Origin of the sequence: Lysobacter concretionis Ko07 = DSM 16239 (genome assembly GCF_000768345.1) — a bacterium.
Taxonomy (GTDB): domain Bacteria; phylum Pseudomonadota; class Gammaproteobacteria; order Xanthomonadales; family Xanthomonadaceae; genus Novilysobacter; species Novilysobacter concretionis.
Window position 1 is genome coordinate 1 of the sequence record NZ_AVPS01000009.1, and the last position, 174072, is coordinate 174072.

The 174072-nt window shown below is 66.7% G+C and carries 155 protein-coding genes, 4 tRNA genes and 3 pseudogenes; 77 read left to right on the forward strand and 85 right to left on the reverse strand.

All coding sequences use genetic code 11. From position 1 onward, the window contains the following. Positions 1-223 precede the first annotated feature (223 nt). Both N792_RS11165 and N792_RS11170 read left to right on the forward strand, forming a co-directional pair. Positions 224-2329 carry a M13 family metallopeptidase gene (locus N792_RS11165; RefSeq protein ID WP_036195229.1) on the forward strand — a complete coding sequence of 702 codons (2106 nt, stop codon included), beginning with the start codon at positions 224-226 and terminating at the stop codon, positions 2327-2329. A 215-nt stretch (positions 2330-2544) separates the two neighbouring features. After that, positions 2545-4581, forward strand: coding sequence for a M13 family metallopeptidase (locus tag N792_RS11170; protein WP_425478886.1), 2037 nt, complete (start codon positions 2545-2547; stop codon positions 4579-4581). Between the two features lie 215 nt (positions 4582-4796). Here N792_RS11170 and N792_RS11175 read toward each other — a convergent pair whose 3' ends face one another. Both N792_RS11175 and N792_RS11180 read right to left on the reverse strand, forming a co-directional pair. Next, positions 4797-5453 (reverse strand): rhomboid family intramembrane serine protease, encoded by a 657-nt coding sequence (locus N792_RS11175; protein WP_036195231.1) that lies wholly within the window; start codon positions 5451-5453, stop codon positions 4797-4799. A gap of 245 nt (positions 5454-5698) precedes the next feature. Beyond that, positions 5699-6028, reverse strand: a complete 330-nt coding sequence (locus N792_RS11180; RefSeq protein WP_052104020.1) for an MGMT family protein — start codon at positions 6026-6028, stop codon at positions 5699-5701. Between the two features lie 36 nt (positions 6029-6064). Between N792_RS11180 and N792_RS11185 the strand changes: the two genes are divergently transcribed. Further along, positions 6065-6475, forward strand: a complete 411-nt coding sequence (locus tag N792_RS11185; RefSeq protein WP_036195233.1) for a type III secretion system chaperone family protein — start codon at positions 6065-6067, stop codon at positions 6473-6475. Between the two features lie 24 nt (positions 6476-6499). On the opposite strand, the gene N792_RS11190 is transcribed toward N792_RS11185, so the two are convergent. Next, entirely contained in the window at positions 6500-7627 is a 1128-nt protein-coding gene (locus tag N792_RS11190; protein WP_036195235.1) for an inorganic phosphate transporter, read from the reverse strand. Positions 7628-7637: 10 nt separating this feature from the next. Then, complete coding sequence (locus N792_RS11195) at positions 7638-8264, reverse strand: DUF47 domain-containing protein (RefSeq protein WP_036195236.1); 627 nt, start codon at positions 8262-8264, stop codon at positions 7638-7640. 304 nt (positions 8265-8568) lie between these two features. On the opposite strand from N792_RS11195, the gene N792_RS11200 reads away from it, so the two are divergent. Then, positions 8569-9909: a hemolysin family protein gene (locus N792_RS11200; RefSeq protein WP_036195238.1), complete on the forward strand. Its 1341-nt coding sequence runs from the start codon at positions 8569-8571 to the stop codon at positions 9907-9909. After that, positions 9893-10561, forward strand: a complete 669-nt coding sequence (locus N792_RS11205; protein WP_036195239.1) for an exopolysaccharide biosynthesis protein — start codon at positions 9893-9895, stop codon at positions 10559-10561. The genes N792_RS11200 and N792_RS11205 overlap by 17 nt, the downstream gene beginning before the upstream one ends. 30 nt (positions 10562-10591) lie before the next feature. On the opposite strand, the gene N792_RS11210 is transcribed toward N792_RS11205, so the two are convergent. The 3 genes from N792_RS11210 to N792_RS11220 form a co-directional block, all read right to left on the reverse strand. Further along, positions 10592-12754: a putative bifunctional diguanylate cyclase/phosphodiesterase gene (locus N792_RS11210; RefSeq protein ID WP_036195511.1), complete on the reverse strand. Its 2163-nt coding sequence runs from the start codon at positions 12752-12754 to the stop codon at positions 10592-10594. An 11-nt stretch (positions 12755-12765) separates the two neighbouring features. After that, complete coding sequence (locus N792_RS11215; RefSeq protein ID WP_036195240.1) at positions 12766-13707, reverse strand: phosphate/phosphite/phosphonate ABC transporter substrate-binding protein; 942 nt, start codon at positions 13705-13707, stop codon at positions 12766-12768. A 109-nt stretch (positions 13708-13816) separates the two neighbouring features. Continuing rightward, positions 13817-14611: an RNA methyltransferase gene (locus N792_RS11220; RefSeq protein WP_036195242.1), complete on the reverse strand. Its 795-nt coding sequence runs from the start codon at positions 14609-14611 to the stop codon at positions 13817-13819. Between the two features lie 109 nt (positions 14612-14720). Here N792_RS11220 and N792_RS11225 point away from each other — a divergent pair, with 109 nt between their 5' ends. After that, positions 14721-15551 (forward strand): inositol monophosphatase family protein, encoded by an 831-nt coding sequence (locus N792_RS11225; protein ID WP_036195243.1) that lies wholly within the window; start codon positions 14721-14723, stop codon positions 15549-15551. 432 nt (positions 15552-15983) lie between these two features. Here N792_RS11225 and secF read toward each other — a convergent pair whose 3' ends face one another. The 5 genes from secF to queA all read right to left on the reverse strand — a co-directional run bounded on the left by secF (position 15984) and on the right by queA (position 21525). Beyond that, complete coding sequence (gene secF, locus N792_RS11230; protein ID WP_036195245.1) at positions 15984-16949, reverse strand: protein translocase subunit SecF; 966 nt, start codon at positions 16947-16949, stop codon at positions 15984-15986. Between the two features lie 15 nt (positions 16950-16964). Further along, positions 16965-18830: a protein translocase subunit SecD gene (secD, locus tag N792_RS11235; RefSeq protein ID WP_036195246.1), complete on the reverse strand. Its 1866-nt coding sequence runs from the start codon at positions 18828-18830 to the stop codon at positions 16965-16967. Between the two features lie 64 nt (positions 18831-18894). Next, positions 18895-19233: a preprotein translocase subunit YajC gene (yajC, locus tag N792_RS11240; RefSeq protein ID WP_036195248.1), complete on the reverse strand. Its 339-nt coding sequence runs from the start codon at positions 19231-19233 to the stop codon at positions 18895-18897. Between the two features lie 118 nt (positions 19234-19351). Beyond that, positions 19352-20476 carry a tRNA guanosine(34) transglycosylase Tgt gene (gene tgt, locus N792_RS11245; protein ID WP_036195250.1) on the reverse strand — a complete coding sequence of 375 codons (1125 nt, stop codon included), beginning with the start codon at positions 20474-20476 and terminating at the stop codon, positions 19352-19354. Beyond that, complete coding sequence (gene queA / locus N792_RS11250) at positions 20473-21525, reverse strand: tRNA preQ1(34) S-adenosylmethionine ribosyltransferase-isomerase QueA (RefSeq protein WP_036195252.1); 1053 nt, start codon at positions 21523-21525, stop codon at positions 20473-20475. Before queA ends, tgt begins: the two co-directional genes overlap by 4 nt. 481 nt (positions 21526-22006) lie before the next feature. Here queA and N792_RS11255 point away from each other — a divergent pair. Both N792_RS11255 and N792_RS11260 read left to right on the forward strand, forming a co-directional pair. Further along, positions 22007-23344, forward strand: a pseudogene (locus tag N792_RS11255) (aminotransferase class III-fold pyridoxal phosphate-dependent enzyme); the annotation flags it as partial. Positions 23345-23602: 258 nt separating this feature from the next. After that, positions 23603-25114, forward strand: coding sequence for a catalase (locus tag N792_RS11260; protein WP_036195256.1), 1512 nt, complete (start codon positions 23603-23605; stop codon positions 25112-25114). Between the two features lie 83 nt (positions 25115-25197). On the opposite strand, the gene N792_RS11265 is transcribed toward N792_RS11260, so the two are convergent. The 3 genes from N792_RS11265 to N792_RS11275 form a co-directional block, all read right to left on the reverse strand. Beyond that, positions 25198-25794 carry a phosphatase PAP2 family protein gene (locus tag N792_RS11265; protein ID WP_156969397.1) on the reverse strand — a complete coding sequence of 199 codons (597 nt, stop codon included), beginning with the start codon at positions 25792-25794 and terminating at the stop codon, positions 25198-25200. After that, on the reverse strand, positions 25791-26231 hold the full coding sequence (locus N792_RS11270) for a hypothetical protein (protein WP_036195260.1): 441 nt from the start codon (positions 26229-26231) through the stop codon (positions 25791-25793). The genes N792_RS11265 and N792_RS11270 overlap by 4 nt, the downstream gene beginning before the upstream one ends. Before the next feature lie 299 nt (positions 26232-26530). Then, complete coding sequence (locus N792_RS11275; protein ID WP_036195262.1) at positions 26531-26917, reverse strand: YchJ family protein; 387 nt, start codon at positions 26915-26917, stop codon at positions 26531-26533. Positions 26918-27171: 254 nt separating this feature from the next. Between N792_RS11275 and N792_RS11280 the strand changes: the two genes are divergently transcribed. Continuing rightward, a complete protein-coding gene (locus tag N792_RS11280; RefSeq protein ID WP_036195264.1) occupies positions 27172-27600 on the forward strand; it encodes a DUF2231 domain-containing protein in 429 nt (142 codons plus the stop codon). Further along, positions 27597-28883 (forward strand): PQQ-dependent sugar dehydrogenase, encoded by a 1287-nt coding sequence (locus N792_RS11285; RefSeq protein ID WP_036195266.1) that lies wholly within the window; start codon positions 27597-27599, stop codon positions 28881-28883. The genes N792_RS11280 and N792_RS11285 overlap by 4 nt, the downstream gene beginning before the upstream one ends. 8 nt (positions 28884-28891) lie before the next feature. On the opposite strand, the gene N792_RS13855 is transcribed toward N792_RS11285, so the two are convergent. After that, positions 28892-29035, reverse strand: coding sequence for a DUF4357 domain-containing protein (locus N792_RS13855; RefSeq protein WP_084105750.1), 144 nt, complete (start codon positions 29033-29035; stop codon positions 28892-28894). A gap of 320 nt (positions 29036-29355) precedes the next feature. On the opposite strand from N792_RS13855, the gene N792_RS11290 reads away from it, so the two are divergent. Further along, the gene (locus N792_RS11290) at positions 29356-30045 is read left to right on the forward strand and encodes a VIT1/CCC1 transporter family protein (RefSeq protein ID WP_036195268.1); all 690 of its coding nucleotides are present in this window, start codon (positions 29356-29358) and stop codon (positions 30043-30045) included. A 199-nt stretch (positions 30046-30244) separates the two neighbouring features. Here the strand turns inward: N792_RS11290 and N792_RS13530 are convergent, their stop codons facing one another. The 7 genes from N792_RS13530 to rsmD form a co-directional block, all read right to left on the reverse strand. Further along, entirely contained in the window at positions 30245-30991 is a 747-nt protein-coding gene (locus N792_RS13530; protein ID WP_156969398.1) for a TMEM43 family protein, read from the reverse strand. Continuing rightward, entirely contained in the window at positions 30988-31878 is an 891-nt protein-coding gene (locus tag N792_RS11300) for an MBL fold metallo-hydrolase (protein ID WP_036195271.1), read from the reverse strand. The genes N792_RS13530 and N792_RS11300 overlap by 4 nt, the downstream gene beginning before the upstream one ends. Before the next feature lie 132 nt (positions 31879-32010). Continuing rightward, positions 32011-33759, reverse strand: coding sequence for a gamma-glutamyltransferase (gene ggt, locus N792_RS11305; protein ID WP_036195274.1), 1749 nt, complete (start codon positions 33757-33759; stop codon positions 32011-32013). A 3-nt stretch (positions 33760-33762) separates the two neighbouring features. Beyond that, positions 33763-34017 (reverse strand): YfhL family 4Fe-4S dicluster ferredoxin, encoded by a 255-nt coding sequence (locus N792_RS11310; RefSeq protein WP_036195277.1) that lies wholly within the window; start codon positions 34015-34017, stop codon positions 33763-33765. Between the two features lie 82 nt (positions 34018-34099). Continuing rightward, positions 34100-34603 (reverse strand): hypothetical protein, encoded by a 504-nt coding sequence (locus N792_RS11315; protein WP_036195280.1) that lies wholly within the window; start codon positions 34601-34603, stop codon positions 34100-34102. 52 nt (positions 34604-34655) lie between these two features. Further along, complete coding sequence (gene coaD / locus N792_RS11320; protein WP_036195283.1) at positions 34656-35159, reverse strand: pantetheine-phosphate adenylyltransferase; 504 nt, start codon at positions 35157-35159, stop codon at positions 34656-34658. Further along, positions 35156-35869 carry a 16S rRNA (guanine(966)-N(2))-methyltransferase RsmD gene (rsmD, locus tag N792_RS11325; protein WP_084105752.1) on the reverse strand — a complete coding sequence of 238 codons (714 nt, stop codon included), beginning with the start codon at positions 35867-35869 and terminating at the stop codon, positions 35156-35158. The genes coaD and rsmD overlap by 4 nt, the downstream gene beginning before the upstream one ends. A gap of 66 nt (positions 35870-35935) precedes the next feature. Between rsmD and ftsY the strand changes: the two genes are divergently transcribed. From ftsY to N792_RS11345, 4 genes are read left to right on the forward strand one after another with little or no spacing between them, the layout of a single operon-like run. After that, the gene (gene ftsY / locus N792_RS11330) at positions 35936-37318 is read left to right on the forward strand and encodes a signal recognition particle-docking protein FtsY (RefSeq protein WP_036195286.1); all 1383 of its coding nucleotides are present in this window, start codon (positions 35936-35938) and stop codon (positions 37316-37318) included. A gap of 16 nt (positions 37319-37334) precedes the next feature. Next, entirely contained in the window at positions 37335-38651 is a 1317-nt protein-coding gene (locus tag N792_RS11335; protein WP_036195289.1) for an AsmA family protein, read from the forward strand. Continuing rightward, on the forward strand, positions 38648-39697 hold the full coding sequence (gene mutY, locus N792_RS11340; protein WP_036195291.1) for an A/G-specific adenine glycosylase: 1050 nt from the start codon (positions 38648-38650) through the stop codon (positions 39695-39697). Before N792_RS11335 ends, mutY begins: the two co-directional genes overlap by 4 nt. Before the next feature lie 43 nt (positions 39698-39740). Next, positions 39741-40016 carry an oxidative damage protection protein gene (locus N792_RS11345; RefSeq protein WP_036195294.1) on the forward strand — a complete coding sequence of 92 codons (276 nt, stop codon included), beginning with the start codon at positions 39741-39743 and terminating at the stop codon, positions 40014-40016. Here N792_RS11345 and N792_RS11350 read toward each other — a convergent pair. Further along, positions 39992-40447, reverse strand: coding sequence for a DUF6491 family protein (locus N792_RS11350; RefSeq protein ID WP_224743855.1), 456 nt, complete (start codon positions 40445-40447; stop codon positions 39992-39994). The genes N792_RS11345 and N792_RS11350 overlap by 25 nt on opposite strands. A gap of 189 nt (positions 40448-40636) precedes the next feature. Between N792_RS11350 and N792_RS11355 the strand changes: the two genes are divergently transcribed. The 6 genes from N792_RS11355 to dxs all read left to right on the forward strand — a co-directional run bounded on the left by N792_RS11355 (position 40637) and on the right by dxs (position 47229). Then, positions 40637-40712, forward strand: a tRNA-Phe gene (locus N792_RS11355). A 161-nt stretch (positions 40713-40873) separates the two neighbouring features. Then, entirely contained in the window at positions 40874-41356 is a 483-nt protein-coding gene (locus N792_RS11360) for an LEA/WHy family protein (RefSeq protein WP_224743856.1), read from the forward strand. A gap of 76 nt (positions 41357-41432) precedes the next feature. Then, entirely contained in the window at positions 41433-43223 is a 1791-nt protein-coding gene (locus N792_RS11365; RefSeq protein WP_036195297.1) for an acyl-CoA dehydrogenase C-terminal domain-containing protein, read from the forward strand. Positions 43224-43298: 75 nt separating this feature from the next. Continuing rightward, positions 43299-43994: an HNH endonuclease gene (locus tag N792_RS11370; RefSeq protein WP_036195301.1), complete on the forward strand. Its 696-nt coding sequence runs from the start codon at positions 43299-43301 to the stop codon at positions 43992-43994. Between the two features lie 135 nt (positions 43995-44129). Then, positions 44130-45230 (forward strand): hypothetical protein, encoded by a 1101-nt coding sequence (locus N792_RS11375; protein ID WP_036195303.1) that lies wholly within the window; start codon positions 44130-44132, stop codon positions 45228-45230. Between the two features lie 79 nt (positions 45231-45309). Continuing rightward, complete coding sequence (gene dxs, locus N792_RS11380) at positions 45310-47229, forward strand: 1-deoxy-D-xylulose-5-phosphate synthase (protein ID WP_036195521.1); 1920 nt, start codon at positions 45310-45312, stop codon at positions 47227-47229. A gap of 111 nt (positions 47230-47340) precedes the next feature. Here dxs and N792_RS11385 read toward each other — a convergent pair whose 3' ends face one another. From N792_RS11385 to uvrB, 14 genes are all read right to left on the reverse strand, one after another. After that, positions 47341-48483 (reverse strand): TraB/GumN family protein, encoded by a 1143-nt coding sequence (locus tag N792_RS11385; protein WP_156969400.1) that lies wholly within the window; start codon positions 48481-48483, stop codon positions 47341-47343. Positions 48484-48682: 199 nt separating this feature from the next. Then, positions 48683-48759, reverse strand: a tRNA-Pro gene (locus N792_RS11390). Between the two features lie 99 nt (positions 48760-48858). Next, on the reverse strand, positions 48859-49215 hold the full coding sequence (locus N792_RS11395) for a MerR family transcriptional regulator (RefSeq protein WP_036195306.1): 357 nt from the start codon (positions 49213-49215) through the stop codon (positions 48859-48861). After that, a complete protein-coding gene (locus N792_RS11400) occupies positions 49208-49510 on the reverse strand; it encodes an integration host factor subunit alpha (RefSeq protein WP_036195311.1) in 303 nt (100 codons plus the stop codon). The genes N792_RS11395 and N792_RS11400 overlap by 8 nt, the downstream gene beginning before the upstream one ends. 97 nt (positions 49511-49607) lie before the next feature. Then, positions 49608-52010, reverse strand: coding sequence for a phenylalanine--tRNA ligase subunit beta (gene pheT / locus N792_RS11405; protein ID WP_036195314.1), 2403 nt, complete (start codon positions 52008-52010; stop codon positions 49608-49610). Positions 52011-52145: 135 nt separating this feature from the next. Continuing rightward, entirely contained in the window at positions 52146-53156 is a 1011-nt protein-coding gene (pheS, locus tag N792_RS11410; RefSeq protein ID WP_036195317.1) for a phenylalanine--tRNA ligase subunit alpha, read from the reverse strand. A 248-nt stretch (positions 53157-53404) separates the two neighbouring features. After that, positions 53405-53764, reverse strand: a complete 360-nt coding sequence (gene rplT / locus N792_RS11415; protein ID WP_036195319.1) for a 50S ribosomal protein L20 — start codon at positions 53762-53764, stop codon at positions 53405-53407. A 13-nt stretch (positions 53765-53777) separates the two neighbouring features. After that, the gene (gene rpmI / locus N792_RS11420; protein ID WP_036195321.1) at positions 53778-53975 is read right to left on the reverse strand and encodes a 50S ribosomal protein L35; all 198 of its coding nucleotides are present in this window, start codon (positions 53973-53975) and stop codon (positions 53778-53780) included. Between the two features lie 292 nt (positions 53976-54267). Continuing rightward, positions 54268-54813, reverse strand: a complete 546-nt coding sequence (infC, locus tag N792_RS11425; RefSeq protein ID WP_084105754.1) for a translation initiation factor IF-3 — start codon at positions 54811-54813, stop codon at positions 54268-54270. Positions 54814-54855: 42 nt separating this feature from the next. After that, positions 54856-56757 (reverse strand): threonine--tRNA ligase, encoded by a 1902-nt coding sequence (thrS, locus tag N792_RS11430; RefSeq protein WP_036195324.1) that lies wholly within the window; start codon positions 56755-56757, stop codon positions 54856-54858. A 393-nt stretch (positions 56758-57150) separates the two neighbouring features. Beyond that, the gene (locus N792_RS11435) at positions 57151-58029 is read right to left on the reverse strand and encodes a hypothetical protein (RefSeq protein ID WP_036195328.1); all 879 of its coding nucleotides are present in this window, start codon (positions 58027-58029) and stop codon (positions 57151-57153) included. Positions 58030-58031: 2 nt separating this feature from the next. Next, positions 58032-58973: a hypothetical protein gene (locus tag N792_RS11440; protein WP_156969401.1), complete on the reverse strand. Its 942-nt coding sequence runs from the start codon at positions 58971-58973 to the stop codon at positions 58032-58034. Positions 58974-59207: 234 nt separating this feature from the next. Then, positions 59208-59282: transfer RNA gene (locus N792_RS11445), tRNA-Val, on the reverse strand. Positions 59283-59359: 77 nt separating this feature from the next. Continuing rightward, positions 59360-61450, reverse strand: a complete 2091-nt coding sequence (gene uvrB / locus N792_RS11450) for an excinuclease ABC subunit UvrB (protein ID WP_084105756.1) — start codon at positions 61448-61450, stop codon at positions 59360-59362. A gap of 177 nt (positions 61451-61627) precedes the next feature. Between uvrB and N792_RS11455 the strand changes: the two genes are divergently transcribed. Together N792_RS11455 and N792_RS11460 are read left to right on the forward strand one after the other, a co-directional pair. Then, entirely contained in the window at positions 61628-62161 is a 534-nt protein-coding gene (locus tag N792_RS11455) for a GspH/FimT family pseudopilin (RefSeq protein ID WP_036195333.1), read from the forward strand. A gap of 52 nt (positions 62162-62213) precedes the next feature. Further along, positions 62214-62287 (forward strand) — tRNA-Asn (locus tag N792_RS11460). Positions 62288-62336: 49 nt separating this feature from the next. Here the strand turns inward: N792_RS11460 and N792_RS11465 are convergent. Next, positions 62337-63539 carry an ISL3 family transposase gene (locus N792_RS11465; RefSeq protein ID WP_084105760.1) on the reverse strand — a complete coding sequence of 401 codons (1203 nt, stop codon included), beginning with the start codon at positions 63537-63539 and terminating at the stop codon, positions 62337-62339. Between the two features lie 322 nt (positions 63540-63861). Between N792_RS11465 and N792_RS11470 the strand changes: the two genes are divergently transcribed. Together N792_RS11470 and N792_RS11475 are read left to right on the forward strand one after the other, a co-directional pair. Beyond that, positions 63862-64995: a hypothetical protein gene (locus tag N792_RS11470; RefSeq protein ID WP_052104027.1), complete on the forward strand. Its 1134-nt coding sequence runs from the start codon at positions 63862-63864 to the stop codon at positions 64993-64995. Beyond that, positions 64992-65807, forward strand: a complete 816-nt coding sequence (locus N792_RS11475) for a GSU2403 family nucleotidyltransferase fold protein (RefSeq protein ID WP_052104028.1) — start codon at positions 64992-64994, stop codon at positions 65805-65807. Before N792_RS11470 ends, N792_RS11475 begins: the two co-directional genes overlap by 4 nt. Positions 65808-65965: 158 nt before the next feature. On the opposite strand, the gene N792_RS11480 is transcribed toward N792_RS11475, so the two are convergent. From N792_RS11480 to pilV, 5 genes are read right to left on the reverse strand one after another with little or no spacing between them, the layout of a single operon-like run. Next, on the reverse strand, positions 65966-66439 hold the full coding sequence (locus tag N792_RS11480; RefSeq protein ID WP_084105762.1) for a type IV pilin protein: 474 nt from the start codon (positions 66437-66439) through the stop codon (positions 65966-65968). Position 66440: 1 nt separating this feature from the next. Next, complete coding sequence (locus N792_RS13860) at positions 66441-69914, reverse strand: PilC/PilY family type IV pilus protein (protein ID WP_224743858.1); 3474 nt, start codon at positions 69912-69914, stop codon at positions 66441-66443. Between the two features lie 16 nt (positions 69915-69930). Beyond that, positions 69931-70494: a pilus assembly PilX family protein gene (locus N792_RS11490; RefSeq protein WP_036195336.1), complete on the reverse strand. Its 564-nt coding sequence runs from the start codon at positions 70492-70494 to the stop codon at positions 69931-69933. After that, positions 70491-71528: a PilW family protein gene (locus N792_RS11495; protein WP_036195339.1), complete on the reverse strand. Its 1038-nt coding sequence runs from the start codon at positions 71526-71528 to the stop codon at positions 70491-70493. The genes N792_RS11490 and N792_RS11495 overlap by 4 nt, the downstream gene beginning before the upstream one ends. A 50-nt stretch (positions 71529-71578) precedes the next feature. Beyond that, complete coding sequence (gene pilV, locus N792_RS14220; protein ID WP_232220008.1) at positions 71579-72721, reverse strand: type IV pilus modification protein PilV; 1143 nt, start codon at positions 72719-72721, stop codon at positions 71579-71581. 42 nt (positions 72722-72763) lie between these two features. On the opposite strand from pilV, the gene N792_RS11510 reads away from it, so the two are divergent. After that, positions 72764-73786, forward strand: coding sequence for a sensor histidine kinase (locus tag N792_RS11510; RefSeq protein WP_036195342.1), 1023 nt, complete (start codon positions 72764-72766; stop codon positions 73784-73786). 206 nt (positions 73787-73992) lie between these two features. Here the strand turns inward: N792_RS11510 and ppnN are convergent, their stop codons facing one another. The 5 genes from ppnN to grxD form a co-directional block, all read right to left on the reverse strand. Continuing rightward, positions 73993-75375: a nucleotide 5'-monophosphate nucleosidase PpnN gene (gene ppnN, locus N792_RS11515; protein ID WP_036195345.1), complete on the reverse strand. Its 1383-nt coding sequence runs from the start codon at positions 75373-75375 to the stop codon at positions 73993-73995. A gap of 111 nt (positions 75376-75486) precedes the next feature. Continuing rightward, complete coding sequence (locus tag N792_RS11520; protein WP_084105766.1) at positions 75487-78702, reverse strand: TonB-dependent receptor; 3216 nt, start codon at positions 78700-78702, stop codon at positions 75487-75489. Between the two features lie 305 nt (positions 78703-79007). Beyond that, the gene (locus N792_RS11525; protein ID WP_036195348.1) at positions 79008-79601 is read right to left on the reverse strand and encodes a MarC family protein; all 594 of its coding nucleotides are present in this window, start codon (positions 79599-79601) and stop codon (positions 79008-79010) included. Then, entirely contained in the window at positions 79601-80362 is a 762-nt protein-coding gene (locus N792_RS11530; RefSeq protein WP_036195350.1) for an SDR family NAD(P)-dependent oxidoreductase, read from the reverse strand. Before N792_RS11530 ends, N792_RS11525 begins: the two co-directional genes overlap by 1 nt. Further along, entirely contained in the window at positions 80359-80679 is a 321-nt protein-coding gene (gene grxD / locus N792_RS11535; protein ID WP_036195352.1) for a Grx4 family monothiol glutaredoxin, read from the reverse strand. Before grxD ends, N792_RS11530 begins: the two co-directional genes overlap by 4 nt. Positions 80680-80837: 158 nt before the next feature. Here grxD and N792_RS11540 point away from each other — a divergent pair, with 158 nt between their 5' ends. After that, positions 80838-81416: a superoxide dismutase gene (locus N792_RS11540; RefSeq protein ID WP_036195355.1), complete on the forward strand. Its 579-nt coding sequence runs from the start codon at positions 80838-80840 to the stop codon at positions 81414-81416. Positions 81417-81534: 118 nt separating this feature from the next. Here N792_RS11540 and N792_RS11545 read toward each other — a convergent pair whose 3' ends face one another. After that, complete coding sequence (locus N792_RS11545; protein ID WP_036195536.1) at positions 81535-82677, reverse strand: 5-(carboxyamino)imidazole ribonucleotide synthase; 1143 nt, start codon at positions 82675-82677, stop codon at positions 81535-81537. A gap of 8 nt (positions 82678-82685) precedes the next feature. After that, positions 82686-83189 (reverse strand): 5-(carboxyamino)imidazole ribonucleotide mutase, encoded by a 504-nt coding sequence (purE, locus tag N792_RS11550; RefSeq protein ID WP_036195358.1) that lies wholly within the window; start codon positions 83187-83189, stop codon positions 82686-82688. Between the two features lie 135 nt (positions 83190-83324). On the opposite strand from purE, the gene N792_RS11555 reads away from it, so the two are divergent. Genes N792_RS11555 through N792_RS11565 form a run of 3 tightly spaced genes read left to right on the forward strand, consistent with a single transcriptional unit; the run spans position 83325 to position 84802 of the window. Then, positions 83325-83594, forward strand: a complete 270-nt coding sequence (locus tag N792_RS11555) for a Trm112 family protein (RefSeq protein WP_036195359.1) — start codon at positions 83325-83327, stop codon at positions 83592-83594. Then, positions 83591-84472 (forward strand): carboxylating nicotinate-nucleotide diphosphorylase, encoded by an 882-nt coding sequence (nadC, locus tag N792_RS11560; RefSeq protein ID WP_036195361.1) that lies wholly within the window; start codon positions 83591-83593, stop codon positions 84470-84472. Before N792_RS11555 ends, nadC begins: the two co-directional genes overlap by 4 nt. A 3-nt stretch (positions 84473-84475) precedes the next feature. Continuing rightward, positions 84476-84802, forward strand: a complete 327-nt coding sequence (locus N792_RS11565; protein ID WP_036195364.1) for a DUF3301 domain-containing protein — start codon at positions 84476-84478, stop codon at positions 84800-84802. Here the strand turns inward: N792_RS11565 and N792_RS11570 are convergent. The 6 genes from N792_RS11570 to N792_RS11595 all read right to left on the reverse strand — a co-directional run bounded on the left by N792_RS11570 (position 84795) and on the right by N792_RS11595 (position 90075). After that, positions 84795-85301, reverse strand: coding sequence for a ClpXP protease specificity-enhancing factor (locus tag N792_RS11570; protein WP_036195365.1), 507 nt, complete (start codon positions 85299-85301; stop codon positions 84795-84797). The two genes, N792_RS11565 and N792_RS11570, sit on opposite strands and share 8 nt — an antisense overlap. Positions 85302-85438: 137 nt before the next feature. After that, a complete protein-coding gene (locus N792_RS11575; protein WP_036195367.1) occupies positions 85439-86074 on the reverse strand; it encodes a glutathione S-transferase N-terminal domain-containing protein in 636 nt (211 codons plus the stop codon). A 181-nt stretch (positions 86075-86255) separates the two neighbouring features. Next, entirely contained in the window at positions 86256-86990 is a 735-nt protein-coding gene (locus N792_RS11580) for a cytochrome c1 (RefSeq protein WP_036195368.1), read from the reverse strand. A gap of 46 nt (positions 86991-87036) precedes the next feature. Further along, positions 87037-88296, reverse strand: coding sequence for a cytochrome b (locus N792_RS11585; protein ID WP_036195370.1), 1260 nt, complete (start codon positions 88294-88296; stop codon positions 87037-87039). Between the two features lie 3 nt (positions 88297-88299). Then, a complete protein-coding gene (petA, locus tag N792_RS11590; RefSeq protein ID WP_052104034.1) occupies positions 88300-88965 on the reverse strand; it encodes a ubiquinol-cytochrome c reductase iron-sulfur subunit in 666 nt (221 codons plus the stop codon). 192 nt (positions 88966-89157) lie between these two features. Next, the gene (locus tag N792_RS11595; protein WP_036195372.1) at positions 89158-90075 is read right to left on the reverse strand and encodes a lytic transglycosylase domain-containing protein; all 918 of its coding nucleotides are present in this window, start codon (positions 90073-90075) and stop codon (positions 89158-89160) included. Positions 90076-90229: 154 nt separating this feature from the next. On the opposite strand from N792_RS11595, the gene miaB reads away from it, so the two are divergent. After that, the gene (gene miaB, locus N792_RS11600; RefSeq protein ID WP_036195373.1) at positions 90230-91669 is read left to right on the forward strand and encodes a tRNA (N6-isopentenyl adenosine(37)-C2)-methylthiotransferase MiaB; all 1440 of its coding nucleotides are present in this window, start codon (positions 90230-90232) and stop codon (positions 91667-91669) included. Positions 91670-91779: 110 nt separating this feature from the next. Then, the gene (gene azu, locus N792_RS11605) at positions 91780-92226 is read left to right on the forward strand and encodes an azurin (protein ID WP_036195374.1); all 447 of its coding nucleotides are present in this window, start codon (positions 91780-91782) and stop codon (positions 92224-92226) included. 78 nt (positions 92227-92304) lie between these two features. Here azu and N792_RS11610 read toward each other — a convergent pair whose 3' ends face one another. Continuing rightward, positions 92305-94071 (reverse strand): amidohydrolase, encoded by a 1767-nt coding sequence (locus N792_RS11610; RefSeq protein WP_224743859.1) that lies wholly within the window; start codon positions 94069-94071, stop codon positions 92305-92307. Between the two features lie 87 nt (positions 94072-94158). Between N792_RS11610 and N792_RS11615 the strand changes: the two genes are divergently transcribed. The 5 genes from N792_RS11615 (at position 94159) to corA (ending at position 98968) form a co-directional block, all read left to right on the forward strand. Next, positions 94159-95160, forward strand: a complete 1002-nt coding sequence (locus tag N792_RS11615) for a PhoH family protein (protein ID WP_036195375.1) — start codon at positions 94159-94161, stop codon at positions 95158-95160. 26 nt (positions 95161-95186) lie between these two features. Then, a complete protein-coding gene (gene ybeY, locus N792_RS11620; protein ID WP_036195377.1) occupies positions 95187-95660 on the forward strand; it encodes an rRNA maturation RNase YbeY in 474 nt (157 codons plus the stop codon). 93 nt (positions 95661-95753) lie between these two features. Further along, positions 95754-96641 (forward strand): CorC family transporter, encoded by an 888-nt coding sequence (locus tag N792_RS11625; RefSeq protein ID WP_036195379.1) that lies wholly within the window; start codon positions 95754-95756, stop codon positions 96639-96641. 106 nt (positions 96642-96747) lie between these two features. Continuing rightward, positions 96748-97890 carry a lipoprotein N-acyltransferase Lnb domain-containing protein gene (locus N792_RS11630; RefSeq protein ID WP_052104036.1) on the forward strand — a complete coding sequence of 381 codons (1143 nt, stop codon included), beginning with the start codon at positions 96748-96750 and terminating at the stop codon, positions 97888-97890. Positions 97891-97948: 58 nt separating this feature from the next. Further along, a complete protein-coding gene (gene corA / locus N792_RS11635) occupies positions 97949-98968 on the forward strand; it encodes a magnesium/cobalt transporter CorA (RefSeq protein WP_052104047.1) in 1020 nt (339 codons plus the stop codon). 12 nt (positions 98969-98980) lie between these two features. Here the strand turns inward: corA and N792_RS11640 are convergent, their stop codons facing one another. The 3 genes from N792_RS11640 to N792_RS11650 all read right to left on the reverse strand — a co-directional run bounded on the left by N792_RS11640 (position 98981) and on the right by N792_RS11650 (position 104532). Then, positions 98981-100228 (reverse strand): DUF819 family protein, encoded by a 1248-nt coding sequence (locus N792_RS11640; RefSeq protein ID WP_036195380.1) that lies wholly within the window; start codon positions 100226-100228, stop codon positions 98981-98983. Positions 100229-100388: 160 nt separating this feature from the next. Further along, positions 100389-102479, reverse strand: a complete 2091-nt coding sequence (locus N792_RS11645) for a S9 family peptidase (protein WP_036195383.1) — start codon at positions 102477-102479, stop codon at positions 100389-100391. A gap of 82 nt (positions 102480-102561) precedes the next feature. Next, positions 102562-104532, reverse strand: coding sequence for an OPT family oligopeptide transporter (locus N792_RS11650; RefSeq protein WP_036195384.1), 1971 nt, complete (start codon positions 104530-104532; stop codon positions 102562-102564). A gap of 161 nt (positions 104533-104693) precedes the next feature. Between N792_RS11650 and N792_RS11655 the strand changes: the two genes are divergently transcribed. Then, positions 104694-106433 (forward strand): peptide MFS transporter, encoded by a 1740-nt coding sequence (locus tag N792_RS11655; protein ID WP_036195387.1) that lies wholly within the window; start codon positions 104694-104696, stop codon positions 106431-106433. A gap of 85 nt (positions 106434-106518) precedes the next feature. Here N792_RS11655 and N792_RS11660 read toward each other — a convergent pair whose 3' ends face one another. From N792_RS11660 to ssb, 6 genes are all read right to left on the reverse strand, one after another. Next, a complete protein-coding gene (locus tag N792_RS11660) occupies positions 106519-108486 on the reverse strand; it encodes an alpha/beta hydrolase family protein (protein ID WP_036195544.1) in 1968 nt (655 codons plus the stop codon). Positions 108487-108818: 332 nt separating this feature from the next. Then, a complete protein-coding gene (gene rfbD / locus N792_RS11665; RefSeq protein ID WP_036195390.1) occupies positions 108819-109712 on the reverse strand; it encodes a dTDP-4-dehydrorhamnose reductase in 894 nt (297 codons plus the stop codon). 9 nt (positions 109713-109721) lie between these two features. Further along, positions 109722-110279, reverse strand: a complete 558-nt coding sequence (rfbC, locus tag N792_RS11670; RefSeq protein WP_036195393.1) for a dTDP-4-dehydrorhamnose 3,5-epimerase — start codon at positions 110277-110279, stop codon at positions 109722-109724. Next, positions 110276-111172, reverse strand: coding sequence for a glucose-1-phosphate thymidylyltransferase RfbA (gene rfbA, locus N792_RS11675; RefSeq protein ID WP_036195395.1), 897 nt, complete (start codon positions 111170-111172; stop codon positions 110276-110278). The genes rfbC and rfbA overlap by 4 nt, the downstream gene beginning before the upstream one ends. Beyond that, positions 111169-112224: a dTDP-glucose 4,6-dehydratase gene (rfbB, locus tag N792_RS11680; RefSeq protein ID WP_036195396.1), complete on the reverse strand. Its 1056-nt coding sequence runs from the start codon at positions 112222-112224 to the stop codon at positions 111169-111171. The genes rfbA and rfbB overlap by 4 nt, the downstream gene beginning before the upstream one ends. Positions 112225-112281: 57 nt before the next feature. Continuing rightward, positions 112282-112767, reverse strand: coding sequence for a single-stranded DNA-binding protein (gene ssb / locus N792_RS11685; protein ID WP_036195400.1), 486 nt, complete (start codon positions 112765-112767; stop codon positions 112282-112284). A 185-nt stretch (positions 112768-112952) separates the two neighbouring features. On the opposite strand from ssb, the gene N792_RS11690 reads away from it, so the two are divergent. Further along, complete coding sequence (locus N792_RS11690) at positions 112953-113951, forward strand: polyprenyl synthetase family protein (protein WP_036195403.1); 999 nt, start codon at positions 112953-112955, stop codon at positions 113949-113951. A gap of 89 nt (positions 113952-114040) precedes the next feature. On the opposite strand, the gene N792_RS11695 is transcribed toward N792_RS11690, so the two are convergent. The 5 genes and pseudogenes from N792_RS11695 to N792_RS11710 all read right to left on the reverse strand — a co-directional run bounded on the left by N792_RS11695 (position 114041) and on the right by N792_RS11710 (position 120482). Further along, positions 114041-114832, reverse strand: a complete 792-nt coding sequence (locus N792_RS11695) for a dienelactone hydrolase family protein (RefSeq protein ID WP_036195405.1) — start codon at positions 114830-114832, stop codon at positions 114041-114043. Between the two features lie 100 nt (positions 114833-114932). Then, positions 114933-116348, reverse strand: coding sequence for a UDP-N-acetylmuramoyl-L-alanine--D-glutamate ligase (gene murD / locus N792_RS11700; protein WP_036195546.1), 1416 nt, complete (start codon positions 116346-116348; stop codon positions 114933-114935). Positions 116349-116355: 7 nt separating this feature from the next. Beyond that, a pseudogene (locus N792_RS14325) lies at positions 116356-117336 on the reverse strand (MurL-like N-terminal domain-containing); the annotation flags it as partial. Positions 117337-117453: 117 nt separating this feature from the next. Further along, positions 117454-117897: pseudogene (locus N792_RS14330) on the reverse strand (MurL-like N-terminal domain-containing); the annotation flags it as partial. Further along, positions 117894-120482: a bifunctional aspartate kinase/diaminopimelate decarboxylase gene (locus tag N792_RS11710; protein ID WP_036195409.1), complete on the reverse strand. Its 2589-nt coding sequence runs from the start codon at positions 120480-120482 to the stop codon at positions 117894-117896. The pseudogene N792_RS14330 and the gene N792_RS11710, both read right to left, overlap by 4 nt. A 392-nt stretch (positions 120483-120874) precedes the next feature. Here N792_RS11710 and N792_RS11715 point away from each other — a divergent pair, with 392 nt between their 5' ends. Continuing rightward, complete coding sequence (locus N792_RS11715; RefSeq protein WP_036195411.1) at positions 120875-121753, forward strand: PhzF family phenazine biosynthesis protein; 879 nt, start codon at positions 120875-120877, stop codon at positions 121751-121753. A 709-nt stretch (positions 121754-122462) separates the two neighbouring features. On the opposite strand, the gene N792_RS11720 is transcribed toward N792_RS11715, so the two are convergent. After that, a complete protein-coding gene (locus N792_RS11720) occupies positions 122463-122897 on the reverse strand; it encodes an OsmC family protein (protein ID WP_036195412.1) in 435 nt (144 codons plus the stop codon). A 298-nt stretch (positions 122898-123195) separates the two neighbouring features. On the opposite strand from N792_RS11720, the gene fusA reads away from it, so the two are divergent. The 6 genes from fusA (at position 123196) to N792_RS11750 (ending at position 129018) form a co-directional block, all read left to right on the forward strand. Further along, complete coding sequence (gene fusA, locus N792_RS11725; RefSeq protein ID WP_036195415.1) at positions 123196-125259, forward strand: elongation factor G; 2064 nt, start codon at positions 123196-123198, stop codon at positions 125257-125259. Positions 125260-125423: 164 nt separating this feature from the next. After that, positions 125424-126623 carry a DUF2272 domain-containing protein gene (locus N792_RS13540; RefSeq protein ID WP_156969403.1) on the forward strand — a complete coding sequence of 400 codons (1200 nt, stop codon included), beginning with the start codon at positions 125424-125426 and terminating at the stop codon, positions 126621-126623. 6 nt (positions 126624-126629) lie between these two features. Continuing rightward, complete coding sequence (locus N792_RS11735) at positions 126630-126950, forward strand: helix-hairpin-helix domain-containing protein (RefSeq protein ID WP_052104039.1); 321 nt, start codon at positions 126630-126632, stop codon at positions 126948-126950. Between the two features lie 145 nt (positions 126951-127095). Continuing rightward, positions 127096-127659 carry a YceB family lipoprotein gene (locus N792_RS11740; RefSeq protein ID WP_084105770.1) on the forward strand — a complete coding sequence of 188 codons (564 nt, stop codon included), beginning with the start codon at positions 127096-127098 and terminating at the stop codon, positions 127657-127659. Positions 127660-127726: 67 nt separating this feature from the next. Next, entirely contained in the window at positions 127727-128461 is a 735-nt protein-coding gene (locus N792_RS13545; protein WP_052104041.1) for a hypothetical protein, read from the forward strand. 119 nt (positions 128462-128580) lie between these two features. Then, on the forward strand, positions 128581-129018 hold the full coding sequence (locus tag N792_RS11750) for a PIN domain-containing protein (RefSeq protein WP_036195554.1): 438 nt from the start codon (positions 128581-128583) through the stop codon (positions 129016-129018). A gap of 24 nt (positions 129019-129042) precedes the next feature. On the opposite strand, the gene N792_RS11755 is transcribed toward N792_RS11750, so the two are convergent. The 3 genes from N792_RS11755 to N792_RS11765 form a co-directional block, all read right to left on the reverse strand. Then, positions 129043-131304: a DUF5916 domain-containing protein gene (locus tag N792_RS11755; protein ID WP_036195419.1), complete on the reverse strand. Its 2262-nt coding sequence runs from the start codon at positions 131302-131304 to the stop codon at positions 129043-129045. A gap of 174 nt (positions 131305-131478) precedes the next feature. Then, complete coding sequence (locus N792_RS11760) at positions 131479-132279, reverse strand: 3-hydroxybutyrate dehydrogenase (protein WP_036195422.1); 801 nt, start codon at positions 132277-132279, stop codon at positions 131479-131481. A gap of 674 nt (positions 132280-132953) precedes the next feature. Continuing rightward, positions 132954-133439 (reverse strand): SET domain-containing protein, encoded by a 486-nt coding sequence (locus N792_RS11765; RefSeq protein WP_036195424.1) that lies wholly within the window; start codon positions 133437-133439, stop codon positions 132954-132956. Between the two features lie 326 nt (positions 133440-133765). Here N792_RS11765 and N792_RS11770 point away from each other — a divergent pair, with 326 nt between their 5' ends. From N792_RS11770 to N792_RS11805, 8 genes are all read left to right on the forward strand, one after another. Further along, entirely contained in the window at positions 133766-134230 is a 465-nt protein-coding gene (locus tag N792_RS11770) for an SUF system Fe-S cluster assembly regulator (protein WP_036195426.1), read from the forward strand. A 17-nt stretch (positions 134231-134247) separates the two neighbouring features. Beyond that, positions 134248-135759, forward strand: coding sequence for a Fe-S cluster assembly protein SufB (gene sufB, locus N792_RS11775; RefSeq protein ID WP_084105784.1), 1512 nt, complete (start codon positions 134248-134250; stop codon positions 135757-135759). A gap of 146 nt (positions 135760-135905) precedes the next feature. Further along, positions 135906-136670 carry a Fe-S cluster assembly ATPase SufC gene (gene sufC / locus N792_RS11780; protein WP_036195429.1) on the forward strand — a complete coding sequence of 255 codons (765 nt, stop codon included), beginning with the start codon at positions 135906-135908 and terminating at the stop codon, positions 136668-136670. Further along, complete coding sequence (sufD, locus tag N792_RS11785) at positions 136670-137971, forward strand: Fe-S cluster assembly protein SufD (protein ID WP_036195431.1); 1302 nt, start codon at positions 136670-136672, stop codon at positions 137969-137971. The genes sufC and sufD overlap by 1 nt, the downstream gene beginning before the upstream one ends. Before the next feature lie 56 nt (positions 137972-138027). Continuing rightward, positions 138028-139260 carry a cysteine desulfurase gene (locus tag N792_RS11790; RefSeq protein WP_036195558.1) on the forward strand — a complete coding sequence of 411 codons (1233 nt, stop codon included), beginning with the start codon at positions 138028-138030 and terminating at the stop codon, positions 139258-139260. Between the two features lie 91 nt (positions 139261-139351). Then, positions 139352-139894 (forward strand): GNAT family N-acetyltransferase, encoded by a 543-nt coding sequence (locus N792_RS11795; protein WP_036195433.1) that lies wholly within the window; start codon positions 139352-139354, stop codon positions 139892-139894. Positions 139895-140143: 249 nt separating this feature from the next. Beyond that, positions 140144-140464: a non-heme iron oxygenase ferredoxin subunit gene (locus tag N792_RS11800; protein WP_036195434.1), complete on the forward strand. Its 321-nt coding sequence runs from the start codon at positions 140144-140146 to the stop codon at positions 140462-140464. A gap of 301 nt (positions 140465-140765) precedes the next feature. After that, on the forward strand, positions 140766-142952 hold the full coding sequence (locus N792_RS11805; RefSeq protein ID WP_052104051.1) for a TonB-dependent receptor: 2187 nt from the start codon (positions 140766-140768) through the stop codon (positions 142950-142952). Between the two features lie 263 nt (positions 142953-143215). Here the strand turns inward: N792_RS11805 and N792_RS11810 are convergent, their stop codons facing one another. Together N792_RS11810 and N792_RS11815 are read right to left on the reverse strand one after the other, a co-directional pair. Continuing rightward, positions 143216-143815, reverse strand: coding sequence for a HutD/Ves family protein (locus N792_RS11810; protein ID WP_036195438.1), 600 nt, complete (start codon positions 143813-143815; stop codon positions 143216-143218). A 274-nt stretch (positions 143816-144089) separates the two neighbouring features. After that, positions 144090-144455 (reverse strand): ComEA family DNA-binding protein, encoded by a 366-nt coding sequence (locus N792_RS11815; protein WP_052104053.1) that lies wholly within the window; start codon positions 144453-144455, stop codon positions 144090-144092. A gap of 208 nt (positions 144456-144663) precedes the next feature. Between N792_RS11815 and N792_RS11820 the strand changes: the two genes are divergently transcribed. From N792_RS11820 to murU, 5 genes are all read left to right on the forward strand, one after another. Continuing rightward, the gene (locus tag N792_RS11820; protein ID WP_036195440.1) at positions 144664-146196 is read left to right on the forward strand and encodes a M20 family metallopeptidase; all 1533 of its coding nucleotides are present in this window, start codon (positions 144664-144666) and stop codon (positions 146194-146196) included. 130 nt (positions 146197-146326) lie between these two features. Continuing rightward, positions 146327-148549 (forward strand): prolyl oligopeptidase family serine peptidase, encoded by a 2223-nt coding sequence (locus N792_RS11825; protein ID WP_036195443.1) that lies wholly within the window; start codon positions 146327-146329, stop codon positions 148547-148549. Between the two features lie 76 nt (positions 148550-148625). Next, on the forward strand, positions 148626-148889 hold the full coding sequence (locus N792_RS11830; protein ID WP_036195446.1) for a GlsB/YeaQ/YmgE family stress response membrane protein: 264 nt from the start codon (positions 148626-148628) through the stop codon (positions 148887-148889). Positions 148890-149377: 488 nt separating this feature from the next. Then, complete coding sequence (locus N792_RS11835) at positions 149378-150430, forward strand: aminoglycoside phosphotransferase family protein (RefSeq protein ID WP_036195449.1); 1053 nt, start codon at positions 149378-149380, stop codon at positions 150428-150430. Beyond that, entirely contained in the window at positions 150427-151155 is a 729-nt protein-coding gene (gene murU / locus N792_RS11840) for an N-acetylmuramate alpha-1-phosphate uridylyltransferase MurU (protein WP_036195452.1), read from the forward strand. The genes N792_RS11835 and murU overlap by 4 nt, the downstream gene beginning before the upstream one ends. 544 nt (positions 151156-151699) lie before the next feature. On the opposite strand, the gene hda is transcribed toward murU, so the two are convergent. Genes hda through N792_RS11855 form a run of 3 tightly spaced genes read right to left on the reverse strand, consistent with a single transcriptional unit; the run spans position 151700 to position 154799 of the window. Next, on the reverse strand, positions 151700-152404 hold the full coding sequence (gene hda / locus N792_RS11845; protein ID WP_036195454.1) for a DnaA regulatory inactivator Hda: 705 nt from the start codon (positions 152402-152404) through the stop codon (positions 151700-151702). A 56-nt stretch (positions 152405-152460) separates the two neighbouring features. Beyond that, the gene (locus tag N792_RS11850) at positions 152461-153615 is read right to left on the reverse strand and encodes an AI-2E family transporter (RefSeq protein ID WP_036195456.1); all 1155 of its coding nucleotides are present in this window, start codon (positions 153613-153615) and stop codon (positions 152461-152463) included. After that, on the reverse strand, positions 153615-154799 hold the full coding sequence (locus tag N792_RS11855) for a DUF2066 domain-containing protein (RefSeq protein WP_084105786.1): 1185 nt from the start codon (positions 154797-154799) through the stop codon (positions 153615-153617). The genes N792_RS11850 and N792_RS11855 overlap by 1 nt, the downstream gene beginning before the upstream one ends. Before the next feature lie 145 nt (positions 154800-154944). On the opposite strand from N792_RS11855, the gene purM reads away from it, so the two are divergent. The 4 genes from purM (at position 154945) to N792_RS11875 (ending at position 158230) form a co-directional block, all read left to right on the forward strand. Further along, positions 154945-155967, forward strand: coding sequence for a phosphoribosylformylglycinamidine cyclo-ligase (gene purM / locus N792_RS11860; protein ID WP_036195458.1), 1023 nt, complete (start codon positions 154945-154947; stop codon positions 155965-155967). 21 nt (positions 155968-155988) lie between these two features. Further along, entirely contained in the window at positions 155989-156672 is a 684-nt protein-coding gene (purN, locus tag N792_RS11865) for a phosphoribosylglycinamide formyltransferase (protein WP_036195460.1), read from the forward strand. A gap of 22 nt (positions 156673-156694) precedes the next feature. Then, on the forward strand, positions 156695-157483 hold the full coding sequence (locus N792_RS11870) for a DUF3108 domain-containing protein (protein WP_191150470.1): 789 nt from the start codon (positions 156695-156697) through the stop codon (positions 157481-157483). A gap of 117 nt (positions 157484-157600) precedes the next feature. Beyond that, a complete protein-coding gene (locus N792_RS11875; protein ID WP_052104060.1) occupies positions 157601-158230 on the forward strand; it encodes a DUF3108 domain-containing protein in 630 nt (209 codons plus the stop codon). A gap of 298 nt (positions 158231-158528) precedes the next feature. Here the strand turns inward: N792_RS11875 and murA are convergent, their stop codons facing one another. Beyond that, positions 158529-159785, reverse strand: coding sequence for a UDP-N-acetylglucosamine 1-carboxyvinyltransferase (murA, locus tag N792_RS11880; RefSeq protein ID WP_036195464.1), 1257 nt, complete (start codon positions 159783-159785; stop codon positions 158529-158531). 2 nt (positions 159786-159787) lie between these two features. Further along, positions 159788-160039 (reverse strand): BolA family protein, encoded by a 252-nt coding sequence (locus tag N792_RS11885; protein ID WP_036195467.1) that lies wholly within the window; start codon positions 160037-160039, stop codon positions 159788-159790. A 182-nt stretch (positions 160040-160221) separates the two neighbouring features. Between N792_RS11885 and N792_RS11890 the strand changes: the two genes are divergently transcribed. From N792_RS11890 to ptsP, 13 genes are all read left to right on the forward strand, one after another. Next, on the forward strand, positions 160222-161226 hold the full coding sequence (locus N792_RS11890) for a KpsF/GutQ family sugar-phosphate isomerase (RefSeq protein ID WP_036195470.1): 1005 nt from the start codon (positions 160222-160224) through the stop codon (positions 161224-161226). Positions 161227-161322: 96 nt separating this feature from the next. Then, positions 161323-161919 carry a KdsC family phosphatase gene (locus tag N792_RS11895; RefSeq protein ID WP_052104062.1) on the forward strand — a complete coding sequence of 199 codons (597 nt, stop codon included), beginning with the start codon at positions 161323-161325 and terminating at the stop codon, positions 161917-161919. Continuing rightward, on the forward strand, positions 161916-162479 hold the full coding sequence (gene lptC, locus N792_RS11900; RefSeq protein ID WP_036195473.1) for an LPS export ABC transporter periplasmic protein LptC: 564 nt from the start codon (positions 161916-161918) through the stop codon (positions 162477-162479). Before N792_RS11895 ends, lptC begins: the two co-directional genes overlap by 4 nt. After that, positions 162469-163056: a lipopolysaccharide transport periplasmic protein LptA gene (gene lptA / locus N792_RS11905; RefSeq protein WP_084105776.1), complete on the forward strand. Its 588-nt coding sequence runs from the start codon at positions 162469-162471 to the stop codon at positions 163054-163056. The genes lptC and lptA overlap by 11 nt, the downstream gene beginning before the upstream one ends. Next, positions 163056-163775, forward strand: coding sequence for an LPS export ABC transporter ATP-binding protein (lptB, locus tag N792_RS11910; RefSeq protein WP_036195477.1), 720 nt, complete (start codon positions 163056-163058; stop codon positions 163773-163775). The genes lptA and lptB overlap by 1 nt, the downstream gene beginning before the upstream one ends. Positions 163776-163874: 99 nt before the next feature. Then, on the forward strand, positions 163875-165299 hold the full coding sequence (locus tag N792_RS11915) for an RNA polymerase factor sigma-54 (RefSeq protein WP_036195480.1): 1425 nt from the start codon (positions 163875-163877) through the stop codon (positions 165297-165299). A 69-nt stretch (positions 165300-165368) separates the two neighbouring features. After that, positions 165369-165698 carry a ribosome hibernation-promoting factor, HPF/YfiA family gene (gene hpf, locus N792_RS11920; protein WP_036195483.1) on the forward strand — a complete coding sequence of 110 codons (330 nt, stop codon included), beginning with the start codon at positions 165369-165371 and terminating at the stop codon, positions 165696-165698. Between the two features lie 5 nt (positions 165699-165703). Further along, the gene (locus N792_RS11925) at positions 165704-166213 is read left to right on the forward strand and encodes a PTS sugar transporter subunit IIA (protein WP_036195487.1); all 510 of its coding nucleotides are present in this window, start codon (positions 165704-165706) and stop codon (positions 166211-166213) included. Between the two features lie 4 nt (positions 166214-166217). After that, entirely contained in the window at positions 166218-167180 is a 963-nt protein-coding gene (gene hprK / locus N792_RS11930) for an HPr(Ser) kinase/phosphatase (RefSeq protein WP_036195490.1), read from the forward strand. After that, the gene (gene rapZ / locus N792_RS11935; protein WP_084105778.1) at positions 167177-168130 is read left to right on the forward strand and encodes an RNase adapter RapZ; all 954 of its coding nucleotides are present in this window, start codon (positions 167177-167179) and stop codon (positions 168128-168130) included. Before hprK ends, rapZ begins: the two co-directional genes overlap by 4 nt. A gap of 139 nt (positions 168131-168269) precedes the next feature. Beyond that, positions 168270-168662 (forward strand): PTS sugar transporter subunit IIA, encoded by a 393-nt coding sequence (locus N792_RS11940; RefSeq protein WP_036195493.1) that lies wholly within the window; start codon positions 168270-168272, stop codon positions 168660-168662. 111 nt (positions 168663-168773) lie between these two features. Next, positions 168774-169043, forward strand: coding sequence for an HPr family phosphocarrier protein (locus tag N792_RS11945; RefSeq protein WP_036195496.1), 270 nt, complete (start codon positions 168774-168776; stop codon positions 169041-169043). A 12-nt stretch (positions 169044-169055) separates the two neighbouring features. Next, on the forward strand, positions 169056-170777 hold the full coding sequence (gene ptsP, locus N792_RS11950; RefSeq protein ID WP_036195499.1) for a phosphoenolpyruvate--protein phosphotransferase: 1722 nt from the start codon (positions 169056-169058) through the stop codon (positions 170775-170777). Between the two features lie 20 nt (positions 170778-170797). Here the strand turns inward: ptsP and N792_RS11955 are convergent, their stop codons facing one another. After that, a complete protein-coding gene (locus N792_RS11955) occupies positions 170798-171148 on the reverse strand; it encodes a hypothetical protein (RefSeq protein WP_156969405.1) in 351 nt (116 codons plus the stop codon). Between the two features lie 322 nt (positions 171149-171470). On the opposite strand from N792_RS11955, the gene mgtE reads away from it, so the two are divergent. Further along, on the forward strand, positions 171471-172832 hold the full coding sequence (gene mgtE, locus N792_RS11960) for a magnesium transporter (RefSeq protein ID WP_036195576.1): 1362 nt from the start codon (positions 171471-171473) through the stop codon (positions 172830-172832). A gap of 51 nt (positions 172833-172883) precedes the next feature. Here mgtE and N792_RS11965 read toward each other — a convergent pair whose 3' ends face one another. Beyond that, the gene (locus N792_RS11965; RefSeq protein WP_052104044.1) at positions 172884-173882 is read right to left on the reverse strand and encodes an integron integrase; all 999 of its coding nucleotides are present in this window, start codon (positions 173880-173882) and stop codon (positions 172884-172886) included. Between the last annotated feature and the right edge of the window lie 190 nt (positions 173883-174072).

Below are 174072 nucleotides of genomic sequence, written 5' to 3' on the forward strand. Positions count from 1 at the left end.
CCGGCCCGTCTTCCCGACTTCCCCGGAGTCGTGCGAAGAACCTTTTTTTGTGGGCCCGGCTCCAGAAAATATGTCTCCGGAAAAACCAGTATCTCCGCACCACCATTACCTCCGACACACCCGGCGCCCGGGCATGGGGTCTAATGTCAGCCGGTCCCGGCGTCGAAAGGCGCACCTCCGGGGCTCCCCTTCCCAATGCCACCGGCCGGAGCCATTCGTGAGCATGAATCAAGCACGCACTTTCAAACCGCAAGCCCTTCTGCTGGCCCTCGCGGTCACCACCGCGCTGGCCGCCTGCTCCAGGCAGGACGCCACGCCTGCCGCGAGCGAGGCTGCCGACACCGCCACGGCACTGACCCTGGACGAGAGCAAGCTGCCGCCGGTCAACCGCTTCCAGATCGGCGACCTGGACAAGACCAGGGATGCCTGCACCGACTTCGGCAGCTACGTCAACGGCACCTGGCTGGCCGCCAACAACATCCCCGGCGACCGCACCAGCTGGGGCGCATTCGAGATGCTCGACGAGCGCTCCACCGCCGTGCAGCGCCAGTTGGCCGAGCAGGCCGCCGCCAACAAGAACGCCACCGGCGTGGAGGCCATCGTCGGCAACTTCTGGGCCACCGGCATGGACGCCGAGAAGATCAATGCGCAGGGCATCGCGCCGATCCAGGACCGCCTCGACGCGATCGCCGCGCTCGACAGCCAGCAGGCGATTGCCGACTACCTGCGCACCACCGCCGCGCAGGGTGAGAACTTCCTGTTCGGCTTCGGCGCGGAAGCGGACTTCAAGAACTCCGACATGAACATCGCCTACGCCGCCCAGGGCGGCCTGGGCCTGCCGGACAAGTCCTATTACTTCGACGCCGACAAGGCCGGAAAGCTGGCCGCCTACCAGGCTCATGTCGCCAAGGTGCTGGAACTGTCCGGCGTCGACGCCGCGCAGGCGGCCGAGCAGGCCAAACAGGTGGTCGCGTTCGAGACCCGCCTGGCCAAGGTGTCCAAGTCCAGCGAAGAGATGTCGCGCGACGTCTCTCTGTTCTACAACCCGATGTCCCCGGCCGAGGCCGACAAGCTGACCCCGAACTTCCCGTGGACGAAGTTCTTCGAGTCCCAGGGCGTGGCGACGCCGACCATGTTCTCGCTGGCGATCCCGGCGTTCCACGAGGAAGTCAGCAAGATGCTGGCCGACGTGCCGGCCGACCAGTGGCAGGCCTACCTGCGCTTCCACACCGTCGACGGCGCCTCGCCGTACCTGTCGGATGCGTTCGTGCAGGAGAACTTCAACTTCTACAACCAGGCCATGCGCGGCCAGAAGGAGATGAAGGAGCGCGGCAAGCGCGTGCTGAACACGATCGATGGCGAAGTCGGCGAAGCGCTGGGCCAGATGTACGTCAAGGTCGCCTTCCCCGCCGAGTCCAAGGCGCGGATGGAAGCGCTGGTCAAGAACCTCAGCGACGCCCTCAAGACCCACATCGAGGCGCTGGACTGGATGGGTGACGAGACCAAGAAGCAGGCGATGGAAAAATGGGCCGCCTTCACGCCCAAGATCGGCTACCCGGACAAGTGGCGCGACTGGAGCGGGCTGGTCACCAGCCGTGACAGCTACATCGGCAACGTGCTGGCCGCCAACGAGTTCAACTACAAGTGGAACGTCGGCAAGATCGGCAAGCCGGTCGACCGGACCGAATGGGGCATGCCGCCGCAGATGGTCAACGCGTACTACAACCCGCTGGCGAACGAGATCGTGTTCCCGGCCGCGATCCTGCAGCCGCCGTTCTTCGACCCCGATGCCGACGATGCCATCAACTACGGTGGCATCGGTGCGGTGATCGGCCACGAGATGATCCACGGCTACGACGATCAGGGCAGCCGCTTCGGCCCGACCGGCAACTTCGAGAACTGGTGGACCGAAGACGACGCCAAGGGCTTCACCGGCCGTACCGACAAGCTGATCGCGCAGTTCAACGCGTACGAGGCCATGCCTGGCCAGCACGTCAACGGCAAGCTGACCCTGGGCGAGAACATCGCCGACCTCGGCGGCCTGGCGGTGGCCTACGACGCCATGAAGAAGGCGACCGAGGGCACCCCCGATCCGATGACCGACGGCCTGACCCGCGACCAGCGCTTCTTCGCCAACTGGGCCACCGTCTGGCGCCGCAACTTCACCGACGACGAGCTGAAGGTGCGCCTCGCCACCGATCCGCATGCGCCGGCGAACTTCCGCGCCATCGGCGCCCCGTCCAACCTGCCGGCGTTTGCGGCGGCGTTCGACTGCAAGCCGGGCCAGCCGATGGTGCGCGCCGTCGACCAGCAGGTCGTCATCTGGTGATCGCCGCCGGGCCTCGCCCGGCTCGATGACCGGCCCACGTCAAGGGCACCCACGGAGGTCCGGGCTCGTCCCGGGCCTCCTTTTTTCTGCCGCTGCTTTTCACGACCGGTCCCGTCGCCGGAATCCCGCCGGGAAAGTCCGGCCGGCAAGTGTTTATTGCCAACCGCGTTCAGTAGCCCTCACAGGCAGCTTGATAGACTGCCGCGATCATTTGGATGGAATCCGCGATGACCCTTCGACCGCTTTGTTATGCCCTGGCCCTCGGCCTGATCGCCGGCCTCGCCGTGTCACCCGCGAGCGCGCAGGAAGCTGCCACCGCCTGCACCGACTTCAACGCGTTCGCCAACGCCGGCTGGCTTGCCGCCAATCCGCTGCCGGCCGGCAAGACGTCGAACTCGGCGCTGGAACAACTGGACGCGCACGCGCGCCAGCAGCAGATCGACCTGCTGAACCAGGCGATGCAGTCACCGCAGGGCGACGTGCAGAAGCTGCTGGGCGACTTCTGGGCCAGCGGACTCAGCGAGCCCGCGGTCGAGCGCGACGGTGCCCAGCCTCTGGCACCGCTGCTGGACCGGATCATCGCGATCAAGCGCGCCGACAACATCGCCCCGACCATCGCAGCGCTGCACCAGGTCGGCATTCCGGTCGCGTTCCACTTCGGTGCCGACATCGACCTGCGCGACTTCTCGCGCCACATCGGCTACTTCAGCCAGGGCGGCCTGGGCCTGCCGGACCCGGCCTACTACACCCGCACCGACGCCCCCACCGCTGCCCTGCTCGGGCAATACCGCGCCTACGTGCAGAAAATCCTCGCGCTGACCGGCGTCAAGGACAAGGATCTCGCCAAGCAGTCGCAGCTGGTGATCGACCTGGAAACGCGCATCGCCAAAGCCTCCCGCCCGCTGGCCGAACTGCGCGACCCACGCGTCAACTACGCGCCGGTCGCCATCAGCGGGCTGGCCGCGCAGTATCCGAACCTGCAGCTCGACCAGTTCCTCCAGGCCCAGGGCGTGAGCACCCCCACCGTGTCCATCGGCAACCCCGCCCGGCTGGCGGAAATCGACAAGCTCATCCGCGAACTCAAGCCCGAACAGTGGCGCGCCTACCTGCGCTGGCGCGTCGGCGACGCGATGGCGCCCTATCTGGCCAAGTCCTGGCGCGATGCGGAATTCGATTTCCACGGCCGCGTGCTGGCCGGACTCACCGCACCACCATCGCGCGAGCAGCAGGTGCTGGATGCGATCAACCTGGCCGCGGGACCGATGCTCGGGCACGAATACGCCGCCAGATACCTGACCGCCGATACCAAGTCGCAGGCACGCCAGGTCGCCACCCAGGTGCGTGACGCCCTGGGCGCCGCGCTGCAGCGCGACCCGCGCCTGGGCGAGTCGGCCAAGGCCGAAGCGGCCGCCAAGCTGGCCGCAATGAAGATCGAGATCGGCACCCCGACCCGCGATCTCGACTACACCATCCAGCCGATGGGCCGGGGCAGCTTCGGCGGCAACATGCTGATCGCCTCCACCTGGCGCCACCGCGAGGAGATGCGACGGATCGGCGAGGCCAATGCCGACCGCCGCTGGGACGTGCTCCCGCAGCAGCCCGCGCTGGCCTACGACCTCGCCCAGAACCGCCTGATCGTGACCGCCGCGGCGCTGCAGGCCCCGCTGTGGAACCCGCTGGCGCAGACCGCGACCCGGTACGGCAGCTACGGTGCGCTGGTCGGCCACGAGATCAGCCACGGTTTCGATGCGCGCGGCCGTTTCATCGACGCGCAGACCGAAATCCGCAACTGGTGGAATCCGCAGGAAGTCGCCGCCTGGGATGCGCTGGTCCAGCGTGTCGTCGCCCAGTACGGCGCGTTCGACTATCCGATGCTGACCGGCACCAAGGTCGACGGCGCCAAGACCCACGACGAGAACATCGCCGACCTGGCCGGCGTGGAACTCGCCTGGGCCGCATACAACGCCAACACCACCGGCGCCGACAAGGCCACCCACAAGGCGTTTTTCGAAGGCTGGGCAAGCCTGTGGCCGCAGCACATGACTGCCGAGAACGCCGCCCAGCGCGCGGCCCACAACGTGCACGCGCCCGGCCAGTGGCGCACCAACGGCCCGCTGATGAACCTTGCGGCGTTCGGCGACACTTACGGCTGCAAGGCCGGCACCCCGATGCAGCTCAAGGCCGATGCCCGGATCGTCCTGTGGCCGATGCCGGCGGCAACCAAGGGCAAGGCGAAAGCCGGCAGGAAGTAGCCGCCGGTTCGATTGGTCCCACGAGGCAACTCAACGAAAAACGGCGCGGGCAATCGCGCCGTTTTTCATGGCCGGTCGATTGCGTACGGCACCCGACCAGCGCCACATCTTCCGGCAGGAGCGGCTTCCGCGGCGACCTGCACATCCCGGCAACGTCCAGGACATCGCTCCCGGCGTCGCCCCACATCAACGCCGCCGCTTCTCCGCATGCCCCCTCAGCGCACGATCCGCGGTCGCTTTGGTCCGCGCCGGCCGAACGGCGGCTGCCCGCGCCAGTAACGGATCAGCATCCAGCCGAACAGCATCCCGCCCAGGTGCGCGAAATGCGCCACGCCGGGCTGGTAACCGCTGAATCCGAGCAACAGCTCGATTGCCCCGTACACGATCACCAGCGTGCGCGCCTTCATCGGGATCGGCGGAATCAGCAGCATCACCCGCTGGTGCGGGAACAGCATGCCGTACGCCAGCAGCAGGCCGAACACGCCGCCCGAGGCACCCATCGTCGGATACGCCGCGCCGCCCTGCGCCATCGTCCACGACCCCACGACCAGCTGGCACACCGCCGCGCCGGCCACGCAGGTCAGGAAAAAAGTCAGGAAGCGCCGCTCACCCCAGGTGTGTTCCAGCGGCGCGCCGAACATCAGCAACGCCACCATGTTGAACAACAGATGGGTAAAGCTGCCATGCATGAAACCGTAGGTCAGCAACTGCCAGGGCAGGAACTCGTTGACCGCATAGGCACTGTCGCCACTGCCGATCGGCCACAGCATGAACGACGCCAGCGCGGCTTCACCCAGCACGTTCTGCAACAGGAACACCAGCGCATTGACGATCAGCAGCGCCCTGGTGACGGGCGGTAGGTTGAAAAACATCGCAGTCCCTCGAAAGTCCGCCAATGGTAACGGCTGGCGATGCGCCCGCGCGTGCGGATCGGCCAGTACCGCGACCAAGGCCACCCCTGTGGCGGCTCGCTCAACCGGACTCCTGTAGGGCCGACGTCAGTCGCGAACGCGCAGATCCCTGGCACCCACGCCCATTGCCCACCCGGCGTTTCCCGGATCGGACATGCGATATGGGTGGAGCAGCCTCAGCCACCGCGGATGAAGTGCGCCATCGCTCAATCCGGCACGCCCCAGATCTGCTCATCCAGCGTGGCCGCGCGAACGCCACGCACCCTGCCCGCCTCCACCCGCACCCCCTCCGCACGCAGGCGCTGGCTCTGCTCGGCAAACTCCGGCGCATCGGGCGGGAACGCAATGCGTCCGTCCGATCGCAGCACCCGGTGCCACGGCAGGGTCGGATCCTCGTTGTGGCTCAACAGGCGAGCGACCATGCGCGCACGTCCCGGCAGCCCCGCACGCCGCGCCACCTCGCCGTAACCGGCCACCTCGCCACGCGGGATCGCGCGGATGGTGGCCAGGATGCGGGCGGAAGCGTCGTTCTGCATCGCGGTAGCATAGGGCGTCCCACGCAGGAGCCGAGCATGCAATCCTTCAAACTGATCCGCCAACACCTGACCAGCGCCGGGTTCAACGTCATCCTGCAGGACGAGGGGGTGGCAAGCATCGAGTTGTCGCTGGAACAGGGCTCGCGCCATCAGGCGATCTTCCTGTCGGAGCTGCAGGACGAGGACGGCCGTCCCTACCTGCGGGTGAGCAGTGCGGTGGCGCCCATCGCCGGGCTGGATGCCTCCCGCGCGCTGGCATTCAACTGGCAAAGCCGGGTCGGCTATCTGGCAGTCGGCGACATGGGCGGCACGCCCTACCTGCAGCTGTGCGAAAACCGGCCGTTCGATGGCCTGGACGGCGCGGAGGTGCATCGGCTGGTACTGGACATCGGCGGTACCGCAGACCGCATGGAACGCGCACTGTCGGGCGACAAGGACCTGCTCTAGCGGCGTTGCCGCACCGCTCTGGCGCTATACCCAGCCGATCATCGCCAGCAGGCGGAACGCGCCGTACGCAATGCCGCCGGCGGCCGGGATCGTGAGGATCCAGGCCCAGATCATCCGCTCCACCATCGTCCACTTGATCGCGTTCAGGCGCTTGGCCGTGCCCACGCCCATGATCGCGGCGGAAATGTTGTGGGTGGTGGACACCGGAATACCCAGCGACGACGCAGCCAGGATCACCGAGGCGGCGCTGGTTTCCGCCGCAAAACCGTGGATCGGATGCAGCTTCACCAGCTTGTGGCCGAGCGTCTTGATGATCCGCCAGCCACCGGCGGCAGTACCTGCCGCCATCACCAGCGCACAGCAGACCTTGATCCACATGTCGATGTCGCCTTCCAACAGCGCGCCCTCGGAGGGATGCAGGAACGCCAGCCACCCGGGCAGGTTGTCCAGCACGCCGGTGGACTGGGCGCTGACCAGGGTCAGCGCGATGATGCCCATGGTTTTCTGGGCGTCGTTCATGCCATGCGCAAAGCCCATGCCGGCCGCGCTGACGATCTGCGCTTTGCCGAAGAAACTGTTGACCCAACGCGGCCGCGCAAGCCGCGCCAGCCATCCGCCGCTGGACGCCATGCCCGAGATGACCGCGAACAGCACGCCCATCATCAGGAAACCCGCGGCGAATCCGAGCACCGGCGAGCTGACCATCGGCACGATCACCTTCCACACCACGCCGGCACTCTTGTAGAACGGCTCGGCCGGCTGCGACCAGATGATCGCGTCCCAGTTATTGGAGGCGGCCGCCAGCGCCGCGCCGATCAGTCCACCGATCAACGCATGCGACGAGGAGGACGGCAGACCCATCCACCAGGTGATCAGGTTCCACACGATGCCGCCCAGCAAGGCGCACAGGATCAGTTGAGCGCCGACCTCGACCACGCCGATATCGATCAGCCCCGACGCGATGGTCTTCGCCACGGCGGTGCCCACCAGCGCACCGATCAGGTTCATGGTCGCCGCCATCGCGACCGCCTGGGCGGGTGACAGCACCTTGGTTGCGACCACGGTGGCAATCGAGTTGGCGGTATCGTGGAAACCGTTGATGTACTCGAACACGAGCGCAACGATCACCACCGTCAGGACCAGGGTCAGCATTGCGCGGGCCTCAGGAGTTCTTCAGGACGATGTCGTAGGCCACCACGCCGGCTTCCCGGCAACGGTCGATGGCTTTTTCGAGGATCTCGAAGAACTCCTTGAGCAGGAACATCTGCAGCGGGCCGAGCTTGCCCGAGTAGATGTCGCGGTACAGCTCCAGCATCAACCGGTCGGCCTCGTTCTCGATCGAGCGCAACTCGTCGTTGAGTGCCTTCATCGGCTCCAGCTTCATCTTCCGGAGCAGTTTGATCATCTCGACCACGACCGCCGCCGCCTGCTCGAGCATCGCCGCGCGCGGCGCAAAATCGATGTGCCCCAGGTGCTGCAGCGCCAGCGAGTAGCGATCGGCAAACTTCTCGATCTGCTTGGGAATCTTGTACAGCGCCGACGTCAGCGCCTCGATGTCCTCGCGCTCGATCGGGGTGATGAAACTGTCGACCAGCTCCTGGCTGATCTTCTCGGACACGTCGCGTTGCCGCAGGCGCGCCAGCTTGAAGGCATCCAGCGCCGGCTCGCGCTCGGTCACCTTCAGCATCTCGTGCAGGGCTTTGGCGCTGTCGTGGGCCGCCACCGCGGATTCTTCCAGCAGGTCGTAGAACTGATTGCCTTGGCCGAACATCGTTTGCAGGGAAAACATCGGTGGATGACCTCTTTCGTGCCGGCGGCATGCGTCGCGGGAGTGGCTGGAAAAATAACGCCGCTGCCCGACAGTAGGCAGCGAAGGGGCGGATTATGACGGTTTCGCCGCCTTCACGCCCAGCAGCGGAAGGTTTCAGGGCCCCGCAGCCCCACCTGCTAAAATCCGCCAGCGCCATCCGGGCGTGTTGATCAGGCCCACCGCGCTCCATGGACGACGATCCAAAACCTCCATCTACGCCCGTTGCCCCGCGCTGTCGATGCGTTGCGCCCGCGCCTTCCCCGACTGACCTGGAGCGCGCGGCATGCTGGAATTCCTGATCGTCCTGGTACTCATCGCGCTCAACGCCTTCTTCGCGCTGTCGGAGATGTCGGTGGTGACGGCGCGCAAACCCAAGCTGCGCCAGATGGGAAGCTCCAGCCGCCACTCCCGCAAGGCGCTGGATCTGGCCGAACACCCCGACCGCTTCCTGTCCACCGTGCAGGTCGGCATCACCCTGATCGCGATCCTGACCGGCATGTTCGGCGGCGAGGCGATCGGCAATGCGATCGGCACCTGGCTGGGCGAGAAGATCCCGCTGCTGGGCGATTACGCGCGTCCGGTCGGCGTGGTGCTCGCCGTCGGCCTGATCACCTACCTCAGCATCGTGCTGGGCGAACTGCTGCCCAAGCGCCTGGCACTGCTGGCCCCGGAAAAACTGGCCAGCATCGTCGCCACGCCCATGCACGGGATATCGCGCATCGCGACCCCGGCGGTGTGGCTGCTGATGGTCAGCACCCGCGGCATGCTCAAGCTGCTGCGGCTGGACCAGACCCAGGCCTCGAGCATCACCGAAGAGGAAATCCGCATGCTGGTGAGCGAGAGCCACGAGCAGGGTGTGATCGACGCCGACGAACGCAAGATGATGCACCGCGTGCTCGGCCTGGGCGACCGCACCGCCGACAGCCTGATGACACCGCGCACCCGGATCACCTGGCTGGATGCGGGCGCTTCGCTGGAGGAAAACCTGGAGACAATGCGCACCTCGCCGGTGTCGCGCTTCCCCGTGCTGCGCGGCACCGACCAGGACGTGATCGGCGTGGTCGAGGCCAAGTCACTGCTGCGCGCGCTCGCGCCGGGGGTGGAGATCGACCTGTTCGGCAGCATGCGCGAGGCGCTTTTCGTGTCCGAGTCGACCCACGCGATGAAACTGCTGGAGATCTTCCGCGAGGAACAGCAATCGCTGGCGCTGGTGGTCGATGAATACGGCGACGTGACGGGGCTGGTGACGGTCAACGACGTCATGGGCGCGGTGATCGGCCGGGTCCAGGCCGGCATGGGCACCGGCACGGCGGAGCACTCCGAGGAAAGCGCCGGGCCGGTGGTCGAGCGCGCGGACGGCTCCTACCTGATCGACGGCAGCCTGCATGTCGAGGACCTGCACGAACTGGTGGCCGGCGACGTGCCCGGCGAGGACGATTACGACTTCCATACCGCGGCCGGCATGGTGATCGCCCATTTCGGCCGCATCCCCCATGTCGGCGAGCATTTCGCCTGGCCCGGCTGGCGGATCGAGGTGGTGGATCTGGACGGTCCACGCATCGACAAGCTGCTGCTGTACCGCGAGCCGATGCAGGACCCGGACAACGATGAGACGAGCGGGTAGACCCAAGGGGGAAAGCCCCGCGGAAGCGGGCCAGGAGGCGGGAACGCGCGCCTTGCTGGATGCCTTCGCGTCCGGCAACCCCGATGAGGTATTGAAGCTGGGCGAGCTGTTCGGCGGGCTGGGCAAGCGCTCATTCGGGATGCTGCTGTTCGTTGCGATCCTGCCCGCGTTCCTGCCGGTTCCCGGCATCGGCGGCATGGTCAGCGGCCCGCTGGTGATGCTGATCGGCGCACAACTCGTGGCCGGCCTGAGCACGCCCTGGCTGCCGGGTTTCGCCGCCCGTCGTGGACCGCGCCGGCAGACGATGGGCCGTTTCCGCGACCGGATTTCACCGTGGCTGTCGCGACTGGAACGGCTGGTGCGCCCGCGCTCGCCGGCCCTGCTCGACCGGCGCCTGGCCAACCTCGTCTCCGGCCTGCTGCTGATCGCGCTGGGCGTGCTGCTGTCGTTGCCGATCCCCTTCACCAACTACCTGTTCGGTGCCCTGCTGTTGCTGTTCGCCCTGGCATTGCTGGAACGCGACGGCCGCCTGATGGTCGTGGCCTGGATCAGCGGCATGGCGGCGATCACGGTGTTCGGCCTGCTGTCCGGGCGACTGGCCACGCTGCTGGCACTCTGGATGGAGCGCCTGCCGGGGGGCCAGCTCTCCTGAGTCGGCGTCCCTGCGCCGGCTCTTCCCCTGCTAGGCCAACGACACCGGCACGGGGGACTTCAACAAGTCCAGGAAGTCGTCCATCGCCATCGGGTGGCCCAGCCAGAATCCCTGCGCCAGGTCGCAGCCCCGGTCGCGCAGCAGCGTGTACTGGGCCTCGTTCTCGACGCCCTCCGCGACGACGGTGATCCCCAGCGAATGCGCCATCGCGATGATCGCGGTGGTCAGGGCCAGGTCGTCGGCATCGTGAAGGATGTCGGCGACGAAGCTGTGGTCGATCTTGACCCCGTCCACCGGCACCCGCCGCAGATGGCTCAGGCCGGAGAAGCCGGTACCGAAATCGTCCAGCCAGACCCGCACACCGCTGGCACGAAGCTGCTGCAGCATCCGGCTGGCGTGGGCCTCGTCGCCGATCATCGCCGTTTCGGTCAGCTCGACATGCAGCCGATGGGGCGCCAGTCCGCTGTGGCTCAGGCTTTCGGCCACGTTGCGCGGCAAGTCGCCGCTGCGCAGTTGCCGTGGCGAGACGTTGACCGAGACGAACAGCGGTTCGGCCTCGGGCGATGATTGCCGCCACAGCGCTGCATCGCGGCAGGCGGCGGTCAGTACCAGTGGACCGATGACTTCGATAAGCCCGCTCTGCTCGGCGACGTCGATGAAGATGGCCGGTGCCACCAGGCCAAGATCGGGATGGGTCCAGCGCAGCAGCGCCTCGGCACCCAGCAGCACGTTGTCGGCGACCCGGTAGATCGGCTGGTACGCCAGGCTCAACTCACCGCGATCCCAAGCGCCGCGCAGTTCGCCTTCCAGGTACACGTGCCGCTCGACCGCCTGGTTCATGACCCGGTTGTAGTAACGCGCACAGTTCTTGCCGGCGACCTTGGCCTGGTACATCGCGATATCGCCGTTCTTCATCAGGGTCGCCGCGGTAACGGCATCCTCCGGGAACATGCTGATGCCGATCGAGATGCCCAGGAAAACATCGCGCTCCTGCAATGGCAGCGGCGCGGAAAGCTCCTCCACCAGTACCTCGGCCAGGTCGGCGGCCCGCGTGCGCACGTCGACATCGTCGTCATCGTCGTCCACGGACTCGATCAGGATCACGAACTCGTCGCCGCCAAAGCGGGCCAGCAGTGCGCCCTTGCCCCCAATTCGCTCCACGACGTCGCGGATCCGCCCGGACACCGCGAGCAGGACCTCGTCGCCGACGTCATGTCCCAGGGTGTCATTGACGCGCTTGAAGTCGTCGATATCGGCAAACAGCAGCGCCAGTTGCCGGTCGGTGCCACGCAGGCGCAGCAGACGCTGGTCCAGCGCCTCGCGGAACGCCAGCCGGTTGGCCTGGCCGGTGAGCGCATCGGTGTAGGCCATCGTGCGGATGTCGTGGTCGTGCCGGGCGACGCTTTCACTCATCCGCCGGAACGCGCGCATCAGGTCGCCCAACTCGTCGTTGCGGTCACTGACAGGTGAACGGATATCGAACTGGCCGGCCTCGATCGCGCGTGCCGAATCTGCCAGTTCCTCGATCGGCCGGACCAGCCAGCGCTGGATCGCCCATAGAGCCGCGCCACCCATGACCAGGAAGCCGCAACCCAGCACGGATATCCAGAACAGCTGGCGTCGGCCCAGTTCGACCAGGTGACCGCGCAACTCGGCGGCGGCACGGTCCTGGACCGCCCGCAGGGATGCCAGGTCATAGCCGATGCGGATGCCGCCGAGCCGCTCCCGGCCGATCAGGATCGGCGCGGACACATCCATGGTGGAATCGTTGAACTGCGTGTGCAGCCCGCCGGCACGGATCGCTCCCTGCGCCAGCGCGTCGGTCATTTCCCGGCCATAACCCGGAATCTCCTCGCTGCCGTCGTGCAGCACGTTGCCGTGGCGGTCGAACACCCGCACATACGAAACACCCGGCTGGGCCAGCGCGCCACGTGCCAGCACGCCTATCTCGTCAAGGTCGTGGTAGTAGAGCGGATTGGCCAGCGACTCGGCCAGCGGGATCACCGTGCCTTCGCCGCGCCGCCGCAGGCTCTCGCTGGCCGTGGCCTGCATCGCGGCATGGCTGGCACCCACGACCTCGTCCTGCATCCGGCTCTGTCGATGCAACAACAGTCCGAACAGGACCAGCAGGATTGCCAGTGCCGCCAGCATCATCAGCAGGACCCTGGCCTGCAGCCCATGCGTGTATTTCATCGGTGCGAGCGTCATTCGACTTCCGAGCGGACACGGCGGACCCCGGTCTGGATACGCTCCAGCGCCCGGCGGGAATCGGCATCCATCGGCAGGAAACGGGTCGTGCCGAAGAACTGGTGCAGCGCCTTGCTCGCAGCCGGATCGGTGGCCGCAGCCGTCAGCACCTCGCGCAACCTCTCCTGCACCTTTGCCGGCAGGTCGGCACGGACCAGCTCCAGTGCGCGCGGGTATTCACCGGTACGGCCGATGACCACCAGGTCGCGCTTGAACGCGTCGGGCATCCGTGCGGGATTGCCCCAGTCCAGGTTGCTCATCACGCCGACGTCGGCGACTCCCTTGTGCACCCAGGTGGCGATGTTCAACTCGGAACGGGCGAACAGGTAGCCCAATGCGTCCGAAGCGACCGGATCCTCCGGCGACAGCAGGATTTCCAGCTTGAGATCCCGTTCCAGCAACTCGCCCGCGGGGACGAAGTAGGCGCTGGTGGACGAGGGCCGCTGGAACGCGATGCAGTGCCCGCGCAGGTCGTCCATCCCGGCGATGCCGCTGTCGCGACGGGCGAAGAACACGGTGTGGTAATGGCTCTTGCCATTGCGCTCGGTCAGCAGCAGCGGCACCGCGCCGGCGCGCTCGCTGAGCAGCATCCCCGAACCCGCGGTTTCCGTGACCCAGTCGACCCGTCCGCGGCGGATGTAGCTGGCCATCTGCTGGGGATCGCGGGCCATCAGGACCCTGCCCTCGCGGATGCCCACCCCGGCCATGCGCGGAACCACGTAGTCCAGCAAGGGCTTGAGCTGGTCGTAGTGGGCGTTGGGATCGTCACTGATGCGTCCCAGCACCAGCACGTCGCTCTCCGTTGCCAGTACCGTGGACGGCGGGCCGCACAGCGCGACCAGCAGCATTACCGGCAGGCTTGCTCGTAGAGCGCGGAAGGTACGGCGAAGGAGTTCCATCAAGACGGGACCCGACAAAGGCGTGGCCGGCAGCCGGCGGGGTAGTGTGGCATGTGGGCGCCTTCGACCGGCGAATCCGACGAACGCGAAAGCATCGTAAAGGTCCGGATCAATGTGGCCCGTCCAGGCGTTGTCCGGCCAGCGCTGCCATGCGGCTGGCGTCCGACAGGATGCCCCGCAGCAGGCGCACTTCGCGCTCGTCCAGGTCGGCCCGCAGGAACAGCCGGCGCAGCTTGCGCATCGCCGACTCGGGCGCGCGCCCCTTGTGGAAGTCGATCGCATCGAGGGTTTCACCCAGTTGCGCGAACAGGCCTTCCAGCTGGAAGTGCGAGGCCGGTGGATCGCGTGGCTCGGCGGGCGTGACCGGCCCGGCCGCCGCCAGCAACGCCAGTCGCAGTTCATACGCCAGCACCTGCACCGCTGCTGCCAGGTTCAGCGAGCTGTAATCCGGATTGGCCGGGATGTGGATCGCCGCGTGGCACAACTGCAGCTCGTCGTTCTCCAGCCCGGTACGCTCGCGACCAAACACCAGCGCCACTTCATCGCCACCGGCCGCCATCGCCACCGCGCGCTCGGCCCCCGTGCGCGGCAACAGCTCCTCGAGGGTGATCCGGCGGCTTCGGGCGGTGCAGCCCAGCACCAGCCGGCAGTCGCCGACCGCTTCGGCCAACGTGCCGAAGACCACGGCATCATCGAGTACGTCATTGGCCCCGGCGGCCAAGGCGAACGAATCCACATCGGGCGATTTCTGCGGCGCGACCAGCACCAGCCGCGCCAGTCCCATGGTCTTCAGCGCACGCGCGGCCGAGCCGATGTTGCCCGGATGCTGGGTGCCAACCAGCACGATGCGGATGCGGTGGGCAACGGGAAGCGGATTCCAGGCGGGGAGCGGCGTGGCAGTCATGGCGGCAATGGTAAACTCCGCGGCCGGCCACGAACCAATCGTGTCATCGCCGCCCGCTCTTTTCCCTCGCCAGTTGCGTCCCCCACCTCTCCGTCCGAGGCTATTTGCCATGCAGAAACCCGCCATCACCCTCATGGTCAAGGCCGCCCGCGCCGCCGGCAACGTGCTGTTGCGCCACATGTACAAGCTGGACGCGCTGAACGTGGTGGAAAAGGACCGCATGGACTTCGCCAGCGAAGTCGATGAACTGGCCGAGAAGGAGATCATCAAGGAATTCCGCCGCGCCACGCCGGACTACGCGATCCTTGGCGAGGAAGGCGGGCTCATCCAGCCCAGGGGCGGCACCGCCCGCTTCACCTGGGTGATCGACCCGCTCGACGGCACCAGCAACTATCTGCGCGGGATCCCGCATTTCTGCGTCTCCATCGCCCTGGTCGAGGCCGGCGAGCCGGTCCACGGGGTGATCTTCGACCCGCTGCGCAACGAGCTGTTCACCGCCAGCCGCGGCAGCGGCACCACCCTCAACGACAAGCGCGTGCGCGTGGCCGACCGCAAGGACCTGGCCGGCGCGATGGTGCTGACCGGCTTCGCACCGCGCGAGCGCAGCCGCGCCAGCGCCCAGCTCAAATGCATCGACACCCTGCTGACCGAGATCGAGGACATCCGCCGCAGCGGTTCCGCCGCGCTCGACCTGGCCTACGTGGCCTGCGGTCGCGTGGACGCCTATTTCGAGGCCGGCGTGAAGCCGTGGGACATCGCCGCCGGCGCGCTGATGGTGCGCGAGGCCGGTGGCAAGATCAGCGACTTCCGCGACCGCACCACCGGCCCGATGGACGCGCGCGGAGTGAACCCGCGGCCGCTGCTGGCCGGCAACATCAAGGTCGCCGGTCTGCTGCAGCAGCGGATCGTCAACACCGGTTACGCCAGCGCATTCGACTGATCGCACCGGCAGGGTCGCGGCGCAACGCGGCCCCTGCCCAGGAGGCTATGTTCGATACGAGGGGCGCGACCTGCAGACCTTCCGGGCGAATGTCCCCCGGCCCCCGCCTGCGGCGGAGGCCTCCTCCTTTATTTCGCCCCGAAGGCCTGCAGGTCCCGTCGGTGCTGCCGGATCGCATAGATACGCGGAAAGGGCAGCAGGGATTGCGCTTCTGGAGCCACCGGCCGACGGGGGTGGATGTCCTTGGGTGCGAAATAAAGGAGGAGGCACCGGCTTCATCGGTGCCGGGGGACATTCGCACCGAAGGACACTCGCTCCCGGCCACTCCGGCCACCCCGCAGATGCCGCGCTTTCCACTCGGATGGAAGAATATCCAAAAAAAGGCCGCGCAATTGCTGCGCGGCCTTTCTGTTTGCGGCGATGGCCGGCGGTTTACGGCCGACGGGCCAACGCCTCTTCGTTTCTGGCCTTCGGCATCAGGTCCTGCTTGGTGACCTTGAGGAAGCCCAGGGTCAACAAGGGGGCCGCCACGAAGATCGACGACAGGGTACCGATCACCACACCGATCATCTGCGACTCGGCCATGCCGCGCAGCGAGCCGCCGCCGTACAGATACAGCGCCAGCACGGTCAGGAACGCCACCACCGAGGTGATGACCGTGCGCGACAGGGTCTGGTTGATCGAGGTGTTGATGATCGTTTCCGGATCGGCGCGCATCGTGCGGAAATTGTCGCGGATACGGTCGAACACCACGATGGTGTCGTTGATCGAAAAGCCCAGCACCGACAGGATGCCGGCCAGAACGGTCAGGTCGAACTCGTGCCCGCTCAACGCGAACCAGCCGGTGACGATGGTCACGTCCTGCAGGGAGGCGATCACCGCGGCGATCGCGAACTTCTTCTCGAACCGCATCGAGATGTACAGCAGGAAGCCGACCACCACGAAGATCACCGCCCAGATGCCGTTGAGCGCGAGCTCCTTGCCGACCTGCGGCCCGACGAAGTCGCTGCGCATCACCTGGCCCGGGTTGTCGGGCGTCGATACCGCTGCCGTGATCGCCTGCGCGGTACGCGAGTTGGCATCCGCTGCCGCGTCGCCGCCCTCCTCTTCCGACTGCAACCGCACCAGCAGATCGTTGCCGGAACCGAACGAGAGCACTTCGGCGCCGCCATAACCGGCCTCGGCGAGCCGCGCGCGGGCATCGTCGATGTCCACCGGCTTGTCGAAGCGCAGCTCGGTGACCGTGCCGCCGGTGAAGTCCAGGGCAAAGTTGAAGCCGTTGAATGCCACCGCGCCAATCGACGTCAGGATCAGCAGCACCGACATGGTGAAAGCCACGCCGCGCAGGCGCAGGAAATTGAAGTTGACGTCGTGCGGGAAAATATTGAGCTGTTTCATGGTCGTTTCCCGTTCTCAGATCGCAAGGGACTTGAGGTTCTTGCGCTTGCCGTAGATCAGCGTCGCAATCGCCCGTGAGCCCGACACCGCGGTGTACATCGAGGTCGCGATACCGACGATCAGCGCCACCGCGAAGCCCTTCACCGGGCCGGTGCCGAAGGCGAACAGCGCCACGCCGGCCAGGATCGCGGTCAGGTTGGCGTCGGTGATGGTACCGGTGGCCTTCTCGTAGCCGGTCACGATTGCCGACTTGGGCGGAATGCCCGCTCGCAATTCTTCGCGTATTCGTTCGTTGATCAGCACGTTCGCGTCCACCGACAGGCCGACCGTCAGCGCGATACCGGCCAGACCCGGCAGGGTCAGCGTCGCGCCGAAGAGCGACATCACCGCGACCAGCATCAGGATGTTGAGCAGCAACGCCAGGCAGGTGATCAGGCCGAACATGCGGTAGTACACGAGGAAGAACAGCAGCGCGAAGGTGAACGAGTACGTCACTGCCGTCAGGCCGCGCTCGATGTTCTCCCGGCCCAGGCTCGGCCCGACGATGCGTTCCTCGACGAAGTCCATCGGTGCGGCCAGCGAACCCGAGCGCAGCAGCAGCGCCAGATCCGCCGCTTCCTTGCTGCTGTCCAGGCCGGTGGTCTGGAACTCCTTGCCGAACACCCCGTTGATGTTGGCCACCGAGATCACTTCCTCGCTGACCCGGGTGCTGCGGATCTCCTTGCCATCGACCACACGGACCTGCGGCACGCGCTCGATGTAGACCACCGCCATCGGCTTGCCGACGTTGCCGCTGGTGAAGTCGAACATGCGCTGGCCACCGGCGCTGTCAAGGCGCACCGAGACCGACGGGGTGCCCGACTGCGGGTCCAGGCCGGAGGTCGCGCCGATCAGCTGGTCGCCGGAGGCAATGACGCGCTTGTTGAGCAGGATCGGCACCGGCTTGCCGTCCGGCCCCAGCTCCTTGCGGTAATAGATCTTGGCTTGCGGCGGGACGCTGCCCGAGGCCACCGCGTCGTACGCGTTGCCTTCGACCACGGCACGGTATTCCAGGGTGGCGGTGGCGCCGATGATGCGCTTGGCCTGGGCGGTGTCCTGCACGCCGGGCAACTCGACCACGATGCGGTCGGTGCCCTGCCGCTGGATCAGCGGTTCCGCCACGCCCAGGGCGTTGATGCGGTTGCGCAGGGTGCCGAGGTTCTGGTTCAGCGCGTCGGTCATCATGCGCTGCAGCTCGACGTCGGGCACGTGCATGGTCAGCGCCTGGCCATCGACGTCCATGCGCAGCGCCGGTTGACTGGCAGCGATCAACTTGCGCGCATTGGCGGCATCGGCCGCATCGACCAGGCGCACCACAATGGAATTGTCGGGACGGCGGGTGACCGATTCGTAACGCACGCGGCCGTCGCGCAACACCACGCGTGCATCCTCGACGATGGCGTCCAGGTGTTTGTCGAGCGCGGCTTTCTGGTCGACCTGCATCAGGAAGTGCACGCCACCCTGCAGGTCGAGGCCGAGCAGCATGCCGTGTGCACCGAGCTTGTCCAGCCAGGCAGGCACGGTCGAAGCGAGGTTGAGGGCGGTCACGTAGTCGTTGCCCAGCACCGGCGCCAGCGCATCGGCGGCCTTGGACTGGAAGTCCGTGCCCGTCAGCCGCACCAGCAGGTTGTCGCCGGCGATCTCGACCTGCTTGGTCGGGATGTTGGCCTGTTTGAGGGTGTCCGCGACCCGGTCGGCCAGTGCCTGGTCGATGGGTGCGCCGCGGCTGGCGGTGACCTGCACCGAGGGATCCTTCTGGTAAAGGTTCGGCAACGCGTACAGCGTACTGAACAGGATGGCCAGTATCAGGACGACGTATTTCCAGCGCGCGTAAGTCAGCATCGATTGCCCCTGTGGCGGCCAACCCGGCCGCCGTGCATCAAATAGAAGAGGTGGAGAAGGCCGCTCAGGCCGACTTCAGGGTGCCCTTGGGCAGGACGTTGGCGATCGAGCCGCGCTGCACGCGGATGCGCACGTTGTCGGCGATCTCCACGGTGATGAAGTTCTCGCCCAGGTCGATCACGACCCCGGCGATGCCGCCGTTGGTGAGCACCTCGTCGCCCTTGGCCAGTTGGCCCAGCATCGCCTTGTGTTCCTTAGCGCGCTTCATCTGCGGGCGGATCATCAGGAAATACATCACGCCGATCAGCAGGATCGGGAACAGCAGCGACATTCCGAAGCCGCCCGGGGCCGGGGCAGCAGCTTGCGCGTAGGCGGGGGCGATCAGGAGATCAAGCAGGTTCATGTCGAAATTCCGTATTGGGCTGAAAATAGCCGGGGATTATGTCACGGCGGGCTGCGGACCACTTGCGGCGTCGCAGGATGGATGGCAGGGATGGGCGGGGAGAACCGGGCGCGCGTCCTCAGGGCTCGCGCGCAGCGTAGAAGGACTCCCGGAAGGCGGCAAAGGTTCCCTGCCCGATCGCCTCGCGCATCTGCGCCATCAGCCGCTGGTAGTAGCGCAGGTTGTGCGCGGTGCCCAGCATCGGCCCGAGCATCTCGTTGCAGCGGTCCAGGTGGCGCAGGTAACTGCGGGTGAAGCCGCCGGCGCAGGCGAGGCAGTCGCAGCCCTCCTCGATCGGGCGCAGGTCGTGCTCGTACTTCGCATTGCGGATGCGAACGGTACCGGTCGAGGTGAAGAAGTGGCCGTTGCGCGCGTTGCGGGTCGGCATTACGCAATCGAACATGTCGATGCCGCGCGCCACGCCTTCGACCAGATCTTCCGGCCGGCCCACGCCCATCAGGTAGCGCGGCCGGTCGGCGGGCAGCTGCGGGCAGGTGTGTTCGAGCATCGCGTTGCGCTCGTGCTCCGGCTCACCGACGGCCAGACCACCGATTGCGTAACCGTCGAAGCCGATCTGCTTGAGCCCGTCCGCCGAACGCGTGCGCAGGTCGTGGTGGACACCGCCCTGGACGATGCCGAACAACGCCGCGTCGTTGCCCCCGTGGGCGATGCGCGAGCGCTCGGCCCAGCGCAGGCTCAGTTCCATCGACTTTCGCGCCACCTCTTCCGTTGCCGGATACGGCGTGCATTCGTCGAAGATCATCACCACATCCGCGCCCAGCACCTTCTGGATGTGCATGCTCTCCTCGGGACCCAGGAAGACCTTGCGGCCGTCGATCGGCGCGGCGAACGTCACGCCGGCCTCGGTGATCTTGCGTTTGTGCGCCAGCGAGAACACCTGGAAGCCGCCGGAGTCGGTCAGGATCGGGCCGTCCCAGCGCATGAAACCGTGCAGCCCGCCGTGCGCCTCGATCACCTCCAGCCCTGGTCGCAGATACAGGTGGAACGTGTTGCCCAGGATGATCTGCGCGCCCAGCTCGCGGACGTCGTCAGGGTAGATGCCCTTCACCGTGCCGTAGGTCCCGACCGGCATGAACGCGGGAGTCTCCACCGTGCCGCGCGGAAAACTCAGCCGACCGCGGCGCGCATCGCCGTCGGTGCCGAGCAACGTGAAGGACATGCGACTGTCGGGCAGCCCGCTCATTGCATCGACTCCGGGAACAGCAACATCGCATCTCCATAGGAAAAGAACCGGTACTCCCGGGCGATCGCATGCGCGTAGGCAGCGAACACCCGGTCCCTGCCGGCGAACGCGGACACCATCATCAGCAAGGTGCTCTCGGGCAGGTGGAAGTTGGTGACCATCGCATCGACCGAACGGATTCTGTAACCGGGCAGGATGAACAGCCGGCTCTCGCCCGCGTAGGGCAACAGCTCGCCGGCCGGATTTTCGGGGGTCGGCCGCATCGCCGTTTCCAGCGCGCGCACCACCGTGGTACCGACCGCGATCACCCGGCCACCGGCCGCCCGCGTGCGGCGCACCTGCTCGACCAGCGCGGCACCGACATTCAGCCACTCGCTGTGCATCACGTGCTGGTCCAGGTCGTCGACCCGCACCGGCTGGAACGTGCCCGCGCCGACATGCAGGGTGACGTGGCCGAAGCCCACGCCCCGCGCGGCCAATCGCTCCAATAGCGGCTCGTCGAAATGCAGCCCCGCGGTCGGTGCGGCGACCGCGCCGGTCTCGCGCGCGAACACGGTCTGGTAGCGCTCGGCGTCGTCCGCACCCGGAGCGCGCTGGATGTAGGGTGGCAACGGCAACTGGCCCGCGTGCAACAGCCAGGCCTCCAGCGATTCGGCGACATGGAACCGCAGGCGGTAGAACTCGCCATCGCGACCCAGCACCTCGACCTCGCCACCGGCATCCAGCGCAATGCGCGATCCGGACCTGGGCGACTTGCTGACCCCCAGTTGCGCACGCGCCTCGTCCCCGCCGAGCAGCCGCTCGATCAGGATCTCGACCCGGCCACCGGTCGCCTTCTGGCCGAACAGCCGCGCCGGGATCACCCGGGTGTCGTTGAACACCAGCAGGTCGCCCGGGGCAAGCAGATCGGGCAGCTCGCTGAAGACGTGGTCCTCGAAGGCACCGGGGATTGGTGGAACCAGCAACAGCCGGCTCGACGAGCGCGCCGCCAACGGTGCCTGGGCGATCAGCCGGGGCGGCAGCAGGTAATGGAAATCGGATTTCTTCAAGACGGGTCTTCGAGTGCGTACTTCGGGGTGCAGGCTTCATCAGCGCGTGGGATCGGCCCGCACTGCAGCAGCGTGCCTGCGGCAACCGCGCATTGTAGCGACGGCGGGGGTTATCGCCGCGGGAGCGGCGTGGTAGAATCGGCTAACTGATTGAATCGAAAAGAGAAACGGGCAAAACAAGAAACAGGACCGCGCGGATGTGCCGCGCTTTTTTGTTTGCGCCGTTCGTTGCGACGTTTGCTGTTGCGACGCTTGTTTGAAAATTCCCCGGCACAGCGCCCGACCCCGCGAAGGAGCCACACCGATGTCCAGCACCACCCACGGCAACGCCATCACCAGCCAACTTGCCCCGCTGCGCGCCCACGCCGGGTCGCGCCGCACCATCGGTCTGGACGATGACGTCCTGGCGACCTTCGCCGGCGACGCCGAGCTGATCGAGGCCGTCGCAGGCGCCGTCACCGAGTACCAGCGCATCAAGGGCGAGTTCGCCGACCTGCTCGACCTCGACGAGGACGCCCAGGCCCACGCCGTGCAGGCCGGCTACGTCAACTTCTACCAGGACGACGCGGTCAACCCCTACATCGCCCTCACCGCCCGCGGGCCGTGGATCGTCACCCTGAAGGGCGCGGTGCTGCACGACTCCGGCGGCTACGGCATGCTCGGCTTCGGCCACGCGCCGGCCCGGGTGATCGAGGCGATGGCCAAGCCGCAGGCGATGGCCAACATCATGACCCCGAGCCTGTCGCAACTGCGCCTGACCAAACTGCTGCGCGAGGCGATCGGCCTGGGCCGCGACTGCCCGTACAGCCACTTCATGTGCCTCAACTCCGGCTCCGAGTCGGTCACCCTCGCCGCCCGCATCGCCGATGCCAACGCCAAGGCGATGACCGACGAAGGCGGCAGGCACGCCGGCCACACCACCATCAAGCGGGTGGTGGTCAGGGGCGGCTTCCACGGCCGCACGGACCGCCCGGCGCTGTATTCCAACTCCTCGCGCAAGGCCTACGAGCAGTACCTGGCCAGCTACCGCGGCGAGAACAGCGTGATCGTGATCGAGCCCTACGACATCGACGCCCTGAACAAGGCCTTCGCCGATGCCGATGCCAACGGCTGGTTCATCGAGGCGATGTTCCTGGAGCCGGTGATGGGCGAAGGCGACCCCGGCCGCAGCGTGCCGGTGGACTTCTACAACGCCGCCCGCGCGTTGACCAAGGCGCACGGCGCGCTGCTGCTGGTCGACTCGATCCAGGCCGGCCTGCGCGCCAACGGCGTGCTGTCGATCATCGACTACCCCGGCTTCGAAGGCGTGGAAGCGCCGGACATGGAGACCTACTCCAAGGCGCTCAATGCCGGCCAGTACCCGCTGTCGGTGCTCGCCGTCAACGCGCACGCCGCCAGCGCCTACAAGAAAGGCCTGTACGGCAACACCATGACCACCAACCCGCGCGCGCTCGACACCGCCTGCGCGGTGCTGGAGATGGTCACCCCCGAGTTGCGCGAGAACATCCGAGCCCGCGGCGCCGAGGCGATCCAGAAGCTGGAGGCGCTCAAGGCCGAACTGGGCGGCATGATCACCAAGGTCCAGGGCACCGGCCTGCTGTTCTCGTGCGAGCTGTCGAACGACTTCAAGTGCTTCGGCACCGGTTCGACCGAAGAGTGGCTGCGCGAGCACGGCATCGGCGTGATCCACGGCGGCGCCAACTCGCTGCGCTTCACCCCGACCTTCACCGTCACCAGCGCCGAGATCGACCTGCTGGTCGGCATGGTCGGCCGTGCGCTGCGCGAAGGTCCACGCCTCAAGCAGGCCGCCGTCGCGTAAGCCAACTGCAGCAGGCGTATTTGAAGAAGCCGGGTCAGCCCGGCTTTTTCATGCTCACGCCAAAGCGATCGAAGTGGTCGATTGATTCCCATGAAAACCCTGCAGGTACCTATCGATCCGATCGGGACAATCGAATGGCATATCGACGGTGAGCGGGGCAGACTCTTTGGCAGCACCAAGCTGAACGTCAGATCAGCCTTGGCTCAGACCGGTCACGTGCCAGCACGGACCTGACCCATCGACATGAGGAAGACGACCATGACCAGTTCCGACAACACGTCCAACCGTACGCCCAAGAGCGGATCGACCACCGGTGCCGGCGCGCCTGCCCCGAGCGACCGCAACTCGCTGAGCGTCGGCGCCAACGGCCCGATCCTGCTGCACGACGTCCACTTCCTGGAGCAGATGGCGCACTTCAACCGCGAGAAGGTGCCCGAGCGCCAGCCGCACGCCAAGGGTGCCGGCGCGTTCGGCGTGCTGGAGATTTCCGAAGACGTTTCGGCCTATACGAAGGCGGCGCTGTTCCGGAAGGGCGCGAAGACCGACATGCTGGCGCGCTTCTCCACCGTGGCCGGCGAGTCGGGCAGCCCCGATACCTGGCGCGACGTGCGCGGCTTCTCGCTGAAGTTCTACACCGACGAAGGCAACTACGACCTGGTCGGCAACAACACGCCGGTGTTCTTCCTGCGCGACCCGATGAAGTTCCCGCACTTCATCCGCAGCCAGAAGCGCCTGCCGGATTCGGGCCTGCGTGACAACCACATGCAATGGGACTTCTGGACGTCCAATCCCGAAACCGCACACCAGGTCACCTACGTGATGGGCGAGCGTGGCCTGCCGCGCACCTGGCGCCACATGAACGGCTACGGCTCGCACACCTACATGTGGATCAACGCTGCCGGCGAGAAATTCTGGGTCAAGTACCACTTCCACACCGGGCAGGGCATGGCGTTCTTCAACAACGCCGAAGCCGCCGAGATGGCCGGCCAGGACGCCGATTTCCACCGCCGCGACCTGTTCGACGCGATCGCCCGCGGCGAACATCCCAGCTGGACCCTGTCGGTGCAGGTGATGCCGTACGCGGACGCGAAGAGCTACCGCTTCAACCCGTTCGACCTGACCAAGACCTGGTCGCACAAGGACTATCCGCTGATCAAGGTCGGCACCATGACCCTGAACCGCAACCCGGAGAACTTCTTCGCCCAGATCGAACAGGCCGCGTTCTCGCCGGGCAACACGGTGCCGGGCATCGGCCTGTCACCGGACAAGATGTTGCTCGGCCGCGCGTTCGCCTACGCCGACGCCCAGCGCAACCGCATCGGCACCAACTTCCACCAGTTGCCCGTCAACCAGCCCAAGGTGCCGGTCAGCACCTACCTGTTCGACGGCCAGATGGCCTACCACCACAGCGGCAACGCACCCGTGTACGCACCCAACAGCGGCGGCCGCGGCTGGGCGGATGACACCGGCCCGGTGGCGGATGGCTGGGAGACCGACGGCGAGATGGTCCGCAGCGCCTACACCCTGCACGCGGAGGACGACGACTTCGGCCAGCCCGGCACCCTGGTGCGCGAGGTCTGGAACGACGCCCAGCGCGCGCAGTTCGTCGACCAGGTCGCCGGCAGCCTGCTCGGCGGCGTCCGCAGCCCGGTGCTGGAACGCGCGTTCGAGTACTGGAAGAACGTCGACCCCGCGACCGGCCAGCAGATCGAGGACAAGGTCCGCGCCGGCAGCGCACCGGAACCGGCCGAGGGCATGGGCGAGGGCTGATCGCCGGCCCGCATAGACGCCGGTTCGTGAGACACCCGGCCCCGCTTGCCAGCCATGCGGGGCCGTTTTTTTACCCGGCGCGGCTACGCGCTCACCGCGCACTGGAACACCATCTGGAACACCACCCCGCACGCCAGCCCGGTCGCCGCACCGGCGAGCACGTCCGACGCCTCGTGCCGGCGCAGTACCAGCCGCGACCACGCCACCACCACCGTGGCCGCAAGCAACCCGGCGAACGCCACCGCCTGCGGCCAGGCGATGCACGCCGCGAACATCGCGAACGCGACATGCAAGGAAAGCTTGAGCTGGCCGCGCAGCACGTGACCGACCAGCACGATCACCCCCGACAAGGCGATCACCACGACAACCCCACGATCCGCACCGGCAACCGCACATATCGCCGCAAGTCCCAGCAGCACCCATGAGGCGAACCGGTTGAATTGCGAGCGCTCGTGCGGCTGCGAGGCATCGATATGCGTCCAGCGGCCCGAGCGGATCTGCCGCACACCGTAGATCATCACCACCGCGGCCGCCGCCAGCGTGAGCCCCAACGCCTGCCACACCCGTCCCGGCGGCGGGTCACCCACACCGGTGGCAACGGCAGCGGCGACCAGCATCACCATTACCGGATGGATCAGGATCGACGCCCAGCGCGCGACCCATTCCCTGGCCGGCTTCACGGGGTTGCCGGCGCCGCCTTCCCCGCCTGCAGGCGCGCGCCGATCCGGGTGGCCCACCAGGCCATCGGCAGGTAAGCGACCAGCAGGTCGACCGCGATGAACCAGACCGGTGCCGGAATCATCAAACTGGCGGCCACGCCACCACACAGGAAGATCACGCCGATCGCATGGCCCAGCTTCGCCCTGTGGCTGGCCGCCACCAGGCAGGCGACGAGCGCACCGGCAAACGTGCCGACGGCATGCGCCAGGAACGGCATCACGAAGTGCCGCGGCTCGAAAAGATGGATGCCGCTGGCGAGGCCCTCGGCACTGGTCACGTCCACGCCCGCAGGCGGCGGAATCAACGCCGGACCGAGGGTGACGAGTGCCAGGTTGACGGTACTGCCGACAGCGAACCCGAGGACGACCGCAATCACGTTGCGCAGCAGATGAGGCATGGCGGGTTACCGGCGAGGGAAAGACCAGCGAGCTTACCGCTGCGGATCGCCCTTCGCCCGGTCATCGGCGCGCGCCAGTTGCCAACGCGGTTTCTCCGCCCAGGCCGCCCTGACCGCTTGCCTGACGTATCAACGCGCCTGCTGAGCCGATCGTCCGTCTTCATGCCGAGCTTCGGGCGATCCAGTACGCGTTGGACGTTGTCAGGGATCATCCGGACAACTGCCGTCATCACCGCGAAGGCGCGCGAAGGCGAGGATCCATGGACGTCAAGCCATTGATGGACAACGTCCCTGGACGATCAGACAGGAAACTCCCCGTCCAGGTAATACCAGCGGCCATCCACGCGCGCGAACCGGCTCACCTCGTGCAGCCGCACCGCAGGCGTGCTGCCGACCTTGTAGCGGGCCACGAACTCCACCACCGCGCTGCCGTCACCGGCATCGGCGTGCCGCTTCACGTCCAGCCCCAGCCAGCGCAGATCCGGACTGTCATCCAGGTCGAGCGCAGCCGGACGGGTGTCGGGGTGCCAGGTGGCCAGCAGGTAGTCGCGCAGGCCCAGCACATAGGCGCTGTAGCGCGATCGCATCAACGCCTCGGCGCTGGCGGCCGCGAACCGGCCTTCATGCAGCGGCTGGCAGCAGGCCGCGTAGGCGATGGACGGGTTGCAGGGGCAGGCCTGGGGCATGGAGAAACCAACGGCAACTGGAGCAGACGAGCTTAGCGCCCGGCGCGTCGCCGCATGCAACGGCGAGGTTGCACCTGCTTTCATTGAAGGCCCAGCAAATCGCCGGAGGCACCGGTACCGCCGCCGCAGACAACCAGGCGGCCAGTGACATCGACATGACAGAGACATCGGCCCGGGTAGCCTGTTGCGGCGAAGCCTCGCCCGGACGGCACTGCGTCGGCGCCGCGTCCCAATCCATCAACGGAGTAACCGCCATGGCTGTCACTGTCGACCGGATGCCCCGAAGGGCGCTTCACCCGTTTCATGCATTCCTGCTGGCAGGCGCCGTACCGCTGTTCCTGGGCGCGCTGCTGGGTGACATCACGTATTTCCGCAGTTACCAGATCCAATGGAGCAACTTCGCGTCCTGGCTGATCGCCGGCGCGCTCGTTTTCGCCGGTTTCGCGCTGCTTTGGGCCGTCATCGATCTGTTCCGCGCCGATCATCATCGCGGGCGCCCGCTGATCTACGTCCTGCTCCTGCTGGCGACCTGGGTGCTGGGCTTCCTCAATGCCCTGATCCACGCCAGGGACGCGTGGGGAATCATGCCCACCGCCCTGGTCCTGTCGGTGATCGTTGCCGTGCTGGCGTGTGCGGCGACCTGGGTGGGGTTTTCCAACTTTCGTGTCGGGGGTGCAGCATGAAACGCCTGTTGGTGACCATTGCCATTTCCGCCCTGCTGGGCGCATGCGGCGAGAGCGATCCGGACGCGTCCCAATATGGGGTTGATCCGACCCTTCCGGCCCCGCAGCGCGGGTTGCTGCCCAACATGACCATTGCGAAGCCGGCGCCATGGGGCGACCAGCGGCCGACCGTGCCGCAGGGCTACACGATCACGGCCATCGCCACCGACCTCAATATCCCCCGCCAGACCCTGGTGCTTCCCAACGGCGACATCCTGGTGGCCGAGGGCCGGGGCGGCAACGCGGCAAAACTGAAGCCGAAGGACGTGATCGCCGGTCGTATCAAGGCCCAGGGCAACACCTCGGTCACCAGCGGCAACCGGCTGACCTTGCTGCGCGACCCGGACGGGAATGGCAGTTACAGGGACCGGCGGGTGTTTGCCGAGAACCTCAACGCGCCCTATGGGCTCGCACTGGTCGATGGCAGTCTGTATGTCGCCAACCAGGACGCGCTGGTGCGGTTCGATTACCACGATGGCCAGACCCGGGCCAGCGGTGCGCCGGTCAAGGTCACTGACCTGCCTTCGGCGATCAACCATCACTGGACCAAGGCCCTGACCGCGAGCCCGGATGGACGCTTCCTTTACGTCGGCATCGGCTCCAACAGCAACATCACCGAGCGCGGGATGGACGCCGAGGTCGACCGCGCGATGGTCTGGCAGGTGGACGCCCGGACCGGCGCGCACAAGCCCTACGCCACCGGCCTGCGCAATCCCACCGCGCTCGCCATCCAGCCCGGGACGGACGTGTTGTGGGCAGTGGTGAACGAACGTGATGAGCTCGGACCGAACCTCGTCCCCGACTACCTCACCTCGGTCCGGGAAGGCGGGTTCTACGGCTGGCCGTACAGCTACTGGGGCCAGAACGTCGACTCACGCGTGCGGCCGCAGAATCCGGAAAAGGTGGCTTCCGCCATCGTCCCGGACTACAGCCTGAGTTCGCACGTGGCGGCGCTGGGTCTTGATTTCTCCACGCCCACAATGGGCGCCGGATTCGCCGACGGCGTGTTCATCGGCGAACACGGCAGCTGGAACCGCAAGGAGCCGGTCGGCTACAAAGTGATCTTTGTACCGTTCCGCAACGGCCGCCCTGCCGGCCCGCCGGTCGATTTCGTCTCCGGTTTCCGCGGCGAGGACGGCATGACCCGCGGCCGTCCGGTCGGGGTGACCGTGGACCCGCGCGGCGCACTGATCGTCGCCGACGACCTGGCCAACACCATCTGGCGCGTGGCCCCGGTCCGCTGACAGGTCTTCTAGTCCGCCACCTCCGCCGCCAACGCCTTGCGGTCGCTCAGGCTCTGCCCCTGCGCGTCCTTCCATTCGATCCAGCCGCTGGCGGTGCGGTCGGTCAGGCAGGCGGCGGCGCCGCTGGGGGATTGGAGCAGGTATGTGCTCAACCGCGTTGATTACGCCAACCGGTCTGTCAATCTCGGCTACCGGGCAATGAGTCGCATCGTGGCAACGGCATCGCCTCACGCGCGGTAGCGCTCACTGCGTCGGCCGGGTTTGAGCTCGGGCTGGGGTCCGGCCTGAGATCGTGGCATTGAAGCAGAGGCGCGCAACAAGCTGATGTTCCAGGGGCGGACGGTTGCAGGGGTGGTGTACTCCCTCATACGCGGCGACCTGACGACTGGCCACGCATACACGCCAGCGCCATCATGCGGTTCCAAATTCAAGCGTTGCCCCTCGCACGCAACACCCACGGAGTGGTCACCACATGAGGCACAGCGAACGTCACAGGACACACCGGACCGGCTGGCTTCGTGCCGCCGTGCTCGGGGCGAACGACGGCATCGTTTCCACCGCCAGCCTGGTCCTGGGCGTCGCGGCAGCGGGCGCCGGAACGCGGGACATTCTTGTTGCGGGGGTGGCCGGTCTGATGGCCGGGGCCATGTCCATGGCGGCCGGGGAATATGTCTCGGTCAGCTCGCAGGCGGACACCGAAAGCGCGGACCTGGCCCGGGAGCGCAAGGAGCTGGCGGCGAACCCGGTGCAGGAGCACGAGGAACTGGTCTCCATCTACGTGAAACGGGGGCTGGACCGGGCCCTGGCATCGGACGTGGCGACCCAGCTCATGGCCCACGATGCGCTCGCTGCGCACAGCCGGGACGAACTTGGCATCTCCGACACCCTGGCGGCGAAGCCGGTCCAGGCCGCGATGGCGTCTGCCGGCACTTTTGCGGTGGGCGCTGCACTCCCCCTGCTGATGGTCGGGTTGCTGCCGGCCATCTGGCGGATTTGGGGAGTGGCGGGCAGCTCGCTGATCTTCCTCGCGCTGCTGGGCCTGTTGGCCGCACGGGCGGGCGGCGCGCCGGCGTTTGCGTCCGTAATGCGCGTCACCTTCTGGGGCGCCTTGGCGATGGGATTGACCGCTGGCGTGGGCGCGCTGTTTGGCGTGGCTTCCTGAGGGCCCGTGAGACACGTGCGCGGCGCATGGCGGCCGGGACGGTCGACGCTTGGGCGACGTGAATCGCGAACCTGCGGATGTGGGAGGTGGGGTGACGTACAGGTCGCCACTCACGTCGAATACAAAATCCAAGCCGCGCCATTCACCGTTTTTGTGGGAGCGGCCTCAGCCGCGACTTGGCGCGGAACGTGGAATCGAACTAGCGCCTGCGGCGACGACGGCCAAACAGCGACACCCCGACCACGGCTACCAGCACCAATGCGGCACCCAGCGTCCACGGCCCCAGGTTGCGCTCGGAAACCTGCACATCCTGGGCGACCGACGGCAAGGGGCGCGCGTTGAGGACGGCTTTCTCGGTGCGCGCGGACAGCTGCCACCGGCCATCGCGCAGTTCCACGTGGCCGGCCAGCGGCGGCAGGTGCAGCTCCCGCCAGTAAATGCGCAGATCTCCGATTTTCGGGTCCAGCGGATTGATCGAGCTGCCCAGCCCGTCGCCCTCGGGCTGGAACGTCGCCGCCAGGTTCGCCGGCAGGCGGGTGAAGCCCGGACGGAAATCCTGCCACTGGCCGAGCGCCTTCAGCACCGCCAGATCCAGTGGCTTGCCATCCAGGGTGACGTCGGTGGCCCACCAACGCCGGCTTTCCAGCGGAAACGACAGCGGATTGTCGTGGCCTGGCGCGAAGCCGGAAGCATCCACCAGCGCCGGCTTCCAGACCTGCTCGTAACGGTCGTCGCCATCGCGCTGCCACTGGAACATCTCGACCCGCCGATCCAGCCCGAACTGGCTGGTGCGCACGCCGAAATCACGATCCTCCACGAACCCGCTGAAACTCGGCTCGCCTTGCGGCTGCGGCGGGGCGCCGGTCGGGCTGACGTCGTCACGCGCCAACGCGGACGTTGCCATGCCTGCCAGTACCAGCGCTGCAAGGCCGAGCCGGGCCCTCATGCGGCCAGCGCCCTCGCGTGCAGTTCGGCCACCTCGTGGGTGGTGCCGTACCGGCCCTTCTCGTTGCGGGTGACCTGGGCGAGCGCGCAGCCAGGATCGTGGGTGAAGAACAGGCGCACATTGCGCGCCAGCTTGTCGGCGAGGAAGGCCTTTTTCTCGTCGATCAGCAACTCGGCATTGCGGTCGTAGCCCATCGTGATCGGCACATGCACCCACGGCCGGCCGGGGATCAGGTCGGCGCAGAACACCACGCCACCGTGCGCCTGGCCGTCGACGGTCTCCGGCCCGACGATCTCCGCCAGCATCAGTCCCGGTGTGTGGCCGTTGCTGTAGTGGAAGCGCACCGCGCCGCCGAGGGTCTGTGAGAACTCGCCATCGACCAGTTCGAGGCGTCCGGTCGCCTCCAGCAGCGCCGGCAATTCCGGAATGAAGCTGGCACGGTCGCGGGCGTGCGGCGCGATCGCGCGCTGCCAGTGTTCGCGGCCCACGACGTAATGCGCATTGGGAAACACCAGCCGTGGCGGCCGACCTTCCTCCCACGCCGCGAGCAGGCCGCCGGCATGGTCGAAATGCAGGTGCGAGAGCACCACCACGTCGATGTCCTCGGGTGCGAAGCCGGTGGCGGCAAGCGAGTCGAGCAGCACGTGGCGGTCCTCCACCACGCCGTAGCGCTCGCGCAGTTTCGGCTCGAAGAACGCGCCGATGCCCGACTCGAACAACACCGTCTTGCCGGCCAGCGGACTGGCCAGCAGCGCACGACAGGCCAGATCGACGCGGTTCTGCCCGTCCGGCGGCATCCACTGGCTCCACATCGCCCGCGGCGCATTGCCGAACATCGCCCCGCCGTCGAGCTTCTGGCTGTTGCCCAGCAGCGACCAGAGTTTCATCGTCTACTCCCACGTCCCGCAGCCGTGGCTGCACCGCTGATCATGATGGGCGATCGGGCAAGCGAGGGAAACCGCCAAGCGCGCCAGTCGCCTTGGTTTGGGACGGCGGTTCAGTTGCGGATACGCGTCAGCTCAGGGCGTGTCCAGCACCACATCGGCTTCGCCGACGGGATTGCGTGGGTCGGTGCCGCCCGACAACTCGTCGGTGCGCTTGTCCCAGGCGACGGTCTGCAGGTTGCCCCAGGTGCCTTCGCCGGCGTTGACGGTATGGCCCATCTGGTTGAGCGCCTTGACGGTCGCCGCGTCCAGCGCGCCGGGCTCGGCGGAGATCACGTCGGGCAGCCACTGGTGGTGGATGCGCGGCTCGGCGGCGACCTGTTGGGCGGTCATGCCGGCGTCGTAACCCAGGATGCCGATCAGCACCTCGGTGATGATGCGGCTGCCGCCGGGCGCGCCGAGCACGGCGAGCTGGTCGGGCGATGCGATGTAGGTCGGCGTCATGGAGCTGAGCATGCGCTTGCCGGGTTCCACCGCGTTGGCGGCGAATCCCATCACGCCGAACGCGTTGGGCGTGCCGGGCTTGAGCGCGAAGTCATCCATCTCGTTGTTGAGCAGCACGCCGGTGCCCGGGGCGATCATCCCCGAGCCGTACAGCAGGTTGACGGTCTGGGTCGCCGACACGATGTTGCCGTCGGTGTCGATGATCGAAAAATGGGTGGTCTCGTCGTCTTCCATCGGCACCGGCTGGCCGGACAGCAGGTCGCTCGGGGTCGCCTTGTCGGGGTGGATGGTCGCGCGCAGGCCGGCGGCGTAGTCCGGATCGGTCAGCAGCGCGATCGGCATCTCGACGAAGTCCGGGTCGCCCAGGTAGATGGTGCGGTCGCGGTAGGCGCGGCGCATCGCCTCGACGATCAGGTGGGTGCGCTCGGCATCGTCGAGCTTGGCCAGGTTCCAGGGCTGCAGGATCTGCAGCATTTCCGCCAGCGCGACGCCGCCCGACGACGGTGGCGGCGCGGTGACCACGCGCCAGCCGCGGTAGTCGAATTCGATCGGGGCGCGCTCGCGCACTTCGTACCCGGCCAGGTCCTCGGCGGTCCAGCGGCCGCCCTCCTCCTTCACCGCCGCCAGCAGCTTCCCGGCGACTTCGCCGCGGTAGAAGCCGTCGTGGCCGTGCTCGGCCAGCAGCTCCAGGGTGCGGGCCAGGTCGGGCTGCCTGAGGATCTCGCCGACCTTGGGCGGGTCGCCGTCGGCAAGAAACACCTCGCGCGTGCCGCGGTAGCGTTCCATCACCTTGCCGCGGGTGGCGTAGCCCTTCTCCAGCCGCCCGTAGATCGGGAAACCGTCGCGGGCGATGCGGATCGCCGGTGCCAGCGAGGTCGCCAGCGGCAAGGTGCCGTAGTCGTCCGCCAGATGGACCAGCGCGGCGGGCAAACCGGGAATGCCGGCCGACCACGGACCGTTGGTCGCGCGGTCGCGGTCGAGGTCGCCGTTCTTGTCGAGGTATTCGGCGGGCGTGGCGGACTCCGGCGCGGTCTCGCGCGCATCGATGAACACGTCGCGACCGCTCCTGGCGTCATGCAGCAGGAAGAAGCCGCCGCCGCCGATGCCCGAGCTGATCGGCTCCACCACCGACAGCACCGCCGACACCGCAATGGCCGCGTCGAAGGCGTTGCCGCCCTGGCTGATGATGTCGAAGCCGGCCTGGGTGGCCAGCGAATGCGCGCTGGCGATCGCCGTGCCCGGCGGCGTGAGGGTGGGTGATGCGTTTGCGGCCGCGACATCTGCTGCCTGTCCGGATGTCGCGCAACCGGTAATTGCCAAGGAAAGCGTCGTGGAGACCAGGAAGCCGGCCAGCATCACCTTGCGCATCGCAATTCGCATCACTTACTCCTGCTCTTTCTGCAGCCTCGCCAACTTGGCCAGCAACTGCCCGTGGGTTTCGGGAAAATCGGGATCCGGGTCTATGCATTCCACCGGACAGACGACCACGCATTGCGGCTCGTCGAAGTGGCCCACGCACTGAGTGCAGCGGGCCGGGTCGATCACGTAGATGACTTCGCCCTGCGAGATGGCGTCGTTCGGGCACGCCGGCTCGCAGACGTCGCAGTTGACGCAAAGCTCGTTGATCTTGAGGGACATGGGGTTGGTCGTGCGGGCGGGAACCCGGTTGCGGGTTCCCGCCGCATGCACTCGTCAAATCGGCTGTGTGGTCAGCCGCGGATCACTTGGCTTCGACGAACTGGTAGTTGACGCCGGAGGCTTCCACCGCCGCCTTGACCCGCTCGTTGTCGGCCGCATCGCCGATGAACAGCAAGCGCACGCCCTTCATCGAGCCCGGATCGACCTTGGCGAAGGCACCGACCACGATGTCGGCCATCATCGACGACTCCGGCGAGCCGAACGCCACCAGGTTGCCTTCGACGATGCCGCGCTGCATCGCGATCTCGATCTCCTCCCGCAGCCGCTCGTGTGCGCCTTCGAAGCCTTCGCTGTCGCTGGCGGGCAGGTAGTACAGGTACGGGCTGTTGGTGACGTCGCCCATGTTGCGGGTCACCACCTGGGACAGGTAGCTGCCCCAGGCATTGTCGTCGGTGGTGGTCGGCGCGTTCAGCGGCGCAAGCGCCACGGCGGCGTCTTCGGTGGCGTCTTCCTTGGTCTTGTCACAGGCCGCAAGCAGCGGCAACGAAAGCAGGGCGATCAGGATCAGGCGGGTGGTGGTTTTCATGGAGGTACGTTCCCCTTTCAGTCGGAAATAACGCCGGCATGGGTGCCGACGGTCAAGCGTGGGTGCGTTGCCACTGTGCCTGCAGCGCGTCGGCGACCGCTGGCGGTACGAAGCCGGAGACGTCGCCGCCGAGACGGGCTATCTCGCGGACCAGCGACGAGGAGATGAAGCTGTATTGCTCGGCCGGCGTGAGGAACAGGGTCTCCACGTCCGGGATCAAGTGGCGATTCATGCTCGCCATCTGGAACTCGTATTCGAAATCCGACACCGCGCGCAGGCCGCGCAACAGCACGCCCGCGCCGAGTTTCGCGACGAAGTGGGCCAGCAGCGAGTCGAACCCGCGAACCTCCACATTGGGATGGTGGCCAAGCGCATCGCGGGCCAGTTCGACGCGCAGCGCCAGCGGCAGTGCGGGGCTCTTGGTCGGACTTTCCGCCACACCGACCACGAGCCGCTCGAACAACGGCGCGGCACGATCGACCAGGTCGATATGACCGTTGGTGACGGGGTCGAAGGTGCCGGGATAGACAGCGATGCGGTGGCGGGCCGGGGTCATGGGGCAATGGGCTCGTGAGGGCGGAGGCCCGGGATTTCCGGGTCAGCGCGGAGTGTATCAACCGCAGCCGGGGTGTCGCTGCCCGGGGTCTGCCGCGCGCCTGTAGCGGTCAGTGGCGATGCGCGGTGGCGATACAGGGCGTAGCGCACTTCGCGGGTGTGGCCTTCGCGATGCAGGGACCAGTCCGGCGGCAGAACTACGGATTCGGCCAGTGGCGCCTCCACATACAGCCATGCGCCTTCGGCGAGCAGGGGCAGCAGCGCCGCCAGCACCGGTTCCCACAAGCCGGAAGCGAATGGCGGATCGACAAAGGCGATGTCGAAACCGGCGCGCGGCTGCGTCGGCAACCAGGACAGCGCATCGGCCTGGACCACCGTCGCCGCCTCACCACCGGGCAGCCGCCGGGTAGTTGCCAGCAAGCTCACGGCGAGCCGGGGATCGCGCTCGACCAGTACCGCCGACGCCGCGCCGCGGGAAAGCGCTTCCAGCCCGAGCGCGCCGCTACCGGCGAACACGTCCAGCACGCGCGCGTCGTGCAGGACCGGCATCAGCCAGTTGAACAGGGTTTCACGGACGCGGTCGGAGGTCGGGCGCAAGCCGGGAGCATCGCCCACCGCCAGCTTGCTGCCGCGCCAGCGACCGGCGATCACGCGGACCTGGCCGGGGCCGCGGAGCTTGGCTGGCAGGGGATTTCGGGCGGGTTTCTTCATCGGTCGGAGAAGCAGGCCAGTGCTAGCATGTGCGCCATTCTCGCGCATTCGTGAAACCTCCTGTCGATGGTCAGTTTTTTCCGCCGCAAAAAGCCCGCGACCTCCCCGTCCGAGCGTCGTTACAGCACCGAGGAACTGGCCGCGGCGTTTCCGGATGCGCTGCCGGCGGCAGAATCCGCAACCGTTGAGGCCGAACCTGCCGCTGATGAATTGACCGCGGCGGCACCGGTCGCATCGGCCGTTGCGCAACAAACCATTGCCGCACCGGCCCGCGTTGAGGCTGCCGTTGTCGAACCGGAAGCCAATGCCGGAACGCCGACTCCATCGTTGGAAGCCCGAGCCGCCGCGCCCGTGGCCAGGCACGTGGCGGTGGTGGCTCCGGCCCCGATACCAACACCGGGACCGAAGCCGGAACCGGTCATCGCATCCGCCCCGGCCCCTGCCGATGACCTCTCCGTATCCACGCCCGCATCGACGCCCGCATCGACGCCTTCTGTCGCCACCTCCATCGACAAGCCCGCCGCACTGCCCGGCAAGATGGGCTGGCGCGAGCGCCTGCGCGGCACCGCGCTCGCACGCAGCTTCGGCGGCCTGTTCCACGGCAATCCCAAGCTCGACGACGCGCTGCTGGACGAAATCGAAACCGCGCTGATCATCGCCGACGTCGGCGTGACCGCGACCACCGATCTGGTCGAAGACCTCCGCAAGCGCATGAAGGCGCGCGAGTTCGCCGATGCCAATGCCCTGCTGAAGGCCCTGCGCGCCGACCTGATCGCGCTGCTCGCACCGGTCGCCGTGCCCCTGCGGGTCGACCCCGATGCCAAGCCCTTCGTGATACTTACAGTCGGCGTCAACGGAGTCGGCAAGACCACCACCATCGGCAAGCTGGCCCGCCGCCTCAAGGGCGAAGGACGCTCGCTGATGCTGGCTGCCGGTGACACCTTCCGCGCCGCCGCGGTCGCCCAGTTGCAGTCCTGGGGCGAGCGCAACGGTGTGCCGGTGATCGCCCAGGGGCAGAACGCCGACGCCGCTTCGGTGGCGTTCGATGCCCTGCAGGCGGCCAAGGCGCGCGGCATCCAGGTGCTGATCGCCGACACCGCCGGCCGGCTGCACACCCAGCAGGGCCTGATGGCCGAGCTGGGCAAGATCAAGCGGGTGATCCGCAAGCTCGATGACAACGCACCGCACGAGGTGCTGATGGTGATCGACGGCACCACCGGGCAGAACGCGCTGTCGCAGTTGCGTCAGTTCCATGCCGCGGTCGAGGTGACCGGGCTGGTGGTGACCAAACTGGACGGCACCGCCAAGGGCGGCGTGGTGTTCGCATTGGCACGCGAGTTCGGCATCCCGATCCGTTTTGCCGGCATCGGCGAACGCCCGGAAGACCTGCGTGTCTTCGATGCCGAAGCTTTCGTCGACGCGTTGCTGCCGGAGTCGCTCGGCGCCTAGCGCCGACGGCACGCGCGTGGGCGCCCCACCAGCGCCAAGCGGAGCACCGGACGCGGGCACGCCGGACGCGAGCGTCCGCGTCTGGCGGAAAACCATCGCCAAGGGCGCCGGCGCGTTCCTGCTGCTGATGCTGGCACTGAGCCTGGGCTGGATCAGCCGCCCCAGCCAGGTCGCCGACCTGATCCTCGACCGGGTCGGCAACGCACTCGGCCTGGAAATCACCTCCAGCGGCGCGAGCGAATACCACCTGCGCGGGACGCCGCGGCTGGTCGTGCGCGATCTGGTCGCCCGCCAGCCCGGCGCGGACACCCCGCTGCTGACCGCCGAGCGCGTCTACCTGTCGTTGCCGTGGAAAACCCTGCGCGCGGCCGGCGATGACCTCACCGTGAAGCGGGTGGAACTGGACGCGCCCCGCCTGCATATCGCCGCCCTGCAGCGATGGCTCGACAGCCGTCCGGCCGGCGGGGAGATCCGCATCCCGACGCTCACCGACGGTTTGCAGATCCTGCGCGGCGAGATCATCGGCCCAGCCTGGTCGATCGACCGTCTGGATATCGACCTGGCATCGCTGCACCCCGACCAGCCGCTCGCGGCCCGGCTCGGCGGGCGCTTCCGCATCGATGCCGTCTCGGCCCCGTTCGACCTGCAGTTGGCGCTGACCCGGCCCGCCGCCGACGCCGGCCTGGGTATCGCCGGCATCGCCACGGCGATCGCCTCCGGCTGGCGTCTGCCGATGCAGCTGCAGCTGTCGGGCCGGCTGCACGATGGCGACGACGGCATCGGTCTCGACAAAGCCCAGTTCGGCGCGGAAGGGAGCTGGGTCGGCAGCGCTCCGGGCGACAAGCGTCTGGCATTTGTGCTCGGACTGGGCGGCACCGCCCGCTATCGCGACGGCCGCCTGTCGGTCGCACCGCTGGGTGTGGTCGTGCGCGGAAAAGACGTGATCCCCGGGATTGATGCACGCGGTCGGCTCGATCTGCACGACGCGCTGTCGGCGCACCTTGATGGCGTCATTGCCGCATGGCCCGACGCCTGGCCGGCCTTGCCGTCGCCGCTGGACCAGTCGGATGCGCCGCTGCCATTCGTACTGGACTATGCCGGCCCGGCCAATCTGGACGGCGATATCGCCCTGCAGTTGCAGCGCGATGCGCTCCGCTTCGATGGCCGCTTCCGGTTGCCAGGCATCCTCGATTGGCTCGATCAGCTCGCGTCCGGCACCCCGCTGCCGCCACTGGACGGGAAGTTGACCGCGCCGGTCATCACGATTGCCGGCGCCACCCTGACCGGCGTAGAGATCGAATTCGACGACAGCGACGACGAACCGCCGCAATGACCACTCCGCCGGACCCCTTCGCCGCGCGCCTGCTGGCCTGGTTCGACCACAGCGGCCGCCACGACCTGCCCTGGCAACACCCGCGCACGCCGTACCGCGTGTGGCTGTCGGAAATCATGCTGCAGCAGACCCAGGTCAAGACCGCCGCACCCTATTTCGAGCGCTTCGTGGCCGCGTTGCCGACGCTGGAGGCGCTGGCTGCCGCGCCGCTCGACGACGTCCTCGCGCTGTGGTCGGGGCTGGGCTACTACACCCGCGCCCGCAACCTGCACAGCGCAGCCCAACAGTGCGTCAAGCACCACAACAGCGAGCTGCCACGCGACCTCGATGCACTGGTCGCCCTGCCCGGCATCGGCCGCAGCACCGCCGCGGCGATCCTGTCGCAGGCCTGGGGCGACCGCCACGCGATCCTCGATGGCAACGTCAAGCGGGTGCTCGCGCGCTATCACGGTATCGCTGGCTGGCCGGGCGTCCCGGCAGTGGAAAAGCAGTTGTGGGCCTGCGCCGAAAGCCACCTGCCGCACATCCGGCTGGCCGATTACACCCAGGCGCAGATGGACCTCGGCGCGACCCTGTGCACCCGCAGCAACCCGTCCTGCGTGCTGTGCCCGCTGCAGGCCGACTGCATCGCCCGGATCGAAGGCCGCACCGCCGAACTCCCGACCCGCAAACCCGGCAAGACGCCGCCGCAACGCCACGCCCAGGTGCTGTTGCTGGAAAACACCGACGGCCACGTGCTGTTGCAACAACGCCCACCCGTCGGGATCTGGGCATCGCTGTGGACCCTACCGCAGGCCGACGACGAAACCGCCGCACGCGACTGGTTCGATCGCCACCTGCAGGGCGACTTCGATGCCGGCGAACCGCTGCCGTCGATCGCCCACGCGTTCAGCCACTACAAACTGGACCTGCACCCGCGACGCTGGCGCGACATCGCCCTGCACGATGCGGTGGGCGACAATGGCGACCTGCGCTGGGTCGCTTTGGAGCAATTGGCGACCCTCGGCATTCCCGCACCGATCCGCCGTTTGCTGGAAGCCGGCTGAGCGACCATCCCCCACCACAGACCCGTCCACAAGGAGGGCATCCATGGCCCGCACCGTCTACTGCGAATTCGAGAAACACGAGGCCGAAGGCCTGGATTTCGCCCCCTGGCCCGGCGAGGCCGGCAAACGCGTCTACGCCCATATCGGCAAGCCGGCCTGGGCCAAGTGGCTGGCGCACCAGACCATGCTGATCAACGAAAACCGGCTGTCCCCGATGGACCCAAAGCACCGCGCGTTCCTGCAGGAGCAGATGCTGAAGTTCCTGTTCGAAGGCAAGACCGAGCAGGTCGCCGGCTACGTCCCGCCGGCCGGGGATTGAGGCTCGCTGCGGCGTCCTGCATCGCGCGCCGCACGCTCGTCGCTCTCGACCGCCCTGGTATCCAGCGGCTGGATCTGCTTGATCCGACACGGAATATCGAATCGCTCCCGGTCCAGCACGACCACGCTGTCCATGCCGGCGAACACCGTCCCGCCCTGCCCGCTGAAGCTGATGGCGCGCGCGTAGTCCAGGTTCGGGCAATGCCCGTCAAGCTCCAGCAGGTACGCCTGGTTGCGCCGCGTCCAGACCGTCAGGGCGCTGTCGCCCAGCGGTGTCCAGTTATAGAGAGTGCCGAAGTTGTGGAAACTCCTGACCGGCTCGCCCGCATGGGCCCGGTGGATCTCCAGACGCTGATCGTCCGGAAGCGAAGCACCCGTCGCACAACCCGCCAGCACCAGGGCGGCGGCAAGCATCAAACCGGAGGTTTTCATGAGGGGCTCCAAAAATTCATGGGTGGAAAACATGGCGGATCGGCGCCCGTCATCGAGCACCACGGTTCATGATGCTCCCAGCATCCGGCGACGGCGTACATGCCGCTTTGACGTTCAGCCCACATCCGGCTTGCCAGCCACGCCATCACCCCGCTATCATGCCGCTCCTTCACGGCCAGCCCGTGACATGGCCGGGTAGCTCAGTTGGTAGAGCAGGGGATTGAAAATCCCCGTGTCGGGGGTTCGATTCCCTCCCCGGCCACCATTTTGGTGGCATTCAAGTGATGCATGTCGAACCCTGCAACGGCCTGGCCGATGCGGGGTTTTTCGTTTCTGGCGGCCGGCTTGTTGTGCCGTCGCCTCCGCGCTCCAACCCACACCATGCGCCGTAGTATCCTCGGCTGTCCCCAATACGGAGCAGGCGGCATGACCGGCAAGCGTTGGATGCGGTGGGCAAGTTGGGCGCTGTGCGCGTTGTTGCTGGCCGCCTGTGCCAGTGGTCCGGCACGGCGGGTATCCGAGCCGACGGCGCGGATCCAGCAGTTGACGGTGCTGGCCGATGGCAACTGGTCGACGGAATTGCGGATCGAGAACTTCAGCAGCATTCCGATGCGGTTCGACTCGGTGCAGTTCGCGCTTTCGGTCGACGGCCAGGACGCCGGCACGCTCGCGGCACAGCCGGCTTTGACGATCGGCCCCGAGTCCGCCGACGTGATCACGATGACCTTGTCGCCCTCGGTGGCGGCAAAGCTGGCAGTCGCCGATGCGCTCGCCCGCAAGCGCGGGCTGGACTACACGCTCGAGGGCACCGTCGCGGCGACACCCGATGAACAGCGCCAGCGCGAATACAAGCTCAAGCGCAGCAGCGCGCTGAGTCCGACCCCCGGCCTGCCCGGAGTGCTTCGCTGAGCCATTCGCTGGAATCGCCTGGCGACTCCCGCCCGCCCCATCCGCCTGCCAACTTCCGTCTGATCCGAGGTCTTCGATGAGCCAGTACAAAGTCCCCCTTCGCGACATGCAGTTCGTCCTGTTCGATGTGCTTGATGGCGAGGCCGAGTTCCAGCGGCTCGGTTTCACCGACGCCACCCGCGATCTGCTGGATGCCGTGCTGGAGGAAAGCGCGCGGTTCGCGGAGAACGTGCTCGCACCGCTCAACGAAGTCGGTGATCGCGAGGGCTGCACTTTCGACAAGGCGACCGGCAAGGTCACCACGCCGGCCGGCTTCAAGCAGGCCTACGAGCAGTACGTGGACGGCGGCTGGACCGGGCTGGTGTCGTCGGTCGAGTTCGGTGGCCAGGGCCTGCCGCAGGCGGCCGGGTTCCCGCAGAAGGAAATGATCGATGCCGCCAACCTGGCCTGGGGCAACTTTCCGCTGCTCTCGCACGGTGCCACCGAGGCGCTGCTGCACCACGGCGAGGACTGGCAGCGCGAGGTGTTCCTGAAGCCGTTGGTCGAAGGTCGCTGGACCGGCACGATGTGCCTGACCGAACCGCACTGCGGCACCGATCTGGGTCTGCTGAAGACCCGCGCGGAACCGAACGAAGATGGCAGTTACGCGATCACCGGCACCAAGATCTTCATCACCGCCGGCGACCACGATCTGACCGACAACATCATCCATCTGGTGCTGGCGCGGTTGCCGGAAGCACCGGCCGGCAGCAAGGGCATCTCGTTGTTCGTGGTGCCCAAGGTCCGCGTTGCCCGCGACGGTTCCATCGGCGAGGCCAACGCGGTGCGCTGCGGAAGCATCGAGCACAAGATGGGCATCCACGGCTCCGCCACCTGCGTGATGAACTTCGACGGCGCGCAGGGCTATCTGGTCGGCCAGCCGCACAAGGGGATGGTCGGCATGTTCACCATGATGAATGCCGCCCGGCTCGCCGTCGGTCTGCAGGGCCTGGGCCTGTCGGACCGTGCGTTCCAGAATGCGCTGGCCTATTCGCGCGACCGCCTGCAGATGCGCGCGCTGTCGGGCCCGAAGTTCCCCGACAAGCCGGCCGATCCGATCATCGTCCACCCCGACGTGCGCCGCATGCTGCTGACCTGCAAGGCACTGATCGAGGGCGGCCGGGCGATGAGTTATCACGCCGGGTTACAGATCGACGTCTCCCACAACGCGCCCGATGAAAACGAACGCGAGCAGGCCGATGCGCTGGTCGGCTTCATGACCCCGATCGTCAAGGCCTGCCTGACCGAATGGGGCGTGGAGTGCACCTACCACGCGGTGCAGTGCTACGGCGGCCACGGCTACATCGCCGAGAACGGCGTGGAGCAACTGGCCCGCGATGCGCGCATCACCACCTTGTACGAAGGCACTACCGGCATCCAGGCGCTGGACCTGCTGGGACGCAAGATCCTCCAGCTGCAGGGCGCGGGCTTCAAGGTGATGCTGGGCATGATCGAGCAGTTCTGCGCCGACAATGCCGGCAACACCGCCGTCGCCGGGTTCATCGCGCCGCTGCGGGCGACGGCGGCGCAGTGGCAGCAACTCACGATGCAGATCGGCAAGCGCGCAGCGGCCAATCCCGAGGAGATCGGCGCGGCCGCCTACGACTACCTGATGTATTCGGGCTACGTCGCCCTCGCCTACTGGTGGGCGCGCAGCGTCGCCGCCAGCGAAGCGTCCGCGCAGCCGGACTCGTTCAAGGCCGGCAAACGCGAGACCGCGAAGTTCTACTTCGCCCGTATCCTGCCGCGCACCCTGGGCCACGCGGCGGCGATCGAAAGTGGCAGCGACCCGCTGATGACGCTGGAAGCGGAGCAGTTCGACACCTGACGCCCACATCCCCAATGCATCTGCCTGGACCTGGGCAGACAAATCGGTGCAAATCGGGTATATGCTCGATTTCTTATGGAGACCGACACAGCGACACTCCGCCTGGTCCATCCTGGAACCCGCGCCGGGTCCATCACCCGGCCGGAACCGGACCACCCTCCGGCTTGCTCGAAGATCGACCCGCGCCATGCAATGGAGCGCCTCAACGCCGTCCGTCTGCTGTCGCTCGACGCGCACGGCCGGGTCCTCGACTGGATGAACTGGCAACAGGCCGCCTGCCTGTATGCCCGCGGCGCGGTCGCCTGGACGCTGGGCGATCCCTGCCTGGCCGTCCACGGCGGCATCAACCGGCGCAGCGGCCAACTCAGCCTGCTCGAACTGCACCCGATCGTCGCCGCGCGGGGCCATGCCCGCGCCCGCGCGATCAATCCCACTCCCGTGCTGACCAACGCCGCGCTGTTCGCCCGCGACGCCCACCTGTGCCTGTATTGCGGCGGGGAGTTCCATCGCCCGCAACTGACCCGCGACCATGTGCTGCCGGTTTCCCGCGGCGGTCGTGACATCTGGGAAAACGTGGTCGCCGCCTGTTTTCATTGCAACTCGCGCAAGGGCAACCGCACTCCGCAGCAGGCCAACATGCCATTGCTCGCCGTGCCCTATCGGCCCAGCTGGATCGAGCACCTGATCCTGTCCAACCGAAACATCCTCGCCGACCAGATGGCCTTTCTGAAAAGCCAGTTGCCGAAGAAGCACGCCCGGACGCCAATCTGAATATTGCCCTGGGTCACAGCAGCCACGGGCATCGAAAGAAAATTGCCAAATAACGCGGAATTGCGACGATCTGCGCGCATTGACGACCGCGACAGGCTCCGCAACACTGCCTGATTGGAAAACCTTGGACTCGACATGGCTCTCACGCTTGGCCTGACCGGCATGGATCCGGCAACGGAAGCCTCTTTGAAAGCCGCATTCGCCGACGCCAACCAGCGCACCGGCGGCGCGTGGCAATTGCTGCCCGACACCCAGGCCGAACACGTCGTGGTCGACATGGACAGCATGTACGGCCCGATGAGCTGGCTGCGCCTGCATGCCGCCGGCAAGACCGTGATCGGCCTGACCTCGGCGCCGCGCACGCAGGCCGACTTCCGCCTTGCGCAGCCTTTCGACGCCCATTCCCTGCACCAGATGCTGGAGCAGCTCGCACCCTCCACCGCCGCAACTCCGGCACCGGTCGATACCGCTCCGCAGGCCGCCACCCCGGCTGGCCTGTCGCCCGCCCCGCAGCCACAGGACCAGTTGCCCGAAGAGCAGCCGCAACGCGTGGATGAGGAAGTTGCTGCCCTGGCGCCCACTGAAGAAGTGTCCGCGCGCCGCGAACCGCCCAGCGCCGCGGCCGCCCAGATCGTGCCGACCGCGCCGAGCATGCAGCCACACACGCCACCGCCCGCCATCGCCGAAGCGCGCACGCTGGGCGACTGGCTTGCCGCCGGCAAGGTCTCCGGGCAGGTGAAGTTCGAGCGCGATGGCACCGCGCTGTTGATCGATACCGAACAACGCCAGTACTTCGGCCCCGCCGGCCTGAAACCGCTGGCGACCCACGTCTGCAGCGAGGTCAGTGCCGCCGACTTCGTGCCGGTGGCCGACTGGAGCGCGCAGATCGCCAAACACGAGGCGCAGCCGTTGTCGCGACTGGTATGGCTGGGCGGCCTGCTTTCCAGCCCCGGCCAGCTGTTGCCCGGGTTCGATCCGGAAGCGCGCTACCAACTGGTGAAATGGCCGCAGACCGAACGGGAATACCCCAAGCATTTCCGCATCGCCACGGTGATGATGAAAGGCCCGGCAACACTGGCCGAGATCGCCCAGGCCAGCGGCGTGCCGCTCACCGACGTCACCGACTTCGTCAACGCCAACCTCGCCACCGGCTTTGCCGATATCGAGCATCTGCCGGAACCCGAAGCCGAGCCGCGCAAGTCCGGCGGGCTGTTCGGCCGCCTGCGCGGTCGCTGAACCGCAACCGGGCCGGTCCGCCTTGCCCCGCCCCGGTCCGGGCGGGACAATGTCGTATTCGCCGTCCGACACCGTATTGATGATCGATCCGCAACGCTACCCCCGCCTTTCCCGCATCGATGTGCCCGCCGACCTGCGCCAGTTTCCCGCCGAGGAGCTGCCGGCCATCGCCGCGGAGTTGCGTGCGTACCTGATCGAACAGGTCGCGCAATCGGGCGGTCATTTCGGCGCGGGCCTGGGCGTGATCGAGCTGACGGTGGCGCTGCACTGGCTGTACGACACCCCGACCGATCGCCTGGTCTGGGATGTCGGCCACCAGACCTACCCGCACAAGATCCTCACCGGGCGTCGCGACCGGATCCACACGGTCAAACAGAAGGACGGCGTCGCCCCATTCCCCAAGCGCGACGAATCCGAGTACGACACCTTCGGCGTCGGCCACAGCTCGACCAGCATTTCGGCCGCGCTCGGAATGGCCATCGCACTGCAACGCACCGGTGACGAACGCAAGGTCATCGCGGTGATCGGCGATGGCGCCATCACGGCCGGCATGGCCTTCGAAGCGCTGGCGCACGGCGGCGGCATGGGCGAGCAGCCCGGCGGCATCGAGCCCAACCTGCTGGTGATCCTCAACGACAACCAGATGTCGATCTCCGAGAACGTCGGCGGCGTGACCCGCATGCTCGGCCGGCTGACCGGCAGCCGCACCCTCAACGCCCTGCGCGAAGGCGGCAAGAAGCTGCTGGGCGACAAGCACCGGCCGGCGGCGAAGTTCGTCAAGCGCTGGGAAGAACAATGGAAGGGGATGTTCGTGCCCTCGACAATGTTCGAGGAGCTCGGCTTCCACTACACCGGCCCGATCGACGGCCACGACATGGATGCGCTGGTCGGCACGCTGAAGACCCTGCAGGGCATGAAGGGCCCGCAGCTGCTGCACATCATCACCACCAAGGGCAAGGGCTACGAGCGCGCGGAAGGCGACCAGATCGGCTACCACGCGGTCGGCCCGTTCAACCCCGACCTGGGCATGGTCAGCAAGACCGGCGCAAAGAAGCCGACCTACACCGACGTGTTCGGCGACTGGATCTGCGACATGGCCGCCGCCGACGAACAGCTGATGGGGATCACCCCGGCGATGCGCGAAGGCTCCGGCCTGGTGCGCTTCAGCAAGCAATACCCGCAGCGCTACTTCGACGTCGCCATCGCCGAGCAGCACGCGGTGACCCTCGCCGCCGGCATGGCCTGCGAAGGCGCCAAGCCGGTGGTCGCGATCTATTCAACCTTCCTGCAGCGCGGCTACGACCAGCTGGTGCACGACGTCGCGGTGCAGGAGCTGGACGTGCTGTTCGCGATCGACCGCGGCGGCGTGGTCGGTCCCGATGGTGCGACCCACGCGGGCAACCTCGACCTGAGCTACCTGCGCTGCGTACCGAACATGGTCGTGATGGCTCCGGCGGACGAGAATGAATGCCGGCAGATGCTGTCCACCGGCTTCCGCTTCCAGGGCCCGGCGGCGGTGCGTTATCCGCGCGGCACCGGTCCCGGGGTCGAGGTGCAGGGCAGCCTGGACCTGCTGCCGATCGGCAAGGCGCAGTTGCGCCGCCACGGAGCGAACGTCGCACTGCTCGCCTTTGGCGCGCTGGTCCCGGCGGCCGAACAGGTCGGCGAGGCACTGGACCTGACTGTGGTCAACATGCGTTTCGTCAAACCGCTGGACCGCACGCTGCTGCTGGAACTGACAAAAACCCACGAGGGCTTCGTGACGCTGGAAGACAACGTTGTCGCCGGTGGCGCGGGCAGCGGCGTGGCGGAGCTGCTGGCGGCCGAAGGCCTCACGATGCCGATGCTGCATCTCGGCCTGCCCGATGCCTTCCAGCACCACGCCAGCCGCGAGGAGCTGCTGGCCGAAGCCGGCCTGGACGCCGACGGCATCCGCGCCGCGGTGCTGCGACGCTGGCCGCAACTGGGCGCATCGCCGACGCGCAGCGCGGCGGTCTGAGCGCACGCGTCAGACCAGGCCGGCGTGGGCGTCTCCGCGGACATCGGCGACCATGCCCAACGGCAGGATGCGGCCTGGCCAGGCGCGGCATTCAATCGCGGGCGCGCCCAGTCACGGTTGGCCGCGATCGTGGTCGATACCGGAACCAGCTGCCGCGTCGACCTCGACCTCACCGCCCGCATCGAGCCGGCCGGGCTCCTCCACCGCGTAGCCTTTTTCCCGCAATACCGCCGGCAGATCCCCGCCCAGCAGGTCGGCGACCGGCATCGTCGCGAAGCTCACCGCGTTGGTCTTGAGCGCCGCATCCACCGCATCGAACCATTGCTTCCGGCTGACCGCCTCGCCGTCATCGAGCCCCAGCGACTTCGCCATCTCGGTGCCGGTGAATGCACGAAGGCAAACCAGCGGTTCGCGCGCCTTCAACAGACGTGAAAGCGCCGGCAGGTCACCCACGGCCCAGGCATTGGCCCGCTCCGCGGCATGCAGGACGTCCGCATCGAGATGATCGAGCATGCTGCGGAAACAGGCGATATCGTCCATCTCCGCCTTGACGAAGGCCTTCGCGGCCGAGCGGGGATTCTTGATCTCGGCGCGCACGGACGTCGGGGTGCGCTTGATCCGGTGCTGCTTGGCCAGCTGCGACAAGCGCGTGCCGACTCCGCTGCCGTATTGCAGCCCGGCCTGCTTCAGCGCCGCGTCGTAAAGCTCGCCAGCGGCAAAAAACGGCCGCATCTTTTCCACGCCCTTGTCGCGCCCCAGGTACAGCGGCTTCAGGCGCTCCCAACGGCTGTAGAGATCCGCCGGCAGCACGTCCCGCAGAGTCGCGCCATCGGGGTTGTTGCGCGCCTTGAGCAGGGTCGGCAGCGAGAAAACGGCCTTGAACATGCTCCCCGCCCCCATCGAGACGACGATGCCGGGTGGCCCGATGATCTCGCTCGCCTGCGCCAGCACCTGCTCGGCCTGCGGGGAGTACCAATCCAGCTTGCGCGGCACCGGCGACACCGTGCCCAGGATCCACAACACGTTGTCGCCATGACTGACCTTCCACAGGCCCGGCCCCGAGTGCCGGCCGGACACCAGTACCGGCGCGGCGTCGATGATGTCGCCACCTTCAATGACCAGTTGCGACTCGTCCGGCGGCACGAGCTGACCGTCCGGCGCGCCCACCGGATTACCGGAAACGGACGACGGACCGCTCGCCCAAACCGGTGCAACTGCCAGAAACAACCCCAGGAAAAAGATCATTGCGCGCATACGGAACTCCTTTTCGATGACCGCCAAGTAGAACACCAAACCAGCCCACAAACGTCTGCCTGCATGAGCAGCGACATGGGAGAGTCGCGATATCGTCCCACCGCCTGGGAAGGGTTCGCACCGACCGGCCGGGTGGAAGGGCGGCACAAAAAAGAGGCTCGCGGAATTATCCGCAAGCCTCTGATGATGTTGCTCGAATTGGTCGGGACGGCCGGATTTGAACCGACGACCACTTGTCCCCCAGACAAGTGCGCTACCAGGCTGCGCTACGCCCCGAAAGTCTTGCAGTCCGCCGTGTGGCGGGCGCTGAGTATAGCCGATTACCGGCGATTCGCGTGAGTGGAACCATTGGAAAACGGGGAAATGTTGTCCGCTTCAGCGACGCAGCAACTGCAGCACTTCCTCCAGCTCCATGCGCACCTGGCGGATGATCTGCGAACTCAGCGCCGACTCGTCCTTGGCATCGTCACCTTCCAGCCGCAAGCGCGCGCCGCCGATGGTGTAGCCCTGCTCGTACAGCAGGCCGCGGATCTGGCGGATCATCAGCACTTCATGGCGCTGGTAATAGCGCCGGTTGCCGCGGCGCTTGACCGGCTTCAGCGACGGGAATTCGGTCTCCCAGTAGCGCAGCACGTGCGGCTTGACGTCGCACAGCTCGCTGACCTCGCCAATGGTGAAGTAGCGCTTGGCCGGGATCGGCGGAAGCTCGCGGTTGCTGCCCGGATCAAGCATTCGCGCCTCCGGCGTAAGCCTCGACACGCTCCTTCAGTTTCTGGCCCGGCCGGAAGGTCACGACAGTGCGTGCCGAGATCGGAATTTCCTCGCCGGTCTTCGGGTTGCGGCCCGGGCGCTGGTTCTTGCGCCGCAGGTCGAAATTGCCGAAGCCCGACAGCTTGACCTGGCGACCGCCCTGCAGCGCCTGGCGCAGCGAGTCGAAAAACGCGTCGACGAACTCCTTGGCCTCACGCTTGTTCAGGCCCACTTCGTCAAACAATCGTTCGGTCATTTCCGCTTTGGTCAATGCCATCGCCCGCTTCCATCCACTGCTGATTACGCCAGAATTCGCCCCGAGGCCGTGGCGCCGATACGGCTGGACGATCTGCCCTATCGAGTCGTTGCATCCCTCAGCCGCGTATCACAGCCGTGTGATCGTGTTGCAATTTCGCGGTGACGGCGGCCACGACTGTGTCCACGTCGGAGTCTGTCAGCGTGCGCGATTCTTCCTGCAAAATCAAGCCCATAGCAAGACTCTTGCATCCTGATTCAACGCCTTTTCCCTGGTAACGGTCGAACAGCACCAGGTCGCGCAACACCGGCCCGGCAGCGGCACGGACGCTCGCGGCGACATCCCGCCAGGCGACGGTTTCAGGCAGAACGAAGGCGAGATCACGACGCACCGACGGGTACTTCGACTGGGATGCCGCGTTCGGCAACGGCCGCACCAGCAGCGGCGCCAGATCCAGCTCGAACGCAACCACATCGGTATCGATCTCCAGCGCCTGCAGCAGGCGCGGATGCAATTGACCGATCCAGCCCAGATGCACCGCGACACCCTCGGTATCGATACGCAACACCTCGGCGCAGCGACCCGGATGCGCCCATGCCGCCACGCCTCCCGATTGCGAAGGGCGGTACTCCAAGGCGGCTCCAGACAACGCGGCCAGACTTTCCAGATCGCCCTTGATGTCATGGAATCCGACTTCGCGCTCTGCCACGCCCCATTGCTCGGCCACGGCATCGCCACACGCGACCGCCGCGACCCGCAGGGTGTGCAGCGGCGCGGCCTCGGCCACCGCAGTGAACACATTGCCCAGCTCGAACAATCGCACCCGCGACTGCTGGCGCGCAGCGTTGCGCCCCAGCGCGACCACCAGCCCCGGCAGCAGCCGGGTGCGCATGATGCCGAGTTCGGCGCTCAGCGGGTTGGCCAGTTTCACCGCACCCTCGGTCGCGCCCCAGGCCTCAAGCAGGCCGGCATCGACGAACGCGTAGTTGATCGCTTCCAGATAATCGCGCGCCGCCAGCTGGCGACGGACGCTGCCTTCGTCCACGCGCTCCTCGCTGGGCGCAACCAGCCGCGATGCGCCGGTCGGCAAGGTGGTGGGGATCGTGTCGTAACCGTGGATCCGGGCGATCTCCTCGATCAGGTCTTCCTCGATCGCGATGTCGAACCGGCGGCCCGGTGCAGTGACCTGCCAGCCGTCGACGTGGGCCTCGACCGCCAGCCCCAGCGCACGCAGGATCCGCTCGACCTTCGCATCGGCGACGTCCAGCCCCAGTACGCGGGCCAGCCGGGCGCGGCGCAGCACGATCGGTTGCGGCTGCGGCAGATGTTCGGGAAGCGCGGCTTCCACAACCGGGCCGGGCACGCCGCCACAGGCATCGAGGATCAGCCGGGTAGCGTACTCGATCGCGACACGCGGCAACTCGGGATCCACGCCGCGTTCGAAGCGGTGGGCCGCGTCGGTATGCAATCCGATTTTGCGGCTGCGGCCGATGATCGCGTCGGGCGCGAAATGGGCGGACTCCAGGAACACGTTGCGGCTGGCGTCGGTGACCCGGCTGTCGAAGCCGCCCATGACGCCAGCCAACGCGACCGGCCGGTCGGCGTCGGTGACGGCGAGGAACTGCCCGTCGAGCTTGACCTCGCGGCCGTCGAGCAGTTTCAGCGTCTCGCCGGCACGTGCGCGGCGCACGCCGACCGGCCCGGCCAGCAGGTCGCGGTCGAAGGCATGCATCGGCTGGCCCAGTTCGAGCATCACGTACTGGGTGATATCGACCAGCAGCGACACCGGCCGCACGCCGCTGCGACGCAGGCGCTCGGCCATCCACAGCGGCGTCGCCACGGTGGTATCGATGCCTTCGATCACCCGCCCGCAGTAGCGCGGCGCATCGGCCCCGGCATTGAGCTCGATCGCAAGCCTTGCTTCGCTGGCAGCGGGCACCGGAGCGATATCGAATGCGGCGACCTCGCCACCGGACGCGGCGGCCACGTCGAACGCGATCCCGCGCACGCCGAAGCAGTCCGCGCGGTTCGGCGTCAGCTTGATCTCGATGCTCGCGTCCGGCAGGCCCAACAGCTCGGCCATCGGCAAACCCACGACGGCATCGGCAGGCAACTCCAGCAATCCGGACGCATCGCTGTCGGTCGCCAGCTCCTTGGCCGAGCACAACATGCCGAACGACTCGACCCCGCGCAGCTTGGCCGGCTTGATCTGCATCCCGCCCGGCAACACCGCCCCGACCTTCGCCAGCGGCGCCTTGAGGCCGGCACGCGCATTGGGCGCGCCGCAGACGATCTGCACGATCTCGCCATTGCCGGCATCGACCTGGCAGACCTGCAGGCGGTCGGCTTCCGGGTGCTTCGCGGCGCTCAGTATCTGCGCTACCACCACCCCATCCAGCGAATCACCCAGTCTGGTGACTTCCTCGACCTCCAGACCGATCGCGGTCAGCGTCGCGACGAGCTCGTCGTGACTTGCGGTGGTCGGGACATGCTGGCGCAGCCAGTTTTCGGAGAATTTCATGCGTGGTATTCCAATACTTCCGCCGCAGCGGCTTTCATAGGAGCGGCTTCAACCGCGAACGCGCAGGCAAACAGGCGACGGCGCTAAATCGTGAGCTGGTTCGCCCGATTCACGCGATCCGCGCACAAGCAAAACTCAGGCAAACTGCCGCAGGAACCGTACGTCGTTCTCGAAGAAACTGCGCAGATCCTCGACCCCGTAACGCAGCATCGCAAAGCGCTCGACCCCCAGGCCGAACGCATAACCGGTGTACTTTTCCGGGTCGATGCCGATGTTGCGCAACACGTTGGGATGCACCATCCCGCAGCCCAGAACCTCCAGCCAGCGCATGCTGCCATCGGGCTGCTGCCAGGCGATGTCGACCTCGGCCGACGGCTCGGTGAACGGGAAATAGCTGGGACGGAAGCGCATCTCGAAATCGCGTTCGAAAAATGCGCGCACGAACTCGGTCAGCGTGCCCTTCAGGTCGGCAAAACTGGCGTTCTCGTCCACCAGCAAGCCTTCGACCTGGTGGAACATCGGGGTGTGGGTCTGGTCGCTGTCGCTGCGGTAGACCTTGCCCGCGGCGATCATGCGCAGCGGCGGCTGGCCTCCGCGCGCGATGAGGTCTTCCATGTAGCGCACCTGCACGCCGGAGGTATGCGTGCGCAGCAGGCGACCGTCACCGAAATAGAAGGTGTCGTGCATCGCCCGCGCCGGGTGGTGCGGCGGGAAATTCAGCGCCTCGAAGTTGTGCCAGTCGTCCTCGATCTCCGGACCGTCGGCGAGTTCGAAACCCAGCCGGCCGAAGATGTCGGTGATGCGCTCCAGGGTGCGGCTGACCGGATGCAGGCCGCCACGGGAGGCATTGATGCCCGGCAGGGTCACATCGATGGTTTCCGCCGCCAGACGGGCGTCCAGGGCCGCCTCGTCGAGGGAGGCCTTGCGCTCGGCCAACGCGGCGGAAAGCGTGTCGCGCGCCTTGTTGATCGCCTCGCCGGCGGCCTTGCGCTGGTCGCCCGGCAGGGCTCCCAATTGCTTCAGCTGGGCGGTGACGCTGCCGGACTTGCCCAGCAGGGCCACCCGCAACGCCTCGATCGCGTCGGGCGAATCGGCGGCGGCGATGTCGGCCATTGCCTGTTTGCTCAGTGTTTCGATGTCACTCATGCGCAAGTTCCTGCCACAGCTGCGATGACCGGGCCTTCTGGATGATCCTGCCGTTGTAGGAGCGGCTTCAGCCGCGCTCGTGGAATCGGATCGTCGATTGAGACGTCCGGTCGCGGCTGAACCCGCTCCTACAGAAATCCCGGCCCAAAACGAAACATGGGGAAGGACTTGCGCCCTTCCCCATGCGTGTACTTCGTTGCCTGACCGTCGCCCGCCGGGATCGACCCTGCGCGCAGACGATGGACACCTTACGCTGCGAGTGCGCTCTTGGCTTTCTCGGTCAGCGCGGCAAAACCCTTGGCGTCGTGCACGGCGATATCCGCCAGCACCTTGCGATCCAGGGTGATGCCGGCCTTCATCAGGCCGTTCATGAAGCGGCTGTAGCTCATGCCGTTGATGCGGGCCGCCGCGTTGATGCGGGTGATCCACAGCGAACGGAAATTGCGCTTCTTCTGCTTGCGGCCGATGTAGGCGTACTGCATGGCCTTCGTGACCGCCTGGTAGGCGACGCGATAGACCTTGCGGCGGGCGTGGTAGTAGCCCTTGGCCTGCTTCAGGATGTTCTTGTGGCGCCGACGCGCCTGTACACCACGTTTGACTCGTGCCATTTCTCAGTTCTCCTCAGGCGTACGGCAGCATGCGATTGATACGTCCAGCGTCTTCTGCGCGGACGTGGTTCGTCTGCCGCAGGTTGCGCTTCCGCTTGGTCGCCTTCTTGGTGAGGATATGGCTACGGTTTGCGTGGCCGCACTTGAACTTGCCGGAAGCGGTCTTGCGAAAACGCTTGGCCGCTCCACGGTGGGTCTTGATCTTGGGCATTGCGAAGGTCCTTTCGGGGTTTTTGTCACTGACATGGGCGGTGGCATGGCCACACTTTCCGTCCTGCCCGTGCCGGTTGATAAGTCATTGATCCGGAAAGGATCAGCAACAGGTCCTGGCTCTCAAACAACACACCCGGCGAACCGGGCCCGCCATTATGCCGACGCCCTGCCGGGGTTGCAATGCTTTTCATCGCAGCTTGGCCCGCCGCCCGCCTGCGCGGATCACCCATCGGGCGCCCGCGGCAAAACCAGGGCGTTGCCGCCCTGCAGCGCAGATCCGCGTACGACGGTTACTTCTTCTTGGGCGCGATCATCATCACCATCTGCCGGCCTTCAAGGCGCGGACGCGATTCGATGACGATGTCCTCGCCAAGATCCAGCTCGATCCGGTCGGCCATCTGGCGACCCAGCTCCTGGTGACGCATTTCGCGCCCGCGGAAGCGGATGTTGACCTTGATCTTGTCGCCCTCTTCCAGGAAGCGGCGCATGTTGCGCAGCTTGATCTGGTAGTCGCCTTCATCGGTGACCGGGCGGAACTTGATTTCCTTGATCTCGACCTGCTTCTGCTTCTTCTTGGCCGCATTGGCCTTTTTCTGCAGGTCGAAGATGTACTTGCCGAAATCCATGATGCGGCAGACCGGCGGATCGCCGTGGGGCTGGATTTCGACCAGGTCGAGTCCTTCTTCCTGCGCAAGCTCAAGGGCCTCGTCGCGCGAGAGCACGCCGACCATTTCGCCATCGCTGCCGATCACGCGCACCTTGGGTACGCGGATTTCCTGATTCTTGCGGTTCCGCTTGTCGGGGGTACTGATGTTGCAATCTCCGGTATGGGTCAAAGCCAGCCGCAGGCGCGGCTGGACAGTATGAACTACGCGACGTCAGTGAACGTCTTCACTACGTAAACGCTCGGCGAACCCGGCGACGGTCATCGACCCGAGATCCTCCCCTCCGCGCGTACGCACCGCGACCAGGCCGTCCTCCTTCTCGCGGTCTCCGACCACCAGCAGGTACGGCACGCGCTGGAGCGTGTGCTCGCGGATCTTACGGCCGATTTTCTCGTTGCGCAAATCATTTTCGACCCGGAAGCCTTGATTTGAAAGGGATTTACCGACCTCCACGACGTAATCTGCCTGCGCATCGGTGATGTTCACCACCACCGCCTGTACCGGCGCCAGCCAGGTGGGGAACTGGCCCGCATGATGCTCGATCAGGATCCCGATGAAGCGCTCCATCGAGCCGACGATGGCACGGTGCAGCATGACGGGATGACGGCGCTGGCTGGCCTCGTCGACGTACTCCGCTCCAAGCCGGCCGGGCATCATGAAATCGACCTGCATCGTTCCAAGCTGCCAGGTGCGACCGATCGCATCGCGCAGGTGGTACTCGATCTTGGGACCGTAGAACGCGCCCTCGCCGGGCAGCTCTTCCCACTCCACGCCCGCGGCGCGCAACGCCGACCGCAGCGCCTCCTCGGCCTTGTCCCAGGTCGCGTCGTCGCCCAGTCGCGGTTCCGGACGCAAGGCCAGCTTGACCTGCACGTCGGTGAAGCCGAAGTCCGCATACACCTGCATCGCCTGCTGGTGGAACGCGGTGACCTCCGATTCGATCTGCGCCTCGGTGCAGAACACGTGGCCGTCGTCCTGGGTGAAGCCGCGCACGCGCAGGATGCCGTGCAGCGCGCCGGACGGCTCGTTGCGGTGGCAGGCGCCGAACTCGCCATAGCGAATCGGCAGGTCGCGGTAGCTGTGCAGGCCGTGGTTGAACACCTGCACGTGGCCCGGGCAGTTCATCGGCTTGAGCGCGTAGGTGCGCTTTTCCGACTCGGTGAAGAACATGTTTTCCTGGTAGTTGTCCCAGTGGCCGGACTTCTGCCACAGCGACACGTCGAGGATCTGCGGGCAGCGCACCTCGTCGTAGCCGCTGTTGCGGTAGACCTTGCGCATGTACTGCTCGACCGCCTGCCAGATCGCCCAGCCCTTCGGATGCCAGAACACCAGCCCCGGCGCCTCTTCCTGCATGTGGAACAGGTCCTGCTGCCGCGCGATCTTGCGGTGGTCGCGCTTCTCGGCCTCCTCCAGCTGCAACAGATACGCCTTCAGGTCCTTGTCGTTGAGCCAGGCGGTGCCGTAGATGCGGCTGAGCATCTGGTTGTTGTGGTCGCCGCGCCAATATGCGCCGGCGACCTTCATCAGCTTGAAGCTGCGCAGCTTGTCGGTGGCCGGTACGTGGGGGCCGCGGCACAGGTCGGTGAACTCGCCCTGGGTGTACAGCGACAGGTCCTCTCCGTCCGGGATCGAGGCGATGATCTCGGCCTTGTAGTGCTCGCCCATGCCATTGAAGAACGCGATCGCCTCGTGACGCGGCTTCACGCTGCGGCTGACCGGCAGCGCTTCCCTGGCGATCTTCTGCATTTCCGCTTCGATCGCCGGCAGGTCCTCGGGCGTAAACGGCCGCTCGTAGGCGAAGTCGTAATAGAAGCCGTTGTCGATCACCGGGCCGATGGTGACCTGCGCGCCCGGGAACAGACGCTGCACGGCCTGCGCCAGCAGGTGCGCGGTGGAGTGGCGCACCACCTCCAGCGCATCGGGGTGTTTGTCGGTGACGATCTCCAGCGCGGCGTCGCGGTCGATGCGAAAGCCGGTGTCGACCAGCTCGCCATCGACCTTGCCGGCCAGCGCGGCCTTGGCCAGGCCGGGACCGATCGAGAGCGCGATCTCGGCAACGCTGACGGGGTGGTCGAACTCGCGGCGGCTGCCGTCGGGAAGGGTAATTGTGATCATGGGGTCTGGTGTTCGGGCTTTTGTAGGAGCGGCTTCAGCCGCGATCTGGAACCGGACGAGCAACCGGATATCCGATCGCGGCTGAAGCCGCTCCTACAACCGCAGGGAGTCCAATCGGACAAGGCTGGAAGAGGCGCGGGCAAACAAAAAAGCGCCACGAGGGCGCCTGCGCAGAGCGGAAGCCTCGGGCGGTTCAACGGCGGAAGGTGGTAGTGCTCATGTCACACACTCGGCCGGCGCGTTGGCGCGGGTCACCTGGATGGTCGTGGTAAAGCGGCACGCAAGGCGCCGCGGGACTGCCTAATATTGGGGACGGGCCATGCCAAGTCAATGTCCGGTCACGGAACGCCAGGCGAAACGTTCGACAGGCACCTGCCGGCTGGAGGAACAAATTCACGACGCATCGGCCAATGCCATCAGGCTGCGATGCGCGCGTTCGAAAGCTTGCAACGTGGTGCCGTGCGGCGCCAGCACGCTGTTGACCGCGATGGCATGGGCTTCGCGCAGGTAGCCGGTCAACGCGGACAGGCCGGCCCTGGCCTGCGCCTTCTGTTGCGCGACCGCCCGGGGAAACAGGGCCTGGAGGGCGTCGTTCCATTGCGCTGACCAGTCCCGCGAAGCCATCGGCGACTGCTGGCCGGCCAGCCACCACAGTGCCACCGCGCGTCCGACATCCTTGACGAAACGCGGTGGGTTGCCCGGCAGGCTGGCAATCGGGGTGCGGTCCGGCTCGGCGTGTTCAAGCAGGTGGGCCAGCGCCATGTTGGCCGGCAGCGCGATCCGCAGGCCCTGTGGCGACTCCGGCGCCGCATGGATCGCCACCGGCATGTAGCGGAAGCTAGGCAGCCCGAAATCGCCTTGCGGGGTCGTGAAGCGATGCCACTGCTTGCGCGCGATCTGGTCCTGCGACGGCTCGCAGAGCAACTCGACGAACCAGCCGCCCTCGCCGCCCGGCGGTGCCACCCGCAGCGCAGGCAGGTCATCGGTCGGCGTCGAGGGCGTGCCCGGCGCCATGCCATCCGGAAACCGGGGCTGCCAACCTTCCGCCAGCAACTGCTTTCCCAGGGCTTCGGCGGTGGTCACCGCACTGACCGAAGGCCGCAGCAGGAGGTCGATATCCTTGGTCGCCACCATCGCCGTGTGGGCCACGTCGCGGAACGCCCATGCGGTGGCGATGCTGCCGATGACCACGATGTTGGGTCGCAACTCGGCCGGTATGCGCTCCGCCACGCGCCGCAGCAGGCCATCGGCATCCAGCTCGAGCATCGGCATGCTCACTGCCGCAGCGCCCGGGCGTAATGGATGGCCTGCCCGCGCAGCCCCAGGTCGAGCAAGGCCAGCAACACGTCCATCGGGTAGGCGCATCGCGTGCCGTCCGGCGTCGTCTGCCGCGTGAACGATGCATCGGCGCGGACCACCGTGACCACCACCGGTGCCGGAGCAAGGACGTTGGGTTCCAGTTCGAGACCGTCGTCGAGCAGTCGCACCAGGTCCGCATCGAAGGCATCGCATTGCCGGCCGACCTGGGCGACCAGATCCAGACGTGGCGTTCCGATCAGGTCCAGTCCCGGCACGTCGCGCTGCGCGACGGGCGTGCCCGACAACGACAGCACGCCCCAGTCGGGCGGCGCGTCGGCCTGCAACAGCGCCTGCGCACGCGCCAGCAACGCGGCTGGCGACCTGATCTGCGCGCCACGCTCGAACCGGAACCGGAGCGTCTGCGGCAACGCGCCGACCCGGCCGAGGGTCTCCAGCGAAAGTTCCTCTGGAGACAGGTCGAGTCGACGCAGGCTCTCGATGATGCCCGCATCCCGCAACGCCGCCAGCGCCTTGCGTATCGGCGTCTGGGATGCGCCAATCGCCTTGATCAGTCCGGGCTGGCTGCCGCTGACCGGGGCGATTTCCCCCGCCGCTTGCGGCAGTGCGGTGCCGTCGAGGCTGGCGCCGATCAACAGCCGCAACACTTCATGGCGATAGTTCGGGCGACCCAGCGGCACCAGCAATCCGGCGCCCCGCTCCCGCTCCGTTTCGATAACGAGTTTCAGGCGACCGCGCACGGCAGGCGCCAAGACCGGCAACACCCGATTCCACTCCGCCCGCACCGTTTCCGGACTGATCACCGGAGCCACCACGTCCAATTGCGCCGGCCCGGGATGGGTCAAGGCGGAGACTGCCAGCTCCAGCACTTCGGCGCGCAGATCGCGAGTGCTGCGCAAGCCTTTCAATACACGGGTGTTTGTGGTTTTCGGCTTTGCCTGTCTGGACATGATGCACCTCACATCGGAGCCTGGGATATATTCTGCATGTAGAAAACTATCATGCAAGTAAAAATAGATCCTGCAGGTAATATCCGATCCAGCAGGCGAGGCAATCGATCCGTTATCCGACACCGAATGCCACAACGAAAAAACGGCGAGCCTTGTGAAAGGCCCGCCGTTTTCGTTTGCATGTGGTGGGCGGTGAGGGTTTCGAACCCCCGACCCCTACCATGTCAAGGTAGTGCTCTACCACTGAGCTAACCGCCCATTCGCCGACTCGTGTGAAGCCGGCGAGGCCGCGCAGTTTAGCCCGGCTCGCGGTGGTGGGCAACAGGTTTCGTCGGCTACGCGCCAAACCCCTGTTCTTTCAGCCGATGCAGCTGATCGCGCGCAGCCGCGGCCTGCTCGAACTCCAGGTCGCGGGCGTGCTGGTACATCTTCTGCTCCAGCTTCTTGATCCGTGCCGACAGCTGCGAGGGACTGAGCGCGGCGTATTCGGCCATCTCCTCGGCCACCTGGCGGGCGCGGTTGCGGCCCTTGAGCGCGTCCGGGTCGACCCGCGCGCCTTCCATGATGTCGACCACGTCGCGCACTACGGACACCGGGGTGATGCCGTGCTCGGCGTTGTACTCGACCTGCTTGGCACGGCGGCGGTCGGTTTCCTCGATCGCGCGCTGCATCGAGTTGGTGACCTTGTCGGCATACAGGATCGCCTTGCCGCGCACGTTGCGGGCCGCCCGCCCAATGGTCTGGATCAGCGAGCCGGTAGAACGCAGGAAGCCTTCCTTGTCCGCATCGAGGATCGCCACCAGCGACACCTCCGGCATGTCCAGTCCCTCGCGCAGCAGGTTGATGCCGACCAGCACGTCGAACTTGCCCAGCCGCAGGTCGCGGATGATCTCCACCCGCTCGACCGTGTCGATGTCCGAGTGCAGGTAGCGCACCCGCACGCCGTGTTCGGCGAGGTATTCGGTCAGGTTCTCGGACATGCGCTTGGTCAGGGTGGTGATCAGCACCCGGTCGCCCATCGCCACGCGCTTGGTGATCTCGCCCATCACGTCATCGACCTGGGTCGCGACCGGGCGGATCTCGACCTCCGGGTCGATCAGGCCGGTCGGGCGCACCACCAGTTCGACCACCTGGCCTTCGGACTTTTCCAGCTCGTAATCGCGCGGCGTGGCCGAGACAAAGATCGACCGCGGCGAGCGCCCTTCCCACTCCTCGAACCGCAACGGTCGGTTGTCCAGCGCCGATGGCAGGCGGAAGCCGAACTCGACCAGGGTCTCCTTGCGCGAGCGGTCGCCCTTGTACATCGCGCCGATCTGCGGAACCGTCACGTGCGATTCGTCCAGCACCAGCAGCGCGTCCGGCGGCAGGTAGTCGAACAGGCACGGCGGCGGCTCGCCGGGCATGTGGCCGGTCAGGTGGCGGGAGTAGTTCTCCACGCCGTTGCAGTAGCCGACTTCGGCCAGCATCTCCAGGTCGAACTGGGTGCGCTGGGCGAGCCGCTGCGCCTCCACCAGCTTGTTCTGCGCGTACAGCTGCTCCAGCCGGATCTTGAGCTCGTCCTTGATCGCATCCACCGCGTCCAGCACCGTGCGCCGCGTGGTGACGTAGTGCGACTTGGGGTAGATCGTGTAGCGCTGCAGCTTGCGCAGGGTCTCGCCGGTGAGCGGGTCGAACGCGGTGACGTTCTCGATCTCGCCATCGAACAGCTCGATCCGCACCGCCTCCATTTCCGACTCCGCCGGGTGCACGTCGATCACCTCGCCGCGCACGCGGTAGGTGCCGCGCCGCAGCTCGGTGTCGTTGCGCACGTACTGCATTTCAGTCAGGCGGCGGATCAGCTCGCGCTGGTTGATGCGCTCGCCGCGCACCATGTGCAGCACCATCCGGAAGTACTCGTTCGGATCGCCCAGCCCGTAGATCGCCGACACCGTGCACACGATGATCGTGTCGCGCCGCTCCAGCAGCGCCTTGGTCGCCGACAGCCGCATCTGCTCGATGTGCTCGTTCACCGAGCTGTCCTTCTCGATGAAGGTGTCCGACGACGCCACGTAGGCCTCGGGCTGGTAGTAGTCGTAGTAGCTGACGAAATACTCGACCGCGTTGTGCGGGAAGAACGCCTTGAACTCGCCGTACAACTGCGCCGCCAGGGTCTTGTTGGGCGCCATCACCAGGGTCGGCTTCTGCACCTGCTGGATCACGTTGGCGATCGTGTAGGTCTTGCCCGATCCGGTCACGCCCAGCAGCGTCTGGTGCGCCAGGCCGGCCTCGAAACCGGCCACCAGCTTCTCGATCGCCTGCGGCTGATCGCCCGCCGGCGAGTACGGCGAGACCAGTTCGAACACGCCCTCTCGCTGGCGCGCACCGGGGAACCGGTCGCCGGGGAGCGCATCCGTCGTTGATGCAGGAATCTGGCTTTCGTCATTCATCGTGTAGAGGTGCCGCGTCGAGGCATCGGTACTGAACCCGCAAGTGTAGGCCTCCCTGTGATGAGGGCCGACGCGGCAAAACCCTACCCCGCGACTGGCCGAAACGCGGATGACCGTTCAGCGGAGCCGGCGCGATGCTGCGCCGTGATCCCGCAGTCCACGAACGGAGTCGATGTCATGAGGCAGGAAGCCCGTGGTTTTACCCTGATCGAGTTGATGGTGACGCTGGCAGTGATGGCGGTGTTGCTGGGCATCGGCGTGCCGTCGTTCCAGCGCCTCCAGCAAAGCACCCGCACCACCACCGCCTTCCACCTGCTCACCACCTCGCTCGCCCTTGCTCGCCTGTCCGCGGTCAAGAGCAACGCGCCGGTCAGCGTCTGTCCCAGCCGCGACGGCCGGCATTGCCGCGGCGACTCGGTATGGGATGACGGCTGGATCGTGTTCGCCGATCCCGCTCGCGCGAAGCAACCCGCCTCGGTCGACGCCGTACTGCACCGGTTCGACCGCGTCGGCCCCCGCCTGGCATTGCGCAGCACCGCGGGCCGTACGCTCGTGCGCTTCCATCCCAGCGGCATGGCCTACGGCAGCAACCTCAGCGTCCGGCTGTGCTCGACACGCGACCGCACCCACCTGGGCAGCGTGATCGTCAACAACGCCGGCCGGCCTCGCAGCGAACGCCACGACGGCATACCGTGCCCCTTCGCACCTTGAACGCAGCGAAAGGCTTGACCCCACGGCGCTGTCGCTTACAATGCCCGTCCCCGCCCGAATAGCTCAGCTGGTTAGAGCACTTGACTGTTAATCAGGGGGTCGCTGGTTCGAGTCCAGCTTCGGGCGCAAAAACATTTCAAGGGCCGCGAGCAATCGCGGCCTTTTTTATGGTTCTTCACGGATTACCGGGAAAGGCAGCTTTGATCTTCAAGAAAAAGTAGGCGCTGTCGCGGTAGCCGTAGGCCATGCGCTTGATGACCTTGATCTTGTTGTTGATGCCCTCGAGCTGGCCGGTGTGCATCGGCCAACGCACGCGGCTGACGATGCCGCGCCAGTAGGGGCGCAGGCACTTGGCAAAGTGCATCAGCGCGGGGATCCCGCTTTCCTGGGCATGGGCGAGCCACTGTTTCCACGCGGCACGCCACGCGCGCGCCGTGGGCGCACTCCACAGCGCCTTCAGCTGCTCCTTCATCACGTACACCGCCAGCAGTGACTGGTTGGCTTGCAGGACGTCGTCCAGCCGCACCCGCTCGTGATCCTTCAGGCTCGCCGGGTTGCGCAGCAGCAACCAGTGGGATCGCTTGACCACCCGGCGGGCGGGTTTGTCATGGTGCAGCCGGTTGGCCGCGTCCACGCGCACCCGGCTGATGACCTCACGCCCGTACTTGGCGATGACGTGGAACAGGTCGTAGATCACCCGCGCATTCGGACAGTGCTGACGGACCTCGAGATCGAAGGCGGTGTTCATGTCCATCGCCACCGCCTCGATCCGGGCACAGCCCGCCTCGCCCAAGGCCTGGAAGAACGGCCGGATCGCGGCTCGACTGCGGCCTTCGCCGATCCACAGCACCCGCCGGGTGTCGGCATCGAGCACCACGCTGGCGTAGCGATGCCCCTTGTAGAGCGCGAACTCGTCCATCGCCAACCGTCGGGGCATCGCTTCCGGCAAGGCCTCGATCGTCCTCGTCAGGCGGCGCTGGTCGAGGGTGCGCACAGTGCTCCAGTGCAGACCGAACAGTGCCGCCACGTGGGCCGTGGCCATCCGCGCGCACAGGGTTGATGCCGCGTCGGCCAAGCGTCGTGTCAGGCGTGCATGGCGCTCCAGCCAGGGCACCGCTTCCATCCGCGCGCCGCAGTCCGGGCAGGCGACGCGACGCAACGTCACCTGCAGCAACACCGCCTTGCCCAGCATCGGCAGGTCACGGATGCGGCGCCGACAGAACTCGTGAACAGGCAGGTCGCCCCGTTCGCAGCTGCCACAGCTCAGGCGGCTGGCCGGGTCTGGCTCCAGCGTGATGTGAACCGTATCGGCACCGACCTGCAGGTCGACCATGTGAAATCCCTCCCAGAACGGGAGGCAGGCTTTACCATCTGACATGGGAACGGTGGCTCTCGGTTCGGACGTTTGCTCGCACAAACATCTTCACCGATCCACCGTTCCTTTTTGTCTGGGCTCCCCGGACTTCCGCGAAGAACCTTTTTTATTTGTCCAGAATTCCGCCGCCTGTCCAACATCTCGCCGCTCAGGCGAATACAGGAGCCGCCTCCCATAACTCCCTTCACGCCGGGAAATCCCGGGCCTTATCTCGGATATATGCGCAGATCCGGGGGCTGGCTTGCACCTTCGGTCGCGACGACATATCTTGGCCATGTGATTTATCACGGCCACGTTACTTATCGCGGCCAAGTTGGAGCCTCCAATGAAGTCCGATTCCGCCGAAGCCATCGCCCCGGATGTGATCGCCGCTCTGTTCAGCTCGGATAGCTGGGATGTCGTCCATCAGCCGGACGGGGTCACCATGCCACCTGACCTGGTGGTCTCCAAGGGATCTCTTAAGTACGCCGTGGAGATCAAGACGATCTCCGAAGGGCGTGCGGACCGGGTCATCCCACTCCTTGCCCAAGCCATCCTGCAGGCACAGGCCCATGCCCGGGACAGCCGCGGCGTCCGGCCCTTGGCCATCGTCCACGTCGGCAACGCAGAACGGCCCCTGCTGGACAAGGTGCAGGCGTTCTCAAGCCGCTTTGCGCCTGGCGTGGCCATCGGCGTGATCGCCAACGACGGCACCCGGCACTTCATCGGCCCGGGCCTCGCATCCCTCAATGTGGCGCCCGCACGCACGCGCAAGCAGGCGATCGCGGTGCCGCACAAAGCCTCCGACCTGTTCTCCGACCTCAACCAGTGGATGTTGAAGGTGTTGCTGGCACCGGGGATTCCAGAACACCTGCTGGCCGCACCGCGTGCGCGCTACGAACACGCCTCCCAATTGGCAGAAGCGGCCGGAGTGTCCGTGATGACCGCATCCCGCTTCGTCAATCGCATGCGCGAGGAAGGCTTTCTCGACGATGTCGCTGCGCCCCTGCAACTGGTGCGACGCACGGAGCTGTTCCGCCGCTGGCAATCCGCCGCGCTGCGCTCCTCACCGGAAATGCGCATGTGCTTTTTGAACCCTGGCGCAAGCCAGGCTCAACTATACAAGGCTGTCTCGCGTCACCAGGCATGCCTGGGACTGTTCGCCGCCGCCGATGCACTCGGCGTGGGCCATGTCTCCGGCGTCCCGCCCTATGTCTATGTGCGCAAGCTACCGCGCTCGGAACAGGATCTCTGGCGGGAACTCATACCCGCCCGGCCGGGCGAGTCCGCCGACCTCATCCTCCGCCAAGCTGCCATGCCGCAGTCGATCCTGCGCGGTGCAGTGAATGTGGACGGAATGATGGTGACTGACGTCCTGCAGGTCTGGCTGGATGTTGTCGCACATCCATCACGTGGGCCGGAGCAAGCGGACTTCCTGGGCCGTACCGTCCTGCGTGACGTGATCGGGGAGGCCTCATGAGCGACCTCGACGCCTTTGCGAAACTGGTCGGTGCCTTGTCCCCTTGGCAAGAGGATCTGGTGTTCATCGGCGGATGGGCGCACCGGCTCTACCGCCACCATCATTTGGCCGAGCAACCAAATCACCGGCCGCTGTTGACCCGCGACGCCGATGTGGCGTTTGCCGATGGTGCCCGGCTGGAAGGAAATATCCGCACGGCATTACTGGACGCCGGATTCCGCGAACAACTGTCCGGTCGACACCGGCCACCCGTATCGCAGTACACACTGGGCGACGAAAACGCCGGCTTTTACGCCGAGTTCCTGACGCCATTGCACGGTAGCGGCCTCCGGCGCAATGGTGCGATGGATGCGACCACAAAGGCCGCCGGCATCACCGCGCAGAAGCTCCGGCACCTGGAACTGCTGCTGATCCAGCCATGGCAGGTCACGGTTGGCCCTGATCAGGACTTCGCCCGCCCGGCCCACCTGAAGGTGGCCAATCCCGTTGCCTTCATCGTCCAGAAGCTGTTGATCCACGAGGACCGGCCACCCCACAAACGTGCGCAGGACGTGCTCTACATCCACGACACATTCGCGCTGTTCGGCGCCCGCTTCCCCGCCTTGAACGCGTTGTGGCTTCAGCACCTGCAACCAACCTTGACTCCACGCCAGGCCAGATCGGTCACGCAATGCACCCAGACACACTTCCATACCGTTACCGATACATTCCGGTCAGCCGCGCGCATCCCGCAGGATCGCACCCTTGACCCGGGACGCATGCAGGCATTCTGCGCACTGGCCCTTGAGGAAATCCTCGCTGGGAGGAGCTGATCGGAACATGGATGGCTACCCAGCGGCTGAAACAGTCAACTGTCGATCAAGGGTCACTGGCTCAAGTCCAGCTTCAGGCGCCAAGATAGCCCAACAAAAAACCGCCATTTATGGCGGTTTTTTGTTGTCTGCATCTCAGTCACGATTGAAATTCACTCTCACCAACAATCCTTTACCACTGTCGATGTACCACTAACAGACTTCTTGCCTGTCTGATCGATCGAAAGGATAGCGCATTTGGTGTCGCGATCTTTCTGCCCGCCTTCTGGCTCGGCATCGATCTTGTAGGAACCTGCGGCAACCGCGGACAGCTTGACGGTGTAATGGTCGGCCAGATCCGTTGCGCATTGGGTCTGCGGCAGGGATACGGCAGTACCCCCTTTGTCCGTGGCGTAACTCATGTTGGTGGTATAGAACCGTTCCATGTACTGCGCGGCCTCCATCGTGCAGGCCGCCGCCGCGGCGCGGCGGGTCTTGGTGACGTGGTTCTGGTAGCTGGGGTAGGCAATTGCCGCAAGGATCGCGACGATCGCCACGGTAATCATCAACTCAATGAGGGTGAAGCCCGCGGCCGATCCGTGATGCCGCAGGCCGGTGCCAAAAGCACGTGCTTGATTGGGACAGATATCCATATCAGTCCCCCATCACTTCGCGCCAGGAGAGTCGGCGTGCTGCTCCTCCCTGCGGATTCACGGGCACCGTGCCCACATTGCCCTTGGAACCACCGACTACCAGCAACTTGTCAATGATGGTAGGCATGGTCGGCATGCCAACCCCCAGATCGATCGAGCCGACAGGCAGATCATTGCCGTTCTCATCCTTCACCGTGTCATCGTCGTTGTACTGGCCATCGCCGTTGCTGTCGAAATACGGGTCCTTCACGCTGGTACCCGTGAATACATCGACGGCGTTGATGTAGCCGGTACCGCCGGCATCGCAGGTGTTGGTCGTGGGCGGAATCAGGCTTGCCGTGAGAAGGACGGTGCCAGTGACTCGCGGATTGCTGACGATGCGCTCGCCAGCCGTGGGCTTGTCAAGGTCGATGACCCAGCCCTTCTTGCCGCCCTCCAGCGCGGGACGGTTCGGATCGAAGGCACGGACGTTGCGGCCGTCCTTGGTCGTTTCCACGGTGATATTGCGCTTGGCCAGATCGCCTCGACTCACGATGCCTTCGTCGATCACGCCATACATCGACTGGATGTCCGTATTGGTCATGTCCGCAGTGGTCATGAAGCTGCCGGTGCCGAAGAGCACCCAGATCTTTCCATCGGCGGGATTACGCGCCAGTGCAACCCCAGCAGTGATTGGCTGAGCTTTTCCACCGGAGTCCTTCGCCGCGAACATCGCAGCCCCACCGTTGGCGATTTTCCACTCACTTTCCGCACCATTCAAATCAAACTTCCACAGATTGCCCTTGAGATCCCCTGCGTACACAAAATCCACGGTGCCATTGCCGTCAATGTCAGCTCCGCGCGGGGCTGACAGCCCATTATCGCCGGTAACTCCCGTATTGAGTTCCTTGATAACCGTCCCATCGGCTATATCCAGAATGAATAGGCTGGCGGTACCTGTGCTGCTGTTTATCCCGTTACTGACTATTACGCCCTTCTTGCCACCGTTCAGAGTAACCACCAACGGATCACCGAGCACCTGGCCCATGTTGGTCGGGGCGTAATCCCCTGTGTTGTCCCAGAGAATCTGTTGTTTAGCAAAGCTGCCGGGAGCGGTTACATCAAGCCCAAACACACCTTTACCGCCTCGACCAAGCGCACCTACCAGATAGTTCTTATTCGGAGTCTGAACTCTCGTCGACACCACAACCGGGCCGTCGACGAAGTAGTGATGCCCGTATTGCGGGTCGCTCAGGTTGGCCAGTTGCGTCCAATTGATACCGCGTGGCACATACGCAAACCGCTCCGCTCCCGTGAGGGCGTCGAACGCGTGCAGCATGCCATCGTTGGCACCCACAAACAGAGTTTCAGTGTCCCTGACATACATGGGCGACGAGTTCGCGATATCTCCCAGCAAGGTGTCACGATCCCGCAGTTTCCCACCGTTGCGGGTCTCGAGTGCGCTTGATCCGGCAAGATAGTCACGATTATCGGGGCCAGTGACGACCGCCAGGCCGTTTTCTCGCGCCAGAATCGCCGTTGGCGCGACGGCCGCGAAGGTTCCCTTGCCAGCAACTTCGCTTCCGTACCAACTGAAGATTTTTCGAATGCCGGGAATCTTATTCGATGCCAACCACTGGGGTGTAGCCGAAACACCGGCCGAACTTACGTCATACGCCGCCACCTCACCGGTCCACTTGCCAGACACGTAACTCGCCTGATACACACGCGTATCCGATTGGAACGAAGTGCTGTTGGCTGTGACGTTTGATGCGGAGCCCAGACGTGCCGCTACCGTAGCCAACGCATCGACAAGGCTCCGTGCGAACTCATCGGAGTTCGACGCTACGACAAACTTCCCCCGTCCGTTAACAGCTGCATGCCAGAGATCGTCGATTCGGCGAGGGGTTTCCGAGTTCGGCGACACCGGATCCCCCCAATTTTTTGTTCCATTAACTATGGAAGGCAGATCAACCGCTGGATCAAGGTTTCCCTTGAGTCCAATGGAAACCCCGAAAGTCACCATGTGCTGCCAGAAGGCTGGATTCGCAGCCGACGTCGGGACATTGTTTGCCAGACTGCTCAGATCATTCTTCCAGTAATACATTGCGACATCAGCCAGCGTGTTGCCCACTGAGTCGGTGTAAGGCGCGATCGCCTTGTAGGTGAATTTGGCCTTGCCATCTGCAGACACTAATTCCTGACCATCAACTCCATCGACGTTACCGATAGAAAAATTACTATCATCATCATTAGTATTCCAGTATCCATCTGTGGTCAAAATGGCGAAATTCTGCCGACAGCTTATTGCTTGTCCGCCAGCACCGACCGGCCCCCAGGCCGCATCACTTTTTATATATTCGCCCGTCCGCCGGAGAGCACTTCTCAATGGTGTCCAACCACTGGCGTTCTGATCGTGCAGCAATTGGAACCACTTGGTGCGATTAGCCCCTTGAAACAGCCCTCCAGCCGTCCCCACCGGTATAGGGTAAGAAACGCTGCTTTTCTTTGATATTGAGTCGTACCCGACGCGCATGTTGGAGCCGAGTTGGGAGAACGCCTCACTGGCGCCGGCTTTACCGGTTTTGAGGCGGCTCCGGTGATAGGAATACCAGGTGGCAATGTTCTTGAGTTCGTCGGCTTGCGAGCGCCCTGTGGGGGTCTGCTCCACCTCCGGCACCGTTGCGATCTCCACTGCAAGCTTCACACCAGAGTATTTCGCTCCGCCATTTACGCGAATCTCCCACGCCCCTTGTTGTGGATTGGACATTGTGCACGTGTGATCATTTCCACTACTAGTCTGATTACACCTCTGGACCGAACTCGGGTCATACAGAGACAAATCCGCGTCGCCACTCCCACCACTGGTCGTGACGATGATTGACGTAGCGTAAACGGGGACTGTGAAACTGTGGCTGACATAATTATTCTTGTTCGCGGACAAACCGGACTTCGGAAAACCCGACGGCGTCGCGCTGGACGCAGGCCCCAGAGTCACGACCTTTCCGCTGGAATTGATCCAGTACCGATCAAAATCTGATGAATTAGTGGAGGCGGTCACCCCGGCCTTGGGCACATAAAATATCGATTCGCTATTTCCGCGTAAATCGATCGAGCCTGTCGTCATAGCCGTTGAGCTGTAAACCTTATCGACTGCCGTACCACCTACCAACCTCTCTCCGGCGACAGCAGTCGCCCAGGGCTTATACGTGACGCGTGGATCATAATAAATCGTATTATTAAGATAGGAACGATGGCTGGGGTTGTCGCTCAAAGAGCTTCTATCCGCCGGCATAGCGACGTACTCCATCGACCCCGAGTTGTCGAGGATGAACATAATATTAGGCGCGGGATAAGCCGCGCCGGTTTGCAGCGGCAGATCGGGAATGGCAATGGCGGCGTGACTTGGCAACGCCATCAGCGTGGTTGTAAATGCCACGGCAAAAGACAGCAAACCCTGCCGGGGGGATGGGCCTTTCGTGGTATTTCTGCTCATGTCAGTCAACTCCGACTCAGGGCACGGCATAAATGGATTGCAGGGTCACTTCCGCGCGGCCAGCCGCTTGGCTATGCGCGGTTATGCGGTAGCGGCTTTCAGTGCCGGTACATGCGGCATCGGGGGAGACATCGATACTGGTGGTGCAGCTGCCGTCTGTCGGCAGTGTGGTGTCCATCAGTTCGACGATAAAGCGCGGCTTGGCGGTGATGTTGCCGACGACCACCGTTGCATCGCGCCACTTACCCGAGCCGTCATTCCAGAAGCCGCTGGCGAGCCAGCGCTGGCTATCGACCGGCTTAGTCGGGTCGGGGCGGGAACATAATCCGCTGACACAACCGGATGGCGGCATCGCTGGTTTTGTGGCTGCCAGTGCCTCGCCCTCGCGCAAAGCAGCTTCCACCGCCTGGAAAGCGAGGCTGCGGTCAAGCAGGTTGGCGCTCATGCGCTCTTCCATCAGGGTGCCACGCATGGCAGCCAAGCCGAGCAAGGTCATCACCAGCAAAAGAATCAGCACCACTACCAGTGCGATACCCCGCTGTGCCAAGGAAGTGGGATGGGAAAGATGGTGCCCGCTCATAGCGATCGGTTCCTGATGGTGACCACATGCTCAAGGTGGCGCTCCAGTGCCTTTCCATCAGTACCAAGCCTGCCCTCACCTATCATGGTCAAGTCGATACGGACGGCAGTCACCCTGCCCCAGTCGGCAATGCCAGCCGCCGCTTGATAGTCGGCTGCGCCTTGAACTAGGTATTGAAGGGCCATGTTTTCCACGCCTTCGGTAATTTCATTGGTTTCCGCGTTCAATACGCCAGCCTGGTTCCGCAAGGTGCTCTGGTACAGGGATTTTCCGCCACGGCCGTTGTTTCCGATAAACCAGCGTGTGGCCTTGAGCTTTGCAATCGACGCCGTCCATTTATTTTGCGGCAAGCTGCAGTCAATTCCTGGAGCGAGCCCACCAAAGGCGCATCCGAATTCATAAGGACTGCCATTGGTTGAAGGGCTGCTGTCACAGCCCGTACCGAGCCCCTTGGTGCAGTTCCCGGGCTTGACTGACCCCCCAGTGTTATGCACAACAGTGACGTTAGTTCCGGGCGAGGCGCTGGTGATCTGCAGGATGGCCGCATGATTGGAGTCGCACACCATCGCGATGTCTCCCTCATGCAGGTCATGGGCACTGGTATTGACCTTGAAGTTCGCGGACGTCGGCTGATGCTCTTCAATGGTAATGCCACTGGAAAGCGACGACTTCAGGTCAATGGCATCGGTCCCGCTGACCCGCTGTGCGGCACCGGTGCCAAAAGCCGAATCAGCAAACGCTTCGGTACTGCCATATCCCCGTATACCCCCCGCGAAGTCGGTATACCAGTTGAAACCGGCGCCTGCCGGATCAACCACGCTGACAGTATTTGCCTGTGGCGTACCGCAAGCATTACCCGCGGCTTCACGCAGGTCTCGCGCCATCAACTCGAAGGCGACACGGGCGTTTTCCTGGATGCGACCGATGCTTTCGGTTGCCGAGTAGGTTTGCCGGTTGGTGATGAACAGCGCACTGGCTGCCCCTGCTACCAGCAGACCGAGCACCAGTGCAATCATTAGCTCGATCAGGGTCATGCCCGGCGCGGGCAGTTTGGGCAGATGCCGACGTCGTGAACTCAAATGCCTCATATCCGCGTCTCCGTCACCAGCGCTTCCTTCTCAACGCCGCCCGTGCCGCGCGTATCGTCCCATTGCACAGTGATCTTGCAACTCAGGCTGCCGCAGGTAATTTGCCCGCAGGCACCGTCACCCATGGTGCTTTGCAGGTCAGTGATCCACTTATGCAGGTCGTTGGCGGCGAGATTGCCCTGATTGGGCGGAGTACAGGTCATCTGCAAGTCATACCCCCCGATACGGGCGACATCGCGGTTAGCACGCATCGCATCCAGGATGGAATAGGTGTTGATTACCGCCTGGCTGCGTTCAAGCGAACTCTGGCTATTGCGTAGCGCGGTGGCCTGCAAGGCGGCAATGCCCAACAACCCTACCGCCATGACCAGCACGGCGATCATGACCTCGATAAGGCCGACGCCATTATTTCTCGAACGCCGGGAATACTGCCGGAGGGAAAATTCAGACATGGGACTCCCTTGATTGTTCATTTGCACGCTCCGCCGTCCTTCGGCGTTGATGTCGATACCCGGCTGCCTGAGCCAATACTCACAAGACGGATGTTTTGTTTCGGCGTGGTGGTGTCGATGCAAAATCGCAGGTCGTTGTTGAGCAATCCGCTGGCTGCCGTTTCCCGCGCCAATCCATCCGCACGGAAAATGAAACTTCCAACGGTCGCACTGGAAACAACCTTCGGATTCACCTGGTTGACGCGCAGAACGGCACCGGCGGCATCGAGTACCAGCCACGCCCCCCCCCCCCCCACTGGTGCCATTGCCACTGCTGCAGACCCTGACAGTGCGGTTCTGCCGCACCGCCTCCATCCGCGCGAACTGCAAGGTCGCCACCATCTCGTTGGCGGCGCTGGTCAGCCGATTGCTGTTGATGATCGAGGTAAAGCTCGGGGTTGCAATAGCCATCAGGATCGCGGCCACGGCCACGGTGACCATCAACTCCACCAAGGTGAAGCCGCGCGCCCTGGAGGCAATCTGCAGGTGCTTGACTGGTGCCGCTGGACTGCGAGCAAGTTGCATCGTCCCCTCCCCGGGATAGTTCCACGCCGTACCGTAGCGAAGGCACTCGACCACCGCCAGCGCCAGCCGATGGACGGGCCCCAGCCAAGAATGAACGGCAGCCAACGCCGTGACCTCCAGCAATTGCGGGCATGATGCGGCTCTCACCGCTCTTTTTGCCGACCTATGCGCGAGACCTACGACGCTCCACGCCCACTGGATTCCCTCTGGCAGGCACCCGCTATCATCTGGGTGCTGCTGGCGGGCGAGTGCCTGGCTGTCGTGCTGGCATTGGCACCGGGAGTCGATGGTGAGCGCTGGGTCCATTTCGGACTGACATCGCTGGTGATCCAGTGGGTCGCTCTGCTCACGCTCGGGACGTTGTATCTGCTCCGGGGCGTCCTGGCCGGCTTGCGGCCGCAGCGGCTGGCGTATGTGACGGTCGCCTTGCTGCTGGCCAATACGTGGCTGGTCGCCGGTGCCGTCTGGCTGATGGTTCGCGAAGTCTGGCCGATGGCCGATGGCGGCTGGTTTGCCCTGGTGCTGCGCCTGACTGGCATCACGCTGGCGGTTGGCCTCCTCGGCCTGGCCGCGTTCCAGAACCACTGGCGCGGCCGGTTGCATGCGGTGCGCGCGAAGCAGTCGGAGCTGCAGGCATTGCAGGCGCGCATCCGGCCGCACTTCCTGTTCAACACGCTCAATACCGGCGCGGCGCTGGTGCATGAGCGGCCGGAGGAAGCGGAGCGGTTGCTGCTGGATCTGGCCGACCTGTTCCGGGCGGCGCTGGCGGGGCCGCGGCAGATTTCGCTGGAGGACGAGCTGTCGCTCGCGCGGCGGTATCTGGAGATCGAGGCACTGCGCTTTGGTGATCGGCTGACGATCGGCTGGCACCTGCCGCGCGAGTTGCCGGCAGTGACGGTGCCGGCGCTGTCGATCCAGCCGCTGGTGGAGAACGCGATCCGCCACGGGGTTGAGCGGATGGCCAACGGGGATATCGACATCAGCGTGACCGCCACGCCCGACACGGTGGTGGTGCGGATCAGCAACCCGTTGCCGCCTGCGGGCGGGCGGTCGTTTGCCGGCCATCAGGTCGGATTGAATGCGACGCAGGTGCGGATCGAGGCGTTGACCGATGGGCGCGGCAGCGTGCAGACGCAGGTCGAGGGCGGGCGGTTCATCGCGACGGTGCGGTTGCCGGTCGGAGTGTAGTCACGCGGTCGTCCGGGTGAAATCCGGCGCAATACCGCTGCGTTGACCAATGGCTGCCAGGGCGCCGTCGCAATAGCGGGTGGTGTATTACGCCTGCGGCTAATACACCCTACGGTCAACGCACCCTGCGGCATCGTTCGTTCTCGGGGTATGCGCGGGGCGCAATAAACCAAGTGCGTTGCAACAATACTGTTGGTGGTTGCCCCTCACGCCACCACGCGATAGCACGGCTTGTAGTCGCCGGCGATCTTCATCCGGCGCTGCTCGACGAACGCGCGCAGCAGGGCATCCAGGGACGCCATTATCTCGGGATCGCCGTGGATCTCGAACACGCCGTGCTCCTCGATGCGGCGCATGCTGTCTTCCTTGACGTTGCCGGCGACGATGCCTGAGAACGCGCGGCGCAGGTCGGCGGCGAGTTCATGCGGCTTGCGGCCGTGGTGCAGGTCGAGGGCGGCCATCGCTTCGTGGGTCGGCACGAACGGACGCTGGAACTCCAGCGGCACGTTGATCGACCAGTTGAAGAAGAACGAGTCGCGCTGGTCCAGGCGGTGCTCGCGCACCTTGCGCACGCCGTTGGCCATGCGCCGGGCGACCGCGGTCGGGTTGCCGGTGATGATCTCGTAGCGCCTGGTCGCCGCATCGCCCAGGGTCAGGCGGATGAACTTGTCGATCTGCTCGAAATACGGCGCGGAACTGGTCGGGCCGCTGAACACCAGCGGGAACGGGACGCTGGCGTTTTCCTCGCGCAGCAGGATCCCAAGCAGGTACAGGATCTCCTCGGCGGTGCCGACGCCGCCGGGGAACACCACGATGCCGTGACCGAGACGGATGAACGCCTCCAGCCGCTTCTCGATGTCCGGCATGATCACCAGGTGGTTGACGATCGGATTCGGCGACTCGGCGGCGATGATGCCCGGCTCGGTCACGCCGATGTAGCGCATCCGGCGCTTGCGCTGCTTGGCATGGGCGATGGTGGCGCCTTTCATCGGCCCCTTCATCGCGCCTGGGCCACAGCCGGTGCAGATGTCCAGCCCGCGCAGGCCCAGCTCGTATCCGACCTCTTTTGTGTACAGGTATTCCTCGCGGCTGATGGAGTGGCCGCCCCAGCACACGACCAGGTTCGGCTCACCCGGATACAGCGCGTGGGCATTGCGCAGCAGGCCGAATACCGCGTCGGTGATGCCGCTGCTGCTGTCCAGATCGCGACCGCCTTCCACACCCAGTTCGATCGCGCGGTATGCGAGGTCGCGCACCACGGCGGCCAGCAGTTCGGCGACACCGCGGATGATCTCGCCGTCGACGAACGCCATGGCCGGCGCGTGCTGCAGGTCGATGCGGACGCCGCGATCCTGCTGGTGCACCTGGATATCGAAATCGGGGTAGAGCTCCTGCGCGGCACGCGGATCGTCGGACGTGCTGCCGCTGGTCAGCACGGCCAGTGCACAGCGGCGCAGCAGGTCGTGCATGCCGCCGGAAGACGCATCGGCCAGGCGGGCGACTTCCGCGCGCGACAGGATGTCCAGCCCGCCGCGCGGATGGATGCGCGCATTGACAGTGGGCAGGCTTGCGTTGATGGGGGCAGTCATTGGATTGCTCGTCCTTGTTGTTGTTATTTGGTGGCGGAAGACTGTAACGCAGACACATGAAAACGGCCGGGTTTCCCCAGCCGTTTCCGTGTCACGCAGCTCTGACCGGGATCAGAACTTGTACTTGAAGCTCAGCATCATCGACCAGCGGGAAACGCCGGTATTGATACCGTCACCGTTGTTTTCCTGGATGGCCGCGTTGTCGGTGGAGCCGGTGAAGTTGTAGATGTACTTGCCGGTCGCCGGGTCGATACCCGCATAGTTGGCCACGCGGCGGGTCGAATAGAACCCGTAGTCCTCGATCAGGCCCCAGTCCTTGTTGAGCAGGTTGCCGATGTTCATGACGTCCAGCGCGATCTCGGCCTTGTGGCCCTTGAAGAACGCCGGGATCTCCTGGCTGACCCGCACGTCGAAGGTGTTGGTCCAGCCTGCACGGAACCGGTTGGCCGGGGCGACCTTGCCGCGGTAGGCCTGCAGCTCCGGCGCACTGCTCTCCATCCAATCGAAGAACGCCTGCTCCATCGCGACACCCCCGGTCCACATCACGTCGCCGGGGCCGGCGGGCACGTAGAACAGGTCGTTGGTGCCGGCGCTGTCGCCGTTGAAGTCGTTGTAGTAGATGTAGCTGAACGGACGGCCCGAGCGGCCCTCATAGAACATGCCGAACCGGATCATGTTGTCGCCGAACAGCGCCTTCTGCCACTGCAGGGTGCCGGTGAAACGGTCCCGGATGGCGTAACGCGAGTCGTAACCGACCGGCTGGTTGGTGTTGAACACCATGGAGTTGTTCCAGTTCGACGAGTTCTGCGAGCTGGTGGCCGGGCTGAACTCGGTCGCCTCGGTGAAGGTGTAGCCCAGGCTCCAGCCCCAGTTCTCGACCAGCGGCTTGGACAGGGCGACCGTCAACTGCTGCGCCGAGCCCTTGCTGGTGTTGCGCAGGACGATGGTCTGGTCGACATCGGCGGGACGGTTGGCACGGTTGCTGACGCCATTCTTGCCATTCACCACACCGCGGTCGGTCGCCGAGAAGTTGCCCTGATCGTAACCAGCCGCGTTCCAGAACAAGGTCCGGCCGTCCTGGCCGTACCTGGTCGGATTGCCCACGTCGAGGCGGTCAAACCAGATCGCGTCCTTGTTCTTGGTCACCAGCAGCTCGGCGGACGCCACCACGCCGTACCACGGCAGCTCATGATCGAACGCGAGGTTGGCCTTCCAGATCGACGGCAGGGCCAGGCCCGGCTCCATGATGTCGGCGGTGATACGCGGCGCGGCAGCACCGCCACCGCTCGGAATGGTCGGCGGCAGGTTCGGGCTGAACGCCGGGACGTTGGCGCCGGTGAGGGCATACGTGTCGAAGTTCAGACCGGTGTTCTGGAACGGGCCGGCCAGCCATACGTTCGGGTTGCCGCCCTGGAACAGGCCGAGACCACCACGCAGCTGGGTGGGACGGTCGGTGTCGAAGGTGTAGTTGAAGCCGAAGCGCGGCTGCCACAGCTTCGCATCGACGGTGTTGGTGTTGTCCAGGCCGTACAACTCCTGGATGCGCGCGTTGTAGATCGGCTTGTCACCGAACTCCGGCATGTCCAGGCGGACACCGAGCATCAGGCTCAGGTTGTAGTTGACGGACCAGGTGTCCTGCACGAACAGGCCGGTGTTCTTGAAGTTGTAGGCCGCCGGGATATCGGCGTAGCTGCCGCCGGCACGCGGAGCGCGCAGGTCGTAGCGGTTCACGATCCCCGCCTCGAAGTCGGCCAGGCTGGAGAAGGTGTAGACGCCGTTGATGTCGCGACCGTAGTAGTTGAGGACGTCGTTGTCCTCGTGGTCGAAACCGAACTTGATGGCGTGGTCGCCTACGTAATACGTGCCCGCACCGAACAGGTTCAACTGCTTGGTGTCGATCACGTTGGCGTGGCGGTTGCGCTCGGTACCCAGATTCAGGGTCTGCCGGTTGCCGAAGTTCTGGATCACGATGCCCGGCAGGTTGGCGTAGGGCGCGGCGATCGAGGAATAGTCGCGCTTGGACACCTTGAACTCGGTGGAGAAGTTGTCGGTCCAGTCGCTGAACAACTCGCCGACATAGCTCTCGAAGGTCTTGTTCTGGTCATACCAGTAACTGCTCAGGGAGATGCTGCTGTTGCCGAAGCCCGGAAGCTTGGGAACCACTTCCTCGGTCTTGCTGTAACGGAACGCGGCGCGATGGTCGTCGTTGATGTTCCAGTCGAGCTTGACCGCGTATTCCTCGATATCCGTTTCACTGACGCTCGGTGGTGCCAGGCTGCCCGGATCAAAACCGAAGCCCTTCGCCGCCGCCGCCACGCGCGCCAGATCGGTGTCGGTGATTTCGCCGCGGCCATACGGGGTGCCGGACAAGCTGGTGCCCGGGCGGGCGCGCTTGAACTGCTCGTAGTTGGCGAAGAAGAACAGCCTGTCCTTGACCAGCGGGCCACCGAACGTGAAGCCGTAGGTTTCTTCCTTGTCGAAGCCCTTGAAATCCACGCCATCGAGGCGCTTGCGCACCCAGTCGCCGTCACGCAGCGAGTAGTAGCCGGTGCCGTGGAATTCGTTGGTGCCGGACTTGGTGACCGCGTTGATCACCGCACCGGTACCACCGGAAATGGTGGTGTCGTAGTTGGCCAGATCGATCTGGATTTCCTCGATCGCATCCATGGAGACCGGCTGGCGCTCGGTCGGCATGTTGTTGGCTTCCAGGCCGAACGGATCGCTGCTGCTGACGCCATCGATGCGGATGACGTTGAAGCGCGAGTTCTGGCCACCGGCGGAGATCGCACCATCGGCCTTGCTGATCTGCGAGATGCGCGGGTCCAGACGGATGTAGTCCTGGATATTGCGATTGGCCGACGGCAGCGACTCGATGGTCTGCTGGTTGACGTTGGTGCCGGCGCCCATCTTGGTGGCGCTGAAAATCTCCGAACCGCCCATCGCCGCGACGGCCTGGACCGATGCCAGCGTCGTCACGTCGTTGTTCAACTGGGCGTTGACGGTGGCCACCTGGTTGAGCGGCAGGTAGATATCGTCCTCGGACTTGGTGCCCGCGCCCGCCTTGTTGATGGTGACCGTGTACGGCCCGCCCACCCGCAGGCCGCGGGCGTTGTAGCGACCACTGGCATCCGTCGTCACACGGCTGACCGTGCCCGACTCGGTGTGCACGATGGTGACTTCAGCGCCGACAACGGGCTGGCCATCGGCGCCAACGACCTGGCCACCAAGGCCGGCAGAGGTGCTCTGGGCGAAGGCCGGAGCAGAGGCTAGGACGACAAGCAGTCCCAGGGTGAGCTTGGACAACCGGACGCGGCTGGGTTGGGTCATGGAAAAAAGGCCTCGGGCATTGGATAACGTGGTCGGCAGTCAGACGGCTGACCGCCGGATTTCCGTGGTCGCTGCAGAAAAAAACCGGCGCGGGCGTCGGTTAACGGCAGTTTAACATGAGTGCATACTGCGGCGGATGCTTTACCGGAATGTGACAAATCCGGACTGTTCCGGCTTTCTTGCCCGGCATGCGAACGCCGCGGCATGCGGGAAGACACTGGTTGCCGGGAGGATAAGACGCAGCTGTTACACCCCTGTTGCATCGCGCCAACCCCGTTATGTCAGTCACTCGGACGCTGGCCCCATCACGCGCCGGCGCCGAGGTAACCGACCAGTCCGTCCAGGAACATCTGCACCGAGATCGCCACCAGCAACATCCCCATCAGGCGCTCGACCGCGGTCAGCACGCGCATGCCGAGCCACTTGTACAGGTAGGTCGCGGAGAACAGGATCGCCGCGGTCGCGCCCCAGGCGATCAGCAGCGCCAGGCTCCATTCGCCCAGACGGTCCGGCTCGTTGCTGCCCATCAGCAGCACCGCCGCCATGCCGGACGGGCCGGCCACCAGCGGGATGGCCAATGGCACGATGAACGGTTCGCCGCCCGGCAACTCGCCCATCAGCCCTTCCGGTGGCGGGAAGATCATCCGGATGCCGATCAGGAACAGCACGATGCCGCCCGCAATGGCGACCGAATCCTGCCGCAGGTGCATGACCTCCAGCGCGTATTTGCCGCCCCACAGGAACGCCATCAACACGGCGAGCGCGATCAGCAGTTCGCGCGCCAGCACGATGCGCTGCCGCTGCGGCGACAACGAGCGCAGCAGGCTCAGGAAGATCGGGATATTGCCCAGCGGATCCAGGATCAGGAACAACAGCAGCGCCGCGGACGTAACCGTCATCACGGTGCGGGCTCCCAGACCTGGCCACGGTGGATCGCGCCCGCGCTCGACAACAGGGTCACGCAGGCGGGTGCGTAGCGATCGGGATCATCGGCCAGGCGAGCGCTCTCCTCGACATAGGCCCGCGAGCGCAGCGCGGTCCGCATCGGTCCGGGTTGCAGGCCGGCGACGCGCACCGAGGTGGTCACCAGCTCGGCGTGCAGCATGCCGACCAGTCCGGCCCGTCCGTGCTGGGCGATGCCGTAGCCGCCCCAGAACGCCTTGCCGACCCGCGCCAGATCGTCCACCGCGAACACCAGCGCGGCATCGTCGGCCTTCGACAGCAGCGGAATGCATGCCTGGCTCAGCCACCATGGCGCGGTCAGATTGATGTGGATCGCACGCGCGAATGCGGCCGGATCGGTATGCAGCAACGGCGTCAAACCGGCGAAGTCGGCGGCGCAATGCAGCACGCCATCCAGCCGGCCCAGTTCGGTCTCGATACGCTCGGCCATCTGCGCATAGTCGTCCGGCGACGCGCCCTCCAGGTCGAGCGGATACAGCAGCGGTTCGCGCTGTCCCTCGGCAACGATGGCATCGTAGATCCGGTTCAGCCGTGCCACCTTGCGGCCCAGCAGGATCACGGTCGCACCGGCATGCGCGCAGGCCTTGGCGGCAGCGCTGCCCAGGCCGCCATGCGCACCGGTTACCAGGACGACGCGGCCGTCCAGTGGCTGCGGATCCGACGCCTGCGAGGCGGGGAAGGTCTGCGCCGCGCTCACTGCGGTTGGGCTTCGCTGATCATGCGTGCCAGCTCGCCGGACTCGAACAGCTCCGAGGTGATGTCGCTGCCGCCGATCAACTCGCCGTGGATGAACAACTGCGGGAAGGTCGGCCAGTTCGAGTAGCGCGGCAGGTTGGCGCGGATTTCCGGATGCTCCAGCACGTTGACGGTGTGCAGCTCCGTCGCGCCCGCGGCCTGCAGGATCTGCACCGCGCGACTGGAAAAGCCACACATCGGGAACTGGGCGGTGCCCTTCATGAACAGCACGACCGGGTGGCTTTCGACCTCGGTCTGGATCTGCTCGATCACGGACATGGATGCGACTCCTGCAATGGCGTGTCCCGGCCATTGACGGCGCGGCAACAGGGGGTGGGGATAGAATGGCGATTGTAGTCTTTCGCAAGGTCGCCGACCCGCATCCGCGGCGCATGGCGACCACTCCCCTGAGCCAGCTTTATCCAAGGAGCCCGCCAATGGCCATCGAACTGCCTCCCCTGCCCTACGACCGCACCGCACTGGAGCCGCACATCTCCGGCGAAACGCTGGACTACCACCACGGCAAGCACCACAAGGCCTACGTCGACAACCTCAACAAGATGATCGAGGGCACCGAGTTCGCCGACATGTCACTGGAAGACATCATCCGCAAGTCGCAGGGCGGCATGTTCAACAACGCCGCGCAGGTCTGGAACCACACCTTCTACTGGAACTGCCTGTCGCCCAACGGCGGCGGCGAGCCGACCGGCAAGGTGCTGGAAGCGATCAACCAGTCCTTTGGCGACTTCGCCAAGTTCAAGGAACAGTTCAGCGATACCGCGATCAAGACCTTCGGCTCGGGCTGGGGCTGGCTGGTGCAGCGCGCCGACGGCTCCCTGGCCCTGGTCAGCACCGCCAACGCCAACACCCCGCTGACCGGCTCCGACACCGCCCTGCTGACCTGCGACGTGTGGGAGCACGCGTACTACATCGACTACCGCAACGCGCGGCCGAAGTACGTCGAATCGTTCTGGAACCTGGTCAACTGGGACTTCGTCGCTTCCAACCTGAAGTGATCGGGCTGAAGTGACCGAGTTGAAGTGACCGGGCTGGCATGAGCCAGCCGCGGCGACCCAGTGCTGAGGCGACACCCGAACGGCCGGAGCAATCCGGCCGTTTTTTCAAGCAGAAACGCTACTCCGCAAGACGCTCGATCACCGGCGCAACCTGGGCTTCGCGCTGCAGCCGGCTGCCAACCCGCGCCAACGCTTCGGCCAGCTCGACGGCCGAATCGGCGCGCAAGGTGGCATGTCCGACCTTGCGTCCGTCCCGCGCGGTCTTGCCGTAGTCGTGCCAGTGCCCCGACGCTTCGGTCAAGACCGGGGTCGGATCCGGCATCTGGCCGATCCAGTTGAGCATGCAGGCGTGGCCGAGCATCCGCGTGTCTCCCAGCGGCAAGCCGAGCACGGCGCGCAGGTGGTTCTCGAACTGGCTGGTCTCCGCGCCTTCGATCGTCCAGTGGCCGGAATTGTGCACGCGCGGTGCGAGTTCGTTGGCCAGCAGTTCGCCGTCGCGGCAGAACAGTTCCAGCGCGAACACGCCGACATAATCGAGTGCATCGGCCAGTTTTCGGGCGTATGCGAACGCGCGCTCGGCCAGTTCCTTATCGGCGCTCGCCGGGGCCAGACTGGCCGACAGCACGCCATCGACGTGCCAGTTCTCGGTCAATGGCCAGGTGCGGAATTCGCCATCGCGACCGCGCACGGCGACGACGCTGAGTTCGCGCTGGAAACCGACAAAACCTTCCAGGATCAAACCGACTTTCGCCGCCTGTCCGCCCAGCGCATCCCACGCCGCATCCGCATCGGCCGGCGTGCGCAGCCGGAACTGGCCCTTGCCGTCATACCCCAGGCGTCGGGTTTTCAGGATGCACGGCATGCCGACACGCGCGATCGCCTCGTCCAGTTGCTCGCGGGTGTCCGCCACGGCGAAGTCGGGCACCGGGATGCCCAGCTCGCGAAACAGGGTTTTCTCGGCCAACCGGTCCTGCGCGGTGCCCAGTGCGCGCGGGTTGGGGAACACCGGGATCCGGTCGACCAGCCACTGCGCCGACTGCGCCGGGACGTTCTCGAAATCAAACGTGGCGACGTCGATCCGGGAGGCGAATTCCGCCAGCGCTGCCGGATCGACGTAATCGCCAACCACCATCGGCGCGAACTGTCCCGCACACGCGTCCCTGGCTGTGTCCATGACCAGGAACCGCAAGCCCAGCGATGCACCGGCCAGGGCCATCATGCGCGCCAGCTGGCCGCCTCCGAGGATGCCGACCGTGTTCATCGACGCGTTCATTGGCGCGGGTCGTCGTTGCTGGCGACATCGTTGGTCTGCCGGGTACGGAACGCATCCAGTGCCTCACCGATCGCCGGGTACTCCACCGCCAACATGGCCGCAGCGAACAACGCCGCATTGGCCGCCCCGGCATTGCCGATCGCAAACGTCGCGACCGGGACTCCGGCCGGCATCTGCACGATCGACAGCAGCGAGTCCATGCCGTTGAGCGCCTTGCTCTGCACCGGCACGCCCAGCACCGGCACGGCGGTCTTGGAGGCCAGCATGCCCGGCAGGTGGGCGGCACCGCCGGCACCGGCAATGATTGCGCGCAGACCACGGGCCGCGGCATTGGCGGCGTAATCGAACAGCACATCAGGGGTGCGGTGCGCGGACACCACGCGTACCTCGTGCGGGATGCCCAGCGCTTCCAGGCGCACGGCAGCGTGCTGCATCGTCTCCCAGTCGGAGCGCGAACCCATCACGATGCCGACCAGCGGCGCCTGCACGATGTCTGTCATGGTTGGTACCTGCGGCAAAACGGTATTCTACCGGGCACACACGCAAGCGCCACGCGCGCAGGCATCCCTTCAATACCCGGCCCGCAATCGGCTCGACCATCCGTTTGCGGACGGTTCACAGGAGAACCCGGCCCCATGGACCGCAAACTGCTCGATCTTCTCGTCTGCCCGACCACGCGCCAGCCGCTGGCGATGCTCGACAGCCGCGGGCTGCAGGCATTGAACGAGGCGATCAGCCGGGGCGGGATCGTCCGCGACGACGGCAGCGCACAAGCCGAGCCGTTGCGCGAGGGCTTGCTGACCCGCGACCGCAAGCGCATCTACCGGATCGACGACGGCATCCCGGTGCTGCTGGCCGAAGAGGCGATCGCCACGGCGCAGATCGACGGATTCCCCGCGGCATGAGCACCGGCTCCAGCCGCCTCGACTTCAATCCTCCACTGGCGGCCGTGGCGGACGATGTGGCCCGCGCACTGGCCGAGGACATCGGCAGCGGCGATGTCACCGCCGCCCTGCTGCCCGACCTCCCCGACAACGCATATCTGTTGTGCAAGCAGGACGCCGTCGTGTGTGGCCGACCGTGGTTCGATGCCTGCCACCGCGCACTCGATCCGCAGGTCCGCATCGACTGGCAGGTGGCCGAAGGCGATCGCGTCACATCCGGTACGGTGCTGGCGCTGCTGCAGGGCCGCGCGCGTTCGCTGGTCAGCGCCGAGCGTGCGTCGCTCAACTTCATGCAGACGCTGTCGGCGACCGCCACCAGCACCGCGCAGCACGTCGAGGCGGTCAGTGGCACCGGGGCGAAGATCCTCGATACCCGCAAGACCATTCCCGGCCTGCGGCAGGCGCAGAAGTACGCGGTCCGTGTCGGCGGCGGCGTCAATCACCGCATGGGGCTGTATGACGTGGTGATGCTGAAGGAAAACCACGTCCGCGCCGCGGGTTCGCTGACCGCCGCCATCCATGCTGCCCGCACCGCGCAGCCGTCGCTGCCGCTGGTCGTCGAGGTGGAGACCCTGGCCGAACTGCGCGAGGCGCTGGACGTCGGTTGCGACCGCATCCTGATCGACAATTTCGACGCCGGCACCCGCCGCGAAGCGGTCCGGATCAACGCCGCCCATGCACGGCCGGTGCCGCTGGAAGCGTCCGGCGGTGTCGACCTGGCCGGACTGCGCGCGATCGCCGAGGACGGGGTGGATTGCATCTCCATCGGCGGGCTGACCAAGCATGTGCAGGCGATCGATCTCTCGCTGAAGCTCGGCTCACCGCCGACGGCGGAGTGACGAATGCCCACGCTGGTGATCTTGATGATCCTCGCCGGTGCCGCGTTCGGATTCTGGAGCGCCGGCCGGGCCGCCGCGGAGCGCGCCGAAGTGGTCGGTCGGAATGCCTGCGAGGCCGCCGGCGTGCAGTGGCTGGACCAGACCGTGCACGTGACCGCTATCCGGCTGTGCCGTGGTGGCGACGGCTGGCTGGGTTGGGAGCGCACGTTCCGTTTCGACTATTCCCGCGATGGCGAAGACCGCCATGTCGGTCGGCTGGTGCTGCGCGGCGACCGACTGGTCAATTTCATCGGGCCGGTGAGCCGGCTGGAAACCCCGCCGCCTACTTGACGACCTTGAGGTGCCCCCCGCGGCGCGGGCCCGGGGCATCGGGACCCTTGTCGGGCCCACCGTCCTCATCCTGCGTGGCCGGATCGCTGGGCACGGCGCTCAGGGATGGCCTCGCAGGCGCATCCTGGGGCAATCCGGCAATACCGGACTCGTGCCCGCTGTCATCGCCGATCTCCTCCGGCAGCGCCATCCCTTGCCCGGTTTCACGGGCATAGATCGCGATCACCGCGCCAACCGGCACCGACACCGACTGGCTGACGCCGCCAAAGCGGGCGCTGAAGCGGATCAGTTCGTTGCTCATCTCCAGCCCGGCCACCGCGCGGTCGGCGACATTGAGCACGATGCGCCCTTCCTTCACTGCATGCAGGGGCACCTGCACGCCAGCGCGGGTGGCATCCACCAGCAGGTGCGGCGTCATGCCGTTGTCGGCGATCCACTCATACAGAGCCCGCAGCAGATAGGGGCGATGGCTGGTCATTGCTGCACTTTCTTCGGTCATGGGTGCAGTTTAGAGCAGCGCAACGAATCGCGGGGAGCCGGACAAGCCGCTCCCCGCATCCCATCGGTCCAATGCCAAAGGCGGATCCGACCCCGGACCAGATGCCCGGTGACTGCGTCGCACAGCCGGGGCCAACGTCAGCCCGGCAACTCGTTCAGACGACGCTCCTGCTCGGTCAGGCTGCGGGCAAAACCGGGGTTGCGGAAAATCCGGCTGCCGTAATCCTCCAGCGCCTTGCCGTCCTTCGGCAGCGCCACGCCCAGCGACGGCAGGCGCCAGATGATCGGCGCCATCGCGCAATCGGCCAGGCTCATTTCGGTGTTGAGGAAAAACTTGAACGCCTTGAACAGCGGCACCGAGGCGGTCAACAGCTCCCTCAAACGTTTGCGTCCCGCATCGGCCTGGCTTTTGGTGCCCATCTGGATCGCCTGCACCTGGGGAACCCAATCGTGCTCCAGGCGCAATGTCGCCAGACGCAGGCGCGCGCGCGACAAGGGGTCGACCGGCATCAAAGGCGGGTGCGGGTAACGCTCGTCAAGGTATTCGCTGACCACGCTGGCCGCGTACAGCACCAGGTCGCGCTCCACCAGAGTGGGCACCGAGTGGTACGGGTTGAGGTCGATCAGATCCTCGGGAGGGTTCTGCGGGTCGACCTCGATCAGGTCGTAGGTGACACCCTTGGCCGCAAGTACCAGCCTCACCCGGTGGCACAGCACGCAGTCGTTCGCGGAAAACAGGGTAAGAGCATTACGCATACGTGGGCTTGCCGCCATTGTCGACCTCTCCAACGTCCGGAATCCGCCGGACGCAAGACGCTATCCACCCAGCGTGGACAGTCGTCACGGCCTCAAGTAGCGCTACCCGCCATCCATCGGAAAGTGGCATCCATGCCCACTTTCACGCTGAAACCCGGAGCCATTGTCGACTCCGGGCTGCGGATGGGTCCGTGGGTAGCTAGTGCACGTCGCGCCAGTACTCTCTCTTCAGCAGCAAGGCGAGGAACGTGAACACCGCCAGGAACAGGATCACCCAAACGCCGATGCTCTGGCGCTTGAGGACCGCCGGTTCACCGGCGTACTCGAGGAATGCTGTGATGTCGCGAACCGACTGATCGAATGCCTGCGGCGTCACGTCACCGGCCTGGGTGATCTTCAACCCGGTGACCATGCGCTCGCCGGTGGCCGCATCCGGCGCGCCGTATTCGGCGTGCTGGAGGCCCTGCATCTGCCACAACGGATTGGGCATGGAGACGTTCGGAAACAGCTGGTTGTTCCAGCCCAGCGCAGACGTCTCGTCGAGATAGAACGACTTCAGATAGGTGTACAGCCAGTCGCTGCCGCGCGAGCGCGAGACCAGGCTGAGGTCCGGCGGCATCTTGCCGAACCAGTTGGTTGCGCCTGCCTCGGGCATCGCGGTCTCGATGTGGTCGCCGAATTTCGCCCCCGTGAACACCAGGTTCTCCATGACCTCGTCTTCGGTCAAACCCAGGTCCGTGGCAAGACGCGAGTACCGCAGGTACTTCAACGAGTGGCAACCGGCGCAGTAGTTCAGGTACAGCTTGGCGCCGCGCTGCAGCGACCCGCGGTCATTCAAGTCGATACCTGACTGCTGCAGGCCACCGCCGCCGGCGGCGTATGCCGCTGCCGACACCAGCAGGCCGGCAACGAAGAGAGCGAATTTGGCGAACATATGCGATTTGACCGTGACTGACCGGCGAATGAGGAGGCTCGTGGACTTATTCATGCATCGTCACCCGATCCGGCACCGGCTTGGTTTTGTCGATCCTGGTCCACAGCGGCATGGTGATGAAGAAGGCGAAGTACAGGAACGTCAGCACGCGGCCGATCTGGGTTTCCATCGGGTCGGTACCCGGACCGGAACCGATCTTGCCCAGCCAGACGAAGCACACCGCCAGCAGTGCCAGCATGGCCTTGGAGACCCAGCCCTTGTAGCGGATCGACTTGACCGGACTGCGGTCCAGCCACGGCACCGCAAACAGGATCGCGATCGCGCCGAACATCACCATCACGCCGCCCAGCTTGTCGGGGATCACCCGCAACATCGCGTAGAACGGGGTGTAGTACCAGACCGGCTTGATGTGCTCCGGGGTGACCAGGCGATTGGCTTCGACGAAGTTGTCGTGCTCGAGGAACCAGCCACCGAACGCCGGCGCGAAGAAGATGATGAACGCGGCGATCATCAGGAAGAAACCGACCGCCACCAGATCGTGCACCGAGTAGTACGGATGGAACGGGATCCCGTCGGCCGGCTTGTTCGCGTCCCAGCGGTTGCCCTTCGGTCCCTTCTTGATCTCGATGCCGTCGGGGTTGTTGGAACCCACTTCATGCAGCGCGCCGATGTGCAGCACGACCAGCAGCAGCAGCACCAGCGGCAGCGCGATCACATGCAGGGCGAAGAAACGGCCCAGCGTGGCATCGGAAGGCAGGTAGTCGCCCATGATCCACTCGGTCAGGCCGGTACCGATCACCGGGATCGCACCGAACAGCGAGATGATCACCTTCGCGCCCCAGAACGACATCTGGCCCCACGGCAGCACGTAGCCCATGAAGGCCTCGGCCATCAGCACCAGGTAGATCAGCATGCCCAGGATCCACACGAGCTCGCGCGGCTTGCGATAGCTGCCGTACATCAGGCCGCGGAACATGTGCAGGTAGACGACGATGAAGAACAGCGATGCGCCGGTGGAGTGCATGTAGCGGATCAGCCAGCCCCATTCCACGTCGCGCATGATGTATTCGACCGAGGAGAACGCTTCCGCCGCGCTCGGCTTGTAATGCATGGTCAGGAAGATGCCGGTGAGGATCTGGTTGACCAGCACCACGATCGCCAGCACGCCGAAGTAGTACCAGAAGTTGAAGTTCTTCGGTGCGTAGTACTCGGTCATGTGCTTGCGGTAGACCGGCATCATCGCCGGCGCGCGCTCGTTGACCCAGTCCATCACGCCATTGGCGCTACGGATGAAGATGTTCGCCATGGCTCAGACAGCTCCCTGGTTGGAAGAGGGATCGAGGCCGATCACGATGGTGTTGTCGTCGGCATAGAAATGCGGCGGCACCAGCAGGTTGGTCGGTGCCGGCACGCCATCGAACACGCGCCCGGCCATGTCGAACTTGGACTTGTGGCAAGGGCAGAAATAACCGCCCTTCCAGTTCGGATCGAACGGCTCGGGGCGGATTTCCGCCTTCATTTCCGGCGAGCAACCCAGATGGGTGCACAGGCCGACCAGCACCGAGACGTCGCGCTTGATCGAACGCAGTTCCGGGAAGTCCGTGAGGACGTATTCGGGCTGCTGATCGGGGTTTTTCGACAGCGGATCGCGCAGGTGATCGTCCAGGGTCGGCAGCAGCTCCAGCACCGCTTCGGTACGACGGACGATCCAGATCGGCTGGCCACGCCATTCGCGGACCAGGCGCTGGCCATCCTCGAGCGGGGTGATGTCGACCGTGATCGGTGCGCCGGCCTGCTTGGCCCGGTCGCTCGGATTCCACGACTTGATGAACGGCACGGCGGCGAAACCGACGCCGACGGCACCTACAACGCTGGTGGTCGCGGTCAGGAACCTGCGGCGCCCCGGATTGACGGGTTCGTTCGCGGGATCGCTGACAGGCACATGTTGAGGATCATTGACCCCTGGGTTGGTCATCCGGCACTCCGCAAAGCTGGTAATCGACGTTCCACCACGCGACCGGCACCACTGGCGACGGCTGGCGGCTCATAAAGACGGGGAAGTGTAACGGAATGATGAACGGCCCGACAATCCAGCGCGACATCAACCCGGCATCGCGGCACCCCATGCCACATCCGACAATGCACCCTTTTCCCGGGTCGGCGCTACTCAGTGCACGGCCCGGTAGCGCTCGGCCAGCACGCCCACGCGCTGGACGTACCGCTGCGTCTCACCGTACGGCGGTACACCCTTGTATTTGTCCACGGCCCCCTCGCCGGCGTTGTAGCCCGCTGCCGCCAGGGTGAGGTTGCCGTCGAAGCGCTTCAGCAGCCAGGCCAGGTACTCCACGCCCCCTTGGATATTCTGGCTGGCATCGAACGCGTTGCTGACATTGAACCGTCGCGCGGTGGCCGGCATCAGCTGCATCAGGCCCTGCGCGCCCACCCGGGACAGCGCGTTGGGGTTGAACGCGGACTCGGCGTGGATGATTGCGCGCACGATCGCCTCGTCGATGCCGTGCTTGCGTGCAGCGGCGGCAATCTCATCGCGGTAGGCATCGGTATTGAGCCGGACATTGCCGAAATTGACCCCGGGCGCGGCGCCGCAGGCGTAACAGGTTTCCAGGAAGCTGTACTGGATCGTGCGTACCGCACTGGCATTGGCGACGCCCCTGGGCTTGGCGCTCGTGTAATGGCGGACGCCGTCCTTGATGTAGGAATACACCTGCCCCTGGACGCGCCGGGCGCCTTGCGTTCCGGGCTTCACCGGGCTGACCGGCGCGGTATTGGCCAGGAAGGTCGCCGGGGCGCCGCTGTTGATCGACGCCGGCGAGCCCCCGGTCACGTTCGCTGACGTGACACTGCCGACAGCGGCGTCCGCAGGCGGTGCGGATATCGGCAGGCGCGGCGTTGGAGGCCGCTGGGTCGGGGCATGACTGCTGACCGGACTGCATTTCGCGCCGGCGATCCGCTTGCTGACGTAACTGCGGGCACCATCGGGACTGTCGCAACGGTAAACCGTACCGGCCACCACGGGTGTGGCAACCAGCAGGCAGGCCAGTCCGAACAACAGCAGAGTCCCCCTCATGGCGGCCAGTGTCTCCTTTCGCCTCGGCGGTGCCAAGTGCTTGACCCGTAAAACGCGATGACCACCCCATCCGCGGCCACCGGGTCGCTAGACTAGCGGTCTTTCCCAGCCAGATCCGGCGCGGAGTCACCGCCGCCCTACCCGGACTCACCCGATGACCGACACTTCAGCTCCCTCCGTGCCCGCGACCGACGCGGCACACACCCCGCCCTCGCCCGCCCGTGGCAAGCCCGCTCGTGGCAAACTTTTCATCCAGACCCACGGCTGCCAGATGAACGAGTACGACTCGGCCAAGATGGCCGATGTCCTGGCCGCGTCCGACGGCCTCGAGCTGACCACCAACGTCGAGGAAGCCGACGTCATCCTGGTCAACACCTGCTCGATCCGCGAGCGCGCGCAGGACAAGGTATTCAGCCAGCTGGGGCGCTGGAAAGCCCTCAAGCAGGGCGACAAACCCGTCCTGATCGGCGTGGGCGGCTGCGTGGCCAGCCAGGAAGGCGCGGCGATCGTCAAGCGCGCGCCCTACGTGGACCTCGTGTTCGGCCCACAGACCCTGCACCGGCTGCCGGAGCTGATCCGCGAGCGTCGCGAGTCGGGCGTGCCGCAGGTCGACATCAGTTTTCCGGAGATCGAGAAGTTCGACCGCCTGCCGGCACCGCGCGCCGACGGCCCCAGCGCTTTCGTGTCGATCATGGAGGGCTGCAGCAAGTACTGCAGTTTCTGCGTGGTGCCCTACACCCGTGGCGAGGAAGTCAGCCGGCCCTTCGAGGACGTGCTGGTCGAGGTCGCCCAGCTGGCCGCGCAAGGCGTGCGCGAGGTCAACCTGCTCGGGCAGAACGTGAACGCCTATCAAGGTCCCTACCCGTCCGACGACGATGCCGACCGTGGAGAGGCCCGCATCGCCGATCTCGGCCTGCTGATCCGCACCATCGCGCAGATCGACGGCATCGACCGGATCCGGTTCACCACCTCGCACCCGCTGGAGTTCTCCGATTCGCTGGTGGAGGCCTACCGCGACGTGCCGGAGCTGGCCAACTACCTGCACCTGCCGGTACAGGCCGGCAGCGACCGGGTGCTGGCGGCGATGAAACGCGGCTACACCACGCTGGAGTTCAAGCAGAAGATCCGCAAATTGCGGGCGGTGCGTCCAGGCATTTCGATCTCCTCGGACTTCATCGTCGGGTTTCCCGGCGAGACCGAGGCAGATTTCGAGAAGACCCTGAAGCTGATCGAGGATGTCGGCTTCGACCAGTCCTACTCGTTCGTCTATTCGCGCCGCCCGGGCACCCCGGCGGCGGATCTGGAAGACCTCACCAGCGATGCCGAAAAACAGGCGCGGCTGGCGCGCCTGCAGGCGCTGCTCAATACCAACGCGAAGAAGATCAGCGAGGCGATGGTCGGCAGCACCCAGCGGGTGCTGGTCGAAGGCCCGTCACGGCGGGATGCCAACGAGCTGACCGGCAGGACCGAGAACATGCGCTCGGTGAACTTCGCGGGGCACCCACGCCTGGTCGGCCAGTTTGTGGATGTCGTGATCACCGATGCGATGAGCAACTCGCTGCGCGGCCGGGTGGCGACTTCCGGAAGCCCGTGATGCGGGTTGCGGGGCCCTTGCGGCACCTTCACTTTGTACCCATGCAACTCCGATTACGCTCCAGTGCTGCGGTGATTCCGCGCCCCTTTCTTTCACGTGAGGCCATTTCCATGCTCCGCACACTTGCCGTCGCCCTTGCCCTGTCCCTGGCCGCTCCGGCGGCTTTTGCCGCCACCTGCTCGGTGGATCTGGAAGGCAACGACGCCATGCAGTTCAACAAGAAGGAGATCGTCGTCAGCAAGAGCTGCAAGACGTTCACGATCAACCTGAAACACCCCGGCAAACTGGCGAGGAACGTGATGGGCCACAACGTGGTGATCGCCAGGACCGCCGACATCAAGGGCATCGACGCCGACGGCATGAAGGCCGGGCTGGCGGCCGATTACATCAAGCCCGGCGACACCCGCGTAGTTGCCCATTCCAAGGTGATCGGCGCTGGCGAGAGTACGTCCGTCAGCTTCAATCCGGCCAAGCTGAGCGCGGATCCGAACTCGTTCTTCTGCAGCTTCCCCGGCCACTCGGCCATGATGAAGGGCACGCTCAAGCTGGTGCCTTGATTGCCATGGCGCGACCCGGCTTCCGGGCCGCGCATGGCGGTTCCGCAGGGCCCACCACCCGGCACCGCCGCCGCCCTGCTACTCCGTCGGCGCGGTGTACACGGCACGACCGTCGACGTAGGTCGCCAGCACCTGCAATGCGCGCAACTGCACGGGGTCGATCACCAGCGGATCCTGCGCCAGCACGACGAAATCGGCGCGCTTGCCGACCTCCAGGCTGCCCACTTCATCCTCGTCGAAACCGGCGTATGCGGCGTCCAGGGTGAAGCCACGTAGCGCCTCGAAGGCGGTGAGCTTTTCCTCCGGCTGCCAGCCGCCCAGCGGCAGGCCGTCCGCGTCGGTGCGGGTGGTGGCGCTGTACAGGCCCAGCCGCGGGTCGACCGATTCGACCGGGAAATCCGAACCCAAAGCGAGTCGCGCACCACTGTCGCGCAACTCGCGCCACGCGTAGGCCGTCTCGATCCGCTGCGGCCCCAGGCGATCGCCCGCCCAGGGCATGTCGCTGGTGGCGTGGGTCGGCTGCATCGAGGCGATCACGCCCATCTGCGCCAGTCGCGGCAGGTCGGCCGGGGACAGGACCTGGGCGTGCTCGATACGCCAGCGGTGATCGCCACCGACCTCGTTCCCCAGCGCCTGCGCGTAGGCGTCCAGCACGACCCGGTTGCCCCGGTCGCCAATCGCGTGGGTCGCCACCTGCACCCCGCAGCGGCGGGCTTTCGCGGTGGCCTCGGCAAGCTGCTCCGGCTTGGCCATCAACAATCCGCGGTTGCCGTGGTCGTCGCTGTAGTCGGTCAGCAACGCCGCGCCACGGCTGCCCAACGCGCCGTCGGCGAACAGCTTCACCGAGCGCATCTGCAGGTGCCCGGCGCGGTGCTGGTAAAGGCCATCGCGGCACAGCATCGCCAGCGCATCGCCGTCCCCGGCCGCCATCGCATTGATCCGCAACGGCATCTCGCCGCGATCGGCCAGCTGCTGGTAATGCCGCAGTGTGGCCAGCGACACGCCGGCATCGTGGACGCCGGTCAGGCCATGCTCGACAGCGGCCTGCATGCCCAATGCCAGGGCGCGTTCGGCGATGGCATCGTCAAGCTCGGGCACCTGCGCATCGACCAGATCCATCGCCGCGTCGACGAACACACCGCTCGGTCGACCTTGTCCGTCACGCTCGATCTTGCCGCCGTCGGGCTGCCAGTCACCGGCCAGGTCGCGCTCCACCAGCGCCATCGCCGCGCTGTTGGCCCAGCCCGCGTGGCCGTCGACCCGACGCAGCCAGACCGGGCGATCGGGAAACGCGGCATCCAGGTCGGCGGCCGTCGGGAACTGTTTTCCCGGCCACAGGTTCTGGTCCCAGCCGCGCCCCAGCAGCCACACGCCCTCCGGCAGGTCGTCGGCAAACTCGCGCAGCCGTTGCAGGGCTTCGTCCTTGCTGGTGGCGCCAGCCAGATCGGCCTGCATCGCGTTCAATCCCAGGCCTGCGACATGGCCGTGTGCGTCGATCAGCCCGGGGATCACCGTGACGTTGCCGACATCGAGGCGTCTGGCATCGGGATATTGCCGCAGCAGCGCCTCGCCGGAACCCACGGACAGGATCCTGCCGCCCTCGTCGAAGGCCATCGCCTGCGCACGCGGTTGCAGGGCGTCCATGGTGTGGATCCGGGTCGCGGTCAGCACGGTCACCTCGGCCGCGCCCGCTGCAGCGGCAAGCGGCAGCAGCATCGCCAGCAGGGTCGCCTTCCACAAACCTCTTTGGGGCACGTCGACTTGAAGCACGCCGACTTGAAGCATGTCGCTCTGAAGCATGCCGCCCTGACGCTGCCAGCTCCGGATCGCGCGCGTTGCCTGCATGGCCTTGTCCCCCTTGAATGATCCGGCCACTTTGCGAAAAGTCCGCGCCGGGTGCAAGCTGGCGTGCCCACGGAAGACAGTCCACCGATGGCTTCACGCACGATTTCCGAGTTCGCCCTGGATCCGCCCGATGCCGAGCGGCTGGCGAACCTCAATGGTCCCTTCGATGGCCACCTGCGCATGATCGAGTTGCGTACCGGGGTGGAAATCGCCAATCGCGGCAACGTGTTCCGCGTGACCGGCCCGAAGGCGACGGTCGGCGCCGCCGAGAAGGTACTGCGCGAGCTGTGGCGCGAGGCCGACGGGCACACGCTCGACGAGCACGCGATCCACCTTGCCCTGACCGGCGTCGATGCCCAGCGCATCGTGGACGAGGACATCGAGCCGCAGGAGGTCGTGATCCGGGTCAAGCGCGGCACCGTCCGTGGCCGCGGGGCCAACCAGGCCAGGTACCTGCATGCGATCGCGACCCACGACATCAATTTCGGCATCGGCCCGGCCGGCACCGGCAAGACCTTCCTCGCCGTCGCCAGCGCGGTGGAGGCCCTGAACGAATCCCGCGTGCAGCGACTGGTGCTGGTGCGCCCGGCGGTGGAAGCCGGCGAGAAGCTCGGCTTCCTGCCCGGCGATCTGTCGCAGAAGGTCGACCCCTACCTGCGGCCGCTGTACGACGCGCTGTACGAGATGCTCGGCGTGGAGAAGGTGCTCAAGCTGCTGGAGCGCAACGTCATCGAGATCGCACCGCTGGCCTACATGCGCGGACGCACGCTTAACGATGCGTATGTGATCCTCGACGAGGCGCAGAACACCACGATCGAGCAAATGAAGATGTTCCTGACCCGGATCGGCTACGGCAGTACCGCCGTCGTCACCGGCGACCTGACCCAGAACGATCTGCCCAAGCACCAGAAATCCGGTTTGAAGGATGCGCTGGAGGTGCTGCATGGTGTCGACGGCATCAGCTTCACCTTCTTCGAATCGCATGATGTGGTGCGCCATCCGCTGGTGGCCCGCATCGTCAATGCCTACGAGGCGCGCGACGCCCGGGACGCCCCCACCGGGCCCACCCCACCCGGAACCGGCGCCTGAACCGGCCCGTCCAGGATCCATCGCCCATGACTCTCGGCCCCACTGTGCTCGACGTCTCCATCAGTTACGGCCTGCCGCGCAGCGGTATTCCGGCCGCCAACAGCTTCCGGCGCTGGGTGGCCGCCGCACTGGATGGGCGGATCCGCGAAGCCGACCTGGCGATCCGCCTGGTCGATGCCAGGGAAGGAAAATCGTTCAATCGCCATTACCGCGGCAAGGACTACGCCACCAACGTGCTCAGCTTCCCGGCTGAACTCCCGGAAGGGGTGAAGTTGCCGCTGCTGGGCGACCTGGTGATCTGCGCGCCGGTGGTGGCCCGCGAAGCCGCCGAACAAGGCAAGCCGCTGAACGCGCACTATGCCCACCTCACCGTGCATGGCGTCCTGCACCTGCTGGGCTGGGATCACGAGGACGAGCGCGAGGCGGAGTGCATGGAGCAGCTGGAACGCGAGATCCTGGCCACCCTGGGTATTGCCGACCCCTATCTGGAAGAGTCGTGACCCGGACGCGCACCTGACGCGCTACCGCGCTCATTGCATGCGCTAGACTCGCCTTGGCGTCCATCCCCCGGACGTATCCAATGAATGCGATCCATGTCCGAGGACGACAGTAGTACCCCCACCCAGCCTTCTGCGCACGACGCGCCGGAGCGGCACGACAAGCGCCGCTCCTGGTTCGACCGCATCAGCTCCGCGCTGTCGGGCGAGCCGTCATCCCGCGAGGATCTGGTCGAACTGTTGCGCGATTGCCAGTCCGATGGACTGATCGAGGCCGACACGCTGACCATGATGGAGGGGGCGATCGCGATCTCCGACCTCAGCGTCGGCGACGTGATGATCCCGCGCTCGCAGATGGTCATGCTGGCGGCCGACATGCCGTTGATGGAACTGATGAAGCAGGTGGTCGAGTCCGGCCATTCGCGTTTCCCGGTGCACGGCGAGGACAAGGACCAGATCATCGGCATCCTGCTGGCCAAGGACCTGTTGCAGGGCGTGGTGGCCGACAACGGCCCGGCCAGCATCCACGAACTGGTACGCCCGGCGGTGCTGATACCCGAGTCCAAGCGGCTGAACATCCTGTTGCGCGAATTCCGCCAGTCGCGCAACCACATGGCGATCGTGATCGACGAGCACGGTGGCGTGGCCGGCCTGCTCACCATCGAGGACGTGCTGGAGCAGATCGTCGGCGACATCGACGACGAACACGACGAGGCCGAGGACCCGGACGCGCTGATCTCGGCCCAGGCCGACGGCCAGTTCGTGGTCGATGCGCTGGCGCCAATCGAGGACTTCAACGACCACTTCGGTGCGGACTTCGACGACGACGAATACGACACGATCGGCGGCCTGGTGACCGCCGCGATCGGCCACCTGCCCGAAGCCGGCGAGGAGCTGATCCTGGGCCGGTTCGTGTTCCGCGTGGCCAGCGCCGATGCGCGCCGGGTCCATGCCTTCCACGTGAGCGTGCTGGGTGACGCCTGACGGCCTGGGCCCCAGCGGGACCGACCACTGGGCACCCGAGCCCAACCCCGTACATGGCACGACCCGTCCCCACGCAGCCCTGAGGCAATTCGCGGTACTGGCGCTGATGTGGCTGTGCGCGTTCGCCGCCGTCGCCGCCCCGCGCATCGGCGTGGTGACGATGCAGCCCGGCGAGATCTTCTTCGAGCGCTTCGGCCACAACGCGATCCTGGTCGCCGACCCGGTCGCAGGCACCGCGACCTCCTACAACTTCGGCTACTTCGATCCGACCGAAGCGGATTTCATCAGCCGTTTCGTGCGCGGCGACATGCGCTACCAACTGGCCGCCCTGCCCTTGCAGCAGGATCTGGCGTACTACCGCGAAGTCGGCCGCGGCGTCAGCCTGCAATGGCTGGATCTGGACGACGCGCAGGCGCAGGCACTCGCCGACGCGCTGGCGGAGAACGCGCGGCCGGAAAACGCGCACTACCGTTACGACTATTTCCTCGACAACTGCTCCACCCGGGTGCGCGATGCGCTGGACCGGGTGCTCGACGGCGGCCTGCGCCGGCAGATGGGCGGATCGCAGGGCAGCACCTTCCGCAGCGAATCGACCCGGCTGGCATCGCCCGACTTCTGGATGCGGCTGGGCTTCGACATCGGCCTGGGGCGCGCGGCGGATCAGCCGCTGTCGATCTGGAGCGAGGCGTTCGTGCCGATGCGACTGGCGGCGGCGCTGCGCCACACCCGCAATACCGGGGGACGGCCGCTGGTCGCCGAGGAAATCGAGCTGTTGCCGCACCGGCTTCGTCCGGAACCCCCGGAAATGCCGCAACGCTGGTGGCCCTGGTTGCTGGCCGGCATTGCCCTGGGCGCAGGGCTGCGCTGGCTGGGCATCCACAGGCCCCGCATCGCCGCCGCGATCGCGCTGCCGGCCTGGACGCTGGCCGGTCTGGTCGGCGCGCTGATGCTGTTCATCTGGTTCGGTACCGAGCACCGGTTCGGGTGGGCCAACTACAACCTGCTGCTGCTCAACCCGCTGGCCTGGGCGTTGCTGCCGGGTGGCTGGCAGGTGTTGCGCGGACGTTCTCCGGGGCGCTGGTTCGGCATCGTCCTGACGATCCTGGTGGTGCTGGCCACGCTGGGACTTTTCACCCACGGGATGCAATTGCGGCCGCAGCAGAACCTGCACTGGATCGTGCTGCTGCTGCCGATCCACCTGGGCCTGATGCTGGGCCTGCGTCGCCGCCAGCAACCGGCTCGGCGATAAGCGCCGAGGCTGCTCCCGGTCCTTGCCGCCTGTCCGTCGCGCGGGCAGGATGCCGATGATGGATATCACCGACACGCCTCACCCTGCCCTGCCCAGGCTGCTGCCTGCGAGCGTGGTCAACTGCGCCGCCTACGGTCGCGATGGCAGCCGGCGGGATATCGACCTGGAGGCGATCAGCGACGTGCTGGCGGTGGACGATGGCAGCTTCGTCTGGGTCGGCTTGTACGAACCCGACGACGCAATCCTGGAGAAGCTGCAGGAGGAGTTCGACCTGCACGACCTGGCCATCGAGGACGCAAGCAACGCGCACCAGCGGCCGAAGATCGAGACCTACGGCCGCTCGCTGTTCATCGCCGTGCACACCGCCCAGGCGATCGATGGCGAGATCCATTTCGGTGAAACCCACCTGTTCGTCGGCTCCCGCTACCTGGTCAGCGTGCGCCACGGTGCATCCAGCAGCTACGCGACCGCACGCGCACGGATGGAGCGCGAGCCGGAATTGCTGCAACACGGTTCGGCAGGGGCGCTGTATGTGGTGCTCGACATGGTCGTGGACCGTCTGCTGCCGATCGTCGACGAGTTCAGCAATGCGCTCAACGCCTTGGAGCAGGACATATTTGCCGACGACTTCCGCAAGCACACCGTGCAGAAGCTCTACGACCTCAAGCGCGAGCTGACCCGGCTGCGCATGGCGGTCGCACCGTTGCAGGATGTCCTGTCCCAGTTGGCACGCCCGCGGGCGGAACTCATCGACGAGGAAATGCAGCTGTATTTCCGCGACATCCACGACCATGCCATGCGTATCAACGAGAACACCGACACCCTGCGCGAGATGCTGACCGCGGCGGTCAGCGTCAACCTGTCCCTGGTCACCGTGCGCCAGGGCGAGATCGTCAAGCGCCTGGGCGCGTGGGCCGCGCTGCTGGCCGCGCCCACGCTGATCGCCAGCTGGTACGGGATGAACTTCATCCACATGCCCGAGCTGGCCGGGCGCTGGAGTTATCCGATCCTGATCGGCGCGGTCGCGGTGAGCGTGGTGGTGCTGTACCGGATGTTCAAGCGCTCGGGCTGGCTGTAGGAAGCAGTCGCGTCAGCCGGCCAGCCACTGCAGGCCCAGTCCCGTGATGTAGGCGCAGTAGGTGCCCAGCGCGTAACCGAACACGGCCAGCAACACGCCGACCGGAGCCAGTGACGGATGGAACGCGCTGGCCACCACCGGTGCCGATGCCGCCCCGCCGATATTGGCCTGGGAGCCGACGGCGAGAAAAAACAGCGGCGCACGGATCAGCCGCGCCACGCCCACCAGCAACACGGCATGCACGCTGATCCAGATCGCCCCGAGCAACAGCAGCATCGGCTTGTCCGCCAACGCCTTCAGGTCCATCTGCATGCCGATCGTGGCGATCAGCACGTACAGCATCACCGAGCCGATGGTGGAAGCCCCCGCGCCCTCCAGCCGGCGGGCGCGGGTGAAACTGAGGATCACCCCGAAGGTGGTCGCAAACACCACGATCCAGAAGAACCGCGAGTCCAGGCTGTAGTCCTGCAGGCGCCACTCCAGCGGCAAGGACTGGATCCAGCCCACCAGCGGGGTGGCGAGGAAATGCGACAGGCCGGTGAGTCCGAGCCCGATCGCGAAGATCAGCATGAAGTCGGTCATGGTCGGCACGCGCGCATGCTCGGCCTGGTAGGTCGCGATATGCCGCTTGAGGTCCTCGATCGCGGACGTGTCCGCGCCGACCCAGCGATCGAAGGCGGCCGCGCGCGGCGCCATGAACAGCAGGATCGCCATCCAGAAGTACGCCACGATCACGTCGACTGCGACGAACTGGCCGAACAGCGTCGCATCCACCTCGAACACCTCCTTCATCGCCGCCTGGTTGGCGCCGCCGCCGATCCAACTGCCGGCCACGGTGGTCATGCCGCGCCAGGTCTCGTTGGCCACCGTCTCCGGGTGGATGAAGCCCATTGCCCAGAACGACACCAGCGCACCGAGCATGACGCCGGCGGTGCCGGTGAGGAACATGATCAGCGCCTTCGGCCCCAACCGCAGGATCGCGCCGATGTCCATCGCCACGCAGAACAGCACCAGAGCGCTGGGCAACAGGTAGTCGCGCGCCATCGGGTACAGCCCCGAGCCGGCTCCATCGATCAGGCCGATGCTGTTGAAGATCGCCGGCACCAGGTAGCACACCAGCAATGCGGGCACGACGTTGTAGAACTTCTGCCAGAACCCGTCCGGACGCGATGCCGTCCAGAACACGGCTCCCAGCGTGACGGCGAGCAGGCCGAGGACGACGGCATCGTCGGTGATCAGGGCGGTGGAAATGTCGGGCATGGATCAGACTCCGAAGCCATCGGCGGACGCATGGCGGTCAGGGGGACAGGTCGACAGAGGCAGGCCGGCGCAGCCGGCACGCAAGAAAGGAAAACGGGGAATGACTCGTGCGGAAAACCGGCCGCGGCTATCGCCGCCGCGACCGGCCCGGATGACGTGCCTACTGGCCCAGATGCTGCTGCAACCAGCCGTTGACGGTGTCATGCCACTGCACCGAGTTGTGCGGCTTGAGAACCCAGTGGTTCTCGTCCGGGAAGTACAGGAACTTCGACTCGATGCCGCGGCGCTGCAGCGCGGTGAACGCACCCAGGCCCTGGCTGACCGGAATCCGGAAGTCCATCTCGCCATGGACCACCAGCATCGGCACGCGCCAGTCGGCGACGTGGCGGCTGGGGTTGAACGTCTCGTAGTCGGCGCCCTTGTCCCACGGGCTGCCGCCGTTCTCCCACTCGGTGAACCACAGCTCCTCGGTGACGAAACCCATCATCCGGGTGTCGAACACGCCGTCATGGTTGACCAGGCACTTCCACGCGCCCGAGGCCGGTGTGTGCCAGTTGCCTGCGATCCAGTTGACCATGTAGCCGCCGTAGCTGGCGCCCAATGCGCAGGCGTTGCCGCCATCCAGGAACGCGTATTTTTCCTGCGCCGCCTTCCAGCCTTTCTGCAGGTCCTCCAGCGGGCGGTCGCCCCAGTGCTGGCTGATCGCATCGGTGAAGGCCTGGCCGTAGCCGGTGGAGCCGTGGAAGTCGATCATCACCACCGCATAGCCCTGGCCGGCATAGGTCTGCGGGTTCCAGCGGGTGCTCCAGCCGTTGCCGAAGCTGCCCTGCGGGCCGCCATGGATCAGGAACGCGACCGGGTACTGCCTGCCTTCCTCGTAGTTCCACGGCTTGAGCACGTAGCCGTGCACGGTGTCGTTGTTCCAGCCCTTGAAGTTGAACTGCTCGAACTCGCCGAACGCCACCTCCGGCAGCATCTCGCCGGCGCTCGGCGTAATCGCCCGCTCGAACCCGCCATCGGTGCTGCCGGTGAACACCTGGTTACCGCTGGTCAGGCTGTTGCGGGTGAACGCGAGCGTGTCGCCGGCGACCTGCACCGAACCGATGCTGCCGTCACCGACCAGTTCGGTCACCGCGCCGCTGTCGACGTCGATCGCGAACAGCGGATGCTGGCCCACCTGCTGGGCGGTGACATACAGCGTCGCCCCGTCCGCCGACAGCGCGATGCTGTCTGCCGAGCGGTCCCAGCCCGGAGCGATTTCGCGGCTCTCGCCGGTCGCCAGGTCCAGCACCATCACGCCAAAGCGGTCGGCCTCGAAGCCGGGACGCTTCATCGCGCGGTAATACAGGCGGTCGCCGCCCTGGCTGAACACCGGACCGGTGTCCCAGGCGAGGTTGGCGGCGGTCAGGTTCTTCGCCGCGCCGCTGCCGTCGGCGCTGACCTGGTACAGGTCGAAATTGGTCGACCACGGCTCCGTGCGGTCGGACTTGCGCACGCTCATCACCAGCGACCGGCCGTCCGGGGCCCAGGTGTATTCGCTGCTGTCGCCGAACGGCCGGGACGGCACGTCGCCGATCACATCGGTCGCGATCGCGGTGGCCGTGCTCGCCACTGCCTTGCCGGTCGGCAACGCGGTGACGAACACGCGGTTGAGGCGGCCGTCGTTCCAGGCATCCCAATGGCGCACGAACATGCGGTCGTAGACGACGCCGGTTTCCGGGCTCGCCGCACGCGCATCGAGCTTCGCCTTGGTGCAGGCCAGGTCGCTGCCGCAGTCGACGAACGCCTCGACGTTGAACGCCACTTTCGAGCCATCGGGTGAGAGCTGGTAGCCACCGACATCCAGCGGAAAGTCAGTCAGCTGGACCGGCTTTCCGCCCTGTGACGGGATCGCATACAGCTGCGAGGTGCCGGACTTGCCGCTGAGGAAGTACACCGTCCTGCCGTCGGGCGAGAACGCCGGTGAATTGACGTTCCAGCCTACCGGGGTCAAGCGCACCGGCGGTGCGGCGTCGCGGGTGAGCAGGTTCTCGACCCACAGCGAGGACGAAGCCTTGTTCGCGTCGAAGTCGGTCACGCTCTTCGCAAACACCACCAGCCGCCCATCGGGCGACAGGACCGGCGAGGAGAAGCGATCCAGCGTCGCCAGATCCTGTGGCTGCAGGCCGCGGGTGGCTGCCTGGGCGGAAAGACTGGTCGCGGGCAACGCAAGCGCGATCAGCAGCGGCATGACGGCGTGACAAAAACGCATGGGAACTCCCCTTTCTTGTCGGAACATCAGTGAACTCCGGTGGCAGGGCTCGCGCGGCAATCGCGGCAAACCCGGTCCACCGCTATGCATTGGCCGGCTGCGCCTTCGCGCCGGTGCGGTACAGCAGCCAGCCGACCACGGCCAGCACCGCAAGGCCGATCCATTGGCTGAAGTGCCAGGCAGCCGGCAACGCCAGCACGTCGGCACGCCCGGACACCACGATCGGGATGGCGATGGCGATGCCCATGAGCGCCTCGCCGGTGATCAGGCCGGCGGAGAACAGCACACCGGGACGATGGATGCGGTCCTTGTCGTCCTCGTTGTCGGCCGCCAGCTTCTGCTTGCGCTCGACCAGGTGCGCCAGCAGGCCGCCGAGGAAGATCGGCACCATCAGCTCCAGCGGCAGGTAGATGCCGATCGCGGCGGCGAGCACCGGCACCCGGAACTTCGAGCCGCGCTTCTTCAGCCATTCGTCAAGACCGATCACCAGCCCGCCGACCACGCCGCCCAGGGCGATCATCACCCACGGCAACTCGCCGCCGAACATGCCCTTGGCGACCGAGGCCATCAGCATCGCCTGCGGGGCGGCCAATGGATTGGGGTGCTCGGCGGTCGGTGCGCCGATGCCGTAGGCCGCCGACAGCAGGTTCAGGACCGGCGCCATCACCAGCGCACAGGAGAACGCGCCGATGGCCAGCATCAACTGCTGCTTCCACGGCGTCGCGCCGACGATGTAACCGGCCTTCAGGTCCTGCAGGTTGTCGCCACCCACCGCCGCCGCGCAGCACACCACCGCGCCGATCATGATCGCGGCCACCGCGCCGATCGGCGACTCGCGGCCGAGCAGCAGCACCAGCACCAGGGATGCGAACAGGATCGTGGCGATGGTGATGCCCGACACCGGGTTGTTGGACGAGCCGACCAGGCCGGCGAGGTACGCCGACACCGACACGAACAGGAAGCCGGCAATGATCATGATGATCGTCATCAGGATGCCGATCGCCCACGGGCTGCCGACGGAGGGATCGGCGGCGACGATCGCGTGGTACAGCACCGCGAGCGGGAGCACGAACACCACCAGCGCGATCAGCATCCACTTCATTGGCAGGTCGCGCTCGGTTTCGGCCACCACGTGGCCAGCGCCCTTGCGCGCCGCGGCGATGCCGCTCTTGATGCCCGAGGCCAGCGACTTGCGCAGCGAGAACAGCGTCCACACGCCGCCCACCAGCATCGCGCCGACACCGAGGTAACGGACCTTCGCGCTCCAGATGGTGAACGCCGCACCGGTGGCGTCCTGTCCGGCCAACTGGGCCGCCAGGGCCGGATCGGTGCCGGTGAAGAACGCGTAATACAGCGGGATCGCGATATGCCAGGACAGGATCGCGCCCGACAGCACCACGATGCCGACGTTCAGCCCGACGATGTAGCCCACCCCAAGCAGCGCGGGCGACAGCCCCGTACCGAGGTAGGCGAGCGCCTTGCCATTGCCGAGGAAGCCGGCTTGCGCCCAGCTGTCGGGAATCATCCGCAGGCCGCTCTGGGCGGCCAGCTTCACCGCAGCGCCGATGACCGCGGACAACGCCAGGATCTTCAGCCCCGGCCCCGGATTGTCACCGGCCTTGAGCACCTCCGCCGCCGCCTTGCCCTCGGGGAACGGCAGCGGATCCTCGACGATCATCGAGCGCCGCAGCGGCACCGAGAACAGCACGCCGAGCAGGCCACCCAGTCCGGCGATGGCCAGCACCCACGAATACCGGAAGTCGTCCCAGTAACCCAGGATGATCAGCGCCGGGATGGTGAAGATCACGCCGGCGGCAATCGACGAACCCGCCGATGCACCGGTCTGGACGATGTTGTTCTCCAGGATCGTGCCGCCACCGAGCAGGCGCAGCACACCCATCGACACCACCGCCGCCGGGATCGCCGTGGCGATGGTCAGGCCGGCAAACAAACCCAGGTAGGCGTTCGCCGCGGCCAGGATCACCGCCAGGATGATCGCCAGGACGACGGCGCGGAAAGTCAGTTGCGGAGGTGCGGGTACGGGTGTGCTCATCGAAGGCTCCGGATGGACGCAGGCTTGGCGTGGTTTGCCTCGGCCCAGCTTTTCCGGGCCATGAGGCAGAACGACGCAAGTCGCCGAGGATAGCCCACAACCCGCAGGCCTCGCGCGGGCCGATCGCTATACTCGGGCGCTTCGTTCCCGCCGGATACCCAATGAGCACAGCCGCCAACGCGACCGCCACCACGGCCAACCCGCGCGACGAATTCCTCGGCCACCCCAAGGGCCTGTTCGTCTGCTTCTTCACCGAGATGTGGGAGCGGTTCTCGTTCTACGGGATGAAGGCGCTGCTGCTGCTGTACATCCTCAAGTACCACCTGTTCGGCGACGACGCCGGCTACGATCTGCTGGGGGCCTACGGCGGGCTGGTGTACGCGGTACCGGTGATCGGCGGCCTGCTCGCGGATCGCTACCTGGGCATGCGCAAGGCGGTGGTGCTGGGCGCGGTGCTGCTGGTGCTGGGCCATACCGGCATGGCCTACGAGGGCGAAGCCGCCCGCCTGGTCGATGGCGTGGTGGTACGCGACGAGGGCGCGCTGCAGGTGTTCTACCTGTCGCTGGCGCTGATCATCATGGGCGTGGGATTCCTGAAGCCGAACATCTCCACCATCGTCGGCCGGCTGTACCCGGAGAACGACCCGCGCCGCGATTCCGGCTTCACCCTGTTCTATGCCGGCATCAACGTCGGCGCATTGTTCGCTTCGCTGATCTGCGCCTTCCTGGGCGAGACCTACGGCTGGAAATACGGCTTCGGTGCGGCCGGCCTGGGCATGGTCGCCGGGCTGGTGATGTTCCTGTGGGGGCAGAAATACCTGCACGGGCATGCCGAGCCCAACGACCCGGGCAAGCTGGCCGAGCGCGTCGCCGGCCTGTCGCGCGAGTGGTGGATCTACCTGGGCAGCTTCGCCGGGGTGGCCGTGGTGTGGCAGCTGATCCAGCGCACCTGGACCGTGCACGGCGCGATGCATGTCATCGCCATCGCACTGGCGGCATGGTTCGTCTGGTTCCTGTGGAAGCACTGCAGCAAGATCGAGCGCCAGCAGATGCTGACCCTGGTGTTCCTGATCTTCGGCGTGCTGATCTTCTTCGCCCTGTACGAGCAGACCTACGGCTCGTGGCTGACCTTCACCGACCGCCTGCTGAGCAAGGACCTGTTCTCCCTCTCGCTGGGCGACTACACCGCGGCGTTGCCGTGGGCGGTGTACTCGCTGGCGGTGAGCCCGCCGCTGATGATCGCCGCGCTGATGGTCAGCGACCGCGGCCATGGCGGACTGGCGAAATCGCTGGTCGGGCTGATGGCGGTCGGACTGGCGGTCGCGATTGCCCACGACGTCGTGCTGGTGCCGCAGACGGCCGGCTCGCTGACCTTCCTGGGCGCGTTCTTCATCGTCGTGCTCGCCCCGGTGTTCTCGTGGCTGTGGCCGTGGCTGGACAAGCGCGGGCTCAACCCCAGCAAGCCGGCCAAGATGGGCATCGGCCTGGTGTTCGCCGGACTGTCGTTCATCCCGCTGCTGATGGCCGCGCAGCAGATCGGCGCCACCGGCGTGATGGCCAGCGTGTGGTGGCTGGTGCTGGCCTACTTCGTGCTGGAGATCGGCGAGATGTGCCTGTCGCCGATCGGCCTGTCGGCGGTGACCCAGCTCTCGGTCGCGCGCGTGGTCGGCCTGATGATGGGCGCTTTCTGGCTGGGCACCGCGTACTCGGAGGTCATCGCCGCGCAGTTCGGCAAGCTGGCCTCGCTGGACATCGTGGAAGGCGAGGCGATCGACATGGTGGTGGCGGCCGGCAAGTACGCCCACCTGTTCGAGATGATGCTGTGGATCGGCATCGGCTCGGGCGTCGTGTTCCTGCTGCTGACCCCGATCGCCCGCCGCTGGATGCATGGGGTGAAGTGATGCGCTGACCGTGGCGCATGCGACAACGGCACCATGACGGTGCCGTTGTCGTGTTGCTGCGACCGGTGCGCGCCGGCCGGACCGGCTACTTCGACGTGGTCGCCGCTTCGGCCCCGCCCAGGTGCCGCGACAGGAAGGCCAGCAGCCGGGTGTAGTACTCACGGTTGCTGCTGTCGAGATAGAAGCCGTGGCCCTCGTTGTCGTAGTACAGCGTTTCCACCGGCACACCGGCGGCCGTCAGCGCTCGTTCCATCAACCGGCTGTGCTGGATCGGCGCGCGCTCGTCCCGGCCGCCCGCGGCGAGGAACACGGGCACCTTGATCTTGTCGGCCAGCTTGTTCGGCGATACGCCATCCAGATCGCGGCGCTCACCGATCCACTCGCGCAGGTAGGTGGCGCCGGAGCCCCGGCGCTGGACATCGCCCTGGGTGTGCATGGTCGGCAGGTCGTAGACACCGACGTAGCCGACGGCGCAACGGTAGAGGTCCGGCTCCTTCGCCACGCCCATCAGCGCGGCATACGCGCCATAGCTGGCGCCATAGATGCAGATGCGGTTGGCATCGGCAACGCCCTGCTGGATCGCCCAGCGGGTCGCATCGGTCAGGTCGTCCTGCATCGCCAGGCCCCACTGCCGCTTGCCGGCCTCGGTGAACGCCTTGCCGTACCCGCCGGACCCGCGGAAGTTGAGTTGCAGCACCGCATAGCCCGCCTCGGCGAGCATCTGCGAACTGGTGTCGAAACCCCAGAAGTCCTGGATGCCAAACGGGCCACCGTGCGGCATCACCACCATCGGCATGTTCTTCCCGCTGGCGCCGTTGGGAACCGTGAGGATGCCGTGCAAGGCCAAGCCATCGCGTGCCTGCAACCGGACCGGGCGCCGCTCCGCCATCTGCGCGGGATCAAACCAGTCGCGCCGGCTCAGCAGGTGGCCGGCCTTCTTGGCCTGCTTGTCGAACAGGAAGAAGTCGCCCGGGCTGCGGTCGCTCCAGGTCTGGACCAGCGCGACCTTGCCATCGGCGGTCTGCGAGGTGATCAGCAGGGGTTCTCCGCCAAAGGCCGCCTCCAGGCTGCGATACAGGCGCGCCTCCTCGGACTGCTCGTCGAAGAACGCGGTGCGCGGCTTGCCGTCGAGCAACAATGCCCCGACCGGACTTGCATTGCCGCTGGTCCGCAGGATCCGCGCCGGATCGGCGATGTCATCGACCAGCACCGTGGTGCGCGCCTGGGTGGCGATGTCGAAGGCGATGATTGCGTTGGGACCGCTGGCCTGCTCGACCTCCAGATAGGCCGTGCGGTCGTCGGCGGAAAAGCCGATCGGCGTCTGCGCCAGGTCGTCGACCGCCTGGTCGTGCAGCAGCTGCCACGGCTTGCCCTCACCTTCCCGGTAATGCAGTTGTTGCTTGTTGTCGAGGCCGGCACCCACCGCGAACCGCACCACGCCCTGGCTGTCGGTGATGAAACTGGCATTGCGCACGGGGGCGCGGGCAACCGGGGCCCGCCTGCCGGTGTAGACGTCCATGATCTCGGCGCGGGTGAACGGATCATCATTGAAAGGAATCACCGAGATGATCACCCGCTTGTCATCATTCAGCAGCGGATCGATCAGGAACGCGGCGATCCGCTCGACCTTGCGCGGCTGGATCCGGGTGCCAAGACCCTCACCCATCATCCGCTGGCCGACCAGGAACGTGCCCTTGCTGCCGTCGGCATTGATGGCGTACAGCTCACCGGTGAGCTGTGGCGTTTCGAGCGCACCAAACTTCTCGGCGATGCTGATCAGCAGGCGCTCGGGATTGACCCAGTGGAAATCGGCCACGTGGGTGTTCTTGTCCAGCGCGAAGGTGGTGCTGATCGAGTTGTCGGCCCGGCGCATGATCGCCAGCCCCGTACGCTCGCCATTTTCCAGCGGCACGGTGGCCGCGAAGTAGTCGCCCTTCGGCGAGATCTTGATCGACTCGAAACGGTCGGACCGGATGTAGGCGTCGATGTTGACGGTTTTGCGGGCCGTGGTCGCCGATGCGCTGGTCGACGGCGATTCAGTGCCGTTCGCCATCGGCGACAGCAGCAAGGTGGCGAGCAGTGCGGTGCAGGCAATGGATTTCAAAATGGACTCCTGTCGGTGGATCTTCGGTATCGCGCAACGGCTGTGATTGCGGGGCGCACGGACGAGCCCGGGACCGGGCCGCGAGGACTCGAAGCAGCTGGACACCCGGGCGCCGTCGACCCACGGCAGATGCCGCCGGCGCATGGCCGGTGGCATACATCGAAGGTGGATAAAACGGCGAATCCCCTGATTGCCCGATCCCCGGCGGAAGGGTACTGCATCAAGCGCAGTTCCGAACCCCTGCAGCCGGGAAAAATGCGCAGGCCCGATCCCGGCGGGAATCAGCGGGCGGGTGACAACGTCGTCGCCAGCGCCTGCCGCCAGTCCGGAATATCCAGTCCGTAATCGGCCGCCAGGCGCGTGGTATCCAGCACCGACCAGGCCGGACGCCGCGCGCGGGTCGGGAATTCGGCGGTGGTGATCGGCAGCACACGCGGCTCCTTGTCGATCAGACCCGCGGCCCGGGCCTCGGCGAAGATCGCCTGTGCAAAACCATGCCAGCTGGTCTGGCCGGCGCTCACCAGGTGGCGCACGCCGGGCTCGACGATTCCACCCTTCAACACGGCTGCGGTGACATCGGCGATCAGCCACGCCGGCGTGGGCGAGCCGATCTGGTCGGCCACCACGCGCAACTCCTCGCGCTCCGCGCCCAGGCGCAGCATCGTGCGCAGGAAGTTGGCTCCATACAGGCCATACACCCAGGCGGTCCGCAGGATCAGGTGGCGCACGCCACTGGCCGCGATGGCCTGTTCGCCGGCCAGCTTGCTGGCGCCGTAAACCCCCAGCGGCGCGGTGCCATCGTCCTCGCGATACGGTCGCTCGCCACTGCCGTCGAACACATAATCGGTGGAGTAATGGATCAGCTCCGCACCGCAGCCCCGGCAGGCCTGGGCAATCAGGCCGGGCGCTTCGGCGTTGATCCGGTACGCCAGCGCGGACTCGTCCTCGGCGCGATCCACCGCCGTGTAGGCCGCCGCGTTGACGACGACATCCGGTGCGACGCGTTGCACCAGCGGATCGATCTGCCCAAGGTCGGCCAGATCCAGGGCCTCGCAGGCACCGCCATCAGGCAATGCGCCGTTGCGCGTAGTCACGACAAGCCCGCCCAGCGGCGCCAAGCTGCGACGCAGTTCGTGGCCCACCTGGCCATTGCCACCGATCAACAGGATCTTCATCAGCGGCGCTCAGCCCTGGAAAACCGGCAACCGTCCATCGGCGATCTCGTCCAGCAACGGCGCCTTGGCATCCTTGGCCGACAGCACCGGCGCACTGACGGGCCAGTCGATCGCCAGCCGGGGATCGTCCCAGCGCAGGCTCGCATCCGCCTGGGCGTCGTAGGTCGCGGTGCACAGGTAGGTGAACACCGCCCGTTCGCTCAGGGTCACGAAGCCGTGCGCGAAGCCTTCCGGGATCCAGAAGTGGCGTTTGTTTTCCGCGCTCAACAACACGGCGGTCCAGCGGCCGAAATGCGGCGAGCCACGGCGGAGGTCGACCGCTACGTCCCAGACCTCGCCCTCCACCACCGAGACGTACTTGCCCTGCGGTTTCGGCCACTGGTAATGCAGCCCCCGCAGGACGCCACGACTCGACGATGACGTGTTGCCCTGCACGAACCCGGGCTGCAGGCCGTGTTCGCGCAGCTTGTCGTGGTTGAAGGTCTCGAAGAAGAAACCGCGGTCATCGCTGAACACACGCGGCTCGAACACCAGGCAACCAGGCAGGTCGGTCGGGATCACTTTCATCCGACGTATCCGCGGTCGATCAGCGAAAGCAGGTACTCGCCGTAGCCGTTTTTCACCAACGGCTGCGCCAGAGCGCGCAACTGGTCGTTGTCGATCCAGCCGTTGTTGTGGGCGATCTCCTCCGGGCAGCAGACCCGCAGGCCTTGCCGGGCCTCGATCGTTTCCACGTAGTTCGATGCTTCCAGCAACGACTGGTGGGTGCCGGTGTCGAGCCAGGCGTAGCCGCGGCCGAGCCGCTCCAGATGCAGGCTGCCGTCGTCCAGGTAGCACTGGTTGAGGTCGGTGATCTCCAGTTCGCCGCGCGGGGATGGCTGGATCTGCGCGGCGAAATCGCTCGCGCGTCCGTCGTAGAAATACAGGCCGGTGACCGCGTAGTTGGAACGCGGTTTGAGCGGCTTCTCTTCCAGCCCGATCACCTTGCCGTCATCGTCGAACTCGGCCACGCCGTAGCGCTCCGGGTCGCGGACCCAATAGCCGAACACGGTCGCGCCGTGATCGCGCTCATCGGCGCGCTTGAGCATCGCCGTCAGCCCCGGACCGTGGAAGATGTTGTCGCCCAGCACCAGGCAGCTGGGCTGCCCGGCAAGGAAGTCGCGCCCGATCAGGAACGCCTGCGCCAATCCGTCCGGACTGGGCTGGACGGCGTATTCGATCTTCATGCCCCACTGCGAACCGTCACCCAGCAGGTTGCGGAACAACGCCTGCTCGTGCGGCGTGTTGATGATCAACACCTCACGGATGCCCGCCAGCATCAGCACGCTGAGCGGGTAATAGATCATCGGCTTGTCGAAGATCGGCAGCAGCTGCTTGCTGATCGCCTGGGTGACCGGGTACAGCCGGGTGCCGGAACCGCCGGCGAGGATGATGCCCTTGCGGGTCGATGCCGCCGTCATGCGACGCCGCCGATGCGCTCGAGACGGTAGCTGCCGTCCAGCACGCGCTGCACCCATGCCGCGTTGTCCAGGTACCAGTCGACGGTCTTCGCCATGCCTTCGTCGAAGGTCACCGCCGGCTCCCAGCCCAGTTCGCCATGCAGCTTGCTGGCGTCGATCGCGTAACGGCGGTCGTGGCCCGGGCGATCCGTCACGTAGGTGATCAGCGACTCGCGCTTGCCGCCATCGGCCAGCGGACGGCGTTCGTCCAGCATCCGGCAGATGGTTTCCACCACCACGATATTGGTGCGTTCGGCCTCGCCGCCGACGTTGTAGACCTCACCCACTCCACCGGCTTCCAGCACGCGCCGGATTGCCGAGCAGTGGTCTGACACGAACAACCAGTCGCGGACATTCAGCCCGTCGCCATAGATCGGCAGCGGCTCACCGGCCAGCGCCTTGGCGATGATCAGCGGGATGAGTTTCTCGGGGAACTGGTACGGCCCGTAGTTGTTGGAGCAGTTGGTCGTGAGTACCGGCAGGCCATAGGTGTGGTGGAACGCACGCACCAGGTGGTCGGACGCGGCCTTGGAAGCCGAGTACGGCGAGTTCGGCGCGTAGGGTGTGGTCTCGGTGAACTTGCCGGTCTCGCCAAGCGTACCGTAGACCTCGTCGGTGGACACGTGCAGGAAGCGGAAGGCTTCGCCCTGCGGCCCATCCAGCGACTTCCAGTAATCGCGGACCTGCTCCAGCAGGCTCAGCGTGCCGACGACGTTGGTCTGGACGAATTCGGCCGGCCCGTCGATCGAGCGGTCGACGTGGCTCTCGGCGGCGAAGTTGATCACCGCGTCCGGGCGGTGCTCGCGCAGCAGCCGCGCGACCAGTGCCGCATCGCCGATGTCGCCGTGGACGAACAGGTGGTCCGGATGGCCCTCCAGCCCAGACAAGGTGTCCAGGTTGCCGGCGTAGGTCAGGGCATCAAGATTGACCACCTTGATGCCCTGCTTCACCGCGTCGAGGACGAAATTCCCACCAATAAAACCGGCTCCGCCGGTCACCAGCCACGTCGGCATGCATCAACTCCTGTTTCAAGGGCAAATTCAAAGGCAAAAGATCGGAAACGGCACTGCTCAGAACGGGATGTCGTCATCGGCGAAGTCGTCGCCAAAATCGTTCGATTTGGCCGGGGCAGCCTCGCGGCGAGGCGCATCCTGGCGTGGTGCGGCCGGGCGTGAGGGGCGCTCGCTGCGGAAATTCCCGCCACCACCGCCACCACCTTCGGCACCACCACCGCCAAGCATCTGCATCTCGTCGGCGATGATGTCGGTGGTGTAGTGCTTGATGCCGTCCTTCTCGTAGGAGCCGTATTCGATGCGGCCCTCGATATAGACCTGCCGGCCCTTCTTCAGGTACTCGCCGGAGATCTCGCCGAGCTTGCCGAACAGCTTGACGCGGTGCCATTCGGTCTTCTCGATCTGCTGACCGTCCTTGTCCTTGCGGACGCTCGTGGTCGCCACGGACAGGGTGCAGATCGCCATGCCGCCCTGGGTGTACTTCATGTCGGGGTCGTTGCCGAGGTTGCCGACCAGGATCACCTTGTTGATGCCACGTGCCATGACTGCGGTCCTATGAGAGGGGTCGCCGGCGGCGACGGGCGGACAAGTATAGCGGCCTGCCCGAGCCCGGCGGTCGGTGAAAACCCTGCGCCGGGGTCGGGCTTTGGGACGGAAGCCGCGTCCTGCCTCGGGCCCGCATCGCCGGAGCACCTATAATCACGCGTCCCCCGTCTCCACCTCACCGCATGCACGCTTCCACCCGCCCCCTTTCGACTCCCGGCCTTGATGCCATCCAGGCCCTCGCCCGCGACGACATGGCCGCGGTCGATACGTTGATCCGCCATCGGCTGGCCTCGGACGTGGTGCTGATCAACCAGGTCGCGGAGTACATCATCGGTGCGGGAGGCAAGCGCCTGCGCCCGATGCTGCTGTTGCTGGCGGGCGCGGCACTGGGCCATCGCGGCCCGGACGCGCACCAGCTGGCGGCGGTGATCGAGTTCATCCACACCTCCACCCTGCTGCACGACGACGTGGTCGACGAGTCCGACCTGCGCCGCGGCCGCAAGACCGCCAACGCGGTCTGGGGCAATGCGGCCAGCGTGCTGGTCGGCGACTTTTTGTATTCGCGCAGCTTCCAGTTGATGGTCGAACTGGAGTCGATGGAGGTGCAGAAGATCCTCGCCGACACCACCAACCGCATCGCGGAGGGCGAGGTGCTGCAACTGCTGCACGTGCGCAATCCCGACACCGACGAGGCGGCTTACCTGCGCGTGATCGAGCGCAAGACCGCGGTGCTGTTCGCCGCCGCAACCCGGCTGGGCGCATTGCTGGCTGGGGCCGATGCAGTCACCCAGCAGCGCCTGCACGATTACGGCCTGAACCTGGGTTATGCGTTCCAGATCGCCGACGACGTGCTCGATTACGCGTCCGATGCGCAGACGCTGGGCAAGAACCTGGGCGACGACCTGGCCGAAGGCAAGGCGACGCTGCCATTGATCCACGCCATCGCGCACAGCGATACCGAAACGGCGGCGGTCCTGCGCGCTGCGATCGAACACGGCGATACCGGCGCGCTGCCTTCCGTCCTTGCTGCGATCAATGCCACCGGCGGGCTCGATTACAGTCGCCAACGCGCACGCGATTACGCGCGGCTGGCGGAACTGGCGCTGGCGGAACTGGACGACAACGAGCACGTCGCCGCCCTGCGCGGGCTGGCGGATTACGCGGTCAACCGGGACCACTGACGGCGCGATGATTCCTTCATGGTCACGACCGCGGGGACGGTCGACGGCTCATCCGGCAGCGCATCTCGCAAGTGCGACCCACCCGCACGTCACTTCACCGCAAACCGCTCGCGGAAGAAGTCGCGCAGCATTACATAGGCGCGTTTGGCGGCGCGTTCGTTGTAGACGCAGCCCGGCGGGCTGTTGGCGTCGTCCTCGGCGAAGCAGTGCACGGCGCCGCTGAAGTTCACAAATTGCCAGTCGGCCCCGACGGCATCCATCTCATGTCCGAAGGCGGCGATGTCGGCGGCGGTCACGTTCGGGTCGCTCGCTCCGTTGAGCACCAGGATTGACGTCTTCACCGCGCCGCTCTTTGCCGGCACCGGCGTCGACAGGCCGCCATGCAGGCTGACGACGCCCGCAACTTGGCTGCCCGCACGGGCGAGCTCCAGCACGGTGGTGCCGCCGAAGCAGAAACCCAGCGCGCCGACCCGGCTGGCGTCCAATGGGGCATCCGCGGCCTGCTGGCGCAACACCTCGACCGCCTGCTCGATGCGGCTGCGCAGCCGGGCGCGGTCGTCACGCAACGGCTTGGACATCGCGGCGGCCTGGGCGCTGTCCTTCGGCCGCTCGCCCTTGCCATAGACATCGGCCACCAGCACCACGTACTCGCTGCCGGCGATCTGCCCGGCCCTGGCAACCGCGGCCGGGGTCACGCCCATCCAGTTGGGCACCATGACCAGCCCCGGACGCTTGATCGCGTTGGCATCATCAAAAACCAGCACGCCGCTGAAGGTCCTGTCGCCGATCTTCCAGTCGACCGGCCGGGCCTGCATGCCGGCAACCACGGGCGCGGCGAACAACAGCAGTAACAGCGCGGCAGCGAATCGATGCAGGCGCATGACGGCAATCCTCCAGCAAGTTCGCGGAGGGTACCCCCTGTCCCGGTAGCGCGACGTCAACGAGCCGGGGCCGCCGTTTGCTCCTCCGGATGCGAAAAGCTCAGGCGACGCCCAGACCCGGAATCGCGCTGATGCTGTCCGGGTCGAAACCGCCCAGCTGCGCGAAATGGCGGCCGCGGGCCACATAGTCGCGATACGGCCCGAAACTGGGGGCTCCGGGAGACAGCAGGATGACGCCATCGCCGCCGAGCGCCGTGCGCGCCTGGACGACCGCATCGGCGAGATCGGCCGCCGCCATCAAGGTGAAACCGCCAGCGCCGGCGAGAGGTTCCAACAGTTGATGGATGCGCGGGCCGTTGGCCCCCATGGTGACGATCGCGGCCGGCGCGCGGTGTTGCATCGCCGCGGCGAAATCCGCCCAGTCGATGCCGCGGTCGTGACCGCCGACCAGGATCGCGACGCGGCGATCGCGGAAGCAGTCCAGCGCCGCCAGGCTGGCGTGGGGCGTGGTGCTGATCGAGTCGTTGACCCAGGTGAGGCCGTCGCGGGCGCCGAGGGTCTGCAGCCGGTGCGGCAAGGGCCGGAACGTCGCCGCGTGCGGCGCCAGCGCGGCCGCATCGAACCCCAGTGCCTCGATCACGGTCAGAACGGCGCACAGGTTGCCGCGATTGTGCCGGCCCGGCAGCGGCAAGGCAGCGGTGTCCATCACCCGCGTCTCGCCGCGGTACAGCACGTCGCCGCGCAGGTGCCAGCCGGCGTCGTTGCCGAACCAGCGCACCTGGCTGTCGGGCAAGCTCAGGGCCGCCAGGCGCGGGTCGGCGGCGTTCAGCACGGCAACAACGGGTCGCGCCTCGGTGATCAGGCGCAGCTTGTCTTCGACATAGCGCGCTTCGCTGCCATGCCAGTCCAGATGTTCGGGAAACACGTTCAGCACGACTGCGACTTCCGGGCGGACACCGCTGGCGGCAACATCGCCGGTCTGGTAGCTGGACAGTTCGATGGCCCAGACCTCGGGTGCCACCGACTGGTCGGCAGGGGGCGCATCGAGCTCCAGCAGCGGCAGACCGATATTGCCGGCCAGCGCGGTGCGGTGCCCGCCAGCGCGCAGCAGGTGGGCCAGCAGCGCCGTGGTGGTGCTCTTGCCCTTGGTGCCGGTCACGCAGACGGTCCGCGCGGCGATGCCATCCTGGCCGGCGTGCCCGCCGAACCACAGCGCGGTGCCGCCGATGAAACGGGTGCCCTGTGCGGCCGCGGAGACGGCCTCGGCACGATACGGACTGATGCCGGGCGACTTCACCACGATGTCGAAGGCCGACAGATGCGCCGCGCTCGCGTCGACCTCGATGACGAGTCGCGGATCGCCCAGCGCGCGTGCATCGGCGACCTCGTCGGCGAGGCAGAACAGCGTCAGCGGAAGACCCGGCAGGCTCGTACGGATCGCGCGGTAGGCGGCGTGGCCTTCGCGGCCCCAGCCCCACAGCGCGACCTTGCGGCCGTCCAGTTGCGCAATGAGCACGCGAGCGTCAAGCGGCGAGATGCGCACGCAGCCGCTCCCACAACGCGGGTGGGATGCGCTGCTCGTCATCGAGCACCAGCAACGGCGCGACCGCCAATTCCTCCGCCACCAGCTGCGGCTGGATCTCGCAGGCGAAGCGCTTCACCAGCGCGTCCTCGCGCCACTCCGGTCGCTCGACCAGCGCGGCCATCGCCGCGCGCGATTCGCGACCTTCGCCGACACACTCGAACGGCTTGTGGTCCTGGTATTCCAGCAGCGCGTCATAGCCGGCGGTCTGCGCCGGATCGTCCAGCAGGTTGCGGCCGAAGATGCCGACCAGCCGCGGCTTGGGCATGAACGGCGCGAGCGCGAGGAACACGAAGTGGCACTTCGGGCAGACCCCGCACCAGCGGTTGACCGGGCGCTCGCCGAGGATGTGGAAGTTGCGGTTGCAGCTGGAAAAGTGCGCGTCGTAATGGTCGCTGCGGGCGAACTGGCGCGCGACCGCCAGCTCGCTCAACGGCCGCAGCAGCGAGTAGTAGTGCAGGTCGCCAGCGACCCGCCTGGCGATGTAGTCACCGAACGCGGACTCGAACGCCCAGCCCTTCGACCACTGGTGGTTGACCTCGGTCGTGGTCTGACCGTCCTCGCTGCGGATCAGGCTGCCGTAGCTGGCCGAACGCTCGTTGGAGAACACCACCTGGTCGACCCCGTGCAGCAGCGCGGCCAACACAAGAATGGCCGAGTTTACCGCCGTCACCGGGATGTGCCCGTTCCACGCGCCTTCGCGGTTGTAGTCGAACAGCTGCGGCGCGAGCGCCCGGCCGATGTTGAGCGTCGGCAGCCGGGTGCGTTCGGCGCAGGCCTTGATCAGCTGCGAGCCACCGATCCAGCTGACGGTCTGCCCGACATCCAGCGCGCGCAGCGCCTCGATGCTGACCAGCGAGTCCTTGCCGCCGCCGATCGCGACGATGGCGTGCTCACGCAGGCCGACGACGGGAGCAAGAGCGCCCTCACCCCCGCCCTCTCCCGCAAGCGGGAGAGGGAGTCCAGCGTCGGCCACCTTCCCTTCTCCCGCCTGCGGGAGAGGGAGACCAGCCTCAGGCGCCTTCCCTTCTCCCGCTGCGGCGCCCGAAGGGTGTGCAGAGCTGAGAAGGTGGCCCGCAGGGCCGGATGAGGGCCGCTTTTCGCTCGGAAAGCGGATCCGCCCATGCAGGTCCAGCCCGTTGCGGTAGGCGAATTCGCCCAGGCCGTTGAGGTAGACCAGCTCCAGCAGGGCCGCGGTATCGGCATCGATCGCATATGACTCGATCCGGATCCCGGGCGGTACCGCGGCCTTGTAGTAGCTCACGCCGGCGATCAGGTGCAGCAGTTGCAGCGCCTTTTCCACCGCTGCCGCGCGCGCACCGTCCAGCGCGAAGGGCGCACCCGGCACGGTGATCGTCTCCACCAGCTCCGGGCCGTCGTCGAACCCGTACACCAGCTGCGCCACGCCGGTCCCGGGGTCGAACCCGCAGCGGATGAAACGGAATGCGGCAATCGCATCACGCTGGAACGTCCAGTTACTCATTCAATGATGTCCTCTGCCGGCAACGCCCGCAGGTTGTAGGTGTTGGCCATCGTCATGCCGTACGCGCCGGTGTCGGCGACCAGCATCACGTCGTCCTCGGCGGTGGCCGACGGCAGCAGGCGGCTGTGCCCGAGCACGTCGCCGGTCTCGCAGATCGGGCCGACCACCTCGAAGGCCCGGGCGTCGCTGTCGTCCCAGCGGCTCAGATTGTGGATGCCGTGCCAGGCGTCGTACATCGCCGGGCGCAGCAGCGCGTTCATGCCGGCATCGCAACCGACCCGGTGCACGCCGTCCTTCTCGACCACCTGGGTCACCGACAGCAGCAGCACGCCGGCCTCGGCGACGAGGTAACGGCCGGGCTCGATCACCAGCGCGTAGCGCGGGTAGGCGGCCTTGATCTCGTCCAGGCCATCGCGCCATGCGGCGAGGTCGAAATCCTGTGCGTCCGGGGTGTACGGCACCGGCAGGCCACCGCCGATATCGATCGACTCCACGTTGCCCGCCTCGTCGGCGAGTCCGGCCAGGTTGGCGTACACCTCGCGCCAATGGCGCGGGTCCTCGATGCCGCTGCCCAGGTGCGCGTGCAGGCCGCTGATGCGGATGTCGAGCTGGTGGGCGCGGTCGAGGAACTCGTCGAATTTCGCCAGCGGCAGGCCGAACTTGGCCGCGATGCCGCCGGTGCGGACCTTCTCGTGGTGGCCGTCGCCCCGGCCCAGGTCGAGCCGCAACCAGATCGTGCGACCGCGGAACAGCTCCGGCCAGCGGTGCAGCGCCTCGACGTTGTCGAGGGTGACGGTGACGCCCAGCGCGAACGCCGCCTCGTACTCGCGGCGCGGGGCGAAGCTGGGGGTGAACAGCACCCGCTGCGGCGACAGCTCCGGCAGCGTCGCGAACACGTGCTCCAGCTCGCCCAGCGACACGCACTCCAGCCCGAAGCCCTCGATCGTGAGCGTGCGCAGGATCGCCGGATGCGGGTTGGCCTTGATCGCATAGAAACAGCGATCCACGGCAGCGGTTTCCGCCAGCGCGCGCGCACGGTCGCGCACCGTGTCCAGGTCGTACACGTAACGCGGCGTACCGGCGCACGCACGCTCCAGCAGCGCCGGTCGTGCCGCCGACCACCACGGCACCCGGCGCTGCGGCTTGCCGTGCTCGATCTCGCGCCAGCTGGGGCCGAACACCGCCGTGTCCAGCACCGGCATCGCGCCGCTGCGGATCAACTCGGCGTGCAGCAACGGCAGCAGGCCGTCGGCATCCACCTCGTCGATCACGAAGGTCAGGTTGAGGTCGTTGGACGACTGCGAGATCAAATGCACCCGCTCGCGCCCGAACGTCGCCCACACATCCGACAACCGGTGCAGCAGCGAACGCATGCCGCGCCCGACCAGGGTGATCGCCGCGCACGGCGCGATCACCTTGACCCGGCACACCTCGGCCAGGTCGGTCGCCAGCGCTTCCAGCACGTTGCTGGTGACCAGGTTCTCGCTGGGATCCAGCGAGATGGTGACGTTGGTTTCCGACGAGCCGATCAGGTCGACCGACAGGCCATGACGCTTGAACAGCTCGAAGATGTCGGCCAGGAAGCCCACCTGCTGCCACATGCCGATGCTTTCCATCGACACCAGCACCACGCCGTTGCGACGGCTGATCGCCTTCACCCCCGGCACCGCGGCGACGGTCGCATCGATGCGGGTGCCCGGCAGGTCGGGGCGGCCGGTGTCGAGGATCGTCATCGGCACCCCGGCGCGCCGGCACGGGCCGATCGAGCGCGGATGCAGCACCTTGGCGCCGGTGGTGGCGATTTCCTGCGCCTCGGCGTAATCCAGCCGCGCCAGCAGGCGGGCATCGGGCACCTCGCGCGGATTGGCGCTGAACATGCCCGGCACGTCGGTCCAGATCTCCACCCGCTGCGCGCCCAGCAGCGCGCCGAAACACGCCGCCGAGGTATCCGAGCCACCGCGGCCGAACACCGCCGTGCCGCCATCGGCGTGGCGCGCGATGAACCCCTGGCTGAGCAGCATCCGCGCCGGCTGCACCGCAAAGCCCGCGGCGAAATCGGGATCGATCTCGCGTTTGCAGTTCACCGACAACCGGCCGGCCCAGGCGCTCTGGTTGGGCAGCTCGACGGCCTCCAGCCACTGGCGTGCATCGCACCAGCCGAAATCCAGTCCCTGGCTGCACAGGTAGGCCGCGCCGAGGGTCGAGGACAACAGCTCGCCCTGGGCCAGTATCTCGGCCTGCCAGGACAAGGGGCGCCCACGCGAACGCGGCTCGCGCGCCAACTCCTGCAACGCCGCCAGCCGCTCGCCCAGCACCGTGTCGGGATCCAGTTCGAGTTCGGCACAGAACGCGCGGTGCCGCTCGACCAGGGCAGCGACGCGGCCGTCGATGTCGTTGCCGTCACAGATCGCCTGCAACTCGTTGGTGACCCCGGACATGGCCGACACCACCACCAGCACCCGCGCGTCCTCTTCGGACATCCGTTTCAGGGCGAGGCGTCCGATGGTGTCCCAACGATTGCGGCGCGATACCGACGTGCCGCCGAACTTGAGCACCACCCATCGTTGCGCTTGCGCCACCAACATGACCTCGGATCGGGCCGGCAACCTGATGCCGGCCAAGGGTGAAAAAAGGAGTCCATCGTAGCGGTTGCACGCTGCCCGATCGATGCGGAAAACCTGCGGCGCGAACCCTCGAAGGAAGCTCTGGTCAATTCGCTTCTGATCGTCACTCCCGCGTCCGGCTGGACTTCCTGCGGTCGCAGGCGGGAGCCCAAGGACGTTGCCCATCAACGGCTTGAAGTCCATGGATCCCCGCCTTCGCGGGGATGACGACAGTTGTCCAGACATTCCCTAGACTTGCCCGCTCCCATTGACGGCCTGAATCGCCGCATTCCAACCCGGCGATTCTATTCGAAGTGCCCTGCCCGGACTGCATTGGGCACATCGTGCCAAACCAAGAAGGATGCCCCACCGCAATGACGCTGCGCCGCTACCTGCAACTGGATGTCTTCGCCGACCGCCCCGGCGCCGGCAACCCGCTGGCCGTGGTCCTGGACACCGACGGCCTGGACGACGCGGCGATGCAGGCCATCGCACGCTGGTCGAAACGACCGGAAACCACCTTCGTGTTCGCCCCGACCGTGACCGGCGCGGGGTACCGGGTGCGGATGTTCAGCCCGACCCGGGAAGTGCCGTTCGCGGGCCACCCCAGCATCGGCACCGCGTTCGCCGTACTGGAGGCGGGCATGGCGGGCACGCAGGACGGGCTGGTGGTGCAGGAAGGCATGACCGGCCTGCTGCCGTTGCGGGTCGAGGACGATGGCGGTTCGCGCACCATCGCCGTGCGCACCCCCAGGGCCCGGGTGGTGGATATCGCCGAGCGCACCGATCCGCGACTGGCAGCGGCCTTGGCCGGGCTGGTACCGGGCGCATTGCCTCCGGCCCTGATGGACGGCGGACGCCGCTGGTGGGCGGTCCAGGTCGCCGACGAGACCAGCCTGCGCGGGGCACGTCCGGACTGGGCCGCCATCGCCACGCTGGCCGCCGCCACGCAGACCATGGGGGTGTGCGCCTTCGCGCGCGCGGATGCGGGCCGCGACTACGATCTGGCGGTGCGCGCGTTCGTCGGTGCGGACCACCCGTTCGAGGACGCCGCGTCGGGCGCGGCCAATGCCACCTTGGCGGCCTGGCTGAAACACAACGACGCCCTGCCCGGCCACAACGGCCGCTACACCGCCAGCCAGGGCCGCGAGGTCGGTTTCGACGCGCGCCTGCAGTTGCGTATCGACGAGGACGGCGAAGTCTGGTCCGGCGGCCGGGTCTGCCCGATCGTGCGCGGCACCATCGACTGGTAGCTCGATACCGGGGCAGAACCGGGCCAACGGCGCGCTTGCCGCAACCGATGACACGGGCAGCGCCCGCCGGACAGCGTCACGGCGGAGAACAACCAACTGCACGGGAAGCGGCTGCCGGGTATCCCGATCAGTCGCTCCACGATATTCGCTTGGTGATCGGGACACCCGGCAGCCGCCACCGGAATTTCCCGGTGGCCGAAGGAAGATCACAAGCGGGGTTGACGACTGGTGCTGGCGTGGCAAGACCTGCGGTAGCTCCAAAGCGAAGTACTTGTAGCTGCATGGATAGTGCCTGTCGGGTATCCCGCCCAGTCGCTCCACGAAATTCGCTTGGTGGTCGGGACACCCGACAGGCACCACCGGGATTTTTCGGTTTCCGTACGCGACACCAATGAATCGCCGATGCGGCGTCCTGGCGGGGTGTTGCGGACAGCGGACCATGGATGGTCCGCGGCGGTGAGTGCGGGCAGGAAGCCCGCCCGAACCGGGCAGCAAGCATCCCGACAGGGCGGCGCTGTCTCCGAAGCAATCGATACCGCTGTTGCTGTTGCTGCTGCTGTTGCTGCTGCTGCTGCTGCTGCTGCTGCTGCTGCTGCTGCTGTTGCTGCTGCTGTTGCTGCTGTTGCTGCTGCTGTTGCTGTTGCTGCTGCTGTTGCTGCTGTTGTTGCTGGTGTTGTTGTTGCTGTTGTTTCGCGCCAGCAAGCCCACCTCAACTCCGCAGCGTGGCCTCCATCGAGATGGGCACCGCACTGAGGGCCTTGGACACCGGACAGTTCTTCTCCGCGTCCTTGGCGATCGACTGGAACTTCGCGTCATCGATGCCGGGTACCTGCGCCTCCACCTGCAGCCGGATCTGCGACAGCGAGGGGCCGCCTTCCATCGACAGATCGACCTCGGCACGGGTGTCGATCCGGGTCGGCGGGTGGCCGGCTTCGGTCAGCTTGGCCGACAGCGCCATGGTGAAGCAGCCGGCATGCGCGGCGGCGATCAGTTCCTCCGGGTTGGTGCCCTTCTCGTCGCCGAAACGGCTGTTGAACCCGTAGCCGACCTTGTCCATCAGGCCGCTTTGCGGGGTGCTGAGCTGGCCCTTGCCGCTCTTGAAGTCGCCCTCCCAGTGGGCGGTGGCGTGGCGGGAAATAGACATGGCGTGGATCTCCTTGCGGTCTTGTGGGGGATTGGGGAGATGCACAGGCTAACCAGACAGGTGTTACGCCCGTGTACGCCCCGATGCGTCTTTGGCATGCATCCTGCGTCGCACCGCGTCGGGTCCCGACCACGCCCGGACCGGCGCACACCATGGCTTGACGCGCCATTTTCATCGGACGACGCTTGGATTCCCGGCGCGTTGCCGGCCCGCCATGACCGCCCGCCGAGTGCACTCCGGCGCGCCGTGCGGACAGCCATGACGGCCTTCCCCACCCTTTGCAGGGAGAAGCCCGCTCATGTCCCACACCACGGCAGACATCCGCAACGTGGCCCTCGCAGGCCACCCCGCCGCCGGCAAGACCACCTTGTTCGAAGCCCTGCTGCTCGCCGGCGGCACCCTCCAGGCGGCAGGCAGCGTCGAGCGCGGCAACACGGTGTCGGATTTCGACCCGATGGAAAAACAGCGCGGCCACTCGCTCGACATCGCGATCGCCAGCATCGACCGCCCCGGCATGCACCTGAATCTCATCGACACCCCGGGCTATCCCGACTTCCGCGGCCCGGCGCTGTCGGCGTTGGCGGCGGTGGAGACCGTCGCGGTCGTGCTCGACGCGACCACCGGCGTGGACTACGGCGCGCGGCGGATGCTCGCGCGGGCCAAGGCGCGCCAGCTGTGCCGGGTCATCGTGGTCAACAAGATCGACCATGCCGGGGTGGACCTTGCCGCCGTGCTGGCGGCCTTGCAGGACGCGTTCGGCCCGGAATGCCTGCCGCTGAACCTGCCCGCCGATGGCGGCACGCGGGTGGTGGATTGTTTCGGCAGCAGCGCGGGCGAGAGCGACCTGGGCCCGGTCGCCACCTGGCACCAGCGCATCCTCGACCAGGTGGTGGAAATCAACGAGTCGGTGATGGAACGCTATCTCGACGTCGGCGAAACCGGCCTGTCGGGCGAGCAGCTGCACGCGGCGTTCGAACAATGCCTGCGCGAGGGCCACCTGGTGCCGGTGCTGTTCTGCTCGGCACGCAGCGGAACCGGCGTGGCGGAATGGCTGGATGTGGCGCAACGCCTGTTCCCGCATCCCGGCGAGGCCAATCCGCCACCGTTCGAGATGGGCAGCGGCCTGACGGCACGCGCGGTGGAAACCTCGCCCGACCCGGACGCGCCCGTGGTCGCGGATGTGTTCAAGATCATCAACGACCCGTTCGTCGGCAAGATCGGCGTGTTCCGCGTCTACCAGGGCACCGTACGGCGTGACAGCCCGTTGTTCATCGACGATGGCCGCAAGCCGTTCAAGGTCGGCCACCTGCTCCGGTTGCAGGGCAAGGAGTTCATCGAGATCGATCGCGCGGTGCCGGGCGACATCGCGGCGGTCGCGAAGATCGAGGAACTGCACGTCGACGCCGTGCTGCACGACATGGCAACCGACGACGGCGCGGCAAACGGCGGCATCCATCTGGCACCGCTGGATTTCCCCCGGCCGATGTTCGGCCTCGCGATCGACGCCGCCAGCAAGGGCCAGGAGGCCAAGCTCGCGAGCGCGCTGCACAAGCTCGCCCAGGAGGATCCGTGCTTCCACGTCGAGCACGAAACCGAGACCAACGAGACCGTCATCCGCGGCCTGTCGGAGCTGCACCTGCGGATCAACCTGGACCGGCTGAAGCAGCGGTACGGGGTCGAGGTCGTCTCGCGCCCGCCGCGGATCGCGTACCGCGAAACCATCGCCGGCACGGCCGAGGGGCACCACCGGCACAAGAAGCAGACCGGCGGCGCGGGCCAGTTCGGCGAGGTGCTCCTGCGCGTGGAACCGTTGCCGCGCGGGGGCGGGTTCGCGTTCGTGGACGCCGTGAAGGGCGGCGCCATTCCGGGCCAGTTCCTGCCGGCGATCGAGAAAGGCGTGCGGCAGGTGCTCGGCAGCGGCGCGATCGCGGGGTATCCGCTGCAGGACCTGCAGGTGACCGTCCTCGACGGCAAGCATCACAGCGTCGACAGCAAGGAGGTGGCGTTCGTCGCCGCCGGCAAGAAGGCGTTCCTGGACGCGGTCACCAAAGCACGTCCGCAGGTGCTGGAGCCGATTGTCGACCTGGAAGTCAGCGCGCCGGAGGAGACCATGGGTGACATCAGCGGTGGGCTGGCCGGCAAGCGCGCGCGGATCACCGGTACCGACAGCCTGCGCAGTGGCGAGATCGCGATCACCGCGCAGGTACCGTTGTCGGAGCTGGACGGTTATGCCGCCGAGCTGAAATCGGCGACCGCCGGACGCGGACGGTATTCGCTCGACTTCAGCCACTACGAGCCGGTGCCGCCAGCCGTACAGCAGAAGCTGGTGACCGCCTGGCACCCCCGCATCGAGGAGGAGTGACACCCTGTCCGCGACGCCCCCTTTAGGATGGTGGAACGCCGGCGCGGGTCCGGCGGGGCATCCGGGAGACGTTCGCAATGAGTCATGCAGGGACAGGCCGGTGGGCGCGCATTGCGGGTGTCCTCGCCTTGCCGACGGCGCTGCTTGGCGCAGCGGTGATCGGCATGGCCGCGCCCGCCCTGCCGGCACGCGCGCAGGCGGCCGCCTACGAGCGCGCGATTCCGAACTTCCCCCGTCCGGACGGCTCGCCCGATCCGGCCCTACGCGTGCGGCTGCTGCAGGGTGCGGAGGCACCGCCACTGCTGACCCGCATCGGCGCGCAGGCCGAGCCGCTGTTCCGCCGCCTGCCCGACGGCAGCTATGCCGTGGTCCAGGCCCCGCGCTGGCAGGCCGTGGATACGGGCTGTCCGGCCCGTTACGGCGGCGGGGACCCGCGCTCGCGCATGATCGACCTGGCTGCCGCGGAATGGGCCTACTTCGGGCTGCCGGTGCTCGATCTGTCCGCCGCGCCATCCACGGCGGTGCCGCGTGGCCGCGGCGGCGGCGATCCATCCACCGCCACTCCGCCCGCGATCACTGCGCCCTCGTCTGACATCGGCACGTTCGACATCATCGATCCGTCGCGCAACTTCTCCACCGGCCGGCGCGCAACCCGCAGCGCATTGCGGCTGGGGCTGATGGAGGACGACGCCCAGGTCGACGCCACCATCGCCGGCTACTGGGCCGCCGTACCCGGTGGCGACGACGCGTTGCGCGTGCAGTCGCTGGTGAGGTTCGGTTCGCGCGATGCCGGCTGGGCGATGCCGTGGTCGGCCGCGTTCGTGTCCTGGCTGGCCTGCGAGGCCGGATTTTCCTCCGCGCAGTTCCGCCGCAGCGCCTCCCACTTCGACTACGTCAGCGCGGCCGTGCAGGCGCGTGACGGACTGGATCCGGACCACGCGTTCGTCGCCTACGACCTGGACGAGACCCTGCCCCGGGCCGGCGACCTGATCTGCGCGGCGCGTGCCGGCTCCACGTTCCGCTCGATTGCCGATGTCCGTGACCGGAACAGCGACTCGCAGGCCCTGCATTGCGACCTGGTGGTCAAGACCGATCCGGCCGCGCATCGTCTGTACGCAGTCGGCGGCAACGTGGCGCAGGCGGTAACGCTGTCGGTGATCGCGACCGACGCCGGCGGCCGTCCGCTCAACGATGCGCTGCTGCCCGGCAGCAACCGCTGGTTCGCGATCCTCCAGCCGCGCATCGCCGGCGCACCGGTTCCAGGCCTGGACCGCACACCCACCGTGCTGTCGCTGTTCCAGGCCTGGCGTCGTTACGCCGAAGCCACCGGCACACCCGCGCCCACACCACTCAAGACACCCTGACAGGCCATGACCAAAGCCCGCCACGCCGCCGATGCGCATCGGCTCGAAGACATCCCCAACATCGGCCCGTCGCTGGCCGGCGACCTGCGCGCGCTCGGCATCCAGCAGCCCGCGCAACTGCACGGCAAGGATCCGGTCGAGCTGTACCTGCGCCTGTGCACGCTCACCGAGGCGCGCCAGGACCCCTGCGTGCTGGATACCTTCATCGCCGCGGTCGGCTTCATCGAACACGACGACGCCCGGCCGTGGTGGGCACGGACCGCCCAGCGCAAGCGGGACTGGCCCGGCGTGGAAGCGCGGCTTCCCGCCCGCCTGCGCCGCAGCTGAATGCAACGACCCGCGACAGCACACCCAACCGACACGCGCTCGCGCTAGGATCGCCCGGTCGACATCCCTTCGGTTTTCGTCGACAACCAGTCCGTTTTCCCGCACCCCGGAACCGCGGCGCGGTCATCCCTGCTAAGGAGTGGTCATGCGTAAAACCGCTGTTGTCGTCTCCCTCGCACTGGCTGCGCTGGCAATGGCCGGCTGCTCCACCCTCAATGCGGTCGGCGCGATGCTCGGCAGCCAGGTGACCTTCACCCAGCCACAGCTGCAACGCGCACTCGACCGCAGCTTCCCGAAGGACTACGACAAGCTCGGCGGCCTGGCATCGCTGCGCCTGGACAACCCCAGCCTGTCGATTCCGTACGACAGCCACCGCCTGCGGTTGAGCTTCAATATCGCTGCCATGGCACTGGGCAGCGACGTTCCGATCGCCCGCGGTCGCATCGCGATCAGCAGCGGCCTGCGTTTCGATGTCCAGACACTGGGGCTGCACCTGCAGGATCCGGTCATCGAGTCGATCGAGATGCCGGGGCTGGGCAACGCACTGAAAGACAGTCCGATCGAGCTGGTCAACATCTGGCTGGCGCAGTACGCACGCGACGAACCGGTGTACCGGCTTGACGATTCGCTGGTGCAACGTCTGGTGTCGCGCCGGATCGGCTCGACCGAGATCGAGCACGGCGTGGTGGTGATGAACGTGTCGCAGTGAGGCCGGTCGTCCCCCACGCGCATCCGACATGCCCCGACTGCACATGCCCCCACCTGACCGCCTTGCCATGAACCAGCGTCCTGCCTTCGTTGCCCTCCTTGCCGTCCTGCTCGCGCTCGCCGCCTGCGCCGATCACAACGGCGAAGGCGCGACACCCGCCACCTCGGCCGACGGCAATGCCCTGCCGGTCCCGGGCGATGTGCACGGCAGCGTGACCGGCATGCCCGACACGCCCGGCCCGGGGCACATCGGGCCGCCCCAAACCGCCGAGGCGGATGCATTGACCGACGCCCCCGTCGAAGATGGCGTCGACCCATTGCTGGCCGGCGACGCCGGCATCGATCCTTCCAGCGCAGATCCTTCCAGCACAGATCCCTCCAGCGGCATCCCAGCCGGTGACACCCCGGATGCCACGCCGGCGCCCGACGAGCCCGGACCGGCCGAAGCCGTCGCGGTGCTGCGCGCCTATTACGAGGCGATCAACGCCGGCGACTTCAGCCGCGCCTACGGCCTGTGGTCGGACGGCGGCAAGGCCAGCGGCCAGTCGCCGCAGCAGTTCGCCGACGGATTCGCCGACACCCGGGCGGTGTCGGTGGAGATCCTGCCACCGGGCCGGATCGATCCCGCCGCCGGCTCACGCTATATCGAAGTGCCCCTGGCCCTCAGCGCCACCCGGGCCGATGGCAGCTTGCGCAAGTATGTCGGTGCCTACACCCTGCGCCGCGCGGTGGTGGACGGCGCCACCGCGGAGCAGCGCGCCTGGCGCATCGCGTCGGCGGATATCCGCGAAGTGCGGCCGTAAGCGCATCGAGGCCGCCCTCACCCGCCCCACCTCCATCGACACCGCCCATCGACACCTCCCTTCCATCAGCCCCGGCGATGCGGACTCCCGGCCCTGCGGGCCCGGCAGCGTCCCGGATCGTGCTCGACACCAATGTCTGCCTCGACCTGCTGCTGTTCGAAGATCCGCGGGTAAACCTGCTGGCGGAGGCTCTGCGAAGCGGCAACGTGGTGGCCGTGGTCGATGCGGACTGCCGGGCCGAATGGTTGCGGGTGCTCGGGTATCCGGCACTTCGGCTGCAAGACCCGCGTCGCAGCGCGCTGATCGACGCGTTCGACGCCCTGATGCAGCCGGTGTCGACCGATGCAAACCGCCGGGATGGCAAACCGCCACCGCGGTGCGTGGATCCGGACGACCAGAAATTCCTGCGCCTGGCGCACGCCACCGGCGCACGCTGGCTGCTCAGCCGCGATCAACATCTGCTGGTGCTGGCCGCGCGATGCCGGCGCGATGGCCTGTTCGAGATCCTGACACCGCAGGACTGGGCGGCCCGCTTCGCGCAGGCGGCATCGGTCTGAAGCTGCTGCGCGACGGTCGGCCGGCTACAGCTCGAACCGGTAGGACAGTTTCACCAGCAGCTGCTCGCTGTCGCGCAGCGAAAAACTGTCGCGCAACTGGTCGCGCGGCTCGACCGCGAATTCGTCCAGCCAATAGCCGCCACGGCCGTAGACCACATACAGGTCCGACAGCGGCGCGAGCATGTAGCGGTAGCGCACCTGGAAGCCCAGGTTGCGCAGGCTGAAATCGGTGACCGCACTGCCGGGCGAACCATCGCCGCTGGCATCCACCGCGACCGCGCGCCCATCCGCACCGACCTGCACCGCCTGCTGCAGGCGCGCATCCAGGCCGATCGCCTGCAGCTTCACCCGCAATTCCTGGCGTTGGCCGATGCTCCAGTCGAGCCCGGCATCCAGTCCCAGCGAACGCTGGTCGAAGCGTCCCACCAGGTTGTCGTGTTGCCACACCAGCCAGTCCGGGGTGTGTTCGACCGACACTTCGGCGAAGGCACGCAACGCATCGCTGAAGAAATAGGTCGGCTGGAACTGCACGCTGTAGCCAACCTCCCGGTTGCCGGCCAGGCCGCCGCTGCCGACCCAGCCGTCGAACTCCCAGGCCCAGGCGCCCTTGCGCGGCCGGTTGCGTTCCCACGACAGGCCGAAATTGCCCGGTCGGTACAGCGCATTGCGGCCACGGGTCAGCTGGTCGTCCCAGGACGGCGCATTGAGATTGAACTGCAGGTATTCGCTGCCGCCATCGCGGCGCTCGCTCTGGCGGATCAGGCGCAACTGGCGCTGGATGCGCAGCCCGTGGTCGGTGTCGATGCCGATCACCCGGCCGCGGTAGTCGTGCGAGGCGTACACCGACTCGGCCGGCTGGTCGGTCAGACGCCGGCTGAGCTGCCAGTGTCCGTAGTTGAGGTTGTTGCGGCCCAGATAACCGAAGTCGTTGACCTCCAGGCTGTCGCCGAAATGCATCCCCAGCCATTGCTGGCGCCAGCCGCCGCCCATCTCGTAGTCCACCACCAGCGTCGCGCCACTGCCGCGCGTGGTGCTGCCGGCCTGTTCGATGTCACTGCCGACCACGTTGCCGAGCACGGTCAGCGCGTCGGTCGGCTGCCAGCGATGGTCGATCCCGACCACATGCGCACGCCGGTCCAGCCAGGGCCGCTGGACCTCGGTGGCGATCAGGCCCAGCGTCTGGCCCTGGAAATCGTGGTGCAGCCGCAACGCGCGGAACGACCGCCCGGCCGGCCCGCTTTCCTCGGCCGCCAGCACGCCGTAGTTGGTCGCACCCAGGCTGCCGTTGAGCTTGACCGCCGCATCGACATCGCCCGCACCGCTGCCATCGTCGGCACGGCCGCCGACGCGGCGGGTATAGACCAGTTGGCTGTTGTCGATCAGCAGGCCGAAATCGAAGATGCCCTGGTTCTCGGTGAAGAACGGCCGCTTGTCGCTGAAGAAGGTCTCCTCGGCGCCGAAGTTGACCACCAGGTCGTCGCTCTCGACCTGGCCGAAATCCGGATTGACGGTCGCGGTCAGCTGGGTCTGGCCGTTGGGCTTCCAGACGATGTCGGCGCCGGCATCGAAATCGCTGCCGCCATGAATCCGGTCATGCACGCCGACCACGTACGGGGTGACGGCCAGCAGCGACTGGCTGTAGGCGGGCAACTCGACCTTGGCGAAATCCGACAGGAAGCGCGCGCGCTGGAAGCTCGCCGTGGGCCAGGCCACGCGCTCGCCGGTGGAGCCGATCACCCGGTCCAGGTACAGCCCGATGGTGCGGGTGCCGCCAGTGGCCTTGCGCATCGGCGCGGTGTACCAGGGGATCAGGAACTCCGCGCTCCAGCCCTGCTCGTCCTCGCTGGTGGCGTGCAGCCAGCTGCCGTCCCAGTCGCCGTTGAAGCGGCCTTCGTTGGTGACCACCTCGTCGGCGATGCCGCCGGCCAGGGAGATCACGAAGTCGTAGCCGGTGCGGCCATCGCCATCGAAATCGACGATCACGTTGACCCGGTCCAGCTGGCCCATCTCGTCACGGCGGGTGCGCTCGCGGGTCCGCGTCACTCCGGCCGGCTGGGTGTTGCGGAACGCGACCGCCAACCCTTCCGGAGTCGACATCACCCAGGCCTGGGTCGGGTACGGCGACGGCACCAGCGACAACGGCTGGGTCAGGCGGAAGTCGGTGATGTGCTGCGCGCCCGCCCATTCGTCCGGATCGATCCGTCCGTCGATCTCGACCGCCCGGACAGGCAGGGCCAAGGTGGCGAGCGACACGGCGGACAGGACGACAACAGGGGCAAGACGCATGGAAAGCTCGGTCGGCGGGGAACCCTATGCAGGCTATCCAGAACCACGGCGCGCACCGAATGGCATAGGTCATGGCAACCAAAGGCGGCCGGAGCGCATCGGGCCAAAGGGACAGCCCCGGCCCGGCCCCGGCTCCAGACCGGCATCGCGCCGCCAAGCCGTGTCCGGCCTGCGTTACTGCATGTACCAGCCGTGGCTGACGACGACGCTCTGCCCGGTCAGGGCGGCGCTGGGGAACTCGGCGAGGAACCGCACGGTTTTGGCGACATCCTCCACCGTGGTGAAGATGCCATCGACGGTCTGGCCGAGCATCACGTTCTTCACCACCTCTTCCTCGCTGATGCCCAGCTCAAGGGATTGCTCCGGGATCTGCTGGTCGACCAGCGGAGTGCGCACGAAACCCGGGCAGACCACATGGCTGCGCACGCCGCGACTGCCGCCTTCCTTCGCCAGCACCCGCGCCAGGCCGAGCAGGCCGTGCTTGGCGGTCACATAGGCCGACTTGAGTTTCGACGCTTCGTGCGAATGCACCGACCCCATATAGATGACTACGCCGCCGCGACTGTTGCCGTGGCCATCGTCGCGGTACATGTGCGGCAACGCCGCCCTGGTGGTCAGGAATGCGCCGTCCAGGTGGATCGCGAGCATCTTCTTCCAGTCCGCGAAGGCGTAGTTCTCGATCGGATTGACGATCTGGATGCCCGCGTTGGAAACGAGGATATCGACTGCCCCCAACTCGGCGACGACGCTGGCGATCCCGGCATCGACCGCCGCCTCGTCGGTGACGTCCATCGCCACCCCCATCGCCCGGCCACCCGCCTGCACGATCCCGTCGGCGACCGCCTGCGCCCCGTCCAGATTGATGTCGGCCACCGCGATCAACGCGCCCGCGCGGGAAAGCTCGAACGCGATTTCCTTGCCGATGCCGCTGGCCGCGCCGGTGATGACGGCGACCTTGCCCTGGATCGAACTCATGCGGGACTCCTGATGGTGTGTGCGGTCAGGCGATGGTAGCGAAAGCGCAATGACGACAACCTGCCCCCGGCGATGCCGTTGGTCCACTGGCGCGGACGGACCCGGATGCGGTAAATGCCGAATCCGGGTGCGCGCCGGGGATACCAGCGTCCAGCGCAGGAGTGGCGGAGGCATGCCTCCGCCGGCGAGTCGAGAACGCGCAGAGGCGTGACACCCACGCCCTTTGTCCATCTGGCGTCGCCCCGAATCGAAAATCCGGTGCGGGTCGGCGCGTCCCGGACGATGGATGGGATGTACAGGTCGCAACTCACGTCGCTCCTACCGGAGGGCGTGGCGACGTGTCTTGGTGTGGCCATGTGTGTGATGCACACAGATGGTGCCGTTGCCAGTAGAGGCTTCCTCCGGTCATCCGACCCAGGCTTCGATCGCAGGAGCGACGTCAGTCGCGAACGCGCAGAGACTGCACCTGCCAGCACCTGTGCATGACCCGACGAAAGCGGCGCCGATATTGCCACCGTCCCATGCGAAGCGGCGCAATCGCGGGAGCGGATGTACAGGTCGCGGCTGAAGCCGCTGATACGACCGAAGGAAGTCCAGCCGGACGACCGAAGGAAGCCCATGGGACGGCAATCCGGTCATCTCGGCATCGCGTCATGCCGCGACGCCGACCTTGCTCAGGCCTTCGGCTTCGCTTTCCGCTTGGGCTGCAGCATCGTTCCGGTGCAGGTGTCGGCGCCGCAGTAGCAGGCCCAGATCCGTTTCATCCGCGGGGTGTGGGCTTCGGCCAGGGTGATGCCGTAGTTGTAGACCAGCTCGTCGCCGGGCTCGATGTCCTGGCTCGCTTCGATGAACACGCGATCCTTGCTGCGGTCGTCGCCCTCGTCCTCCTCCAGCACCGCCTCGCAGTTGGGCTCGCAGCTGTGGTTGATCCAGCGCGCGACGCCGCCCTGGTAGTTGGCGTCGATCACGTACTCGTCGTTGAGGGTAAACAGGAAGGTGTGCCCGGACGAGGCATCGCCGGTATCGCCGGCGTCCACCTCGTCATGGGTGCGGCGGCGGCCGGTGTACTCGACGATGCGCTCGCCCTTGGCGATCGGAGCCACGGCGAACACACCGTTGCCGTGGATGGCGGAATGACGGGCGATGATCTTGCGCGGCATGCGTGGGTCCGGAAGAAAAAAGGAGCGCACATTGTGGCCGCAGGCGGGCGGTGCGGCCAACGACCGCGACGACGGGTCCTCCTGCGTCATTCACCATCGCACAGGCGCCCGGATCGCCGAACAGCAGCGCCTGCGGTGTGGTGGGCCCGTCCCGTCCGATGTGCGCCGATACCGGGAATGCCACCGGGCCCGACGGCTTCTGCCAGCGCCGCCCTCCCGCCACCCTGGGCGTCGGCGCCACGCCAAGACCTGAACCCGCTGACCGGTGTTTGCTTGGACTCGGCCGCGATAATCCGTACAATTCCGGTACTGATTGAGGAGCCCGCATGTTGCGCGTCACCAGACTCACCGATTACGCCACCCTGGTACTGACCGTACTGGCCGCCGATCCGTCGGTCGTGCTCAGTGCGCCGGAGCTGGCGGAGCGCGCCGGACTGGAGACGCCGACCGTGAGCAAGCTGCTCAAACCGCTGGCGCAGGCCGGCCTGGTGGAGGGCTTCCGCGGCGCCAACGGCGGCTACCGGCTCGCCCGTCCGGCCGGTGAGATCACCCTGATCGAGATCGTCGAGGCCATGGAAGGTCCGCTGGCGATGACCGAATGCAGCATCCACGAAGGCGGCAACTGCGGGATCGAGGACTCGTGCAGCGTGCGCGCCAACTGGCGCCACATCAATGATGTCGTCGCCGATGCACTGCGCGCGGTGACCCTGACGCAGATGCTGACTCCGCCCTCTCCGTCGTCCCACCCTTCCAATGCAAGGCGCATCGACCTGCACCTTGCCAACGCATGACCGATCACAGGCAGCCCATGGCCACCCAGACCATCGAAAATACGACGTCGAACACCCCGTCGACGAACGCCCCGGCTCCGCAAGGCGCCGACGGTGCGAACCGTGAGATCCACGAGCAGCTCGGCCGTACCTACGAGGCCGGCTTCATCACCGACATCGAGACCTTCAGCCTGCCACCGGGGTTGAACGAGGACATCATCCGCCAGCTCTCCGCGATCAAGGAGGAGCCCGAGTGGATGACGCAGTGGCGCCTGGAGGCCTACCGCCACTTCCTGACCATGCCGATGCCCGACTGGGCCAAGCTGGACATCGCCCCGATCGACCTGCAGGCGCTCAGCTACTACTCCGCGCCCAAGGGGCCGAAGTACAAGTCGCTCGATGACGTGCCGCAGGAGCTCATCGACACCTACGACAAACTCGGCATTCCGCTGCACGAGCGCGCCAAGCTGGCCGGCGTGGCGGTCGATGTGGTGTTCGACTCGGTCTCGGTGGGCACCACCGTGCACAAGGAGCTGACCGACAAGGGCATCATCTTCTGCTCGATGTCGGAGGCCATCAAGAACCACCCGGAACTGGTACGGAAATACCTGGGCACGGTGGTGCCGATCGGTGACAACTACTTCGCTGCGCTGAACTCGGCGGTGTTCTCCGACGGCAGTTTCGTGTACATCCCCGAAGGCGTGAAGTGCCCGATGGAGCTGAGCACCTACTTCCGCATCAACGCCGGCCACACCGGCCAGTTCGAGCGCACCCTGATCATCTGCGAGGACCGCGCCAAGGTCTCCTACCTGGAAGGCTGCACCGCTCCGATGCGCGACGAGAACCAGCTGCACGCGGCGGTGGTCGAGCTGGTCGCGCTGGAGGAGTCGGACATCAAGTACTCCACCGTGCAGAACTGGTACCCCGGCGACGAGAACGGCGTCGGCGGCATCTACAACTTCGTCACCAAGCGCGGCGAGTGCCGTGGCGCGCGCAGCCGGATCCACTGGACCCAGGTCGAGACCGGTTCGGCGATCACCTGGAAGTACCCGTCCTGCGTGCTGATCGGCGACGACTCCACCGGCGAGTTCCACTCCGTCGCGCTGACCCACCACCGCCAGCAGGCCGACACCGGCACCAAGATGATCCACATCGGCAAGCGCACCAAGAGCACGATCATCAGCAAGGGCATCAGCGCCGGCCGCGGCCAGAACACCTACCGCGGACTGGTCAAGATGACCTCGACCGCCGAAGGCGCGCGCAACTACACCCAGTGCGACTCGCTGCTGATCGGCAAGCAGTGCGGCGCCCACGCGATCCCGTACATCGAGGTGCGCAACCCCACCGCGACCGTCGAGCACGAGGCCAGCGCCTCCAAGATCAGCGACGAGCAGATGTTCTACTGCCGCAGCCGCGGCATCGGCGAGGAAGACGCGGTGTCGATGATCGTCGACGGCTTCTGCAAGCAGGTGTTCCGCGAGCTGCCGATGGAATTCGCGATCGAGGCCAAGGCCTTGCTGGAAGTGAGCCTGGAAGGCGCGGTCGGCTAGGCGGGGGCCCCAGCCTGTGTCGTAGGAGCGACGTGAGTCGCGATCGGAAATATCCGCGCGCGAAGCCGGCTTTGATCGCGACTCACGTCGCTCCTACAAAAAACAAAAACATCATTCACCCGCTAGCGGGCAACGAGAAAACCACCATGCTGAAGATCGACAACCTCCACGTCCGCATCGGCGACAAGGAAATCCTCAAGGGACTGAGCCTGGAACTGCAGCCGGGCCAGGTGCACGCGATCATGGGTCCCAACGGGGCCGGCAAGTCCACCCTGGGCAATATCATCGCCGGCCGCGAAGGCTACGAGATCACCGAAGGTTCGGTGACGTTCATGGGCCACGACCTGCTGGCGCTGGAGCCCGAGGAGCGCGCTGCACTCGGGGTGTTCCTGGCGTTCCAGTACCCGGTCGAGATCCCCGGCGTGAACAACACCTATTTCCTGCGCACCGCGCTCAACGCCCAGCGCAAGGCGCGCGGCGAAGAGGAGCTGGACTCGATGCAGTTCCTGAAACGCGTGCGCGAGAAGCTCGCCGTGCTGCACCTCAAGGACGAACTGCTGCACCGGGCCGTCAACGAGGGCTTTTCCGGCGGCGAGAAGAAGCGCAACGAGATTTTCCAGCTCGCGTTGCTGGAGCCCAAGCTGGCGATCCTCGACGAGACCGACTCGGGCCTGGACATCGACGCCCTAAGGACCGTCGCCGAGGGCGTCAACGCGCTGCGTTCGCCGGACCGCCTGTTCCTGGTGATCACCCACTACCAGCGCCTGCTCGACTACATCAAGCCCGACGTGGTGCACGTGCTCGCCGATGGCCGGATCGTCGAATCCGGCGGGCCGGAACTGGCGCTGGAACTGGAAGCGCACGGCTACGAGTGGATCAAGGATCGCATCTCGCCGGAGGAAGTCGCCTGATGAGCGCCCTGCTCGACTCGCTGGCGTCCTCCTTCGACACCCTGCCCGCGCGCGAGGCCGGCGGTCTGGGCGGCATGCGCCGCGCCGCGCTGGACGCCGCCCTGCACGACGGCTTGCCGCACGCGCGGGTCGAGGCGTGGAAGTACACGTCGCTGCGCGCGCTGGAGCGCCGCACGTTCGCGCCGGCCGATGCGGTGCCGGTACTCGACACCGGATTGCTGGCGGACATTCCCTCGCCGCGCATCGTGTTCGTCAACGGCCGCTTCCACGCCGACGCGTCCGACCTCACCGGCCTGCCGGCGGGCGTGAGCCTGAGGCCGCTGTCGCAGGTGCTGGACGAAGGCGATGCCGGCCAGACCAGCTTCCTGGCCCGCAAGTTCGAGCGCAGCGACGAGGTGTTCGCCAAGGTCAACGCCGCGCTCGCCACCGAGGGCGTGGTATTGCGCGCCGACGCCAACGCGCGTGCAACGACCCCGGTCCATCTGGTGTTCGCCGGCACCGCCAGCCAGGGCGATCAAGCCGATCAGGCCTGGCACCTGCGCCATCTGATCGAGCTGTCCGACGGCGCCGAACTGGGTGTGGTCGAGCACCAGTTGGGCGGCCCCGCGCACCGGCATTTCGCCAATGCCGTGATGCACGTCCATCTGGGCAAGCACGCAAGGCTGTCGCACGCCCGCGTGCAGGACGAGTCCACCGGCGCGACGCTGATCAACCGCACCGACGCGGTGCTCGCCGGCCAGGCTGAATACCGGCGGCTCGATCTGGAACTGGGCGCGGCACTGTCGCGGCACGAACTCAATGTCGCGCTGCAGGGCGATGCCGCGAAGGTGCATGCCAACGGCGTGCTGCTCGGCGACGGCCGCCGCCATCTGGACACCCGCCTGGGCGTCGACCATACCGGCCGCGATACCGCGTGCGAACTGACCTGGCGCGGCATCGGCACCGACCGCGCGCGGGTGGTGTTCCACGGCGGCATCCTGATCCGCGAAGGCGCGGACGGCACCGACGCGACGCTGTCCAACAAGAACCTGCTGCTCAGCGAAGGCGCGGAAATCGACACCCAGCCGGTGCTGATCATCCACGCCGATGAGGTGCAGGCCGCACATGGCGCGACGGTCGGCCAGCTCGACCCGACCGCGCTGTTCTACCTGCGCAGCCGCGGCCTGCCCGCCGAGCAGGCGCGCACCCTGCTGACCGGCGCGTTCTGCCGCGAGACGCTGTCGGTGTTCGATGACGCCGGCCTGCGCGACGCCGTCGCGGCACGGCTGGACACCGCACTGGCGCGGTCGGTATCGGCATGAACACGCCGCTGGAATCCCTGGAATCGGCCAGCACCGAGGACGGCGCGCCGCCGTCGATGGCGCAGGCAGCGGCTGCCATCGACTGGGCGAAAGTCCGCGCCGACTTCCCGCTGCTGACCCGCCAGGTCCACGGCAAGCCACTGATCTACCTGGACTCGGCCAACACCGGGCAGAAACCGGCGGTGGTGATCGACGCGGTGGACGACTTCTACCGGCGCCACAACGCCAACGTCAGCCGCGCGGTGCACGCGCTCGGCACCGAGGCCACCGAAGCCTACGAGGGCGCGCGCGGCAAACTGGCGTCGTTCCTCAACGTGCGCGCCGACGAGCTGGTGCTGTGCAGCGGCACCACGTTCGCGATCAACCTGGTCGCCTACAGCTGGGCGCTGCCGCGGCTGCAGCCCGGCGATGCGATCGTGCTGACCCGGATGGAGCACCACGCCAACATCGTGCCGTGGCAACTGGTCGCCGAGCGCACCGGCGCGGTGCTGAAGGTCGCCGAACTGGACGAGCGTGGCGACCTCGACCTCGACCAGCTCTATTCGCTGCTGACCCCGGAAGTGAAGCTGCTCGCCCTGACCCACGTCTCCAACGTGCTGGGCACGGTCAACCCGGTGCGCGAGATCTGCAGGCGCGCTCGCAAACAGGGCATCGTGACCCTGATCGACGGCTCGCAGGCCGCGCCGCACCGCGCGCTGGACATCGCCGCGATCGGCTGCGACTTCTACGCGATCACCGGCCACAAGATGGCCGGCCCGACCGGCACCGGCGTGCTGTGGGCACGGCGCGAACACCTGCAGGCGATGCCGCCGTTCCTGGGCGGCGGCGAGATGATCCGCGAAGTCCGCTTCGAAGGCACCGTGTTCAACGACGCACCGCACAAGTTCGAGGCCGGCACGCCGAACATCTCCGGCTTCATCGGCCTGGGCGCGGCGGTCGATTACCTGTCCTCCATCGGCATGGCGAACATCGAGGCGCGCGAGCAGGAACTGCTGGCCTACGCGACCGGAAAGCTGTCGCAGATCCCGGGCCTGCGGATCTTCGGCGAGGCCCGCGAGAAGGCCGCGGTGATCAGTTTCCTGGTCGAAGGCGCGCACGCGCACGATCTGGCCACCCTGCTCGACCTGGAAGGCGTCGCGGTGCGCTCCGGCCACCACTGCGCACATCCGCTGATGCACCATTTCGGCGTGCCGGCAACCTGCCGCGCCTCGTTCGCGTTCTACAACACGTTCGACGAGATCGACGCGTTCGTGACCGCACTGCAGAAAGTCCGCACGCTGCTTTTGTAGGAGCGACGCAAGTCGCGAATGCACGGCAATCACGGGTATCAGTGAAATCGCGACTTACGTCGCTCCTACAACGGCACCATTTTACGCACCCATGCCCGATCTTCATTTCCGCAACGCCACCCTCGCCGACATCGAGTCGCTGGTGGCGTTTGTCACCGCCGCCTATCGCGGCGACAGCAGCCGCCAGGGCTGGACCACCGAGGCCGACGTGCTCGACGGCAACCGGATCGACCCGCAGGTGCTGCGCGAGGACATCATGCGTGATCGCAGCCGGATCCTGCTGCTGGAGCGCGGCGGCGAGCTGCTTGCCTGCGCGCATGTCTGCGAGGACGACGGCGCCGGCTATTTCGGCATGTTCGCGGTCAAGCCGACCTTGCAGGGCGGCGGCATCGGCACGCGGGTCCTGGACGAGGCCGAGCGCGTGGTGCGCGACGAATGGCAGCTGCCGGTGATGCGGATGACCGTGATCGACCTGCGCGACGAACTGATTGCGTTCTACCAGCGCCGTGGCTACCGCCGCACCGGCATGTTCAAGCCGTTCCCTTACGGCGACGAGCGCTTCGGCATCCCGCGCCGCGACGACCTGCGCTTCGAGGTACTGGAAAAACCGCTGACAACCCCACTTCAACTGTAGGAGCGGCTTCAGCCGCGACCTGTAGACCGTCGCCACCGCCACCCGCCATCACCGTTCGCAGCTTTGCGACTCCTGCAAAAGCACCGAGCACTACCCACCTCTACCGTAGGAGCGACGTCAGTCGCGACCTGTACTCCGCAGCTCCGCGGTTCAAGTCGCAACCTCCAACCGGCGCGGGCAACCCGTCATCCGATCGCGGCTGAAGCCGCTCCTACAACCGCTCCTACCCACAAACAAGCAGGCAGATTCATGACCGACTGGACCCGCGTGTGCACCACCTCCGAACTGCTGCCGGGCGAGTCCACCGTTGCCTGGGACGGCGACACGCCAATCCTGGTGGTCAATTTCGACGGCACCTATTACGCCCTGGAAGACCGCTGCTCGCACGAGGACTTCGAACTGTCCGCGGGCAGTTTCGATGCGGAGGACGCGACGATCGAATGCGTGCTGCACGGCGCCAAGTTCGACGTCCGCGATGGCCGTGCGCTGTGTCCGCCTGCCTACGAGCCGGCGGTGAACTTCCCGGTGAAGGTCGAAGACGGCGTCGTCTGGACCCGCGACGACCGCTAGCTGCGTAAACCAGCACGCCGTCCGTCATGGCATCCGGTGACGCAAGGGCGGAGCCGTCAAGCCATCGCCGTCGGCGATCCGGTCGCGCGCGTCACCTTGCCGCCACAAATCTTATTGCGAATCATTCGCAATTGCGTCTACACTTGCCGCGATGTCTGCTGCGGGCGAGTGAATGCATGTCCGCTTGATCGTTGTTGAGGCGGCGCTGCGTCGCCTTTCATCCAGACAGAAAAAACCTCTCCTCCAACGTTTCGTCCGGACCTCGCGCCGGTCGCAGGCGGATTTTTTCAAGGCAATGGACATGGCCCCCATCAAGAGCCGCAAGCACCCCCTTTCCCGCACGCTGTCGTCGCAATCCCTGACCGCTGCCTCGCTCCTCACCAGCCTGGCGCTGGGTGCGCCCATGGCGGCCAACGCCGGCGGAACCCCCGCCGTCGCCGGCCAGGCCACGCCCACCGAGCTGGACCGGGTCAAGGTCCACGGCCAGCGTCCAGCCGGCTACACGCTCGACTCCATCACCAGCGCAACCCGCACCCGGACCCCACTGCGCGACACGCCGCAGGCGATCAGCATCGTCACCCGCGAGCTGATGCGCGACCAGGGCATGAATGCGCTGGCCGATGTGGTCCGCTATCTGCCCGGCGTGAGCATGGCCCAGGGCGAGGGCAACCGCGACACCACCGTGATCCGCGGCAGCAGCTCGACCGCGGACTTCTTCGTCGACGGCCTGCGCGACGACGTGCAGTACATCCGCGATGTCTACAACATCGAGCGGGTCGAGGCGCTCAAGGGCCCCAACGCGATGGTGTTCGGCCGCGGCGGTTCCGGCGGCGTGCTCAATCGCGTCACCCGCAAGGCGGACTGGCAGGAACACCACGAGATCACCGCCCAGGCGGGCTCATGGAACCGCAGCCGCTTCACCATCGACCAGGGCCAGCCGCTGAACGAGCGGGCCGCGTTCCGCGTCACCGGGATGGCCGAGGACTCGGCCAGCTACCGCGATGGCGTCACCATCGAACGCTACGGCATCAATCCGACCCTGGCGCTGCAATTGGGCGAAACGACCACCGCCATCTTCGGCTACGAGCATTTCCGCGACGACCGCGTCGCCGATCGCGGCGTGCCCTCGCGCGACGGCCGGCCGCTGGCCACGGATCCGGAGACCTTCTTCGGCAACCCGGAACTCAGCCCGGTGTGGGCGCGGGTCAACGCGTTCGATGCGGTGATCCATCACGACTTCGCCAGTGGCGCCTGGTTGCGCAATGCCACCCGCTACGCGGTCTACGACAAGTTCTACCAGAACGTGTTCCCCGGCTCGCTGCAAGGCGATCTGGTATCGCTGGGTGCGTACAACAACCGCACCGACCGCGAGAACCTGTTCAACCAGACCGATCTGGGCTTTACCGTGCGCACCGGTGGCGTCACCCACGCGCTGCTGGCCGGCATGGAACTGGGCCGGCAGGAAACCGACAACTTCCGTCAGAGCGGGGCTTTCCCGGCCAACAGCAGTTGCCGGCCCGGCACGCCCGCGGTGACCAACTCGTTGTGCGTACCGCTGGCCGAACCGCGCTACCGCGGCCCGGTCGACTTCGCCCAGAGCGCGACCGACGCCGACAACCACGGCGTGGCCAAGGTCGCCGCGCTGTACCTGCAGGACCAGATCGAGTTCTCCCCGCACTGGCAGGCGGTGCTCGGCGTGCGCCTGGACCGCTTCGAGATGGACCTGCGCAACAACCGCAATGGCGAACGCTTCCGCAGCGAGGACGACCTGCTGTCGCCACGCGTGGGACTGGTCTACAAGCCCGCCGAGACGGTGTCGGTCTATACCAGCTACTCCGTCACCCACCTGCCTCGCTCCGGCGACCAGCTGTCCTCGCTCAATGCCGGCAACCAGGCGCTGGACCCCGAGCAGTTCCGCAACAAGGAGCTGGGCGCGAAGTGGGACGTCCGGCCGGGGTTGTCGCTGACCGCGGCCGCCTACCGCCTGGACCGCACCAACGTGGCCGTCGCCAATCCGGACTACGACCCGGTCACCAACCCCGGTGTGCCGACCTCGATCCTGGTGGATGGCCAGCGCAGCGAAGGCCTGGAGCTGGGCATCGCCGGCAATGTCAGCGACCGCTGGCAGGTCATGGGCGGCTACGCCTGGCAGGACGGCGAGAACCGCACCAATGGCCGTGACCTGGCCAACCTGCCCCGCCACACCGTGTCGCTGTGGAACCGCTACGACTTCACTCCGGCCTTCGGTGCCGGCCTCGGCGCGGTCTACCGCGACGCGATGTACGCGGCGGCCGACAACGCCGTGGTCCTGCCCGGTTACACGCGTATCGACGCGGCCCTGTTCTATCGGGTGAACGCGAGCCTGCAGCTGCAGCTCAACGTCGAGAACCTGCTGGACCGCGAGCACTACGCCTCGGCCCACAACAACAACAACATCACCCCCGGCACGCCGCGGGCCTGGTACCTGGGCCTGAACATGGCGTTCTGAGCCCGCGCGCGCCGGTGCTCGACAGCAGGCTGCGCAGCACCGGCGCACAGGCATTGTCCGATCCGGTCGAAGTCGACGATGGGGAGCCCCGCACCTTGCGTCACGGGCAACACCTGCTTGCCCGGCGCCGCGACGGCGGCCAGTCCGACGGGCACGTCCGGGCTATCCCAGCTGGACCACGGGCGAACGATATGCCCATGCCCGACGACACTGACACGGCAGGACGATCAGCGCTTATCGGCAACCGCGTTTCGGCGCAGGATTCAAACCGGCCTGGTGCGTACCAGCAACACCTCGCCACCGCCTTCGATCACATGGCGCCGGCGTTGTTCCGAAGCACCCAGGATCGCGGTATCGCCCATCTGCAAGGCTGCCAATCCGGAGTCGTCGGCAAACCGCGCGTGGCCTGCGATCACATGTACCGCCCACGTCTCCCCGGGCTCGACAAAGATCACCATCGGGCCGACCAGCGGCCGGTGCCACAACTCGGCGGCGATGCGGTCACGACGCCACATCAAATTGAAATCGTGGGTCGCACCATCCACCAGTTCGCCGCTGACGGCCCGCTCGCCGGCGAAGCGATGCTTGTCGTGCGGCGGTTGCAGCTCCACCGTTTCGCCATCGTCAAAGCGCAGTCGCAGTCCATTGCCCGACAGCAGCACCAGCACGCGATCGATGCCCGGGAATGGCGAAAACGCCGCATCACATTCGATTTCGGCGATCGACAGCCGCCAATCCCAGTCCTGCCCCGCGTCCTCATCCGGACCACCCGGGCCTGACCTGTAGATCTCGCGGGTCCAGCCCAACTGGTTGCGCCAGCGTTCGCGGCGGTAGTGGCTGGCGGGAATGACGCACGAGACCATGGCAGGGGATCGACAGGGCGGGCGCACAGTCTAGTCACGATGCGCGGAAGCGGTCACTCCTCGCCGGCCCGGCCGTCACATACCGTGCCCGATCCCTTCAATTGACCCGGCCACCAAGCCTCCCGGCCAAAAAGTCGCCACCCGCTGCAGGTCCGTCTGCGGCGGGCGGCACACATCCTTGTCCAGAGGCCCTCCCCTGACAGCGGACGATCCGTGTCCGCAATGGCGGCCGGCATCGACTCCGCGATGCCGGCTTGTCACGATTACTCTGCGGTCAGCGTTTCGCGGTGGCCTTCGGCGTACCGGTATTCGCGGGTTTGGCCGCGGTCTTGGCCGGCGGCTTGGCCGCGGCAGCACTCTTGGCACCCGCATTGCTGACCACGATGCGGTCGCGGTTCTTCTCGATCGTCTTCAGACCGATGCCCTTGACCATCGCCAACTGCTCGACGCTGCGGAACGCGCCATTGGTTTCGCGGTATTCGACGATCGCCTGGGCTTTCGCCGGGCCGATGTTGACCAGCACCCGATCGATCGCATCGGCATCGGCGGTATTGATGTTGACGGTTTCGGTCGCGTAGGCCGCGCCGGCCAGCAGCAGCGAGAGAACCAGCGTTTTCGCGATGAGGACAAATGACTTCATGACCAGACTCCTGTGGGTGAACGATGTCGGTTTCCATTCCCGCCGGCGGTAGCTGCCGGTGGATGAAGTCTCGATCCCGGCCGGCGCCGCCGGCATCGCCGGACGCTTCGCAGCGTTGTCGGCGCACGCCAAGCTCCGGGGTAGGAAAAGTCCGTCGCCCAGCCCCGGCGTTACAATTGCCGCCTCTTTACCGTTCAGGGCCCCCACCATGAATCCCAATCCGCTCAATCCGGCACTTGTCGAGCGCTTCGTCGACGCCAAGTGGGACGAGGAAATCGTTCCGCAGCTCGTCGAGTACATCCGCATCCCCAACAAGTCGCCGATGTTCGACGCGGACTGGGTCAAGCACGGCTACATGGACCAGGCGGTGGCGCTGATGGAAGGCTGGGCGCGTGCACAGCCGATCCCGGGCATGCAGATCGAAGTGGTCCGGCTGGAAGGCCGCACGCCGCTGATCTTCATCGAGATTCCGGCGTCCAATGGCGCCACCGATGCCTCGGCATCGGTGCAGACACGCGACGAGGACTGCGTGCTGCTGTACGGCCACCTCGACAAGCAGCCGGAAATGACCGGCTGGGACGACGACCTCGGCCCGTGGAAGCCGGTGATCAAGGGCGACCGGCTGTACGGCCGCGGCGGCGCGGACGACGGTTACGCGATCTACGGCTCGCTGACCGCGGTGATGGCGCTGCATGAGCAGAACCTGCCGCACTCGCGCTGCGTGATCCTGATCGAGGCCTGCGAGGAATCCGGCAGCTACGACCTGCCGGCCTATGTCGACCACCTCGCCGCGCGCATCGGCAAGCCGTCGCTGGTCGTGTGCCTGGACTCGGGCTGCGGCAATTACGACCAGTTGTGGTGCACCACCTCGCTGCGCGGTCTGGCGGGCGGCAATTTCACCATCAAGGTGCTCAGCGAAGGCGTGCATTCCGGCGATGCCTCCGGCGTGGTGCCGTCCAGCTTCCGCCTGCTGCGCCAGCTGCTGTCACGGCTGGAGGACGAGACCACCGGCCGCATCATCGTCGAAGGCCTGCATGCCGAGGTTCCCGCCGAGCGTCTGGAGCAGGCCCGCCAGGCCGCCGAAGTGCTCGGCACGGCGGTCTACGACAAGTTCCCGCTGCTCGACGGCATGACGCCGATGGACCCGGACCTGGGTGAGCTGGTGCTCAACCGCACCTGGCGACCGGCGCTGTCGGTGACCGGCGTGGATGGCATGCCGGCGCTGGACTCGGCCGGCAACGTGCTGCGCCCGCACACCTCGGTCAAGCTCTCGTTGCGCCTGCCGCCGACCCTGGACGGCAAGCACGCCGGCGAGCTGCTCAAGCAGGTGTTGCTGGACAACCCGCCCAACGGCGCGCACGTGTCGCTGGATCTGGAAAAGTCCTCGACCGGCTGGAACGCCCCGGCGCAGTCGCCGTGGCTGACCCAGGCGATCGAGGATGCCAGCCAGGCCTGCTTCGGCAAGCCGGCGATGTACATGGGCGAAGGCGGCTCGATCCCGTTCATGGGCATGCTGGGCGAGAAGTTCCCCGGCGCGCAGTTCATGATCACCGGCGTGCTCGGCCCGCACTCCAACGCGCACGGCCCCAACGAGTTCCTGCACATCCCGATGGGCAAGCGGGTCACCGCCAGCGTCGCCCACGTGATCGCCGCCCACCACCAGGCCAGCCAGCGTGGCGAAACCACCGGCGTGGGCGCGGCGGCCACCACCCAGGAACGCGGCGAGCACGGCTGCTGCTGAGCCCTGACGGGCCGGGTGCGCACCGGCCCGATGCCGTTTGGCTGTGGCTGGCTGCTTCTTGCGTTTGCATCCATGACCGGACGCGATCCCGGATCGCGGCGGTCCTGTTCACGCAAACGAGGATTCCGCCATGCGCCCTGCCGACCTGTTGCCTTTGGCTCTGTTTGCCTGCGTGACCGCCGCGCAGGCAACCGGCCCACAACTACCCGCGTTTCCCGCCCCGCCGGCGGGCGATCCGGTGACCGAAACGAAGTTCGGCATCACCACCGTCGACCCCTACCGCCGGCTGGAAGACCTGAAGGACCCCGACGTGCAGGCCTGGATGAAGGCGCAGGCCGCGCGTACCCGCACGGTCCTGGATGCGATCCCGGGCCGCGAGGCGCTGCTGGCCGACATTGAACGGCTGAGCAAGGTCACGACCTCGCGGATCGAAAACGGCACGGTGCTCAGGGACGGCCGCATCCTGCTGCAGCGCAAGGAGGCCGATGCGGACCTTGCGCGTCTGGTGCTGGTCGACGGCATCGACGGCGGCGGGCAACGGGTCATCGTCGATCCTGAAGACTGGCGCAAGCGCACCGGCAAACCGCATGCGATCAACTACTTCCTGGTTTCGCCGGACACCAGGTGGGTCGCGGTCGGTATTTCCGAGTCCGGCTCGGAGATGGCGTCGCTGCACCTGTTCGATCTTGCAACGGCCAAACAGGTCGAAGCGCCCATCACCAGGATCTGGTTCGACGTCGACTGGCTCCCGGACAGCAGCGGCTTCGTCTACAACCGCCTGAACGAACTCAAGGACGGGCAGCCGCCCATCGAACGCGACCTCAACAGCCAGGCTTATCTGCACCGCCTGGGAACCGACGCGGACCAGGATCCGCTGGTATTCGGCAACCGCCACGATCCCGCGCTCGGCATCAAGCCGGAGGAGATTCCGATCGTGATGTTGTGGGAGCAGAGCGATTACATGCTCGGGTTCCCGATGACCGTCGACAACCAGGTGCAGCTCTTTGCGGCGCCGCGTTCGCAGCTCGGCCAGGCGAAGGTCGACTGGCGCAAGATCGTCGATCGGCAGGACAACGTGCGCTGGTTCGACGTGAATGACAACGACCTGATCGTGATGACCTCGACCTCGCCGGACCGGGCGATCGAGCGCATTTCGCTCAAGGACGGGACGCGTTCGGTGGTGGTGCCACCCACCCCCGGCCGCGCAGTCGACTACCTGAGCGCACGTGAGGATGCGCTCTACTACACGTTGCGCGAACGCTCGGGCGTGGGCGTCGGCCTGTTTCGTCAGCCGTGGGACGGCGGATCCCCGGCGGGCGTGGCGCTGCCCGGGCTGCAGACGCTGTATCCGCTGGGTGCGCAGGAAGGCGTCGGCGGCATGCTCGTCGGCGGCGCGGGATGGACGCGCTTCCCCACGGTGATGCTGGTCGATGCACAGGGCGCCGTCAGCGAAACCGGGCTGCAACCACAACCCGGTGGCGTCGATGCATCCCGGCTGGAAGTCACCGTGGTCGAGGTTGCGGGCCATGACGGCGCGCCCGTGCCGCTGTCCATCGTCCGGCGCAAGGGTACGCCGCTCGACGGCAACAACCCCACGCTGCTGCAGGGTTATGGCGCCTACGGTTACAGCATCAGTCCTTACGTCCTCCCGGAACTGTTCACGTCTTTCGACCGTGGCTTCATACGCGCCTTCTGCCATGTCCGCGGCGGTGGTGAAAAGGGCGAGGCCTGGTACCGCGCCGGTTTCCAGTCGACCAAAGCCAACACCTGGAAGGATTTCAACGCCTGCGCGCAGTACCTTGTCGACAAGGGGTATACCTCGCCGGAAAAGCTCGGCGCGATGGGCACGAGCGCCGGCGGCATCCTCATCGGCAACGCGATGGTCGAGCGACCGGACCTGTACCGGGTCATCTTCGCGGATGTGGGCGTGATGGACAGCATCGGCGCAGCGCAGCGCGATCCGAACGGTCCGGCCAACTGGCCGGAGTTCGGCAATCCCGACGAGGAAGCCGGCTACAGGGCGCTGCATGCGATGAGCAGCTACCAGAAGATCAAGGATGGCACCGCGTATCCGGCAGTGATGGCGCTGCATGGCGTGCAGGATCCGCGCGTCGTGGTGTGGAATTCCACCAAGTTCACGTCGCGCGTAAACGAGGCCAGCAGCAGCGACCTTCCCGTGCTGTTGCGGCTCGATTACGAGGCGGGCCATGGCTTCGGGTCGACCCAAAGCCAGAGCAACGCCGAGCGCGCCGACCTCATCAGCTTCATGCTGTGGCAGTTCGGCGCGGACGGCTTCCAACCGGTGCTGGCGGGCCCGCAGGAGTCCCCGGCTGATGCCACTGCAGCCCAATGAGTCGCCAGCCCCCGGCAGCGCGCCGCCCCCGCTGCTAGGATCGGACCGCAGTACCAACCGAGACTGAGGAGCGGTCATGTTCGAGGGCATTCTGGGGTACATCGCCGGCGGCGCCGTGATCGGCGCCCTGGCGCGTTTCATCAAGCCCGGCGCGGATCCGATGGGCTGGATCATGACCATCGTGCTGGGCATCGTGGGAGCGTTCATCGGCAGCTGGTTTGCGACCCAGCTCGGGGTCCAGGGCCGGTTGCTGGTCTGGGCGCTGGCCATCATCGCCGCGATCGTCGTGCTGTCCGCGTATGAACTGGTACGGGTCCGGGACGGCTTGCGGCGTCGCTAGGGAACATCTGGACAACCACGCTCGGGTCCGGACGACTGCCGTCGTCCCCGCGAAAGCGGGGGTGAGGCCGGATGTCTGCGAGCCACTGGCTCGCGTCCGGACGAACGCCCGAGCGCTATGCGCGCGGGCCGGGGGTCGCAAGACCGGCGACTCAAGCCGCGGAAAACGAAAGTCGCCGGGTAACTCGCTGTGCTCGCCCTGCGGTTCGTCCTTTCAGGACGATCCGCGCGCTTTGCGCTTGTCCCGCTTTCGCGGGAATGACGCGGAATGACGAAGAAGTGGAGGGCCGGACCTTCCCGGGGCCACCCCGTCGGACACGCACTGCTTCCTGCGGTCATCCATATCCCCGGCCCCCCGCCGGGTTGTTGTTTTTACAGCCCGTCATTTGCCGCCGCCGCGCGCGGACGGCATTCCAAGGCCTGCGTGAGCCCGGTAACCTGAGCGCTTGCGGCCCAATGACCCGGCCCCCGTGTCCTCCCGGAGATTGCATGTCCCTACCTGTTGTTGACTGCCCCGACCGCGCCCGTGCGCGCCTGGCCTGGGTCCGCGCCGTGACCGGCGAGCCCACTCTGGAGCTGGAGCGCGCTTCCACCGACGCGGGTTTCCGCAGCTACTGGCGCACCGTCGCCGGCACCGGGCGGGCGGATGCCGCCAGCCGCATCGTGATGGACTCGCCTCCCGACAAGGAGGACGTACGTCCCTGGCTGCACGTGCGCGATCTGTTCGAACAAGGTGGCCTGCGGGTGCCCCGCGTGCTCGCGCGCGATGTCGATGCCGGTTTTCTGGTGCTGGAAGACCTCGGCGTCGACACCTACCTGCAGGTGATCGGGCCCGGCAACGCCGATGCGCTGTTCGACGCCGCCATCGACCAGCTGCTGCTGCTGCAGGCGATGCCCTGCCCGGCCGACCTGCCGTCCTACGACGAGCCGATGCTGGCGCGCGAACTGCGCCTGTTCGACGAGTGGTACCTCGGCCGGCATCTGGGCATCGCGCTGGACTGTGGCGAACTCGAGGAACTGGAGCTGGTTTACCGGCGCCTGATCGATGCCGCCCTGGCCCAGCCGCAGGTGTTCGTCCACCGCGACTTCATGCCGCGCAATCTGATGCCGGTCTTCGGCGACGGTGAAGCCAATGGCCCGGCCGTGCTCGACTTCCAGGACGCGGTACGCGGGCCGATCGCCTACGACGTCATCAGCCTGTTCAAGGACGCCTTCCTGAGCTGGCCGGACCCGAAAGTGGACGAGTGGATCGCCCATTACCATGCCCGTGCGCGGGACGCCGGCCTGCCGGTTCCCGCGCTCGAACGGTTCCGCCGCGATGCCGACCTGATCGGCGTGCAGCGGCACCTGAAGATCATCGGCATCTTCGCCCGGCTGTGGCATCGCGACGGCAAGCCCAAATACCTCGCCGACGTGGCGCGTTTCGTCGGCTACCTCGACGCCGTGCTGCCGCGCTATCCCGAGCTGGCGCCGCTGGTCGCCATCCTCGACCGCCACGTCAAGCCGGCGCTGGCGGCCCGTCCCTTCAAGATCCCCGCATGAAGGCGCTGATCCTCGCCGCCGGGCTGGGCGAGCGCATGCGCCCGCTGACCGGGCACACGCCCAAGCCGCTGCTGGAAGTCGGCGGCAAGCCCCTGATCGTGTGGCATCTGGAGAAGCTGGCCGCGCTCGGCGTGCGCGACGTGGTGATCAACACCAGCTGGCTGGCCGACCGGTTCCCGCCCGCGCTCGGCAACGGCGAACAATGGAACCTGCGGCTGCATTACGCCTGCGAGGGGCCGGTGCCGCTGGAGACCGGCGGCGGCATGTGGAACGCGCTCGACCTGCTCGGCCGTGACGCGCCGTTTGTCGCGATCAACAGCGACATCTGGACCGACCATGATTTCGCCACCCTGCCGCAGGAACCTGCCGGTGATGCGCACCTGGTGCTGGTCGACAACCCGCCGCACCATCCGGCCGGTGATTTCGCCCTGGATGCACAAGGGCGGCTGCATGGCGAAGGCAAAGCCCGGCTGACGTTTTCCGGCATCGGCGTGTACCGGCCGTCGCTGTTCGATGACTGGCGCGAAGTCATCGGCGACGCCGATGGCGCCAGCGATACACCGCCACGATTCAAGCTCGCCCCGCTGCTGCGCGCCGCGATGGCACGCGGTCTGGTCAGCGGCGCGCATCACCGCGGCCGCTGGACCGATGTCGGCACCCCGCAACGGCTGGTGGAGCTGGATGCTGCGTTGCACCGCCAGAGCACTTCGGGCGCGGTGGGCTGAGCGGCGCCAGCGCGGTTTCCGCTGCCTGGCTGCCGAACCGATGTCGAGGTCGAGGTCGAGGTCGAGGTCGAGGTCCCGGGACCGGGACCGGGACCGGCACACAAGCGCGTCAACACCGCAGCGCTGCCGATAACAGCGCCACGGCCGCCGCTTCGGCCCGCATGCGTGCCACACGGAGCGGCAATGCCGCCGCTGCGAACCGCTCCATTGCCGCTGCGAACCTGTCCGCTGCCGCCGCAAGCCCGTCCGCTGCCACTGAAGGGGCCGACGTTGCCACTCCGGCCGGCACCGCTGCCGAAAAAAGCGGCACTGCTGCCACCGCAGGTCGCAATGCCGCCGCCCAAGCCGCCACGCGCGCCGCTTGCAGCCCCACCGATGGCGGAATTTCCGGCATCGTCGCCACTCCAACCGGCAGCGTTGCCGCTTCCACTGAGGTCGTTGCCGCTGCAACTGGCATGGATGCCGCTTCAACTGAGGTCGTTGCCGCTTCAACCGACACTGTTGCCGCTCCCACCCGCATCGATACCGCTTTCCGCCGCTGTCTTCAGCCGCTGCCCAGCACCTGCCGCAGGAACGGCACCGTGATCCGCCGCTGCGCCGCCAGCGACGCGCGATCCAGCCGGTCCAGCAAGGCGGTCAATCCAGCCAGGTCGCGGTCGACGCGCTTGAGCAGCCAGTCCAGCGCGGCCTCTTCCAGCACCCAGCCACGGCGACGGGCGCGCTGCCGCAGCACTTCGCGGCGGCCGTCGTCATCCAGCGGCTGCAGGGCGACGCGGCTGCATTGCGACAGCCGCGAACGCAGGTCGGGCAGCTCCAGCCCCAGGGCATCGGGCTTGCTGCGGGCGGCGTAGACGATCCGGCCACCGGCGGCGCGCGCGCGGTTGTGTGCATCGAACAGCGCCACCTCGTCGTCGCGCCGCCCGGCGATCGCGTCGATGCCGTCCAGGGCGATCACGTCATTGCCCTCCAGTGCTTCCAGGGCATCGCGCACGCGGCCGACCGCGGCGACCAGCGGCAGGTAGGCGGCACGACGGCCAGCGGCCTCGGTCGCCGCGCACGTGGCCAGCAGCAGGTGGGTCTTGCCGACCCCGGCCGGACCGGCGAGATACAGCCAGTCGTCGCCCACCTGGCCCTGATCGGCACCTTCGGCCAATGCAGCCAATTGCGCCAACACGCCGGCCGGCGCGCCCACGTAGGTGTCCAGCCGCTGGTCGGCCGGGTAGCGCAGCGCCAGCGGCAGCTGCGGCACGCCCGAGGCAGGCAGGGACGGCCCACCAGCCCCCGGCGGATCTGGACGCACGGGTTTCACTCGTCTTCCGGTTCCAGCGGATACGGCCGCACCACCGCGCCCTCGCCCAACACGATCGCCGGCGGCTGGCCCGCATACAGGCGGCTGTGGGTATAGCGCTCTTCGGCATAGCGCAGCAGCACATTGGCCACCGCCGCGCACGGCAGCGCGATCAGCATGCCCAGGAAGCCGAACAGCTGGCCTCCGGCAAGCACCGCGAAGATCACCGCCACCGGGTGCAGGCCGATGCGGTCACCGACCAGCTTCGGCGTCAACCAGTAGCTTTCCACCAGCTGGCCCACGCCGAACACCACCAGCACGGCCGTGACGTGTTGCCAGTCGCCGTACTGGACCAGCGCCGCAATGACGCCCAGCACCAGCACCGTGGCCGGGCCGACGTACGGCACGAAGGTCAACAGGCCGCCGATGATGCCGATCAGGATGCCCAGATCCAGGCCCACGCCCCACAGGCCGACGGCATACACCACCCCCAGGATCAGCATGACCAGGAACTGCCCGCGCATGAAGCCACCCAGCACGTCGCTGGACTGCGTCGCCAGCCGGCTCACCGTGCCCAGATGGTCCCGCGGCACCAGCGACGCCACCCGCGCCACCAGCAGGTCCCAGTCGCGCAGGGCGAAGAACGTGACCACCGGCAACAACGCGATGTTGGCGGCCAGCCCGATCAGGGCGAACCCGGAGCGCGACATGTAGCCCAGCAACGTGCTGGCAAACCCGCCCGCGCTTTCCCAGTTGCTGCGTACCAGTCCGATCAGGTGGTTGAGGTCCAGCCGGCTGGTGATTTCCAGCCCGGTCCTGGCTTCCACCCACGGCAATATGGTGGCAATGAACCAGTGCTGGTATTTGGGCAGCGCCGCAATGAGCGTGCGGATCTGCCCCTGGATCATCGGTACCAGCAGCAACAGCCCCAGCACCACCAGCAGGCTCATAGCGGTGAATACCAGCACCACCGCGACATTGCGCGACCGGCCCGCACGCTCCAGCCGATCGACCAGCGGGTCGCCCAGCCAGCCCAGCAAGGCGCCCAGCACGAACGGGCTCAGCACCGGCGCGAGCAGCCACAGCAACCAGCAAAGGAACAACCCCAGTGCCGCCCACTGCAACCGGCGCAGGAAACGGGCGATGTCCTGCAGGGGATGGGGATGGCCCATCACTGCAGCCGGTACACGGGGGTGCCGCGCGGCCCATCGGGCAGGTCGCCCGCCACCGGTATCGACGGATCGGCCGCCAGGTCGCCGCCGACCAGCACATTGCCCGCATTGACCATCAGCTTGAAGCCCGACAGACCCGACAGCAGCTCCAGGTCGAACTCCAGCCGTTGCGGCGTCGCCCGCACCGGCGTCATCCCGCGGACCACCGCCAGTCCCTGCAGGTAGCCCGACAGGCGCACGTAGTCGTCGGCGCTGTGCAAGCCGGTGAAGGCAACCCGGTAAGTGCCGGCCGGGCCGGTCTCGGGCCGCTTGGCGTAACGCTTCATCAGCGCATCGGCGGTGCCGTCCGCGCCCGTCGCCAGCAGCTGGCGTGCGTTGGCGCCGCTCTCCGACCAGCGCGACAGCACCTTGCCGTTGTCGACGAAGATCCAGTCCGCCTTCCAGCCGCTGCCATCGCGATACAGCTTGCCGACCAGCTGCATCGGCGGACTGTAGCGCTGCGAGGCGCGCGCCACCGCGGCGGTATCGCCGCGCCAGATCGCGCCGACCACGGCCTGCTCGGACGCGGTGCCGTTGGGCAAGCCGAGGCGGTAGCCGCGCTGCAAGGCGCGATCCAGCGTGGAACGCGCGGCTTCCCCGTTCGGCAGGCCGACCAGGCGCGGGCCGCTGCCGTCATCGATCGCCAGCCACAACACCGGCTTCGGGCGCGGCTGCGGCCACACCGGCAAAGCCAGCGCCAGGGTCAGCGAATCGACCATCTCCTCGTTGTAGCGGATCACCAGGGTGGTCTTGAAACTGGGCGCGCCGCTGGCCGACACCCCTTCGTCCTGGCGGTAGTCGTAGCCCTCGACGTACTTCTCCGCCTGCCGCAACTCCTGGCCCACGCCCGGTCGCGAGGCCGCGCCGCGGTCGCCCGACAGCTTGCCCAGCACCTGCGCCAGACCGCGCGCGAAACCCGCCTTGCGCTCATCGGCACCCTGGCCGTTGACGACCACCTCGGCCGAATACGCGCCCTGCGCCGACACCCGGTCGCCTTCCACCCGCTGCGCCGCCGCGCTGAAACTCGCCAGCAGCAGGCAGGCCGACCACAGCAGCGCCAACATTCCCGGCACCGCCCCGCGGCCGGGGCTGCGCGGTTGCGCCCCCCGATATCCGTCGATTGCCACATCCGTTGCGTACGCCATGCTGGTTTCCGTGTGCCGATATCTGCCGAAATGGTGCCGCACCACCGCCGGCACGTCCATCGAAGCCGGCCAGTTGCGGCGATGGCTGCTAAAATCGCCGGCTTCCCGCGCCATCGAGCCTGCCGTGACTGCTCCCATCACTCCCATGACCTATCGCGACGCCGGTGTCGACATCGACGCGGGCAATGAACTGGTCGAACGCATCAAGCCGCTGGTCAAACGCAGCTTCCGGCCCGAGGTGATGGGCGGACTGGGCGGCTTCGGCGCGCTGTTCGACCTGTCGGGCAAATACAGGGAGCCGGTGCTGGTCTCCGGCACCGACGGCGTCGGCACCAAATTGAAGCTGGCGCAGCAGTTCGGCCGCCACGACACCATCGGCATCGACCTGGTCGGCATGTGCGTCAACGACGTGCTGGTGCAGGGCGCGGAGCCGCTGTTTTTCCTCGACTACTTCGCCACCGGCAAGCTCGATATCGACACCACCGTGGCCGTGGTCGGCGGCATCGCAAAGGGCTGCGAGATGGCCGGCTGCGCGCTGATCGGCGGCGAAACCGCCGAGATGCCCGACATGTACGCGCCCGGCGAGTACGACCTGGCCGGCTTCACCGTCGGTGCGGTGGAAAAGTCGCAGCTGCGCGACGGCGCCCGCGTCGCGGCCGGCGACGTGCTGATCGGCATTGCCTCGTCGGGCCCGCATTCCAACGGCTATTCGCTGATCCGCCGCATCTTCGACCGTGCCGGCCGGCCGGACGACGTCGCCTTCGACGGCGTCGCCCTGATCGATGCGCTGATGGCGCCGACCGCGCTGTACGTCAAACCGGTGCTGGAACTTCTGCGCGGCGAGCATGGCGATGCGATCCACGCGATGGCGCACATCACCGGTGGCGGCCTGAGCGAGAACATCATCCGCGTCGTGCCGGAGGGGCTGGGCGTGCAGATCGAAGCCTCGGCGATCGTGCTGCCGCCGGTGTTCGACTGGCTGCAGCGCGAAGGCGCGGTCGTCGATGCGGAGATGTGGCGCACGTTCAACTGCGGCATCGGCTTCGTGTTGGTGGTGCCGCAGGACTCGGTGGCGGCGATCGAATCGGCACTGGACAGCTTCACCCTGTCCCACCGCCGGATCGGCGAAGTGGTGCCGGCCACGGCCGGGCGCGTGCGGATCGGCTGAGCTTCCCCGGCGGCAATCCCCATGTCTTCCGCCCTCCGGATCGCCGTGCTCGCCTCCGGGCGCGGCAGCAACCTGCAGGCCATCCTGGACGCGATCGCCAAGGGCGACCTGGCGGCCGAAGTCGTCGGCGTGTTTTCCGACCGCCCGAGGGCGCTCGCGCTGGAGCGGGCCCGCGCAGCCGGCGTGCCCGCGCTGGCCCTCGAACCGCGCAACTTTGCCGACCGTGCAGCCTTCGACGAACACCTGTTCCACCGCATCGACGAGACCCGGCCGGACCTGATCGTCTGCGCGGGCTACATGCGCCTGCTCGGCGCGGCGGTGGTCAACCAGCGCCGCGGCCGGATCATCAACATCCACCCGTCGCTGCTGCCGGCCTTCAAGGGCCTGCGCACCCACCAGCAGGCGCTGGACAACGGCGCGAGCGAGCATGGCGCGAGCGTGCATTTCGTGACCGCCGAGCTCGACGGCGGCCCGGTCATCACCCATGCCGCGGTGCCGGTGATGGCCGATGACGATGCGGACCGGCTCGCCGAACGGGTCCTGGCGCTCGAACACCCCCTGTTGCTGGCGACGTTGCGCCTGTTTGCCGCCGGACGCGTGACGCTGGACGACTCGCACATCCGCCTCGACGGCATCGCGCTGGCCGCCCCGCTGCGCCTGGATTCAGACAACCGCCTGCATCCTTGCCTCCTCTTGCCTCACTGACCCGGTCGATATGCGCGCAACCATGCCGCCTGTTTTTCTTGCCACCCTCATTACCCTGCTGCTGCCGTTGTCTGCATCGGCGCAGTCGACGACGCCCGCGCAGACCTCGACACCGGTACCGCAAGCCATCCCGGCAACCGGCAACACGGTCGAGGCCGCGCCGCAGCTGGAGCCTTTCGTTGCCAGCTACCTGGTCTACAGGGACGGCAAGCCGCTGGGCGAGGCGACGATGCAACTGGTACGCCAGCAACCGCCGCGCTGGCGGGTCGATCTGGTGATGCAGGGCACGCGCGGACTGATGGGGCTTGCCGGCCTCAACGCCGAGCAGAGCAGCGTGTTCGACCAGATCGGCGAAACCTATCGTCCGTTGACCCAGGCGACGGTCAACAAATTGCTGTTCAAGCGCAAGCAGACCATCGGCATCTACGATTGGGCGTCCGGTTCGGCCAACTGGCAGGGCGACGTCAAGGAAAGCCATCGCCGTCCGATCGCCCTGCAGGCCGGCGACATGACCGGCCTGCTGATCAACCTGGCGGTGATCCGCGATGCCGCGCCCGGACAGACGCTGCACTATCGCTTCGTCGACGACGGCCGCATGCGCCAGCACACCTACGTCGTTGCCGACGAGCTGGAAAGCATCACCGTGGCAGGCATGACCTACAAAGCCATGAAGGCCACCCGCAGCAAGGACAACGAAGACACCCTCATCTGGGTGGTGAAGAACGTCCCCAGCCCGATCCGCATGCTCAAGCGCGAGAACGGCAAGGATGTCTACGACCTGCGCCTTGTCGAATACAAAGGAGTTGAGTAGATGGCCGTTATTTGTCCGACCCCGACCCTTCCGACCCCCAGCCTTCCAACCGCGCGCCTCCCGCAGCCGCGTACCGGCAGGCTGCGCGTCCTGCTGGCCACCGCCGCGCTGCTCGTCATGAGCGCTCCGGCGCTGGCGATCGAGGCATTCACCGCCGACTACCAGGCCAGCTACATGGGCATGCAGGCCAACGGCAAGATGACCCTGGCCCACGAAGGCGGCGACCGCTGGCGTTACACGCTGGCGATCAACAATGCCCTGGCCAACCTGCGCCAGAGCACCGTGTTCGAGGATCACAAGGGCCAATGGCGGCCGCTCAGCAGCGAAGACTCCTCCCAGGTGCTGGTCAAGCGATCGGCCAAGAACGCGACCTACGACTGGAACAAGGGCGTGGCCACCTGGGGCGGCGACGTCAAGGCGGACCGTTCCGGACCGATCAAGCTGAAAGCCGGCGACATGGACGCACTGCTGATCAACCTGGCGCTGGTGCGCGACCTGGAGGCCGGCAAGCCGCTGAACTACCGTCTGGTCGATGACGGCCGGGTCAAGCAGCTCAACTACAAGGTCGCCGGCAAGGAGCAGATCAGCGTCGGTGGCGAGCAGCGCGAGGCCACCAAGGTGGTCAACACCGATGGCGACAAGCAGACGATCGCCTGGCTGGTGGACGGCATGCCGATCCCCGCCCGCATCCTGCAGCGCAAGGGCGGCAAGGACGCGATCGACCTGCAGGTGAAATCGGTGCGGTAAGCCTGCGGCACGTGCCAGGAAAGGTCTTACTAATTCACTTTTGATCGTCACTCCCGCGCAGGCGGGAGTCCAAGGACGTTGCGAATCAATGGCTTGATGCCCTTGGATCTCCGCCTTCGCGGGGATGACAGTAATTGTTCAGATGATCCCCAGTCCCGGCACATTGCGGGCAGCGCCCTGCGCGCAATGAAAAACCCCGCTTGATCCGCGGGGTTTTTCATTGCCGCTCGGGCCTGCCGCGATCAGGACGCAGGGCGCGTCAGCCGCAGGCGTAATGCGCCATGCTGTCGCCGCCCGCTCAACCGATGCGGCGGATCTTCGCGCCCAGCCCCGACAGTTTTTCCTCGATGTTCTCGTAGCCGCGGTCGAGGTGGTAGATGCGGTCGATGGTCGTCTCGCCGCTGGCCACCAGGCCGGCCAGGATCAGCGATGCGGACGCGCGCAGGTCGGTCGCCATCACCGGCGCACCGCTCAACCGCTCGACCCCGCGCACGACCGCCATGTGGCCGTCCACGCGGATGTCCGCGCCCAGCCGCAACAGCTCGTTGACGTGCATGAAGCGGTTTTCGAAGATCGTCTCGGTGACCACGCCGACGCCGTCGGCGATGCAGTTCATCGCCATGAACTGCGCCTGCATGTCGGTCGGGAATGCCGGGTGCGGCGCGGTGGTGAAATCCACCGCCTTCGGCCGCCGGCCCTGCATGTCCAGGGTGATGCGGTCGCCGGCGCAGTCGATCACCGCGCCCGCCTCCACCAGCTTGTCGAGTACCGCCTCCATCGTGTCCGGCCGCGCGCGGCACGCGGTGACGCGGCCGCCGGTCATCGCCGCAGCCACCAGGAAGGTGCCGGTCTCGATCCGGTCGGGCACCACCGAGTGGCTGCCGCCGTGCAGGCGCTCCACGCCGTGGATGACGATGCGGCCGGTCGCCTCGCCCTCGATCTGTGCGCCCATCGCCCGCAGGCATTCGGCCAGGTCGACGATCTCCGGCTCCATCGCCGCGTTCTCCAGCACCGTGGTGCCTTCGGCCAGCGTCGCGGCCATCAGCACGTTCTCGGTCGCGCCGACGCTGATCATCTCGAACACATGGCGCGCGCCCTTCAACCGCGACGCGCGCGCCTTGATGAAGCCGTTCTCGACCGTGATCTGCGCGCCCAGCGCCTGCAGGCCCTTGATGTGCAGGTCGACCGGCCGCGAACCGATCGCGCAACCGCCCGGCAGCGACACTTCGGCGTGGCCGTACTTGGCCAGCAGCGGACCCAGCACCAGCACCGAGGCGCGCATGGTCCGCACCAGTTCGTACGGCGCGACCTGACTGTGGACCGTGGTCGGGTCGACCGTGATTCCATAGCGTTCATCGATGCTGATGCCCGCGCCGATCTCGGCCAGCAACTTGGCACTGGTCACCACGTCGTGCAGGTGCGGCACATTGCTGATGGCGACCGGCTCATCGGCCAGCAACGTGGCGAACAGGATCGGCAACACCGCGTTCTTGGCACCGGAGATGCGCACCTCGCCGTTCAGGGCGACGCCGCCCTCGACCACGATCTTCTGCACGGTCAGCCCTGCCCGGACGTTGCGAGGGCATGTTCTGCCGGCGTCACCGTCTTCAGCGCCAGCGCGTGGATCTCGCCGCCCATGCGGTCGCCGAGGGTCGCGTACACCAGCCGGTGACGGGCGAGCGGCAGCTTGCCGGCGAATGCCTCACTGACCACGGTGGCCTCGAAATGCACGCCGTCTTCGCCTTGCACATCGGCGGTGGCGCCGGGCAGGCCTTGTTCGATCAGGGTTTTGATGGTCTGGGGATTCACGGTAGGGGTCTCGCAAACAGAAGGGCGAAGCGGCTCGCCGGGAAGATGTCCGGGCATCGCAGGCGCTCCGGTCGATCGTCCGGAAAGCCGCGGTAGGGACGGGTTCAGCGGATGGGGCACGCGGACGGACAAACCGCGTAAAATCAGCCGATCTAGCCTAGCGGAAAGCCCCCTGCTCCGAAATGGCAACATCTCCCAGCTCTTCCCATGATCCGTCCGAAGCCGACTTCGCCGCCAGCGGTCGTCGCGTGTTCGCTATCGAAGCCCAGGCCCTCGCCGCGGTCGCCGCCCGGCTGGATGGCGAGTTCAGCGCCGCCTGCCGATTGATGCTTGGCGCCCGCGGCCGGGTGGTCTGCACCGGCATGGGCAAGTCCGGGCACGTGGCGCGCAAGATCGCCGCGACCCTGGCCTCGACCGGTACGCCCGCGTTCTATGTGCATCCGGGCGAAGCCGGCCACGGCGACCTGGGCATGATCACCGACGCCGACGTCGTACTGGCCCTGTCGTATTCGGGCGAGAGCGACGAGGTCGCGATGCTGCTGCCGGGCCTGAAGCGCCAGGGCAACAAGCTGATCTCGATGACCGGCCGCGCCGGCTCGACCCTGGCACGCGCCGCCGACGTGCATCTGGACGTCAGCGTGCCAACCGAAGCCTGCCCGCTGCATCTGGCCCCGACCTCCAGCACCACCGCCTCGCTGGCGATGGGCGACGCGCTCGCGGTCGCGCTGCTGGAAGCGCGCGGATTCACCGCCGACGACTTCGCCCGCTCGCACCCCGCCGGCGCACTGGGCCGGCGCCTGCTGCTGCATATCGCCGACATCATGCATCGCGGCGACGAGATCCCGCGCGTCGGCGCCGACGCCAGCGTCAGCGAAGCGCTGGTGGAAATGAGCCGCAAACGCCTGGGCATGACCGCGATTGTCGATACCGATGACACGCTGCTGGGCCTGTACACCGACGGCGACCTGCGCCGCAGCCTGGACGACGACCAGGTCGACCTGCGCACCACCCGGATCGCCCAGGTGATGACCCGGTCGCCGCGGACGATCGGCTCCGGCGCGCTGGCGGTGGAAGCCGCGCAGCTCATGGAGACGCACAAGATCGGCGGCCTGCTGGTGGTCGACGCGGACAACCGCGTCGTCGGCGCGCTCAACATCCACGACCTGCTGCGCGCGCGCGTGGTGTAGATCCACATGCCCTGTGACAGCACGCCCCATAACGACATGCCCGATAACGACATGCCCGACGACCGCCGCCCCCGTGACCGGATGACCCACGACCTGATCCCCCACCGCCAGGCGGGCGATTGGCCCGTCGCCATCCGCGAGCGCGCCGCGCGCGTGCGGCTGGCGTGCTTCGACATCGACGGCACGCTGACCGACGGCCGTCTGCTGTTCGACAGCGACGGCCGCGAGCTGAAGGCCTTCCATGTCCATGACGGACTCGGGCTGGTGATGCTGCGCAAGGCCGGGATCGAGGTCGCGTTCATCACCGCACGCGCCAGCACGATCGTCGAGCGTCGGGGCGCCGAGCTCGGCCTCACCGAAGTCCACACCGCGGTCAGGGACAAGCTCGCGCAGGTGAACGAAATTGCAGCCCGACTGGGCCTGGGCCTGGACGAGGTGTCCTTCATGGGCGACGACCTGCCCGACCTGCGCGCGATGCTGCAGGTCGGTTTCGCGGTCGCCCCCGCCAGCGCGCATCCGTGGGTGCGCGAGCGGGCGCACTGGCGCACCGCCGCCAGCGCCGGGGACGGTGCGGCGCGCGAGTTGTGCGACTTGCTGCTGGCCGCGCAAGGCCGGCTTGAAGCCCTCATCGACCAGGCCAGCACGCCGACGACGGACATCATCGACCCCGCATTGACCGGGAGCAACGCGTGAGCTGGCGTACCGCGTTGACCCTGGTGCTGCTCGTCGGCGCGGTGTTCAGTGCATGGTCGTTGCTGTCCAACCGCATCTCGGCGCCCGCAACCGACGGCGCACTCGGCGGTCGCCCCGACTACGTGCTCAATGACTTCGAGCTGGTCGCGCTGGACGCCCAGGGCAAGGAGTCGTTCACCCTGCGCGCGCCCCGGCTGACCCGCGACCCGGACGCGGAAACGATGGACATCGCCGAGCCGCTGTTCCTGATCCCGCCACCGGACGCCGGTACTGGCGACGCCTGGCAGGTGCGCGCGGACACCGGCTGGGTCAGCGCCCGGGGTGACGAGCTGCGCCTGCGCGGCGCGGTCAAGGCCGTCAGCGACGGCCGCAACGAGGCGCCGGTGACGATCACCACCGAGCAGCTGAACGTGTTCCCCGACGCCGACCGGGTGGATTCCGCCGTGGCGGTCACCATCAACAGGCCCGGCTCTATACTCCGCGGCAACGGGCTGGAAGTGAACCTGGCCAACAAGCAATACACGCTCCAATCCGAGGTCCGATCCCGCTATGTCCCGTAACCCCTCCAACGCAGCCCGCTGGCTGCTGGTCGTCGCCATTGCCGTCGCCTCCAGTACGCCGGCCATGGCGCGCAAGTCCGACCGCAACCAGCCGATGGACATCAACTCCGGCAAGCAGGAAGGCAGCCTGGACGACAAGACGCCGACGATCCTGTCGGGCGGCGTCGTCATCGACCAGGGCAGCCTGCACGCGGAAGCCTCCCGGGCCGAAATCCGCTCCAGGGGCGGCGACATTTCGCAGGTGGTGCTGACCGGTTCGCCCGCCAGCCTCCAGCAGCAGATGGACGATGGCAGTCCCATGTCCGCGGTCGCCAGCAGGATCGACTACAACATCGCCACCGACACCGTGGTGTTCACCGGCAAGGTCAGCATCAAGCAGCCCCGCGGCACCCTCAGCGGCGAGCGCGTGGTCTACAACATGACCACCGGCCAGGTCACCAGTGGCGGCGAAGGCAACGGCCGCGTGCAGATGCGGATCATGCCGAAGAACGCCGCGCAGGCTCCTGCAAAGCCCGCGCCGGCCAAGCCCGACCCCGCGCCCGCGCCTGCCAGGACCGACGGCGCGGAGGGCAACTGATGCTGGTCGCCAAGGGCCTGCGCAAGTCCTACCGCTCGCGCGAGGTCGTGCGCGATTTCGGCCTGACCCTGGACGCCGGCGAAGTCGTTGGCCTGCTCGGCCCCAACGGCGCCGGCAAGACCACCTGCTTCTACATGATCGTCGGGCTGGTGCCGGCCGATGCGGGACAGATCCTGCTTGATGGCAAGGACATCACCGGTGACCCGATGTACGTGCGGGCCAAATACGGCGTCGGCTACCTGCCGCAGGAGCCGTCGGTGTTCCGCAAGCTGACCGTCGCCGACAACCTGCGCGTGGTGCTGGAGCTGCGCGACGACCTCGACAAGGCCGGACGCGAGCGCGAACTGGCCTCGCTGATGGAGGAACTGCAGGTCACCCATGTTGCCGGGCAACTCGGCGCGAGCCTGTCGGGCGGCGAGCGCCGGCGAGTGGAAATCGCCCGTGCGCTGGCCGGCAAGCCGCGGCTGATGCTGCTCGACGAGCCCTTCGCGGGCGTCGATCCGATCTCGGTCGGCGAGATCCAGCGCATCGTGCGGCACCTCAAGAACCGCGGCATCGGCGTGCTGATCACCGACCACAACGTCCGCGAAACCTTGGGGATCTGCGACCGGGCGTATATCCTCAACGAAGGCGGCGTGCTCGCGCAGGGGGCTCCGGACACGCTGCTCGCCAATCCAGACGTCCGCCGCGTCTATCTGGGCGACACCTTCCGCCTGTAGCCCCGCCTGCAAACCCAGGGCTTATCCGGTACGTCGCGTACCGGGCATGATGCATGTGTCGCGGCCGTCGCTCCCACAAGGTCGCGTTTGCTTTCGATCATGAAGCCCCGTCTACAAATCTCGCTCGGCCAACATCTGGTGATGACGCCCCAGTTGCAACAGGCGATCCGCCTGCTGCAGCTGTCCGCCGTCGAACTGGAAGCCGAGCTGGTCGCCGCGGTGGAAAGCAACCCGTTGCTCGACTGGATCGAGAACGCGACGCAACCACCGGAAGAACCCGTCGCATCGGGCGGCGAACCCGTCCACCACGACGGCCACGACACGCCGGGCCCAGCGGAGGTCGACTGGGCGCCCGGCGACGGCGACACCTGGTACCAGCGTGTCGGCCCGGGCGATCCCGACGATGACCGCGATCAGGCCGAGCAGGTCGCCGAATCGGACAGCCTGCACGACCACCTGCTCTGGCAACTGCACCTCAGTCCGTTGTCGCCACGTGACCGCCACATCGCGGTGGCGCTGATCGAGGCGATCGACGACGACGGCTATTTCCGCGAATCGCTCGACTCCATTGCCGCCGCGCTCGCGCCCGAACTGCGGGTCGCCGATGGTGAGATCTGCGCCGCGCTGCGCCAGATCCAGCGCTTCGACCCGATCGGCGTGGGCGCCCGCGACCTGGGCGAATGCCTGCGCCTGCAACTGGAACCGATGGACGACGAAACGCCCGGCAAGGCGCTCGCGTTCCAGCTCGCCAGCGGCCCGCTGGATCGCCTGCCCCGGATCGGGGTTGCCGGGCTGGCGACGGAACTCAAACTCGACATCGCGGCCGTGGACACCGCCGTGCAACTGCTGCGCTCGCTCGACCCGCGGCCCGGCGCGCAGATCGGCGCCATCGCCAGCGATACCTATGTCGCTCCGGACGTGGTGATCTGGCGGCAACACGGCCTGTGGCGCGTTGCGCTGTCGGACAGCATGCGGCCGCGGATCAGCATCCATCGCGGCTACGAGGGCATGATCCGCCACGCCAGCAGTACCGACGCCAGCTACCTCAAGAGCCACCTGCAGGAGGCGCGCTGGCTGCTCAAGAGCCTGGAGGCGCGCGGCGAAACCATGCTCAAGGTGGCCCGCTGCCTGATCCGCCAGCAGGCCGGGTTCCTCGAATTCGGCGACAGCGCCTTGCGACCGCTGACCCTGCGCGAGGTCGCCGCCGAGATCGGCATGCACGAATCCACCGTCTCGCGCGCGATCGCCCGCAAATACGCCCGCACCCCGCGCGGCACCATTCCGCTGCGCAGCTTCTTCGCCTCCGGCATCGACACCGGAGGCGGCGGCGAGGCCTCCAGCACCGCGATCCAGTCGATGATCCGCGAGCTGATCGAGGCCGAAAACCCGCGCAAACCGCTGTCGGATGCGCGTCTGGCCGAAACGCTCAAGGCCGCCGGTGTCCCCGTGGCCCGTCGCACCGTGGCCAAATACCGCGAGGCGATGGGGATTTCCTCCTCCCCGCAACGGGTGCGGATGGCCTGAGAAGGTGATTCCGATCCGCCCCGGCTGGGCTATGCTGGACACCCGTCGCGACGTTAGAGGAGTTCTCCGATGCGTATCGAAATCTACGGCCAGCAAATCGAGATCACCGCTGCCCTCCGGGACTACGTGGAAGCCAAATTCACACGACTGCAACGCCATTTCGAACAGCCGTTCGAGGTCCGTGCCCAGCTCGGGCTGGACAAGCCCGACCACCGCGCGGAAGCCACCATCACCTGTGCTGGCCGTACCTTCCATGCCGACGCCGCCGCTGTCGACATGTACGCCGCGATCGACCTGCTTCTGGACAAACTCGATCGCCTGCTGCTCAAACACAAGAGCAAGCAGGTCGACCAGCAACGCCGTGGCGAGAGCCTGGCCCGCATTGTCGAGCCCGGCTAGTCACGATGCCCTTGAATGACCTGTTGAGCGTCGGACGCATCGCGATCGTGTCCGACGTCGGCGATCGCGCGGCGGTGATCGATCTCGCCGCGCGCCTGCTGGCAACCCCATCTTTTGCCGACCACGGCGAGGCCGCACTGGACCAGGTGGACGGCCTGCACGGCCACGACGTCATCCGCGACAGCCTGCAATCGCGCGAGCGCCTCGCCAGCACCGCGATCGGCCACGGCGTCGCCATTCCGCACGGCCGGGTCGACTTCATCGACGACAGCCGCGGCGCGTTCCTGCGGCTGTCCGAGCCGGTCGATTTCGGTGCCGCCGACGGCCTGCCGGTCGATCTGGTGCTGGCGATGGTGGTGCCCGAACATTCCACCCAGAAACACCTGCAGCAGCTGGCCGAACTGGCCGAGTACTTCTCCGACGACGGTTTCCGCACGCGCCTGCGCGAAGCCGGCGACATGGCCGAACTCAACCACTGCCTGCTGGGGATTCCCGCCGGCACCGACGTGGCCTGACCCGATGCCCTCGCTTGCCCGCATCAGCGCCGGCCAGCTGTTCGAGCAGCAGCGCGAGCGCCTGGAGTTGCGCTGGGTGGCCGGACAGGCCGGTCACGACCGCATGCTGGAAGCGGTGGAGACCGTCGCCCGCCGCCCGTCGCTGGCCGGCTACCTCAACGCGATCTACCCCAACAAGGTGCAGATCCTGGGCACCGAGGAACTGGCGTGGCTGGACTCGCTGGACTCGCGCCACCGCTGGGAGACGATCGAGAAGATCATGCAGTTCCGCCCGCTGGCACTGGTCATCAGCAAGGGGCAGGACTGCCCGGCCGACCTGATCGAGGCCGCCGAGGAGTCCCTGACTCCGCTGTGGGGTTCCCCGCTGCGTGGCCATGAACTGCTCAATCACCTGCAGTACCACCTCGCCCGCACCCTCGCGCCGCGGCTCACGCTGCACGGCGTGTTCATGGAGATCTACTCGATCGGGGTGCTGATCACCGGCGACGCCGGCGCGGGCAAGAGCGAACTGGCGCTGGAGCTGATCAGCCGCGGCCACCGACTGGTCGCCGACGACGCGCCCGAGTTCACCCAGATCGCCCCCGACGTGCTCGACGGCACCTGCCCGGAGCTGCTGAAGGACCTGCTCGAAGTGCGCGGCCTGGGCGTGCTGAACATCCGCCAGATGTTTGGCGACACCGCGGTCAAGGGCAACAAGTACCTGCGCCTGATCATCCACCTGACCCGGCCCAGCGATACGCGCACGCCGAGCGGACTGGAGCGGCTGATCGGCGACAACAGTGCGCGCCGCGTACTCGACCTGGACGTGCCGATGACCTCGCTGCCGGTCATGCCCGGCCGCAACCTCGCCGTGCTGGCCGAAGCCGCCACCCGGCTGCACAGCCTGCGCATGAAGGGCATGGATCCGGCGGCGGCCTTCATCGCCCGGCACAGCAACTTCCTCGAACGCGGTATCCCCGAGCCATGAACACACCGACCAGCACGCCCCCGGCCGGCGCAGCCCCCGCTCCCGACTCTGCGCCCGACCCCGCAGCCGTCAACCCCACCCCCGTCAACGCCACCCTGGTCATCGTCAGCGGCATGTCCGGCTCGGGCAAGTCGGTGGCGCTGAAGACCTTCGAGGATTTGGGCTACTACTGCGTGGACAACCTCCCCGCCGAGCTGCTGCCCGCGTTCGTGCGCAGCGCGACCGGCAACGGCGCGGCGACCGCCAAGCTCGCGGTCGGCATCGACGTGCGCACCAGCCACCGCGACCTGGCCAGCATCCCGGAATGGCTGGCGGAAGTCGGCAAGCTGGGCCTGGACCCGCAGCTGATGTTCTTCGAGACGCGCGACGACATCCTGATCAAGCGTTACGCCGACACCCGGCGGCGGCACCCGCTGAGCCACCTCGGGCTGGCGCTGGCGGATGCGATCGCGCTCGAGCGCCAGGTGCTCAAGCCGTTGCGGCAACTGGCCGACATCCAGATCGATACCAGCGACCTCAATGTCCACCAGTTGCGCCGGCGCATCATCACCCGCTTCGCGCTGGGCGATACCAGCACGGTGTCGCTGCTGTTCGAGTCGTTCGCCTACCGCCATGGCGTGCCGGCCGATGCGGATTTCGTGTTCGATGCGCGCTGCCTGCCCAACCCGCACTGGGATCCGACCCTGCGGCCGTTGTCGGGCCGCGACGCGCCGGTGGCCGATTTCTTCGGCGCCCAGCCGCTGGTCAACGAATTCGCCGAACAGGTCGGCGCGCTGCTGCAGACCTGGCTGCCGCGCCTGCACGAGGACACCAGCCGCAGCTACATCACCGTCGCCTTCGGCTGTACCGGCGGGCGGCACCGTTCGGTCTACCTGGCCGAGCGCATGGCCCGGCGCGCCCGCGACCAGGGCTGGGACGAGGTGGCCGTGCACCACCGCGAGCTGGACTAGCAACTGGACCAGGCGCTGGACCACATCCCGGCACCGGAGCGCTGGCTGGTGTTCCGCATCGGCCATTGAAACCAGCCACCACGCACCGTTCCATCGCCACGCCTACCGGCGCCTCACGTTCGTCTGTTAACTTTCCCGCATGGCCGTCGGCATCCTCCTCATCACCCACGAAGGCATCGGCAGCGCCGTGCTGGCGGTCGCCGGCCGGCTGCTGCATCCGTTGCCGCTGCGCGTGGAAGCGCTGGAGATACCGTTCGACGGCGATCCGGATCAACTGCTGCCGCAGGCCAGCGCGGCGTTGCGGCGCGTCGATGGCGGCGATGGCGTGCTGGTGCTGACCGACCTGTACGGCGCGACCCCGAGCAACCTGGCGGCCAAGGTCGCGCGGCTGGGGACACCGGTGCATCGCGTGTCCGGGCTGAGCCTGCCGATGCTTCTGCGGGTGCTGAACTACGCCGAGCTCGGCCTGGACGAGCTGCCCGCGGTTGCCGGCGCCGGTGCCCGCAACGGCGTGCGGCTGGACGAGGCGTGAGGCGCCGCCATCTCCGCGACAGGCATGACTTTTACGACAAGGATTTCCACGCCGGCAACGGCACCACACCGACGACGGCCCCATACCGGCGACGGCCTCTGGAACACTGACATGATCGAACGCGAACTGACCGTCTCCAACCGCCTCGGCCTGCATGCCCGGGCGACCGCCAAGCTGGTGCAACTGCTGTCGGGCTACAACTGCAGCGCGACCCTGATCGCCAAGGGCCGCGAGGTCAACGCCAAGAGCATCATGGGCGTGATGCTGCTCGCCGCCGGCCAGGGAACGCAGGTCCGGCTGCGGCTGGATGGCGAGGACGAATCCGCGGTGGCCGATGCGGTCTGCGCGCTGTTCGAGCGCCGCTTCGACGAAGAGCAGTAAGGCATCAAGCGCATGCGCCAGGAACTCTCCGGGCTGACGGCTTCACGCGGCAGCGCGCTGGGCCGCGCCCGGGTGCGGTTGCCGCATGTGCTGGCGGTGGTCGAGGAGCGCATCGCGATGGAAGCGGTGGACGCGGAGCTGGAGCGCCTGCACGACGCCATCGACCGCATCCGCCGCGAAATGCGCGCCATGCGCGAGCGGCTGCAAGGCGCGCTTGCCCACGAGATCGGCGAGTTCCTCGACCTGCATGCGCTGCTGCTCGACGACCCCGATCTGCTGAGCGGGCTGGACGAGCTGATCCGCAGCAGCCACTACAGCGCCGGCTATGCACTGCGGCTGCAGCGCGACCGCATCGCCGCGGTGTTCGAAACCATGGACGACGACTATTTCCGCAGTCGCATGGACGACATCGACCAGGTCATCGGCCGCGTGCATGCCGCCCTGCACCGCCGGGATACCGATGCCCAGGGGCTCGCCGGCGAGATCCTGGTCACCGACAACATCGCGCCGGCCGAGCTGGCGCAACTGCAGGAACAAGGCGTAGTCGCGGTGGTCACGTCCGCCGGCAGCGCGCTGTCGCACAGCGCGATCCTTGCCCGCAGCCTGCACCTGCCGCTGGTGGTCGGCGTCACCAATCTGCTGCAGACGGTCGCCGACGGCGATGTGCTGATCGTCGACGGCGGCACCGGCAAGGTGGTGGTGGAACCCAACCCCGCCGACCTGCGCACCCACCGTTCGCAACTTCGCGGCTACGCCCGTGAACTGCGCGAGCTCAACCGCCTGCGGCGCGAACCCAACCTCAGCCGCGATGGCACCGCCATCCAGCTGTACGCCAATGCGGAGTCGCGCGAGGACGTGGCCGAGGCGCATGCGCTGGGGGCCACCGGCATCGGCCTGTACCGCACCGAGTTCCTGTTCCTGCAACGCAACGAACTGCCCGACGAGGAGGAGCAGTTCCACGCCTACCGCGATGTCGTGCTGGGCATGAGTGGACGGCCGGTGACGATCCGCACGCTCGACCTGGGCGCCGACAAGGCCGACCGTACCGGTCTGGCGCTGCAGGACGAACCCAACCCTGCGCTCGGACTGCGTGGCATTCGCCTGTCATTGGCGCGGCCGAACCTGCTGGAGAATCAACTGCGCGCGTTGCTGCGTGCGTCCGGCTACGGCCCGCTGCAGATCCTGCTGCCGATGGTCACCCGGCGCGAGGAACTGCGTCAGGCCCGGCACGAACTCGCCCGCATTGCCCGTGACCTGCGCAGCGAAGGCCATGAGATCGCCGACCGCATCGCCCTCGGCGCGATGATCGAGGTTCCCGCCGCCGCCATCTCGCTGTCGGGTTTCATCGGCGAAGCCGACTTCCTCTCGATCGGCACCAACGACCTCATCCAGTACCTGCTCGCCGCCGACCGCAACAACGACGCACTGGGCGACCTGTACACCCTGCTCCACCCCGCCGTACTGCGCGTGCTGCGCGATGCGATCCGGCTGGCCAAGGCGCGCCGTGTACCGATTTCGATCTGCGGTGAAATCGCCGGCGATGCGGCTTTTGCCCCGTTGCTGCTGGCGCTCGGGCTGGAACAGTTCAGCCTGCATCCCACCACCTTGCTCGAAGTCCGCCGCACCATCCGCCACTGCGATGTGCCGTACCTGCGCAGCCAGGCCCCCGCCCTGATGCGCGCCCGCGACCGCGGCGAGATCGAACGCTGGCTGGAAAAGCAACGCGGGCATTGATCCCGCGGCCGAAGGCCGACCTATTCGCCTTCGGAAGGCGCCCCGTCGGCGCTGTCCCCACCGGTTTCCGCGTCGCCTTCGGCATCCGCTGCCGGCGCCGCATCGCACTGCCCCGGCCCGGCCTCGATGGCCGCCAGCAGCATGTCGGTGTTGCGGTCGATCAGCACGAACACCAAGCCCTTCGATACCCAATCGCCGGTTTCCTCGCTGCCGACCGACTCGTTGCTGCGCGCGAACACCTGACGTTCCTGCTCACCCACCTGGATCTCGACCTTCGACGTCATCGAGCCGGGCACCTCCCAGCTGACCTTGCCGCGATAGCTGCCGGTGGACGTGCAACCCACGCCGCTGGGCACGATCGTGAAGCTCACGCCCGGTTCGGCAAACGGCAATTGATCCGGCAATCCGGGGGCACTGCAGGCTGCCAATGACAATGTGGCGAGCAACGGGAGAGCAATGCGGAGCGGTTGTTTCAGCATGTCGAAACCATCGGGGTGGAAGCCGCATACCAATACCACGAAGGCACCCGGCGGGCACTTGTCGACGTCGCACGATGCATTGCATGAAGCCTTCAGGGCTTTATCGCTGGGCACGACCGGTCACGGCGCGGATAATCCCCACACGAGTCCTGCCCACGACCCATAGATGCGGTCGCGTCCGATGCGGATGCGGCTTCCGACCCTGGAGTACCCATTGGCCGAAGCCATCCGCCACGACAAGACGTCGCACCAGTTGCGCCTGCTTTCCGATGCCCTCGACAGCGGCCGCCTGGGCCCGGTGCGGCGGCTGATCAACACCCTGTCGCCGGCCGAGATCGGCAACCTGCTCGAGTCGCTGCCGCTGGGCAAGCGCGTCGTGGTCTGGGGCCTGGTCGACCCCGACGACGACGGCGAGGTGCTGGTCCACGTCGGCGACGAGGTACGCGAAAGCCTGCTGGCGGACATGGACCCCGACGAGATCGTCGCCGCGGTCGAAGATCTCGATATCGACGACCTCGCCGACCTGGTCGAGGACCTGCCCGACACCGTCATCGACGAAGTCCTCAAGTCGATGGACCGCGAGAACCGCGAACGGCTCGAGCAGGTGCTGTCCTACCCCGAAGGCACCGCCGGTCGCCTCATGAACCCCGATGTGGTGACCGTACGCGCCGACACCACCGTCGACGTCGTGCTGCGCTTCCTGCGCCTGCGCGGCGAGCTGCCCGAGCACACCGACCACCTGTATGTCGTCAGCCGGCGCCATCAATACCGCGGGCGCATCGCGCTGGCCGCGCTGCTGACCCACGAACCCTCCACCCCGATCAACCGCCTGCTCGATGCCGAACAGCCCGCGTTCGACGTGGACGACTCCGCCAACGAAGTCGCCCGCCAGTTCTCCGATCACGACTGGCTGAGCGCGCCGGTGGTCGACGACAACCACATCCTGCTGGGCCGCATCACCATCGATGACGTGGTCGACATCATCCGCGAACGTGCCGAGCACCAGGCTCTGAGCGCGGCCGGCCTGGACGAGGACGAGGACATGTTCAGCCCGGCCCGGCGCGCCTTCCGCCGCCGCCTGATCTGGCTGGGCGTGAACCTGTGCACCGCCTTCCTGGCCGCCAGCGTGATCGGCCAGTTCGAAGGCTCGATCGACAAGATCGTCGCGCTGGCGATCCTGATGCCGATCGTCGCCGGCATGGGCGGCAATGCCGGCACCCAGGTGCTCGCGCTGATGATCCGCGGCCTCGCGCTGGGCCAGATCGGCGCCTCCAACGTGGGCGAACTGCTGCACAAGGAACTCGCCGTCGCGCTGATCAACGGCGTCTGCCTGGGCATCGGACTGGGCCTGATCGTGCTGCTGTGGTTCCACGACCCGATGTTGTCATTGGTGATCGGCACCGCGCTGACCATCAACCTGCTCACCGCCGCGGCCGGCGGCGTACTGGTGCCGCTGACCCTCAAGCGGATGGGCTTCGACCCCGCGTTGGCCGGCGGCGTGTTGCTGACCACGATCACCGACGTGATGGGCTTCCTCAGCTTCCTGGGGCTGGCGACGCTGGTGTTGCTGGGCTGATCCTGGATCCCCGGTGGCGGGAGTCTGGTTTCACGGTCAATCTCCCTTGGCTCAATCCCGGTCCAGCGGACTGAGCACACCGCCCGCACCGCGGCCCAGCACGTGGGTGTAGATCTGCGTCGTCGCCACGTCCTTGTGGCCGAGCAGTTCCTGCACCGTGCGGATATCGTGCCCGGCCTCCAACAGATGCGTGGCGAACGAATGCCGCAAGGTATGGCAGGTGGCGGGTTTGCGGATGCCCGCCAGCTCGCGCGCCTGTTTGACCGCACGCTGCAGCACGCTCTCATCGACATGGTGGCGACGCAACCGCCCGCTGCGTGGATCCACCGACAACCGCGTCGCGGCGAACACGTATTGCCAACCCAGCTCGCGCCCGGCGTTGGGATATTTCCGGTCCAGCGCGTTGGGCAACCAGACCGGCGCCACACCGTCCGCCTGATCTCGCTCGTGGACCACGCGTACGCGTTCGACGCGCTCCAACAACGGATCGCGCAACTTCAACGGCAGCGGCACCCGTCGATCCTTGCCGCCCTTGCCATCGCGCACGCAGATCTCGCCCCGCCCGAAATCCACATCCTTCACCCGCAGCCGGGTGCACTCCATCAACCGCATCCCCGTGCCATAAAGCATTGCCGCCATCAACCACGGCGCCCCCTCCAGTACCGCCAGCATGCGTTTGACCTCATCGCGGGACAGCACCACCGGAATCTTGCGCGGCCGCTTCGCCCGGACCATCGCCTCCATCCACGGCAGTTCCATTTCCAGCACCTCGCGATACAGAAACAGCAGCGCCGCCAACGCCTGATTCTGCGTCCCCGCCGCCACGTGCCCCTTAGTCGCCAACACGGTCAGGAACCGCTCCACCTCGGGCCCACCCATGTCCCGCGGATGCTGCTTGCCGTTGGCCAGGATGAAGCGCCGTATCCACCCCACATACGCCTGCTCGGTGCGCAAGCTGTAATGGCGGACCCGCAACCGGGAACGCACCTGGTCCAGCAGCCGCGGCCCGCCCGCCCCGCTTACACCCACATCCTTGCCGGCGTAATCCATCAAAAGCCCCTTTCGTGTCGGATAACACGGCGAGACTGATCGAGTTGAAGCTTGGCCAGTACCGGTCAAGCGCTTGATCTGATGTAGGATTTCTGAGCTTGGCTGGCGCCGCCGAGGACGGCATACTCGGGGCTACACCCTTTTTAGGGGATCGAATAAGCGTTAGGCCTTGTTTCCCGCACTGTTGTTG

Excerpts from the sequence above, each read along its gene's own strand:
- N792_RS11815 (WP_052104053.1), bottom strand. The coding sequence starts at position 144,455 with ATGAAGTCATTTGTCCTCATCGCGAAAACGCTGGTTCTCTCGCTGCTG.
- N792_RS11465 (WP_084105760.1), bottom strand. The coding sequence starts at position 63,539 with ATGTCAGATGGTAAAGCCTGCCTCCCGTTCTGGGAGGGATTTCACATG.
- N792_RS11570 (WP_036195365.1), bottom strand. The coding sequence starts at position 85,301 with ATGACCGAAGAAAGTGCAGCAATGACCAGCCATCGCCCCTATCTGCTG.
- pheT (WP_036195314.1), bottom strand. The coding sequence starts at position 52,010 with ATGAAATTCTCCGAAAACTGGCTGCGCCAGCATGTCCCGACCACCGCA.
- N792_RS11630 (WP_052104036.1), top strand. The coding sequence starts at position 96,748 with ATGTGGCTGTGCGCGTTCGCCGCCGTCGCCGCCCCGCGCATCGGCGTG.
- N792_RS11400 (WP_036195311.1), bottom strand. The coding sequence starts at position 49,510 with ATGGCATTGACCAAAGCGGAAATGACCGAACGATTGTTTGACGAAGTG.
- N792_RS11640 (WP_036195380.1), bottom strand. The coding sequence starts at position 100,228 with ATGCCCGACATTTCCACCGCCCTGATCACCGACGATGCCGTCGTCCTC.
- N792_RS11760 (WP_036195422.1), bottom strand. The coding sequence starts at position 132,279 with ATGAGTTCGATCCAGGGCAAGGTCGCCGTCATCACCGGCGCGGCCAGC.
- N792_RS11525 (WP_036195348.1), bottom strand. The coding sequence starts at position 79,601 with ATGACGGTTACGTCCGCGGCGCTGCTGTTGTTCCTGATCCTGGATCCG.
- N792_RS11790 (WP_036195558.1), top strand. The coding sequence starts at position 138,028 with ATGGCGCAGGCAGCGGCTGCCATCGACTGGGCGAAAGTCCGCGCCGAC.
- N792_RS11555 (WP_036195359.1), top strand. The coding sequence starts at position 83,325 with ATGGACCGCAAACTGCTCGATCTTCTCGTCTGCCCGACCACGCGCCAG.
- ybeY (WP_036195377.1), top strand. The coding sequence starts at position 95,187 with ATGACTCTCGGCCCCACTGTGCTCGACGTCTCCATCAGTTACGGCCTG.
- N792_RS11195 (WP_036195236.1), bottom strand. The coding sequence starts at position 8,264 with ATGTTTTCCCTGCAAACGATGTTCGGCCAAGGCAATCAGTTCTACGAC.
- N792_RS11455 (WP_036195333.1), top strand. The coding sequence starts at position 61,628 with ATGAGGCAGGAAGCCCGTGGTTTTACCCTGATCGAGTTGATGGTGACG.
- N792_RS11370 (WP_036195301.1), top strand. The coding sequence starts at position 43,299 with ATGGAGACCGACACAGCGACACTCCGCCTGGTCCATCCTGGAACCCGC.
- N792_RS11625 (WP_036195379.1), top strand. The coding sequence starts at position 95,754 with ATGTCCGAGGACGACAGTAGTACCCCCACCCAGCCTTCTGCGCACGAC.
- rapZ (WP_084105778.1), top strand. The coding sequence starts at position 167,177 with ATGAACACACCGACCAGCACGCCCCCGGCCGGCGCAGCCCCCGCTCCC.
- N792_RS11175 (WP_036195231.1), bottom strand. The coding sequence starts at position 5,453 with ATGTTTTTCAACCTACCGCCCGTCACCAGGGCGCTGCTGATCGTCAAT.
- N792_RS11275 (WP_036195262.1), bottom strand. The coding sequence starts at position 26,917 with ATGCCCCAGGCCTGCCCCTGCAACCCGTCCATCGCCTACGCGGCCTGC.
- coaD (WP_036195283.1), bottom strand. The coding sequence starts at position 35,159 with ATGACCCCGGCCCGCCACCGCATCGCTGTCTATCCCGGCACCTTCGAC.
- grxD (WP_036195352.1), bottom strand. The coding sequence starts at position 80,679 with ATGTCCGTGATCGAGCAGATCCAGACCGAGGTCGAAAGCCACCCGGTC.
- rfbC (WP_036195393.1), bottom strand. The coding sequence starts at position 110,279 with ATGAAAGTGATCCCGACCGACCTGCCTGGTTGCCTGGTGTTCGAGCCG.
- N792_RS11655 (WP_036195387.1), top strand. The coding sequence starts at position 104,694 with ATGAGCACAGCCGCCAACGCGACCGCCACCACGGCCAACCCGCGCGAC.
- N792_RS11470 (WP_052104027.1), top strand. The coding sequence starts at position 63,862 with ATGAAGTCCGATTCCGCCGAAGCCATCGCCCCGGATGTGATCGCCGCT.
- N792_RS11315 (WP_036195280.1), bottom strand. The coding sequence starts at position 34,603 with ATGAAAACCACCACCCGCCTGATCCTGATCGCCCTGCTTTCGTTGCCG.
- ggt (WP_036195274.1), bottom strand. The coding sequence starts at position 33,759 with ATGCGAATTGCGATGCGCAAGGTGATGCTGGCCGGCTTCCTGGTCTCC.
- lptB (WP_036195477.1), top strand. The coding sequence starts at position 163,056 with ATGCTGGTCGCCAAGGGCCTGCGCAAGTCCTACCGCTCGCGCGAGGTC.
- N792_RS11360 (WP_224743856.1), top strand. The coding sequence starts at position 40,874 with ATGACCGGCAAGCGTTGGATGCGGTGGGCAAGTTGGGCGCTGTGCGCG.
- azu (WP_036195374.1), top strand. The coding sequence starts at position 91,780 with ATGCTCCGCACACTTGCCGTCGCCCTTGCCCTGTCCCTGGCCGCTCCG.
- N792_RS11290 (WP_036195268.1), top strand. The coding sequence starts at position 29,356 with ATGAGGCACAGCGAACGTCACAGGACACACCGGACCGGCTGGCTTCGT.
- N792_RS11520 (WP_084105766.1), bottom strand. The coding sequence starts at position 78,702 with ATGACCCAACCCAGCCGCGTCCGGTTGTCCAAGCTCACCCTGGGACTG.
- N792_RS11720 (WP_036195412.1), bottom strand. The coding sequence starts at position 122,897 with ATGTCTATTTCCCGCCACGCCACCGCCCACTGGGAGGGCGACTTCAAG.
- N792_RS11350 (WP_224743855.1), bottom strand. The coding sequence starts at position 40,447 with ATGAAAACCTCCGGTTTGATGCTTGCCGCCGCCCTGGTGCTGGCGGGT.
- N792_RS11830 (WP_036195446.1), top strand. The coding sequence starts at position 148,626 with ATGTTCGAGGGCATTCTGGGGTACATCGCCGGCGGCGCCGTGATCGGC.
- rfbA (WP_036195395.1), bottom strand. The coding sequence starts at position 111,172 with ATGACGGCGGCATCGACCCGCAAGGGCATCATCCTCGCCGGCGGTTCC.
- uvrB (WP_084105756.1), bottom strand. The coding sequence starts at position 61,450 with ATGAATGACGAAAGCCAGATTCCTGCATCAACGACGGATGCGCTCCCC.
- rplT (WP_036195319.1), bottom strand. The coding sequence starts at position 53,764 with ATGGCACGAGTCAAACGTGGTGTACAGGCGCGTCGGCGCCACAAGAAC.
- N792_RS13545 (WP_052104041.1), top strand. The coding sequence starts at position 127,727 with ATGAACCAGCGTCCTGCCTTCGTTGCCCTCCTTGCCGTCCTGCTCGCG.
- N792_RS11435 (WP_036195328.1), bottom strand. The coding sequence starts at position 58,029 with ATGCCGATGCTCGAGCTGGATGCCGATGGCCTGCTGCGGCGCGTGGCG.
- rsmD (WP_084105752.1), bottom strand. The coding sequence starts at position 35,869 with ATGAAGAAACCCGCCCGAAATCCCCTGCCAGCCAAGCTCCGCGGCCCC.
- N792_RS11755 (WP_036195419.1), bottom strand. The coding sequence starts at position 131,304 with ATGCGTCTTGCCCCTGTTGTCGTCCTGTCCGCCGTGTCGCTCGCCACC.
- ppnN (WP_036195345.1), bottom strand. The coding sequence starts at position 75,375 with ATGACTGCCCCCATCAACGCAAGCCTGCCCACTGTCAATGCGCGCATC.
- N792_RS11965 (WP_052104044.1), bottom strand. The coding sequence starts at position 173,882 with ATGGATTACGCCGGCAAGGATGTGGGTGTAAGCGGGGCGGGCGGGCCG.
- N792_RS13530 (WP_156969398.1), bottom strand. The coding sequence starts at position 30,991 with ATGAGGGCCCGGCTCGGCCTTGCAGCGCTGGTACTGGCAGGCATGGCA.
- ssb (WP_036195400.1), bottom strand. The coding sequence starts at position 112,767 with ATGGCACGTGGCATCAACAAGGTGATCCTGGTCGGCAACCTCGGCAAC.
- N792_RS11915 (WP_036195480.1), top strand. The coding sequence starts at position 163,875 with ATGAAGCCCCGTCTACAAATCTCGCTCGGCCAACATCTGGTGATGACG.
- N792_RS11810 (WP_036195438.1), bottom strand. The coding sequence starts at position 143,815 with ATGGTCTCGTGCGTCATTCCCGCCAGCCACTACCGCCGCGAACGCTGG.
- N792_RS11890 (WP_036195470.1), top strand. The coding sequence starts at position 160,222 with ATGGCAACATCTCCCAGCTCTTCCCATGATCCGTCCGAAGCCGACTTC.
- N792_RS11345 (WP_036195294.1), top strand. The coding sequence starts at position 39,741 with ATGGCCCGCACCGTCTACTGCGAATTCGAGAAACACGAGGCCGAAGGC.
- sufD (WP_036195431.1), top strand. The coding sequence starts at position 136,670 with ATGAGCGCCCTGCTCGACTCGCTGGCGTCCTCCTTCGACACCCTGCCC.
- pheS (WP_036195317.1), bottom strand. The coding sequence starts at position 53,156 with ATGAGTGACATCGAAACACTGAGCAAACAGGCAATGGCCGACATCGCC.
- N792_RS11710 (WP_036195409.1), bottom strand. The coding sequence starts at position 120,482 with ATGTTGGTGGCGCAAGCGCAACGATGGGTGGTGCTCAAGTTCGGCGGC.
- tgt (WP_036195250.1), bottom strand. The coding sequence starts at position 20,476 with ATGAGCGGGCTGCCCGACAGTCGCATGTCCTTCACGTTGCTCGGCACC.
- lptA (WP_084105776.1), top strand. The coding sequence starts at position 162,469 with ATGTCCCGTAACCCCTCCAACGCAGCCCGCTGGCTGCTGGTCGTCGCC.
- N792_RS13540 (WP_156969403.1), top strand. The coding sequence starts at position 125,424 with ATGGCCGCGCCCGCCCTGCCGGCACGCGCGCAGGCGGCCGCCTACGAG.
- ftsY (WP_036195286.1), top strand. The coding sequence starts at position 35,936 with ATGGTCAGTTTTTTCCGCCGCAAAAAGCCCGCGACCTCCCCGTCCGAG.
- N792_RS11260 (WP_036195256.1), top strand. The coding sequence starts at position 23,603 with ATGACCAGTTCCGACAACACGTCCAACCGTACGCCCAAGAGCGGATCG.
- N792_RS11835 (WP_036195449.1), top strand. The coding sequence starts at position 149,378 with ATGTCCCTACCTGTTGTTGACTGCCCCGACCGCGCCCGTGCGCGCCTG.
- thrS (WP_036195324.1), bottom strand. The coding sequence starts at position 56,757 with ATGATCACAATTACCCTTCCCGACGGCAGCCGCCGCGAGTTCGACCAC.
- sufC (WP_036195429.1), top strand. The coding sequence starts at position 135,906 with ATGCTGAAGATCGACAACCTCCACGTCCGCATCGGCGACAAGGAAATC.
- N792_RS11180 (WP_052104020.1), bottom strand. The coding sequence starts at position 6,028 with ATGCAGAACGACGCTTCCGCCCGCATCCTGGCCACCATCCGCGCGATC.
- hprK (WP_036195490.1), top strand. The coding sequence starts at position 166,218 with ATGCCCTCGCTTGCCCGCATCAGCGCCGGCCAGCTGTTCGAGCAGCAG.
- sufB (WP_084105784.1), top strand. The coding sequence starts at position 134,248 with ATGGCCACCCAGACCATCGAAAATACGACGTCGAACACCCCGTCGACG.
- N792_RS11365 (WP_036195297.1), top strand. The coding sequence starts at position 41,433 with ATGAGCCAGTACAAAGTCCCCCTTCGCGACATGCAGTTCGTCCTGTTC.
- N792_RS11585 (WP_036195370.1), bottom strand. The coding sequence starts at position 88,296 with ATGGCGAACATCTTCATCCGTAGCGCCAATGGCGTGATGGACTGGGTC.
- N792_RS11200 (WP_036195238.1), top strand. The coding sequence starts at position 8,569 with ATGCTGGAATTCCTGATCGTCCTGGTACTCATCGCGCTCAACGCCTTC.
- N792_RS11190 (WP_036195235.1), bottom strand. The coding sequence starts at position 7,627 with ATGCTGACCCTGGTCCTGACGGTGGTGATCGTTGCGCTCGTGTTCGAG.
- rpmI (WP_036195321.1), bottom strand. The coding sequence starts at position 53,975 with ATGCCCAAGATCAAGACCCACCGTGGAGCGGCCAAGCGTTTTCGCAAG.
- N792_RS11660 (WP_036195544.1), bottom strand. The coding sequence starts at position 108,486 with ATGGCGAACGGCACTGAATCGCCGTCGACCAGCGCATCGGCGACCACG.
- N792_RS11220 (WP_036195242.1), bottom strand. The coding sequence starts at position 14,611 with ATGACTGCCACGCCGCTCCCCGCCTGGAATCCGCTTCCCGTTGCCCAC.
- murU (WP_036195452.1), top strand. The coding sequence starts at position 150,427 with ATGAAGGCGCTGATCCTCGCCGCCGGGCTGGGCGAGCGCATGCGCCCG.
- N792_RS11545 (WP_036195536.1), bottom strand. The coding sequence starts at position 82,677 with ATGAACACGGTCGGCATCCTCGGAGGCGGCCAGCTGGCGCGCATGATG.
- yajC (WP_036195248.1), bottom strand. The coding sequence starts at position 19,233 with ATGAACCTGCTTGATCTCCTGATCGCCCCCGCCTACGCGCAAGCTGCT.
- nadC (WP_036195361.1), top strand. The coding sequence starts at position 83,591 with ATGAGCACCGGCTCCAGCCGCCTCGACTTCAATCCTCCACTGGCGGCC.
- N792_RS11490 (WP_036195336.1), bottom strand. The coding sequence starts at position 70,494 with ATGAGCGGGCACCATCTTTCCCATCCCACTTCCTTGGCACAGCGGGGT.
- N792_RS11280 (WP_036195264.1), top strand. The coding sequence starts at position 27,172 with ATGGCTGTCACTGTCGACCGGATGCCCCGAAGGGCGCTTCACCCGTTT.
- N792_RS11205 (WP_036195239.1), top strand. The coding sequence starts at position 9,893 with ATGAGACGAGCGGGTAGACCCAAGGGGGAAAGCCCCGCGGAAGCGGGC.
- N792_RS11170 (WP_425478886.1), top strand. The coding sequence starts at position 2,545 with ATGGAATCCGCGATGACCCTTCGACCGCTTTGTTATGCCCTGGCCCTC.
- N792_RS11855 (WP_084105786.1), bottom strand. The coding sequence starts at position 154,799 with ATGGCGTACGCAACGGATGTGGCAATCGACGGATATCGGGGGGCGCAA.
- N792_RS11285 (WP_036195266.1), top strand. The coding sequence starts at position 27,597 with ATGAAACGCCTGTTGGTGACCATTGCCATTTCCGCCCTGCTGGGCGCA.
- N792_RS11695 (WP_036195405.1), bottom strand. The coding sequence starts at position 114,832 with ATGCGCCTGCATCGATTCGCTGCCGCGCTGTTACTGCTGTTGTTCGCC.
- N792_RS11495 (WP_036195339.1), bottom strand. The coding sequence starts at position 71,528 with ATGACCCTGATCGAGCTAATGATTGCACTGGTGCTCGGTCTGCTGGTA.
- N792_RS13860 (WP_224743858.1), bottom strand. The coding sequence starts at position 69,914 with ATGAGCAGAAATACCACGAAAGGCCCATCCCCCCGGCAGGGTTTGCTG.
- N792_RS11645 (WP_036195383.1), bottom strand. The coding sequence starts at position 102,479 with ATGCGTTTTTGTCACGCCGTCATGCCGCTGCTGATCGCGCTTGCGTTG.
- N792_RS11615 (WP_036195375.1), top strand. The coding sequence starts at position 94,159 with ATGGCTTCACGCACGATTTCCGAGTTCGCCCTGGATCCGCCCGATGCC.
- N792_RS11385 (WP_156969400.1), bottom strand. The coding sequence starts at position 48,483 with ATGCGCGCAATGATCTTTTTCCTGGGGTTGTTTCTGGCAGTTGCACCG.
- N792_RS11940 (WP_036195493.1), top strand. The coding sequence starts at position 168,270 with ATGGCCGTCGGCATCCTCCTCATCACCCACGAAGGCATCGGCAGCGCC.
- N792_RS11475 (WP_052104028.1), top strand. The coding sequence starts at position 64,992 with ATGAGCGACCTCGACGCCTTTGCGAAACTGGTCGGTGCCTTGTCCCCT.
- N792_RS11715 (WP_036195411.1), top strand. The coding sequence starts at position 120,875 with ATGACGCTGCGCCGCTACCTGCAACTGGATGTCTTCGCCGACCGCCCC.
- N792_RS11850 (WP_036195456.1), bottom strand. The coding sequence starts at position 153,615 with ATGGGCCATCCCCATCCCCTGCAGGACATCGCCCGTTTCCTGCGCCGG.
- N792_RS11800 (WP_036195434.1), top strand. The coding sequence starts at position 140,144 with ATGACCGACTGGACCCGCGTGTGCACCACCTCCGAACTGCTGCCGGGC.
- petA (WP_052104034.1), bottom strand. The coding sequence starts at position 88,965 with ATGACCAACCCAGGGGTCAATGATCCTCAACATGTGCCTGTCAGCGAT.
- N792_RS11805 (WP_052104051.1), top strand. The coding sequence starts at position 140,766 with ATGGCCCCCATCAAGAGCCGCAAGCACCCCCTTTCCCGCACGCTGTCG.
- N792_RS11925 (WP_036195487.1), top strand. The coding sequence starts at position 165,704 with ATGCCCTTGAATGACCTGTTGAGCGTCGGACGCATCGCGATCGTGTCC.
- N792_RS11185 (WP_036195233.1), top strand. The coding sequence starts at position 6,065 with ATGCAATCCTTCAAACTGATCCGCCAACACCTGACCAGCGCCGGGTTC.
- N792_RS11610 (WP_224743859.1), bottom strand. The coding sequence starts at position 94,071 with ATGCAGGCAACGCGCGCGATCCGGAGCTGGCAGCGTCAGGGCGGCATG.
- N792_RS11770 (WP_036195426.1), top strand. The coding sequence starts at position 133,766 with ATGTTGCGCGTCACCAGACTCACCGATTACGCCACCCTGGTACTGACC.
- N792_RS11945 (WP_036195496.1), top strand. The coding sequence starts at position 168,774 with ATGATCGAACGCGAACTGACCGTCTCCAACCGCCTCGGCCTGCATGCC.
- N792_RS11375 (WP_036195303.1), top strand. The coding sequence starts at position 44,130 with ATGGCTCTCACGCTTGGCCTGACCGGCATGGATCCGGCAACGGAAGCC.
- fusA (WP_036195415.1), top strand. The coding sequence starts at position 123,196 with ATGTCCCACACCACGGCAGACATCCGCAACGTGGCCCTCGCAGGCCAC.
- secF (WP_036195245.1), bottom strand. The coding sequence starts at position 16,949 with ATGAAACAGCTCAATATTTTCCCGCACGACGTCAACTTCAATTTCCTG.
- N792_RS11225 (WP_036195243.1), top strand. The coding sequence starts at position 14,721 with ATGCAGAAACCCGCCATCACCCTCATGGTCAAGGCCGCCCGCGCCGCC.
- rfbD (WP_036195390.1), bottom strand. The coding sequence starts at position 109,712 with ATGAAGATCCTGTTGATCGGTGGCAATGGCCAGGTGGGCCACGAACTG.
- N792_RS11165 (WP_036195229.1), top strand. The coding sequence starts at position 224 with ATGAATCAAGCACGCACTTTCAAACCGCAAGCCCTTCTGCTGGCCCTC.
- N792_RS11510 (WP_036195342.1), top strand. The coding sequence starts at position 72,764 with ATGCGCGAGACCTACGACGCTCCACGCCCACTGGATTCCCTCTGGCAG.
- N792_RS11735 (WP_052104039.1), top strand. The coding sequence starts at position 126,630 with ATGACCAAAGCCCGCCACGCCGCCGATGCGCATCGGCTCGAAGACATC.
- N792_RS11300 (WP_036195271.1), bottom strand. The coding sequence starts at position 31,878 with ATGAAACTCTGGTCGCTGCTGGGCAACAGCCAGAAGCTCGACGGCGGG.
- N792_RS11270 (WP_036195260.1), bottom strand. The coding sequence starts at position 26,231 with ATGCCTCATCTGCTGCGCAACGTGATTGCGGTCGTCCTCGGGTTCGCT.
- N792_RS11210 (WP_036195511.1), bottom strand. The coding sequence starts at position 12,754 with ATGAAATACACGCATGGGCTGCAGGCCAGGGTCCTGCTGATGATGCTG.
- corA (WP_052104047.1), top strand. The coding sequence starts at position 97,949 with ATGGATATCACCGACACGCCTCACCCTGCCCTGCCCAGGCTGCTGCCT.
- N792_RS11765 (WP_036195424.1), bottom strand. The coding sequence starts at position 133,439 with ATGCCGCGCAAGATCATCGCCCGTCATTCCGCCATCCACGGCAACGGT.
- N792_RS11215 (WP_036195240.1), bottom strand. The coding sequence starts at position 13,707 with ATGGAACTCCTTCGCCGTACCTTCCGCGCTCTACGAGCAAGCCTGCCG.
- N792_RS11875 (WP_052104060.1), top strand. The coding sequence starts at position 157,601 with ATGAGCGCTCCGGCGCTGGCGATCGAGGCATTCACCGCCGACTACCAG.
- N792_RS11395 (WP_036195306.1), bottom strand. The coding sequence starts at position 49,215 with ATGCTTGATCCGGGCAGCAACCGCGAGCTTCCGCCGATCCCGGCCAAG.
- purE (WP_036195358.1), bottom strand. The coding sequence starts at position 83,189 with ATGACAGACATCGTGCAGGCGCCGCTGGTCGGCATCGTGATGGGTTCG.
- mutY (WP_036195291.1), top strand. The coding sequence starts at position 38,648 with ATGACCACTCCGCCGGACCCCTTCGCCGCGCGCCTGCTGGCCTGGTTC.
- N792_RS11595 (WP_036195372.1), bottom strand. The coding sequence starts at position 90,075 with ATGAGGGGGACTCTGCTGTTGTTCGGACTGGCCTGCCTGCTGGTTGCC.
- secD (WP_036195246.1), bottom strand. The coding sequence starts at position 18,830 with ATGCTGACTTACGCGCGCTGGAAATACGTCGTCCTGATACTGGCCATC.
- hpf (WP_036195483.1), top strand. The coding sequence starts at position 165,369 with ATGCGTATCGAAATCTACGGCCAGCAAATCGAGATCACCGCTGCCCTC.
- N792_RS11740 (WP_084105770.1), top strand. The coding sequence starts at position 127,096 with ATGCGTAAAACCGCTGTTGTCGTCTCCCTCGCACTGGCTGCGCTGGCA.
- N792_RS11310 (WP_036195277.1), bottom strand. The coding sequence starts at position 34,017 with ATGTCCCTCAAGATCAACGAGCTTTGCGTCAACTGCGACGTCTGCGAG.
- purN (WP_036195460.1), top strand. The coding sequence starts at position 155,989 with ATGTCTTCCGCCCTCCGGATCGCCGTGCTCGCCTCCGGGCGCGGCAGC.
- N792_RS11870 (WP_191150470.1), top strand. The coding sequence starts at position 156,695 with ATGCCGCCTGTTTTTCTTGCCACCCTCATTACCCTGCTGCTGCCGTTG.
- N792_RS11540 (WP_036195355.1), top strand. The coding sequence starts at position 80,838 with ATGGCCATCGAACTGCCTCCCCTGCCCTACGACCGCACCGCACTGGAG.
- N792_RS11580 (WP_036195368.1), bottom strand. The coding sequence starts at position 86,990 with ATGTTCGCCAAATTCGCTCTCTTCGTTGCCGGCCTGCTGGTGTCGGCA.
- miaB (WP_036195373.1), top strand. The coding sequence starts at position 90,230 with ATGACCGACACTTCAGCTCCCTCCGTGCCCGCGACCGACGCGGCACAC.
- N792_RS11820 (WP_036195440.1), top strand. The coding sequence starts at position 144,664 with ATGAATCCCAATCCGCTCAATCCGGCACTTGTCGAGCGCTTCGTCGAC.
- N792_RS11565 (WP_036195364.1), top strand. The coding sequence starts at position 84,476 with ATGCCCACGCTGGTGATCTTGATGATCCTCGCCGGTGCCGCGTTCGGA.
- ptsP (WP_036195499.1), top strand. The coding sequence starts at position 169,056 with ATGCGCCAGGAACTCTCCGGGCTGACGGCTTCACGCGGCAGCGCGCTG.
- N792_RS11795 (WP_036195433.1), top strand. The coding sequence starts at position 139,352 with ATGCCCGATCTTCATTTCCGCAACGCCACCCTCGCCGACATCGAGTCG.
- N792_RS11650 (WP_036195384.1), bottom strand. The coding sequence starts at position 104,532 with ATGAGCACACCCGTACCCGCACCTCCGCAACTGACTTTCCGCGCCGTC.
- N792_RS11825 (WP_036195443.1), top strand. The coding sequence starts at position 146,327 with ATGCGCCCTGCCGACCTGTTGCCTTTGGCTCTGTTTGCCTGCGTGACC.
- N792_RS11690 (WP_036195403.1), top strand. The coding sequence starts at position 112,953 with ATGCACGCTTCCACCCGCCCCCTTTCGACTCCCGGCCTTGATGCCATC.
- N792_RS11480 (WP_084105762.1), bottom strand. The coding sequence starts at position 66,439 with ATGGATATCTGTCCCAATCAAGCACGTGCTTTTGGCACCGGCCTGCGG.
- dxs (WP_036195521.1), top strand. The coding sequence starts at position 45,310 with ATGATCGATCCGCAACGCTACCCCCGCCTTTCCCGCATCGATGTGCCC.
- rfbB (WP_036195396.1), bottom strand. The coding sequence starts at position 112,224 with ATGCCGACGTGGCTGGTGACCGGCGGAGCCGGTTTTATTGGTGGGAAT.
- purM (WP_036195458.1), top strand. The coding sequence starts at position 154,945 with ATGACCTATCGCGACGCCGGTGTCGACATCGACGCGGGCAATGAACTG.
- N792_RS11575 (WP_036195367.1), bottom strand. The coding sequence starts at position 86,074 with ATGGCGGCAAGCCCACGTATGCGTAATGCTCTTACCCTGTTTTCCGCG.